This is a genomic window from [Pseudomonas] carboxydohydrogena, assembly GCF_029030725.1.
Classification (GTDB): domain Bacteria; phylum Pseudomonadota; class Alphaproteobacteria; order Rhizobiales; family Xanthobacteraceae; genus Afipia; species Afipia carboxydohydrogena.
This window is the reverse complement of record NZ_CP113162.1, coordinates 1,194,027-1,414,828: the sequence shown is the minus strand read 5'-3', so window position 1 is coordinate 1,414,828 and position 220,802 is coordinate 1,194,027. Positions and strand designations below refer to the sequence as shown.

Here is a 220,802-nt window from a genome sequence, read left to right as displayed (position 1 = left end):
GCGTTGCAGCAGGCGCGACACCCCGAACGTCAGGGCACGACGATCTGGGTGGAGACGGACGGCACGGTCTACTGGGCCGTCGGCGAATGGGCGACGCCCAAGCATGTGCGGCTCGGCGGCAACCGCAACGACAACAAGTTCATCGACAACCGCGACACCTTCCGCCTGACGCCCAACGACAATTCGATCGGCATCGAATTCGCCGGCAACTATCCCAATGTCCGCAAGCCGGTGACGGAAGCGCAGATCGAGGCATGGCGGATTCTCGTCCGCGTCTTGCAGGCGCGCTACGGCATTCCGACCGAGCGCATCTTCGCGCACAACTGGGTGGACTATAAGGATCGCCGCTATTGCGAGGGCTGCATGCTCGCCACGATGGCGCGCGCGCAAGGCGCCGAGATCGCCTTGCAGGGGCAGCCTCACTAACCGCATTTTCCCGGACTGACAGATCTGACCTCCGGAACGGCCGCGGCGTTTACTGACCCCGCTTTTGAAAGCAGCCCTCGAAAGCAGGTCGGCTTCCACATAAAAATGACCAACCCCTTGGGGTTGGTCAGGTGGGGTAGAAATACTCGGTCAGATAGAATGGAGACGCGGGCAAGCCCGCGACTCCGACACGCCTCTCAGTTAAAGAGCTTCATTGCATTGATCAGCGTCTGGCTGACGCCTGCAAGCAGAGGAATGCCCACGAAGCCCCATGCCAGTAACAGCAGGAGCGGGCTGGTTTTGGTTTCAGCTTGTTCCATATCCAAGGTCCCTTTGAATTCATCATGTTGAGTGCGCGACTGACAGGAAGCGAGCGATCCGGTTTGAACCGCTCGCTTCCCTTGATGGACGTTTAGCCCCTGGCCGGCACGCCGTCGGGTGCGGCCTCGCCGGCAGTCGCCGTGTTCTTCATGTGGTACTTCTTGTCCACGGCCTTGACGCAGGCGTTGGCGATGAAGCCGATCACCAGCAACCCGGCCATGATGTACATGGTGTTGTTGTAGGCCTGCGCCTTCGGAACACCGTGCGTGATGTTGTACTCACGAAGATAGTTGACGATCACCGGACCAGCGACACCTGCCGCCGACCAGGCGGTGAGCAGGATGCCGTGGATGGCGCCGACATACCGCGTACCGAACAGGTCACGCAGATAGGCCGGGACAGTCGAGAAGCCGCCGCCGTACATCGACACGATGACGAGGAAGCAGCAGACGAACAGGACGACGTTGCCGCTGCCACCCGCGTAAGGCACGGTGATGTACAGCACGAAGCCGAGGCACATGAACACGAAGTAAGTGTTCCGGCGGCCGATGTAGTCCGACAGCGACGCCCATGAGAAACGGCCGCCCATGTTGAACAGACTCATCAGACCGACAAGGCCGGCCGCAGCAATCGGAGTGATATGGCCCGGGAACATTTCCTGGCTCATCGCCGATGCCTGACCGAGCACACCGATGCCTGCCGTGGTGTTGAGGAACAACACAACCCAGACGAACCAGAACTGCGGCGTCTTGATCGCGTCGTACACGAACACATGGTTCGTCGTGACCAGCTTCTTGCTGGCGACCGCCGAGGGCACGTAGCCTTCCGGCTTCCAGCCTTCAGCCGGCACGCGGACGATCAGCGCACCCATCATCATGAAAAACAGGTAGACGCAGCCGAGCACGACGAAGGTGTTGAACACACCGACATCGGTCGCGGTGTGAAACTTGCCCATCAGCCAGACCGACAAAGGCGAAGCGATCATCGCGCCGCCGCCGAAGCCCATGATCGCCATGCCCGTCGCCATGCCGGGACGGTCCGGAAACCACTTCATCAGCGTCGAGACCGGCGAGATATAGCCGATGCCGAGCGCACAGCCGCCGATCACGCCGTAGCCGAGATAGATCAGCCAGAGCGTGTGCAGATGGACGCCGAGCGCGGAAATCAGAAAGCCGCTCGCCCAGCAAAGTGCCGCCGTGAACATGGCCTTGCGCGGGCCGCCTTCCTCGACCCAGCGTCCGAACACCGCCGAGGAAATGCCGAGGAACAGCATGGCGATGGAGAAGATCCAGCCGAGTTCGGTGAGTTTCCAGTCACCCGGCCCCGACTGGGTGACGCCGAGAAGCTTGGTCATCGGCAGGTTGAACACGCTGAAAGCGTAAGCCTGACCGATGCACAGATGCACGCAAAGCGCCGCCGGCGGAATCATCCAGCGGCTATAACCCGGCTTTGCGACTGTCCTTGATCGATCCAGAAATGGAATCCACGCCTTCGAATAAGTCTCCGGCGTATGCATAACTTCAGCCATATATTTTCCCCTCCCATGGGACGTTGCCCGATCGCATTCAATTGTTCGATTGCAAATCACAGAATATTTCCGTTCTGAATACAGCCTTTGACAAACGAATAATCTCGACGGCAATCATCGGCATTTCCGATATAAAATTCGGACAGACTAAAACGCCCTGTAAAACGTGGGCTTTATCGAGGTGCCGGCGCATCCTCGGACAGCGTTCCCGAACCTCTCATCAATAAGGCGAATCCCCTCGCCCCGATTGCGCCGGTGCGGCGAAAGAACGCTGATATGTCAATCGATCAGGAAATCGCTTTGACAAAGCGTTCCGGTTGTCCGTGAATGGCCGGATCGCGAAACAAACGAGCGGACAATGGATACCGAACTGGCACGGACCTTTCTCACCGTCGTGACGTCAGGAAGCTTCGTTAATGCGGCGGAACAGCTCCACGTGAGCCAATCCACGGTCAGCACGCGCATTCATGCACTCGAGGAACATCTCGGGTGCGCTCTCTTCGTCCGCAATAAAGCAGGCACCACCCTGACTGCGGCCGGCCGGCAATTCCAGCGCCACGCGGCAACGCTCGTCCGCACCGTCGAGCTTGCACGGCATGATGTAGGACTGCCGCCGGGATTCAGCGGAACGCTCGCGATCGGCGGGCGCATCGGGCTGTGGGAAGAATTTTTGCTGGAATGGCTGCCCGAGATGCAGCGTTGCAGACCGACGATTTCGATTCGGGCGGAGAGCGGAGTCGAGCCCGACATCATGCAGGGACTGATCGAGGGCCGTCTCGACATCGGGGTGATGTACACGCCGCAAAGCCGTCCGGGACTGAAGATCCAGCAATTATTCGAAGAGCGGCTGGTGATGGTCGGAAGCACGCCCGGCCGCCCACCCGTTCCGCAGTCCGATTACGTGTATGTCGATTGGGGTCCGGAATTCTACACACGTCACAACACATGCTTTCCGGATTTCACCGGCGCGCCCCTTGTCGCGAATATCGGCTGGCTCGGGTTGCAGAACATTTTGAAAGGCGGCGGCGCGGGCTACTTCCCTGCCCGGATGGTCTGGCCTTATGTGAAGGAAGGCAAACTCCACATCGTCGAGAATGCGCCGGAATTTTTCATGCCGGCTTATGTCGCCTTCGCAGTCGAACACGATGAGCACGTCATCAACGACGCTCTCAGCATCATGCATCGTATCGCCGGGCAGAATCACGGCGCCAGCAATCCGACTCATGTTCTGAAACGGACGCGTCAAAAACCGACGCTCGTCTCCTGAAGTATCTTCGTCGCGCGACGCGCAGGGACCGCGTTGCGCGGTTCTCGCGAGCAGGACCAGATACGCCGAGAGAGAGGCGAATTCCGCAAAACCTAATCGTCGAGGATGAACGTCAGATTCATGTTCACGCGGAAGCCGATGATCTTGCCATCCTTGACCTGAACCTTTTGTTCCTTGATCCAGGCGCCCTCGATATTGCTGACCGTCTTTCCCGCGCGCTTGATGCCCTCGGTAATTGCGTCCTCAAAACTTTTCTTCGACAACGACGTGATTTCGATGACCTTGGCGACCGACATCCGCAGCTCCTGTTGCACCGTCGAAAACGGGCTAACCGGCTCGGGATTGAAAAGGTTCCTTTTCCGATCGGGCTGAGGCCCCGGCGGCGACGATGCCGCAGGGATGGCGAACAGCCGTTTCCGTCCTGCGCAGGCGGACTGCCTGTCTTGGAAAAAATGACAGAGCCGCCCGGGCGTTACGCCGTGCGGCTCTCTCATGCGGCTGTCGGCTCACGTTCCGATTCCACCGCAATCTGGGAGCAATGCTGCGTGGCGATGGTTAACAAAGCACTAACCCGATCCGCCGCATTCGAGGAATCCGTTCCCCTGTCAGGGGTTTCCCGCCATGCGTTCACACGCAGCCTTTAAGGATAATGGCAGGCTTCACCGAACGATAACGCGAAGGTTGCTAGTGTCCCGCGCATCCTTGCTCCAACATCGATAACAACATCCATGCGCGCGGCTGCGATCGAACAACCTTCTTCAAGTCATAACGCGGTGGATGATCTGCATTTGCAGGTCGATTGCCTGTCCGACGCCGACTGGCACGCGGCCCTCGCGAAATTTTCCGACATCCATTACGAGCAGAGCGCCTTGTTCGGGGCCGGACAGCGTGGCGAGACATCGAGCCATCTGCTCGCGACCGAAAACGGAGAGCCGGTGTTCGGCGCGCGCGTCGGGATTTACTCGGTGCCGGTGCTCAATCGCGGTCTCGCGCTGGTGCGCTTCGGGCCGTTCTGGCGCCGTGCCGGCGAACCGATCGACCGCGAACGCTACAAGGCGGCCATCCAGGCGCTGATCGACGAATACTGCACGCGCCGGAAACTCTATCTGATCGTGCGTCCGCGCGCGCATCCCGACGTCTACCCCATCGAGGCGGAGGTCCTCACCGAGATCGGACTCTACCCCGGAGAGACCACCGAGCTTGCCCGTTATGTCGTCGATTCCTCGCTCGGCGAAGACGAGCAGCGCAAGAGTCTCGGCCAGCAGTGGCGCCGCAATCTGAAAGCCGCGCTCGCCAACAATCTCGAAATCCGGATCGGCCGAAGCGAAGACGATGTCGCCAGATTCCAGTCGGTCTATGCGGAGATGGTCGATCGCAAGCATCTCGTCTATCCCGGCATCAATCTTGTCGATCTGATGCCCCAACTGACAAACCTGCCCGACGCGATGCGGATGCGCGTGGCGCTCGCCTATCACGAAGGCAAACCTGTCGCGGGCCTCGCCTTCGCGGTGAACGGCGATGTCGGCTATTACGTGTTCGGCGCGAGCAACGACACCGCCACCGAACTGAAGGCGGGATACGCCTTGCAGTGGAGCGTGCTGAACTGGCTGCGCGAGAACTCGAACGTCAAATGGTACGAACTGGGCGGCCCCGGCGATCCCGGCATCAAGCAGTTCAAGAAAGGCTTCGCGGGCAAGCGCGGCATGCTGCTGCCGATCCAGGAATTCCATTATTGTCCGGACATGGTGGCGCGCGGCGTGGTGACGATGCTGTTCGTTGCGCGCAACATGCGCAACACCGTGCAGCGCTGGCGGCGCGGCAACTGACCGGCGCATCGACTGCTCTCGATTAAGATACTCCGAGGCGGCGCGACCAGTCTTCAGTCCTGCCCGAAGATAACCGCGCTTCCGCAAGCCGCCGCCAGTTGTCCGGCAGGCCGGGCAACCGCGCAAGCTCGGCCAACGCCATACGATTCATCCGGTCGTGGTAAAGCAGATGCGAGGTGCGGTTGAGCGTCCACGCCGGATGCGGCCGCGCCACCAGCACGCCGCGATCACCCGCCGCGATCAGCCCCGGCTCGATCACGCGAAAGTACCAGCCGGTGCGCCCGCTCTCCTGCACGCGCCGCGCCATGTCAGTGACGTCGAAACGCAGGTTGAGTTTCCAGCATGGCTGGCGGCCCTGACTGACCTCGACCAGAGCCGAGCCGATGCGCCACCGATCACCAAGACAGATGTCGGCTTCGCTCGCGCCGCCGATGACGAGATTTTCCCCGAACGCGCCGGGACGAAAGCGCTGCGCCTGCGCGGGCAGTTCATCCGCCCAACCGGGCAGATGCGTCACCGCGTAGGCGTGGATCGCCTTGTCCGGTCCGCCGTGATACTTCCTGTCCGCCTGCTCGTCGCCATCGAGACCGAGAGGACCAGCCGCGAGCGCACCACCGACCTTGTGCTTGTCGATGGCGCTGAGCGCCCCTGCCGCACCCAGCGGTTTGGAGCGGCCGATGCGCAGTTCGAGAATATCAAAACCGGCCATGCGTGTTTCTTGCCATTTCGCGGCGCGAATAGGAACACGCCCGTTCGCTACACATGCAGGTGCAGGCGAGAGCCGAAAAATACCAGTCGAATCAATAGGAATTTTGGGCTGGTGCGCTCGGAGGGACTCGAACCCCCACGATTTTACTCACTGCCACCTCAAGGCAGCGCGTCTACCAATTCCGCCACGAGCGCTTTGCGACTGATCCCGGAACAGGGTCCGGCCGGGCCGAAGCGGCCCCGTCACGGCCGCCCATGTAACAAATGGATCATGCCGGGACAAGGGCTTGCGCCAGTCCGGCCCACAATCTCGAATTCCTGCAAGGAAGCCTTCAAAACCGGGGTTTTCAGCCCCGAAAGCGGCTGAGAGGGGCGTCCCGCTTTAGCGCTGGTCCGCCGTTTTCGGCAGCATTCGCTTCACCTCGACGGCGATGCGGTTGCGATTCACAACCACCGCCCCGGAGGCGACCGGCAGGTTGTTGGCCAGCACCTTGACCTCGTCCTGCTCGGTGGCATCAAGTTCGATGATGGCCCCGCGGCTCAGCCGCATGACCTGGTGAATCGGCATCTTGGTGGTGCCCAGAACCACCATGAGATCGACGGAAACGTTATCGATTGTCGCCACTGTACCCGACCCGGAAAGACTGCTTTTTCCAGATCACCACGCTATGGTGAACCAATGGTTAACGTCCGCGATACCCTTGCCTCATCGCCATTTTCCGCCGCGCCGGGAGCCGGCGTCGAGTGGCGGGTGACGGATTCGCCGGTCGAATATGAGGACGCGCTGGCCACCATGGAGGCGCGCGCGGCGGCCATCGCCAACGGTACCGCGCCCGAACTGGTCTGGCTGCTGGAGCATCCCCCTCTTTATACGTCCGGCACCAGCGCCCGGCCCGGCGATCTCGTCGATGCCCGCTTTCCGGTGTTCGCCACCGGGCGCGGCGGGCAATTCACCTATCACGGCCCCGGTCAGCGCGTCGTCTACCTGATGCTGGATCTGAAGCGGCGGCGGCCGGACGTGCGCGCCTACGTCGCCAGCCTCGAACAGCTTATCATCGCCACGCTGGCCACCTTCAACGTGCGCGGCGAACGGCGGGAGGACCGCGTCGGCGTCTGGGTGAAGCGGCCCGAGAAAGGTGACGGTTACGAGGACAAGATCGCGGCGATCGGCGTGCGGCTGAAGCGCTGGGTGTCGCTGCACGGCATCGCGATCAACGTCGAGCCGGAGCTGTCGCATTTCACCGGCATCGTGCCGTGCGGGATCGCAGATCCGCGTTACGGCGTCACCAGCCTCGCCGATCTCGGCCTGCCGGTGACGATGCACGATGTCGATATCGCACTCCGGCACGCGTTCGAGGACGTCTTCGGCGCCCTCGAACCGGCGCAGCCTGAAGTTGCGGATTGATCGTCGCGGTCTTTAACCGGGATAAGACGACCGCGCGCACAACTTGTTGCCGTCGGGATCGCGCAGATAAGCGAGATAGACCTTCTTGCCGCCCGACTCGCGCACGCCCGGAGGATCTTCCACGGTGGTGCCGCCATTCGCGACGCCAGCCGCATGCCATGCATCGACCAGCCCGGGATTCTTGATGTTGAGCCCGATCGTGCCGCCATTGGCCGACGAGGCCGGCTGGCCGTTGATCGGCTTGGTAACCAGGAAGCGCGCGGTGCCGTCGGTATAAGCAACGCGGCCCTTCGGATCGACCGTGCCAGCCGCCCAGCCGACCGCGGTGAAGATGGCGTCATAGAATTTCCTGGACGCTTCGATGTTATTCGAACCGACCATGACATGGGTGAACATGACAAAACCCTCGATAATGAATGGATGAAATGATCTACCGGAAATGCACATATTGATGCAAGGGTCGTGAGACGAGACTTTTCCGGAAGCCATGTTCGCCGCCTAACTGGGCCGGGATACAAATTGACGCAGCCGTTCGGGAAAGCTCTCGCCTTCCCGAACCGGACTGCGCCAAGGCAGCTTCACACCGCCAGCTGATATGGCGGAATCCAGAGCTTCTTCGCGATGTAGCGCCGCTCCTGCGTCAGCCCGCCGAAGCCGTAGGCATCCGCGCGCACTTCATGGACGTGGACATAGCTCTCGGTGTGCAGCGGGCCCAGCAGTTCGCCGAACCGCTTGAACGTCGCGGCGATGAACTCGGCCTTCTCGTCCTTGGTGTTGGTGCCGTCGGTGATGTGGATGTCGAGCCAGACGCTGGCGAGCTTCTGCTCGGCCAGCGAGCGGCCGCCCGCGAACCAGTCGGACGCCTCGACCGTCTGCACGATGATGGCCGTGACCTTCGGGTCCTTGTGCAGGATGCCGGACGACAATTCGCTGACGGCGGCGGCGATCTCCGCTTTCGCGGGAGGAACATCCCTGGTCGATGAATACTGAACGGTGATGAGGGGCATGATCTTGTCTCCTTGAATGGCTGCCTCGTTGACAACAGGAAGCTAGACCCGCCCGCATGATTTTGGTATCTTATCTATACTGATATCAATGATAATGTATATTGATGATGACATGAGCACGCTCGACATCGAAACCGTTCAGGCATTTCTGCTGGTGGCGGAATTGCAGAACTTCACCCGCGCCGCCGAGGTGCTCGGCACCACGCAGGCCGCGGTCTCCATGAAATTGCAGCGGCTGGAGGCGACGCTGAACAAGCGTCTCGTCGAGCGCTCGCCGCGTGCTGTCCGGCTGACCGCCGAAGGCATGGCCTTCCAGAAGGACGCGAAAGCCCTGATCGATGCGCACGACCGCGCACTGAATGGCTCGCGGGCCGCGCGCAAGCAGCTCGCGCTGGGATTCAGCGATCATGCCGCCGGTCCCGAACTTGTACCGATCATGGAGCGGCTGCGGTCGCTCTCCTCCTCGCTCACCATCACCGTGCAGATCGGGTTTTCACACGACCTGCTCGATGCGTTCGATGCGGGCACACTCGATGCCGTGATCGTGCGTCCGGAAGGCAGCCATCGCGGCGGCGAAAAATTGACCGAGGATGAATTCGGCTGGTTCGCGGCACCATCGTTCAACTGGGCCGCGGGCGAGCGGCTGCCCATCGCCACGCTCGCGCCCTCCTGCGGCGTCCGCGCCATTGCGGTGCGCGCGCTCGACAAGGCGAAACTGCCGTGGACGGAGACCTTCATCGGCGGCGGCGTCACGGCGGTCGTCGCGGCCGCCGAAGCCGGACTCGGCGCGGCACCGCTCGCCCGCCGCATCGCGCCGCCCGGACTGATCGATATCGGCGCGGCCTACAAACTGCCGAAGCTCGGCAGGTCGAAAGTGATGCTCTATTCAAGAGTGAGCGACGCCGCGCAGCTTGCGGCGCTGCGCACCATCTCCGCCGCTTTCCGCAAGATCGTTCTCGCGGCGTAAGCCAATCAGTCGGATCGCCTGCGGGCTCCGACATCATCGAGCCGCTCCTCCGGAGTTTCCTCATCTCCGGGCTTCGCGAGAGGCGTGACGATGATCGCAGTCACTTCACGGCTCGCACCTTTCATTCCCCACAAGGAGAGCTGTACGGGAAAGGTCCAACGATGGGCGCGCGGAACTTTCTGCACGATCGTCGTCATCCACTGATCGCAGGCGGCATCGCTCGTAAAACAGAGCGCGCTCCAGCCTTTTGCGAAGGTGCTGGCGCGCGGCATGCCCCAGATATGCTGATAGGCGAATGGACGGCTGTAGACGGGATGATCCGGACTGTAGAACGCCGTGGCGAAAGCCAACCCGTCATCGCCGCTGACACGTTCAAGCGGCGTTTCGGAAGCCTCATGCCATGCAGCCGTCAGCACGTTGGAAGCCTCGCGATAAAAATCCCGGCCACCCGGATTGGGGTTGGCGTTCCGATAGAGCGCATACAACGGCGATGCGAGCAACGCGCACAGAAACAGGCCGCCCACCATGCTCGCAAGGTTGACCGTCTCGACGCGGGGAATCTCGAAACGCAGCGCACAGACCGCAATCACCAGCACGAAGAACAGGCCCTGGAAATGCCACGTCGCCGGCAGATCGCTGTCCAGCATTACGACGAGCAGCATCGGCAGGATGAAGCTCGTGGCGAAAATCAGCAGCAACAGCAGCAAGCCGGGTGAAAGATCTCTCAGGTTGCGCCCCCACTCCCGCCATTGCGAACGCAGCATCACCGCAAGGCTGATGGCCGGCAGGAGCAGATAGGCTGCATTGGTGAGAGCAAAAACCGCGGCGCCCTTGATCGCGTGCACGCCCTTCCGGTCGATATGCATCTCCATGGCGTAGCGAAAGGGCCCGAAATCATTCTGCCACAACCAGTAGATATGCGGCGCGATCCCGGCCAGTCCGCACAGCAGGGAAATCCACGGTGCTTTCGAGCGCAGATACCGTGCGCGGTCGGGATGAAGAATGCCGGCGACCACAAACCCCGCGAGGAGGAAGATCGAATAATATTTGCCGAGCATCGCGAGGGCGCACAAAAAGCCCGCCGCCGCCGCCCAGCCCGCCGTGCGCTCCTCGAACGAACGCAGGAAGCAATAGGTCGCCAGCGGCCACACCGCGAGCAGCACGCTGTTGGCGTTGAACTTCTCGGCATGGAATTGATAGACCGGCGTCAGCAGCAGCAGGAACAGGATCACGGCCCGCTTGTCGCCGCGCACAAAGCGGCGCGCGATCAGATCCACCGCGAACAGCGCCAGGCCGGCGTTGGCCAGCGCCAGCAGACGAAACGACCAGTCCGTCAGCGGAAACACATCCATCCAGCCGTGAGCCACCCACCCCATCAGCGGCGGATGCTTCCAGAAGCCCCAGGCGAGATACCGCCCCACGGACCACGTCTCCAGCACGTCCATGTGCAGATTGCCGTGGATGCAGGCGATGCAGAAAATCAGCGTCGAGAGCGCGACGAAACCAAGAAGCGACGCAGGAATGGACCAGCCGGTCTCGATGCCATCGAGCCAGCGGGCAATGCCTGCACGGACGCCACGGAAGCGGGGAACCAGATGCGGAGGAGTGTCCACGACAGCCAACAAATAAGGGAATACCGTCCCAGTGCTAGATGTTTCGCGGCGGCCTGACAAGCGGCCTTCGATTTTAGCCCTCACACTCCCTTAAACCGTCGGCAGGCTGGCAAACCCCCCTTCCGCTCCGCGAATCCGCAGTTCATCCTCCCGCGCGTCCCACTCCTCGATCCGGGTGACGTGGGCGAAGGACGGTCCATGCCGGCACGCCTCGGCCATCGCGGCGACGGCCTGCGGCGATCCGGCGATCACCATTTCGACCTCCCCGCCCCGGCGGTTGCGCACCCATCCCTCCACCCCGAGACCCTCGGCGGTGTCCTGCGCCCAGGCCCGGAAGCCGACCCCCTGCACCCGTCCATGAACGAGAAGATGTCTGATCGTCCCTGCCATCCGCGATCCCGTTTCTGTGAGGCTGAGCGTCTGTAACAAGACTGTCATGGACAGAAATTACACCGGACGCGCTTGTTTTCACCCCCTCAGGAGAATTTCATGCGCGCCCGCGTTTCGCTGCCGCTCAGCCTTGCCATTGCCGCTCTCATCTCCGCTGTTTCCTCCGCAAGCCATGCCGCCAACGCGACGCCGCACAACCTGATCCTGTTTGTGCCGGATGGCCTGCGCGCGCTGAAAGTCACGCCCGAGACCGCGCCCGCGATGGCGGCACTGCGCGACGCCGGCGTGAACTTCAAGAACCCCCACTCGCTGTTTCCGACCTTCACCATGCCGAACTCCTCAGGGATGGCGACCGGGCATTATCTCGGCGACACCGGCGTCTATAGCAACACGATCTACTCCGGTTATCCGGTCGGCGCCGCGCATGGCAGCATGACGCCGTTTCTGGAAAACGATCCGGTGCTCGGCGACGTCGACGATCATTTCGGCGGCAATTATCTCAACGAGGAAACGATCCTCGCGGCCGCCCGCCGCGCCGGGTTCTCCACCGCCGCGATCGGCAAACTCGGCCCCACGCTGATGTTCGATCACACCGAGCGCAGCGGCGCCAAGACCATCGTCATCGACGACCAGACCGGCGCGGCGAAGGACGGCAAGGATCTCGGCATTCCGCTCTCCGACGATGTGAAGAAGGCATTGGAGTCCGCGAACCTGCCGGTGAAGGCTCCTTCGCGCGGCGAGAACGGCAAGGCCGGAAATTCCGAGAAGGCCGGTACCACGGTCGCCAATATCGACCAGCAGCAATATTTCACCGACGTTGTGACCAAGGCCGTGCTGCCGATGTTCAAGGCGCGCAACAAGCCGTTCGTGCTTGTGCTGTGGTCGCGCGACCCCGACGGCACGCAGCACAATCAGGGCGACAGCCTCGGGCAATTGACGCCGGGCATCAACGGTCCCACCTCACTTGCCGCGATCAGGAACGCCGACAACAACCTCGCGCAGGTCCGGCAGGCCCTCAAGGATCTCGGCCTCGAAGCCACCACCAACATCGTCGTCTCGGCGGACCACGGCTTCTCGACCATCTCGAAGGACAGCAAGACCAGCGACGCCGCCAAGGGCGAATATAAAGACGTGCCCAAGGGCCAGTTGCCACCGGGCTTCGTCGCGCTCGATCTCGCCCGAGCGCTCGATCTTCCGCTGCTCGATCCCGACAGCAGCAACGCTCCCGTCGCGGCGAACACCTATCCCCGCCTCGGCAACGGCCTGCTCGGCAAGGATGCGGCCCATCCCGCCGCTATCGTCGCGGCCAATGGCGGCTCGGACCTCGTCTACATTCCCGGCACCGGCAAGAAAGGCAAAAAGCCGAACAAGGCGCTGGCGCGCAAGATCGTCTCGGCACTCCTGAAGCAGGATTACGTCAGCGGCCTGTTCGTGCATGACGAGCTTGGCCGCATTCCCGGTACGCTGCCGTTGTCCGCCATCAACCTGAAGGGCGCGGGCGTCACGCCGCATCCGGCGATCGTCATCAACTTCCGGTCCTACGCCACCGATTGCGGCGATCCGCTGCTGTGCGGCATCACCGTCTGCGACACGCGCCTTCAGCAGGGTCAGGGCATGCACGGCAATTTCAGCCGCGCCGACACCATGAATTTCATGGCGGCGATCGGTCCCGATTTCAAAACCGGTTATGTCGATGCCCTGCCCGCCAGCAATGCCGATGTCGGCATGACGATCGCGCAGATCCTCGGCCTGCGCTCGACCGCCAATGGCGGATTGATCGGCCGCGTGCTCTCGGAGGCGATTCCGAACGGCATCACGCCGAAGGCCGCCGTCACCAGCCGGTTGATTTCGAAGCCCGGCGACAACGGGCTGCGGACCGTGGTGCAGTATCAGCGCGTGCTTGGTCAGCGTTATTTCGACGTCGCGGGTTTCCCCGGCCGCACGCTCGGGCTTGACCCGGTCGATACCGCCGGGAAATCGGACAAGAAGCACGCGAACGCGACGCGCTGACCTTCCGTCGCGCTCTGGCACTCCAAAAAGAAAACGCCGGATCGGCTGAACCGATCCGGCGTTTTTGTCATTCGAAATGGCGCGGTGCTATGTCGCGAGGTCGATCACAGCCGGGAGCGAAGCCACCAGCGGCAACGTCGCGGCGCCGATCAGGCAGGCAGCGACCAGGGTTTTCAGGACGCGATTGCTGCGGCGCTTGCCGCGCATCTGCGCCGCGATCCATTCCAGCACTTCGATATTGACACCGACCGCGGTGGTCGGCGCCCAGCTTTCGATCGCGGTCTCCGGTTGCAGCGCGACCGAGCGCGGCGGCACCGGCAGGCCGGAGGCGGCGGCGGCGTGATGGACCACCGCCTTGGCCAGAAGGTCGTCGAACAGGCCATCGTCGGAGCGATCCGCACCGGCTTCGCCGATCTGGAAAAGCGTTTCGACCTCGGCCCGGCTGACCGGAACGTCGCGCACACCGGCGGCGGTCAGGATGCGCGCGCACCATGCGGCGTCATCGGCGTCGAGCGAACGGGAGAAATGAATGCGGCCCAGCGTGGTCGGTCCTTCCCCGGTGATCACCCCGTCCCGCACCATGCCCAGCGCGCTGACGGCTGAGGCTCGGGCGGCATCGCTTTGCAGCGTTTCAACCTGACGGATGAGTTCGGAGAGATCGGCGGGGCTGTCCTGGATAGACATGACACTAAAACTCGCTGGGTACTTCCGTAGCATTTGCTGACGGGGCTTAACGTTGCGTTAATGAACGGCCGGGCGGCCACTCATCGCACGCCGGGCTTGCGTTTTAGTCACACTCACCGGCTGCAAGGTTCATATCGCAAGCCGGATAGGCGCGCGTTGGGCAACGCCGGGGCTAATTCAGGGCATTTGAATAAAAACACGCAGTCGTGTTGTTTCAAATTGTTACGCACGACTAGAATGGCCTTGCTCCGATAAAGCGCAGAGAAGAAGGATATTGTCCTTTTCGCCGCACCATTTCGTTTATCTGGCCAGAGGCCTATATCGGAGAGGCCTTTTTTCAAGAAACCACGACATGAGGACGTCACGATGACTTTATCGATTGGTGCCAAGGCCCCCGATTTCGAAGCTGACAGCACCGAAGGACACATCAGCTTCCACAAATGGCTCGGCGATAGCTGGGGCCTGTTCTTCTCCCATCCGAAGGATTTCACGCCGGTCTGCACGACGGAGCTCGGCGCTGTCGCCCGCCTCAAGCCGGAATTCGACAAGCGCGGCATCAAGCTGATCGGCATCAGCGTCGATCCGACCGACAAGCATCACCTCTGGGCCAAGGACATCGAGGAGACGCAGGGCGTCGCCCCGAACTACCCGCTGATCGCGGACGTCGATTTCAAGGTCGCCAAGCTCTACGGCATGCTGCCGGAAAGCACCTCAGGCGACGTCAGCAAGCGCACCCCGGCAGACAACCAGACCGTTCGCAACATCTTCGTGATCGGACCGGACAAGACCATCAAGACGGTCCTGATCTACCCGATGAGCACCGGCCGCAACTGGCAGGAAGTGCTGCGCATCATCGACTCGCTTCAGCTCACCGCCAAGCACGGCGTCTCGACCCCCTCCGACTGGAAGCAGGGCGAGGACGTGTTCTTCTCCGCCGCCGTTCCGGAGGAAGAGGCCAAGAAGAAGTTTCCGAAAGGCTGGAAGTCGCCGAAGCCCTACTTCCGCATCGTCGAACAGCCGAAGTAAGTCGCTTTCAATAGACGGGGAAAAAGGAGCGCCAGGGCGCTCCTTTTTTGTCTGGCGCGTTAAAAGACGAGATGCCGTTCCTGTCCACGCCCCAGACCGGACATTCGATGAATGTATCCTCGCCCGTCATCGTCTGGTTTCGCGACGATCTGCGCCTGTCCGATCATGCCGCGCTGATCGCGGCACGGGATGCGGGGGCGACGCTGATCTGTCTTTATATCCTCGACGATACGGAGACCGGAAAGCACGGTCACCGCTCGCCCGGCGCAGCCGCGAAATGGTGGCTGGCGAATTCGCTGCGCGCGCTGGATGCGGACCTGAAAGAGCTCGGCCAGCACCTTGTACTGCGCAAGGGCGATGCGCGTGAGATTCTGCCGCAGCTTGCGCGCGAGACACGTGCAAAGGCGGTGTTCTGGATCGACAGCGAGATCCCGGCGGATACTGCATGCGCCCGCGACGTCGCCAAGACTCTGAATGAGATCGGTGTCGAGACGCATGTCAGCGCGAGCGATCTGCTCGCGTCTCCGCAAAGCATCCGCAACAAGGAAGGCAACGGCCTTCGCGTGTTCACGCCGTTCTGGAAGCGCGTGCGGGCGCAAGGCCAGCCGCCCCGCCCGCTCGCCGCGATCAAGAAACTGCCGACGCCTGTGACATCGCTCAAGAACGAGAGTTTGAAAGACTGGCAACTCGAACCCGCGCGCCCCGACTGGGCGGGCGGCTTCAGGGAAACATGGACGCCGGGAGAGACTGGCGCGCACGAGCGGCTGCACGATTTTCTCGACGGCGCGATCAAGGGCTATGCCGAGGGCCGCGATTTTCCGGAAAAGGATCACGCCTCGCATCTGTCGCCGCATCTGCGGTTCGGCGAAATCTCGCCGCGACAGGTTTTCCATGCCGCGCGCTTCGCCGCCGAACGACATCCCGCGCTGTCCCGCGACGTAGAGAAATTCCTGTCCGAACTCGGCTGGCGGGAATTCTGCCGCCACCTGCTGTTCGATCATCCCGATCTGCACCGGCGCAATCTGCAATCCGCGTTCGACGATTTTCCGTGGCGGCGCGATACGAAAGCGTTGCGCGCATGGCAGCAAGGCCGCACCGGCTATCCCATCGTCGATGCGGGCATGCGCGAGCTTTGGCATACCGGCGCTATGCAGAACCGCATCCGCATGGTGACGGCGTCGTTTCTGGTGAAGCATCTCCTGCTCGACTGGCGCGACGGCGAAAAATGGTTCTGGGATACGCTGGTCGATGCCGACCCCGGCAGTAATCCCGGCAACTGGCAATGGGTCGCGGGCTGCGGCGCGGATGCGGCACCCTACTTCCGCATCTTCAATCCGATTTTACAGGGCGAGAAATTCGATCCGGACGGCGCCTATGTCGCGCACTGGGTGCCGGAGCTTGCGAAGCTGCCGCCTCCGCTGATCCACAAGCCCTGGGAGGCAACGCCGATGGAGCTTGCAGCCGCTGGCGTCACGCTCGGCAAGACGTATCCCGCGCCGATCGTCGATCACAAGGCCGCGCGCGAACGCGCGCTGGCGGCCTATCGTAAAACGCGAGACTAGCTTCCCGGCGAGACTTCCGGTTTCGGTTCAGGCTTGTTCACCAGAAACACGCCGGCCGCGCAGATCGCCATGCCGATGATGCCGAGAACATCCAGCCGCTCGTTGAACAGCACGAACGCCATCAGCGCCGTGGTCGCGGGCACGAGATAAAACAGGCTCGCGACCTGCGTCGCCGCCGCGCGCCGGATCAGCCAGTACAGCACGCTGATCGAGCCGATCGACAGCGCGACCACGAGCCAGCTCACGCCGAGGATGAATTCCGCGCTCCAGTTCACAACGCGCGTCTCGAACAGCCACGCGCCGATGGCATAGAGAATGCCGCTGGTAACGAACTGGATGGTGTTGCCGGTGCGCCAGTCGATATTGCCGCAGAAGCGTTTCTGATACAGCGTGCCGATGGTGATGCTGACCAGCGCCACGCAGGTCGCGAACCAGCCCCACCCGATCTCGCCCGCCATCGGGCGGGATTTCAGCACCAGCAGCACGCCGACGAGGCCGAGCAGCAGCCCGCCCCATTGCAGCGGCGTCACGCGCTCGCCGAGCCAGCGGTTGGCGAGCGTCGAGGTGAGGATCGGCTGCAATCCCGGAATCAGCGCCGACAGGCCGGCGGGCACATGATGGTAGATCGCAAAGGAGACGCCCGCGAGATAGAACCCGTGGATCAGCAGGCCCGCCACCGCGCTGTGCGCGGCTTCCCTCGGGCTCGGCCATTTCGGCCGCCAGATCGCGATGATGATCGCGAGCAGCACCACGACATAGGCCATGCGGATGGTGAGGAAGGTCAAGGGCTCCGCGCCCGAGACGGCATACTTCGTGCCGATGAAGCCCGAGCTCCACAGCACGACAAATACCGCCGGCGCCGCGCGCGCGGCCAGATCGTCCCATCTCTCTTTCATTTGCCGTTCTGATTGCCCGAACCTATGCTGGGGCGCAATCAATCAATATGCGGGGCGCACGGTCCCCGCGTAACAAAAGCGTCACCTGTTGTTTTCAAGGATCACTCACCATGGACGTTCGCGCCGCTCTCGCCACCGCTCCCGGCAAACCGCTGGATATCGTCACCGTGCAGCTCGAAGGCCCGCGCGAGGGCGAGGTCATGGTCGAGATCAAGGCGACCGGCATCTGCCACACCGACGAATTCACGCTGTCGGGCGCGGACCCCGAGGGGCTGTTTCCCGCCATCCTCGGCCATGAAGGCGCGGGCATCGTCGTCGATGTCGGCAAGGGTGTGACCAGCGTGAAGAAGGGCGACCACGTCATTCCGCTCTACACGCCGGAATGCCGCCAGTGCCCCTCGTGTCTGTCGCGCAAGACCAACCTCTGTACCGCGATCCGCGCGACACAGGGTCAGGGCCTGATGCCGGACGGCACCTCGCGCTTCTCGTTTCAAGGCAAGCCGGTGCATCACTACATGGGCACCTCGACATTCGCGAACTACACCGTGCTGCCGGAAATCGCGGTCGCCAAAATCCGCGAGGACGCGCCCTTCGACAAGGTCTGTTATATCGGCTGCGGCGTCACCACCGGCATCGGCGCGGTCATCAACACCGCCAAGGTGGAGCAAGGCGCGAAGGCCATCGTGTTCGGCCTCGGCGGCATCGGGCTCAACGTGCTGCAAGGGCTGCGGCTCGCGGGCGCCGACATGATCATCGGCGTCGATCTCAACAACGACCGCAAGGCGTGGGGCGAACGCTTCGGCATGACGCATTTCGTCAACCCGAAAGAGATCGGCAAGGACCTCGTGCCCTATCTCGTTGACATGACGAAATCCGGCGCGGACCAGATCGGCGGCGCGGATTATACGTTCGACTGCACCGGCAATGTCACGGTGATGCGGCAGGCGCTGGAATCCTGCCATCGCGGCTGGGGCCAGTCGATCGTGATCGGCGTCGCCCCCGCAGGCGCGGAAATCTCGACGCGCCCGTTCCAGCTCGTGACCGGCCGCGTCTGGAAGGGCACCGCCTTCGGCGGCGCGCGCGGACGCACCGACGTGCCGAAGATCGTCGACTGGTACATGCAGGGCAAGATCCAGATCGATCCGATGATCACCCACGTGATGCCGCTCACCGACATCAACAAGGCGTTCGACCTGATGAAACGGGGCGAATCGATTCGCGGCGTGGTGACGTTCTAGGACCCATCGTCCCGGTTATGCGTTATCACACGAATGAAATTCCGCGGTAGCTACAGGACAATGAGCATGAAACCTGCCCTCGCCTGCGCGATAGTCCCGGTTTTTTGTTTTGCTCTCGGCGGCACGCTTGCTCATGCGCAATCCGCCGAAGCCAGCCCCGCCGGATTCGACTGCGCCAAGGCGAATACGCGGATCGAGAAGATCGTCTGCGGCAACCCAACGCTTGCCATGCTCGACCGCGAAACCACCCGCGTTCTGACACTGACACGTGAGGACGCCAGCGTCTCGCAGCCGAACATCCTCAAGGATCAGGACAACTGGCTCAAGCAGCGCAACGAATGCCTGTCTTCGACAGACAGAGAGCGATGCCTCGCGGACTCCTATGTCGGCCGGATCAGCGCGTTGCGCGCCGATTCACCTACCGCACGGGCGGCAAAAGCCGGTATCAGTCTCGGGCCGTTCAACGCCGAATGCGACAACGGCAACGCATCGCTGACCGTGGTCTTCGTGAACAGCAAGCCCAGCTATGCCTATGTCGCGGGCCGGAAGGACGCCATCGTCCTGAAGCAGGCGCTGTCGGGGTCCGGCGCGCGTTATGAAGCGCAATATCCGAAAGGCCAGGCCCGGCTGTGGAACAAGGGCAATGCCGCGCAGATTGCATTGCCGGGCGGCAGGGACATGAGTTGCACGATGACGCCCGCCGGCAAATAGGACGGTTCAGAAATCCTCAGGGCATGGATCGGCGATCTTCCACAGATCCGGCCCGTTCCTGATCTTCTTCATGGTGGTGGTGAGTCCGCCGTTGCGGCGAATCCAGTCCTTCACCGGCTGCGGGTAGTACGACATCAATTCCGATGTCCCCTCCACGCTCGTGACCTTGATGCCGAAGGTGAAGGACTTGTCGTAATAGGCCTCGTGTAGCCCGATGCTGGCGCGCGGCGTCACGCAGATCTTGCTGTTCGGCACGATGCCGAACACCAGCGTGCAGGCGGAATTGCAGATGCCGTCGATGACGACGCGCTCGCCCTTGGCGCGGATACGCTCGTACTTGGCCTTGTATTCCTCGACGTAACCGCCGTGATCGCGCGTGATGCGCAACGTCGCGTGCGCAGGCACCACGCCCGCGGCAACGACCGCCAAAACCAGACCCGACAGACCACGCATCAAGGAAACGATTCCACCCCGCCGTGCGAACGCCACGGCAAATGACGACAGGACTCTGGCGGGAGTGTGTTTGCATTCCGTTAATCATGCCTGCTTGCCGCAAGGAATACAGGGCCATGAAAACGCTGGGGAAATTTCCAGCCTACGTCCAAGTGCCACCGGGGCTTGCTTAACGAAAGGTATCTGTGTTGCGGATTAACCCGGCTTTTGGATCAAATTTTCAGAAAGTTCCACATGGTAGAGATTCCCGGTGACCTTGAATGACAAGGGAGGAAGCGATGGCCGTTTTCAAACGAGAGGCGCGCAAGACGCGTCACAAAACCCAGATGGGAGTCTGGCTGACACTCGATGGCGGCTTCGCCAAGCGGCCATGCACCATTGTCGATCTGTCCGCGACCGGCGCACGTCTCGCCGTGGAAAACGGCGGCAAGCTCGGCAGCAGGATCGCGCTCGCGATGACCAAGGACGTACGCAAGCTCACCCCCTGCCGTCTCGTCTGGCAGCGCGGCAACGAGATCGGCGTGGAGTTCGTTCAGGCGGCGCTCTGAACACGGCTGTCCGCGACCGCTAGTCCTCGGTCGCCTTGAAGCGGCTCATGTTCTTCAACACGAACGGCGCGATCAAGGCGATCAGGGCGACGCCGAGCAGCGTCGCCGAGATCGGGCTTTGCACCAGCGTCACCGGATCGCCGAGGCTGATCGACAGCGCGCGCCGCAACTGGCTTTCCGCGAGCGGGCCGAGGATCAATCCCACCACCACGGGCGCGATCGGGAAATCGTAGCGCCGCATCAGAAAGCCCATCACGCCGAAGCCAGTGAGCATGGTCAGTTCGACCACCGAAGGCTTCGCCGCAATCGTGCCCATGGTCGCGAACACGAGAATGCCCGCGTAGAGCCATGGCTGCGGGATCGCCAGCAACCGGACCCAGAGGCCGACCAGCGGCAGGTTCAGCACCAGGAGCATCGTGTTGGCGATGAACAGGCTCGCGATCAGGCCCCACACCAGATCGGGCCGTTCCGCGAACAACAGCGGCCCCGGATTCAATCCATATTGCTGGAAGCCCGCCAGCATCATCGCCGCCGTCGCCGATGTCGGCAGGCCGAGCGTCAACAGCGGCACCAGCGTGCCGGCGGCGGAAGCGTTGTTCGCGGCCTCCGGTCCCGCCACGCCTTCGATCGCGCCCTTGCCGAACTCCTCGGGATGCGCGGTCAGACGGCGCTCGGCCGAATAGGACAGGAAGGTCGGAATCTCCGCCCCGCCCGCAGGTAGCGCGCCGATGGGGAAACCGAAGCCGAAGCCGCGCAGCCACGGCTTCCACGAACGCTTCCAGTCTTCCCTGGTCATCCAGAGCGAGCCGCGCACGGCCTCGACCTTCTCCTCGGCCTGATGCCGCCGCGAAACGACGTAGAGCGCCTCGCCGACCGCGAACAGGCCGACCGCGAGCGTCGTCACCTCGACGCCGTCGAGCAATTCCGGCACGCCGAACGCCAGACGCGGCTGCCCGGTGAGTTTGTCGATGCCGACAAGGCCGAGCGTGAGACCAATGAACAGGCTCGTCAGTCCACGCACCGGCGAGTCGCCGAACGTCGCCGAGACGGTGACGAACGCCACCACCATCAGGGCAAAGTAATCCTCCGGCCCGAACTTGACCGCGATGTCCACGAGGTAAGGCGCGACGAACGCGAGACCGATGGTCGCCAGCGTGCCCGCCACGAACGACCCGATCGCCGCTGTCGCCAGCGCCGGGCCGCCGCGCCCGGCCTTGGCCATCTTGTTGCCCTCGAGCGCCGTCGCCATGGATGCGCTTTCGCCCGGCGTGTTGATGAGGATCGCCGTGGTCGAACCGCCATACATGCCGCCATAATAAATGCCCGCGAACATGATCAGTGAACCGCCCGGATCGAGCTTGTAGGTCACCGGCAGCAGCAGCGCGACGGTGAGCGCGGGGCCGATGCCCGGCAACACGCCGACCGCCGTGCCGAGGAATACGCCGATCAGCGCGAACAGGAGGTTCATCGGCTGAAGGGCGACGACCATTCCGTGAGCCAGCGCGGCGAATGTATCCATCCCAAAAACCTCTGGCTGACGATCTAGAAAAGCAGGCGTTCGAGCGGACCCGCCGGAAGGCTGAGCGTGAGAAGACGGCTGAAGGCGATATAAATGACGGTGCCGATGACGAAACCGATGGCGAGATCGGTGAGGATGGCGCGGCGTCCAAACGCCGTGGAGGTCGCCGCGAACAGCACGGTCATCGCCGGAATGAATCCGCCGCCCCAGCCGATGATCGCGATCATCGCCGCGAGGCCCGTAAGCACAAGCAGGACAGGACGGAAGTCCATGTCCTCACGCTCGGGACAATCACCACGCAATGCGTTGACCAGATTGCCGATCGCCAGCACGCCGAGACCTGCCGCGATCACGAGAGGGATCGCCTCGGGCCCCATGCCGTAGGTGACATTCGCCTGAATGCCCATCGCATCGACAACGAGCACCATTGCAAGCAATGCCAACGCCGCGGCGATGGCGACGCCTGCCCGATCCACCCCGCGCCGCGCGGGTGTCGTCTCCTGCGCGCCGCTGTCCGTCATCATGATTTCACGAGGCCGATGGACTTCAGAACCCCGTTCACGCGCACCGTCTCCTTTTTCAGGAAATCGGCGAACGCATCGCCGGGCAGATAGGCGTCCTCCCAGCCTTTCTGGGCCAGCACTTCCTTCCACGCCTGCGACTTCACGAGACGGTCGATGGCGTCCGCCAGAACCTTCTTCTGCTCGGGCGTGATTCCGGGCGGAGCGACGACCGAACGCCAGTTCGCCAGAACGAGATCAATCCCCTGCTCCTTGAAGGTCGGGATGTCGATGCCGGGCCGCCGTTCGCTCGAGGTGATGCCGATGGCGCGGAGCTTGCCGGATTTGATCTGACCTTCGTACTCGCTATAGCCGGAGATGCCCGCCGTCACCTTGCCGCCGAGGATCGCGGCGAGCGACTCGCCGCCACCGGAGAACGGCACGTAATTCACCTTGGCCGCATCGGCGCCCACAGCACCCGCGAGCAACGCCGCCATGATGTGATCGATGCCGCCCGCCGATCCGCCCGCGAACGTCACCTTCGCGATGTTCGCCTTCAGCGCATCCCCGAGATCCTTGACGGTCTTGATCGGCGAATTGGCCGGAACGACGATCACCTGATACTCGTCGGTGAGCCGCGCGATCGGCGTCACCTGATCGAGCGTGACCGGCGACTTGTTCATCGCCAGCGCGCCCACCATGACGAAGCCGTTCACCATCAACTGGCTGCCGTCGCCCTTCGCCGAATTGACGAATTGCGCGATGCCGACGGAACCGCCTGCGCCGCCGACATTGGTAACCTGCACGCTGCGGGCGATGCCCGCCGCGACCAGTGCCTGCTGCATCGAACGCGCGGTCTGGTCCCAGCCTCCGCCCGGATTGGCGGGCGCCATGATCTTCAGTTCCAGCGGCTGCTGCGCATGGGTCGGGAGCGCAAGAATTCCCAGACCCACGGTGGCGACAGCACCAAGAAAATATCTCCGGGTCGGGTTTCGACCAGACTTCATGGGTGTTCCTCCTGTCGCGACCGCGCCGTCTCCGGTTCAGGATCACGTGCTCACGACATATCGCCGCTATATCTAGCCGGAAAAATCGCCGCTGTCCAGAAAGGCTTGGCCGCCGGCACGATTATCTGCGCCACGACTGGCAGGACATATCGTGGGCACGGGCGGACTTGTTGATGAGTGCCGGATGGCGCGCTCCGAGAGATTCGAACTCCCGACCCTCGGAATCGAAATCCGATGCTCTATCCAGCTGAGCTAGGAGCGCGTCTGTACACGGTAGTAAATTAGACCCCCGGCGGGCGCAAGCGCGGGCGGTACCGCCACCCGCCCCGGAGCGATGAAACTTCCCGTGGATGTTCAGCCAAGCGTGAACATCATTCCGCTTGTGGGGCACTCTGAACCAGCGCAGACTTTGCGCCCGCCTTCAGGTTCAGGATCATCCCCCATGTCCCACGTGGATCACCCCACCTCCTCCAAGGCCGTTGCCGTCCTTCGCGTCACCAGCGGCAATTTCCTCGAGATGTTCGATTTCTTCCTGTTCGGATTTTACGCCACCTACATCGCGGCGGCCTTCTTTCCCTCCCACAACGAATTCACCTCGCTGCTCGCGACCTTCATGACTTTCGGCGCGGGCTTCCTGATGCGGCCGCTCGGCGCCATCGTGCTCGGCGCCTATATCGACAAGGTCGGTCGCCGAATCGGCCTGATCGTCACGCTGTCGATCATGGCGGCCGGCACCGTGCTGCTCGCCTTCACGCCGAGCTACGCCAGCATCGGCATCCTTGCGCCCTTCCTTGTTTTGATCGGCCGGCTGCTGCAAGGCTTTTCCGCCGGCGTCGAACTCGGCGGCGTGTCGGTCTATCTCGCCGAGATCGCACCGCCCAACCAGAAGGGCTTCTATGTCGCCTGGCAATCCGGCAGCCAGCAGGTCGCCATCATCGTCGCGGCCCTGATCGGCTACACGCTCAACCGCACGCTTGCGGTGCAGGCGATCCACGACTGGGGCTGGCGCATCCCATTCCTGATCGGTTCCCTGATCGTGCCCTTCATCTTCGTGCTCCGACGCAAGCTGGAGGAGACCGGAGAATTCCTCGCCCGCACGCATCACCCGACCATACAGGAAATCCTCGCCTCGCTGACGTCGAGCTGGCGCATCGTCATTCTCGGCATGATGCTTGCGGTGATGACGACGGTGTCGTTCTATCTCATCACCGTCTACACCCCGACCTTCGGCAAGAGCGTCCTCAAGCTCTCGATCACGGACTCGCTGATCGTGACGTTCGCGATCGCGCTCTCGAACCTGTTCTGGCTGCCGGTCATGGGCGCGCTGTCGGATCGTATCGGACGAAAGCCGATTTTAGCCGGAATCACCATCCTGACCATCCTGACCGCCTACCCCGCGATGTCATGGCTGGTCGCAAATCCATCCTTCGCCCGCATGCTGGAGGTGGAACTCTGGCTGTCGTTCCTGTACGGCAGTTACAACGGCGCGATGGTGGTCGCGCTGACGGAGGTCGTGCCCGCCAGCGTGCGCACCGTCAGCTTCTCGCTGTGCTACAGCCTTGCGACCGCATTGTTCGGCGGTTTCACGCCCGCTGTATCCACCGCATTGATCGAACTGACCGGCGACAAGGCCGCGCCCGCGATGTGGATGACAGCCGCCGCCGTTTGCGGCCTTGCCGCCACGCTGCTGATCTACGGACGAAAGGCCAAAGTGCTCAGTCCGGTCGCGCCTTGATTGCACCTCAGGCGTGAACCAAACCATAAACCTCGGGCAAAGGCGCAACGGTTCCTTAACGCCACCGTCAATTCGGGGTTCGGAAACATGCTCCGCTGGCATAACCTGCCGGCGGAGGCCGCCCATGATCCATCTCGTCAAGGTCGCTGATGTGCTCGCCGCCAATATCGGCGTGCGCGCGCCCGCCACGATCGACACCAGCGACAAGGATGCCACGAGCTATTGGGCCTACCGGCTCAACGTCTCGCCGCAGGATCTCGCCGACGCGATCGCGAAGGTCGGCCCTTCGGTCGCCGCCATCCGCCAGCACCTCAACACCTGAGGGCTGCCTCGCCGCCTACAGCGCCGCGCGCTTGTCGAACCTCGCCAACCGCGACAGCAGATAATCGACTTCGGAGCGCGCCGCGGGCGTCAGGCTCGATCCCGGCTTGCGTTGCGCATCGGACGCCAAGAGGCCGCGCTTCTTCAGAACATATTTGCGCACCGCAAGACCCACGCCCTGCTGCTGCTCGTAGCGCACCAGCGGCAGGTGCGCGTCGAACAGATCGTGCGCCGCATCGCGCTTGCCGTCCTTCGACAGCCGCACGACATCGACCAGCATGTCGGGGAACGCATAACCCGTCATCGCGCCGTCCGCGCCCCGCTCCATCTCGAAATCGAGGAACAATCCGCCATTGCCGGTGAGGATCGACAGCGGCCGCAGCGATCCGTCCTTCTGGAAGTTGCGCAGCGCGGTGATCTTCTCGAGACCCGGCCAGTCCTCATGCTTGAGCATGACGCAGGACGGGTTCTCGGAGACGATGCGCTTGATGACGGCAGGCGTCATCACAACAGACAGCGTCAGCGGATAATCCTGCAAAACCCATGGCACGTCGCCGCCGATCGCCTCAACCGCCTGACGGAAATAAGTGACGATCTGGTCGTCGGTGCGCAGCGACGGCACCGGCGCGATCATCACCGCCGCCGCACCGGCATCCATCGCGCCGCGCGCGAGCGAACGCATCGCGGCAAATCCCGGCGCGGAGACGCCGACGATCACCTGCCTGTTGCCCGCGCGCTTGATGAAGCGCGACGCCACCGCGAGGGATTCCTCGCCATCGAGCTTCGGCGCTTCGCCCAGAATGCCGAGGACGGTGACACCGGCGCAGCCGACCTCGCCATAGAAATCGCTGAGGCGATCGATCGAGCCTTCATCGATCCGGCCGTCATCGTGGAACGGCGTGGGCGCAATGGTGAACGTGCCGCTGGCGGCAGAAGTAAGTTTCATGGCGATCTCGGCAGAATTCGAAAAGGAAGGATGGTTCCCAAGCGTTAGCACATTTGAACGGCCGGGGAACCCGCCGGTTGCGCATATCCGAATAGTGGAAAGGTCACGATATCAGGAACTGTCATCCTTCGGCGTGGTTGCCTTCTCAAGTCATCAACGAGGGAGATGAATCATGATTGTTGACCGGGATCCGAACGATCTGGCGCGGAATCAGGAGGAATGGCGCCGCCGTCAGACACTGGACAACGAATTGCAGGCCGATCCGGAACTCGCGGAAGGCTCTGCGGGCGGCAGCCGAATTGCATTGTTCGCCATTGCCGTTCTCGCGATCCTCGGCGTCGTGCTTTACGGATTGAACAGCACCTCGCCGACCGACTCCGCCAGCAATCCGCCGGCCCAGACGACAGCCAGCGGCACGACGTCACCAGGCAAGATGTCTCCGAACAGCAATCCGGGCCAGACCACGGGCTCGGCGCCTGCCCCGGCGCCTCAGACCATGCCGCCGCCAGCGGCCAGCCCGTCGCCGGGTAATGCCGCGCCCGGCAGCAATGGACCTGCCGGTGAATCGGGCAGCGAGTAACCACCAGACCCCCGCCCCATCCGGGGCGGGGTCTATTTTTCGTCGAACAGGCGGTTGAGGTCGGCGTACTTCGCGGCATGGGCGAACTCGCCGAACTCGCCCTTCTCCAGAATTTCATGCGCGGCGCGTTGCACCGCGCCCCATGCGGCGCGCGCCATCGCACCGCCGACGCTGATCCGCCGCACGCCGAGTTCCGCCAGTTCCATCACGCTCAGGCCCGGCGCGCCCATCAGGATGTTCACGGGCCTGGGCGCAACCGCCTTCACCACTTCGGCGACTTGCTCCCGTTTGGTGACACCGGGCGCATACAGACATTCCGCGCCAGCCTCGGAATAAGCCACTAGACGACGGATCACCTTGGCAAGATCGGTCTCGCCCGTGAGGAAGCCCTCACAGCGACCGATCAGCATCACATCATGCCCGCTGGCGTCGATGGCGCTGCGCGCGGCCACGACACGCTCGACGGCTTCATGAAAATCATAAAGCGGCTGGCGGGCATCGCCGGTCGCATCTTCGATGGAGAGACCGGCCACGCCGGTCTCGATGCAGCGGCGGACATTGGTGGCTACCCCTTGCGGCGTTTCGGCAAATCCGCTCTCGAAATCCGCGTTCACCGGCAGGTCGGTCGCCGCGCACAGCACCGACAGATGCGACAAGACGTCCTCGCAGGTCACCTTGTTGTCCGGCCGTCCCTGCGACCACGCATAACCGGAGCTGGTGGAGGCGAGCGCCTTGAAACCCATCGCGGCGAACAGCCGGGCGCTGCCGACATCCCAGGGATTGGGCAGAACGAAACAGCCGCTGTCATGCAGACGGCGGAAAATGGTGCGTTTGCGGTCCAGCGACATCGGCATTCCGGTGCTCTCTCCCTGTCTGTCCGAGCTATATCATGGCGAATGCGCAGTTGACATCCGCCAGCAAGATTCGGCGTAATCGCTGCGCTTTTGGAAGGCTTTCAGGACTGGGGCGATTCATGTTGCGATCATTGATGCTGGCGGGTGTGGCGCTGATCTCGGCGGCCTCCATGGCGATGGCCTATGACATCAAGCCGAAAACGCCGGACACCGCGTTTTCCGGAAAACTGCGTCCCGATATCATCGGCATTTCCAGCAGCGACGACGCCGCGAAGGTCGGCGGCGCGTTCGAGGCCTATCTGAAGGATTTCCCGAACGCCAAACCGCAGGCCACCCAGCAGAGGTTCGGCAGCACCGGCGTGACCTATGCCACGTTGATGAGATTCGATACCCCCGCCAGCAAGGACCATGGCGCGGAATCGATGGAGGCGCACTTCACCTCGCCCGCGAGCGGCAATTTCGCCTATTACATCGCCCGCGATCTCGGCTTCGCCAGGGACAAGCAGCCCACGCAGCAGGAGATGATCCAGCGCGTGACCGAGAAATACGGCAAGCCCACCGCGATCGGAGACGGCCGGCTGTATTATTTCTACAAGGGTGGAAAAATCGTCTCGGTGAAGCAGAAGTATACGCCCGAGGGGGCCGTGACCGCGCTCAACGACCCGATCAATCCGAAGGCCGCCGTTGCGCTCAATGATTCAAACGGTCGTGGCAGTTGCGTCGCGGTGCTGAAGCATGCTCAGGCCGAGCCGGAGAAATCGCTCGATCAGCTTGCCAGAGATACAAAGAGCGCCAACTGCGACGCGCTTCTCGACGTTGCATTGTCCCCCGGCGGGGCGAAGGACCGCGTCGGCAAGGCCGTCTTCACCCTGATCGACTTCAAGCGTATCGCAAGCGCCGCGAAGATCGACAGCGAGGCGCTCGCGGCGGAAAAAAACACATCGCAAAAAACCTCGTCCGGGACGTCGCCGAAACTCTGAACGGCCCTGAAATGATCGGGGCGGGAAATTCCCGCCCCTTCACCTCAATAATAATAGTGACGGCGGCGCCAATGCCGATGACGCCAGTGCCGGTGACGCCAATGCCTCCTGCGCCAGCCCCAGTGACGGCGGCGATGCCAGTGATGGCGGTGCCAGCGGCGATGACGCCATTGCACATTCTCCACCTTGGCATCCTCGACATCCTGCGACGTCGCGACCGCCGGTTTGGCCTCGGCTTCGGGAAGCGGCGGCGTGTTTGGTAAGGGAGATGGCGCTGGCGTCATGGCCTGCGCCGCACTCGCGGTCACGACGGCACCCGCGGCGATACCCAAAGCAATCTTCAGGAAGTCACGTCTTTCCATGGTCAATCCCTCTCGTTGCCTCCAGCAGCGAGCTTCGCCGCCACGGGATGAACGTCACCTGAATTGAACGGTTCCCCCGATGCGTGGCCGGTTACATGGAATTGGCGCTTGATCCTCGTCGTCCCAGAATGGATTCCCGCTTTCACGGGAATGACGGAGAAGAAACCCGTTTCAATTCTGATGGATCGATTTCTAACGAATTTTTCCCGACAGTCGCATGACAAAGATCAGGACTTCCGCCACCGCCCTGTAGAGTTCGGCCGGAATCTCGTCGCCGATCTCGACATTGGAGAGCGCGCCCGCGAGAACCTCGTTCTCCTGAATGGCGACCCCATGCTCGCTCGCGACCTCGACGATCTTCTTCGCGATCTCGCCCTTGCCCTTGGCGACGACGCGCGGCGCGCCCTTGCGATCGTAATGCAGCGCAACCGCAAGCGTGTTCTGGATCGGGGTGGTGCTCGTCGTCATAGCGCGCGATCCAGAAAATGCCCGCTCGGCGCGGAGGGCGCGGGCGGCACGCCGTTGCCGATCACAATATCGCCCGGCGTCAGTTCCGCTTCGCGCAGAGCCTGCGAGAGTTGCGGCGCTTCGGCGCGCAGCCGCGCGGCGGTCGTGCCGCGCTCTGCCCACATCCGCACCGACGTGCGCTCTCCGGCGAGCGACACCTGCGCATGCACCGGGCCCGCCGGTTCGAGATCGATGGAAAAACGCGCGCGCCAGACCCGGCCCGGCGCTTCCGTGGACGCATTCTCACCGCCACCATCGCGCGAGATTTCAAATTGCGCTACCGCCGTGCCCTGCGGGGTTGCGAAAGGCACCTCGAAATTCCAGCGCGCCGTCGGATCGAATTTGGCGTGCGCCGCCTGATCCGGCAACGACGCGATCTGCAACAAAGTCTGGCGCGCGAGAGCGGCATCGGTGTCGTCGAGCAGACGATGCGCCACCGCATCGGGCGGCGTGCGATGATCGATTGTCGGCGGCACGGCGGGTTGCGCCGATGTCGCGGCGCCCCGGAACGGCGGAGGCACGCCATCGGCATCCGCAGAGGCGGCATGGCCCGCCGCTGCGGATTGTGCGAGCGACACGCCCTCCTCCGCGAGCTGGGACATCACCGCATCCTGCACGCCTTTCGGAAACGCGCGCAGGATCATCTGCAAGGGATCGTTCGTCATGGCCACGCCATCCTTGCCGGGAAGCGCGGATGAAGCGGCCCGCATGGCGACGAAGGGATCGCCGAGATCCTCGACCTCAACCTCACCCTTCACCGAAACCACCGCACCGGGCAGCATGATCTCCTCAGCTTCCGCCGCCGGAGCCGCCGCGGGCGCGATCGAAGGCGCGGCGATCTCGGCCTGCGCGCGCGCCTGCCCCTGCTGCGCGAATTGCCCCGGCGCGGCGGCTTCATCGGACGGCGGCTGCGCAGCGCCGCCAAGCCATGAGCCGAGAATCTGCCTGAACACGATCAGCGCGGCCTTGAGATCCGGCGCAGCGGCTGCATTCGTTGAGACAGCGGCTGGCGCTGCCGTCGCCTGTGTCTGCGATTGTTCGTGGAACAGACCGGATTGCCGGAACGCGGTCGCGATATCGTCGCCGCTCAGATTTTCAGTCAACGCCGGGCGGCCCGCCAGCAGCGAACTCGCGGCCTGCTGCAACACCTGCGGCACCTGATCGGATGTCGCCGCCACCGTGAGATTGGCGAACAGCGGCGACAGGCTGCCCTGCTGCCCCGCGGCGGACTGCAACGCCTTGGCGACTGCCACCACCTCGAGCGGCGTCAGCGGCCGGGTGACGGAGACCGACTGAGCATCGCTAGCAGGCAAAGAAGCATTCGGCGCGATCGACGGGCTGACCAGCGTGGCCGGTTGCGTAGAAGAAGGCGTATTGGCGCCCTGCGGCACGATCTGCAACCGCACGCCGTCCGGCGTCTGCGACACGGCGAGTTGCAGCGTCTGCCCGGCCTGCAACGGCACTTCGGAGGCCACCTCGATCGCGAGCGAAGCCACGGCGATGCGGACGAAATCGTTCGCCAGAACCTGCAACACCTTGGCGTCGATCACGCTGCCGGGTTGCAGCGTCACCGAAGGCGAGGCTGCATCGGCGGCAATCACCGGCGTGATCGGATTGAGGCTGATAGCCATGGGCGCTCCGCGAATTCGGCGCCTACGCTAGCCTCGCGTCGTTAAGGTCTCGTTAACTAGCGCGGAACCGCCGCCAGTACTTTCACGGCGGCATCGAAATCGCGCCGCCGCTGGGCCCAGCGCTGCATGACTTCGTCGTCCGCGCCCCATTGCTGGCTGTTCCAGTCCTCATCGACATGCGCCGCCGCCCAGACCTGATCCGGCGTCAGCGCCTTGCGATACAACGCCAGCGCAAGCAGCGCCGAGCCGGTGATCGTCGTCACCACATGCATTGCAGCGACCGCCCAGGGAGTTTCGGGCAGAGCCTGACGCACCGCTTGAACGGCTTTATCCGGTTGCTTCACATGCATCACACCCTCGGCGAGGATGAAATGCGCGCCCAATTCATCCGCCAGCCAGCGCAGCACCGGGTCCCAATGTTCGGCTTGCCGGGCAATGAGTTCCTCGGGAAAGCTCGCGCGATAGAACAAGAGATCGGTGTCGAAATATTTCGCGATGTCGTCGCGCACCGCCGCGACATCGTTGGCAACGCCGTCGATGGTGCTGTTGGCGAGCCGCGTCACCGGCATCGACATGGGGTCGATCACGTCAACCTGCGCGCCCCACTCCGCCGCTATCGCCTCGGCCACCTCGCGCACGGGAGCGGCAAGCATCCGTTTGCCGGGCGTGCGCACCTGCTTGCCATCGAGCGTGACGGCGAAACCCTCCGGCGTTTCGGCAACGCCCGCGCTCTCGTAGAAGCGCTTGCGCAATGGCGTGGTCGAGGATTTGCGCGAGGCCTCTCGCGGATCGAGCGGCGAATGGCCGTGGGCCTCGTCGAACAGTTCACGCATCTGAAAACGTCTTTCTATCGCTGGTGGGCGCAATTGCGGGAATAGGCCGAACGCTCGCCGGGACCGAGCCCCATCGCCGCACCTTCATCGAGGCAGCGCGAGATGCGTCGGTCGAACGACTCCCGCCTTTGCGGCTTAAGCACCTGCGCTGGCGGCTTGCCTTCGTGCACATAGCCGGGCGTCGTGTTCTGCAAAGCGAACGGCGGCGGCGAATTCATGGTCGGCACCTGCGGCACCGTGATGGCCGGTGGCGGCGGCGGAGCCGGTGGCGGCGGAAGCACCGCCCTGCCGCCGGGCGTGGTGTAAACCTGCGCGAATGCCGTTGCGCCGAGCGGCGCGACGCACAGCAGGCAGATGGCAACCAGCTTGCGCATGGAACACCCTATTCTTCCGGCGCATCCACGATTGGATCGAACCTGTCGGCTTCTAACCCGAGCAGATTCCACGATTGCAGCATATGCGGCGGCAACGGCGCGGTGACGTCGATCACCCCGCCGCGCGGATGCGGGATGACGATGCGGCGCGCCAGAAGATGCAGCCGCTTCTGCAACCCGCCGGGAAGCTGCCAGTTCTCCTTGTTGAAATATTTCGGATCGCCGACGATGGCGTGATCGATATGCGCCATGTGCGCGCGCAACTGATGCGTGCGGCCTGTGACCGGTTTGAGCGACACCCAGGCGAGCTTCTGGGCGGAGGCCTCGACCACCGCGTAATAAGTCACGGCATGGGCCGCGCCCTCGTCGCCATGCTCCGCGATGCGCATGATCGAATCTTCCTCGTTCTCTTCCTTGGCGAGATAGGTCGAGATTCGGCCCTGCTTCGGCTTCGGTACGCCCGCGACCAGCGCCCAGTAAATCTTGCGCGCCGAGCGATGACGGAACGAGCCGGTCAGCACCGATGCGGCAAAGCGCGTCTTGGCAATCAGGAGGCAGCCGGAAGTTTCGCGATCAAGCCGATGCACGAGGCGCGGCCGCTGGCCCTTGGCATCGCGCATCACCTCCAGCATGCCATCGACATGACGCGACAGCCCGGAGCCGCCCTGCACGGCCAAGCCTGCGGGCTTGTTCAGCACCATGACGTCGGCATCCTCGAACAGGATCATCTTGCGCAATTCTTCGAGCGTCTTGGTGGCGGCTTCGGAAAGGTTGCCACCGGTCTTCGGCGCGTCGAGCTTGAGCGGCGGAATGCGTACGCTCTGGCCTTCCTCAAGACGGTCCTTGCTGTCGGCGCGCTTGCCGTTGACGCGCAACTCGCCTTTCCGGACGATGCGCTGGATATGGGAGAACGACAGCCCCGGAAACCGCGCTTCGAGAAAGCGATCGACCCGCATGTTGTTCTCGTCGGCGGTGACAACGACAGTCTGCACCTTGGTCGGCAAGGGCGCAGCAGGTTTCTCCTCACGAACTTCGGGAAATGCCTCGTTTGCAGGCTTCGCCGGACGACGCGGCTTTTGATCGCCGAACCGAGCGTCCGTCTTCTCGAATGCGCGCTGTGCCGGGCCGCGCTTGTCCGAAGCTTTCTTGGCGAAAGGCGGCTTGCCGCGCTTCTCGCCCCGCTTCTCGCCCTTCCTGGCCTCGCGCACCGATTTCTTTTCGAGGGGTTTGCGGAAACGCCGGCTCATGACGATTTGTCTTTTCTCAGTTTCGCCCAGTAATCGAGGCGTTTGCGAATCTCGCGCTCAAAGCCGCGCTCGGGCGGATTGTAGAAGGTCTGGCGGCCAAGCGCCTCCGGGAAATAGTCCTGCCCGGAAAAACCTTCCTGTGTGTCGTGGTCGTATTCGTAGCCCTCGCCGTAGTTTTCGGCCTTCATCAGCTTGGTCGGCGCATTGAGGATATGCTTGGGCGGCAACAGCGAACCCGCCTGTTTCGCCGTACGCATCGCCGCGCCGAAAGCCTTGTAGGAGGCATTCGATTTCGGCGCGGTCGCGACATAGACCACGGCCTGCGCGATGGCGAGTTCGCCCTCGGGGCTCCCGAGAAAATCATAGGCGTCCTTCGCGGCGTTCGCGACGACGAGCGCCTGCGGGTCCGCCATGCCGATGTCCTCCACCGCCATCCGCACCACGCGCCGCGCCAGATACAAGGGGTCCTCGCCCGCATCGAGCATGCGCGCGAGATAATAGAGAGAGGCATCGGGATCCGAGCCGCGCACGGATTTATGCAGCGCCGAGATCAGGTTGTAGTGACCATCGGCGGACTTGTCGTAGATCGGCGCGCGGCGTTGCAGAATCTCCTGCAACTGCACCGCATCGAAAACCTCGTCCGCGCGAGCGGCGCGCCAGACTTCTTCCGCGAGCGTCAGCGCCGCGCGGCCGTCGCCGTCCGCCATCCGCACCAGCACGGCGCGCGCCTCGGCGTCGAGCGGCAACGCCCTGCCCTCGATCTCTTCCGCCCGCGCATAGAGCTTTTCGATCGCCGTATCGTCGAGCGAATGAAACACCAGCACGCGCGCGCGAGATAGCAGCGCCGCGTTGAGCTCGAACGAGGGATTTTCCGTGGTCGCGCCGACCAGCACCACGGTGCCGTCTTCCATCACCGGCAGGAATGAGTCCTGCTGCGCGCGGTTGAAGCGATGCACCTCGTCAACAAAGAGCAGCGTGCCCTTGCCGGTCTCGCGGCGCGCGCGGGCGGCGTCGAACACTTTCTTGAGGTCGGCGACGCCGGAAAACACCGCCGAAATCTGCTCGAAATGCAGTTCGGTCGCGTCCGCCAACAGCCGCGCCACCGTGGTCTTGCCGGTACCGGGCGGACCCCAGAACACCAGCGAGCCGAGCGTCCGCGTCTCCAGCATGCGCGTCAGCGCACCGTCAGGACCGAGAATGTGGTCCTGCCCCACGACATCGGCGAGCGCATGCGGCCGCAATTTCTCCGGCAGCGGACGCGGCGCGTCCTGCTCGAGGCCAGCGGCGGCAAAGAGATTCGCGGATGGTGCGGCGCGCTTTGCGTTCATGAAGAACCTGCCTGCTCTCTCGGCTTCGCCGTTAGCCGCCCAGCGTGACGTTGATGCGCTGGCCGCCGCGAATGATGGTAATGCGCCAGAGCCGCGCCGGTTCGCCGGTCGCCTGCTCCAGATCGCTGGTTTTGGCGATGGTCTTGCCGTTCACGGCGGTGATGATGTCGCCTTTCTGAAAGCCGACATTGGACGCCAGACCATTTTCTCCCACCGAGACGACGACGACGCCCTCGACGTTGGAATCCAGCCGCAGTTCATCGGCAACCGCCGGCGAGATGTTGGCGACCCGCGCGCCCTGGAACGGCGAACGCGACTTCAGCTCGATCTCGTCGCGGCCGGTGTCGGGCGCGACTTCCAGCGGCACCTTGAGCTTGATCACCACGTTCTGCCGCCGCACATCCACTTGCGCCGTGCCGCCGAGCGGCCGCGTGGCGAAGCGATAGTCGAACCCGTTGGGATCATCGACAGCCTGTCCGTCGATCGACACGATCAGATCGGAGACCTTCATGCCCGCCTTCGCCGCAGGGCTGTTCGGGGCAATGTTCGTCACCAGCGCGCCGCTCGGGCGCGGCAGGCCGAGCGTTTCGGCGATCTCGGGCGTCACCGCCTGCAACCGCGCGCCGAGCCACGGACGCCGCACCGCCTTGCCGCCGCTCTTGGCGGAGGCCACCACCACCCGCACCATGTTCGCCGGAATGGCGAAGCCGATGCCCTGCGAGCCGCCCGAGCGCGAGAAGATCGCGGTGTTGAGACCGACGAGCTTGCCATTCATATCCACCAGCGCGCCGCCGGAATTGCCGGGATTGATCGCGGCGTCGGTCTGGATGAAGAACTGATAATCGGTGATGCCGACCTGCGTGCGCGCCAGCGCCGAGACGATGCCGTGCGTCACCGTCTGGCCGACGCCGAAGGGGTTGCCGATCGCGAGCACCACGTCGCCGACCTGCAATTCATCGGAATTGGCGAGGTCGAGGGTGGGGAATTTCTCATGCGTGTCCTTGAGGCGCAGCACCGCAAGATCGGTGCGGCTGTCTTTCAGAACGATCTCGGCCTCGAACTCGCGCTTGTCGGCGAGCGACACCTTGACCTGATCCGCGCCCTCGATGACGTGATTGTTCGTCACCACGAGGCCGGAGGAATCCACCAGCACGCCCGAGCCGAGCGAGCGCTGCATCTGCTCCTGCTGGCCGCCGGGCACGCCGAAGAAGCGGCGGAAAATCGGATCGTCCAGCAGCGGATTGCGGTTCTGCACGATCTTGGCGGCATAGACGTTCACCACCGCGGGCTGCACATGCTGCACGATCGGCGCATAGGACAGCCGCAACTGATTCATCGAGGACGGCACCACCCGGTCCTGCGCGACAACGGGCGCGGCCATGAGGGTCGCGAATGAAAGGGCAGCCAGACCGAGGAGACGAGAAACGATCATGCATGAATTCCGCTGTGAATGGACATCGATATAAAGAGGCTTCGCACGGCAGGCGAGCCGGAGAATTCCGTCAGGCCGCACGTTTGCGGGGGATTTTGGGTTTTTGCGAGGCTGCGCCGGCCGCCTCCAGCCGCGCCTTGTGCTCGATGCCCCAGGCCCGCAGGGCATCGATGACCGGGCGAAGCCGCTGGCCGGTCGGCGACAAGGCATATTCCACGCGGGGCGGCACCTCGGGGTACACGGTGCGCGTAATCAACCCGTCCTCCTCCAGCGCGCGCAACTGCTTGGTCAGCATCCGCTGGGTGATGCGCGGCATCTTGCGGCGCAACTCGCCGAACCGCAGCAGCCCCTCCTGCAAATGAAACAGGATCACGCCCTTCCACTTGCCGTCGATCAGCCCGAGCGTGATTTCCACCGAGCATTTCGCCTCCGGCTCGCTATCCTTACGCTTCATGTCCTCGCCTCACCCTCGCGGCTTGCCGGAGCAAGCATCCGCGCATCAATGGTATCATTCCTGATACTATCTCACATTTTCGACAGTACTTGCAAATTCTGTCCTTTGGTCCCCTTATGCGGAGACACCTCAGACCATAGCGGAGAGACCGCATGAAGGCCGTCGGATACCAGCAATCCCTACCGATCGAGGACGAGCGCTCCCTGCTCGACTGCGACGTGCCGAAGCCCGAGCCGGGCCCGCGCGACATCCGCGTCGCGGTCAAGGCGGTGTCGGTCAATCCGATCGACACGAAGGTACGCAAGCGCACCGCGCCGCCTTCCGGCGAGTACAAGATTCTGGGTTACGACGCGGCGGGCATCGTCGATGCCGCCGGCTCCGAGGTGACGCTGTTCCAGCCGGGCGACGAGGTGTTTTACGCGGGCTCGGTCATCCGGCAGGGGGCCAACTCCGAATTTCATATCGTCGATGAGCGCATCGTCGGCCGCAAGCCGCGCATCCTGTCGTTCGCGGAAGCCGCCGCCCTGCCCCTGACATCGCTGACCGCATGGGAATTGCTGTTCGAGCGGATGGGCATCGCCCAGAGCAAAAATGACAATCGCACGCTGCTCATCATCGGCGGCGCGGGCGGCGTCGGTTCGATCGCGATCCAGCTCGCGCGCAGGTTCACCGGCCTCACCGTGATCGCCACCGCCTCGCGCCCTGAAACCATCCAGTGGTGCCTCGACCTCGGCGCGCATCACGTCATCGACCATTCCAGACCGATGAAGGAGCAGGTCGCGAAGCTGAACCTGCCGCCGGTGGCCTGGATCGCGAGCCTCACCAATACCGACATGCACTTCCCTGCCCTGTCCGACATTGTCGAACCGCAAGGCGCAATCGGGGTGATCGACGATACGGGGCCGCTGGATGTCGCCACGCTCAAGGCCAAAGCGGCCTCGCTGCGGCTGGAATCGATGTTCGCACGCACGAAATTCCAGACGCCAGACATGGCCGAGCAGCGCGTATTGCTCAACCGCATCGCCGACATGATCGACGCGGGCGAGATCAAGACCACGCTCGACAAGGTGTTCGGCAAAATCAACGCCACGAACCTGCGGGCCGCCCACGCCACCATCGAAAGCGGCAAGTCCATCGGCAAGATCGTGCTGGAGGGGTGGTAGCACCGGCAAGGCGGGGCCTTTGCGGATGGATGCTGGCCGGAACAAATCCGGCCACGACAGGTCAGTGCGTTACGGTGGAGACCTGATCCAACCGATCCGTCAGGCGATCGTCGGCACCAGCCCGCCTTCGGCGCGAAGCGCGGCGCCGTTGGTGATGGAGGCTTCGCGCGACGCCACATAGACCACCATGTTGGCGACCTCGTCCACGGTTGCGAACCGCTGGATCAGCGACGACGGGCGGTGCTCCCTGATGAAGCTCGCCGCAGCCGTCTCGACCGACTGGCCGTTCTGCTTGGCGAGATCCGCCACGAAAGTCTCGACGCCCTCCGACATCGTCGGCCCCGGCATCACCGCATTCACCGTCACGGCGGTGCCCTTGGTCATCTCGGCCAGTCCGCGCGAGATCGACAATTGCGCGGTCTTGGTCATGCCGTAGTGGATCATCTCCTTAGGAATCATGATCGCGGATTCGGACGCGATGAAGACGATGCGGCCCCAGTTCTTCTCCAGCATGCCCGGCATATAGGCCCGCGACAGCCGCACGCCCGACATGACGTTGACGTTGAAGAACCGATGCCAGTCCTCGTCGGGAATATCGAAGAACGGCTTCGGCTCGAAGATGCCGGCGTTGTTGATGAGAATATCGACCCGCGGCACGGCCTTCACGAGCGCCGCGCAGCCCTCCGCGGTGGAGACATCGGCCGCCACCCCGCGCACTTTCGCCGAGGGCGCAACCTTGCCGATGGAGGCGATGGCCTGATCGACCTTGGCCTGGCTGCGGCCGTTGACGATGACATCGGCCCCTGCTCCCGCGAGCCCCTTGGCGATGGCGTGACCGATGCCGCCGGTCGAGCCGGTGACGAGAGCGGTGGTACCTGACAGATCGATTTTCATGCCCGTCTCCTGGTGGTTTCCCATGGATATGGTCGCGGCTTATGCAGATCGCCACCGCGTTCGCGGAAAAGTGTCGATAGCGACGCGCACAAAAAAAGCGGCGCCGAAGCGCCGCTGATCGTTTTCCTGTTGTCATTCCGGGGCGCGCGCAGCGCGAACCCGGAATCCAGAAATTGTATTGTCGAGATTCCGGATCGCCGCTTCGCGCCGTCCGGAATGACGGACAGCTCTTACGCCGCCTCGGACTCGGCCTTTTCCTGCACCGGGCCGGAATCCTGACCCTTGGCATCGACGTCGCGATCGACGAACTCGATCACCGCCATCGGCGCGTTGTCGCCGTAGCGGAAGCCAGCCTTGATGATGCGGGTGTAACCGCCCTGGCGGTCCTTGTAACGGGCAGCCAGCACGTCGAACAGCTTCTTGACCTGATCGTGGTCGCGCAGCTCGCTGATGGCCTGACGGCGCAGCGAAAGGCCGCCCTTCTTGCCGAGCGTGACCAGCTTCTCGACGATCGGGCGAAGCTCCTTCGCCTTCGGCAGCGTGGTAACGATCTGCTCGTGCTTGATGAGAGCCGCCGCCATATTAGCGAACATCGCCTTGCGGTGTTCCGCCGTGCGGTTGAGCTTACGATGAACTTTTCCGTGACGCATAATCTAGTCCTCAATTGATCCGACGGCGTGTCGGCGTTTCTCAGGTGGGCTTCCTGCGTTCGCCCGCGAAATCATGGCCGGATGGTCCGGCCATGACGGTGGTCTCAGTAGTGATCTTCGAAGCGCTTGGCCAGCTCGTCGATGTTCTCCGGCGGCCAGCCGGGCACTTCCATGCCGAGGTGCAGACCCATCTGGGCCAGCACTTCCTTGATCTCGTTCAGCGACTTGCGGCCGAAGTTCGGGGTGCGGAGCATTTCCGCTTCCGACTTCTGCACAAGGTCGCCGATATAGACGATGTTGTCGTTCTTCAGGCAGTTGGCCGAGCGAACCGACAGTTCGAGTTCGTCCACCTTCTTGAGGAAGGCCGGATTGAAGGCGAGATCCGGAATGATCTCCTGCACCACTTCCTTGCGCGGCTCTTCGAAGTTCACGAACACGTTGAGCTGGTCCTGCAAGATACGCGCGGAGTAAGCGAGCGCGTCCTCCGGCGAAATTGCGCCGTTGGTCTCGATGGTCAGCGTCAGCTTGTCGTAATCGAGGATCTGGCCCTCGCGGGTGTTCTCGACCTTGTAGGACACCTTGCGGACCGGCGAGAACAGGCTGTCGACCGGGATCAGGCCGATCGGCGCATCTTCGGGGCGGTTGCGGTCGGCGGCGACGTAGCCCTTGCCGGTGTTGATAGTGAACTCCATGCGGATTTCAGCGCCATCGTCCAGCGTGCAGAGCTGAAGCTCAGGGTTGAGGACGACGACATCGCCCACGGTCTGGATGTCGCCGGCGGTGACAACGCCCGGACCCTGCTTCTTGATGACCATGCGCTTGGGGCCTTCGCCCTGCATCTTCACCGAGATGTCCTTGATGTTGAGGACGATGTCGGTGACGTCCTCGCGCACACCGGCGATCGAGGAGAACTCGTGCAGCACGCCGTCGATGTGAACCGACTGCACCGCCGCGCCTTGCAGCGAGGACAGGAGCACGCGGCGCAGCGCGTTGCCGAGCGTCTGGCCGAAGCCGCGCTCAAGCGGCTCGGCCACCACGGTGGCGAAGCGGGTCGCGTCGGCGCCCGGCGTGACCTGGAGCTTGTTCGGACGGATGAGTTCTTGCCAATTTTTCTGGATCGTCACGTTTTCACCCCTGACATTCCGGCGCTCTGGCCCCGGCGTTGGAGAGCGCGGCTTATTCCGCGCGACAGCAATTCAAGACGGCCGCAGGCAAATTGCTCGCGACCGGTAAGATCAAATCAGACGCGGCGGCGCTTGCGCGGCCGGCAACCGTTGTGCGGGATCGTCGTCACGTCGCGGATCGAGGTGACGGTGAAGCCCGCCGCCTGCAAGGCGCGCAGCGCCGACTCACGGCCCGAACCCGGACCGGCAACCTCGACTTCGAGCGTGCGCATGCCGTGTTCCTGCGCCTTCTTGGAAACGTCCTCCGCGGCAACCTGCGCGGCATACGGGGTCGACTTGCGCGAACCCTTGAAACCCATCGTTCCGGCCGACGACCAGGCGATGGTGTTGCCCTGCGCGTCGGTGATAGTGATCGTGGTATTGTTGAACGAGGAGTTCACATGCGCGATGCCGGAGGCGATGTTCTTGCGCTCGCGACGGCGGACGCGGCCAGCTTCTTTAGCCATTTCAATTCCTTTTCATGATCTCAACGCCGCCGTAATGCCAGCGGCTACACCGAACGGCGCGAGACGAGACAGCCTCACGCCGCAGATTCGTTTGCTTACTTCTTCTTGCCGGCGATCGCCTTCGCCGGACCCTTGCGGGTGCGGGCGTTGGTGTGCGTGCGCTGACCGCGCACCGGCAGGCCGCGGCGATGACGCAGGCCGCGATAGCAGCCGAGGTCCATCAGGCGCTTGATGTTCATGCCGACTTCGCGGCGAAGGTCGCCCTCGACGAGGTAGTCGCGGTCGATCATTTCGCGAATTTGCAGAACTTCCTGGTCGGTGAGCTGCGACACACGGCGGTCGAGCGGAATCTTGACCTTCTCCATGATGTCGGCGGCGTTCTTCTGGCCGATGCCATGGATGTACTGAAGCGCGATGATGACGCGCTTGTTGGTCGGGATATTGACGCCTGCGATACGGGCCACGGTCTTCACTCCTGTCGCCACCCTCGGGCGGCTGCTTTCTTATTTAGTCGGGGCGCCTGCTGGCTGTCTGGATTCGGACCACCGAATTCCCAAAAGCAAACACGACGCCCTGCCCTTTTCAACTTTGGGGCCCGGCATCGTCTGAAACCTATCCGACTGGATGCTGGGTATTAAAGGATTCACCGCCGTTTCGTCAACCGTTTGGCGGCCTTGGAAGCCTTTTTGGCGACCTTTTTCGTCGCCTTCCGGCCCTTCTTGGCTGTCGCCTTCAGGGTTCGGTTCCCCCGGTTCCCGGCGACCTTGGCCGCCTTCTTACGACCACCCCGGGAGGATTTGGATACCTTTTTGGCGGCCTTTTTGACGGTTTTCTTGGCAACCTTCTTAGCTGCCTTCCTGGTGGTCTTCTTAACCGTCCGCTTCGGCTTGCTGGCGGCGGCCTTCTTCCGAGCCCTGGCCGGTTTCGTGGCTTTGGAAGCCTTTTTGGACGGGCTTGCCGCTCGCCTGGAGGCCACCTTCCGCCTGGCCGCCCGGGCGGTCTCGTCAGCCTTGGTGACCGCCGCGAGCACGCGCTCGATCTCGGCGGTGACCTCCTCGATCGGCATCATGCCGTCGATGGTGATGAGCTTGCGCTTGTCGGAATAGTGATGGACCAGCGGCTCGGTCTGCTCGCGATAGTTCGCAAGCCGCTTCGACAGCACTTCCGGCGTGTCGTCGGCGCGGACACTCTCGCCGCGCTCGAGCATCTCGGCGACGCGCTTCTCGACGCGCGCCAGCAGCGCGCTCTCGTTGACGCGCAACTCGATAACCGCATCGAGCTTGAGTTTCTTTTCCGTCAGGAGGGCATCGAGGGCTTCCGCCTGCGGCACGGTGCGCGGGAAGCCGTCGAGAATGAATCCGTTCCTGGCGTCGTCCTGCTCGATGCGATCGGCGATGATGCCGACCACCACCTCGTCCGGGACCAGTCCGCCGCTGGCCATGATGTCTTTCGCGATCAGACCCGTCGGGGTCTGCGCGGCGACGGCTGCGCGCAGCATGTCTCCGGTGGAGAGTTGAACGATACCGTGTCTTTGAACCAGTCGTTGTGCCTGTGTTCCCTTGCCCGCCCCCGGCGGCCCGAGAAGGATGAGTCTCATTTACGGCGGCCCCTCAGCTTCGATTTGCGGATCAAGCCTTCATACTGGTGCGCCAGCATGTAGCCTTGTACCTGCGCGACCGTGTCCATCGTCACGCTGACGACGATCAGGAGCGAGGTGCCTCCAAGATAGAACGGCACCGACGCATACGAGATCAGAATTTCCGGCACGAGACAGACGGCGGCAAGATAAATCGCGCCGACCACCGTGATGCGGGACAGAACGTAATCGATATATTCCGCCGTGCGTTCACCCGGACGGATGCCGGGAATGAAGCCGCCGTGCTTCTTCAGATTGTCGGCCGTCTCGGTCGGGTTGAACACGATGGCCGTGTAGAAGAACGTGAAGAAGACGATCAGCGCCAGATACAGAATCAGAAACAGCGGACGGCCGTGGCCAAGCTGCGTCGTGAGCCACTGAAACCACTCCGGCCCCTTGCCCGCGTTGAAGCTCGCGATCGTGGTCGGCAGCAACAAGAGCGACGACGCGAAGATCGGCGGAATCACGCCCGAGGTGTTGAGCTTGAGCGGCAGATGCGAGGACTGGCCCTCGAACATCCGGTTGCCGACCTGACGCTTCGGATACTGGATCAGGAGGCGGCGCTGCGCGCGCTCGACGAACACGATCACGGCGATGACGACCACGGCCATGATCAGGATCGCGAGAATCACCACCGTCGACAGCGCGCCCTGACGGCCGAGTTCGAGGGTGTTGGCGATCGCCGTCGGCAATTCCGCGACGATGCCCGCCATGATGATCAGCGAGATGCCGTTGCCGATGCCGCGCGAGGTCACCTGCTCGCCGAGCCACATCAGGAACATGGTGCCGCCGGTCAGCGTCACCGCCGTCGAGATCAGGAAGAAATAGCCGGGATTGGACACGACATTGCCCGCGCCCTGCAAACCGATCGCGATGCCGTAGGCCTGGAACGCCGCGAGCACCACCGTGAGGTAGCGCGTGTACTGGTTGATGATCTTGCGGCCGGCCTCGCCTTCCTTCTTCAGCGCCTCGAGCTGCGGCGAAACCGTCTGCAAGAGCTGAATGATAATGGAGGCCGAGATATAGGGCATGATGTTCAGCGCGAACACCGCCATGCGGTCGATGCCGCCGCCGGAGAACATGTTGAACACGCCGAGAATGCCGCCCGCCTGCGACTTGAACACCTGGCTCCAGACGCTCGGATCGATGCCCGGCAGCGGGATATAAGTGCCCAGCCGATAAACAACGAGCGCACCCAGCGTAAACCAGATGCGCTTCTTGAGTTCGTCGGCCTTGGCAAACGAGGAGAAATTGAGATTGGCTGCGAGCTGTTCCGCTGCGGAGACCATTGAGTATCGGTCCTTTCACTTCATGACCGGCTTCCGCCCGCCATCGCCGTCTTGATGTCAGTCAAGAGGTAGCAACGCAAATGCCCGGCGCAATGCCGGGCATGATTCTTCAGGAAGCCTTCGCCTTCTTACCCTTCTTGGCGGCGGCCTTCTGGGCAGCCTCATCCTTCGCCGGAGCGAGGATCTTCACCGAACCGCCGGCCTTCTCGACTGCCTCGATCGCTGACTTGGTGGCGCCGTGGACTTCAACGGTGATCTTGGACTTCAGCTCGCCACGGCCGAGCAGCCGAACGCCGCCCTTGGAGCGGCGCAGCACGCCGGACTTCACCAGCGATTCGGCGTTGATGGTGCCCTTGGCGTCGAGCTTCTTGGCGTCGATGGCTTCCTGCAAACGGTCCAGGTTCACTTCCGACAATTCGATGCGGAAGATGTTGTTGAACCCGCGCTTCGGCAGGCGGCGATGCAGCGGCATCTGGCCGCCTTCAAAGCCCTTGATGCGCACGCCCGAACGCGCGGTCTGGCCCTTGCCGCCGCGGCCGGATTGCTTGCCCTTGCCGGAGCCAATGCCACGGCCGACGCGCATGCGCTTCTTGCGCGAGCCTTCGTTGTCGGCGATCTCATTGAGCTTCATTGTCTTGTTCCTTACTTCTCGTCGACGACGCGAACGAGGTGCTGAACCTTCGCGATCATGCCACGCACGGCAGGCGTGTCCTGCAATTCCGAGACACGGCCGATCTTGTTGAGGCGCAGACCGATCAGGGTCTCGCGCTGTGCCTTTTGACGGCGGATCGCGCTGCCGGTCTGTTCGACCTTGATGGTTTTTGCGGACGCCTTAGCTTCCTTGGCCATTGTTCTAAACTCCAATCAGCGTCCGGTTAGTCCGCCGCCGCCTCGGCATCGCCGCCGACGCGGCGCGCCTGAAGCGCGGAGACCTTGATGTTGCGGCGATTGGCCACCGAGCGCGGCGAATCCTGATGCTTGAGCGCGTCGAAGGTGGCGCGAACCATGTTGTAGGGGTTCGACGAGCCAACCGACTTGGCGACGACGTCCTGAATGCCGAGCGTCTCGAACACGGCGCGCATCGGGCCGCCGGCGATGATGCCGGTACCAGCCGGAGCAGCGCGCAGATAGACGCGACCGGCGCCGTGACGGCCGGCGATGTCGTGATGCAGCGTGCGGCCCTCGCGCAGAGCGACGCGCGTCAGGTTGCGCTTGGCTGAGTCGGTCGCCTTGCGGATCGCTTCCGGCACTTCGCGAGCCTTGCCGTGGCCGAAGCCGACGCGGCCCTTCTGGTCGCCGATGACGACGAGCGCCGCGAAGCCGAAACGCTTGCCGCCCTTCACCACCTTGGCGACGCGATTGATGTGGACGAGCTTGTCCACGAACTCGCTGTCGCGCTCTTCCCGATCCCGACCGCCCCGTTCGCGGTTACCGCGTTCGCGTTCAGCTGCCATTGTTCTGTCCAATCCTTGAGAGGCTCGAGCCTCTGTTCCTTAAATCCAAAATTAGAAGCTCAACCCGCTTTCGCGCGCCGCATCCGCCAGAGCCTTGACGCGACCGTGATAGAGATAGCCACCACGATCAAAAATGACTTCCTTGACGCCGTTCTTCACGGCGCGCTCCGCGAGGAGCTTGCCGACAGCCTTCGCCGCATCGATGTCGGCGCCGGTCTTGCCGCCGTCGCGCATCGCCTTCTCCAGCGACGACGCCGAAGCGAGCGTCTCGCCCTTCTGATCGTCGATGACCTGGGCATAGATGTGCTTCGACGAGCGGAACACCGACAGGCGCGGACGGCCGCCAGCGGAGCGGCGCAGGGAGTTGCGCACGCGCTGCTTGCGCCGGGCATTCGTGACCTTGAGTTTCGACATGACCGGCTCCGTTACTTCTTCTTGCCTTCCTTGCGGAAGATGAATTCATTGGCGTACTTCACGCCCTTGCCCTTGTACGGCTCGGGCGGACGGTAGCCGCGGATCTCGGCCGCAACCTGGCCGACGCGCTGGCTGTCGTTGCCGACGATGGTGATTTCCGTCGGCTTCGGCACCGTGATGGTGATGCCTTCCGGGATCGGATAAATCACGTCATGGCTGTAGCCGAGCGAGAGTTGCAGGTTCTTGCCCTGCAAGGCCGCGCGGTAGCCGACGCCGGTGATTTCCAGCTTCTTCTCGAAACCCTTGGTGACGCCCTCGACGAGATTCGCGATCTGGGCGCGCGCGGTGCCGTACAGCGACTGCGCACGCTTGGTCTCGAAGCGCGGCGCGACGCGGATCACGTTGTCCTTCAATTCCACCGACACGTCGTCGTGCACGGTGAACTGAAGCGTACCCTTCGGGCCCTTCACCTTGACGGTCTGGCCGTCGATATTCGCGGTAACGCCCGAGGCGATCGCGACCGGCCGTTTGCCTACGCGTGACATGTTTCGTCCTTCCTCAGAATACCGTGAAGAGAATTTCGCCGCCCACATTCGCGTCGCGCGCGGCGTGGTCAGCCATGATTCCCTTCGGCGTCGACAGCACCGAAATGCCAAGCCCGTTCTTGACGCGCGGCAGGTTCTTCACCGACGCGTAAACCCGGCGGCCCGGCTTCGACACGCGCTCGATCTCCTTGATGACCGGCTCGCCGTCGAAATACTTCAGCTCGATCTCAAGCTCGTTGTGGCCGCTCTTGTGCTCGACGCTGGCGTAGCCGCGGATGTAACCCTCGGACTTCAGCACTTCGAGAACGTTGGCGCGCATCTTCGAGCCCGGGGTCGAAACCTTGGACTTGGAGCGCATCTGCGCGTTGCGGATGCGGGTGATGAGATCGCTGATCGGATCGTGCGTTGACATGCGCCCCTCCTTACCAGCTCGACTTCACGAGACCCGGGATCAGACCCCGGGACCCGAAGTCGCGGATCGCGATGCGGCTCATCTTGGTCTTGCGATAGACCGCGTGGGGCCGGCCGCTGATCTCGCAGCGGTTCTTGATGCGGGTCGCAGACGAATTGCGCGGCATCTCGGCAAGCTTGATGGTCGCGGCGAAACGCTCTTCCATCGGCTTCGTCTTGTCGGAGATGATCGCCTTCAGCCGCGCGCGCTTGGCGGCGGCATTCTTCGTCATCTTCTGACGCCGGTTATTCTTCTCGATCGAACTCTTCTTAGCCATTCGATAGTCTCCATACCTTTCCGCGTCTGAAACGCCTGGCTCAGCGTCTCACTGCCGGAACGGGAAATTGAATGCGGTCAACAGCGCCCTCGCCTGCTCGTCGTTGGCGGCGGTGGTGCAAACCGTGATGTCCATGCCCCAGCTCTCGCCCGACTTGTCGTAGTCGATTTCCGGAAACACGATGTGCTCTTTCAGGCCGAGCGAATAATTGCCGCGGCCGTCGAAGCTCTTGGGGTTGAGGCCGCGGAAGTCGCGCACGCGCGGCAGGGCCACGTTGATGAGGCGGTCGATGAACTCGTACATCTTCGCCTTGCGCAGCGTGACCTTGGCGCCAATGGCCTGGCCTTCGCGCAGCTTGAAGGTCGCGATCGCCTTGCGCGAATGGGTCACGATCGGCTTCTGACCTGCGATCAGCGCGAGATCGTTCGCGGCCAGCTCGACCTTCTTGCGGTCGTTGACGGCCTCGCCGATGCCCATGTTGAGCACGACCTTGTCCAGGCGCGGAACCTGCATCGCATTGGTCAGGCCGAACTGCTCGGTCAGCTTGCCGCGGATGTCGCGGTCATACACCGTGCGCAGGCGCGGAATATATGTCTCAGCCATCGATCTCAGCTCCCGAGCTCTTGGCGATGCGCACCTTGGTGCCATCCTTCTGAATCTTGAAACCGACGCGGGTCGGCTTGCCGTCCTTGCCGACGAGCGCGATGTTCGACAGGTGGATCGGGCTCTCCTTGGAGATGATGCCGCCCTCCTGCGCTTGCGTCTGCTTCTGGTGACGCTTCACCAGGTTGACGCCACGAACCAGCGCGCGGCCTTCCGACGGACGCACCTCGAACACTTCGCCGGTACGACCCTTGTCGCGGCCGGTCAGAACGACGACCTTGTCGCCTTTGCGGATCTTGGCGGCCATTACAGCACCTCCGGCGCAAGCGAGATGATCTTCATGTGGTTCTTGGCGCGCAGCTCGCGCGGCACCGGCCCGAAGATACGGGTGCCGACCGGCTCGGACTGGTTGTTCACCAGCACGGCGGCGTTGCGGTCGAAACGGATCACCGAACCGTCGGCGCGGCGAATGTCCTTCGCAACACGCACGACCACGGCCTTCATCACGTCGCCCTTCTTCACCTTTCCGCGCGGAATGGCTTCCTTGATGGACACGACGATGATGTCGCCAACGGTGGCGTAACGGCGCTTGGAACCTCCAAGCACCTTGATGCACATGACACGGCGCGCGCCGGAATTATCGGCCACGTCGAGGTTGGTCTGCATCTGAATCATTGATGCACCTCGTCCTCTTTCTATGCGCTAGAGCGCTTAACAGCACGATCCCGAAATCGGTTTTCGTGCCTATTTCAAACGGTTTGCCCAAGAGCGATCCGGCGGATGCCGGACGTTTCTCAAGCGGTTTTCTTGTCTTCGCCCCGGACGACAGTCCAGCGCTTCAGCTTCGAGAGCGGCTTGCTCTCCTCGATCCAGACCGTGTCGCCCGCCTTGAACTGATTGTTCTCGTCGTGCGCATGGTAGTTCTTGGACCGGCGAATGGTCTTCTTGTAGATCGGATGGGTGAAGCGGCGGTCGACACGCACGACAACGGTCTTGTCCTGCTTGTCGCTGACGACGACGCCCTGGAGAGTACGCTTCGGCATCTGGCTCGCCCCTTACTTCTTCTTGCTGTCCGCGGCGCGTTTCTGCGCAGCGATGGTCTTGATGCGTGCGATTTCGCGGCGAGCTTCGCGCAGGCGCGAGGTGTTCTCGAGCTGGCCGGTGGCCCGCTGGAAGCGCAGGTTGAACCGCTCCTTCTTCAGATTGAGGATCGCATCCTCCATCTGGTCGGCGCTCATCGCACGGACGTCTTCAGCTTTGTGTGCCATCTCGTTACTCCGCGATACGTGCGACGAAGCGCGTCTTGATCGGAAGCTTGGCGGCCGCGAGCGACAGCGCCTCACGCGCGATCTGGTCGTTGACGCCGTCGATCTCGAACAGGATGCGGCCCGGCTTCACCCGCGCCACCCACAATTCCGGCGAACCCTTGCCCGAGCCCATACGGACTTCGGCGGGCTTCTTCGACACCGGAAGATCGGGGAACACGCGGATCCACACGCGGCCGACACGCTTCATGTGGCGGGTCAGCGCGCGGCGCGCGGCTTCGATCTGGCGCGCAGTGATGCGCTCCGGCGCCATCGCCTTCAGGCCGAACTGGCCGAAGGACAACGTCGCGCCCGACGAGGCGACGCCGTGGATACGGCCCTTGTGCGCCTTGCGGAACTTGGTCTTCTTGGGTTGCATCATGGCTTTACGCCCTCAAACCTTCTTACCTTTGAGCATGACCTGATCCGAAAACCGGTATCCACTTTTCGGGGTCATGCGATTTCAATCACGCCGCGTCGCGACGCGGACGGCTGTCACCGCCGCTGGTGTCGTTCAGGCGCTTGTCCTGCGCCATCGGATCGTGCTCGAGGATCTCGCCCTTGAAGAGCCAGACCTTCACGCCGCAGGTGCCGAACGTGGTGAACGCGGTGGCCACGCCGTAATCGACGTCCGCGCGCAGCGTGTGCAGCGGCACGCGGCCTTCGCGGTACCATTCCATGCGCGCGATTTCCGCGCCGCCGAGACGGCCCGAGCAGTTGATACGAATGCCCTGCGCGCCGAGACGCATCGCCGACTGAACCGCCCGCTTCATCGCGCGGCGGAACGCCACGCGGCGCTCGAGCTGCTGGGCGATCGATTCGGCGACCAGCGTCGCGTCGAGTTCCGGCTTGCGGATTTCGACGATGTTGATGACGACGTCGGACTGGGTGATCTCCGCGACCTTCTTCTTCAGCTTGTCGATGTCGGCGCCCTTCTTGCCGATCACCACGCCGGGGCGCGCCGAGTAAACCGAAACGCGGCACTTCTTGTGCGGGCGCTCGATCACGATGCGCGCCACGGCCGCCTGCTTCAGTTCCTTCATCAGCACTTCGCGAATCCGCACGTCCTCGTGGAGGAGCTTGGCGTATTCGCCCTTGCCGGCGAACCAACGGGAATCCCAGGTCCGGTTGATGCCGAGACGCAGCCCGATTGGATTGATCTTTTGACCCATCGTTTTCTCCTGCGCTCTTTAAGCGCTCGCCTCGGCCTCGACCTGACGGACAACGATCGTCAGCTGCGAGAACGGTTTATAGACACGGCCCGAACGGCCACGGCCGCGCGGTGCGAAACGCTTCATCACGATGCCGTTGCCGACATGCGCCTCGGAGACGACCAGCGCGTCAACATCGAGGTCATGGTTGTTTTCGGCGTTGGCGATCGCGGATTCGAGGCACTTCTTGACGTCGACCGCGATCCGCTTGCGCGAGAATTGCAGGTCGGCCAGCGCGGAAGCAGCCTTCTTGCCGCGGATCAGTTGCGCGACAAGATTGAGCTTCTGCGGGCTCACGCGAAGCATGCGGGCAACCGCCTTGGCTTCATTCTCCGAAAGGGCGCGTTCGCGCTTTGGTTTGCTCATGACTTAGTCCTCAAGCCTTCTTGGCTTTCTTATCGCCCGAATGGCCATGGAAAGTGCGGGTCGGCGAGAACTCGCCGAACTTGTGGCCGACCATTTCCTCGTTCACGGCGACCGGAACGTGCTTCTGGCCGTTGTAGACGCCGAAGGTCAGACCCACGAACTGCGGCAGGATCGTCGAGCGGCGGCTCCAGATCTTGATGACGTCGTGACGGCCAGACGCGCGGGCTGCATCTGCCTTCTTGAGCAGAGAGCCTTCAACGAACGGGCCTTTCCAGACTGAACGTACCATGTCCGGCGATCCTTACTTCTTCTTCCGCTTGTGGCGGCTGATGAGAATGAACTTGTTGGTCGACTTGTTGGTGCGGGTCTTCTTGCCCTTGGTCGGCTTGCCCCACGGGGTGACCGGGTGGCGGCCGCCCGAGGTGCGGCCTTCACCGCCGCCGTGCGGATGGTCGATCGGGTTCATGACGACGCCGCGGTTGTGCGGGCGACGGCCCATCCAACGCTTGCGGCCGGCCTTGCCGATCGAGGTGTTCATGTGGTCCGGGTTCGACACCGCACCGATGGTGGCGGTGCAGCGGCCGTGGACCATGCGCTGCTCGCCCGAGTTCAGGCGAAGAATAACGTAGTCGTGGTCGCGGCCGACGATCTGGGCGTAGGTGCCCGCCGAACGCGCCATCTGACCGCCCTTGCCGATCTTCATCTCGACATTGTGGACGATGGTGCCGACCGGCATGTTGCCCATCGGCATGACATTGCCCGGCTTCACGTCGACGTAGTTGCCGGCGATCACGGTATCGCCCACGGCCAGACGCTGCGGCGCCAGGATGTAGGACTGTTCGCCGTCGGCGTACTTGATCAGCGCGATGAACGCGGTGCGGTTCGGATCGTATTCGAGCCGTTCCACGGTCGCGGCGACATCGACCTTGGTGCGCTTGAAGTCCACCAGGCGATAGGTCTTCTTGTGACCGCCGCCACGGAAGCGCACGGTGATGCGGCCGGTGTTGCCACGGCCACCGTTGGAATGCTTGCCCTCGGTGAGCGCCTTGACCGGCTTGCCCTTATAGAGCGCCGAGCGATCGACCATCACCAATTGGCGCTGGCCGGGCGTCGTGGGGTTGAATGTTTTCAATGCCATCGTCGTAAACCTTACAGTCCGGTGGTCACGTCGATGCGGTGGCCCTCTTCGAGGGTCACGACAGCGCGCTTGGTATCCGACTGAGAGCCGAACTGGCCGCGGAAGACCTTGGTCTTGCCCTTGCGGACCAGCGTATTGACGCCCTTCACCTTGACGTCGAACAGCTTCTCAATCGCTTCCTTGATCTGCGGCTTGGTCGCCTTCGCGGCAACCTTGAACACAACCTTGTTGTGCTCGGACGCCGACGTCGCCTTTTCCGTAATCACGGGGGAGACGATGATGTCGTAGTGGCGCGAGTCCTGAGTGCTCATTTGAAGCGCGCCTCCAACGCGTCCACCGCGGCCTTCGTCAGCACCAGCTTCTGACGGCGCAGGATGTCATAGACGTTGATGCCCTGGATCGGCAGCACGTCGATGTGCGGAATGTTGCGGGCGGCCTGTGCAAAGCCGTTGTTCACTTCGGTGCCATCGACGATCAGCGCGCTGGTCAGGCCGAGGCCCGAGAAGTGACCGATCAGCGCCTTGGTCTTGGCGTCCTTCAGTTCGGCATTGTCGATCACGACCAGACCGCCGTCCTTCGCCTTCGCCGACAGCGCATGGCGCAGACCGAGTTGACGAACCTTCTTCGGCAGATCGTGAGCATGGCTGCGCACGACGGGACCGAACGCGCGGCCACCGCCACGGAACTGCGGCACGCGGGCCGAGCCGTGACGAGCACCGCCGGTGCCCTTCTGCTTGTACATCTTCTTGCCGGTGCGCCAGACTTCCGCACGGCCCTTGGCCTTGTGCGTGCCGGCCTGACGCTTGGCGAGCTGCCAGTTGACGACGCGCTGGATGATGTCCTTGCGCGGCTCGAGACCGAAGATCTCGTCCGACAGGTTCACCGAACCCGCAGCCTTGCCTTCAAGAGTTGTGACGTTCAGTTCCATCACGCGCCCTCCCCGGCAGTCGCTTCTGCGGCAGGCGCAGCCTTGTCGCCGCCTTCGGCGAGCTTGAACTTGCCCGGCTTCGCAGCTTCCTTCGGAAGCGGCTTCTTGACGGCATCGCGCACGGTGATCCAGCCGCCCTTAGAACCGGGAACGGCACCTTCGACGAGCAGCAAGCCGCGCTCGACATCGGTCTGGACCACGCGCAGGTTCAGCGTGGTGATGCGATCGACACCCATGTGACCGGGCATCTTCTTGTTCTTGAAGGTCTTGCCCGGGTCCTGACGGCCACCGGTCGAACCGATCGAGCGGTGCGAAACCGAGACGCCGTGGGTGGCGCGCAGACCGCCGAAATTCCAGCGCTTCATGCCGCCCGCGAAGCCCTTACCGACCGAAGTGCCGGTGACATCGACGAACTGGCCGGCGACGAAGTGATCGGCGGTGATTTCGGCACCGACCGGGATCACAGCATCATCGCTGACGCGGAATTCCACGACCTTGCGCTTGGGTTCGACCTTGGCGACCGCGAACTGTCCGCGTTCGGCCTTCGGCATGTAAACGGACTTGCGAGCGCCCGAACCGAGCTGGAGCGCGGTGTAGCCGTTCTTGTCCTTGGTGCGGTGGCCGACAACCTGACAGTTGCCCAGCTTCAGCACGGTCACAGGAATATGTTCGCCGGCCTCCGTAAAGACCCGCGTCATCCCGACCTTTTGTGCGATCACTCCGGAGCGCATCGGCGTGCTTCCCATTCTTTCTGTCCGGCGAGCGGACTAACGTAAAAGTTTTTAGAGCTTGATCTCGACATCGACGCCAGCGGCGAGGTCGAGCTTCATCAAAGCATCGACCGTCTGCGGCGTCGGATCGACGATATCGAGAAGGCGCTTGTGAGTGCGCATCTCGAACTGCTCGCGGCTCTTCTTATCGACGTGAGGCGAACGGTTCACGGTGAACTTCTCGATGCGGGTCGGCAGCGGAATCGGTCCGCGAACCTGAGCACCGGTGCGTTTTGCCGTGTTCACGATCTCGCGGGTCGACGTATCGAGAATCCGATGGTCGAACGCCTTGAGACGAATGCGAATATTCTGGCCGTTCATTGCCGTTTCTTTCTTGCCCGTCACGACCGGTCAGTCCGGTCATCCACGTCGGTATTCAAAGGGGCCGTCATGCCCGGCCTTCCGGCCGGGCATGACGGCGGATCGTGTCTTACTCGATGATGCTCGCGACGACGCCTGCACCAACGGTGCGGCCGCCTTCGCGGATCGCGAAGCGAAGCTTCTCTTCCATCGCGATCGGCACGATCAGGTGCACTTCCATCGCGATGTTGTCGCCCGGCATCACCATCTCGGTGCCTTCCGGCAGATGAACCACGCCCGTCACGTCGGTCGTGCGGAAGTAGAACTGCGGACGGTAGTTGGTGAAGAACGGAGTGTGACGGCCGCCCTCTTCCTTGGTGAGGATGTAGGCTTCCGCCTTGAACTTGGTGTGCGGCTTGACCGAACCCGGCTTGCACAGAACCTGACCGCGCTCGACTTCCTCGCGCTTGGTGCCGCGCAGCAGCGCGCCGATGTTGTCGCCAGCCTGGCCCTGATCGAGCAGCTTGCGGAACATTTCAACGCCGGTGACGGTGGTCTTCTGGGTGGCCTTCAGACCGACGATTTCGATTTCCTCGCCGACCTTGACGACGCCGCGCTCGACACGGCCGGTGACGACGGTGCCGCGGCCCGAGATCGAGAACACGTCTTCAACCGGCATCAGGAACGGCTGGTCGATCGGACGCTCCGGCTGCGGAATGTACTCGTCGACGTTCTTCATCAGCTCGAGGATGGCTTCCTTGCCGAGCTTGACGTCGCTGTCTTCCAGCGCGGCCAGAGCCGAACCCTTGACGATCGGAATCTTGTCGCCCGGGAAGTTGTACTTCGAGAGCAGTTCGCGAACTTCGAGTTCGACGAGTTCGAGCAACTCCGGATCGTCGACCATGTCGCACTTGTTGAGGAACACGACGAGCGCCGGAACGCCGACCTGGCGGGCGAGCAGGATGTGCTCGCGGGTCTGCGGCATCGGGCCGTCAGCGGCCGACACGACGAGGATCGCGCCGTCCATCTGGGCAGCGCCGGTGATCATGTTCTTCACGTAGTCGGCGTGGCCGGGGCAATCGACGTGCGCGTAGTGGCGGTTCGGCGTCTCGTACTCGACGTGAGCGGTCGAGATGGTGATGCCGCGGGCCTTTTCTTCCGGCGCCTTGTCGATCTGATCGTAAGCCGTGAACGTAGCGCCACCAGCTTCGGCCAGAACCTTCGTAATCGCCGCAGTCAGCGACGTCTTGCCATGGTCGACGTGACCGATGGTGCCGATGTTGCAGTGGGGTTTCTTACGTTCAAATTTCTCTTTAGCCATGACACTCTCCGTTCAGACTTTGGCTTTCACCAAAGACAATCAGGCAAACTTCTTCTGGACTTCAGCCGACACGTTGGCCGGCGCTTCAGCGTAGTGATCGAATTGCATCGTGAAGGTCGCGCGCCCCTGGCTCATCGAGCGCAGGTTGTTCACGTAACCGAACATGTTCATGAGCGGCACCATCGCGTTGATGACGTTGGCGTTGCCGCGCATGTCCTGACCCTGGATCTGGCCACGGCGGGAATTGAGATCGCCGATCACAGAACCCGTGTAGTCTTCCGGCGTCACCACCTCGACCTTCATGATCGGCTCGAGCAGGACCGACTTGCCCTTCTGAAGAGCTTCGCGGAACGCCGCGCGCGAGGCGATTTCAAACGCCAGCGCCGAGGAGTCGACGTCGTGGTACTTGCCGTCGACGAGCTGAACCTTGACGTCCACCACCGGGAAGCCGGCGACCACGCCCGAGTTCATCACGCTGTTGAGACCCTTTTCGACGCCGGGGATGTATTCCTTCGGCACCGCGCCGCCGACGATCTTCGATTCGAACTCATAGCCGGCGCCCGGCTCGTTCGGCTCGACGACGAGCGACACTTCAGCGAACTGGCCCGTACCGCCGGTCTGCTTCTTGTGGGTGTATTTGACTTCGGCCTTCTTGGTGATCTTCTCGCGGAACGCCACCTGCGGAGCGCCGATGTTGGCATCGACCTTGTAGGTGCGGCGGAGAATATCGACCTTGATGTCGAGATGGAGTTCGCCCATGCCCTTGAGAATGGTCTGGCCGGATTCCTGATCGGTCGACACGCGGAAGGACGGATCTTCCGCAGCGAGCTTCGCCAGCGCGACGCCCAGCTTTTCCTGGTCGGCCTTCGACTTCGGCTCGATCGCGATTTCGATCACCGGCTCGGGGAATTCCATCTTTTCAAGGATGACCGGATGATCCGGATCGCACAGCGTATCGCCGGTGCGCGCTTCCTTGAGGCCGGCCAGCGCGACGATGTCGCCCGCATAGGCTTCCTTGATGTCTTCGCGGTTGTTCGCATGCATCAGCAACATGCGGCCGATGCGCTCTTTCTTCTCGCGGGTCGAGTTAACGACGCCGGTGCCGCTGGTCAGAATGCCCGAGTAGATGCGGCAGAAGGTGATGGTGCCGACGAACGGGTCGTCCATGATCTTGAACGCGAGGAGCGACATCGGCTCCTTGTCGTCCGCATGGCGCAGAACCTCGTTGCCGCTCTCATCGACGCCCTTGATCGCGGGCACGTCGAGCGGCGACGGCAGATAGGCGACCACGGCGTCGAGCAGCGGCTGCACGCCCTTGTTCTTGAAGGCGGTGCCGCAAAGAACCGGATAGAACGCGCCGTTGATGACCGCCTTGCGGATCAGCTTCTTCAGCGTCGCCTCGTCCGGCTCGGTGCCGTCGAGATAGGCAGCCATGGCGTCGTCATCGAGTTCGACGGCGGCCTCGACCAGCTTCTCGCGGTATTCCTTCGCCTTGTCGGCCAGGTCAGCCGGGATCGCCTCGACGTCGTACATCGAGCCGAGCGAGTCCTGATTGTAGACCAGCGCCTGCATGCGAACGAGGTCGATCATGCCCTTGAAGTTGTTCTCGGAGCCGATCGGCAACTGGATCGCGACCGGACGCGCGCCGAGGCGGTCAACGATGTCGGACAGGCACTTGTAGAAGTCGGCGCCGGTCTTATCCATCTTGTTGCAGAAAACGATGCGCGGAACCTTGTACTTGTCGCCCTGACGCCAGACGGTTTCGGTCTGCGGCTCGACGCCCTGGTTCGAGTCGAGAACGCAAACGGCGCCGTCGAGCACGCGCAGCGAACGCTCAACTTCAATGGTGAAGTCGACGTGGCCGGGAGTGTCGATGATGTTCAGGCGCTTGCCTTCCCAGAACGCGGTGGTCGCGGCCGAGGTGATCGTGATGCCACGCTCCTGCTCCTGCGCCATCCAGTCCATCGTCGCGGCACCTTCGTGCACTTCGCCGATCTTGTGGCTCTTGCCGGTGTAATAGAGGATGCGCTCGGTCGTCGTGGTCTTGCCAGCGTCGATATGCGCCATGATACCGAAGTTACGGTAGTCCTCGATGGCATGTTGGCGGGGCATGGGCCTGTCCTTAAATGTCCGTTCGGGTCGCCGTTACCAGCGATAATGCGAGAAGGCGCGGTTGGCTTCCGCCATCTTGTGCACGTCTTCACGCTTCTTTACGGCGTTGCCGCGGTTGTTGGCTGCATCGAGCAGTTCCGCCGAGAGACGCTCGGTCATGGTCTTCTCGTTGCGGCCGCGCGCGGCCGAAATGATCCAGCGCAGGCCGAGAGCCTGACGGCGGGTGGAGCGGACTTCGACCGGCACCTGATACGTCGCACCGCCGACGCGGCGCGAGCGCACTTCGATGGTCGGCATCACGTTGTCGAGCGCCTGCTCGAACACGGTCAGCGGAGCCTGCTTGGTCTTGCTCTCGATCAGGTCGAAAGCGCCATAGACGATGCTTTCGGCGGCGGACTTCTTGCCGTCGTACATGATCGAATTCATGAACTTCGAGACGATGATGTTCCCGAACTTCGGATCCGGATTGACTTCGCGCTTTTCGGCGGAGTGGCGACGAGACATGGTTTCCGCTCCTGCTTACTTCGGACGCTTCGCGCCGTACTTCGAACGGCGCTGCTTACGGTTCTTGACGCCCTGCGTATCGAGGACGCCGCGGAGGATGTGGTAGCGAACGCCGGGCAAGTCCTTGACGCGGCCGCCGCGGATCATGACCACCGAGTGCTCCTGAAGGTTGTGGCCTTCACCCGGAATGTAGCCGATGACCTCGAAGCCGTTGGTCAGGCGCACCTTGGCGACCTTACGAAGCGCCGAGTTCGGCTTCTTCGGAGTCGTCGTATAGACGCGCGTGCACACGCCACGCTTCTGCGGCGACTGTTGCAGAGCCGGAACCTTCTTGCGCGACTTCTGCGCTTCGCGCGGATTTGCGATCAGCTGGTTGATCGTCGGCATATTCGCCTTCACCCTTGTTCACGCGAGACCTTGCGGTCTTGCAAATTCATTCGGGGCAACCGCCCCACTCTCTTCACGCCGATGCAAACCATCCGCGCAAAACGAAATCGCGCCAGCCGGTCATCGCTGACCGGAAAGCGCTGAAACGCCACAGAGGACCCCAGTTCGCCTCAGGCTTTCACCCGAAGTCCACCAAGGTCATGCATCCAAAGCCAATCTCAGAAGCCAATCGCCCGAGAGACTGATTTTCGTCTTGGCATTGCCTGGTTAGTACCGACAGCGTCTGAGCGTCATGGGTCGAGGTTGGTGCCGTTTCATGCCGGAGCCGAAGCCCGGGGGATGAAAGGTGGTCCGTTCCGACACAGGGAAGCTCACCGCCTGTCGTGAAGTGGCCGGTTTGTATAAGCCATGCATGGCCAAGTCAAGACGAAAGGTAATGTAAAAAGCCCGCGCCATTCCGGCGTTTCTGTCATCCGCATCCGATGCGCGCGAAAGACGAATTCTCCCGGAGCGAGAATCGCGCCAATCGCGATTCCCTGGGTCAGAGAACCACCGCCGCGCGCACTTTACGCCTTTGGCGATTCATATAACTAATTGATTTTAAAAGATTAGGTATAATTATACAGTAGAAGGTGCCAACCCTATCGGACCAGCCTGCATCTCCGACAGCCGATCCCGGTGGCTCAGCCTCGCGACATCCGGCGCCGCAGGATGCGGAACGCCGTGATCGGGATTTCGACCATGAAGGGAACGGGATCGTCCCATGCCATGGTCGCCCATGCGATCGGCTGGCGGAAACTCGCCAGATAGGCCCGCAGTCCCCCGCGCCATTGCCCCGACCGGACCAGCGACAGAACCGCCGGAGCGTCGCGAAGAACATGCATCCAGCGATGGTCACTGGAATTTGCCGACGCCGGGGGCGGTTCTCCATGGGCCATGCGGTAAAGCATGGTGACGAAATCGGTGCCCGCCGCCTCCCCGAGCCCGAGCCAGGCCCAGACCCGCGTGTTGACGTCGAGCGGCTTGAACTGGCCGTCGCGGGGATCGAACTTGAAGTCGATCTCCACCAGCCCCTCGTAGCGGGCCGCGCGCAGCAGCTTCTCGGCGACATCGCGAATCCGCGGCTCGTCCACGATCTCGATGAAACAACTGATGCCGAAGTCCGACGGATATTGCCGTCTCCGGCGGACCGTCATCTCCGCGACGGGCTCGCCGTCCGACCAGACTCCCGCGTAGGAATACTGCTCGTGCCCCTCACCCGGAATGTAATCCTGCACCACCACGCCCGGCGCGCCGGAATGTGCGGCCGCATCGCGATATAGTGCGTCCAGTTCCTCGCGGGTGTTCGCGCGCCAGACCTTGTCCTGCGTGAAGCTGTTGCGCACCTCGCGTTGCGCGGGCTTGAGCAGGACCGGAAAGGCGGGCTCGAGCGCTGCGAGATCCGCCTCACTCTCCACCCGGTAGCTGCGGGGAAACGGAATTCCGACCCGCGCGGCAAGCCCGGCCAGTAGCTTCTTGTCGCCAAGCTGCTTCAGGTCGTCCCATTTCAGCGACACCACGCGAAACGCCTTTTGCAGCGCATCCCGGTTCTCGGCGATCAGCTTCACGTCGCCGTCCGCGCAGGGAATGAGCAGCCAGTCTTTCAGGCCGCGTGTCGCTGCCAGATCGAGCAGCCATTGCGCGGCACCGGGCGCCTGCGCGCCGGGCCACGCGAAACTCTCCCGCACATAGCGGGAGAAGCGCGGCAACGGGTGATCGTCGCTCACATAAACAACGGGGATGCCCTTGCGGCCGAGCGTGCGCGCCGCCGCCAATGCGCCGTGAACGCCACCGAGAAGAACAACACCGGCCGGAGGAAGGGACGCGCTCATCGCTCCCTCGAAAACGGACCGAGCGCGCGGATTCGCTGTTCCCAATAAGGGCTCGCCGTCGCCAGCACGTTGTAGCCGTAATTGACGGCCCGCTTGATCCGGTCGAGCGGTGAGACATCCGTCAGTTGTTCGAAGCGGCCCGTGGCCGGATCGTAGCAGAACAGCTTGAACGGCGTGTGATCGAGGATGTGCCGCGAAATGGTGTGGTTGCGGTCGTTGCCATGCTCTTCGCAGATCATGACGCAATCGCCGGACAGAAGTTTCTCGCCGCCCGCGATGGCCGCGATCTCGACGCCCTCGACATCGAGCTTGGCGACGTAACGCCCCTTCGGATCGAGCTTCATCCGCTCCATCAGGGAATCGAGCGTCACAACCGGGACTTCCTCGCCTGCGTCCGAACCGCCTGCGATCGACAGTGCCTCATGCTTGCGGCCCGACAGATGCGCGACGCCTTCAGTCGCGCCGATCGCCGCCTTCACCGGCGTGAACCTCCCGCCATTGCGGGACGCGTTGCGTGACAGCCATGTGAAATTCGCCGACGACGGCTCAATCGCGATCGAGCGATGCGCGCCATAGGGACGGCTCGACGCCAGCACCGACCAGTAGCCGAAATTCGCGCCGCCATCGATCAGGGTGTAGTCGGCGTCGGCGATGCCCTTGAAGAACATCTCGATGTCGAATTCGTAGCGATAGCTGGAGAACAGCAGCAGGCTCCAGTAGCCATCGCAGAACGGGAAGGAAAATATCGCATCCTCGTTGAGGCGCACCTCGATCGGCTGCTCGGCCGACAGCACGCGCAGCCCCTGGCACCCCGCCGCAAAGCCGCGAAAATACCAGGCGGAGCTGATCGCAGCCCCCGCCTGCATCGCGCCGATGGTAAGGCGTTCGCGCACACCCGCTCCGCCAATGCGGCCGGTCTGACGGTCAAACGTCAAAGCCGGTTTCGGGCTGCGCTCGAGAGCGATGGAATCCATGGCAGGAAAAATTTCCAAATCACGATACTTTTATTTCCGGTCCCAATCTGGACCCGGCATGGCCTGCCTGTTCGGGGCACCGACGCTATGAAGCGAATACGGCCCAGGCAGCCGATAATCGCTTCATGCATCGCCCCACTCTCCAAGACAATCCTTGATACATGATTTCAAGTTTCGTCAAATAGAAAGGGCTGCGTTAGTGAGTGGTTAATCTTTCGGCACCCGACCGCGATAACCCCGATCCACGCCGATGCTTCCGTCACGGCCCATCATGAAAGGGGGCAAAAAGGGGGGCAAAAAAGCCCGCGCGCGACAATTCGGCGGCAACGCAAGGCCGGGCCTCATTCATCATCGTCGTCGTCGTCTTCGTCATCTTCGTCGTCATCTTCGTCACCCGCATCATGGTGCGGCTGGTGCATCTGATCATCCCAAAGCTGACGATAGAGGCCGTCCTTTTCAATCAAATCATGGTGTGACCCGCGTTCCAGCACCCGGCCGCCGCTCACCACAATGATCTCATCCATTTCAACCACCGAGGTCAGGCGATGGGTCGACCAGATCATGGTGCGACCTTCTGCCGCCTTGAGCAGCGTGCGGTTGATCGCGGCTTCCGTGGTCTGATCGAGCGCCGAGGTCGCCTCGTCCAGCAACAGCACCGAGGGGTTTCTCACCATCGCGCGTGCGATCGCGATGCGCTGGCGCTGGCCGCCGGACAGGGTGTCGCCGCGCTCGCCGACCAGCGTGTCATAACCGTCCGGCAGCGAGACGATGTGACGATGGATTTCCGCCGTCTTCGCCGCGGCCTCCACCTCGGCGTCGGTCGCATCCTGCTTGCCGAGCCGGATGTTCTCGCGGATCGACATATTGAACAGCATGTTCTCCTGAAAGACGACGGCCATGTGCGAGCGCAGCGAATCCCGCGTCACCCTGCGAATATCGACGCCATCGATCGTGACACGCCCCTCGGTCGGCTCGTAAAGCCGCAGGATCAGGTTGAGCAGCGTGCTCTTGCCCGAGCCGCTGGGGCCGACGATGGCGATATTCTTGCCGGCCTCGAGCTTCAACGTCAGGGCGTCGAGCACCTTGGTGTCGGTGCCCTCATAGCTGAAACTGACGCGCTCGAAGGCGATATCGTTCATCACCGGCGGCATGACCGGTGCGCCCGGCCGGTCCGCGCCCCGCACCGGCTCGTCGAGCAGTTCCTGCATATGCTGCACGGAGGCGGCCGAGGAGATCGCCAGCGGAATGAAATGCATCAGATGCGCGATGTTGTAGGAAATTTCCCAGAACGCGCTCTCGAAGGTGACGAAAGTGCCGACCGTGATCTGGCCCTTGGTGGCGAGATACGCGCCGATGCCGAGCACGACGAGATGCAGCAGCAGCACGGAGACGGTGACGGTGCGCTCCACCATCGAGGACAGGAAGGTCGCCTCCGCGATCGAGCGCCGCGCATTGAGGTTGCGGAACGTGAACCAGCCGAACGCCTTGCGTTGCAGGCCGAACGCCTTCACCACGAGCTGGGTGCCGATGTTCTCCTGCACCACGCCGAGGATCGCGGATTCATTGACCTTCTGCTCGTAATTGGCCTGCACCGCCTTCGGCGTCAGGATTCGCGGACCAACCAGCGTCACCGGGAAAATCAGCAGCGCCACCACCGCAAGTTGCCAGTTCAGCCAGATCATCAGGCCGATGCCGGCGATCAGTTCGAACAGCGGCAGCAGCGCGCTGTTGGCGAGCGATTTGATCGAGCTTTCGTAACCCGCCATGTCCACCGAGAAGCGCGACAGGATTTCGCCGCGCTTGGTGCGGCCGAAGAACGACGCCGGAAGGCTTTGCAGATGATTGAACAGCCGGGTGCGGACGTCGGAGATCACCGCCGCGGACAGGCGCGCGTCCCAGAGTTCGTACCAGACTGCCACGATCGAGGTGAGAATGCCTGCGGCCGCCAGTACAATGAGGATCACGTAGAGCGCGTGGAAGTCCTCCTCCCCCAGCGCATCGTCGATCAGGTATTTCAGGCTGAGCGGCATGATGACGTTGAACAACGTCTCCACGAACAGCCCGATGCCGACGAATACAAGCCAGCGCCTGTAGTTGCGCATCAACGGCCATGTGAAGCGCCAGATCGTCGCGAACGCGCCCGCGGCTTCGCTCGCGGTAAAGGCGACGAGATCCTCGTCATCGTCGTCGTCAATATCGACCGCGACCGGCTCCGGAACAGGCTCTGGACGCGCGACCTCCTCGGCGGCGCGCTTGTCGGCAACGGACTCCGGGGCGGTGCTATCCGGCGGTGGCGACATCGAAAGGATTTACCCAGTGCGCGATTTGTTATGCGCGGTTTCGGTACGGACGATCAGGCGAAGGCCGGCCGCCCTGGCGGCCGACCTTCGCGGACCATACGCGATCAGTCGTCGTCCGCAATCTTGTCGAAGAAAGAATAACGCAGGCTGTCGGAGTCCGCGTACCAGTCGCCCGGCCCCTTGCCCGCCTTGAGGGTGGCCTCCCAGACCTGATCGGTCCGGTCGTCCCGATGCGCGGACAGATCAAAACCGTTGCCGAAGAACAATTCCGACCATTCCCACCAGGTGCCGAGCTTCTTGACGCCGCGCAGCAGGTCATAGCGATCGATCAGCGCGGGCGCCATGTCGCTCGTCACCGAACCGAACACGAATCCGGTCTTCACCACGCGGTTGATTTCGCGAATGCCCTTCACGACCTGTTTGTCGGAGAGATGACACAGGCTGGTCTCGAACACGAAGTCGAACGAGTCGGCCTTGAACGGCAGTTTGGTCACGGTGCCGAGCTTGTTGTATTTCCGCAGCGCCTTCGGCGTCCTGGCGTGGATGGAACGGTTGTTCTCGATGCCCCAGGCGTCAACGCCACGCTCGCGCAGCGCACCGACCAGTTCGCCGCTCGCAGAGCCCGCGATGAGCAGCCGGTAGCCTTTCTTGGGCCGCCACACGATCCGGATCATCTCCATCAGGTAATCGGGATCGGTGAATTTCTGCCAGACTTCCGAATAAGGCCCGGCATTGCGATAGTTCTCGAAATAGGCGCGGTCGATCTTGTCGGACGGCACGTTGCCGGTTTCGCCGCGCTCATAGCGCAGCTTCATCATCTCGGTGGTGATGATGTCGGTCGCGGCGTCGGAAGAATCGAGCAGGCCGTTGAGGGTCGAGTCGAACAGATAGTCGCCGACCACGACAAAGCCCGGATGCTCGTAAGGCTCGGGCCGATGGTTGGTCATCACGTCGCGCACCGGCAAGCCGCCGGGAATGCAGTTCACCGACGACAGCCAGCGGTGAATCTTGCCCTCGATGAAATGCGGGCGAACCTTGCCGAAAGAAGCCGGCAACGACTTGAGCGCGGCATCGATCAGTTCCTCGTCCGAGAGGTTGGCGTAAGCCAGCGCATCCGAGCCCGCGATCAGCCAGTTCAGCACGCCGTTGCGGCCGACATCGTGGCGCGCGCCCTCCACGTAGATGCAGCAGCCGCCGAAGGCCTCCGACATCCACCACGCACCCGGCACCTTGTCGCCCCAGAACGGTTCATCGAACAGAATCGACACCCGCAGGTAATGCGCCGGACGGTCGAAATAGGCGATATGCCGCACCATCGAATGGCGCAGCAACTCCCCTTCCCAGCGCATCGTCGCCAGCCAGGAATGCGGCAGGCACATCAGCACGAGGTCGAATTCCTTCGTCACCGCCGCCTTGCCGTTCATCATCTCGACGGCGTACTTGCCGGAATCGGCCTTGCCGACCTTGAGCACGCGATGGTTGAGGTTGATTTCGGCGTCGATCTCGCTGCGCAGGCTGTGGATCAACTGCTCGTTGCCGTTCTGGATCGAGTACAGGCCGATATAGCCCTCGATATCCATCACGTAGTTCTTCAGGGCGTTGAGGCCGTTGGTGTTGTGGCTCTCGGTCGCGATATCGGAGCGCGCCATCACCTTGATGAAGCGCTTGGCGATGGGGTCGGCCACCTCCTCGTCGAGCACATCTTCCGCGCTCTTGAGCGCCCAGGGATGTTCGTTGTCGTGCGCGCCGACGCCTTCGTAATATTCGATCGGCGAAACCAGACCGGTACAGCGCTTGCGGAAATTGGCGATCGCGTTCGCGGTCTCGGGACCGTATTTGCGGCGCATGCCCGGAATGTCGTCGAGCAATTCGCCATCGAGCTGAATCTGCTCGGCATCCATCGGCACGGTCTGCAATCCGAAATGCTGGATCAGCTCGCGCAGCGGATCGGGACCCGTCATCGAATAGTCATAGATTTCGGCGACGCCCGCCTCGTAGATCGCGGCCGATGAATCGAATTTTCCGGTCTGGATTTTGCCGCCAAGACGGTTCGAGGCCTCGAAGATCGAAACCCGGCACAACGGGCCGAGCTTCTTCTTCAGGTACCAGGCCGACATCAGGCCGCCCGGGCCACCCCCGATAATCGCAAGATTGATCATTTCCGCGCTATTCGTCCCGCCACCGGCCGGTCGTATGCCAGCCTAACATCAAAATAGACAAAGCCTTTTTCCCCTGAAAGGTAGATGAACAAAACCCGGCTCGGCAACCAAAACCGCCCCGTTCCGCCGAAAGAATAGGTTCTTTTTCAATACGATCCTTGCGCGCGGGCAACGAACGGACTGGGCCGCGCCCGCATGGACCGGAAACTGAGACAAGCCGCCGCGAACTGCCCGCGCATCGCAGCAAAAAGGCCGCCCGAAGGCGGCCTTTTCAAGAGGTGAGCGGGGCGAGCCGTTACTCCGCCGGCGGCAATGCCAGCGGCTCGCTTTCCGGCGCGGCCGGAGGCGTCGCGATCGCCGCCTGCTTCTCGCGCTCGTCCAGGATCAGCTTGTCGCGCTTGGTCGCGACTTCGCGGATCTTGGCCATCGAGGCGCCGGTGCCCGCCGGGATCAGGCGACCGACGATGACGTTCTCCTTGAGGCCCTCGAGCGGGTCCACCTTGCCGTTGACGGCGGCTTCGGTGAGCACGCGGGTGGTCTCCTGGAACGACGCCGCCGAGAAGAACGAGCGGGTCTGCAACGAGGCCTTGGTGATGCCGAGCAGCACCGGGGTTCCGGTCGCGGGCTTCTTGCCCTCTTCCTTCGCCTTGGCGTTGTTCTGGTCGAACTCGATCTTGTCGACCTGTTCGCCCGAGATCATGTCGGTGTCGCCCTGGTCGGTGATCTCCACCTTCTGCAACATCTGACGGACAATCACCTCGATGTGCTTGTCGTTGATGAGCACGCCCTGGAGCCGGTAAACTTCCTGGATTTCGTTGACCAGATAGGCAGCGAGTTCCTCGATGCCCTTGATCGCCAGAATGTCGTGCGGCGCCGGATTGCCCTCGACGATGAAATCGCCCTTTTCGACGATGTCGCCGTCCTGCAAGTGGATGTGCTTGCCCTTCGGGATCAGGTACTCGCGCGGCTCCTCGGTCTTGTCGGTCGGCTCGATCGAGAGGCGGCGCTTGTTCTTGTAATCCCGTCCGAAGCGGATCGTGCCGGCGGTCTCCGCGATGATCGCGGCGTCCTTCGGCTTGCGGGCTTCGAACAGTTCGGCCACGCGCGGCAGACCGCCCGTGATGTCGCGGGTCTTGGCGCTCTCGGTCGAGATACGCGCAAGGATGTCGCCCGGCTTCACCGTCGCGCCGACGTCCACCGAGAGGATGGCGTCAACCGACAGCATGTAGCGGGCATCGCCGCCACGCGCGAGCTTCAGCACCTTGCCGTCCTTGCCCTTGACCACGATGGCCGGACGCAAATCCGCACCACGGCTGGTCGAGCGCCAGTCGATGACGATGCGCTTGGCGATACCGGTCGACTCGTCGAGCGTCTCGGAGATCGACTGGCCTTCGACCAGATCCTCGAACCCGATGGTGCCCTCGACTTCGGTGAGAATGGGACGGGTATACGGGTCCCACTCCGCGATGCGCTGGCCGCGCTTGACCATATCGCCCTCGTCGACCCACATGCGCGAGCCGTACTGGATACGATGGGTCGCGCGCTCGGTGCCATCGGCATCGACGATCGCAACAACCATGTTGCGGACCATCGCGACCTTGGCGCCTTCCGAGTTGGTAGCGATCGCCTTGTTCCTGATGACGATCTTGCCGTCGAAGTTCGACTCGACGAACGACTGCTGGTTGATCTGCGCAGCGCCGCCGATGTGGAACGTACGCATCGTGAGCTGCGTGCCCGGCTCACCGATCGACTGCGCGGCGATGACGCCGACAGCTTCACCGTGGTTGACCGGCGTGCCGCGCGCGAGGTCGCGGCCGTAGCACATCGCGCAGATGCCGTTGACCAGTTCGCAGGTCAGTGCGGAGCGGATTTTCACCTCCTGCACACCACCGCGCTGGATGGCATCGACGTGGCTCTCCTCCATCAGAGTGCCGCGCTTGACGATGACCTTGTTGGTCGACGGCTCGCGGATATCCTCGCCCGCGGTGCGGCCAAGGATGCGTGAGCCGAGCGAAGCCACCACGGTGCCGGCGTCCACGATCGCCCGCATCTTGATGCCGAGATTGGTGCCGCAGTCGGTTGCATTGATGATGCAATCCTGCGCCACGTCGACCAGACGGCGGGTGAGGTAACCGGAGTTCGCGGTCTTCAACGCGGTGTCCGCGAGACCCTTGCGGGCGCCGTGGGTCGAGTTGAAGTATTCGAGAACCGACAGACCTTCCTTGAAGTTGGAAATGATCGGCGTCTCGATGATCTCGCCCGACGGCTTGGCCATCAGGCCGCGCATGCCGGCCAACTGGCGCATCTGCGCCGGCGAACCACGCGCACCGGAGTGAGCCATCATGTAGATCGAGTTGATCTGAGCCTCGCCGCCCTTCGGATTCTTCTTCACCGACGAGATTTCCTTCATCATCTCGTCAGCGATCTTCTCCGTGGCCTTGGACCAGGCGTCGACCACCTTGTTGTACTTTTCGCCCTGAGTGATCAGGCCGTCATTGTACTGCTGCTCGAATTCCTTCGCCATCGAGCGGGTGTCGTCCACGACCTTCCACTTGCCGTGCGGCACGACCATGTCGTCCTTGCCGAACGAGATGCCCGCCTTGAAGGCGTTGTGGAAGCCGAGCGCCATGATGCGATCGCAGAAGATCACAGTCTCCTTCTGGCCGCAGTGACGATACACCGTGTCGATCACGCCCGAGATTTCGCGCTTCGTCATCAGCTTGTTGACGGCGTCGAACGGAACCTTCGGATGCTTCGGCAGCACCTGACCGAGCATGACGCGGCCGGCGGTGGTCTCGTAGATCTTCGAGATCGGCTTGTTGTCCTCGCCGACCCCATTCCACCGATACTTGATCTTCGTATGCAGGTGGATGACCTTCGAGAACAGCGCGTGCTCGATCTCCGCCATGTCGCGGTAGACCTTGCCTTCGCCGGCGAGGCCTTCGCGCAGGATAGAGAGATAATAAAGACCAAGCACGATGTCCTGCGACGGCACGATGATCGGCTGACCATTCGCCGGGTGCAGGATGTTGTTGGTCGACATCATCAGCACGCGCGCTTCCAGCTGTGCTTCAAGCGACAGCGGAACGTGCACGGCCATCTGGTCGCCGTCGAAGTCGGCGTTGAACGCGGCGCAGACCAGCGGGTGAAGCTGGATCGCCTTGCCCTCGATCAGCGTCGGCTCGAATGCCTGAATGCCGAGGCGATGCAGCGTCGGCGCGCGGTTCAGCAGCACCGGATGCTCGCGAATGACTTCGTCGAGGATATCCCAGACCTCGGGACGCTCCTTCTCGACGAGCTTCTTCGCCTGCTTCACGGTGGTGGACAGACCCTTGGCGTCGAGCCGCGAGTAGATGAACGGCTTGAACAGTTCGAGCGCCATCTTCTTCGGCAGGCCGCACTGATGCAGCTTGAGTTCGGGACCGACCACGATGACCGAACGGCCGGAGTAGTCGACGCGCTTGCCGAGCAGGTTCTGACGGAAGCGGCCCTGCTTGCCCTTGAGCATGTCGGCGAGCGACTTCAGCGGACGCTTATTGGCGCCGGTGATGACGCGGCCACGGCGGCCGTTGTCGAACAGCGCGTCCACAGCTTCCTGCAACATGCGCTTTTCGTTGCGGATGATGATATCCGGCGCGCGCAGCTCCATCAGCCGCTTCAGACGGTTGTTGCGGTTGATGACGCGGCGGTACAGGTCGTTGAGATCGGAGGTCGCGAAGCGGCCGCCGTCGAGCGGTACCAGCGGACGCAGGTCCGGCGGAATCACCGGCACGACCGTGAGGATCATCCACTCCGGCTTGTTGCCCGAGTTGCGGAAGGCCTCGACGATCTTCAGGCGCTTGGCGAACTTCTTGTGCTTGATGTCGGAGTCGGTTTCCGCCATGTCGGCGCGCAACTGCGCCTCGAGCTTCTCGAGGTCGAGACCCCGCAGCAGCTCGCGGATCGCTTCCGCACCGATCATCGCGGTGAAGGAATCCTGGCCGTATTCGTCCTGCGCCTTCAGATACTCTTCTTCGGACAGGAGCTGACGGTCCTTGAGCGCGGTGAGGCCCGGCTCAAGCACGACGTAATATTCGAAGTACAGAATCCGCTCGAGGTCCTTCAGCGTCATGTCGAGCAGAAGGCCGATGCGGCTCGGCAGCGACTTCAGGAACCAGATGTGCGCAACCGGCGCAGCCAGTTCGATGTGGCCCATGCGCTCGCGCCGGACGCGCGACAGCGTGACTTCGACCGAGCACTTTTCGCAGATGATACCCTTGTACTTCATCCGCTTGTACTTGCCGCACAAGCACTCGTAATCCTTGATCGGCCCGAAGATGCGCGCGCAGAACAGGCCGTCACGCTCAGGCTTGAACGTGCGGTAGTTGATGGTTTCCGGCTTTTTGATCTCGCCGTACGACCACGACAGAATCTTCTCCGGCGACGCGATCGAAATCCGGATCTGGTCGAAGACCTGGGCCGGCGTCGTCGGGTTGAAAAGATTCATAATCTCTTGGTTCATCGTCTTCTCCTTGCGTGCCGATCGTCACCGGCAGCGAATTCGAGAATGTCTCGTCAGCTCGTGCGCCTCGCATCCTGAGGGAGCGAGGCGCGAATGCCCGGCCGGGAGGCCGGGCAGATAATTTCCGTTACTCGGCCGCCTCGGACGTCGGCGCCGGGCCCATCTTGGAATTGTGCAGGTCGACGTTGAGGCCGAGCGAGCGCATTTCCTTGACCAGCACGTTGAACGATTCGGGGATACCCGCCTCGAAGGTGTCGTCGCCACGCACGATGGCCTCGTACACCTTGGTGCGGCCCGCGACGTCGTCCGACTTCACGGTCAGCATTTCCTGCAGCGTGTAGGCCGCGCCGTAAGCTTCGAGCGCCCAGACCTCCATTTCGCCGAAGCGCTGGCCGCCGAACTGCGCCTTGCCGCCCAGCGGCTGCTGGGTGACGAGCGAGTACGGACCGATCGAACGCGCGTGGATCTTGTCGTCCACGAGATGGTGCAGCTTGAGCATGTAGATGTAGCCCACCGTCACCTTGCGATCGAACTGGTCGCCGGTACGTCCGTCATAGACGGTCGACTGGCCCGACTTGTCCACGCCGGCAAGCTCCAGCATGTCCTCGATGTCCTTCTCCTTGGCACCGTCGAAGACCGGCGTCGCAATCGGCACGCCCGGCTTCAGGTTACGGCCCAGTTCAAGGAGCTCGTTGTCGTTCAGCGACTTCACGACTTCGTCGTCGCCGTACACTTCCTTCAGCGTGCTCTTGAGCGCCTTGGTGTCGGACTTGCCTTCACCCTTGGCGAGATAGGCATCAACCGCCTGCCCGATCCGCTTGCCGAGACCGGCACACGCCCAACCGAGATGCGTCTCCAGAATCTGGCCGACGTTCATGCGCGAAGGCACGCCCAGCGGGTTGAGCACGATGTCGGCATGGGTGCCGTCCTCAAGGAACGGCATGTCCTCGATCGGCACGATCTTGGAAACGACGCCCTTGTTGCCGTGACGGCCGGCCATCTTGTCGCCCGGCTGGATCTTGCGCTTCACCGCGACGAAGACCTTGACCATCTTCATCACGCCCGGAGGCAGTTCGTCGCCGCGTTGCAGCTTCTCGACTTTGTCGAGGAAGCGCTGTTCGAGGCCCTTCTTCGATTCGTCGTACTGCTTCCGCATGGCCTCGATTTCGGCCATCAGCTTGTCGTTCGGCGAAGCAAACGCCCACCACTGCGAACGCGGATACTCCTCGAGCACCGCGCGGGTGATCTTGGTGTCCTTCTTGAAGCCCTTCGGGCCAGCGATGCCCTGACGGTTTTCCAGAAGGTCCGCGAGGCGGCCATAGACGTTGCGGTCGAGGATCGCCTGTTCGTCGTCGCGGTCCTTGGCGAGGCGTTCGATTTCCTCGCGCTCGATCGCCAGCGCACGCTCGTCCTTATCGACGCCGTGACGGTTGAACACGCGGACTTCCACGATGGTGCCCTGCACGCCCGGAGGCACGCGGAGCGAGGTGTCGCGAACGTCGGATGCCTTTTCACCGAAGATGGCGCGCAGCAGCTTTTCTTCCGGCGTCATCGGGCTTTCGCCCTTCGGGGTGATCTTGCCGACCAGGATGTCGCCGGCGCGGACTTCCGCGCCGATGTAGACGATGCCGGCTTCGTCGAGGTTCTTCAGCGCTTCTTCCGAGACGTTCGGAATATCGCGGGTGATTTCCTCGGGGCCGAGCTTGGTGTCGCGGGCCATGACTTCGAATTCCTCGATGTGGATCGAGGTGAAGACGTCGTCCTTGACGATCCGCTCGGAGAGCAGGATCGAGTCTTCGAAGTTGTAGCCATTCCACGGCATGAACGCGACGAGCACGTTGCGGCCGAGCGCGAGTTCGCCGAGGTCGGTCGACGGACCGTCCGCGATGATGTCGCCCTTCTTCACCACGTCGCCTACCTTCACCAGCGGGCGCTGGTTGATGCAGGTCGACTGGTTGGAACGCTGGAACTTCATCAGGCGATAGATATCGACGCCCGACTTGGTCGGATCGAGATCTTCGGTCGCGCGGATAACGATACGGGTCGCGTCGATCTGGTCGATCACGCCGGTCCGGCGAGCCGCGATCGCAGCGCCCGAGTCGCGTGCAACCACGCCCTCCATGCCGGTGCCGACGAACGGCGCTTCGGCACGCACCAGCGGCACGGCCTGACGCTGCATGTTCGAACCCATCAGCGCGCGGTTGGCGTCGTCGTTCTCGAGGAACGGGATCAGCGCCGCGGCGACGGAGACGAGTTGCTTCGGCGACACGTCCATGTAATCGACGCGATCCGGCGTGAGCTGGATCACTTCGCCCGCATGACGGCAGATCACGAGGTCTTCGGTGAAGCGGCCACGGTTGTCGAGCGGCACGTTGGCCTGCGCGACGCGGTAGCGGCCCTCTTCCATCGCCGAGAGGTACACGACCTCGTCGGTGACGCGGCCGTCCTTCACCTTGCGGTAAGGCGTCTCGACGAAACCGTACTTGTTCACGCGCGCGAAGGTCGCGAGCGAGTTGATGAGACCGATGTTCGGACCTTCCGGCGTCTCGATCGGGCAGATACGGCCGTAATGCGTCGGATGCACGTCGCGCACTTCAAAGCCGGCGCGCTCGCGAGTCAGGCCGCCCGGTCCAAGCGCCGAGAGACGGCGCTTGTGGGTGATCTCGGACAGCGGATTGGTCTGGTCCATGAACTGCGAGAGCTGCGACGAGCCGAAGAACTCGCGCACCGCGGCGGCGGCGGGCTTCGCGTTGATCAGGTCCTGTGGCATCACGGTGTCGATATCGACGCTCGACATGCGCTCCTTGATGGCACGCTCCATGCGCAGCAGGCCGACGCGATACTGATTTTCCATCAGTTCGCCGACCGAACGCACGCGGCGGTTGCCGAGATGGTCGATGTCGTCGATCTCGCCCTTGCCGTCGCGCAGGTCCACCAGCGTCTTGATGACGGAGAGGATGTCTTCCTTGCGCAGCGTGCGATGGGTGTCCGGCGCGTCGAGTTCGAGGCGCATGTTCATCTTCACGCGGCCCACGGCCGAGAGGTCGTAGCGCTCGGAATCGAAGAACAGCGACTGGAACATGTTCTGCGCGGAGTCGAGGGTCGGCGGCTCACCCGGACGCATCACGCGATAGATGTCGAACAGCGCGTCCTCGCGCGTGACGTTCTTGTCGGCGGACAGCGTGTTACGGATATAGGGGCCGACATTGACGTGGTCGATATCGAGGATCGGCAGATCCTTGTAGCCCTGCTCGATCAGCGCCTTGAGGCCCTTCTCGGTGATCTCCTCGCCCGCTTCGGCGTAAATCTCGCCGGTCTTCGGGTTGACGAGATCTTCGGCGAGGAACGTGCCGACGAGATCGGCATCGCTCATGCGCAACGCCTTGAGGCCCTTCTCCTGCAACAGGCGAGCCTGGCGCACGGTGAGCTTCTTGCCGGCCTCGAGCACAACCTTGCCCGAATCCGCATCGACGAGATCGGTCGCGGCCGAATAGCCGCGGAAACGGTCGGCCGAGAACGGCACGCGCCAGCCGTCCTTGGCGCGCTTGTACTGAATCTTCTTGTAGAAGGTGGACAGGATTTCTTCGCCGTCGAGGCCAAGGGCCAGCATCAGCGAGGTCACCGGAATCTTGCGGCGGCGATCGATGCGCGCGAACACGATGTCCTTGGCGTCGAACTCGATGTCGAGCCACGAACCGCGATACGGAATCACGCGCGCGGCGAACAACAGCTTGCCCGAGGAATGGGTCTTGCCCTTGTCGTGGTCGAAGAACACGCCCGGCGAACGGTGCATCTGCGAGACGATGACGCGCTCGGTGCCGTTGACGATGAAGGTGCCGTTCATCGTCATGAGCGGAATGTCGCCCATGTAGACGTCCTGCTCCTTGATGTCCTTCACCGACTTCGCGCCGGTTTCCTCGTCGATATCGAACACGATGAGACGCAGCGTCACCTTCAGCGGCGCGGCGAAGGTCATGCCGCGCTGGCGGCACTCGTCGACGTCATACTTCGGAGCCTCGAATTCGTAGCGCACGAATTCGAGCTGCGAGGTGCCGGAGAAATCGTTGATCGGGAACACCGACCGGAACACAGCTTGCAGACCTTCGTCCAGCCGTCCGCCCTGAGGCTCGTCGACCATCAGGAACTGGTCGTAGGATGCCTTCTGAACCTCGATCAGGTTCGGCATCTCCGCGACTTCCTTGATGTGTCCGAAGAACTTGCGAACACGCTTGCGACCGGTGAAAGTTTGCTGCGACTGCGCCATCGTGGCCTCTCATTTCGCCGCCTTGACCGGCGGCATTCCCCGGACCGCGGCTGCGCACCGCGTTCCGGCTTGAATTTCAAAACCGTCCCGGTCGCGCGCGTTGCCGCGCCGCATCCCAGGACGCAAAATGACGTGCGAAACGCTCGGCGCGTTTGCCCGTCAACCAAACCCTAAATTCTCGAACAGCCCGAAATAGCTTTCGCTCTCCGACGCCTTAGTCCCGTAACCCATGGTGGCCGGGACACCTTTCGTGCTCCCACCTATGTGGTGGGTTTTTGCAGCTTTTCGAGGGATACCTCCCCGAACCGCCACACATTGTCGTGTCCGGACCGGCCCGCGAACGGACCGGCCCGGACAAGATTGTCGTATTACTTGAGCTCGACCTTGGCGCCGACCTTCTCGAGGGTCGCCTTGATCTTCTCGGCTTCGTCCTTGGCAACGCCTTCCTTGAGCGGCTTCGGCGCGCCTTCGACGAGGTCCTTGGCTTCCTTGAGGCCCAGGCCGGTGATGGCGCGGACTTCCTTGATGACCTCGATCTTCTTGTCGCCGGCCGCAGCCAGAACGACCTGGAACTCGGTCTTTTCTTCAGCAGCGGCGGCACCGGCACCGCCAGCGCCCGGAGCGGCAGCAACCGCCACGGCGGCGGCGGCGGAAACGCCCCACTTCTCTTCGAGGAGCTTCGCGAGCTCGGCAGCCTCGAGCACGGTCAGGCTCGAGAGGTCGTCCACGATCTTCTGCAAATCAGCCATTGTAGTTTTCCTTCAGCGTATCAGTTCGAACCAGTTGAAATGGAGAATGGCATCACGCCGCTTCACCCTTTGAGGCATAAGCCTGAACAACGCGCGCGACCTTCGCCGCGGGAGCGTTGGCGAGCTGAGCGAGCTTGGTTGCCGGCGCCACCAGGAGGCCGACAAGTTTGCCGCGCAGTTCGTCGAGCGACGGCAGCGAGGCAAGCGCCTTCACCGCGTCGGGATTCAGGACAGTCGTTCCCATCGCGCCGCCAAGAATGACGAACTTTTCGTTCGCCTTGGCGAATTCGACGGCAATCTTCGGCGCTGCGACCGGATCGTTCGAAGTGGCGATCACGGTTGGCCCCTTGAGAAGGGAGCCAATGGAGGCAACGTCCGTGCCCTCAAGAGCAATTTTGGCGAGACGGTTCTTCGAGACCTTCACCGAGGCGCCAGCCTGCTTCATCTGCGAACGCAGAGTCTGCATCTGGGCAACGGTCAGGCCGGAATAATGAGCGACGACCGCAACGCCCGTGGACTTGAAAGTCCCCTTCAGCGCGTCGACCGCCTCTTTTTTTGCCGCTCGTTCCACAGCAAGCTCTTTCCGGTTGGCGGCCTTTGCTCGGAAGCAGGACCGCCGGGTTGCACCGATCGTCCTGCCCAGCTCGGGTCTCGAGACTCAAATCAATCTCTCGACACGTCAGGGCCTGACGACATTGACAGCCTGCCCTCTCGTCAGGCCGCCTGCGCGAACCTTCCGAGGTGTCGAGGTCGAACCAAATCAGCTGCCCGCCGTTGATGCGGGAATGCAAATCCGGTCTTCACCCGTCTGTGCAGGAAATTAAGCGAAGCCCTTCAAAAGAATGGGCAAGGCACCCGCAGTCTTGGACAGGATTCGAAGCCACGATCCATCGGGATGCGGCCCCTGCCGCCTTCCAAAATCATACCGACAGTCGTCCTTTTCCGGGTCGAACAAGCCATGCGGATTGATCGACGAGGAATGAACTCCTATTGATGGGTTTTTCGGAAAGCAAACACGGACGCGCCAGCGACAGCCAGCACGCCCGGAAAGGAATGTTTAACGAGTCCCGGCCGCTTTGCCAAGCGGATTCTGGGTTCCGAAAGCAGGTTTCGGGCCAGCAACGGGCGCTTCAGAGGCTTTCTCGGAAGACAATCATACCGCCCGAAATTCTGCTCTCCAAAAGCAAAAGGCGGAGCGGATTTGATCCGCCCCGCCCCGCAATCTTTATCGGCAAATCCCGATCAGGAATTCAGGCTGCCCGGCTCGACCTTGACGCCGGGGCCCATGGTCGAGGACACCGCGACGCGCTGGATGTAGGTGCCCTTGGCACCCGCCGGCTTGGCCTTGGCGACCGCATCCGCGAGCGCCTTGACGTTCTGGACGAGCTTCTCTTCCGAGAACGACGCCTTGCCGACGCCGGCCTGAACGATGCCGGCCTTTTCGACGCGGAACTCGACCGAGCCGCCCTTGGCGCCCTTCACGGCCGCAGCGACGTCCATGGTCACGGTGCCGATCTTCGGGTTCGGCATCATGCCGCGCGGGCCGAGCACCTTACCGAGACGGCCGACCAGCGGCATCATGTCCGGGGTGGCGATGCAGCGATCGAACTCGATCTTGCCGCCCTGCACGATCTCGACGAGGTCTTCAGCGCCGACAACGTCGGCGCCCGCAGCCTTGGCTTCATCCGCCTTGGCGCCACGCGCGAACACGCCGACGCGCAGCGTGCGGCCGGTGCCGTTCGGCAACGTGACGACGCCACGCACCATCTGGTCGGCATGACGCGGATCGACGCCGAGGTTGATGGCGATTTCGATGGTCTCGTCAAACTTCGCGTGCGCGCGTTCCTTGACCATCTTGATGGCGTCCGCGATCGGGTAGAGCTTTTCGCGGTCGATGCCCTCACGGGCCTTCACGAGCTTCTTTCCAAGTGCCATGACCCGTTACCCCGCCACTTCCAGACCCATCGAACGGGCAGAGCCCTCGACCATCTTCATGGCCGACTCGACGGTATCGCAGTTGAGATCCTTCATCTTCTTCTCGGCGATCTCGCGCACCTGCGCCTTGGTCACCTTGCCGGCCTTGTCGCGGCCCGGCGCCTTCGAGCCGGACTGGATCTTCGCTGCCTGCTTGAGGAAGAAGGACATCGGCGGCGTCTTCATCTCGAAGGTGAAGGAACGGTCCGCGTAAATGGTGATGACCACCGGGATCGGGGTGTTCTTTTCCATCTTCTGGGTCTGCGCGTTGAACGCCTTGCAGAACTCCATGATGTTCAGACCGCGCTGACCAAGCGCGGGGCCGATCGGTGGCGACGGGTTCGCCGCACCGGCCGGCACCTGCAATTTCAGGTATCCGGTCACTTTCTTTGCCATGCTCAACTCCTTCAAATGGCCCGGACCATTCCGGGCCTTCTTGAGGAACCGTGGTCCGGTTTCGCAGGTGACTGGCGATCACCTGCCCCCTTCCACGGGTCTTGCGGAGCGGCGAACCGCTCCGATCACGATCAGACCTTCTCGACCTGACCGAATTCCAGTTCGACCGGCGTCGCGCGGCCGAAGATCGACACCGCGACCTTCACGCGCGAACGCGCATCGTCCACTTCCTCCACCACGCCGGAGAACGACGCGAACGGACCATCCGCCACGCGGACGTTTTCGCCGACCTCGAACGACACGGAGGTCTTCGGCCGCTCCACGCCTTCCTGCACCTGATGCAGGATGCGCATCGCTTCGGCTTCCGAAATCGGCATCGGCTTGTTTTCCGCGCCGAGGAAACCCGTCACCTTCGGGGTGTTCTTGATGAGGTGGAACGCCTCGTCGGTCAGGTTCATCTTCACCAGCACGTAGCCGGGGAAGAACTTGCGCTCGGTATCGACCTTGCGGCCGCGGCGCACTTCCGTGACCTTCTCGGTCGGAACCAGCACCTGCTCGAACAACTCCTCGAGGCCGCGTTGCTTGGCCTGCTCGCGAATCGACTCGGAGACCTTCTTCTCGAAATTCGAGTAGGCGTGAACGATGTACCAGCGCATGCTCATGTGTCAGTTCCAGCCGTCGCTAGCGAATGCCGAGGACGAACGTAATCAACATCCGGATCACCTGATCCGTGACGAAAAAGAAAATCGACGAAACCACCACCAGCACGAACACCATCACGGTCGTGATCATGGTCTCGCGGCGGGTCGGCCAGACCACCTTGGAGGTCTCGGAACGAACCTCTTGCAGGAATTTGAACGGGCTGAACGCCATCGTCTCTGTATCCACTCGCGTCTAATAAAGTGTCGGGCCAGTTGCGTTCCGGACAGACGTTCGCGCCGCCCAACCCTCGTTTGAAGGATGAGCCGCCAAACAGGCTTGCGCGGGCTCGATTGTCCGGGGAGATAAAGCCGCGCCGGATATCCGTTGAACGGGCCGGCAGCAGGTAGCGCTATCTACTGCGGACCGGCCATCAGGTCAAGGTGCCAGCGGCCCTGCCCGCCCCCGACCTGGACCCGTAAATCCCGTCACGGCCTCATGTTTCAGATAAAGCCGAAACGGTCTCCTTCCAGCCAGATGCAGGTCAGGCGGCCGGAGGAAAAGGCCCTTGTGTCGATATTGATCCGGTTCGGCCTGATTTCCGGTTCCGTCGCGGGCGTGTGGCCGTGGATGATGAGTTTCTCGAACAGCCCTTCATGATTCAGGAATTCATGCCGGATCCAGGTCCGGTCCGCCACCGATTGCGCCTCCAGCGCGACCCCCGGCCGCACCCCCGCATGGACGAAATACAGATCGCCCGCCGCGTGGGAGATGGCGAGATTGCAATAGAAATCGCGGTGGCTGCCGGGCAGCACGCGTTCGAACGTATTGGCCAGCTGCAATGCCTCCGCCGGGTCCGGCTCGGGCGACGACGCGATGCCGTAGGACGCCAGCGTGTCGAGGCCACCGACCGAACGCCAGGCCGGCATCAGCTTCGGGTTCTGCGGAAAATCCAGGAGAAGCACCTCGTGATTGCCGCACAGAAAAACACACCGCTCCCGGTTTCCGAGTTCGATCAGCGTCTCGACCACTCCGCGCGAATCCGGGCCACGGTCGATGTAGTCGCCGATGAAGATGCGCAGCGCCTCGACGCCGGGACGCGCGGCAAGATCGGCCTCGATCGCCGCGAGCCTGTCCCGCAGAAGATCGTTGCAACCGTGGATGTCGCCGATCGCGTAGATGCGCACACCCTCAGGCGCGCGAAATCCGGAGGGAATGAACTCTGCTGAAACCGTCATGGCAATTTTCCCGGTCTGCTGGCCGGCCAGCAATCCGTATAGAGGATTCATGCGACGCAGATATCAAGTCTGCATAAGGCATAAAAAATCCCGCTGCGGTGAGCGGGATGATCGTCTCTTATCGTCTTAAATCTTAAAGACTGGCAGGGGCGGCAGGACTCGAACCTGCGACCCTCGGTTTTGGAGACCGATGCTCTACCAACTGAGCTACACCCCTACAGGCGGTTGTCTATAGCCGACCGCTTGGCGTTCGTCACGCCCTTCTCGCCGGATATTTCCGACGCCTTTTCCGGCGGATAACGCGGCTTGACTCGCCCTGCCCCTGCTTCCTTAATGAATCCAGCCCATGAGACCCTTCGCGAAATCGGGAACCACGGCTTGAGACGCTTTTCCTCCATGCGCCGCATGTCGCTGGTCTACCGCCTCCTGTCGCTGGTGCTGGTCGCCTGCCTGCCCGGTCTCGCCGCCCTGATCTACTCCTCGCTCGATCTGCGCGATTCCCGCTATCAGGACGCCAACGCGGAGGCGTTGCGCAACGCGCATTTCGCCGTATCCGAGATGGAGCAGATCTTCGAAGGCATCAAGGGCGTGCTGCACGCGGTCGGCCAGGCGTCGGAAATTCGCGGCGGCGGATTCGCCGCCTGCCAGCAATATCTGGCGCGCGTGCGGACCAAACTGCCGCCGCTGACTTCCATTGTCGTCATCGAGCCGGACGGAGAACCGCGCTGCTTCAGCGAGGGCGGCGTTCCGGCCGTCAATCTCGGCGACCGCTATTATTTCCGCGAGGCCCTGAGCACGCGGCAGTTTTCTGTCGGCGATTACACCATGAGCCGCTTGTCCGGCCGCCGCATCATTCCGGTCGTGTTGCCGGTCGTGACCGGCGATCACATCGATTTCGTCGTCGGCGCCGGCGTCAATCTCGAATGGCTCGGCCGGCAATTGCGCGAGCGGGGGCTCGCGCCAGGCAGCGCGGTGACCGTGGCGGACCGCAACGGCATCATCATCGCACGCGAACCCGATCCGGAAAAATTCATCGGCACGAGCTTCCCGACGCCATACATGTACCTGCTCTCGGCGCTGCCCGGCACGGCGGACATCCGCAGCCGCGACGGCATCGACCGGATCGTCGGCTACATCCCCGCTCCCTACACATCGTTCGGGCTTTATGTGTCGAGCGGCATCGCGCGCGCGGAGGCGCTGGGGCCGATCGACCGCGCGCTGCGCAGCAGCGTGCTGCTGTTCGTGCTCGGCAGCGCGGCCGCGTTCCTGCTGGCGTGGCTCGTCGGCGACAGCATCATCCGCCGGCCCCTGATGCAGATGGTCGCCACGGCGGAAAGCTGGCGGCGGGGGCAGGATGGCGTCCGCAACCGGCTCGACGGGCGCAACGACGAGATCGGCGTGCTCGGCCAGACCTTCGACAGCCTGATGGACGAAAACGCGCGGCGCGAGGACGAGCGTGAGGAATCCGAGGCGCGGCGCGAAATTCTCGTCCACGAGCTTGCGCACCGGGTCAAGAACACGCTCGCCACCGTGCAATCCATCGCATCCATGAGCTTTCGCACCAATCAGGGGACGGAGGCGCTGCGTAATTTTCATGAACGGCTGCAAGCGCTGGTGCGCAGCCACGATCTTCTGACGCGACATAACTGGCAGCACGCCGACCTGCGCGAGGTTGCCGAAGCTGCGCTTGCGCCCGCGCGCGAAGATCTCGCGCACCGTTTCACGCTCTCGGGACCACCGGTCGATCTGCGCTCCGCCATCGTCGTGCCGACCGCCATGATCTTTCATGAGCTGTGCACCAACTCGATGAAATACGGCGCGCTTTCCAACGACACCGGCCATGTCGAGGTGCGATGGACCAAGGAAGCCGTCGAGCACGGCAATCTGATCTGCATGAGCTGGAGCGAGCGCGGCGGACCGCCGGTGAAGGCCCCGGAGCACGAAGGCTTCGGCACCCGCCTCATCACCAGTCTCACCGGACAGATGGGCGGCGGCTACGAGGTGCACTATGCCGTGTCCGGCATCGTCTGCGACATCCGTCTTGTGACACGCCCGGACGCCGCGCCGGAACAGGATGCCTAGATCCTTTTCGCGACGCGGGCGACATCAATCCGCCGACGTAAAACCTTCACGATCCGGCGGCTTCGCATCCGCCGCCGGGTCGCTCAGGCGATCGTGGTCACGCCCGTCCGCGGATCGCGCGCCAGACAAAGATCAGGATACAGGCACCGATGAATCCGGCGATGAGATAACCGACCCACCCGCCCAGCGCGATACCGAACAGTCCCAGAAGAAAATTCGCCAACGCCGCGCCGACGATGCCGAGTACGATATTCATCAGGATGCCGGTCCCGCTCTTCATGAACATCTCGGCGAACCAGCCAGCCAGCCCGCCTACGATGATAGCCGCAATCCAACCCATTTCAGCGCCTTGCATTGCCTTGCTCCTTCAGTGTGTGAACGAGAATCCGAGCTTTCGCCGACCAATAATCCTTGGCAATTGCGCACATCCTCCGGTCCACAGCGAATAATGCATGCAACTGCGTCACGGCCCCGTGACGATAGAATATCACATCAAAGTGCTACACTCGTTATGTTGGCAACATTCGGGATTAGGTCATGGAACAGATTTTAATCAATCTTGTGGCGGGTGCTCTCGGCGGCAATGCCGCGGGTAAGGCTTCTCCGACATTCGATCTCGGCACTCTCGGCAATACCATCGCGGGCCTGGTCGGCGGCGGCGTGCTCGGCCAGATCATCACGATGGCATGGCCGGCAGTGGCGGCATCACTCCAGAGCGGCAATTTCGATGTCGGCTCGATTCTGACGCAGGTTGTCGGCGGCGGCGCGGGTGGCGCGATCCTCACCGCGATCGTCGGCGCGATCAAGAACCGTTCAGCCGCATGATATTGCGAGGGCGCCGCATGCGGCGCCCTCGTCTCCCGACCGGCAAGCCTTTCCGGCCGTGACAAAATTACGGGCCGCAATTTTTAGGCGCTGACAACGCCAATGCGCGGTTGCGCGCGCGATCCGAATCGAAGGCAATGCTCGCCTGTTCATTCGCGAGCCAGCCGCATGAAATCGCTGATCACGGGCCTGGTCTTGTTGTTCCTTGGCTTCCGGCGCGGCCTTCGCGATCCGGAATTCCGAGCCATCGTATTTCTACTGCTGGTCGCCACCCTGATCGGGACATTGGTGTTCCGATCCGTGGAGGGATGGTCCTGGCTTGATGCGGCCTATTTCAGCGTGGTGTCGCTCACGACCGTGGGCGACGCCAATCTGGCGCCGAGCGCCGCGGTGACGAAGATATTCGCCATGGCGTTTTCACTGGTGGGCATAGGCCTGATGCTGGCGTTCATCTCTCGCCTGACATCGTTCCGGGATGAGGCATCGGACGACACCGATTGATCCGCCGGCATCCCAAATGGCTTTAACTTCAATCGGTTGAGTTTTCGCGGCGGCTGTTGAGGCCCGTCTGTAGCCGTGCTAGTTCATCGGCAGCGCGGGTGTAGCTCAATGGTAGAGCAGCAGCCTTCCAAGCTGAATACGAGGGTTCGATTCCCTTCACCCGCTCCAGTTTCACATTCCACGAATGATGCGGCCCACGCTCATGGGCCTTTCTGCATCCGGCCGCGGCCAATAAAAAACGCTCGCGGAAATTCACTTTCCGCGAGCGTTTTCAGTATGGTGGGGGAAGAAGGACTCGAACCTTCGAAGCCATACGGCGGCTGATTTACAGTCAGCTCCCTTTGCCACTCGGGACACTCCCCCGGAATTCGGTGTCATCAGGCCTGTCCGCCGCGAGGCAGTCGGGCAATCCAGAGTGACATTGAAAAGCGAGCCCGTTCACGGGCACCCGGTCGGCGGCGTTTATGAGGGAAGCGACGGGGGAAAGTCAACCAAGGCGACAGCTTATTTCCCCGATCCTGAATCCTTAAAAAGTCCAGTGCTGGCTTGAGGATCGCCCGAATCGGCGGCTTCCCGATTGCCTTGCAGGAACCTGCGTGAGACAAGCGCGCCATGGCCAGCCATGACTCATTCTCCCGCTTCAAGGGCTCGAACCGCACGCCCCAGCGCGGCCGCGGCGGCCCGCCGCATCGGCGGAACCGGGAGGACCGCGACGGGCCGGCGATTCTCTACGGCTGGCACACCGTCACTCTGGCGCTGGCCAACCCGAAGCGGAAAATCCGCAAGCTGTTCGTCACGGAAAACGCGCTGCGGCGGCTTGAGGAAGACAACATCCCCCTCAACAGGCTCACCCCCGAGGTGGTGCGCCCCAGCGTGATCGACCAGCGGCTCGGCCCCGACGCCGTGCATCAGGGCCTGCTGGCGGAAGCCGATCCCCTGCCCGCGCTCGACATTTCAAAACTGCCGCAGGACGGCATCGTGCTGGTGCTCGACCAGATCACCGATCCGCACAATGTCGGCGCGATCCTGCGCTCGGCGGCGGCGTTCGCGGTGAAAGCCGTGGTGACGACGGCGCGTCACAGTCCCGAAGCCACCGGCGTGCTGGCGAAATCCGCCTCCGGCGCGCTTGAGATGGTGCCGCTCGTGATCGTGCAGAACCTCGCGCGCGCGCTGAACGAGATGAAGGAGCACGGCTTCCTCACCGTCGGGCTCGACAGCGAGGGCGGCACCAATCTCGCGGAGACGGAATTGCGCGCGCCCCTCGCGCTCGTGCTCGGCGCCGAAGGCAAGGGCTTGCGGCAACTGACGCGGGAAACCTGCGGCACAGTGGCACGGCTCGACATGCCGGGCGAGATCAAGAGCCTGAACGTCTCGAACGCCACCGCGCTCGCGCTCTACATCGGCGCATCGCGGCTCGGCTTGATGAAATAGCATCCAGAAATTTTTGACGCGTTTTCTTCACGCGAACCGGTTTCCATCCTCGGGTCAAGCCCGAGGTCATGCTTCGCTTGAAAACGCTTTAGAAAAAAATTTCGCTCCCCTCAGCGTCACGCGGAAAGGAGCGAAACCAGATCAGCCACGATCGATGGATTACATCTTGTTCGGATGCGCGTGAGCGTTGCCGCGCACGACCTTCTCGCCGGCCGGATGGCCCGTGTAGTAGTAATGGGTGCGCGGCTTCACACCGCGATTGGGCTGGCGGACATTCGTGCGCTGATAGCGCGCGCGATGATGGTGACGCCAGCGGTAGCTGTACACACGCGGACCCTGGATATAGGCGCCGTCATAGTAATGATGCGACGCATGCGCGTACGGGCCGCCATTGTAGCCGTAGTAATACGGCCGATTGTAAGCCGCCCAGCCCGACACCGAGCGCTCCTGATAGGTCGGCACCGGCGCGATGTCGCCCGGTCCCGTATAGGTCGGACCCTGATTGACGTAGTAATATTGCGGGCCTGCATCGAGGTTCGGCAATTGCTCGCGGACGGTCACGCCGCAACCGCTCGCGACATAACCGCACCCATAGGCCGTCGCGCCCGACGTGAACAGACCGCCGCCGCAACCGTTGTAGCAGGCCATCGCCGGAACGGCGCTGACCATCGCCCCGATCATCGCGGCGAGACCCAGAACCTTGAAACGCACACGCACTCTCCTGTCAGTCAATGTTGTGTTTTTAATTTCTGAATTGCCGATACGGCTCCGGGGCGACGATCACCGCCGGTGGATTTTCCGGCACCGGCTGCAAGGCTGGAGGCGCGGATTGCGCCGACCATGACTGGTGATAGCTTTCCGCGGGCTGCGGCAATTTGCGGTTCGCCGGAGGTTGAATTTCAAGCCGGCCATAACCGGGACGGCGGCCGAGCGATGGATAATAGTGGCCGACCGGCGGCGCCTCGTAGCGATCCCATCCGCCATAGACCGTCGGCTGCACATGGACGCCGCGCGACAATCCCCAGTCGCCTTCGACCATCGCGTAGGTCGCATCGCGTCCGTTGATCATCACCGGAACGCCGGGTTTGCCCGGAACGGCGATCACGCCACCGCTATCCGCAAGCGCAAGCACCGTGCTGCCGACCAGAACCGCGAGCGAGACGACAATACGCATCAGAGCAACCTTCCGGATTCGCCTCGATCCTAGTTCAGCCGCCGCCGCCATAAGTTAAGAGGCGGACGCGATCGCGCGGTAAGGCTAACGCGCAAGACCCGGTTCGCGTTCAATTGCAGCAATCGGGGCCTAAAATAGGAATAAAAAGAGCGGTTAACGAAAGAAAAAATGCAGCGGGCGCGGGACTGCGCCAGCCGCTGCCCCGCCCGATGCTCCTGCGGCCAGCGGCGCAACGCGCGCCTCGCAATCGTGGCGGCGTTTAATCCGCACTTTCACGATTCCGGTAACAGGCTGTTCAGCATCGCTCTGAACGCTCGATTCAAGGATGGCGGGCTAAAGCTACAGACGAAAATCCGGGGAATGGGACAAAGGACCACGAGGGGAATGGAAGCAGGCACCGTCTTTACGACCGTATCTCTGATGATCATCGCCAATGCCTGCGTCCTGAGCGTGGTCTCCCGCGACCTGCCGCCTGCGTTGCAGCCAGCCGCAAGGTCATGGCAGATCGGCACCGTCCTGATCGCGGGTGGATGCGCCGTGTTCGCATTCGGCCATCCGTTGCCCCGGCCTGTGATGCTTGTCAGCGCCAACGCCCTGATGGCGCTCGGTCTCACCGCCTATTACGCGGCCGTTCAACAATTCTATGGGGAGCGCCCCAAAGCGTGGCAGCTTCTCCCGGCAATCGTCACCACCACCGGCGTTCTCTGGTTCTCTGTCGTCCATCCCAGTTTTCAGATCCGCGTGGTGATCGTTTCCATCGCATGGGCCTGGCTGATGGGCGCCAGCATATGGACTCTGCTGTTCAAGTCCGCCGACGACACTTCGCTCAGCCGGAGAATCCTGATCGGCCTCTTCGCAATGGGAGTGGCGTACGGCTTCGGACGATTCGTGATTTATCTTCTCATGGACATCGACCGCGACTTCGCGGTGGAGAGCGGCACCAACTGGCTGAACCTGCTGTCGCCGATCGTGATGACGTTGCTGCCGGTCGTCGGCACGACCGCTTTTCTGCTGATGTGCTCGGATTATCTGAGACGCAGGCTGGAGGTCGCCGCATCGACGGACTATCTCACCGCCCTGCCGAACCGCAGAATGCTGGCGCGCAGCGGCGCAAAACGCTTCCGGGAAGCCAGACTCAACCGTTCCGGTTTTGCCGTCGCCGTGATCGACATCGATCATTTCAAGGCCGTGAACGACACCTACGGCCACGACGTGGGAGATCAGGTTCTGGTCAAGGTCGCGGACATCCTGCGGGGGCACAGCCGGAAGAACGATATCGTCGCGCGCAGCGGCGGCGAGGAATTCACCGTCCTGCTCGATGCCGCACATCCTCTCACGGCTGTCGATGCCATCGAACGCATGCGTGTCGCGGTCGCTCGATCACGTTTCACCGCGGGCTCCATCGGAATTCCCGTCACCGTCTCGGCGGGCGTGGCGACCTGTCTGGACACCGACATTGCATACGAGGATACGTTCCGCCGCGCCGATCAGGCGCTGTATCGCGCCAAGGAATCCGGACGCAATCGCACCGAGACCGCGACCGTGCCTCTCATTGAAGAACAGGGCGCTTCCCTGGCCCCGGCCTTGCTTCCTGACACCAGCCAGAAAGTCTGATTTGATCCGGGGATGGCCCGTCGATACGGAAGGCGACACCCATGAACAAGATCCGCCCTCTCGCGCTGCTGATCGCCCTGACCTCGAGCGTTCCTGCCTTCGCCGCCGGCTACGCGCCGCTCGATTGCGCCAAGGCCGCGACGGCAAGCGAAAAGACGATCTGTTCCAGCTACCGCCTCGGTCAGGCCGAGGCGCGCATGGCAACACTGTATCAATGGGCGACGTCATTCGTGGCCATGGGCCAGCGCGGCGTCATTCAGGATGCCCAGAGCGCTTTCATCAAAAAGCGCGAAGCCTGCGGCGCCGATGCCAAATGTATTCAGGACAATACCGACGCGCGGATCAAAGAGCTGGAAGCGGTGATGGACAACGTGAAACGGCACGGTCCGTTTTAACTAAAACGTCGCACACCGAGCCCGCCCGGCAGCTTCGGGCCAAGAAATGCCTGCTGGACGGCTTGTCCCGTCCGCATGACGCTGGTAGCTGTTGCCCCATCGCCGGCGTAGCACAGCGGTAGTGCAGCGGTTTTGTAAACCGAAGGTCGGGAGTTCGATCCTCTCCGCCGGCACCACAATCTCCCTGTCATTTTTTAAAGAGCCCAGCCGGACGTTTTGCACAAACGGTCCACAGACCCGCTGTGAATAGCGGGCAAAAGTCACGGATGTGCCGAACCGCCTCATGGCTGTCCGACTTGGGAGTTATCAACAGCTCAACGTGGTGAGATGGGGGTGACCCGATGGCGTCTTCAGAATTTTCGGCCGACCGCTACGATCTGCTGATCGACGAAACCATTGCGAGTTGCGACGGCAATCTGCGCAGCGCCGTGCGTGCGCTCCTGATCGCCAATGAGCACCTCGAAACCGAAAACTCCCAGTTGAAGTATTACGTCGATATCTCAACCCGCATCGAAGCCGCGAATCAAGGCTACCTCAACTGAGGCACCCCGCTCCCGCGTCTGCCTTACATATATGACCACAGGCAGAGCGTGTTCGCGACGACCGCAAAGGTCAGGACGAGTGTAAGGGCACGATCCATCATGGCTGTTCGCTCGGCAGTCTCGGGGCGAGAATCGCCCTTATCGATGCCGGATTTGAAGGAGATTCGGGGATAGAGTCCCGCGCTTTGTTTTTGCGCGGATATCTTGCGAAAAAACCGGTTCCGAGTCCGTCTGCCGATTCTCGGAACGGACCACCCTCTCAATTCATCCAGACAATGCCGCCATTGAGCGTCGCCGCGTAGGCGACCCATGCGAGATACGGCGCCAGCAGCCACGCCGCGATACGATCCACCCGCACGCTCATCACCATCGTCAAAGCGATCGCGGCCAGCAGCAATACGATGTCGATCAGCGCCGCGCGCGTCGCATGCGCCCCGAAGAACAGCGGCGACCATGCCGCGTTGAGGGCAAGCTGAACGAGAAACAGCGCGATCGCCCGGTTGCGCGCCGATGATGGCGCGGCCTTCTCCCACAGCCGCCACAGCGCCACCGCCATCAAGGTATAGAGAGCGGTCCAGACGATCGGGAAAAGCGACGGCGGCGGCGTCCATGACGGCTTCGCAAGATCACTATACCAGCCCGCGATCTGCGGCCGCGTCACGATGCCCTGCACGGCGGCAATGCCGAGACACAGCACCAGACAGGCCGCCAGCCGAGTGGTCGTCCGGAACTGCATCGCGAGCTCACCGTGTCAGTTTCTCCAACTCGGGAAACGGCGCATAGTTCGCCCCCGCGCAGATCTCGCCCGGCTTCTCGATCAGGCGATCGAGACGGCCGTCGATGTACAGCGCCGCGCGGTCGCGCATCGGCGTATAGTGGCCGCCGAAATCCTTCGCGCTGTAGCGCAGACAAGTGACGTAACGCTGCCGTCCGCCAACCTCGCGCTGGACGGGTTCCGCGATCGCCGCGCTGCGCACGTTGGTCGGGTCGTTCAGGTAGGTGTGCAGGAATGCGAGCAATTCGGGGCGATAATTCTTCGGAAACGGCTGATCGCTGACGCCGCGGTCCGCGGTATAAGTCACACCATCATAATCCGCGCTGCCGAACGCACAGCCGCCGAGCATGAGAGCGACAGCAAATAGCGGCATGGCAACGCGCATGACGCGGCCTGCCGCTGTCTCCCATTTGCAACGCAGATCGGGGAAGTCCATCGCGTGGGGATTCTCGGACAATGTGGCGTTGACACGACACCGGCGCCCCGCTTGATTGCGGGCACGGTACAGGTGCCGGCGCAAGCTGGCGTAATAGGGAATTCGGTGCCGTCGCGCTGCGGTGATGTTTCGCACACCTCGTCCTGCGCGGCAATTCCGAAGCTGCCCCCGCAACTGTCAGCGGTGAGCCGCTGTCCATCATGCCACTGAGCACACGGCACATGCCGGCTTGGGAAGGCGGACAGCAGCATTGATCCGTGAGCCAGGAGACCTGCCTGTCCCGGTCATCCATCCATTGCGCGGGGTGCGCGAGGAGCGGCTTCCGCAGCGGTGACACGACAACAACCGTTGCGGAGAAACGCCTGCGGCCTTCTCCAGTCCCGATGCAAGGCCCTCGCTTTCGCATCATGAGTCTGGAAGCCCGATCGTTCTCCGCCCGCAAGATTTCGGTGGGGACCGAACGTGACATCGCATCAAATATTTTCGCGCAAGCGCATCTCGCCTGCCCTGCTCGCGGCATTGCTGGCGAGCGCGGCTTTCATTTCACCGGCCGAAGCGCAACAGACACAGCAGGCGGAACCGCCACTCCCCGCGATTCAGGTGAGCCCTGCCCCGAAGAAGCCGAACCAGCGGCTGCCGAAGCGCAACAAACGCGTCGATGCGAAGCCGCGCGTGCATCAAGCGCCTGCCATCGTTGCAGTGCCGGTGCCAAATCCTGCCGAGCCTTTGGTCACGTCGCCGACCACGATCCCGACGCCAGTCAGTCAGGTGGGAAGCTCGGTCACTGTGATCACCGGACAGGAAATTCAGGAAACCCAGCGGCGAACGGTGCCAGACCTGCTCCAGACCGTTCCCGGCCTGAATGTGGTCCAGACCGGTGGCCCCGGCGGGCAGACATCAGTCTTCATGCGCGGCGCCAACGCCAATGGCACCAAGGTTTTTATTGACGGGATAGATGTCAGCGACCCTTCGAATCCGAACCGAGCGTTTGATTTCGGCTCGTTGACCGCGTTCGACATCGACCGGCTCGAAGTTCTGCGCGGCCCGCAAAGCGGTCTGTATGGAGCCGACGCCATGGGCGGCGTGATTTCGATCACCACCAAGGCCGGCAAAGGTCCGCCGCAATGGTCCACCCTGCTCGAAGGCGGATCGTTCGGCACGTTCAACCAGTCTACGTCGGTCAGCGGCTCGACCAAAGATACCAGCTATGCCTTCAGCGGATCGCATGTCCGCGTGGAGTCGACGCCGGTCACGCCGCTTTCCACCTTGCCCCCGGGACAGAAGCGCAACAACGACTTCTATGACAACCTGACCTTCCACGGCAAAGTCATCCATGACTTCTCCGAGATGTTCTCTCTCACAGCCGTCGCCCGTTATACCGATGCGCAGACCCGGTTCACCGAGAGCGATCTCTACCCTGCTCCCAACCCGATTCAGTCGCGCGGCAAGAGCCAACAATTCAGCGGACTGCTCGACGGCGTGTTCCGGCTGCTCGATGGCCGCTTCAACAACCATTTCGGCGTCACCTATACCGATACCGACCGGAGTTCTTCCGATCCGTTTGCAGCCATTGCTTTCGGAGCGAACCCGCTCAGTACGTTCCACGGCGACCGCACGAAAGTGTACTGGAAGTCCGATTTCGCTCTGGCTCCGGGACAAACGCTCGTTGCCGGTGTCGAGAATGAAACCGAAAAGGGTTATTTGAATTACGCCACCTACGGCTATCCCGCCGTGAACGGCACGATTCAAAACCTCGGCAGCTACGCGGAGTTGCAGTCCAATTTCCTCGACCGCTTCTTTCTGGTGTCGAACGTGCGCCACGATCAGAACGATCATTTCGGCGGCCACGATACTTTCCGCATCGCGCCCGCGATCGTATTTCCCGAGACCGGAACCAAGCTGAAGGCCAGTTACGGCACAGGCTTTCATGCCCCCTCCATCGACCAGATCTATGGTCCCTTCACGCTTCCGAACGTGAATCTGAAACCTGAGGAGAGCAAGGGATACGATTTCGGATTTGAGCAGGCGCTTTTCAACAAGCGAGTCCAGTTCGGAGCGACCTGGTATCACAACAGCTTCAATAATCTCATCATTGGCGTGCCCGTGACTCCGGGAAATCCCTACGTCACGGTGAATGAGAACGTCGCGTTAGCAACGACTCACGGGCTTGAAGCCTTCGCGTCGGTCGCAGTGACCGAGCGCCTGACCCTGCGCGGCGACTATACTCACACGATCGCAACGGATGACATCAAGCACACCGCGCTGGAGCGGCGTCCGGAACATAAGTGGAGCGCCCAGGCACGCTGGGCCGCGACGGACGCCCTGACCCTCACGGCCACCGCGCTTTGGATCAGTTCGTGGATCGATGTCGGCCAGCGCGCGCCCGGCTATCAGCTCCTCAACCTCGCGGCGAACTACAAAGTCGATCAGAACTGGTCGGTGTTCGGCCGCATCGATAACGTGCTCGATCGTCATTATCAAAACCCGCTCGGCTTCGATAAGACCGGCATTGGCGTCTATGGCGGCGTACGTTTCGTGACGAACTAAAAAACAAAGCCGGTCCGTGGACGGGGAAATCCACGAACCGGCTTCAATTCAGCGAACGCAGCCGGGGCAAGCCGCGCCGCTGTCGTCAATCAGCGATGATGACGATGCTTCACGACCACGCGCTTGGTGTGGTGATGCGGACGCACATGATGGCGATGATGCTTCTTCACCATGTGCGCGTTGGCATTGGCCACCGAAGGCTTGAGAACCTGCGAATGGGTGATCGTTTTTTGCGTCTTGATGACGGTCGCGGCCATCGCCGGCGCAACCATCACCGAAGCGGCAACAATGGCGGCTGAAATGATCTTCAACATGGCAAACTCCTGTTTCGGGATCAGAGCGCTGTGGACCGAATGGCCGAAGCGGTGATCGTGGCCCGATGATGGGCCGCGCGCACTGAACCCGAACTGAAGCCGCCAAACGGTTTCTGTTCATCTGCATGACATCTTGTTAATGTCGATTTCGTCCCGCCCGCGCCTGCCGGCGTGCGGTCTTGCGGCGTTAACGCTATTAAAGGGTCGCACGCGAAGCCTCCTGCCCCCAGTACCGCAGAGGCCAAAGACCGGATACAGTTGAGGAATTCACATTCCGATCCGGCTGCCCCACGGGTTCACCAGCCTTCATGACCGTCGAGAGCAAATATCAGCGCATTGCCTTTGTCGCGAGCCCCGTGCTGGAAGCCCAGCGCGCGCTGGCGCAATTGTCGTCGGACTATGGCAACCGCGAAGTGGACGACGCCGATGTCGTGGTGGCGCTCGGCGGCGACGGGCTGATGCTGCGCACCCTGCATGAGCGGATGCGCTCCGGCACGCCGATCTACGGCATGCATCGCGGCACGGTCGGCTTCCTGATGAACGAATACAGCCGCCATGGCCTGATCGAGCGCCTCAACGCCGCGCGCATGACCGTCATCAACCCCCTCCTGATGCGCGCAACCGACGCCGCAGGCGAGGTGCATGTGCATCACGCCATCAACGAAGTCGCCTTGTTCCGCCAGATCTATCAGGCGGCGCGGCTGCGCATCCTGATCGACGAACAGGTGCGGATGCCCGAACTGATTTCGGACGGTATCCTCGTCGCCACGCCTGCCGGATCGACCGCCTATAATTATTCGGCACAGGGGCCGATCATTCCGATCACGGCAAATCTTTTGGCGCTGACGCCGATCAATGCCTTCCGGCCACGGCGCTGGCGCGGCGCCCTGCTCCCGAGCTCCGCCCATATCACCATCGAGGTGCTGGAAGACGAACGGCGGCCGCTCGCCGCCGTCGCCGACCATAACGAAGTGCGCTACGTCACCCGCGTCGAGGTGCTGACCGACAAGAGCATCTCCATCCGCATGCTGTTCGACCCCGGCCACAGCCTCGAAGAACGCATTTTGAGCGAGCAGTTCGGCGTTTGACCGCCGCAAGATGCCTCGGACTGCGCATTTATGCTTAACCGGGCGTTAACGGCCGCCAGCCTAGACTTTTCCCGTATCGGCGTCCGTTTACGTGGCTGGGCATGTTCCACATCGACTTCAACAAGCTGCGGTTTCTCGTCTGTGACGACAACGCGCACATGCGGCGCATTTTGCGCACGCTGCTGCATTCGTTCGGCGCACGCGAAGTCTATGAAGCCGAGGACGGCGCCACCGCGCTGGAAATGTACAGCCATTACGTCCCCGACATCGTCATCACCGACTGGTCGATGCCAATTTTCGACGGGCTCGAACTCGCGCAGATGATCCGCCAGCCGGACGGCGTCGGCAATCCATATGCGCCGATCATCATGCTCACCGGCCATTCGGAAAAGCGCCGCGTCATGACCGCGCGCGACGCGGGCGTCACCGAATTCCTCGCAAAGCCGATCTCGGCCAAGGGTCTCTATCAGCGCATCCTCAACGTGGTGGTGTCGCCCCGTCCTTTCATCCGCACCAAGAGCTATTTCGGCCCCGACCGGCGGCGCAACACCATCAACACCTATATCGGCATCGATCGCCGCAACGGCGGCAAGGCGGAAATCCTGCAACAGCCCTCGTTGCTCGATAAAGCCCGCAGCCCGGGATAACGGCCATGGCCAGAGACAAAACCGACGGCCTCAAGGTCGAAACATTCGAGGCCCATCAGGTCATCACCCAGCCAAATCCGTTGCGCAAATACGTGCGCCACACGGACGAGCGCGACACCGACGATCCGGTCGCGCGCGCCGAGGAGGCCCTCGCCGGTCTGTCCGGTGAATTCAAGAGCTGGATGGACGAGGAATGCGCCCGGCTCGCCCGCGCTTTCGAAGTCGTGAAAAAGGACGGCTTCACCAGTCAGAACCGGGAAGAACTGTTTCGCGCGGCCCACGACATCAAGGGCGATGCCACCACGTTCGGCTACCCCAAGGCGGCCGTCGCCGCCGAAAGCCTATGCCGGATTCTTGAACACGCACCGGAACTGATGACGGTGCCCTCCGACCTGATCGCTCATCATGTTCATGCGATTCAGGCGATCGTGCGCGAGTTGCCGAAGGGCCGCTCGAGGACGAAAGACACGGCGGACGAACTGAGCACCCGTTTGCGGAAACTGGCCGACGAATTCCTGATCGAGGCCAACCGCGACCGTCCCGAACACCTCGAAGCCGTGCTGGCGCCGAGCATCGTTCCGGCGGACTAAACACCTCTACTTTCCTCACCCCCCAACAAAAAGCGCTGCTCAATGGCAGCGCTCTTGCATGTTCATATAAAGCACGATGTTGCTTTAGGCCGCGATGCGCTCGCGGACGATCTGGGCAATCTCGGCATCCAGCCCCTCGATCACCGCATACTCGTCATTGGACGCGATATAGTTTTCGTCCAGCGGTGCATAGTCGTCGAATTCGCTTTCGTAGCCGAACTCGCTTTCGTCATCCAAACGCGGCGCAAGCGGCGGCGATTCAACGAAGACGATATCCTCGTCATCCTCGTTCACGATCTCGCCGTCATAGCTACCATCGTCCTCGGCAGGCGCCGCATCCTCGATCATCTGCACGAACCGTTGCGCATCGATCTCGGTGGCCGCATCGTCGCAGAACAACCGCGCATCCTCACGCGCCGCCTCGACCGCGAAGCGCCGCAGCAGCACCAGCAGCGGATCGTGCGCGGACACCACTTCGCTCTCGCATTGCGTCAGCACGCGCTCGACCATGCGACGCTGCAAGCGCGTCACGCCATCCTGCGTATCGACAAAGCCGGTTTCCAGAATCGCCGCGACCGCCGCGCGGAAAGCCGGAACGGTCGAGGCCGGAAACCCCGCTTTCGTCAGCAGCGCGTCCAGCCCTGCCCCCCGGCCATAGGCCAGCGCGGCGACACGGCGCTGCGGCAGGCCGCTCAATTCGACAAGCGCCGCCTCGAACAGACCGGCATTGCCCGACAACAACGCGCGCAGCACGAGCCCGGCATTGAGCTGGCCGCTCTCGCGCAGATGATGGACGAGATTTGCCAGCTCCTCCCCCTGCGACAGGCTTGCGATATCGAGCAGCGAGCGCTCCGTCGCTTCCGCGGCAAGACGGTCGGCACGGCCGGGCGTGATCCAGTCGCGGGCGGCGGCAAAGCGGGCCAGCGTCGCGGACACCTTCGCCGCCAGTGCAAGACGCACCGACGCAGGCAAATTCTCACGCTGCAAAAGCTGTTCGCGGATCACGGCAAGGTCGCCATGGCGCTCGACAATCCGCTCCAGCGAGAACGGCGCCAATGTCACGCCGGGATTTTCGATCAGTTCGAGCACCGCCGCCGCGTCGCCAACTTCCGCGAGCGCGGCCGCGACCGCGACCGGCAACTCCACGCGCCGCGCCACCGCGCATTGCACCTGCTGGCAACCGGTGGCGACGAGATCGACCAGATCGGCATCGAGCAGCAGCGGCGAGAATTCGAGAACCGGCAGCGCGATCTCGGGCTGGTCGGCCGCGAGCGCCGCGACGATGGCGGGCGGCGCGCCCGGCTCTGCCGCGAACACGTCCGACATGACCTGCCGCACCAGCGGCGAGGCATCGTCGAGTAGCATCAAGAGCGCGCCTTCGGCGGCGATGCGATCGTCCTGCGATAAATCGGAGATGAGCCAGGCGCGGGCCAATGCCCGTGTCGCCTCGGCGCGCTCCCCGGCGGGAGCGGTACGAACCCAACTGATAAACTGCCGAACGATCATGGGTGTTCCGGCTTACGCAACTTTGCTGACTGCGCCGCGACTGCGGCACCACTGTCAGAAAGCGTAAACCATGACACTTAAGAAACAGTTCACCATAACCGGCTGCGGCCGTTGAGTTTTCGTTAACCTCGGCAGTTAGCTGGCGAACACGCCCTTCGGATCGCTGAACAGGTTGAACTGCGACTGGTCCGGATTGGCGGCGGCGGGCGCTTCCGCATTGGCCTGCGAGCCCGCACCCCACAACTGGCGCACCGTCAGAGATAAAGGCTCGGCACGATCGCCTGCCTGAAACAACGAATGGAATGTGGGCCCCATCTGCCGCGCCGTCATGGACGCGCCGCTGCCCTGCGGGAAACTCGACAGATACGCCATGTTGTCCATCGCAGGCGACGAGCCGCCCGCCGAGGCCACCGCGAAGCGCGCCATCGGAGAATTCGCCGCGCGGGCAAAGCGCGCATTGATGTCCGAATAGACTTCCGACACGCTGCGCGCGCCGCCGTCACGGTTGTAGAAGATCGAGCGGTTGGCGGCGGCCGCATTGGGAAACATCGCGGGCGCGGACGCCCCCGGATTGCTTTGCGCGCTGGAGATCAGCTTGGTCGCGCCGCCGACGCCCATGAAGTGCGCCATGTAAAGTTCGCCATCGGTCGGGCGACGCCCGAGTTCGCCTGAGAGCTTGAAGCTGTTGGCCTGCGTCAGCGCGCCCGCCATCGCCGCGTTGGCGGCGGGATCGTCGCGCAGCTTGAGGATCTGGTCGCGAGTCGCCGGATCGCTGACGGAATAGGTGCCGGACGGCGATTGCGAGATCGCATTCGCATAATTGCCGTAGCCGAACGCGGCCCCCGCCTGCTTCACGGTGGCGAGCCAGGTCTGTTCGATGAATTGATAAAGCCCGCGCGCCGAGGAGGTGGACGCCTGCGCCTTCGGGTCGAGGTTGGATTCGATCTTCGCGGTGGAAATCAGGTAATCGAAGCTCGCGCCGGTCGCATCCGCGGCCTGCTTGATGGCGCCCGCTATTTTCGCGCGCGCAGAATCGATGACCGACGATGCAGTCGTGCTGTCGATTGCCATGTGTCCCGCTCCCCGGTGACACGTTGTGATAACGCGATGACACGCACGGCTCCCGACGCGCGCAAGGCCTTCCGACCCGTCTGCACCCTGGGCGATTATGGTTAACGGGAGGTTAACGGGCGCTGGCGTCGCTCCCGCGAAGGCGGGACCACCCGCGCGGAGACGACAAGGCAGCGGTTTTACTTATAAACCTTGCCGGGATCGAACGCCCTGTCGGCATCGGCGAATATGAGCTTCGCGTCGCCGTTCTCGCCCTTCACCACGCGATAGAAGCAGGAGTGCCGGCCGGTGTGGCAGGCCGCGCCCGCCTGCGTGACGCGAATCCATACCGCGTCCTGATCGCAATCCGTGCGCATCTCGACGACACGCTGGACATGCCCCGAGGTCTCGCCTTTGCGCCACAGCTTCTTACGTGAACGGCTGTAGTACCAAGCGTCGCCGGTCTCGATCGTCCGGCGCAGCGCCTCGTCGTTCATGTGGGCGACCATCAGCACGTCACCGCTTTGCGCATCGGTCGCAACGCAGGTCACGAGGCCGGCCGCGTCGAAGCGCGGCGCGAACGACAAGCCTTCCTCAAGTTCTGCGTTGTGGCCTGATTGCGTCGTCACTTGCGGTCAACATTCCAAGGTTCGGCTGAAACTTCAAGCGCCTGAAAATGGCGCGCTAATGCCCCGCACCATATGCAGAAAACGGTTCTGTTCATCCGGATTGTCATAGAACATTCCAGTGAAACGCGAAGTCACCGTCTTCGCCCCGTGCTTGGCGATGCCGCGCACCGACATGCAGGTGTGCTCGGCCTCGAGCAGCACCGCGACGCCGCGCGGCTGCAACACCTTGTCGAGCGCCGCGGCGATCTGCGCGGTGAGATGCTCCTGCGTCTGCAAGCGATGCGCGAACGCATCGACGAGGCGCGCGATCTTCGACAGCCCCACCACGCGGTCGACCGGCGTATAGGCGATATGCGCCTTGCCGTAGAACGGCATGACATGATGCTCGCAATGCGAATGGAATTCGATGTCGCGGATCAGGACGAAATCGTCATAGCCCGCCGTCTCGCCGAAGGTACGGTTCAGCACCTCGGCCGGGCACTGGTGGTAGCCCTGAAACAGTTCGTCATAGGCTTCGACCATCCGGCGCGGCGTATCCAGCAGTCCCTCGCGCGAGGGATTCTCGCCGATATAGGCCAGCAGCGTCTTGACCGCCTGTTCGGCCTCATCGCGCGACGGGCGCGACTGATCCGGCTTGACCGCCGCCTCCTCGATCTCCGAGGCAGGGACTTCGGTCTTGTCGAGCTTGCTGCGCAGCGGCTTGATGACAGCATCCATCATGGCTCTCCGTTCGACCGGCCCTTCATTGCCAAAGACGGGGCCGGAGTGTCACCGGGTCGCCAGAGGCCCTGCGGGGCCATCGGACGCCTTGCGTGGGTTTTTAAGGCTGCCGAACACCAAAACGCGGGTTTCGGGGGCAGCCGGTCCATTCGACAGGTTTATTCCTGCGAACGAGCCATTATATAGGATCGCAGGACCGCGAGCCAAGGGTCACCTTGACCCCTTTAGAGCCCTTCCGGTCCCTTGGGCATCTTATGATTAGCGACATCTACAACAAGAAAATCATCGAACTGGCCGGCAATATCCCGCGCCTGGGCCGCCTTCCCCATCCCGACGCCTCGGCGACGGCGCATTCCAAGCTGTGCGGCTCCACCGTGAAGATCGACCTCACCATGAAGGACGGCGTCGTCACCGATTTCGGCCATGACGTGAAAGCCTGCGCGCTGGGTCAGGCCTCCTCCTCGATCATGGCGCGCCACATCATCGGCTCGAACGCCGACGAGTTGCGCCAGTTGCGCGACACCGTGACGAAGATGCTCAAAGACAACGGCTCGCCGCCCGACGGCAAATGGGCCGACATCGCGGTGCTGGAGCCGGTGCGGGACTACAAGGCCCGCCATGCCTCGACGCTGCTGACGTTCGACGCCGTGGTCGATGCCATCGACCAGATCGAGAATAAAGAGAAGGCGTCAGGCGCGCTCGACGCCGACACGGCTCCCGCCGAATAGTCCGACTGCCGCCCGCATTATTGCCCGGCCGCGGCTCCGCCGGTCGGCGGCAGGGCTTCCGCCGTCTTGGTCGGCGCCATCGCTGCCGGAACGGTCGCCACGCGATCCTGAATAGGCTTGGTCACGACAGGCTTGCCCACAGTCACCGTGTGCGGCAGCTCGAGCTTCGGCGCGTCGGCTACCACCGGTTCGTCGGTCACAAGGTTGCCCAGCCGCAATTCGGCCCGCGACAATTCATGCAGCGGCTCCCACGGCGGCACGCTCAAGGCCAGCGTCAGCAGATCGCCGGTGCCGCCCATGTCGAAGGTGTATTTCGCAAGGCGGCCGACATCGCGCTCGACGATCATCAGATCCTGCGCGGTGTAGGTCGCGGCCTTCGCGTCGTTGGCGCGGTCGCCCATCCAGATCTGGTGGACGCGCACATGCGCCTCCGGTGGCACGGTGCGAGTATTCCCCGCCAGCAACAGGAACACGCACATCGATTCGCAATAGGCATCCGGCTGGATCGCGCGAACCTTGCCGTTCAATCCATCCGTCTCGATCACCCGACCGACGGTGGTGAAGATGCCCGCCTTGCGCCACACCCGGCCGAGCGCCAGCGCATCAAGCACCGAGCCGCCGCTGGAATTCAGCACCACGGTCGCGGACGACAAATCATGGCCGGTGGCGGTCTTCTCGAACAATGCGGGCGTGTCGCTGGTGATGACGCCGACCGCCTCGATCCAGTCGCGACAATCCGGCGCGCACCGGCCTTTCGGCGCGGGGTGCCACACGAACGTCATCGGCTGACGGCGCGGCTCCACGGTCTCCGCCACATGGGCCGCGTCCGCGGCGTGAGCGGGTGAAGCTGGTTGAGCGGCACCGGAGGCATGTGCGGTCTCTTCGCGCGCGGCGAGGCCGACCAGCGCAATCAGGAGAGCTGCGGCGCAAACCCGCACCCAGCCGCCGGATGAGAGCGACCCCACGAGAGCAGACCTTCAATCCCTTCCACGTCCCTCGGACATGGCATTAGGCGCGACACGAATCCTGTCACACGATCATTATGAAAAGCGTAACGGCGCCGCGCCGTAGCGTCCATGAAACATTCGGCGCGATGCATTCAAACCGGCGCGATGCTGTGAAAGTGTGGCGAAAAAACCAGTATAGTTCCTGGAACCGGAACCAACGCATACCCAGATCAGGCTCATGGCTTTCAAATTGTCCTGCGGCTGCCGTGCCTGCGACATGGCGAAGAACGCGCCGCGCAACGCCGGACGCGGCATGATCTGGCTGTATCGCTCCACCCTATCGCCGCTGATCGGATTCAACTGCCGCCATGTTCCGACCTGCTCGGCCTATGGCGACGAAGCCATTGGCCGGTTCGGATTGTGGGCGGGCGGCTGGATGACGCTGGCGCGGTTGCTGCGCTGCCAGCCATGGGGCACGGCGGGCCTCGACTTCGTGCCGAAGCAGAAACCGCTGAATGCGCGCTGGTATCTGCCCTGGCGTTACGCACGCTGGCGCGGCGTCAATGACATGCCCGAATGACTTCGCTGGCGGACACCGCAACCGCTTATGTTTTCGCGACACTTTTTTGTGTGAGGCATTTGGCGATCCGGTCATGGAACCGGCCGCAACCCGCGCTATTGTTTGGAGTTAGACAAATTCGAACCCGGCGGGGTTTTGAAAGTGTGAGTCACGAGCATCGAGGGATGCATGACAAATCATGACCCATCCAAACCGGGTAAAGCAGGCCCGGATCGCAGGACCGTCCTGCAAACCATCGGTGCCGCGGGCATCGCAACTGCTGCCAACTGGCCAACCCAAAGCAAGGCTGACATGACACCGACGCAGACATCCGTCTCGCCGGGCTATGCCGTTGATGCGAAACTGACCATCAACGGCAAGCCCTATTCGGCCACCATCGATCCGCGCACCACGCTGCTCGACTTCCTGCGCGAGCATGTCCACCTCACCGGCACCAAGAAAGGCTGCGACCACGGCCAGTGCGGCGCGTGCACCGTGCATGTCGATGGCCGCCGCGTGAATTCGTGCCTGACCTTCGCCGCCACGCTGGGCGGGCGCGAAGTCACCACCATCGAGGGCCTCGGCGAGCCCGGCAACCTGCACCCGATGCAGGCCGCCTTCGTCGACCACGATGGCTATCAGTGCGGCTACTGCACCTCCGGCCAGATCATGTCCGCCGTGGCGCTGATGAAAGAGCCGTGTGGCCCGTCCGACAATGACGTGCGCGAACTGATGAGCGGCAACATCTGCCGCTGCGGCGCGTATCAGAACATCGTCGCGGCGATCCAGCAGGTCCGGCAGGGTACGTAAGGAGATCGCAGATGCATCAATTCCAACTTCGCCGCGCCGACGATGTGGATGCCGCGATCAAGGCCGCCTCCTCCGCGCGGACCGCCCAGCAAGGCGCGGACATCCGCTTTCTGGCGGGCGGCACCACGCTCATCGACCTGATGAAGCTGAATGTCGAAACGCCGCAGCAGGTGATCGACATTAACCACCTGCCGCTGGACAAGATCGAAGCTTCCGATGACGGCGGCTTAAAAATAGGCGCGACCGTCCGCAACGCCGACCTCGCGCATGACGAGCGCGTGGTGCGTAACTATCCCGTTCTGTCGCAGGCTCTCTTGTCCGGTGCGTCCGCGCAGCTGCGCAACATGGCGACGACGGCGGGCAACCTCCTGCAACGGACGCGATGCGTCTATTTTCGCGACGAGCACATGGCTTGCAACAAACGCGATCCCGGATCGGGCTGCGCAGCGATCAACGGCTTCAACCGCACGCTCGCGATCCTCGGCACCAGCGACCAGTGCATCGCCAGTAATCCCTCCGACATGAATGTCGCGCTGATGGCGCTCGACGCCGTTATCCACATTCGCGGCGCGAAGGGCGAACGCGATGTGCCAATCGCTGATTTCTTCCTGCTGCCCGGCAACACGCCGAGCAAGGAAACCGTGATGCAGCCCGGCGACCTCATCACTCATGTCACCCTGCCCGCGCCACTGAGCGGATCGCGCTCGCTCTACCTGAAGCTGCGCGACCGCGTGTCCTATGAATTCGCCCTCACCTCCGCCGCCGTGGTCATGACGGTCGCGAACGGCAGGATCGAGACCGCGCAATTCGCGATGGGCGGCGTCGGCACCCGGCCATGGCGTAACGCGGACGCGGAGAAAACACTCATCGGCAAAGCGCCGGACAAGGAGGCGTTTCGTGCCGCCGCCGATGCGTTCCTGAAAGACGCGAAACCGCAAAGCCAGAACGGCTTCAAGGTCGAACTGGCAAAGCGATGCCTCGTTCACACTCTCGACGCCGCAGCAAAGCTGGCCTGAACCAATAGCGAGATTGCACCATGAATTACGTGGACCCCGGCAAGGTGATCGGCTCCCCGCTCAATCGCGTGGACGGGCCGAAGAAAGTCACCGGCACAGCCATCTACACCTCCGACCATCATTTCGACGGCATGCTCTATGCCGTTCCGGTCCGTGCCACCGTCGCGGCCGGCACGATCAAGACTCTCGACCCGTCGGCTGCCGAAAAGATGCCGGGCGTGCGGCTCGTGCTGCATTCGGGCAACATCGGCAAGCTCAACCCGCCAAACAAGAAAGGCATGATCGACGAGAAGCGGCCGCCGTTCGCCGACAATGAAGTGCGCTATTATGGCCAGTACGTCGCCGCCGTCATCGCCGACACATTCGAGCAGGCCACCGCTGCGGCGGATGCGGTGAAGGTCACATACGACGCCAGACCCTTCAACGTGAAGGATGAACTGGAGTCTGCGAAATGGTCCACGGAGAGCCAGCGCGGCGACGTGGAGAAGGCGTTCGCGGAAGCGCCGGTCAAGGTCGATGAGACCTACGTCACGCCGACCGAGACTCACTCCGTCATCGAACTGCATGCTTCGGTCGTGACCTATGAGAATGGCGTGTTCACGCTTTACGAGCCGAGTCAGGCGGTCGTGAATCACCGGCAGGTCGCAGCCGCCGTGCTGGGCGAGCCAGCCGACAATATTCGCGTCGTCGCACGGTTCATCGGCTCGGGCTTCGGCAGCAAGCTGTGGCCTTGGGCGCACAGCTTCATTGCCGCCGCCGCAGCGAAAAAGCTCAAAAAGCCGATCAAGCTCGTCCTCACCCGGAAGATGAATTTCGAATCCGCAGGCCACAGGCCGCTGACGCAGCAGCGCATCAGGCTCGGCGCGACGGCGGAGGGCAAGCTCGTCTGCCTCAGCCACGACTCCATCAACCACACCTCGCTATCGGACGACTATGCGGAGAATTGCGGCGAGGCGACGCCGTTCCTCTATTCCACGCCCAACCTGCTGGTGCGGTCCTCGCTCGCCAGACGCAATGTCGGCACGCCGACTTCGATGCGCGGCCCCGGCGCGGTGCCGGGCCTGTTCGCGCTGGAATCCGCTATCGACGAACTCGCAGTCAAGCTGAAGATCGATCCGGTTCAGTTCCGCATCATGAACGAGCCGAAGGTGGATGAGAGCAGCGGCCTGCCGTTCTCGTCACGCCACATGGTCGAATGCCTGCAAACCGGAGCGGACAAATTCGGCTGGAGCAAGCGCACGCCCGGCATCGGCTCGATGAGCAAGGATGGAAAAATCCTCGGCTGGGGCGTCGCGGGCGCCTCGTGGATCGCGCTGCGCATGCCGACGCAAGCCGCCGTCGAACTGAAATCGGACGGCACCGTGCGCGTGACCTGCGCGACGCAGGACATCGGCACCGGCACTTACACGGCGGCGGCGCAGATCGTCTCCGCCGAGGCGGGCGTGCCCACCGACAGGATCGAGGTCGTGCTCGGCGACACCGACCTGCCGCCCGGCCCGTTCTCCGGCGGCTCGGCGGCGACCGCTTCCGTTATTCCCGCGATGCTTCAGGCCGTGCGCGAGGCGCAGCAAGCCGTTATCGACCTCGCGGTGAAAACGCCGAACTCGCCATTCGCCAGCCACAAGCCGCGCGATCTGACCTTCAAGGACGGCAAGGTGGTTGCTGCCAACACCACGGTCGGCTCAACCGATGGTGGCGGATTGCCGTTCGCAAGCGTGCTGGAAATGGCCGGCAAGGCATCGGTCAAGGGGCACGGCAAGAGCGAAGGTGGCTTCAACGATCCGCTGAAGAAGAAGTACTCCCTGCATTCCTTCGGGGCGCAATTCGCCGAGGTGAGCTGGCAGCCGGAGCTCGCGCGACTGAAGGTCGAGCGCGTCGTCACCGTCATCGACGGCGGGCGTGTCATCAACCGCAAGATGGCCGCCAACCAGATCGAGGGCGCGGTCATCATGGGCGTCGGCATGGCCTTGTTCGAGCACACCCATTACGACCCGCAAAATGGAGCGGCGATCAACAGCAATTTCGCCGATTACGTCATGGCGACGCATGCCGATGCGCCGCGCATGGATGTGTCGTTCGTCGAGCATCCCGATACGATCTTCAACGAGCTTGGCGCGCGCGGCCTCGGTGAAATCGGGCTGGCGGGCATCGCGGCGGCGATCACCAACGCCGTCCATCACGCCACCGGGGTACGGGTCCGCAAATTGCCGGTCATGATCGAGGATTTGCTGACGGCGTAAGGCGCTCAAACGCCTTTGCCCGCGGCGATTCCGCTGCTATATCCCTCTCCTATCGCTTACCTGCGCTCGTTCGCAGGAGTGAGCAACAGGAGAGACTTATGACCGATAAAGAAGCGCCCGCGTCCGGATTCCAGTTCGGCCTCGCCAACCTCAAGCCCGCCGAACATCCCGACAAAATCGCCGTCACCTTCCCTGATGGCGCGACGCGCGAATTTCCCAAGAACACCACCGGCTTCGAGATCGCCAAGGGCATCTCGCCCTCGCTCGCCAAACGCACGGTGGCGATGGCGCTCGACGGCATTGTGTCCGACCTCGGCGACCCGATCGAGCACGATGCGAAAATCGAATTCATCAACCGCGAAGACCCGCGCGCTCTGGAGCTGATCCGGCACGATGCCGCGCATGTGCTGGCCGAAGCCGTGCAGGCGCTATGGCCGGGCACGCAGGTCACCATCGGCCCGGTGATCGACAACGGCTTCTATTACGATTTCTTCCGCAACGAGCCGTTCACGCCGGAGGACTTCGCCGCCATCGAGAAGAAGATGCGCGAGATCATCGCCAAGGACGCGCCCTTCACCAAGGAAGTGTGGACGCGCGACGACACCAAGAAGGTGTTCCGCGACAAGGGCGAGAATTTCAAGGTCGAACTGGTCGATGCCATTCCCGGAGATCAGTCGATCAAGATCTACAAGCAGGGCGAATGGTTCGACCTCTGCCGTGGCCCGCACATGACCTCGACCGGCAAGGTCGGCAACGCCTTCAAGCTGATGAAGGTCGCGGGCGCCTACTGGCGCGGCGATTCCAACAATCCGATGCTGACGCGCATCTACGGCACCGCCTTCGCCAAGCAGCAGGATCTCGACGATTACCTCAAGCAGCTTGAGGAAGCCGAGAAGCGTGACCATCGCCGTCTCGGCCGCGAGATGGACCTGTTCCACTTTCAGGAGGAAGGTCCCGGCGTCGTGTTCTGGCATGCGAAGGGCTGGACGCTGTTTCAGGCGATCATCGCCTACATGCGCCGCCGCCTGGCCGCCGATTACGACGAGGTCAACGCACCGCAGATGCTCGACAAGTCGCTGTGGGAGACCTCAGGCCACTGGGAATGGTATCGCGAGAACATGTTCGCGGCGCAGTCGGCTGGCGACGAAGCCGAGGACAAACGCTGGTTCGCGATCAAGCCGATGAACTGCCCCGGCCATGTGCTGATCTTCAAGCATGGCCTCAAGAGCTATCGCGAACTGCCGATCCGCCTCGCGGAATTCGGCGTCGTGCATCGCTACGAGCCGTCGGGCGCGATGCACGGACTGATGCGCGTGCGCGGTTTCACGCAGGACGACGCGCATATCTTCTGCACCGAACAACAACTCGCGGACGAATGCCTCAAGATCAACGATCTGATCCTCTCAACTTATGAGGATTTCGGCTTCGAGGGCGAATTGACGGTGAAGCTCTCGACGCGCCCCGAGAAGCGCGTCGGCACGGATGCAGCGTGGGATCACGCCGAACGCGTGATGACCGAGGTGCTGGAGCAGATCAAGGCGAAGTCCGGCAACCGCATCAAGACCTCGATCAATCCGGGCGAAGGCGCATTCTACGGCCCGAAGTTCGAATATGTGTTGCGCGACGCCATCGGCCGCGAATGGCAGTGCGGCACCACGCAGGTGGACTTCAACCTGCCGGAACGGTTCGGCGCGTTCTACATCGACGAGCATTCCAACAAGGTCGCTCCGGTGATGGTGCATCGCGCGATCTGCGGTTCGCTGGAACGCTTCACCGGCATCCTGATCGAGCACTTCGCCGGTCACTTCCCGCTCTGGCTCGCGCCGGTGCAGGCGGTCATCACCACCATCACCTCGGATGGCGACGATTACGCCCGCGAGGTGTTCGAAGCCTGCCGTGCCGCTGGCTTGCGCGTCGACATCGATCTGCGCAACGAGAAGATCAACTACAAGGTGCGCGAGCATTCGCTGGCCAAGGTCCCGGCCCTTCTCGTCGTCGGCAAGAAGGAAGCCGAGACGCGCGCCGTCTCGATCCGCCGCCTCGGCCGCGAGGGCCAGACCGTGCTGCCGCTCGACGAGGCTCTTAAGGCGCTGACCGCCGAGGCGACACCGCCGGACGTGAAGCGAGTGAAAGGCCTTGCTTAAAGGCTATCTAAACTTAAAGCCGGTGCCCGCCCTTGTGCCGGGCATCGGCGTCTTCCTATCTGTTGGTCACAAGACAGACCTGAAAGACAGAATATGCCCGACGCACTTGAACTTCTGAAAACCCGCCGCTCGCTCAAGCCGATGGAAATGACCAGCCCCGGTCCTTCCGCCGACGAACTCGACACCATCCTCACCATCGGCTCCCGCGTACCCGATCACGGCAAGCTGTCGCCCTGGCGTTTCATCGTGTTCGAGGGCGACGGCCGCGCGCGTGCTGGCGAGATTTTCGCAAAGATCTTCGCGCAGAAGAATCCGCAGGCGACACCCGACCAGATCGAGAAGGAGCGCACGCGGTTCTCACAGGCCCCGCTCGTGATCGCGGTGGTGAGCAAGACCGTCGAGCACTTCAAGGTGCCCGCGTGGGAACAGGAATTGTCGGCGGGCGCCAGTGCGATGAACATCGTTCACGCCGCGACCGCGCTCGGCTACGTCTGCGACTGGGTGACGGGCTGGATGGCGTTCGACCGCGACGCGATGGATGCGCTCGGCCTTGCGCCGAACGAGAAGATCGCGGGCTTCATCCACATCGGCAAAGCGACCAAGACGATAGAGGACCGCCCTCGCCCGCCGCTGAACGAGATCGTGACGCGATTTTAGGTCGTCTCACGCCGCCGCAGCAGCGCCTTTCTCCTTCACCCGCGTCTGCCCGAACCTGTCGAGCAACCCCGCCACCTCGCAGCCCGGCCTGGCGGCGCTGAACAGGAAGCCCTGCACTTCGGTGCAACCCATCGCGCGCAGGCGGTCGAGCTGATCCTCGGTCTCGACGCCTTCCGCTGTCGTGGAGATGTTCAGGCTCTGGCCCAACCCCGAGATCGCCTTCACGATTGCCACACAGTCCTGCCGCTCGGCGAGATCGCGCACGAACGAACGGTCGATCTTGATCTTGTCGAACGGGAAGCTGCGCAGGTAGCTCAGCGACGAATAGCCGGTGCCGAAATCGTCCATCGAGATACGCACGCCGAGGCTGCGTAGCTGATGCAGCGTCGCGAGGTTCGCCTCGGTCTCCGCGAGAAACAGCGATTCAGTGATTTCCAGCTCCAGCCGCGTCGGCGCAAGACCCGAATGCGCCAGCGCCGCGATCACGGTCTGCACCAGATTGCGGCTCCTGAACTGGATCGGCGACAGGTTCACCGCCACCTTGATATCCGTCGGCCATTTCGCCGCCTCGGTGCAGGCCTCGCGCAGCACCCATTCGCCAAGCGTCACGATCAACCCGATGTCCTCAGCCACCGGGATAAACTCCGCTGGCGAAACCATGCCGCGCTCCGGATGACGCCAGCGAATGAGCGACTCGAATGCGACGATGCGGTTGGCCGCGACATCGACCAGCGGCTGGTAGTGCAATTCGAACTCGCCGTTGGCCAGCGCATGACGCAGATCGAATTCGAGTGCGCGGCGGGTCTGCGCCTGCCGGTCCATTTCCTGCTCGAAGAAGCAATGCGCGCCGCCGCCTTCCGACTTGGCACGGTAAAGCGCCATGTCCGCGTTGCGCAGCAGATCGTCGCCGGTCACGCCGTCACCCGGCGACATCGCGATGCCGACGCTGGCCCCGATCACGAGCTCCAGCCCGTCCACCGCATAGGGCGCGCTCACGCTGGCGATCAACGTGGCGGAAAGATCATTGAGTTCGCGCGGCATCGGGTTGCGTTTCACGATCATCGCGAATTCGTCGCCGCCGAGGCGCGCCACCAGAGAATCTGCGGGCAGAACGGCGTGCAGCCTCTCCGCCACCATCTTCAGCAGGCGGTCGCCGACCGGGTGGCCGAACGAGTCGTTCACATTCTTGAACATGTCGAGATCGATGCACATCACACCGATGCGTTCCTCGCCGCCCTCGCCGCGCTCCAGCGCATGGTCGAGGTGGTCGCGGAATTTCACGCGGTTCGGCAAGCCGGTGAGGTTGTCGTGATGCGCCATATAGGCGATGCGTGCCTCCGCCTTGCGCCGCTCTGTGATATCCACCGCCGTCACCAGAAAGCTGTCCCTGCCATCGAACGCCACGCGGCGGCCGAATGTCAAAACCTCGATCTCCGAACCATCGGCCTTCACATGCCGCCAGTTGCGGGCCGACTGATAGACATCGCCGACTTCGTCCAGCACGCCCGCATGGGCCTGGCGCTCATCCTCAGGCCAGATATCGAGGAGATTCATCCTCAGGAAGGTCGAGCGGTCATATCCATAGTGGCGGATGGCCGCATCGTTGACGTTGAGAAAATTCTTGGTTTGCGCGTCGAATACCCACATCGGCATCGGGTTGGCATCGAACAGCAGGCGGAACGATCTTTCGCGGCGCTTCAGGTCGGTGACGTCCGTCAGGATCACCGACAGCATGTCGCCGACCGGCGCGACATTCAGTTTCAGGGTGAAGCCATCGCCCTCGACTTCGATCTGCACATTGGCCGCGGCACCCGTCGCTTCCGCGAGTTGCGCCAGCACGTTGGTGAATGACAACAGATGCGTTCCCGCGCTCAGCCGCAACCAGCGCAATTCGTCGGAGGGCAGCCGCAACAGCCGCGCCGCGCCCTGATTGAGATGCACGATCTGAAAATCGACCGGATGCCCTTCGGCATCGCGAATGGCCGCGAGCGACAGCACGCCGTCATCGGTGGCGCAGAACACCGCATCCAGCAGGTCGAAATCGAGACCACGCGCATGAACATAGATGCTGGTGAGCACATCGCCCCAGCGCGATGCCATCGGCAACGCGAGAACGTCGTAAGCCTGCACCTTGCCGTGGCGCACGCAATGGGCGGAAGCGAGATAGGGCTTCTGGTTGTGCTGCGCCGATGCGCAAGCCTCCGCGAGCGCCAGCGCACAGTCCGGCGGCAGCATGGCCAGCGGCGTGTGGTGAACTTCGCTTTCGAGCCATTCATCGACCTCGCGCCCGGCACGCAAGATTTCGATATCGCCGCCCTGCCCCCGAAGCAGCGCCATGTTATCGGCGATGCGGCCCAGACCTCCCAGCGTTACGTCCTCAAAGGGAGGCAGCCGGCGTCCCGGTTTCAGCGCAGCGCGCCATTTTCGTTCCAGTACCGACAAATCGCTGAACAGATCTGACCCGGAAATATTTTCGTTCGAAACACCGATTGCACTCACAACGCATCCTCGCGCATTGACGCAACTTCTTCACGCGCGCGCATCCAATGCCGCCTTACTTAAGGCGGCGTAAATCCCTCGCATCCGCACGCGAGGGCAACAGGAAAATTTGTTTGATGGTTAGTCCGAATTAGAGACTATGACATTTTGTCATAATCAACGCGTCAGCACTTCGACTTCGCCATCGACGCCGTTCTTCACTTCGAAGTCACGCTCGAACACCTTGCCGTCATTCTTGGCGATGGCCTTGTATTCGCCCTCGGCCAGCATCACGCGCGGAAACGCGCCGATCGATTCCTTGATGACGTCGCCTGCGGGCGTCAGCACCGACCATGCGGTGTTGGCAAGAGCCTCGCCGCCTTTCTCGCCGACAAGCTTGAGCGTGATGACGGCCGCACGGTGGGTAACCACGACATCGGTGAGCTTCGCGGCCTGCACGCGAATGTCGGAACGGACGATCGAATTGGCGTCGCCATAGGTCGAGACCAGATAATAGATTCCAGCCGGCAGCATCAGCACATCGCCCGCCGCGACGTTCTGCGCGATCGGAGAGCGGTCACCGGTGCCGATCTCGAACTGGCTGCCCTTGTAGATCGAGAACACGATCTGACCCTGCGGGATTTTCGACGTACCGACACGGCCCTCGATCCGCAAACCGCCCGCCGCAAGATCGAACGCCTCGCGCGTGGTGTCTTCCTGCCTGATCGTCACCGACCGCACGTCGCTGACGAGGCCGAGGCTGACATGGATCACATAGCCGCCCGGCGGCAGCGGAATCACCGGCGCCGCGGCGCGCTCCTCGCGGATGAGATGCATCGCTCCGTTCGGGCCGGGCTTGTCGGAATAGATTCGCCAGACCAGTCCGCCATTGATCGCGGGCATGTCCTTGCCGAAACGCGCGGACAAAGTGAGCGTGCCTTGCGGCGTGGCCTGAACCGCCGGAGCCTGCGGCAACAGCGGCGGCTGGGTGAGCTGGGCGGGCAAATCGGCGGGAGACAAACCGGACGGCGGCGCGAGACTGATGGCAGACCCTGACGACTCCACCTGCGGAATACTGCCGGGAGGAACCGGCGCCGGTTGATCGCCGGGAAACTGCGCATGAGCGGATTCCACGAACATCAGGCCGGACAGCACGACCGTCATGCAGGCGCACGCAATGCGCGCCATGCGCCTTGAGACAAGACTGCCATGCCGGAATGTCATCATACGGTAGCTTTTTCCCTGAAAAGGCGGCGAATTCAAGCCTCCAGACCCGCCCAGGGGGCGGCGGAAAGGGCTCCGGCGCAGAAGATATCTGGATAAAACGTCCCGCTTCAGTCACATTCCGGCAATAACCACCGCATGTTCTCCATCCGGCCCGCCCAAGGCGGGAAAACCGCGCCGGAGAGCCACTATCCATTACCGGGAGGCTCCGGGTTGCTCGAAGTCTTAAAAGGGATCGGCCAGGCCATCGGGGCCGACGACAAGGACACGCCCCCTGCTCCACGCCGGCCCAAAATCGGCCTCGCTCTCGGCGGCGGCGCGGCGCGCGGCTTTGCCCATATCGGAATCCTGCGCACCCTGATCGCCAACGGCATCATTCCCGACATCATCGTCGGCACCTCGATCGGCGCGGTGGTGGGAGGCTCCTACGCGGCCGGTCATCTCGATACGTTCGAGGCATGGGCACGGCATCTCGTGCCGCGCAGCGTGTTCGGCTATCTCGACATCCGCCTGAACGGCTCCGGCCTGATCGGCGGCGACAAGCTCGCGGCGCAACTCGACGCCACCTTCGGACGGATCACTATCGAGGAATTGCCGCTGAAATATGTGGCCGTCGCAACCGAAGTGAAAACCGGCCACGAGATCTGGCTCAACCACGGCAGGCTGGTCGATGCGATGCGCGCGTCCTACGCGCTGCCCGGTATTTTCGCTTCGATCCTGATCGGCGATCGCTGGCTGGTGGACGGCGCACTGGTCAATCCGGTGCCGGTATCGGCGGCGCGCGCGATGGGCGCCGAGATCGTGATCGCCTGCAACGTCTCCACCGACATCACCGGTCATGGCACGATCGTATCGCACGGAACGCCGGAAGACGCCGTGGTGCCCGAGCCTCCTCCGGAAAGAAAACGGTTTGGATTCTTCTCCGCCGAGAAGACCATGAAACGCGAATTCTTCGGCGCTCCCGGCCGCCCCGGCATTTCCACCGTGATGGTGGACGCCTTCAACATCATGCAGGACCGCATCACCCGCGCACGCCTCGCGGGCGATCCGCCGGACGTGCTGATCTCCCCCCGCGTCGGTCGGATCGGATGGTTCGATTTCCACCGCGCGGAGGAATGCATCGCGCATGGCGAGCGCGCCACAGAACGCGCCATCGAATCGATTCAGGAAGCGATCAACATGCTGACGCCGACGGCAAGCCAGCCGCCCGGCACCGCGCAGCAGGCCCCGCCGTAAAGACGAAACCTCAAGCCGTCTTGATATAATCGCGCAGAGCCTCCTGCTCCCGCTCGTATTCCCTGACGCGCCATTTCACGATGTCGCCGATCGAAATCAGGCCGACGACATGCTCGTTCTCGACCACCGGCAGATGGCGGAATTTGCCGTTCGTCATCTTTTCCATGATCGAGGCGGCGGTGTCGGCGCGGCGGCAGGTGACGACTTTGCGCGTCATGGCTTCGCTGACGGGCAAATCCAGCACTTTCGCGCCATATTGGCCGAGCACGCGCACCACGTCGCGCTCGGACAGAATGCCTTCGATATGATGGCCATCCATCACCAGCACCGCGCCGATATGGCGTTCGCTCAAGAGCCGGATCGCATCGGACATCTTAACATCCGCCTGGATGCTGATGACTTCGAATCCCTTGGTACCGAGAATTGCCTGAACCGTCATTGCCAGCGCCTCCCATAAAGTGATGCGATCGCATTCTGATCGTGCGATCTCGTCCAGCCGGGAACAACTCACGCGGCGGCAATTTGGTTGCACCACCGGCGCAGGGCAGCCCGGTATTGACCCATGAATGATGGATCAATGCAGGTAGGGCTGCAAGGAAAAGAAAAATCGAATCAGACGTCGCGAGAGGACAGGTTTTCCTCGGGTGAAATATCGGCCGGCGACAATTCCGGCGCATCCTCGTTGTCGCCGCGCGGCACGGGATCGAACAGCGAGAACAACAAAAGGCCGGCCAGGAAACCGCCGACATGCGCCTGCCATGCGATACTTTGTCCCTGAGTGCCGATCTCGATGGCGCCAAGCCCGGTGAACAGGTTCATGACGAACCAGATTCCGAGAAAAGTGAGCACCCGCCCGTTGCGCAGCGCCCGCAACAAGGGCAGCGCCGGGATGCGCGCGGCCGCATCGGCATCGGGGGTGCGACGAAATGACAGGAAGCTGCCGCGCTGGAATGCAAAACGCAGCGAGGCGGCCATGGTGCCGGACACGGCCGCGGATGCGCCGATCATCGGCGCCAGTTCATGGGCATGCGTCAGCAGATGCGCCAATGCCCCGGCCACCGCGGTGATGGCGAGGAAGACGAAAAACCGCACCCCGCCGAAGCGCCGCGCCAGCGCGCTGCCGAACGGCAGCATCCACAGCATGTTGAAGCCGATATGGGTGAGGTCCGCGTGCAGCAGCGAATAAGTGAGGAAACTCCAGATGCTTGCGCCGATCCCGCCCGGAATCTGCTCGGCCATCAATGTGGTTTCGTAGCGCGCGGGCACGAAGCCGAACACCCAGATGATTTCCTGATCCAAGGCCGCTGGCAGCAGCATCCGCACGATATGAATCCCGAACAGGATCGCGAGCAGGAGCGTCATCGGACGCGGCAGCGTCAGAATGGGTTCGTGGGCGCGTTCGGGAGGTGCCAGCAATGGTGTCATCCAGAAGCCGCCGGATCGGGAACGAACCGGGCCAGCCAATCCCTGAAATACGGCTTTTGCGCCGCAGCGCAAGCGGCCTGTGTCCGTCCGGGGTGAAAAAGCCGTCATCCCGCACCGAAAATGAAAAAGGGAGGACCGGACAGGTCCTCCCTTGATCAATGACAGCCTTTCGCGAAGGAAATCCCCACCCCTCCCCGCGCGATGGCCGATCTATTGCCACCCGTTATTCAACTTCATTCGACCTCTGGACCCGGCTGCGGCTCTTGGGAGAAACCGTCGCCGTATGGAGTAGATACATACTAGCGGGTTCCCGTCCGGCCTCAACTTCATAGTTAAATTTACCTTAACAACACAAACCAGGTCTTAACCCCTCCCATTCCGCCCTTCGGCATGGACGCTGCAACGATCCTTGCGCACAACAGCCAAGGGCCGCGCAGCGTGCTGGCTCGGGACACAACTGTCCCGTGTCTGGACCTGCCGGGTGGGTGATTAGAGTGAAGCATCCGTCGAACCGGGAATTCTTCGCATACTGGGACAAGGCCCGGGGCACATCGGCGGCTCCGGACCGCAGCGGCCTTGCGCCGGAGCCGGTGCGGCATCTGCTCGGCGACATCTTCGTGCTCGCCTACGATCCCGCCGCCGGATACCCGTTCCGCGTCGCCGGCACGCGGATTTGCGCCCGCCTTGGCCGCGACGTGAAGGGCGAAAGTTTTTCGGCGCTGTTCACAGGCGAGGCGCATCGCGAGATCGAGGATCTGCTCGGCATCGTCGCCGAGGAAACCATGCCGACGGTCGCGGGCGTCACGGCGGCGACCAGCGAGGGCGGCCTCGTGCATTTCGAACTGTTGCTCCTGCCCTTCAGCCCCCGCGCCCATACACCGCTCAGCCTCACCGGTCAGATGGCAACGCTGGCGGAGGCCCCCGGCACGCTGTCGCGGTTCGGCCTCACCTCATGGCGCCATCTCGAACCCGAGGTCACGCCGCGCGGACCGCGCATGCTGCGCAAGCTGGAAATCGCGCGCGGCTTCATGGTCTATGAGGGCCTGCGCTAGCCGCACCATCCCCTCCGCCTCGGCCTCGGATCGCTAACTCCGCATTAACCCTGACGCCGATATGGTTCGCTCTTACCGTGTCCGGACGTGGCGATGGCGTTTGTGCAGAGAAAATTTCAGCCACAGGCTGAGGAACGGCGGCGGTTTCAGCGGGTGAAAATTCACCTGCTCGGCCGCTACATGCTCGCGGACCGGCGCGAATATCCCTGTCAGGCCATCAATATGTCTCCCGGCGGCCTCGCGCTGCTGGCGCCGGGCATCGGCAATATCGGCGAGCGGGTCGTCGCCTATCTCGATCATATCGGCCGCGTCGAGGGCAAGATCACCCGCCTGCTCGACAACGGCTTCGCCATGACCGTGAGTGCCACGCCGCGCAAGCGCGAGAAGCTCGCGGCCCAGCTCACTTGGCTTGCCAACCGCGAAATCCTCAACCTGCCGGAAGATCGCCGCCACGACCGCATCGTGCCGCGCAACGCGATGGGTTGGCTCAAGCTCGAAAGCGGCGGCGAGATGCAATGCCGCATCATCGACCTGTCGCTCTCCGGCGCGGCGCTGTCCGGCCAAACGCGCCCTGAGGTCGGCAGCCACGTCATGCTCGGCCGCGTCGCCGCGCGCGTCGTCCGGCATATCGAGGAAGGCTTCGCCATCGAGTTCAACCACCCGCAGGTGCTTGAAACCGTCGAGGACAACGTCACCGCGCGGGACTAGACCTTTCCCGCACCGCAGGATGCCATCCGGACAATTCATGCCCGACAGCGATGCCGCCTTATTGCCGGCGGAATAAACATTCATTATAAATGTATATTATTTCCACGCTTCGCTCAATCGAGCGCGGCCTGACATGCCCCCGGAGAATGCGATGGGCTTTCCTTCCTTCTTCGCCGATGTCCCGGCGATCATGCTGCGCGATCCTCTGGCCGTCTTTCTCGGCGCTTCGGATGATGGCGTCATCACCTACACCTATGCCGATGCCGTGAAACTCGCGGGCCATTCCTGCCCCACCGTCGCAGGCGCCTATCTGATGATACGCGCAGGCCTGCACGCGCTCTATGGCGACGAGATGCCCGCGCGCGGCGGCATCGAGGTTTATCTGCGCGACCCGCGCGATGAAGGCACCACCGGCGTCATTGCCGCCGTCGCGACGCTCCTGACCGGGGCGGCCCCGGAAACCGGCTTCGGCGGCATCGGCGCGAAAAGCCGTTTCGCGCGCCGCAACCTTCAGCATTTCGAGGCCCCGATCGGCGGCCTGATGGCCCTGCGGCGCACGGATAACGGGCGCGGCGTCATCCTCGACCTCAACATCGGCGCGGTGCCGGCAGCCCCCGAGATGCAGACGGTGTTTCCGCGAGTCGTCGCCGAACAGGCCAGCGCGGATGAGCAGGCGCGCTTCGCGGCACTCTGGCAGGATCGCGTCGAGCGGATGCTGATCCGGCACGCCGACGATCCGGCACTGGTTCAGGTCGACGCATGGACGGCCGAAGCCGCCTGAGATGCTTCGCCGCTCGCTATTGTCCGCGTGCGGCGGCCATCACCTGCGGCGCGAGCCAGGCCGCGAATGCCGCGTGCCCCTGCGCATTGAAATGCTGGCCATCGGGATCGCGGGTATTTTTCGGCGCGATCTGCCCGAGATGGCCGAGCATGATCACCTTGATGTGGCGGGCCGCCAGCCGTTGCCTGATCTGCGCGATGTTGCCTTGCCGTGAAGCGCCTTGCCCGCGCCGCGCATCGTTGCCGCCCGGCTGGAGAATGACGATCGACGTTCCGTTCGGCACGGCGGAACTCAGCCGCGCCAGCATCCCGCCCGTGGTGTCGCCGGGAATCCCGGCATTGGCGACATGCGCGGACACGCCCCTGGCCGCAAGCAGCCTTTGCAATTGCGCCGGATAAGCCTGCGACGAGGGCACGCCTCCGTTGGTGCGTCCCCGCCCCGAACCGTAGGTGTTGCTCGCGCCCAGCGCCACGATATTCACCTCGGCGGCCTGCGCGGCGCATGCAAACAGCATCGCCGCCGCCATTCCCAAAGCCCAACCCTTCATGGACGGCCTCCCTCTTCCCCGCCGCGAATGCTACGTCGCGCCGGAAAAACCGTAAAGGCGCCTAACCGGCGGCGGCTTTCGCCTCCTCGAGCGCAAGCGCCGAATGCGCATAGGCGCCTCCGGCGCGCATTTCGGCGGCAACCCAGATCGCTTCCATCAGTTCCTGCCGCGTCGCGCCGTGGCGTATGGCGGCCTTGGTATGACCCTTGATGCAATAAGGACATTGCGTGACATGCGCCACGGCCACGGCAATGAGCTGCTTCATCTTCACCGGCAACGCGCCTTCGGCAAACACCTGCTGGCTGAAAGCCTGAAAAGCCGCCTCGGTTTCTGGCGTGAGCTCGCGGCGCATCTTCCCGTATTCAGCGGTCGAGGTTGGATACATTCCATCGGACATCGATATTTCTCCTGTGCGGCAATCCTATGCGGGCCTCATCGTAGACCCCAACCTGCGCGACCCAAAGACTTACGCCGCAGCGGCGCATCGCCCTTCCCGATGCATGACGTCAGTTGAATCGATGGACCTAAACCGCCGCATCAGGACACGTGCCGCAAGCCGCTTCTCGTTAGCGTCACCGCCGGGTAAAGCCACGCGGTTAGCGCTTTCTCACCATCGCCACCGGCCGGGACGCTCATCGCCTCCGGAAATCCCGCCCCATCCACTTTCAGACCACTCTTCAAGCTCTCGCGGAGCCTTGGTTCGCAGAGGCAACGCGTGAGAATTCAAACGCTTGGCGGTCAATCGATACAATTTGAATCAAATCCGGATATTTCAAATTTGAGCTTTATTTGAATCGATATTGATTCAAACAAGCCTTTGATTTGACGATCATTTCAGTCAATTGCCGCGACGCGGTTTAGCCGCGGCGCAAAGCCTCGCTGCCACAGTGGCCCCAACAAAAAAACGGGGACCACAATGGTGTCAATTCGTGGATGGGGTGCATGTCTGGCGGTCGTCGCCGGGCTGGCAGGTTTCACAGATGCTTCGCAGGCCGCAAGCCGGATCGCTCCGGCCGCGCCGCAGAGCCACGTTCTTTATGCAAGCCTCGGCGACACCGCCCGCGCGCCGATCGGCTGGATCGAGTTCTGCGCCGAGAATGCCGCCGACTGCAAGGGCGGCCCCACGCAGGCCCGCGACATCGTCATGACGCAGACCGCATGGAAAGATCTCACCCGCGTCAATCACTGGGTCAACGAAAACGTCAAGCCGATGACCGACATGGAGCATTGGGGCGTCGTCGAGAAGTGGTCGTATCCGACCGACGGATACGGCGACTGCGAGGATTACGTCCTGATGAAGCGCAAGATGCTGATCGACGCCGGCTGGCCGCGCGAGGCGCTGCTCGTCACGGTGGTGCGCGACCGCAAGGGCGAAGGCCATGCCGTGCTGACGGTGAAGTCCGACAAGGGCGAGTTCATCCTCGACAACCAGAACGAGGATGTCGTGGCCTGGACCGACACCGGCTACCGCTTTGTCAAACGCCAGTCGCAGACCGATCCGAATGTGTGGGTCTCGCTCGGCGACAACCGCCCGGCTGTCGTCACCGCAACGTCAAACTGAGGTTTCCTCTCGCGTCCCGGTCACATCCCCACCCCTCCCCGTCCGAGACCGGTTCGCGCGCGGCCAGCTTCTTCCCCGGAAGCTGGCCGCACCTTTTTGGGCCCGAGGCATGAGACGCGGCGTTCGGTTCAGCCGATCTTCTTAAGACCCGCCTTGAAGCGCCTGCTGTTCTTGACGTAATGCGGCGCGGCGCGGGTGAGGATTTTCACCTGCTCCTCCGTCAGCGTCCGCACGACGCGCGCGGGCGAACCCACGATCAATGAGCGCTCGGGAAATTCCTTGCCTTCCGGCACCAGCGCGCCCGCGCCGACGACGCTTTCCCTGCCGATCTTCGCGCCGTTCATCACGATCGCGCCCATGCCGACCAGCGCGCCCTCGCCGATGGTGCAGCCGTGCAAGATGGCGTTGTGACCGACCGAGACGTTCTTTCCCATCGTGATCGGAAAGCCCGGATCGGTGTGGAAAGTGCAATTGTCCTGAACGCTGGAACCTTCGCCGATGTCGATCAGCTCGTTATCGCCGCGGATCACGCTGCCGAACCAGACGCTCGCGCCTTTTTGCAACCGGACATTGCCGATCACCTCGGCGGATTCCGCGATGAAATAGTCGCCGTCGGCGGGAAGTTGCGGCCTGACGCCGTCGAGTTCGTAAGTAGCCATTCTAGTACCCGCTTTCCGAAGTTCGCTATACGTCGCAACACCCGCCTTCAACGAACTTCGGAAAGCAAAGGGTACTAGCAAAACTATGATTCTAGTACCGCTTTCGATTTGAAGTCCCTGTAACGAGATTGCCGAAGCGATGTAGGGACTTCAAATCAGCGGTCCTAGTCTCCTGAGGGAGACGACCATGCCACGAACGAAAAACGGATGCGAGGCTCGCTTACGCGACGATGCCGGCCGCTTGCAGGAACATCACCACGCAGGTGCCGGACATCAGGCTCCAGATACCGGCGATCACGGTCGCCATCATCACGAATGCGATGTGGCGATTTTCGATCCGCCGCCCTCGGATGGTGTTGCGCATGATGATGAAGGGCGCCGCGAATACCAGAAACGGCACGGTCATCACCGCGCGCGGCGCGGCGCTCCGTTCCAGAATGCCGAAACCTGCGGGTCGGTCCACGAAAGCCTGATAGCCGCTCGCCAGCGCGCCCGCGAAGGCAAACCCGATCATCAGTGAGAAGAAGGAATTCAGGGTATCCGGCGACATCGTGAGGCCCCACGCAAGAGGTGGCCTCCGCTTTCGCAGAACCCTGACGCCGCCGCCACTTTATCCTTAAAAAAGGGTTAATTCGCCCCGCCGGGATATCCGCAAAAACACCGCGTGAGAGCCTTCGCAGGCCTCGCCATCGCCACATAAGCCGCTCTATGACATGACCATATTCGCCGCGACGTCCGCGATTCGAAACGCTCTGGAACCCGCTCCACCATGGCTGCCCCTCTGCCGCCCCGCGCCCGCAAACGCCACAATCCCTATCTTCCTATCCTCGTCTCCATCGTGATCGGCTCCGCCGCTCTCGCCTCGGTCGTCTACCTGCTGCAACCGACCTGGCAGCGGCAACAATCCGCCAGCGAACCCGGTACGCTGCCGATCACGATCGACCACACGCTGTTCAACGTGCCGACCGCGGCAATCCGGGTGAAATTGCAGAAGCGCACCGGCCCGCAGGAGCGCGTCGATCTCTCCTTCCTGTATCCCTCGCTCAAGCCGCCGACCGCGCAGAAGCACATCACCGCCGCCGAGGCCGAAGCGGAAGCCGCATCGAAGGCCGAACCGATCGACCGTATTTTCGTTTCCATCATCGCCCATCACGGCGCGGTATCGCCGCAGGAGCGCGCCAAGACGATCTATCCGCGCTATCTGGAATCGGAGGCATCGACCGTCGAGGATACGCTGATGGTGCAGGCCTTCCGCGCCGGCACGCCTTACGCGGGCGAAGACCTGTTCATGGCCGATGGCGAGAGCTTCACCGCGCGCTGCTCGCGCGATGCGCAGACGCCGGGCATGTGCCTGAGCGAACGCCGGATCGGCGACGCCGATCTCAACTTCCGCTTTCCGCGCGCGTGGCTCGCACACTGGCGCGATGTCGCGGATGCGATGGACAAACTCTCCGATCAGCTTCAGGGGCCGGGGAAGTAGGCTGAATCCCCCGCGTCATTGCGAGGAGCGCAAGCGACGAAGCAATCCAGTCATTCTTGATCGGTAAAATCAGACTGGATTGCTTCGCTTCGCTCGCAATGACGGATGCTGGCACGAAAATGGCCGGGACAAGCCCGGCCATCGCACCGTTTCATGATGAGAAGAACTTAATCCTCTTCGACGAGGTCGTCCTCGAGGATCGCCATCTGGAACTGATACGAGCGATCGTCGTCCTCGTCATCGACGAACAACACGCCGATGAATTCCTCGCCGATGTAGACCTCGGCGGAGTCGTCCTTTTTCGGACGCGGCACGACGCGGATCTTCGGATTGCCGAACGTGCGCTTGAGATAAGCGTCGAGTTTTCTGACTTCGGTAACGTCCACGGCAGTCTCCAATAATGATGATCTTTGCCCACGCGCGGCCGAACCTAGCGCGAGGTATCTCACACGCCAATAGCGCAGCGCGCGTCATCAGCCAATAGCAGAGAAGGCTTTACAGGCCGGTTGCGTTGAGCATCTGGTCCATCGTGCGCGAAGGCTCGGAGCAGCCCGCCTCGCCCACGACGCGCGCGGGCACGCCCGCGACCGTGACATTGTTCGGCACCGGCTTGACGACGACCGAGCCCGCCGCGATGCGCGCGCAATGCCCGATCTCGATATTGCCGAGGATCTTCGCGCCCGCGCCGATCATCACGCCACGGCGGATTTTCGGATGACGATCCTCGTTCTCCTTGCCGGTGCCGCCGAGCGTGACATCGTGCAGGATCGAGACGTCGTCCTCGATCACCGCAGTCTCGCCGACCACGAAGCCCGTCGCATGATCGAGGAAAATGCCGCGCCCGATCCGCGCCGCCGGATTGATGTCGGTCTGGAACACCGACGACGACTGGCTCTGGATGTAATAGGCGAAATCCTTGCGGCCCTGCTTGTAGAGCCAGTGCGCAAGGCGATGCGCCTGAATGGCGTGAAAGCCCTTGAAGTAGAGAAGCGGATCGATGAAGCGCGAGGTCGCGGGGTCGCGGTCGTAGACGGCGACGAGATCGGCGCGGAAGGCGTTACCGATATCGGGATCGTCGCGAAGCGCCTCGTTGAAGGCTTGCCGGATCAGGCCCGCCGACAGGGCAGCATGATCGAGACGCTCGGAGATGCGATGCACCACCGCAGCCTCCAGCCGGTCGTGATGCAGCACCGACGAATAGAGGAAGGTGGCAAGCTCCGGCTCGCGGCGCGTGACCTCCTCGGCCTCGTCGCGAATGCGCGTCCAGACCGGATCGACCGTCGAGAGGGCGGCTTTCGGATCGGCGTTAATTTTGGCCATAGGCATCTTCCAGCTTCCGGGCTCGGGAGATTACCACATAATGGGCATCGTGGAGGCCGCAATCCCACCCTTGTGGCAATACGGATAATATTCTCCTCAGCCCTGCCGGGCCAGGAAGGCCAGCACACCCTCCTTGTAAACCCGGTCGCCCACCGCCCGCATGTGATCGCGGTCCGGAATATCAAGCACTTCGGCGTGGGTCATAATCTCGTGCAGCTTCTGTGCCGAGCCGCCGACATCGTCCTTGGTGCCCACCGCGATCAGCGTCGGCAATGTGATCGAAGCCGCCTGCTCCGGTGTCAGCCATTGCCGCGAGCCGCGCAGGCACGCCACCAGCGCGCGGCGATCGGAACGGGTCTGGTCGGCGAAAGCGCGGAACATGCGGCCCATCGGATCGGTCACATCATCAAGCGACGGTGCTTCCAGCGCCAATGCCACGTCCTCGCCGGGACCGCCGCCCTCGATCAGGCCATAGCCGAGGCCGCCGATGACCAGCGAACGCAGCCGCTCGGGATGATGCAGCGCCACCCTGCACGAAATGCGCGAGCCGAGCGAATAGCCCATGATGTCGGCGCGCTCGATGTCGAGATGATCCATCAGCGCGCGCACGTCGCCGGCCATGATATCGAGCGAGTAGTCCGCGCGATCGTAGAGCTTGGTTGAGGCGCCGTGCCCGCGATTGTCGAGCGCGACCACGCGCCGCCCCGCTTTCGTCAGCGCCGAGACCCAGCCGGGGTAGACCCAGTTGGTGCCCGCGGTCGAACCGAAGCCGTGAACGAGAAAGATGGGCTCGCCCTCGCCTTCATCGATAAAGGCAATCTCGACGGAGCCGTTGTGGAAGCTCAGCATGACAAATTCCAGTGTAAGGGAACCAAACGGCCGCCGTTCTAACCGCGTCGCGGCGGCATGGCCAGTGCCTGACGCCCGGCGATTTATGCAGATGTGGCTTGCGCCAGCGCGATTGCATCGCGGGCTTTTTTGCGTTTGCGGCGGGCGAGCCACGCAAACGTCAGCCGTTCGGTGGTGGATTTGATCGAGGCGAGGAAACCAACAAGCGCGATCAGCGCGGCAAACACCCACCAGGCGAGGTTGAACGCGCCGCTGGCAAGCAGCAGCGCACCGCGCCCGATCAGCTTGATGATCGCGCGGGTCTCCTTGCCCTTGGATTCCACAAGCCTTGCCGCGCGCGCGACATCCTGCGGGCCATCGGCGATGCGCAGCACGTCAAGCGTGCCTCTGGCGCCGATCTTCTCGCTGACGCGGCCGGTATCCTTGGCAAGGCGCACGAGCGCGCCCGCCTTCTCAGCCTTGAACGCCGCCTTCAGCGCGCCGACGCTTTGCGCGGGCCGCATGAGCGAGGCGTGCTGAACGGCCTCGGTCAGCGCAGGCGTATCGACCGCACTGCGCACCGCACGCCCTGTCCATTCGGTCAGGCCCGCACCGAGGCGGCCGACCTTGCGCGCATCCTTCACGAGCGTCAGTCCGGCGCGCAGAGGTGCCACGCCCGCGACCGAAACGTAAGTCGCCGCCGTCACCGCGATGCCGACACTTGCCAGCCCCAGCACGAGCCGGTCGGCATCTTCGCCCATCGCCAGCCGCTTGCCCTCGCGCAGGACGTCGCGCACATCGCCAAGCACGAACAGATCGCCCGCCAGCGTGCCCGACAGGCTGGCTCCATCGTTGCCCTCGCCGGTCACAAGTCCGTGCACGAATCGTCCTGCGACCGCCTGGGTCGAATTGTGCGCCGCAAGTAGGCTGCGGACACGCTCTTGCACCTCCGGAGCAACACCTATGCCTTTACCCCGGGCCAGCGACATAAAACTGTCGGCGAGCTCCGGGTCATCGGCATCGAGCGCCTGCCGGATATGTTGCTCGACCGCGACCTGCCGCGCGGCGCCGTTTTCCTCGGGCAACGCTGATTCAATACGGATATCCGACAATTGCGCGGGATCGTCCTGCGCCATGAGGATGGCCGCAGCCGTGTGCGCCCGTGGCATAAGCAACGCGAATGCAGCCGCGCAGAGAGCGGCGCATCCAATTGCCGCAGTTGTTTTCCGGTATTGCATGCACAAATCCAGTGTCGTGCCCGACCCTAAGGCGATTTTGCGGCAAAAATTTCACCTGATGGAAAGTCGTGCACCAAAAGAAGGCCCTCCGAAAGAAGGGCTTTCCGCAGCGGCAAATAGCGTATGGAGTCGGCTCCGGCATCTAAGCATCAGTTCGTCATTTTCTGTTGCGAATCCGCCGTTATCGACGTTGAACCTCTGGCGTACTGCGTACTCCGCGGGTAATAAGTCGCCGCGCCCGCTGATGAATTGAAACCACGAACAAAACCGCTTTCAACTTCCGCACGGTAAATTCCAAGGTAAATCCCATGGCCGACCATATCGTTCCACACTTCCACAATGGCCAAGGTGTGAGCGTCATCGAGATCGGCTCGCGGGAATTCATGTGCATTGGCGCCAACCCGCCATTCGATCATCCGCATGTCTTCCTCGATCTCGGCAATGATGACGAGATCATCTGCCCGTACTGCTCGACGCTGTACCGCTTCGCGGGCGATCTCGCGCCCGGCGCGGCGCGGCCGCCCCAGTGCGTGGTGGAAGACAAGGTCGTCTGATCTGCCGTGGCGCCGGCGCGCACGCTTGCCATCGCGGGTGCCGGAATCGGAGGCCTGACGGCGGCGCTGGCGCTCAACCGCATCGGCTACCGCATCATCCTGTTCGAGCGCGAGGCACACCTCACGGAAACCGGCGCCGGTCTTCAACTGTCGCCGAACGCCAGCCGCATCCTGATCGATCTCGGCCTCGAACAACGATTGTCGGCGGCAGCGGTCACGCCGGACGCCATCAGCATCGTCAATGCGCGAAGCGGCCGGGAAACCGTCCGCATTCCACTCGGCGAAAAAATTCGCGCGCGTCATGGCGCGCCCTACTGGCTCCTGCATCGTCCCGACCTGCAAGCCGCGCTGCTGGCAAAGGTTCTGGATACGCCGGGCATCGAATTGCGGCTCGGCTGGCAGTTCGATGACGTCTCGAGCGACAAAACCGGCGTCACCGTCACGCAACGCCGCAGCATGTCGCGGCGGCAGGATCAAGCGCAGGCCCTGATCGGTGCCGATGGTGCGTGGTCCGCCGTGCGGCGGCAGGTTTTCCCCGAGGTCCGGGCGCAATTCAGCGGCCGGATCGCATGGCGGGGCATGATCGACGCCACGCGCGTGCCGGATGGATTCGATCATCGCCGCGTGCAACTGCGGATGGGCTCCGACGCGCATCTCGTCGCCTACCCGATGGCGGGCGCGGGTCACGTCAATCTCGTCGCCATCGTCCACGACCAATGGCGCAGGCCCGGCTGGAACGAGATCGGCGACCCCGCGGAGATCGCCCGGCATTTCGCGGCATGGCACGGCGGCGCGCGCGCGATGATCGAAGCCGTCACGCACTGGCGCAAATGGGCGCTGTTTGAAGTGCCCGGCGGCGCGTTCGCGAAAGATCATATCGTCATGCTCGGGGACGCGTCGCATGCGATGCTGCCGTTCGCGGCACAAGGAGCTGCGATGGCGATCGAGGACGCGGCCGTGCTCGCAAGCTGCATCAAAGAGCAGCCTGACGATCTGCCCGCCGCATTCCGCAATTATGAAAGCCTGCGGCGCGGACGCATCGCGCGGGTGCAACGCACGTCACGCCGTAACGGGCAGATCTACCACCTCAAGGGCGCGTCACGAATCGCGCGCGACCGCACCATGCAATTGCTCGGCGGCGCGCGTCTGCTGGCGCGGCAGGATTGGCTCTACGGCTGGCGCGTTTAGGCGCTTAATGCCTTTTGCGATGCTTTTGCTTCGCCTCGGGCGCAACCGGCTGCGCCGGCTTTTCGACCGGCAGCGGACCGCAATTCAGCTTCTGCCGGTTCTCGTCGATCTGTTCGAGTTCGCCGCGCGCCGTCACATACTCGCTCTGATACGCAAGGCCCGACATCAGCGCGCCGGCAAAGCCTGTCTCCGCCTTCGCCATCAGACCCTTCAGTTCCGCGACACGCGCGCCGACCTGCTTATGCGCGGTGTTCAACTGATCGCAGTTGTAGAGCGCGTAGTGAGAGGGATCGACGAAGAAGCTCGCCGCCTGGGCGAGGCCGCATGAGCCGAACAGAAAAGCGGCGGCAAGATAGAGTTGGGTGCGGCGAGGCATGCGTTCAGTCATTCCCGGACATCTTGAGTTGGCGCAACCTAAAGCCTGGCTACGTCAAATGGAAGCAATGATCGTCATGCGCGAACTCGACCCGGCAATGACAGTTTACGAAACAAGTCTCCAGACGATGCGGCCTCACCCCGCCAGCCGGGCGGAGAGTTTGCTTTTCACATCCGGCCATTCGGAATCGAGAATCGAGAACATCACGGTGTTGCGAATGCGCCCGTCCGGCATGATCCGCTCGTTGCGCAGGATGCCCTCCTCCTTCGCGCCGAGCCGCGCGATCGCCGCGCGGGACTTCGCGTTCAACTCATCGGTCTGGAACTGCACCCGGACGCAGCTCAGCGTCTCGAACGCATGGGTCAGCATCAGCAGCTTCATTTCGGTGTTGACCGCCGTGCGCTGGTATGAGGCCGAGATCCAGGTGTGACCGATCTCCACCGTCCGGTTGGCGCGGTCGAGCCTCCAGAACCGGGTCGAGCCGATCGGCTCACCGGTGGCGATGGTCTCGATCACGTAAGGAATGACGGTACCGGCCTTCGCGCCATCGAGTGCCGTCTTCATGTAGGCGGCGACCGTCGCTTCCGAGGGCACGGCGGTCACCTTGAGAGTCCACAACTCGCCGTCGGCCGCCGCGCGCACCAGAGCGGGCGCATCGTCGTCGCGCATCACGCGCAAGCGAACATGGGAGCCGATCAGATCAGGCGGGGATTGAGAGGTCATATGATGTTGGATCTGGAGAGTGGATATCCGTATGGACGGCGCGGCCGGGATCATCAGCTTGCGGGCTTCGATGGCTGACGACCGCCAACGCCCATCTTTTTAAGTGCCTTGCATCACAGGTTGCACCTGTCGTTTGGGAAACATCGTATTCATCGTAGCTTCAGTGTGCCTGAAGTATATTTGACTTAGGATTCATTTGTTCCGCCGCATGGCATGCGATGGAACAAATAAAGTGTATCTGCTTTTACGCCAGCCCTTATTATGGGAACAGAGGACTGACATGGAAGTCGCTTCAGGAATTTACACGCGCTTGATTTTTCCAAATGCCAAAACTGAATCGCCTTTGTCGGACCTGCAAAAAGCCATGCTGGATGCAACGCCCGACTGCATCAAGATCGTGTCGCCCGATGGTCACGTTTTAACGATGAATAGAGCCGGATGCGAGGCGCTGGGCGTTCCGCAGGATTCCGGTTTCGGCATGCCCTGGCTTCCATTGCTTCCCCCGGAGGTTCATCCACTGGGCCGGGAAGCTCTGCAAAAGGCCGCCGACGGGGAAAACGCCCGCTTCCCCGGCAAGAGCATTTCGCCAACGGGAATCCGATATTGGGATAATTTGCTTACTCCCCTCATTGACGGTTCCGGACAGGTTTTGTCGATCCTTTGCGTGTCGCGCGACATCACTTCGAAAACCCAGCTTGAGAACCAGCTTGAAGAAGCAATCGAGCGCGAAAAACTCCTTTCCGCCGAGATGCATCATCGCATCAAGAACCTGTTTTCGGTCGTATCGGGCCTGATCGGCATTTCGGAGCGCGAGGCGGCGGCGCCCGACAGCTCCGTTTCAATCACTAAAATCCTCCGGGATAAACTCGGCGCGCTGGCCCGCGCCTCCGATGCGGTCTTTGCGCAGGGAATTAAGGGAAACCCCGACGCGGCGACCATCGATCTCGCAGCGGTCGTTCAGGCGGTGATGCAGCCTTATGGCGACCGATGCACGGCGGTCGGCGGTTCGGTATCGGTCCCCCGCAACTCCATAACCACGTTCGCGCTCCTGCTGCATGAACTGGCGACAAACTCGGTCAAGTACGGCTCCTTGAGCACGGACCACGGCAGCGTCACGATCCAGTGGAGCATGGAGGGAAAAACACTCAATCTGACCTGGATCGAAATCGGCGGCCCGCTCATTTCGTCTTCACCCGAGCCACGCGGATTCGGCAGCGAAATGGTGGATCGTATCGTGCGCTCCTCGGGTGGAGCGATCAATCGCACGTGGCGCGCGGAAGGATTGGTCGCCGATCTGCATCTGCCCATGGGCTAGCAACGGACGCCGCGCGCTCCGGCAGCGGGGCTTGAAAAAACTGGTGCGGTCGGCGGGAATCGAACCCGCACGACGTTGCCATCGAGGGATTTTAAGTCCCTTGCGTCTACCAGTTCCGCCACGACCGCACGCTTTCTTTTCAAATACTTAGATATGAAAATCAACGGCCTCCCGGCAAAACATCCCTCGTGTTTTGCAATTTGTATCCGCCGGACGCCCCGGTGCGGTGTTCAATGCCGGATTCCGGGCTGCAAACCGGCCCTCCCATGAACTGCATGGACGGGATCAATCCGGCCTGAGCTATCCCCGGCAGGGCGGCCGCCGCAAGATCGCGGGCAATATCACCGTGACCGGGCGACAAACACCGCGCTCGCCATCGAGGGAGAAGCCCTGATCGGGACAAAAGAGGCCGATTGACGCCTCGCCAGACCAATGGCGGACTGGTATCCCTTGTCGAAATATACCGCGCAGCGGCCAAGGCATTTTCTTGAACGATTTTTATTTTATCATTGTCGCTCTCTACTCCGCGTCACTATTGGCGCTCACATGCTTTCATGGAGCATCGGGACACGAGAAGAAAATCGGCATCTGCTTTCTGGCGTCAACGTCGATCGCGATCCTCGCAGCCCGATTCCCAATCGTAGTCTCCCCCAATCTTCTCAATCCGGACGAGGCGCTGTTCGCCGCCGGCGCGATGAGGACGACTTACGGGTGGACCACATGGGGGATCGTGGACCCCACGACTTCCGGCCCCCTGAATTCGATGGTCCTGACATGGCCTTATATTTTCGGGGGCGATGCCACGCTTTTTTCCGGCCGCGTGACCGCGATCATGCTTTCCGTGGGGACGATATATTTTCTATATCGCCTGGCGAGACTCCTGTTGCCGCCAGCGCCTTCGATCGCCGCGGTCGCGCCAGCCGCTCTTTTTTACATTATTGTTCAGCACCCGGATTTTACGCAATTCTCGAGCGAGCATCTTCCTGTCTTCCTGATCTGCGGCACGCTCTATTTCGTCCCGCAATTCATGCAGGATCGGCGCCTGACAAGTCTGTGGTTCGCCGCGATCATGACCGGCGCCATCCCTTTCGCGAAACTTCAGGGCGCCGTCTGGACAGGCCTGCTTTGTCTCGCCATCGCCGCCGCCTGCCTGCTCGAACGCAGCGACACGAGAACCAACTGCAAAAGACTGGCCATCGTCATCGCCGGCGGCGTATCCACTGCCGCGATTTTACTTGTGCCCGTCTGTCTCGCGGGCAATTTTGATGACTTCATCAAAAGCGCGTTGATCGAGCAATATCATCGCTCGCTGATCGTCGATGCGAATTTTTCTGCCATTAAGCTCCTGCGCATCATAGGTCCCCTTCATCGCGCTTATCTGATCGTCGGCATCACGCTTGCCGCCTGCGCGATTTTCGTCATCGCAAGATACAAGGACGCGCGAACGCCGCTACGGCTGACGCTATTTCTGGTGGTCCTCGCCGGCCTGAGCGTGCCCGTGGCAATCATCACCGTGGTTACGCCCGCGAGGACCTTCCCTCACTATTTGCAATTCATGATTCCGTCGATCGTTGTGCTCATGATCGTAGCGGTTGCTATTCTTTTGCCCCTTGCACGGCGGCCGCGACCGCTATGGAGCCTGTCACCGCTCCTTGTTCTGGTGTCGATCATCTCGATGTCGACCACGATCAGGAACCAATATTTCTATCAGCGCCAGGCAATTATTCACGGCTCCCAGAATGTTTCCCCGGACCTGCTGCATTCGCCCGAAATTTTGTCCTGGCTTTCCGCAACTCCGGACGATTCCATCGTGTGCTGGGGCTGGAATCCAAAGTGCTATCTGGACACGAACATCCGCCCCGCCACGCGCGACATGACGAATGAAGTCCAGATCTACGACCTCCCATTGCGACCCTATTTCAGACAACGATTTATCCAGGACTTCGACAAATCGCCGGCAACTTTCCTGATCGATTTCGTGGGTCCACGCTATTTCGGGTTTAACGATCCGTCGTCGGAAGGCGTTCAATCTTTTCCGGAACTCGCGGCGAAATTGCAGTCGGAATTTCAAAACATCAGTACGGCCCCGGACAAGACATGCCCGGCTTTTTTCGTGAGAAAGTCACGGCTGAAGGAGTTTGATAAATCCCGCGTGATTTTCGACAGAATGGATGGCCCATCCCGTCCGGGCTTTCCGCCCGCCGCCGTGGATGACAACGCCGTCTTCGAAGGTTGCCGGAATTCCTGGCTGCTTCCCAAAAATCAGGGCGGCGAACTGGACGTCGCTTTCGCAAAGCCATCCCCACTCAGGCGGGTGGGTATCCTCAACACAAAAAACAGCCCGCCACACAATGCCGCGGCCGACCGTGTGTTGGTGTCGATTCGAAACGGGAGCGACATCCTCGCAACCCGGACTCTCACCGTGAACCAATACCCGAAATGGACCTACGTGACATTTCCCGATCTCCATAAGGAGGCTGACGGGATGACGATCCGCATCATTTCATGGCATGACGAGGGTGGCGGGTTGAACGAGGTCAAGGCGTTTACGGATTGAAACGTTAAACCTGCCGCTCACGCCGCGCCGTCGCGGATCGGCGGCTGAAACGACAGCCCGGTGTCCCAGGGAAAGAAAATCCAGGTGTCCTGCGACACTTCGGTGATGAAGGTATCGACCAGCGGTTTTCCCATCGGCTTGGCGTAAACGGCGGCGATATGCGCCTTCGGCGCAATCTGGCGAACGACGCGCGCGGTCTTCCCGGTATCGACCAGATCATCGACGATCAGCAGGCCCTTGCCGCCCTCGCCGCCGAGCTTCACCACCGCGTCCGACAGCCCCTTCAAGATTTGCATCTCGCCCTGCGTGGTGTGGTCGTAGCTCGCCACGCACAGCGTATCGATCACCCGCATGCCGATCTCGCGCGCCACGATCGCCGCCGGCACAAGGCCGCCGCGCGTCACCGCCACCAGCGCCTGAAACGGGCCAGCACCATTCAGGCGCCACGCCAGCGCGCGGGCGTCGCGGTGAAACTGATCCCATGACACGGGAAACGGTTTGCGGGCGGCTTCGTCATTCATCGCGCGACTCCAAAGTAAAATTTTCCGTCATTGCGAGCGCAGCGAAGCAATCCAGTCATTATTTGAAAGAGCTGGATTGCTTCGTCGCAAGCGCTCCTCGCAATGACGAGGGAATATACGGCCTCGCCCTCGTCACTGTCCCGGATTCCGCGCGCCATTCAGCGCCGCCAGCATCGCCTTCACATCCGCCATCGCCGCATCGAGCTTGGCCTGATCGCGCGCGCGCACCACGACATTGGTGTTCGGCTTTCCGTCATCGCTGATGTAGGGATAGCTGCCGATGCTGGTGTCGGGATGAGCGGCCGCGATCTCGCGCAACGGCGAGCCGATATCGCCCTCCTTGGCGTCGGCTCGGACCGAATCCGACAGCATGCGACGGCCGACCCGCAGTTTCGGCGCGACGATATCCATCATCGCCTGCATGATCGAGGGCACGCCCGCCATGACGACGACATTGCCGATCTTGAATCCCGGCGCGAGGATCGTCGCGCTTTCGATCAGTTCCGCCCCGTCTGGAATCCGCGCCATCCGCAGCCGCGCTTCGTTCAGCGTATCACCGAAGCGCTCCTTGAACCGCGCCACCACGCCGGGATGATGATCGATGCCGACATCGAACGCTTTCGCCACGCTGTCGGCGGTAATGTCGTCATGCGTCGGACCGATGCCGCCGGTCGTGAACACATAATCGTACCGCTGGCGCAGCGCGTTCAGCGCCGCGACGATGTCGTCCTCGTCGTCGGCGACCACGCGGACCTCTTTCAGGTCGATACCAAGATTGGTGAGATATTCGGCGATAAAGCCGATGTTCTTGTCCTTGGTCCGCCCGGAGAGAATTTCATCTCCGATCACCAGAATGCCAGCCGTGACGATCTCGGTCATCTCGCATCTTCCTCAACGACGCCGCTAAACGCGACTGCCTTTTCGGCGTCACTCTGCCGCAAAGTTCAGCAGACCGGCGCCTGCCTCACGGGCAATGCGGCATCCGAGCGCCCATAATCCATGCATAACCGGCTGGCCCGATGCTTGCTACCATGACTTTACGTCATCCAGTCCTCTTTGCCACCGCGAAAGAGATACCGGTTACATGGCAGTTGCGTTCGACGAAATGAATGGCCCGGCAGGCATACGGCCCGCCTACGACAAGCTCGCGCAATGGCTGGAGGAAACGCCGCCCGAAGCGCTGCAATACCGCCGCGAGGAAGCCGAACTGCTGTTTCGCCGGATCGGCATCACCTTCGCGGTCTACGGCGATAATGAATCCACCGAGCGGCTGATCCCGTTTGACGTCATCCCCCGCGTGCTGTCCGCGAAGGAGTGGGCACATCTGGAAAAAGGGCTGAAGCAGCGCGTCAAGGCGCTGAACATGTTCCTCAGCGACATCTACCACGCGCGCGACATTCTGCGCGCGGGCATCATCCCCCCCGACCTGATTTTCCAGAATCCGGTATTCCGTCCGGAGATGAACGGCCAGGACGTGCCGCACGACATTTATGTGCATGTTGCAGGCATCGACGTCATCCGCACCGACGACGATGATTTCATCGTGCTGGAAGACAACGCCCGCACCCCCTCCGGCGTCTCCTACATGCTGGAGAACCGCGAGATCATGATGCGGCTGTTTCCGGATCTGTTTTCGCGCCATCGCATCGCGCCGGTGGAGCGCTATCCGGATGAATTGCTCGCTGCCCTCGGCTCGGTCGCGCCGGATGCCGCCTCGACGGAACCAACCATCGCCCTGCTCACGCCGGGCGTTTACAATTCGGCTTATTACGAGCACTCGTTTCTCGCCGACAAGCTCGGCGTCGAACTGGTCGAAGGCCGCGACCTTATCGTCAAGAACGATGAGGTCTTCATGCGCACCACCGAGGGGCCGAAACGGGTCGACGTGATCTACCGGCGGCTCGATGACGACTTTCTCGATCCCCTTACCTTCCGTCCCGATTCCACGCTCGGCGTGCCGGGCCTGATGTCGGCCTACATGGCCGGCAACATCACGCTGGCGAACGCGGTCGGCACCGGCATTGCCGACGACAAGGCGATCTACAGCTACATGCCGCAGATCGTGAAATTCTATCTCGGCGAAGAACCGATTCTAAAAAACGTACCGACATGGCGCTGCCGCGAGCGTGACGATCTCGGCCACGTTCTCGACAATCTGCATGACCTCGTGGTGAAGGAGGTCCATGGCTCCGGCGGCTACGGCATGCTGATCGGTCCCGCTGCGACAAAATCCGCCATCGAGGATTTCCGCGCGAAACTCATGCGTGACCCGGACAATTTCATCGCGCAGCCGACGCTGGCACTCTCCACCTGCCCGACTTGCACCGACAGCGGCCTCGCGCCGCGCCATGTCGATCTGCGCCCGTTCGTCCTCACCGGCAAAGACCACGTCACCGTCGTGCCTGGCGGTCTCACACGCGTCGCACTGAAGGAGGGTTCGCTGGTCGTGAATTCGAGCCAGGGTGGCGGCACCAAGGACACATGGGTGCTGGATGAGTGAGATAGGAAACCATGCTCTCGCGCACCGCTGAAAATCTATACTGGCTCGCGCGCTATGCCGAGCGTGCGGACTATCTCGCCCGCACCATCGAGGCGACGCTGCGCGCCACCGCCCTGCCGGATGCCTATGTCGGCAACACCAACGAGTGGGAATCGGCGCTGCTTACCGCCGGCATCCGCGACGACTTCTATGCGAGCTACGATGAAGCCACCGAGAAGAACGTCGTCGAATTCATTTCGTTCTCGCGCCACAATCCGTCCTCGATCCGCAACTGCATCGAGAATGCCCGCCTGAACGCCCGCGCGGTCCGCACCGCGCTCACCATTGAGATGTGGGACACCATCAACTCCGCCTGGATCGATCTGCAAAATTCATGGCAAGGCGACATCCAGTCGCGCGAACGGCTCACCGCCTTCCTCCGCTTCGTGCAGGAGCTGTCGCTGCGGTTCGACGGCTCGGCCTATCGCACCATGCTGCGCAACGACGCCTATTTCTTTTCCCGCCTTGGCCTGCACATCGAGCGCGCCGACAACACCGCCCGCATCCTCGATGTCAAATACCATCTGCTGCTGCCGGAAGAGGAACATGTCGGCGGGCCGCTGGATTATTATCAGTGGACATCGATCCTGCGATCGGTCTCGGCATTGACCGCCTATCACTGGGTCTATCGCGAGGCGCTCAAGCCATGGCTGATCGCCGATCTGCTGATCCTGAACCACATGCTGCCGCGCTCGCTGGCAAGTTGCTACGGCAACCTCGTGCGCAATCTCGACCGTCTCGGGGTTGCTTACGGCCGGCAGGGCCCGGCACAGCGCCATGCGCGCGGTATCCTCAACCGTCTTGAGCACAGCCACATGGACGATATTTTCCAGCGAGGCCTGCACGAATTCATTCAGGAGTTCATCGCCGACAACAATCAGCTCGGCGAAATCGTCTCGAAACAATATCTGCTAGCCGCCTGAAAGAGCACATGCGCCTGCGCATCTCGCACTCGACGACCTACACGTTCGATCCGCCGGTCAGCGGTCTCATCCAGGTGATGCGATTGACCCCGAGCAATCACGACGGCCAATATGTCGCGAGCTGGCGCATCGACACCTCGGCGGAGGCGCGCCTCAACATGCATCGCGACGCCTTCGGCAACATCACCCATGTGCTGACCCATGGCTCGCTGCCGCAGCTTACCATCGACGTCAGCGGCACTGTGGATACCCAGGACACCGGCGGAATTCTGAAGGGCGCGGAAGAACGCTTTCCACCCGGCCTGTTCCTGCGCTCCACCTCGCTTACCGAAAGCAACGCAGAGCTCACCGCCTTTGCACGCGAACTGCGCGCGGGAAACAATGATCCGCTGGACTTCTGCCACGCGCTGCTGCTTAGGCTCCATCGCGAGATGACATTCGACACCGACCCGACTCACCCCGGCACCACCGCCGCCGATGCCTTCAAACTCAAGCGCGGCGTCTGTCAGGATTACGCGCATATTTTCGTCACCTGCGCCCGTAGCAGCGGCGTGCCCGCGCGCTACATCTCCGGTCATTTCCGGCGCGCGGACGGTGTTGTCGAGCAGGAGGCCGGGCACGCATGGGCGGAAGCCCATATCGAAGGACTGGGCTGGGTGGGGTTCGATCCCGCCAACGGCATTTCGACAACCGACTGCCATATCCGTGTCGCGCTCGGGCTCGATTACCTCGGCGCCGCACCGATCCGGGGCACGCGCTATGGTGGCGCGAAGGAGACGCTCAGCGTCGCGATCCGCGTCGATCAGGCGAGCCGCCAAAGCCAGAGCTAGATCGTTCCATTTTTACGAACGCTAGCTGTAATGGCCTTTGGAAGAAGCGGCGGACGACACGGCAGACCGTTGCCCCCTTCCGCGCTGTTGCGTAAAAATGAGCCGCACCTGCGGAGATCTGAATGACCTATTGCTGCGGAATTCTGGTGAAGGAAGGCCTTGTGATGATGGCCGACACCCGCACCAATGCCGGGCTCGACAACATCTCAACCTTCCGCAAGCTGCATGTGTTCGAAAACCCCGGCGAGCGCGTCATGGCCGTCGCCTCGGCGGGCAATCTCGCCATCAGCCAGTCGGTGCTTTCGACCCTGGCGGAAGGCGTCGAAAATCCACTCACCGGCGAGACCGAAACCCTGATGAACGCGCCGAGCCTGTTTCAGGCGGCGCAGCGCCTCGGCCGCGCCATCCGCAGCGTCAGCCGCACCGAGGGCGTGGCCCTGATGGCGGAGGACATCAATTTCGATGTCTCGTTCCTGCTCGGCGGCCAGATCGCGGGCGAACGGATGCGCCTGTTCATGGTGTATCCCGCCGGTAATTTCATCGAGTGCACCACCGACACCCCCTACCTTCAGATCGGCGAGCACAAATACGGCAAGCCGGTGCTGGACCGCGCCATCACCTACGATGTCGAACTGTACGACGCGCTGAAGATCGCCCTGATCTCGATGGACTCGACCATGCGATCCAATCTGGGCGTCAGTCCGCCGATCGACATTCTCGTGCTACGGCCGGATACCTGCGCAGCCGAACTCAATATGCGAATTGAATACGACGATCCCTATTTCGGCAATTTGCGGGCAAAATGGAGCGAGGCCCTGCGCGCGGCACACCAGAGCATTCCACGCCCACCCTATGGGCCGAAGAAAAACTAGCGGCGCCGCTCCCGCGAAAGCGAGAGCCTGCATTTCAAGAGACAAAAGAAATGGGTCCCCGCCTTCGCGGGAACGACTTCAGAAAATATCGGGAAGGAAAAATCATGTCGCATACCAAAATCGCCCTCGTCACCGGTGCAAGTTCGGGAATTGGCAAGGCCAGCGCGCTCGCACTCGTCAAGGCCGGATTCACCGTGGTGATGACAGCCCGCCGCAAGGACAAGCTCGACGAAGCGGCAGCCGAGGGCACGAAGTTCGGCAAATGCCTTGCCGTCACTTGCGACATGACCGACCCGCAATCCATCGCCGCTCTGTTCGCGACGGTGAAGGAGAAATTCGGGAGGCTCGACCTGCTGTTCAACAATGCCGGCGTCGGCGTGCCTGCCGTTCCGTTGGAAGACCTTCCCTTCGAGAACTGGAAAACGGCGCTCGACACCAATCTCACCGCGCCATTCCTGTGCACGCAGCATGCCTTCCGCATCATGAAGGAACAGACCCCGCGCGGCGGCCGCATCATCAACAACGGTTCGATCTCGGCGCACTCACCGCGGCCGTTCACTGTCGCCTATACCTCGACCAAGCATGCCATCACCGGCCTCACCAAATCGATCGCGCTCGATGGCCGCGCCTACGACATCGCGGGCGGGCAGATCGATATCGGCAACGCGGTGACGGATTTCACCACACGCATGGCGGGTGGCATTCTTCAGCCGAACGGGCAGACCATGGTCGAGCCGCGCATGGACGTGCAGAACGTCGCCGACGCCATCGTGTTCATGGCGACGCGGACGCTGGAAGCCAACGTGCTGTTCCTGAACGTGATGGCGACCAAGATGCCGTTTGTCGGGCGCGGATGATCTCGCAACTCACACAAGGCGCATATCGTTTCTACATCGCCATCAACACGCCCGGAAATCGTGTGGGGGTCTTGCCTTTCGATAAAAAGCAGAACCCTTTCGCGGAGATCCACTCAAGACGGCCATTGACGATGAGACGGTATCTCGCCTCGAAGTCGCCTCCGTTCGTGGCGGCCGCAAGGAGTGCGCTGGAGTATTTCGGCATGTCGTCGGGGTGTATGCTCGCTTCGAAATAACGGAGATCGAGTCCCTTTTTCGATTTCTCGGGATCGACGCTAAAGAGTCTTGCGGTTGCCGCGTCCGCATACACCAGATTGCTTGAGATATCCCAGTCCCATACGCCAAAGGATTTCATTTGCGTGTGCGGTTCGATCGGCGCATCGAGACACTCATAAGCCTCGGTGGCAGCCAGCTTCATAAGATATTCGAGCATGCGGCAATCACGATCTTCAGCAAACTTCGCGATGTCGAGGCAGAGATCGCCGACCGGCTTCCTTTTGAAAATATCTGAGCAAACTCCGGTATGCCCGTAGTGCAGGCTTCCGTTTGCAGAAATGGCTCTGCCCATAGGTCACCCTTCAAAAGAGATGACGCGTCGCTCTGAACTGTCAGTCGCTGCACTTCACCGCGGTCGCGACGCATATCGCCGTAGATCGACTCCGTGCGCTTCGAGCTAAAGCGATTCTCTTGCCGCAAAATATCGGCAAGTTGTCGTATGCGGAGGTCGTTCACATAAAACCGCGTTCCGGATCAATTTGTGACGCCATCGCGATTTCTTTGGTCAATGCAGCCTGAACTCTCCGTCGATCGCCTTCATCTCCGCGGGCTTGATGAGGTTCGAGTGGGCGACCGTCACCGCGAACAGCGGACCTTCGAGCCTGGCATGCCAGAAAGCGAGGAACTCGTTCAGCGCGGGAAAGTTCGGGAACAGGTCGTAGTCCTGCCAGACATAGGATTGCAGCAGCCAGTGGTGATCCGGGCGGCGGTAGAGAATTTCCGCCGTGGTCAGACCGTAGCCCTTCAACTGCTTGAGAAAATCGGAGCTGACCGCTCCGCCCGATGCCGCCTTCCGCAACGTCATGCCAACCTCCGCAAGGAAGTGCATCCGTGAAGGAGCGGGCCGCCGATGGGCGCGCAGGGCGATCTCGAAAGGACCGGTTTCGAAAACCGCCCCAGCGTCTGTCCTCGGACCCGTGCACCTCATGGAGCACAGGTGAAATCTGACGCATCAACTTGCCCGATCTCAAGCCTAAAGATTGAATAAACTGTTAATTATCAAGGCACTAGCAGCAGCGTCCGGCTGGTGCTGATAATGCGGTCATCCAAAGAGATGCGCGAGATAGAATGCCGCCCCCGCCGCGAGGCCGCCGACCAGCAAGGTCTGGAAACCGGATTTCACCACGCTGATACCGGTCAGCTTGCCCTTGATGCTGCCGAAGGTGATTAGCGCAACGCCCGTGCAGAAGACCGAGTACATCAGCGCAGTGCGAAGATCGCCAGAGATCATGTACGGCACCAGCGGGACCAGACCGCCGATAAGATATGAGACCGCGATCGTCGCAGCGCTGATCGGCGCGCGCTTCGGATCGGGCTTCTCAAGGCCGAGTTCAAAACGCATCATGAAATCAACCCAGCGTTTCTTGTCCGCGGCCAGCGCCGCAACCACCGAGTCCAGCGCCGCGTCTTTGAGGCCGTATGCACTGAAGATATCGCGCACCTCGGCAACTTCCGCCTCGCGCATGTTGTCGACTTCCCATGACTCACGGCGTTCTTCCGAGGCGAAGTGCTCCTGATCGGTCCGGGCGGCGAGATAGCCACCGAGCCCCATCGCGATGGCGCCGGCCACAATTTCCGCGAGGCCCGCGGTGACGATGATCTGCGTCGAGGTCACCGCGGCCGACAAACCGGCGGCCAGCGCGAACGGCACTGTCAGGCCGTCGGCCATGCCGATGACGACATCGCGGACGGTTTCGGAGCCAAGAAAATGGCGTTCGACATGAGGGGTGGCGGGCATGGGGGCGTCTCCGGTGTAAAAGGCACGCACGCTATATTTAGAATCATTCTAAATTGAAAGAGCCACTTTGCACGCCGCTGTTAACGATCTCTGGCAGCCGTCATTTGTGAGTGCCAAAAAATTTGCTAGCACCCCCTTGCCCGGCTCACAGGGCCCGCCTATCTCCCGCAAGTGTCAGCCATGGCACTCCATAAGGCTGACTGCTAATTCAAATATCTAAAGCAATTCCAATATCCTAGGAGGACTGCATGAAATTCCGTCCGCTTCACGACCGCGTCGTGGTCAAGCGCATCGACGCCGAGGAAAAGACCAAGGGCGGCATCATCATTCCCGACAACGCGAAGGAAAAGCCGTCGCAGGGCGAGATCGTCGCCGTCGGCCCGGGTGGCCGCGACGAGGCCGGCAAGCTGATCCCGATCGACCTCAAGGTCGGCGATGTCGTGCTGTTCGGCAAATGGTCGGGCACCGAAGTGAAGATCGACGGTCAGGACGTCCTGATCATGAAGGAAAGCGACATCATGGGCGTCATCACCGATGGCGCTGCGAAGAAGAAAGCCGCCTGAGCGCGTCTCCCCTCTCATTAAAGGAAGCAATCCATGTCAGCCAAAGAAGTGAAATTCGGCGTTGACGCGCGCGACAAGATGCTGCGCGGCGTCGACATCCTCGCCAACGCCGTCAAGGTGACGCTCGGTCCGAAGGGCCGCAACGTCGTGCTCGACAAGTCGTTCGGCGCGCCCCGCATCACCAAGGACGGCGTCACCGTCGCCAAGGACATCGAGCTTGAAGACAAGTTCGAGAACATGGGCGCGCAGATGGTGCGCGAAGTGGCTTCGAAGTCGGCGGACCTCGCCGGTGACGGCACCACCACCGCGACCGTGCTCGCCCAGGCGATCGTGAAGGAAGGCGCCAAGTCCGTCGCCGCAGGCATGAACCCGATGGATCTGAAGCGCGGCATCGACCTCGCTGTCGAAGCCGTCGTCGCGGACCTGCAGAAGAACTCCAAGAAGGTCACCTCGAACGACGAGATCGCCCAGGTCGGCACCATCTCGGCCAACGGCGACACCGAAATCGGCTCCTTCCTCGCCAAGGCGATGGCCAAGGTCGGCAACGAAGGCGTCATCACGGTTGAGGAAGCCAAGTCGCTCGACACTGAACTCGATGTCGTCGAGGGCATGCAGTTCGACCGCGGCTACATCTCGCCCTACTTCGTCACCAACGCCGACAAGATGCGCGTCGAATTCGACGACGCCTACATCTTGATCAACGAGAAGAAGCTCTCCTCGCTGAACGAGATGCTGCCGCTGCTCGAAGCCGTGGTGCAGACCGGCAAGCCGCTCGTCATCGTCGCGGAAGACGTCGAAGGCGAAGCCCTCGCCACCCTCGTCGTCAACCGTCTGCGCGGCGGCCTCAAGGTTGCGGCCGTGAAGGCACCGGGCTTCGGCGACCGCCGCAAGGCCATGTTGCAGGACATCGCGATCCTGACCGGCGGCCAGGCGATCTCGGAAGACCTCGGCATCAAGATGGAAAACGTGACCTTGCAGATGCTCGGCCGCGCCAAGAAGGTGATGATCGACAAGGAGAACACCACCATCGTCAACGGCGCCGGCAAGAAGGCCGACATCGAGGCCCGCGTCGCGCAGATCCGCGCGCAGATCGAGGAGACCACCTCGGACTACGACCGCGAGAAGTTGCAGGAGCGTCTGGCCAAGCTCGCGGGCGGCGTCGCGGTGATCCGCGTCGGCGGCGCGACCGAGGTCGAAGTGAAGGAGCGCAAGGATCGCGTTGATGACGCGATGCACGCAACCCGCGCGGCCGTTGAAGAAGGCATCGTGCCGGGTGGCGGCGTCGCCCTGCTGCGCGCCTCCGAGCAGCTCAAGCGCATCAAGACCCAGAACGACGACCAGAAGACCGGCGTCGAGATCGTGCGCAAGGCTCTGTCGGCTCCGGCACGCCAGATCGCGATCAACGCGGGCGAGGACGGCAGCGTCATCGTCGGCAAGGTGCTGGAGAAGGATCAGTATTCGTACGGTTTCGACTCGCAGTCGGGCGAATACGGCAACCTCGTCTCCAAGGGCATCATCGATCCGACCAAGGTCGTGCGCGCCGCGATCCAGAACGCAGCCTCGGTGGCTTCGCTCCTCATCACCACGGAAGCGATGATCGCCGAACTGCCGAAGAAGAACGCACCGGCTCCGGGCGGCATGCCCGGCGGCGGCATGGGTGGCATGGATTTCTAAGTCCACGCATACAAAACAGTGTACAAAGGGCGCGGTGCAAACTGCGCCTTTTTTTGCTAAAGAAATTTTTTAGATGGAGAAAAAGATGTCAGGATCAACACCGGGCGCCGAAATTAGCATGAGCAGCCTCAAAGCCGAAATCGATGAGCTTAAAAAGCAAATCACCGCACTTCAAAATCAAGTAGCGCATCAGAACAACGAAATCGCGAGCTTGCGTTTAAAAATCAAATAACGCGCTAAGGCGTATTCTTGGCCATTGAAAATACAAAACCCCGGCAGCGATGTCGGAGTTTTTGTCTGGCAGAACCTATTTTTCGAAGGGAAGAATTAAACTTATAGCCAAGGCACCTCCGCGCTCGAATTCACATTTTTTAAGGTGGATTGAAGCAGGCGATCTTCTGTTTGCTTTTTCTCTGCGGCTTGCTGCATTTTATTCAATTTCTGACGTAATGAATTCATTTGATTTGCAGCTTTCTGACCAACTTTTGAATTTGGACCAGCGATATGTCTTACCGTTCCGAGTTGCGACAAAAGCTTGAGCGTTAGAGACTCGCGTTCCTCATCGGTCACTGAATCGTGGTAGTCGACCCAAAGCTCTTTTATCTTCTGATTTAGAGATCTTGGTGCAACGAGCAAAGCTCCGACAACACCGATTCCTGTTATGAAAACAGGCCTATTTCCAGTTCTGTATTTTATGCGATGGGTTTTAAACCCGTGCACACGCACAATTTCGCGAATCTCATGTAGCGCTTCGCGAGGAACAAATTTTCCTGAAATAGTTAGATCATCAACCCAAACCGAATATCGCAAGTTGCGCCAATCACAAACTTTAGCGATTTGATCGAACATTGGCCGATGAATCATCGTGCACAATACCGGAGTCAAAGGCGAACCAAATGAAACTTTCCCATCAATAGTGCAAAGACGAGTAAGCAAGCCAGCGACATCATCGTACATCCCCAGATAATCGCGAAACCATCGCCTGACCATCAGGTCGCTTGTTGATGGATAAAATTGCTTCAAATCGAGGGTTAAGTACTGATCCTGATCGAGGTGATGGGCGGCGTTATCACGTTGCCCCTTTTTCTTGCGGGGACTAAAAAGATAGTCGGGTTGTTTTACTTTATTTAGATGGAATTTGAGTCGTTCGTGCGCTGCACGCAATCTCCCGACCGGATAAGCAAGATCCCGGACCTTTCCGTTCTTGCTTGTCGTCTGTCGGCGAACGATAAATTCTTCTTTGTAGGTTGCTAAGCGCCGTAGGTCGTCTTTTGTTTCTTTAAGCAGCAATGCGACATCACGCTGGGTCGGGCGCTGAGCAAGAGGAGAGCGATCAATCTCGTATCGCTCAATATTTTTCTGCTTGCTACGACGCATCTACTATTTCTCGCGGCGATAATGCATCAAGCAGTTTAAGCACCTGATTGGCAATAATAAGTTTGCCTCTGGTTTTCAGAGGTTGACATTCCAATTCTTCAGCAAAAAATAAAAGCTGGGACATGCGGATATGAAACTTGTTGCTATACCTATCTAGGATTTCCAGTGACGCAGGTTTCACCCCCCCTTCAATCTCAGAAATCATGGATTGTGAGAGACCAAGTTCTTTTGCGATCTGTTTTTGCGAAAGACCTAAGTATAGTCGGAGCAATCGGAGTGCTTCGTTGATCATTGGATGTTTGATATCTTTCATTACGATACTCCATCCGGCTTTTTCGAGGTCGCCGCTCATTTCCGTTCCGAAAGCCAGAACCAGAAGCGCACAGCATAGAAAACTGCTTGCCCAAGTAAGGTGATCAGCTTGAAAAGCCAAACCCACTTGAACGAACGACGCCGCCGCTGGTGATAACGTTTACTGCTCATTTTGGTCTCCCGTGTTTCCGCCAGCAGGATTGCTAGCGCCCGTAGAAACAAGGAGCCGATCAGCGGCGTTTGACCTCGAACATGCCGCACCCGGGCCCGACGGGTGCGGCGCGCGGAGGCGACGGTCCCTGCCGGTGGTCGGGATTGAGGCGGGAACACGAGGCTCCCTCAGGGCACCAGGCCCCACATGGACGACGGGTTCAGTATGAGCAAATCATCACTCCGTCTTTATGCGCGATTAGCAGCGTCGCGTCAAATAGAAAATCGCCATTGGCGATATTTTATTTATGCTTGACGCATATGCAAATATGATTATATTCCTATCCGTCCCGCCTCACTTGAGGGGCGCTCGCGATCGTCACGAACGCGGGGCGGGATGCGGTGGCGCGGCAGCGTCAGGCCGGAGCAAGGGTCGCAGGGCGCAAGCCCGGATCGCGCGCATGCACCCGCAAGGGCGTGCGCAACATCCGGAGGCGCGTGAGCGGCGCGCGCGAAGGCAGACGAACCACGCTGTTCGCGCCGGCCCAAGTCGTGTGGTCCCGACGCCCGACGCTGGCGTCAGTCCGGTGGAGAACCGCTTCCAACCGGAGGCGGAAACCCTCAGCAGGGATGCGGTGACATAGCATCGTTCACCGGGGAGAGCACGAAGCAAGCCGGAGCCCACCGCGTGCGGAACGCCGGATGATGCGGCGTGACCGTGGTGACTACGCTCGTGTGCTTTTTACATTTGCGCACGAGGCTGCGGGTGCGTTCGCGCATCCGGCGTTCCGCGCGCCCTCTTTCAGGAGGGCTGCGACCGAACGATGACGGCGTCCCCGCGCCGCAAAAAACAGGGGCGATAATGCGCGTCCGGCGACAGGCGCGGGTTTTAGTTTACGCGAATGGGGCAAGCCCCACGCGCGCGCCGGTAAAAACAGGGGCGATGATGCGCGCCCGGCGACAGGCGCTGGTTTTAGTTTTCGCGAATGGGGCAAGCCCCACGCGCGCGCCGCAAAAAAACAGGGGCGATGATGCGCGCCCGGCGGCGGCATGGGCGGCATGGATTTCTAATCCACGCCTCTTGCTCAGTATCGAAATAGAAAACCCGGCGGAACCGCCGGGGTTTTTGTCTGCCCTACCGCGTCGTGCCGAGATAACGGAACAGCGTGTCGCGCCACCAGTCGGATTCGACAACCTCAAGCATCGCCACGTTCAGTCGTTTGCGCAGCGGGCTGTCAGCGTGCAGGGCGATGGCGTAGCGCTGCGGCTCCAGCATCAGGTCGGTCACCTCGACGGACGACAGGTGCTGCTGCCGGATTACCCAGGCCAGCAGCGGACGGTCATATACGAATGCATCGATCTTGCCCGCGCGCAGCGCCTTCAGTCCGTCCTGCGGCGAGGGCCACAGCGAATGCACGATGCGCAGCCGCGACAGCCCAATTTCCGACGAGGTGCCGGCGGGCACGCCGACCTTGATCGACGACAGGTCGGACACGGAGTTCACCATGCCGTGCAGCCGCTTCGTCGTCAGCGTCGAGGTGATGCCCGCGGTGAACACCGCAATCGCGATAACGGACGTCACCATCCAGATCATCGCGATGATGCGCCCCGGCAATGTCATAGGCACGATGCCGCCCGCCGCGCGCTGTGTCATCGTGTGCGTGGACCACCACACGCCGGAAGACAGGCCGCGCACCGCGCCGCCGCTAAAGCCGTCATTGGCCTTGCGCTCGAACAGCCAGATCAGGATGCCCGCACCCACCGCGAGGGCGAGCAGGGTCAGCGCCGCCTGCACGAAGCTCCACGATGTCAGCGAGCGGATCACCGGCATCCAGTTCGATATCCGGTCCGCCTGCACGGCGACGCCGGTGCCCGCGTAGAAATAGGATGTGGTGAAATCCATCGTCTGTTCGCGCTCGGCCGTGATGCTGATCGCCGAAATGGCCGCATCGAACTTCCCAGCCTTCACGCCGTCGAGAAGCGCGGGCACCGTCTCGGCATCGACAAAGCGGTAATTCCATTTCAGCCGGCTGGCGAGATGCTGCCACAGCTCGATGCTGATGCCGCTCCAGTGCCCGTTCTCATCCTTCATCGCGAAGGGCGGCGCGACCTTGGTGCCGATGACGAGTTCACCACCCGCGGCAGAGGGCGGCGTCTGGCTCAGGCAAGGTGTCGCGGACAAGATGCCCAGCCCGGCTGGCAGCAGCGCGAGCCACAACAGCGCGACAAACCACCGCCTGAGAATTCCGTCTCGCCATGCAATGTTCAATTTCAATCGATCGCGCCCCAGGAACGATTCGCGCGATGTTAGGGGAACCGCACCAGCCTGCCAATGCGGCCTGCTTGCGAAAATGGCGCACGGCGCGCGACCTCCCCGACGTCACCGCCGCAACATCGCAACAATTTTAATGACCGGCGCTCATGTCAGCGCCTACACAGGAGCAAACTCGCCGCCATCCCGATCAACTTTCGCAGCGCGAAGGATTCAGGGCAGCCATGAATTTCCGCAGGGAACGACATGACTTTTTATTCGTTCGAGTTGGGTGCCCGTCCGGGCGCGAGCACGAGGGGGCGCATGCTCGTTCATATCCAGATTTTGAGATTTCTCGCCGCCTCCGCCGTGGTGGCGTTTCATGTCTGGGGCATCGCGCCGGACCACATCGATGTACCGGCGGACACGCCCTCATTCGGCCTCTGGCATTTCGGGCACGGCGTCGATCTGTTCTTCGTGATCTCCGGCTTCATCATCTACTACGCGACGCATGCCGCCGCAGCGCGCGGCAAGAAACTGACGCCCTCCGCCTTCCTGCGCCGCCGCGTCGAGCGCATCGTGCCGCTCTATGCGTTCGCCATCCTCGCGATGACGACACTTGCGGTTCTTCTCCCCGCCACGTTCGGCACACCGGGCTGGTATAGCCAAAGCCATGTGCTGAAGTCGCTCGCCTTTGTGTCCTTCACTGACGGCCAGATGCCGGTCGTGTTCGTCGGCTGGTCGCTCGAATACGAGATGTTTTTCTATCTCTCGCTCACACTGTTGATGATGCTGACGCAGGATGCATGGCGCGCGGTCGTGGTGACATTCTGCGGCCTGGCGATGATCGGGCAGATTCCCGGCGTCGCTGCTGCGCTCGGCCATTACACCTTCTTCACAGATCCGTTGATTCTCGAATTCATCTTCGGCGTGCTCGCCGGCATCCTGTTCGTGAACGGGATCAGCGGAGAGCGTCACACAGGCGCGATGCTGCTCGCCGCCACCTGCGCCATCGCCGTGCTGCTGGTGACGGACCCGACGAGCCGCGCGCTGGTCTACGGTTTGCCCTCGGCCGCGCTGGTCGCGGGGGCCGCATGGCTGAGCCGGCTGCGCACGCAAGCGTCCCCGCTGGAGCGCGCATGCGAACGGCTCGGCGATGCGTCATACTCGATCTATCTTATTCAGGCGCCGCTGGTGGTGTTCGCCGCGCAAGGCGTCGCCGCGCTGTTTCCGCGGATTCATCCGCACGGATTGGTGGCGCTCGCAAGCGTGCTGGTGATCGCGGCAGGGCTGGCACTCAATATCGCGATCGAGCGGCCCCTGCTCGCTTTGTGCCGCCGCATCGGCCCGCCGCGCGCTGCGCAACATGCGACAGAACCTGTAATTCAATTCGCAAACTCAGCCCGGCGATAGTGTGTGTGGCCAAATGTGAATTTTTGTCCATCATGTCCCGGCATCGCATTCCTGCATGCTCGGTTCATCCTCCAGTCATCGCACATACGGAACAATAGCCAGCGATCGCGGTTAATGTCGCCCTGCGATCATTCATCGGAATTCAACTTGCACAACTAGGGAGATTCAATCGTGAACAAAACCGCCCTCGGATTTGCTGCCGCCCTTGTCCTCGGTTTCGCTGCCTTCGCGGCTCCGGCATCCGCAGCGCCCGTCGCTGTGCCAGCCGCTGGTCTCTCCGACATCGCACATCCCGGCGTCACGAAGGCTTATGTGACGCGTCGTGTCATTCGTCGCGGCCCGCACTGCACCGTCCGCAAGATCGTGCGCCGTGGTCCGTATGGCCGCCGCGTCGTCACCACCAAGCGCGTCTGTTACTGATCGCGGCATCACAAAGAAAAAACGCCACGCATTCCGCGTGGCGTTTTTTATTCTGGCGATAAGCGACGAAATCAATCGTCATCGTCATCGTCGTCGTCACGAGCGCGCTGGCGCGGCGGCTCATAATACCGCTTAACCGCGTGCGCGTTGCGCGTGCGGACGCCCGGCGGATAGAACACCGCGTAACAGGCCGGGCTGAGCCGTGGTCCCGCCTGCTGCAAGCAATTCGCGATGCGATCCGCATTGGGAATATAGCGCCCGCATAATCTGAAGACATCGGGCGTGCAGGCCTGGCGTTCGTCCGCAGTGCCCTGCGCCAAAGCCCACGAGGGCGCGCATATCAGCACCGAGGCAACTGTCCATCCGGCGACACGGCGAGATCCCAGTCCAAAACCCATGGCGTTCTCCCAAATCTTGCGACGTTGAGTGCCCTGCCCGATATCGGCCCAGCTAATCATGCCGCTGGCCGTCATGAAAAGCCCCACTCCATGCAAAGTTCCGCACCGTGCAGAACTGCGGCGCATCGGCTTGGAGATGTCCCTGGCACAACATAAAAGCAGGATTGAAATGGTAACGGCCACGAATGAGCCAGGCTGCGCATACATCCGGCGCTCGCCCGGGGCGGATCTGCGATCCGCCTGTTTTCGTGGCCGTCTCGGCGATGGTGCGGGAGGAGCATCGACATCGCCGTTGGAGTGGAGATAGGGACTCAAACCGGATATTCAAGAGGCCCGACGGCTGCAAGGAACCGCATGGCGAAACAAGGCACAATCTATATTGGAATCGGCGGGTGGACCTTCGCACCCTGGCGCGGCGTGTTCTATCCGGAGAAGCTCGCCCAATCCAAGGAGCTCGGTTACGCCGCCTCCAAACTGACCTCGATCGAAATCAACGGCACCTATTACGGCTCGCAGAAGCCCGCAAGCTTCCGCAAATGGGCCTCGGAAACGCCGAACGGTTTCGTCTTCTCACTCAAGGGCCCACGCTTCGCCACCAACCGCCGCGTGCTTGCGGAAGCCGGCGATTCCATCAAGCGGTTCTACGATTCCGGTGTGCTTGAACTCGGCGACAAGCTCGGCCCGGTGCTGTGGCAATTCATGCCGACAAAACAATTCGACGAGGCCGATTTCGGCGCGTTCCTCGAACTGCTGCCGCGCGACATCGATGGCCGCAAGTTGCGTCATGTGGTCGAGGTTCGCCACGAGAGTTTCCAGAACGAGGCATTCGTCACGTTGCTGAAAAAATTTGCGGTCCCTGTCGTTTACGCCGATCACGCCACCTATCCGGCGATTGCGGACATCACCGGCGATTTCGTCTATGCCCGCCTGCAAACCGGACAGGACAGCGTGAAGACCGCATATCCGCCCAAGCAACTGACGCAATGGGCGGAGCGGCTTCAGACGTGGGCGGATGGCGGCGAACCCGGCGATTTGCCGCGCATCGGCAAGAAGGTTGCGAAGAAAGAGCCGCGCGACGTCTTCAGCTACATCATCCACGGCGGAAAGGTGCACGCGCCTGCCGGAGCGATGGAGTTGATCAGCCGCGTGAGCGGCAAATAAGAAAATCAAAGCCATGGCGAAGAAGAAAATTTTCACCATCGGCTATGAGCAGGCCAGCTCTCGCGCGGTTCTCAATGAACTTGAGCAGGCCGGTGTCAAACTTTTAGTCGATGTCCGCGCCGTGACGTCCTCACGCCGGGCCGGGTTCTCCAAAAACCAGTTGGCCGCGAGCCTCGATGAGCGCGGCATCGGCTACATCCACTTGCGCGGATTGGGCACACCGAAGCAGGGCCGCGAGGCGAGGCGCAAAGGCGATGCCGCGACGATGAAGGCAATATACGACGCACACCTGAAAACGCTGCAAGCGGAAAGGGAAATGGACGAACTTGCTCATCTCGTCAAAACATCAGGTCCGGTGTGCCTGCTCTGTTTTGAGCGCGACCATGCCAACTGCCACCGCCACTTCATCGCCGAGATCATCGAAAAGCGCGATCACGTCACCACGGAAAATCTGGTTGCGCCGCACCTTTAGATTCCGGCATCCGTTCGGTGAACGTTCTCATCTTGCCTCTGGACGGTGGCAGCGCCTACCGGTTTACTGGTCTGCGTATTTTTACGTAGTCATATTCAAAATAGCCCCAGAGTCAGGGCATGCGTTGCGTCCGTGGTCTCACCGTTGCGTGGATTGGCGTAACTTCGGTTCTCGCAGGACCGGTGAAGGCTGGCTCTTTACCCGACGACTGGCTCGCTGCTCCACCTCCCAACAGCCATGATGCGACCATCCTTTATTTCACGGGCGCCGACCTGTGGCACAAGGGAAGCTCTGCTTATGGCGGCGCCGTATGGTCACCCGGCGGGCTGGACAAAGATGGCTTCACGCTGAAGACGCTGCTCGCGGGCGGAGACTATCTCTATCAATCTGCGGGCACGGACATACGGGGCGCCGACGTGGTGGCTTCCTTCCTGCCGGGCTATCGCTTCAAGCGCGGCAATCTCGAAATCAAGATGTACGCCGGTCTCGATATCCAGCATCACTGGACGCTGCCCTCCGACCCATCGAACAGGCTGCGCGGCACACATGCCGGTGCCCGCTTCAATATCGATACGTGGTGGGAGCCCCTCCCCGCCCGGATGATGGTCGCCACCACACTGACCGGCTCGACCATCGGCGGCAATTACGGCATCCGCGCCGCCACCGGATGGCGCATGTTCGAACGCTTCTGGTTCGGCCCTGAGATCGAGACCTCGGGTGACCGTACCTACCGGCAATATCGCGCGGGCGCACATGTCACCTCGCTGCAATTCGGCGGCTTCGAATGGGTCTTCGGCGCGGGTTATATTCACGACAGCGACAGGCGTTCGGGAATGTACGGCCGCTTCAGCCTTCTGACGCGGCGATAAATCTCAGCCGCGCGCGTCGCAGGCCCAGGCCCGGATCACGCATTCCTTACCGCCATAGCCGTAACACTTCTTGCTGGCCGCATTCAGCGCGCTCGAAATCCGCGGCTCCACGGCATAGCCGAACGCTCCGCAGGGATTTTTCATGTCGATGGCGAGGGCCGCGCAGGCGCGCCGCATCGTGATGACGGTGCATTCACCCTTGCATTGCTTGCGGGCAGCGGCGATCGCCGCGTTCTGGTGCTTGTAATCGAAAGCCTGTCCATAGGCACCGCACTTGCCGACAGCGAGCGCGCCTGCCGCATGGGATGGCGCGATAAATGCGCCACAGATCAGGATTGCAGCAAAAAACAATCCGGCAAGATGCCGGATCAAGGTGCAGGTCATATCGCTTCCCCCAAGCGGGAGCGACGTTACCGGGAACCGGTTTCAACTTGGTGAATACAGCCTCACCGCTTCGTCAGCAATCTTTCCAGCACATCGGGGGTGTCGACATCGAGGAAGGCGCTGACACCGGTCGCCGGGACCTCAACGACCATTTCGGCATATTTCTGAATGACATGGCGCGCACCGATGTCGCCTTCGAGCGCCAGCAATTCCTTGAACAATTTACGCGACCACAACACGGGGTTGCCACGGCGGCCATCCGCCACCGGAATGGCGATCAGACCGTCGCGCTCGGGCGCATAAGCCTCGATCAGCCGATCAATCAACCCGCTGCCGACAAGCGGCATGTCGCCAAGGCAGACAATGGCCGCGCCGCTGGAAGCAGGCACCGCGCCAATGCCGGTCTTGAGCGAGGTTGCGAGTCCATCGGCATAATCCGGATTATGCACGAACGTCACGTCGAGGCCCTGCAATGCCTGTTCGACACGCTCGTGCTGATGGCCGGTCACGACCACAACCGATTCCGCACGCGAGGCCAGCGCCTGTTCGGCCGCGATACGCACCAGAGGCTTGCCGCCAATTTCGGCGAGCAGTTTGTTCGGTCCGCCCATCCGGGTCGAGCGGCCTGCGGCGAGAATGACGGCGGTCACATCGGTTTCGATCACGGCCTTCTCCGGTTCGCGAGACTGAGGCCGCGAAATGATTTCCATCAGCAGCCCGCCCACACCCATCGCCGTGATTTCCTCGCGCGTGACCTTGAGGTTGGCGAGAAGCCGCATCAGCACCCAGTCAAAGCCGTTCTCCTTCGGCGAGCGGGCGCAGCCCGGCGCGCCAAGCACCGGCACGTCGCCGATCCGCGCCACCAGAAGCAGATTGCCGGGATCGACCGGCATGCCGAAATGCTCGACCTTACCGCCGGCATTCTCGACCGCCGATGGAATGATGTCGCGGCGATCCGCTATGGCGGACGCGCCGAAAATCAGGACAAGTTCCGAGCCGAGGCTCAGCAGTTCCTCGACCGCCGCCTTCAGCGCGGGCTCGCTGTGCTGGACACGCCGCTCGGCGATGATTGCAGCCCCGGCACGGGCAAGCCGCTCTCTTGTCACCTGCACGGTCTTGTCGATCACCTTGGGCGCGAGGCCGGGCAGCATCGTCGATACCACGCCAACCCGCTTGACCGCGAACGGCATGATCCTGATCTGGCGCTGCTCCGCGGCTTCCACCGCCTTGTCATAGACGCTGTTCGCGATCCCGAAAGGAATGAGTTTCACGGTCGCGATCATCTCGCCTTCGGCCACGGCCTTGAACGCCGGCAGCGTGGCGAAAGTGATCGATTCATCGACACGGTTGAGTTGATCGACGGCATCACGGTCGATCACAAGGATACCGGGATGTGCCGCAAACAGATTGCAGCGGCCGGTAAACGCCTTCTCGACATGAATGCCCTCACCAGCGATCACCCGTGCGATGCCCGCGGCGGCGACATCTTCCGACACATCGCCGTCTTCGAGGCGCGCCACCACGATCTGCTTGATCCCGGCCTGCTCCAGCGCTTCGGCTTCGACAGGCGTAATCAGCGTGCCTTTCTTCAGAACATAGGAACTCTGCCGAATCGCATGAACGGCGACACCACCGATGGCTTCCTTGGGCGAAACAGGTCCGAATTTCATGCTGGAACACTCACACGTGCGGTATTGATACTGGAGGCTGGCAAACGCAAGGCGGAGGTGATCTGCGCCATCACCGCCACGGCAATCTCGGCCGGCGAGACCGCCCCGATATCCATGCCGATCGGCGAGCGGATGCGGGACAGTGAATTATCGGTCTCCCCCGCCGCCTTCAGGCGGTCGAGCCGCCTGATGTGGGTTTTGCGGGAGCCCAGCGCGCCGATATAGAAACAATCCCGCTCGAGCGCATGCAACAGCGCGAAATCGTCGATCTTGGGATCGTGCGTCACAGCCGCCATCGCGGTGTACCTGTCGATGTTCATCGGCGGCAGCACCGTCTCCGGCCAATCCGCGATCAGGCGCACATCGGGGAAACGCTCGGACGAAGCAAACGCGGTGCGGGGATCGATCACGCAGACATCGTAGCCGAGAGATTGCGCCAGCGGCGCGAGAGTCTGGCTGATGTGAACGGCGCCGATGATGACGAGGCGCGCCGCCGGCGCGTAGATGTTCAGGAACAGATTGTCGCCATCGACATGGATCAGCTCGCTGCGGCCCATGCGCAGATGCTTGTCGAGTTCGGCGTGCAGGGGATCGTTCGCGACATCGGCCGCCTTGACGAGCCGCTGCTCTCCGGTCGCGATATTCGTGACCACGACGACAGGACGGCGCGCCAGCCGCTCGGCATTCAATTGCACCAGTGTGTCCTGCTTCACGACCGGCCTTTCGCTTCGATCTTCTCGACGAACACACGAATGGTCCCGCCGCACGACAAGCCGACCTTCCATGCCGTCTCGTCGGCCACGCCGAATTCAAGCAGCTTCGCCGTACCGCTCTCGATCACGTCGAGCGCCTCGGTAATCACCGCGCCCTCGACGCAGCCGCCCGACACCGAGCCCAGAAATGCGCCATCGTCCTTGATGACGAGACTCGAGCCCGCCGGACGAGGCGCCGATCCCCAGGTCTGCACCACGGTTGCCAGTGCGGCGCCATGGCCGGCGCCAACCCATCCTTCCGCTGCCTGTAACAGATCCTCATCTCGATCCAACATGATCCGCCTTGCATAAACTCTGGAATATTCCTGTATAAAATGCCGTAAGGACCGACCCGGATTTCGACCGTTAACGCGACCCGATTATACATGCCTTCAGCAGGATTTGGCACCTTCCTCTACGCTCATTTGGCCTGCGCGGTTTGTCCTGTAAAATAAGGCTGGAATACCATTATGCCAATGATCGACGCCGATGGCTGCCTGCTGAATGTTTCCGTCGAAGGCCGGGACGGCGGCCCCACGCTGATGCTCTCCAACCCGCTCGGGACGACGCTACAGGTCTGGGAACCGCAGATGGCGGCTCTGACCCGGTTCTTTCGCGTCATCCGCTATGACCGGCGCGGCCACGGCAAATCGGGTACCCCTCCCGGCCCCTACAGCGTCGCGGATTTTGGCCGGGACGCTCTGGCGATCCTCGACGACCTGAACATCGCACGCACGCATTGGTGTGGCCTCTCGATCGGCGGCGCGGTCGGACAGTGGCTCGCGGCGAACGCACCGGAGCGGATCGATCGCCTCGTGCTCGCCGACACCACCTGCCACGTTGCCGATCCCGCGCCGTGGCTGGCCCGCATCAAGACCGTGACCGAAAAAGGGCTCGATGTGATCGCCGACGAGACCATGGCAAGATGGTTCACCGAGGAATTTCGCGAGCGTGAACCGCAGACGGTCAGCCGGATCCGCGCGATGCTGACCTCCAATCCGGTTGCCGGTTACACGGCAAGCTGCGGGGCCCTGATGGGACTCGATTTGCGGGAAGCCCTGCCGCGCATCAAGGCGCAGACGCTGGTCATCGCCGGGCGTTACGACACATCATCGCCGTTGCAAATGGCCGCCACGATCCGCGCGGGCATTCCGGGCGCGAGTCTCACGATCCTCGAGGCCGCGCACTTGTCCAATGTTGAAGCACCTTACGGCTTCAACGAAGCCCTGACCGGATTTCTCACACAGCGTTAGAGGACGAGATCACGCTCGACGGCGGACGGCCGGCATACGGCACATCGGCGCTTGCGCGCTCATGCACGCCACCCTCGACCAGCAGGACGATGCCTGCGGCAAGCAGCATCAAAAGCTCGGTGGCATGGAGCCGAATTGCGGCAGCTTCGCCGACATAAGACGCCGCGAGCATGCTGCCGAAGCTGATGAGACTGCCGAGCGTCAGCGCGAAGGCCAGCGCCTCCTCCGCGCCGTGCTTGCGCGACAGCGCTTCGCGAATGACGAAAAACAGGAAGGCGAGAAAAAACGCAGCCACCAGAAATTTCGACAGCGCGAACAGCCACGCGAAGCGGACGAGCCCAAGCGCCGACCACGACAGATGGTCGCTCACGAACATCGCGGGCGCGATATTGGCGGGTTCATACATCCCGCGAACCGGCGACATCACGACCTTGAAGGCGGAGATCGTCCATGTCGGAATGAAATAGCACGCCAGCATCACACCGTTGAAAATGCCGAGCCGCCATTCCTTCATCGTCCCGCTCCTTCCGCGCTGAAAAGGCGCATCCTCGCGGAGTGCCACGCGAGCCCGGGAGCGACAATCTAAACCGTCTGTTTACGTTAACAGGCTAGGCCAATGGCCCATTCCAAGCAGAAAACCCCGCCAAAAGCGGGGTTTTCCTCAAGTTTTTCAATGAACTTGTCCACAGGCTGCTAGTGGCCGCCCTTTTGGCTGCCCGGCTTGCCCTGCTGCTGTTGCTGCTGGCCGGGCTTCTGTCCGCCGCCCTGCTGTTGCTGACCGGGCTTCTGGTTCTGCTGTGACTGCTGGTTCTGGTTCGACATTGGTTCATGTCTCCTGTTGAACGCCCCTTCCAACATCGCCCCACGAACCACGTTCCGCAGAAATTCCGGTTTCCTTTCAGTATCCCGTGATCCGGCCGGTTCCTTCCACCGATCAGGCCGCAACCGTCCGCCGCAGTTGCCGCACCCGGTTCCCGCTGATAAAAATTGTCCCATTCCAACGTCTTGGCTGCCGGAGCCGGAGACGCCCAACCAACGCCACGCGGCAGCCGATGGATTATTTCGCACAGCAGCTCATCAACGGACTGGTGCTCGGCTCCATCTACGGGCTGATCGCGATCGGCTACACGATGGTCTACGGCATCGTCGGCATGATCAATTTCGCCCATGGCGACATCTTCATGATCGGCGGCTTCATCGCCCTGATTTCATTCCTCGTGCTGGTGTCGCTCGGCATCACCGCCGTGCCTGTCGTGCTGCTGCTGGTCGTTCTCGTCGCGATGGCGACCACCGCACTGTATGGCTGGACGGTCGAGCGCATCGCTTACCGGCCGTTGCGTCATTCCTTCCGCCTCGCCCCGATGCTGTCGGCGATCGGCATGTCGTTCGTGCTGTCGAACTTCTCGCAGGTCGCACAAGGCGCCCGCGTGAAGCCCGTGCCGCCGATCATTACCGGCGGCTATACGCTGTTCGAGCAGGACGGCTTTGTCGTCCGCCTGTCCAACATCCAGATCATCGTGGTCGTGACCACCGTGGTGCTGCTCGCGATCTTCTCGTGGATGGTCACGCGCACCCGGCTTGGGCGCGACATGCGCGCCTGCGAACAGGACCAGACCATGGCCGCGCTGCTCGGCGTCGATGTCGATCGCACGATCTCGATGACGTTCGTGATCGGCGCGGCGCTCGCCGCCGTCGCGGGCATGATGTACCTGCTCTATTACGGCGTTGTCGATTTCTACATGGGCTTCGTCGCGGGCATCAAAGCCTTCACCGCCGCCGTGCTTGGCGGCATCGGCTCGCTGCCCGGCGCCATGCTCGGCGGCCTCGCCATCGGCCTCATCGAGACGCTCTGGTCCGCCTACTTCTCCTCCGAATACAAGGACGTCGCCGCCTTCTCGATCCTGATCGTCGTTCTCATCTTCCTGCCGACCGGCCTGCTCGGTCGTCCCGAAGTCGAAAAAGTCTGAGCACGGGCGTGACGGATCAGACATCCTCCACCCCAAAACCGAAACGCGCTCCGCAGATGGGCGCCGCCTTCATCCTGAAGAAGTCGCTGCTCAGCGCGCTCATAGCGCTGGTGCTGTTCTCGCTCATGATCGGCATCCGCACCGAGGCGGGACCGACCGGGCAATTGATCTACTGGACACGCTTTGGCGATCTCGCGATCATGGTCGTCCTGGTTTTCGCGGGCAGTATTCTCACCGAACTGTTCCGGCAATGGTGGGCCAAGCGGGATCATGCACCCATCCTGCCCGAGAGCGCGAGGCGCGGACTGTCTACGCTCGGCCGCCTCGCGGTGCCGGCGCTGCTGATATTCGCCTTCCTCGTGCCGGTGATCTTCTACAATCAGCGCTACATGCTCGATCTCGGCATTCTCGTGCTGACCTATGTGATGCTCGGCTGGGGGTTGAACATCGTGGTCGGCCTCGCCGGGCTGCTCGATCTCGGCTACGTCGCCTTCTACGCGGTCGGCGCCTATTCCTATGCGCTGCTGTCCACCACCTTCGGACTGTCGTTCTGGACCTGCCTGCCGCTCGCCGGAATCCTCGCCGCGTTCTGGGGCATGCTGCTCGGCTTCCCGGTGCTGCGGCTGCGCGGCGACTATCTCGCCATCGTCACGCTCGCGTTCGGCGAAATCATCCGCCTCGTGCTGCTGAACTGGCAGCACGTCACAGGCGGGCCGAACGGCATCTCCGGCATCCCTCGCCCGAGCCTGTTCGGTATTCCGCTCACGCCGGGACCGAACGGCCTCGCCGCTCATCTTGGCATTCCCTTCTCTCCGACACACCGGCTGGTGCTGCTGTTCTACATCATCCTCGCGCTGGCGCTTTTGACCAATTGGGTCACGCTGCGCCTGCGCCGCCTGCCGATCGGCCGCGCATGGGAAGCCCTGCGCGAGGACGAGATCGCCTGCCGCGCGCTCGGCATCAACACCACCACGACGAAGCTCACCGCGTTCGCCATCGGCGCGATGTTCGGCGGATTCGCGGGCGCGTTCTTCGCCACGCGCCAGGGCTTCATCAGCCCTGAATCGTTCTCGTTCCAGGAATCGGCGCTGGTGCTGGCCATCGTCGTGCTGGGCGGCATGGGCTCGCAGCTCGGCGTGGTGCTCTCCTCGCTCGCACTGATCGGCGGATTTGAACTGTTCCGTGGCTTCGAGCAATTCCGCATGCTGGCGTTCGGCGGCGCGATGGTGCTCTTGATGATCTGGCGGCCGCGTGGCCTGATCTCCCACCGCGAGCCTTCCCTGTTTCTCGCGACGCGCACGAAAGTCTCATCCGACCTCGTCAAGGAGGGCCGATGAGCGCACCGGACCCCATCCTCGACGTCCAGCATCTGTCGATGCGCTTCGGCGGCATCATGGCCGTCAACGATCTGTCGTTTGAAGCGAAACGCGGAGACATCACCGCACTGATCGGCCCCAATGGCGCGGGCAAGACCACGGTGTTCAACTGCATCACCGGATTTTACAAACCGACCACGGGCATGCTGCGTTTGACCCATGAAAATGGCCGCGCATTCCTGTTGGAACGGCTGCTCGATTATCGCGTCTCGAAAATCGCAAAGGTCGCGCGCACATTCCAGAACATCCGCCTGTTCTCGGGCATGACGGCGCTCGAGAATCTGATGGTCGCGCAGCACAACCGCCTGATGCGGGCATCCGGCATGAGCTTTCTCGGCCTCATCGGCGCGCCCACTTTTCATACAGCTGAACGGCATGCCGTTGAGCGAGCGCGCCACTGGCTCGACCGCATCGGCCTCACTGGCCGCGCCGACGATGCCGCCGGAAATCTTCCCTATGGCGACCAGCGCAGGCTGGAAATCGCGCGCGCGATGTGCGCGGAGCCGGCGCTCCTTTGCCTCGACGAGCCCGCCGCAGGACTGAATGCGCGCGAGGGCGAGGCTCTCAGTGAATTGCTCCTCTCGATCCGCAAGGATCATGGCACATCTATCCTGCTGATCGAACACGACATGTCTGTGGTGATGGAGATCGCCGACCGCATCGTCGTGCTGGACTACGGCGTCAAAATCGCCGAGGGCACGCCGCGCGAGATTCGCGACGATCCCAAGGTCATCGCGGCCTATCTCGGCGCGGATGAGAAAACCGCCATCGAAGTGATGGAGCAGGACGCATGAGCGATTCCCTGCTCGAAATCCGTGGCCTGCGCGCCGCTTACGGCAATATCGAAGCCTTGAAGGGTATCGATATCGACGTGAAGCGTGGCGAGATCGTCGCGCTGATCGGCGCCAACGGTGCGGGCAAGTCCACCTTGATGATGACGATCTTCGGCCGCCCGCGCGCACGTTCCGGCGAAATCCTGTTCGACGGCGATGACATCACCCATACGCCGACGCACCATCTCGCGCGGCTGCGCATCGCGCAATCGCCGGAAGGGCGGCGGATCTTCCTGCGCATGAGCGTTGCCGAAAACCTGCGGATGGGCGCGGATGCCGCCGAAGCCAGCGAAAGCGAACGCGCCGCTGATCTTGAGCGTGTCCTCACTTTATTTCCGCGCCTCAAGGAGCGGCTGACGCAACGCGGCGGCACGCTGTCGGGCGGCGAGCAACAGATGCTCGCGATCGGCCGCGCGCTGATGAGTCGTCCGCGCCTTCTGATGCTTGACGAGCCTTCGCTCGGCCTCGCGCCCCTCATCACGCGCCAGATATTCGACGCCATCCGCACGCTGAACCAGACGGACGGACTCACGGTGCTGATCGTCGAGCAGAACGCCAACCATGCGCTGAAGCTCGCCCATCGCGGCTATGTCATGGTCAACGGCCTCATCACCATGTCAGGCGATGCGCGCGAATTGCTGGAACGTCCGGAAATTCGCGCGGCCTATCTCGAAGGCGGGCGGCACTGATGCACGATCTTTACGCCAACGAGGCCTGGTGGCAGTCGGTCATCCTCACCCTCATTCTCGGTGGTGGCGGCGCGTGGCTCGCCGGAAGCGCTATCGCCCGGACATGGCGCGGCATCCATGTCGCGGTGCTGGCCGCGATTCCGATGGCAATGGCCGTGCGCTTCGTGCACTTCGCACTGTTCGAGGAAACACTGTTTGCGGTCCTGCCCTGGATTGCTGAAACGGCGGTCATGCTCGCCGTGATCTGCCTCGCGTTCCAGTACACCCGTGCCCGGCAGATGGTGCGGCAATATTACTGGCTTTACGAAGCCAGCGGCCCGCTGGGCTGGAAGCTGCGACAAGATGCACCGCAGCATGGTCCGTCGCATTAAAGTCGTATTAAAACTGCCTGCAACCGCCCCTCCGGCCAACTTTCATGGATGACTCGGCGGTCAATTCGTTCGACTATACACTTCCATTTCATTTCTGATCTTCACCGAGGGATGACACGCATGACCCCTATCCGCTTGCTTGCCGTAACCTGTGCGGCCGCCTTGCTCGGCTTCTCCGCGCAGGCCATGGCACAAACCCTTCCGGTCGCCGTCGCCGGCCCCATGACGGGCGGCGAATCCGCCTTCGGGCGGCAACTGCGCAACGGCGCCGAACAGGCCGTCGCCGACATCAACGCATCTGGCGGCGTGCTGGGCAAGAAGCTCGCGCTGCAAATCGGCGACGATGCCTGCGATCCGAAGCAGGCCCGCTCGATCGCCGAGAAGATCGCAAACAATGGCTCGGTTTTCGTGGCCGGACATTATTGCTCGTCTTCCTCGATTCCGGCTTCGGAAGTTTATGCCGACGGTAACGTCCTTCAGATCAGCCCGGGTTCGACCAACCCGCTTCTGACCGAGCGTAAACTGTGGAACGTGTTTCGCGTTTGCGGACGGGACGACCAGCAGGGCAGCGCGGCGGCGGCGTATCTGCTGAAGCACTATCAAGGCAAGAACATCGCCATCCTCAATGACAAGACCACCTACGGCAAGGGCCTCGCGGATGAGACCAAGAAGGCGCTCAATGCAGGCGGCCTTCAGGAGAAGATGTTCGAATCCTACAACAAGGGCGACAAGGACTTTAACTCCATCGTGTCGCGCCTCAAGCGCGAGAACATCGACCTCGTCTATATCGGCGGCTACCATCAGGAAGCAGGATTGATCCTGCGCCAGATGCGCGATCAGGGCCTCAAGACCGTGATGATGGCGGGCGACGCCATGAACGACAAGGAATTCGCCTCCATCACCGGCCCGCTCGCGGCCGGCACGCTGTTCACCTTCGGCCCCGATCCGCGCAACCGTCCGGACGCGAAGGCCATCGTCGACAAGTTCAAGGCGAAGAATGTCGATCCGGAAGGCTACACGCTCTACACCTACGCGGCTTTCCAGGTCTGGTCGCAGGCCGCCGCCAAGGCCAACACCACCGACCCGCAGAAGGTCGCTACCGCCATCAAGGCCGGTGAATGGAATACGGTCATTGGTCCGTTGTCGTTCGACGCCAAGGGCGACATCAAGCAGACCGGTTACGTCGTCTATAAGTGGGACGACAAGGGCGGCTACGCCGAACTGCCAAACTGAACGCGCGGGCTCTCTCCTCCGGGAGAGAGCCTCACCCGATGCTTTGCAGCGCCGGGAAAGCCTCCAGCAGCCAGACCCCGATATTCGACACCGCGCCGGTGAGAAACGCGATGCCGACGAGCACCATCAGCCCGCCCATGACGCGCTCCACGGTCGGGAGATAGCGCCTCAGCCGCGCGAGTGCCGAGGACGAACGCTCGATCAGGAACGCCGCCAGCAGGAACGGAATTCCAAGCCCCGCCGAATACACCGCGAGCAGCAGCGCGCCCTTCTGAACCGTATTCTCGGACGCCGCGATCGACAGGATCGCGGCCAGCACCGGCCCGATGCAGGGCGTCCAGCCGAACGCGAAGGCAAGCCCCATCACATAGGCGCCCCATAACCCGATCGGCTTCGAGATCTGCACCCGCCCCTCGCGCATCAGAAAGCCGATGCGCGTCAGGCCGAGGAAGTGCAGCCCCATTATGATGATGACGATCCCGGCCGCGATCGACAGTTCAGCCGACCAGCGCCGCAGGGCCGAACCGATCACGCTCGCGCTGGCCCCAAGGCCGACGAAGACCGTGGAAAAACCCAGCACGAACAGAAGCGCGCACAGCAGCACCGCGCGGCGCGACGCCGCGGGCTTTTCCTCGCTCGCGACGTGCTCGACCGTGGCGCCCGTCAGGTACACGAGATAGGCCGGCACCAGAGGCAGCACGCAAGGCGACAGGAAGCTGACGAAACCCGCGAACAAGGCTGTCGGGATGGAGATGTTCTGAATCATGCGGCTAGTGTCCCGAATCCGAAGTTCGTCTCATCGTGCAGCACCTTCCGTCGCGAACTTCGGATTCGAAAAGACACTAGCAAACTTATGATTCTAGTGTGGTTTAGGTTCGAGAGGTTCGCTTGAGGAGCTCGCGGAGAAAACGAGCGAACCTCTCGAACCACCACACTAAATGCCTCTATCGCTCATCGAAGCGCAAGGCCTCACTTTTACGTGTGAGCGCCTCCGCGCGTGTAACGCGGGCGGATTGACCGCGTGCGATGGACGCGCTCATCTGGTGCCGGGAGGCGCCATGAAGAATCTTCTCACCGATATCGAAGGCATCAGGGTCGGCCACGCGCATGACGAGATTCTGGCGTCCGGCGCAACCGCGATCCTGTTCGACACGCCTGCGGTCGCCGCACTCGACATTCGCGGCGGTGGACCCGGCACGCGAGACAGCGCGCTGCTCGATCTTGCCAACACGGTGGAGAGGATCGACGGGCTGGCGCTCTCCGGCGGTTCGGCCTTCGGACTGGAGACCGGCGGCGGCGTGCAGGCCTGCCTTGCCGAACAGGGGCGCGGATTCGCCATCGGAGACGCGCGCGTGCCGATCGTGCCGGGCGCGGTGGTGTTCGATCTTTTGAACGGTGGCGACAAGGCATGGGGCCGCTTTTCGCCTTATCGCGATCTCGGCTTCGAGGCGGCAATGAGCGCCACGGGCGGTAGCTTCGCGCTGGGCAATGCGGGCGCGGGATATGGCGCGACCACCGCTAATTTCAAAGGCGGCCTTGGCTCCGCGTCGGCGACCACGCTTGGCGGCATCAATATCGCGGCGCTGGCCGTGGTCAACGCGGTCGGCACCGTCACCGTCGGCGACGGCCCCTGGTTCTGGTCCGCGCCTTTTGAGCAGAACGGCGAATTCGGCGGCCGTGGCCTGCCGCAGACCTTCACACCCGACATGCTCGCGCCTCGCCTGAAGGGCGCCGATCGCGCCAGCGCCGGCGAGAACACCACGCTCGTCGTCGTCGCAACCGACGCGGCGCTGACCAAGCCGCAAGCCCGGCGGCTTGCGATCCTCGCGCAGACCGGCTTTGCGCGCGCGATCTATCCAGCCCATGCGCCGCTCGACGGCGACATCGTGTTCGCCATATCGCTTGGGAATAAGCCGGTCGATCCCCTGTATGGCCTGACGCAACTCGGGATGGAGGCCGCCAACGTGGTTGCACGCGCCATCGCGCGCGGCGTTTACGAGGGACGCGCCCTGCCCTTTGCGGACGCGCTGCCCGCATGGCGAGATCGCCACGGCGCCTGATATCTGAATCATCGATACAACACTTCGCGATATTTTCTCTATATCATATATTTTATTTACATCTTAAATCGGAAGCCGTAAGAGACAACCCTTTTTGCGGAGTCGAACATGGCTTTTACCTTGCGAAGCATTTGCGCCGGGCGGCGGCTCTATATTGCCGCCTCAATGGCAGGCATCGGCATCGGAGCCATCTCCGCTATCGCATTGACGAGGCTGCCGCCGCTCACAACCCACCGCATCACCGCGCCACTCAACAGTGCGGCAACCGCTCTCCCCGACCCGATCGGGAGTCTGCCTGATCTCCCCAAACTCCTGACGTCCAGACCACCTCAAAAATGGAGCATCCTTGGCGGCGCCCTGCTCGACAGCGGCTTGCCTGCACTCGCTGTGCCGGCTCTCGAACAGGCGGTCGCCGACGACCGGACCAACACGTCTCTGCGCGCGGCTCTTGGCGAGGCTCTGGCACTTTCCGATCATGGGAAAATCAGCGAGCGGGCGCGAATTGAGTTTGAGGACGTCCTGCAAGCAAACCCGAACGATCTCGTGGCCCGCTTCTATATGGCTCACTGGATGTTGCAGAACGGCAAGCCAAAACCCGCGCTCGTCAAGTTCGTCGGATTGATGCGCACTGTCGGAAACGATCCGCTGTGGTACGCGCGGCTGTGGCAAATCATGCCTGAAGCCGCCCAACAGGTCGGAGTCAGCCGATTAGCGCTTGAAGCCTTGTGCGTTGCCGGAATGTGAAACGAAAAAACATCGTGGCCCGAAATATTTTATCGGGAAGATCGTTAAAACATATATTTTAAATATTGCTTTGGAACAATAACAGTGACAGGGTGCGTTTCATCAAATTCGATTTGGGGATCGATCATGAAACATCCTTCCACATCTTCGGGGGCCTGACAGGAAGCGTCCGGCAGCCTTCCTCTCCCTGCCGGGCGCTTTCTGACGGTCTCGTCACAAAACACCTATTATAAATGTATCTTAAAGGCTCGCCATGACTGCCTACGGACGACGCTTGCCTATCGCTACCCTCCTCTCTGCCGTTATCGCCTCGGGGCTGACGATGCTTGTCTCCCCTGCCATCGCGGAAACCCGCCATTTCTCGATGACGATCGAGGACACCATCCTCACGCTGGTGGATAAGCAGACCTTCCACACATTCTCGTTCAACGGCCAGACTCCGGGACCGTTGATTCACGTCAAGGAAGGCGACGATCTCGTCATCGACGTCGAGAACCAGACCACGCTGCCGCACACGATCCATTGGCACGGCATGTTCCAGCGCGGAAGCTGGAAGAACGACGGCGTTCCGGATACGACACAACCCGCGATCGCGCCCGGCGAAACCTTCACCTATCGCTTCAAGGCCGAACCTTCCGGCACGATGTGGTACCACTGCCACGTCAACGTGAACGAGCATGTCGCGATGCGCGGCATGTGGGGACCTCTGATCGTCGATCCGAAAGACCCGCCCGCGGTCGAGAAGGAAGTCACCAAAGACTACATCATGATGTTCTCGAGCTGGGTCTCCCAGTGGGCGAACAAGCCCGGCCAGGGCGGCATTCCCGGCGACGAACCTGACTTCTTCACCGTCAACGGCAAGGCATTTCCCGACACCCAGCCGCTGCGCATCAAGCAAGGCGACGTCATCCGGATTCGCCTGATCGGCGCGGGAGACGAACTGCACTCGATCCACATCCATGGGCATGACTTCGAAGTCTATGCCAAGGACGGACGGCCGCTCGCCAACCCCTATCTCGCCGACACCATCCTGTTCGGCCCCGGCGAGCGCTACGACCTGATTCTTCGCGCCGACAATCCCGGCATCTGGATGGTTCACGATCACATCGATCGCCACACCGTGAACGGCAAGTCGCCGATGGGCGGCATGATGACCACCATCGAATACGAGGAAATCCCGGTGAAGGAGCAGTCCTTCTACACCTGGAAGAACAAGCAATTCGTGCCCGACTTCTACTACGAGGAATCGCTGAAGAAGCCGCTCGGCATGTACGAAAGCTCCGCGTTCAAGGGAGTGCCGGCACCCTAGTGCCGAATGAGGAAAACCAAGATGAAATACAAACTGCCTTTGGCAAGCGCGGTGCTGACCGTGGCTCTGCTCAGCGGGGCTCATGCCGCCGACAAGCTCGACGCCAGTTGCGCCTCATGCCACGCTCTCACCAAGCCGACAGATACGTCCCTCGAACGGCTGATGTCCCGCAAGGGGCCCGACCTCTGGTACGCCGGCAGCAAATTCAATGCCGACTGGCTGGTGGCCTGGTTGCAGGATCCCAAGCCGATCCGCCCGGCGGGCTATCCCTATTTCAAGACGATCATGGAAGGGCCTGAGCACGATGTGCCGGACCCATCCAAAATCACTCCGCACCCCAAGCTCACGAAGGCCGCCGCGGAAAGTGCCGCTGCCGCGCTGATGACGTTGAAAGCGCCGGACCTCGTGCCCGCGGGCACCTTCAAGGGCGACACCGGCGGCGCGCGCATGGGCGCGCTTGCCTTCACCAAATTGCGTGGCTGCGTCACCTGTCATCAAGGCGAAAACGGGCAAGGCGGTTTTTCGGGACCTGAACTCACCGATGCCGGCGCGCGGCTGCAACCTGACTTCATCGCTGCCTACACCATCGATCCGCAGAAATTCGATCCGCACATCTGGATGCCGACTCTCAGCCTGAAGGATCAGGACATCCAGCGGATCACCGCATACCTGTCGATACAAGGCCGGGGAGACAAGAAATGAGCAGCTTCGCGAAACATCCGGCTCCCACGTCACGGCCATGGAAAAGCCTCGTGCTTGTTCCCGCGCTTGCCGCCGCCGCCCTGCTTCTCACCCCGGAGACCGGCCGCGCCGATCCGCCGATCGATCAGGTCTACAACGTCTATTGCGCACAGTGCCACGGCCTCAAGCGCAACGGCACCGGCGTCAACCTCCCCGGCCTCTCGGTTCGTCCGCGCGACCACACCGACAGCAAGGGCATGGGCGATACGCCTGACGAGGAGCTGTTCAAGGCGATCAAGGAAGGCGGCCTCGCGGTCAACAAGTCCGTGTTGATGCCGAGCTGGGGCGCGGTCCTGTCGGACAAGCAGATCACCGAAATGGTGAAGTACCTCAGAACGGTCTGCCATTGCGGCAAGTGATCTTGCACGCAACGACAAAAACGGAATCAGTTTTATAAAGGAGCATACGATGAACAGAACTTTGCGGGCCGCGCTGATGGCAGGCGGCGTGGTGGCGATAGCGGCTTGCGCGAGTGCTATCACCAGCGATGCCGAGGCCAAGATCGTCAAGGTCAACCTCACGGCCAAGGAGACCATGGTGCCGATCGACAATGAGGGCCACAAGGCGATCGGCTGGACCTATGACGGCCAGATTCCCGGCCCCGTGGTCCGCGCTACCGAAGGCGATACCATCGAGTTCACGCTGACCAACGATCCGGGTAACAAGAACTCGCACTCCATCGACTTCCATGCCGCGCGTGCGGATGTTCTCACCGAGTTCGCGCCGATCAAGCCCGGCGAGACCAAGACGTTCACCTTCACGGCCGACAACCCCGGAGCGTTCTTCTACCATTGCGGCGCCGATCCGATGATTCAGCATATCGCGCGCGGCATGATCGGCGCGATCATCATCGATCCGAAAGATCCGAACGCGATGCCAAAGGCCGATCGCGAATATATCCTGGTCGAGCACCAGACCTTCGACAATCCGGAAGACGTCAAGGGCATGATGGCCAACAACTGGCAGCACGACGCGTTCAACGCCGTCCCCTTCCAGTACGACCCGGTGCATGACGTCAACGCCACGCAAACGCTCGAAGCAAAGCCGGGCGAGCGCGTGCGCGTCTACCTCATCAACGCGGGCCCGAACGAATTCTCCGGCTTTCATCCGATCGCGGGCATCTGGGATCGCGTCTACCCGTCAGGCAATCCGAAGAACGTGCTGGTCGGAATGCAGAACTTCACCGTGGCTCCCGGCGATGCCGCGACCTTCGACATCATCTCCCCGAAGGAAGGCGCCTATGCCCTCGTGAACCACTCGATGCGCGCCGCCCTTTCCGGCTCCATTGCGGTGATCATGTTCAGTAACAAGGCCGATCCTTCGATGGGCCATGGCGACAAGATCCTTCCGAGAATGTAACTGCGTCCCCGGAAGGATCATGGCCCGGCGAGATCTCCGACCCTCCCGCCGGGCCTCTTATTTTGAGCTTTCCGTTTTGAACTTCGCAGCATCCGGCGCGTTATCTCTCCGAGAGGAGAGCGCCATGCCTTCGACCGCCATCCGCCGCATCATGTACGACCCGATCGATCGGGATTTGTGGGTTACGTTCGTGTCCGGCCGTGAGTACGTTTATTTCGACGTTCCGCCGGAGAAATTCTCCGCATTCAGCCATGCCGAATCACGCGGCGGATTTTTCAACCGTGAAATCCGCGATCGCTACGCCTACCGCGAAGTCACCGCCTTGCATCGTCAGGCGAGTTAACAAAACGGGTTCCCGATACAAGCGCGGCAGGTGGTAACGATCTGACGTCAAATCTGAACGGCCTACACTTCTTCCCGTAGAATTTAAGGTTAGCTTTCTGTTTCGATTGGCGAGGCTCCCTCATCTCTCCACGGTGCGTTGCGTGTGCAGACCGCGCACATCAACAGTGGAGCAAACGTCATGAAGAATATCCTGATCCTCGCCGCCACCGCAGTCGCTCTCGCGACAACGCCGAGCTTCGCCAAGGGTGGAGGCATCGGCATCGGCGCAAACGTGCTGACCGGCAAAGGCGGCGTCCTGGGCCTGCTGAACGGGCGCAGCGCGCTCGTCGTCAATACCTCCGTCACCACCGGCAAGGGTGGCGTGCTCGGGGCCGTGCTTGGCCGCGGCGGCATCCTCGGCGGTGGCCATGGCGGGGGCTGCGGCTGCGGTTACTGAGCGCGAGCCTGCGATAACGCGGATGGGAATTTCCCATCCGCACTCATATTTTCCGGTTTTGAGTTTTCTCTTTTTCCACCTCCTTTACGAGCGGCGAGAATTTCTTCGTGATCGACGATGACAGGATCAGCGCATCGGCCTTATCCCCGGAAATCAGAATGCCTCGCGCATAGGTCAGGTCGAGCCCCAGCGCATAATCATTGCCCAGATCGTAGGAGCCGCCGAACGCAACCGTTGCGGTCTGCGCATTAAATGGGGAATCGAGATAGCGTGTCGTCGCATACCCGGCTGCCACGCTCAGCGTGAGTTGTGACATGGCCGCCCATGACAGCTTGCCGGTATAGGCTGCATCGATGGTGATCGGCGAAATCGGGAACGTGGTCTCGTTGGCGCGCTTCCATGCGGTCAGATCCAGCGTCAACGCATCGCGGCGCCAATGCAGATGACCTTCATAAAGCAAGGTCTTCACATTGCTGAAATCGGGATCGTGCCAGGTGCCGCGCAACTGCGACAGCGATCCGGTGACGCTGAAATCCTTGTCGGCATATTTGGCGAAGACGAAAGGCTGAATGCGCTCGTTGTCGCGGCGATAGCCGAACACGTCGAACTCACGCGCATAGCGCCGCACCGACAAATTGACCGAGGTCCCGATCTCGAACTTGCCGCTGACATAGGCCACGCCGGGAATGAGCGTGCCGCGCAGATACTGCTCCGCTTCGGGCAAGAAATCCTGAAAGATGGCGTTGGTCTGGTTCAGGCTCGAACGCGCGCCCTCGCCCGTCGCGAACAGCTTGAATGAACCGACTTTCGCTTCGCCCTTGACGGACTGGACAAGGTCGGACGAACGCAGGTTATAGGTACTGACATCGGAAATCGTCGTCACCGAACTGATGTTCAGATCGTCGTTCCCGAGCATTCCGCGGATGATGACCTTGCCGCTCAGGCCGGGCGTCGCCTGCGGATTGGCGTATTGGGTCTGGCTCGCTTCCGCCGCAATCCCAAGACTCGTATCGCCATCCTTGCGTGCTGCCGCCATCGAGGCATCGGTTCCGACGAAGGCCGAGCCGCCGATACCGTTGCCGGTGGAGAATTGCGGATTGGAATCGAAGCCGCCACGCAGACGCAGCGAGGCGACGAATTCATCGCCTGCCCATGCGGGATGAAGCGCCGCGATCCCCAGACTCCCGCACAACAACGCTTTCCGCAACATCACGCCCCACCACGCGAACACCATGGGCATTACGCGGCGGCATCGTTAGCGAGACATGAAAATCGCCCGATGTCACGTATTGCTACGTAAGCATCGGGCGCACTGGTACCGCGTGTGTGTGCGTACGGGGTGGTGAGCTAGACGCGTATTCTACGCGCTAGACTTTGACAGACGAACTCGCCGCATTGGAGACCGCCTGAGACTGCGACTGGATCAGTTTCTCGATCAGATTGTAGGACGAAGCCGCGCTGGATGAGCCGGCACTCGAAGCCACACTGGTCGAAGTGACCTTCGAGCCGTCGGAATAGGTCAGCGTCGTGGTGACAGAACCATCGGAATTGGTCGTGGTGCTCGTCGTGGCCCCGTCGACCGATTGCGACAAGGCATCGGCAAGGCCTCCTCCTCCGCCGCCGCCGCCATGTCCGCCATGGGCGTGATGACTGCCACCGGACTTCCTGGTTTGCAGCGCGCTGGCCAATTCATTCATGCTGACGGAGCCGTCGCCATCGGTGTCGAGCTTGGCGAACACATTATCGGCCGCCGCGACATTGGTGCCGCCCGCACCGAGCTGCTGCTCGAATTCCGATTTGGAGATCGAACCGTCGCCATTGACGTCGATCTGCGAAAACAGATCCTTCATCGCGTCCGAGGACGACGTCGAGGCATTTGTCGCCGAGGGCGATTGCGCCGCCAGCAGCGCGTTCCACGTATCAGGCGACAAGGCTCCGCTCTGCCCCCAATTCGAGGCGGCCGAGGATGTCGCCGATGCCGACGTGCTGGATGAAATGCTGAAAGGATTTGAATTCTGGGTGACCCCGGTCGTCGTCTTTGCGGACGATGATTTCGACGACGTCAGCGACGACAACAGATCGAGCGCCGTGGATGCGGCACCTGCCAAAGCCAGATACATGGCCATACTCCCTCCGCCGCGCATGCGCGGCCCTACAGGAGTTCCAGCAATTGTCGTGCCGGACCAAAATGCCCGGAAAATCGATATTTTTGGACAAGACGGCGCGGCTTGATCCGGCAAAAGCTGCCGTCGAGGGGCAGAAAATGCCGTGCAGACCGGCCTTTAGGGGTCATTCCCGTTTTGCACCGGAGCTTGAGGCATGATAGCGAAACGCCATCCGCCACGGATGAATTAAAGCCCAGCCATGTCCCAGCCGTCCGCTCACCGCCCGCTGATTATCGCGCCATCGGTTCTCGCCTCCGACTATGCCCGGCTGGGTGAGGAAGTCCGCGCCGTCGATACCGCCGGGGCCGACTGGCTGCACTTGGACGTGATGGACGGCCATTTCGTGCCGAACATTTCCTACGGGCCGGACGTCATCAAGGCGATGCGCCCGCACAGCAACAAGATCTTCGACGCGCATCTGATGATCGCGCCCTGCGACCCTTATCTTGAGGCATTCGCCAAGGCGGGCTGCGACCACATCACCGTCCACGCCGAGGCAGGTCCCCATCTGCACCGCTCGCTGCAAGCGATTCGCGCGCTCGGCAAAAAGGCCGGTGTCGCGCTCAATCCGGCGACGCCCGCAAACGTCATCGAATATGTGCTCGACCTCATCGACATCGTGCTGGTGATGTCGGTCAATCCGGGATTCGGCGGCCAGTCATTCATTCCCGCCGTGCTGGAGAAGATCACTACCATCCGCGCGATGTGCGCAGGCCGCCCGATCGATATCGAGGTTGATGGCGGCGTGACTGCGGACAATGCAGCGCAGATCGCCGCCGCTGGCGCGAATGCGTTCGTCGCAGGCTCCTCGGTGTTCCGTGGCGGCACGTTCGAACATTACAAGGCCAACATTTCGGCGATCCGCTTCGCCGCCGCCACCGCGCGCGGCGAAGCGATCTGATCGAAGCCGGGACAATCCGGCGCGATACAGGCACGACAGAAGACGATAGGACGTTTCGATGATTCCACGCTATTCCCGCCCCGAAATGACCTCCATCTGGGAGCCCCAGACCCGTTTCCAGATCTGGTTCGAGATCGAGGCCCATGCCGCAGACGCGCTGGCTGAGATCGGCACGATCCCGAAGGAGGCGGCGAAGAAGGTCTGGGAAAAAGCCAGGGGCGTGACCTTCAATGTGGATCGCATCGACGAGATCGAGCGCGAGACCAAGCACGACGTCATCGCCTTCCTCACCCATCTGGCGGAAATCGTCGGCCCCGAAGCGCGCTTCGTGCATCAGGGCATGACCTCGTCGGACGTCCTCGACACCTGCCTGAATGTCCAGCTTGCGCGCGCCGCCGATCTTTTGATCGCCGATATCGACCGCGTGCTTGCGGCGCTGAAAACGCGCGCGTTCGAACACAAGCTCACGCCGGTGATCGGCCGCTCGCACGGCATCCATGCCGAACCGGTCACCTTCGGCCTCAAGCTCGCTTACGCCTACGCCGAGTTCGACCGCAACCGCGCCCGCCTCGTCGCCGCGCGCAAGGAAATCGCGACCTGCGCCATCTCCGGCGCGGTCGGCACCTTCGCGCAGATCGATCCACGCGTGGAGGCCCACGTCGCCAAGGCGATGGGGCTGACTGTCGAGCCAATCTCGACGCAGGTGATTCCGCGCGACCGCCACGCAATGTTCTTCGCGACTCTCGGCGTCATCGCCGCATCGATGGAACGTCTCGCCATCGAAATCCGTCACATGCAGCGCACCGAAGTGCTGGAGGCCGAGGAATTCTTCTCGCAAGGGCAGAAGGGCTCCTCCGCGATGCCGCACAAGCGCAACCCGGTGCTGACCGAAAACCTCACCGGCCTGTCGCGCATGGTCCGTGCCTACGTCACGCCCGCGCTGGAGAATGTCGTGCTCTGGCACGAGCGTGACATCTCGCACTCCTCCGCTGAACGGATGATGGGCCCCGACGCCACCGTGACGCTGGACTTCGGGCTCAACCGCCTCGCGGGGGTGATCGAGAAGCTGCTCGTTTACCCTGAGAACATGCAGAAGAACCTCGACCGCCTCGGCGGCCTCGTCCACTCGCAGCGGCTGCTGCTGGCGCTCACCCAAAAGGGCGCCTCACGCGAAGACGCCTACAAGCTCGTACAGCGCAACGCGATGCCGGTCTGGCGCGGCGAAGGCGACTTCCAGTCACTTCTGAAAAAGGATGAGGACGTTAAAAAGTACTTGTCCGACAAGGAGATCGAGGAGCAATTTGATCTCGCCTATCACTTTAAGCACGTCGATACGATCTTCAGCCGGGTGTTCGGAAAAGCCTGAACGGGATAGCCACGCGCAGACACGACGCCGGATCGCTTACTGCGCCCTGCCGTCAATCATCCGCTCCAGCACGCCATCCTTCCTGATGAAGCGATGGTAGAACGCAGCGAGCACATGCAGCGCAATCAGCGCCAGCAACACATAGGCCGCATAGATGTGCCAGTGCTCGTAAAAGCCCGAGGCAGCCCGGTTCTCGACCGTAAACTGCGGCACCCGGAACAGGCCGAAGAAATCAGCATAGTCCGGCTTGTGCGCGCCTGAATGCGCCCAGCCCAGCGTCACCACCACGAGGGTCAGCACATAAAGCGCTCCCTGGTTGAGGCGCGCGAACATTCCTTCCCAGGCTTGCGTGCCGGCGGGCAGCGCCGGGGTCGGATTGAGGACTTTCCAGATCAGCCGCAGCGCCGTGAACAGCAGCACGAGATAGCCGATGTCGGCATGGATCGAACGATAGAAAAAACGGTCCGCCCGCGCCGGAAAATTGTTCATCCACCAGCCATAGGCAATCATGCCGATGATGACGATGCCGAGCCCCCAATGAAACGCCCGCGCCACCGCGCCCCAGGATCGTGTCGTGTTCAGCATATCGTCCGCCACCGGTTAAACCGACGAGAAGCCATAGAAGAACGGCAGCAACAAGCGGGCTGCCAAGTAACGGCTTGGAATCACTCTAAATAAGAGTATAGCGTTATCCCGCGCAGGGTGAAGCCATCAGCCTGTGCAACTCATTCCTAACCAACGGCCAGCTATATTCTTTTCGTGTCGAGATCGCCCGCCATCCTCGTATTCGATTCCGGCCTTGGCGGCCTGACGGTGCTGCGCGAAATCACCACGGCCCGCCCCGACGCCGCCTACACCTATGTCGCCGACGACGCCTTCTTCCCCTACGGCCGACATGAGGAAAGCGCGATTATCACGCGCGTCGTGCCGCTGATCGGCGACCTGATCGAGCATCACACCCCCGATCTCGTCGTCATCGCCTGCAACACCGCCTCGACGCTGGTGATGGATCATCTGCGCAAGGCCTATTCCGTTCCCTTCGTCGGCACAGTGCCCGCGATCAAACCCGCCTGCGCCTCCTCGAAGACGAAGCGTGTCTCCGTGCTCGGCACGCGCGGCACGGTGAAGCGCGAGTACACCAGAAAGCTGATCGCCGATTTCGCGCACGATTGCGAGGTGACGCTCGTCGGCGCGGGAAACCTCGCCACATTGGCCGAGGCCGCCTTGCGCGGCGAGAGCGTGAGCGACGACGCCATCCTCGCCGAGATTTCGCCCTGCTTCATCGAGGGCTCTCCGCGCACCGACACCGTGGTACTGGCCTGCACTCATTATCCGCTGCTGCTGGAGCAGATTCGCCGGATCGCACCCTGGCCAGTGGACTGGATCGACCCCGCCCCCGCCATCGCGCGGCGCGTCGAAAGCCTGCTCAAGAAATTCGAAAGCGAGAATATTCCAGCGCCCGCGAAATTTTTATTCACATCGGGCAAGCCTCCCTCGTCCGTGCTGACGAAGGCGCTACAACCGTTCTTCGGCGCACAGGCGCTGGATCACGCCTAAGTTCTTTTGCTTCCTTTCATCGCGCTGCTAGCCTTCGTGCATCTGCCCCGAGAGAGGGCAGCATGAGGGAGAGTGTCCATGTTGAAGGGTACGATACTTTGTTGTTCGATCGCGCTGGCCGGCATGAGCATGGCCAATGCCCAGACAGCCATGACGCCGGCTCCGGCGGCCTCAGCCATCAAACGCACGCCGTTGCAGGATGTCGATTTTCCGGCTGGTTACCACGTCGTCGAGGCGATCGCGGAAATTGCCGCGGGAACCGCGAGCGCAGGCCGCCACACCCATCCCGGCTTTGACGTCAGCTATGTGCTGGAGGGGGAAGGCACGCTCATCGTCGACGGCAAGCCGGATCAGGCGCTGAAACCCGGCGTCGTCATCCAGGTGCCTCCCAATGTCCCCCATGACGTCAAGGTAGCTCCCGGCAAGCCCTTAAAATTGCTCGGAATTTACATTGTCGAGAAGGGCAAGCCGGTCGCCTCCCCGGCTCCCCTGAAGTAAAATCGAGGGCTGGATTTTCGACGCCGCCAAGGCCTCAAACATTTGACTTGGCGGCGCTTTTTCCTTAAGAACACCCCTGCTCGCGGGCCGTTTCGGCCCGCGTTGTGTTTCGCGACCCGTGGTTTTCCCTGTCATGCTTATGGGGACGGCCTGTCGGTATCCGGGATATCCCGGTTACACAGGAGGGCGCGTTTCCTCAAAACTCAAACTTTAAAGAGGACGCGATGACTAAGCGCAGTGAGGCGAAGTATAAAATCGATCGCCGTATGGGCCAGAACATCTGGGGCCGCCCGAAGAGCCCCGTCAACAAGCGCGAATACGGCCCCGGCCAGCATGGCCAGCGCCGCAAGGGCAAGCTCTCCGACTTCGGTACGCAGCTCCGCGCCAAGCAGAAGCTCAAGGGCTATTACGCCAACATTTCCGAGCGTCAGTTCTACGCCGTGTATGTCGAGGCGACCCGTCTCAAGGGCGACTCGGGCGAGAACCTGATCGGCCTCCTGGAGCGCCGCCTCGATGCGGTGGTCTATCGCGCCAAGTTCGTGCCGACGATGTTCGCCGCACGCCAGTTCATCAACCACGGCCACATCAAGGTGAACGGCCAGCGCGTCAACATTTCGAGCTACAAGGTCAAGGTCGGCGACGTGATCGAGGTGAAGGACGCCTCCAAGCAGCTCGCCACCGTGCTGGAAGCCAACCAGCTCGCCGAGCGCGACGTGCCGGACTTCATCGAAGTCGATCACGGCAAGCAGACCGCGAAATTCACGCGCGTTCCGAACCTGTCGGAAGTCCCCTTCCCGGTTCAGATGGAGCCGCACCTCATCATCGAATTCTATTCGCGCTAATTCACGCGCGAGACTGCAAAATCAAAAGGCCGCCTCATCGGGCGGCCTTTTTCTTGGCGTCCATTTACTTTACTTCCATGCGCCGTTCGTTTCCGGCGCGAAGGGCGACTAACCCGCCGCCTGGCGCACCGAGACGCCCTTGTCGGAAAACATCTTCTGCAATTCGCCGTTCTGGAACATCTCGCGGACGATATCGCAGCCGCCGACGAATTCACCCTTCACGTAAAGCTGGGGGATGGTCGGCCAGTTGGAATATTCCTTGATGCCGTTGCGCAGATCGGTCGAGTCGAGAACGTTCAGGCCCTTGTAGGGGACGCCGACGTGATCGAGGATCTGGACGACCTGTCCTGAAAACCCGCATTGCGGAAACTGCGGCGTGCCCTTCATGAACAGCACGACATCGTTCGACTTCACTTCACTTTCGATAAATTGCTCGATGCTCATCGTCATATCCCTTGGCGCGGGTCCAGCCTCCGATGTCAGGATCACGGGCAGGCTGCCGCCTCGCCTATATATGTAGCCAGAATCGCACGTCCATCCAACGAAATCGCACCCAAAAAGCGGGTTTTATACGGTCAGAACAGCGCATTTTCGCCAAATCACGCCGAAGTGTGCCGCGCCGGATAACAATCGCCTAGCGTGGGCGTAGATAAATTCATTCCGGAACATAACTGGCAAGGCACTGTTTCTTCCCCAAAACCGGAGATTTTCGTGACAAACCGAGCTTTCGTCGCCTCCGGCGAGTCCGTTGCGCCGGCGTTTCCCGAAACTTCCCTCTCCCGCACGCTTTCTAGTGCCTACCGCACGGTTCGCGGTGAAACCGAGCGGCGTGCAGCGCCGCTGTCCGCCGAGGACCAACTCGTCCAGTCGATGCCGGACGCGAGCCCGTCGAAATGGCACCGCGCCCATACCACATGGTTCTTCGAGCAATTCGTGCTCGGCCAGCATATGCCGGGCTACAAGGTCTTTCATCCCGACTACGCCTTTTTATTCAATTCGTATTACGTGAGCGCAGGGCCGCGCCACGCCCGCGCGCAACGCGGCCATCTGACGAGGCCGGGTGCGGAGGCCGTCACCGCCTATCGGCAATATGTCGATGCGCAGATGCTCGCCTTCCTCGAAAGCGCCAGCGCGGAGAAGTTGCGCGAGATCGCCCCGCTGATGGAGGTCGGTTTCAACCACGAGCAGCAGCATCAGGAGTTGATGCACACCGACATTCTCCACGCCTTCGCGCAAAATCCGATTCCTCCGGTCTATGATGAGAACTGGTCGCTTCCCGCCTCCCATCGCGGCGATGAGCCATGGTTCATGCTCAACGAAGGCATCCACACCATCGGCCATCAGGGCGACAGCTTCCATTTCGACAATGAAAAACCGCCGCACCGGGTTCTGGTCGGCCCGGTGAAGATCGCGCACCATCTCATCACCAACAGGGAATGGCTCGCCTTCATCAATGACGGCGGCTACCGCACCGCGACGCTGTGGCTGATGGATGGCTTCGCGGCTGTCGAACGCGAGGAATGGCAAGCACCCGGTCACTGGCGCAAAATCGATGGTGAGTGGCACATCATGACGCTCGCCGGGCTGAAGCCTATCGATCCCGACGCGCCGGTGTGCCACGTCAGCTACTACGAGGCCGACGCTTTCGCGCGCTGGAGCGGCAAGCACCTGCCGACCGAAATGGAATGGGAAGTCGCGGCGCGCGCCGGGCAACTCAACGACGCCCACGGCATCGTCTGGCAGTGGACCCGCTCGTCCTACGCGCCCTATCCCGGCTATCGCGCCATCGAAGGCGCGCTCGGCGAATACAACGGCAAATTCATGGTCAACCAGTACGTGCTGCGCGGTTCCTCGGTCGCAACCCCGGAAGGTCATGCGCGCGTGAGCTACCGCAACTTCTTCTATCCGCATCATCGCTGGCAATTCACCGGATTGCGGCTCGCGGATTATGTCACCTGAGCGCAACGCGCTTCACATTCAGATCTGCAAACGGAGTCACGCATGAATATTCATGTATCCGCGCGAGCTGAGCGTCGCGAACCCAGTTCTGTCGATCCGGCGTTCGCGCGGGATGCGGTTTCCGGGCTAAGCCAATACCCCAAGACAATTTCGCCGAAATATTTCTACGACAAGATCGGATCGCATCTGTTCGAGCGGATCACGCTGCTGCCGGAATATTATCCGACACGAACGGAGCTGCGCATTCTGCGCGAGCACGGGGCGGACATCGCGGATTCGATTCCTGAAAATGCGGCACTCGTGGAATTCGGAGCGGGTGCCACGACCAAGGTCCGACTGCTGCTGGAAACTTGCGAGTTCGGCGCTTACGTGCCGGTGGACATTTCGGGCGACTTCCTCGCGGAGCAAGCCAGGATACTCCGCGCGGATCATCCGCAACTCAAGGTCCATCCCGTCGCTGCCGATTTCACCACGGCCTTCCCGCTTCCCCACGAAATCCGGAACATGCCGAAGGTCGGATTTTTTCCCGGCTCGACCATCGGCAATTTCGACCCGGCGGATGCCGAAGCCTTCCTGCGCAACGCGCGCGGGATCCTCGGCCATGGTGCCGCGATGATCATCGGCGTCGATCTTGAAAAAGACGAGGACACCCTGCACGCCGCCTATAACGACGCGACCGGCGTAACCGCGAAATTCAACCTCAACGTACTGGAACGAATGAACCGCGAATTAGGTGCAAATTTCGATCCGGCGACTTTCGATCATCGCGCGCTCTACAATCACCACCTGCACCGCATCGAGATGCATCTGATCAGTCGGAAAGCGCACGCCGTCCGCATGCTGGGGCGCACTTTTTCGTTTGGGACCGACGAAAGCATCCACACCGAGTCGAGTTACAAATACAGCATCGCGCGCTTTCAGGAACTGGCGCGCCGTGCAGGATGGATGCCCGACAAGGTGTGGACCGACGCGCGGGACATGTTCTCGGTCCACGCGTTGCGCGCGGGTTAGGCTTCGGCGCGGTCCGCCCCACCGAGCGAGGCCGCTTCCCATGCCCCCACAACGATCAGGACGATGGCGACCAGTCCCGCCAATGCAAGTGGCGTGAGATACGGCGCGACGGCGAACAGAAGCACCAGCAGCGTTAGTCCGACCAGATGCGACAGTTGATAGATGCCGCGAATGACGTGCTTGAACAAAAGTGTGCCGAGGAGGAACAGCAGCGGCCCGCCGATGATGCTGAGCGATGCCTTCGCATCCATGTGCCCCTGCGGATGCGCCAGCAGTATTTCATCCCCGACCGCCGACACCACAATACCGAGCACGATCGGCAGATGCAGATAGGTGTAGGCGATGCGCGCGAACCGGCCGCTTTCCTCGGAATGGGTGATCTGCTTCGCGCCCGCCTCGACGCCGAGATGGAAATAGACCCACCACATCGCAATGCTGCCGATCAGACTGACCAGAAAAGCGGCGATCGTCACCGCCGACCATGAAATCTCGGAGAACGTCGCGCCCGTCACCACGATGGACTCACCGAGCGCTATGATGATGAATGACGCGCAGCGCTCCGCCATGTGGCCGCCTTCGACATCCCAATCCTGAAAAGACGAGGCTCCAAGTCCGGGCGTGCGAAACCTCATCGCCGGGCCTGCATATTCGATCGCCAGCGCCACGCTCCACAGCACCGGGCGCAGCGCGCCCTCGACAAGACCACCCGCGATCCAGAATACACCGCTACAGGCGAGCCAACTCGCGATGCGCCACAGGTTCATCCGCATCGCGGTTTCCGACGCAGGCACGGCCAGCGCCGAATACACCGTGCGGCCAACCTGCATGGCGACGAAGGCGAGCGCAAAGGCAAGTCCCCGGCTCTCGAACGCTTTCGGTATCGAGGTCGAGAGCAACAACCCCGCGATCATCATCGCGAACAGCATCAGCCGGGTCGGCGTGCGTTCGGGGTCGAGCCAGTTGGTGATCCAGGAGGTGTAGATCCACACCCACCACACCGCAAAAAACAGAATCAGAACCTGCAAGATGCCGAGCGGGGTGAAATGCGCGAGCAGCGTGTGCGAGATCTGGGTGATCGCGAACACGAAAACGAGGTCGAAGAACAGTTCGACATAGGTGACGCGATGATGCCCGTGCGGGTTTTTCTGCCGCAGAAAAGAGCGCGCCGCGTTCATGCCCGCGCCTCCGTTCTCAGCACGCTACTCCGGCACGCCGGTTTGCAGCGCCAGCGCATGCAGCACGCCGCCCATCTGGCCTTTCAGCGACTGATAGACGATCTGATGCTGCTGAACGCGAGACTTGCCGCGAAATGATTCCGAAATCACGGTTGCAGCGTAGTGATCGCCGTCGCCGGCGAGGTCGCGGATCGTGACTGTGGCATCGGGAATCGCCGCCTTGATCATGGTTTCGATGTCCCGCGCGTCCATAGGCATTCCAGAGTCTCCTCTCCAGCCCGCAGGCTGATGTCATACCAGATATGCCCGATTCTAGCGCCAACAAGCTATCCCGTCACGCGAGCAATTGCCGCAAACCGCCTCTGGTCCACCGCTCCGACCCCGCCAAATGGCCGCTTGAGAATTGCCGGGAACTTGCCGCGCTGCTATCGGAGGCCATGTCCGGACGAAACATCGCCCTCGATCGCACCCGCACCGCCCTGACGGTGCTGGTCGTCATTCATCACGCGGTCATCCCCTATACTTATTACGGGCACGCCGACGCGCAAACCTGGCTCGGCTTCGATGGCATTGTGCTTGCCAACGACAGCTTCTTCATGGCGGCGTTCTTCTTTCTGTCCGGCCTGTTCGTCTGGCCTAGCCTGCGCCGCAAATCGACAAGCCAGTTTCTGGGTGACCGCGCGCTGCGGCTGGCGCTGCCTTTCGCCGTGGCGGCGCTGGTGCTGATGCCGCTTGCCTATTACGCGCTCGAATTGCGCCGCCCCGATCACCTCGGCTTCGGTGCGTTCTGGTGGAAGACCGTCACCGTCGGGCCCTGGCCGAGCGGGCCGGTCTGGTTCGTCTGGGTGCTGCTGATGTTCGACGTGCTGGCTGCGACGATCTACCGGATCGCGCCAGATAGCCCCGCTCCCATCAACCGCCTGTCGCTTTCAGGATATGCGCGGCCGCTGGTATTTTTCATCGCCTTTGCCCTTGTGACGACGCTGGCCTACGTGCCGATGCGGCTGCATTTCGGCGTCAGCAAATGGTTCGAGTTCGGGCCGCTATCGGTGCAGGCGAGCCGCGTCCTGCTCTATGCGGCCTGTTTCATGTTCGGCGCAGGCATCGGCTACGCCCACCCCGAACGCGGCCTGCTCGGCGAAGGCAACGCTCTGACGCGGCAATGGGGCCGCTGGGCGCTGGCGGCGCTCGCCATCTACGGCGTGATCGTGGCGCTGGTGTATTACCGGCGCGGCATCCTTCCCGACCCCAACATACTGCCGCAATGGTGGGAGGTCGCCTATGCGGTCGCGTTTCCGCTGTTCAGCGCCGCGATGACCTTCGCGGTGCTGGCGTGGTTCATGCGCCGGGAGAATTCCCGTGCGCCGATGCTCGACGCCATGCAGTCGTCGGCCTACGGCATTTTCCTGATCCACTACGTCCCGGTGCTATGGATACAGCACTGGCTGCTCGGCCAGGACCTCTCCGCCTTCGGTAAGGCGGGACTATCGCTCGTCTTCGGACTTGGCGTGAGCTGGCTCGCGACGCTGGCGCTGCGCCGCCTGCCCGGCGCGAAGCGGGTGCTGTAGGCAGGCTTTATTCGTGGCCCGCCATGTAATTCGGTAGCCAGCTCTCAAAGCCTTCCTTGAGCTTTGAGATCGCAACAGGCGCTTCGCCCTCAATGGCGATTGCATCGCCGCCGGTCTTGCCGATCTCGGCGCACGGCACGCCGACCGCCTTGAGCTTGCTCATCACGGTGAGCAGATGCTCGACCGGCACGGTGACGATGTAGCGCGCCTGATCTTCGCCGAACCAGAACGCATGCGGCAGCGTCTGCTCGGGTGCTGCATCCAGCATCGCGCCGATGCCGCTGGCCATCGCCATTTCCGCGAGCGCGACCAGCAGGCCGCCGTCGGAGACGTCATGCACGGCGGTGGCGGTGCCGCTCTTGATCATGCCGCGCACCACGTCGCCATTGCGCTTCTCGGCGGCGAGATCGACCGGCGGCGGCGCGCCCTCTTCCCGCCCGCAGATGTCGCGCAGATAGACCGACTGGCCGAGCCAGCCTTGGGTGTCGCCGATCAGAAGGATCGCCTCGTCGGCGGCCTTGAACGCGAGCGTCGCCGACTTCTGGAAGTCATCGAGCAGCCCGACGCCGCCGATGGAGGGCGTCGGCAGGATGCCGCGCCCGTTGGTCTCGTTGTAGAGCGACACGTTGCCGGACACGATCGGGAAATCCAGCGTGACGCAGGCGTCAGCGATGCCCTTCAGACAGCCGACAAGCTGCCCCATGATCTCGGGCCGCTCCGGATTGCCGAAATTGAGATTGTCGGTGATGGCGAGCGGCTTGCCGCCGACTGCCGTGATGTTGCGCCAGGCTTCCGCCACCGCCTGCTTGCCGCCCTCGATGGGATCGGCCTCGCAATAACGCGGGGTCACATCGACAGTCAGCGCGAGCGCCTTCGGGCCGTCGAGCACGCGCACCACCGCCGCGTCGCCACCCGGACGCTGCACGGTGTTGCCGCCGATGACGTGATCGTATTGCTCCCACACCCACCGCTTCGAACACAGTTCCGGCGTCGCGATCAGCTTCACCAGCGCGTCCGTCACCGGCATCGGCGCCTTCACGTCGCGCGCGTGGATCGTCGGCAGCGGCTCGCTGGCGACATGCGGGCGGTCGTACAGCGGCGCTTCGGATTCCAGTTCCTTGATCGGCAGGTCCGCCATCACGTCGCCGCCATGCTTGACGACGAAACGCTGGCTCGGCGTGGTGTAGCCGACGATGGCGAAGTCGAGGCCCCACTTCTTGAAGATCGCTTCCGCCTGTTTTTCCTTCTCGGGCTTGAGCACCATGAGCATGCGCTCTTGCGACTCCGAGAGCATCATCTCGTATGCGCTCATGCCGATTTCGCGGGTCGGCACCGTATCGAGATCGAGATCGACGCCGAGATCGCCCTTCGCGCCCATCTCGACGGCCGAGCATGTGAGGCCCGCGGCACCCATGTCCTGGATCGCCACGACGCAGCCTGCTTCCATGATTTCGAGGCAGGCTTCCAGCAGCAGCTTCTCCGCGAACGGATCGCCGACCTGCACGGTGGGGCGCTTCTCGTCGCTCGCGTCGTCGAATTCGGCGGAGGCCATGGTCGCGCCGTGGATGCCGTCTCGGCCGGTCTTCGAGCCGAGATAGACGATCGGCATGTTCACGCCGGAGGCCGCCGCATAGAAAATCTTGTCGGCTTCCGCGAGACCGACCGCCATCGCGTTGACGAGGTTGTTGCCGTCGTAACGGGTGTGGAAGCGCATCTGGCCGCCGACCGTCGGCACGCCGAACGAATTGCCGTAACCGCCGACGCCCGCGACCACGCCGGAGACGAGGTGCCGTGTCTTGTGATGTTCCGGCGCGCCGAAGCTCAACGCATTCAGGCAGGCGATCGGGCGCGCGCCCATGGTGAACACATCGCGCAGGATGCCGCCGACGCCCGTGGTCGCGCCCTGATACGGCTCGATGTAGCTCGGGTGATTGTGGCTCTCCATCTTGAAGACCACGGCAAGCCCGTCGCCGATATCGATCACGCCCGCGTTTTCGCCCGGCCCCTGGATCACCCACGGCGCTTTCGTCGGCAATCCGCGCAAATGGATGCGCGAGGATTTGTACGAGCAATGCTCGTTCCACATCGCCGAGAAGATGCCGAGTTCGGTGAAGGTCGGCGTGCGGCCCAGCAGTTTCAGGATGCGCTCGTACTCATCCGGCTTGAGGCCGTGCGACGCGATCAGTTCGGGCGTGATGGCAGGCTCGTTACGCAAGGGCTTGGTCACGCCGCTTTCTCCAGATGCGCAGCAAGGCCGGCGAACAGGCCGCGGCCATCGGTGCAGCCCATCACCTCTTCGACGTGGTTCTCGGGATGCGGCATCATGCCGAGCACATTGCCCTTCTCGCTGACGATGCCCGCGATGGACGCCGCCGCGCCGTTGAAATTATGCAGGTCGCCGACATCGCCATCCGCCGAGCAGTAGCGATAGAGCACGCGGCCATCGCCCTCGAGACGCTTCAGCGTCTCGGCGTCGGCGGCATAGTTGCCCTCGCCATGCGCCACCGGCACGCGGATCACCTGCCCGGCATTGTAGCCGCGCGTGAACGGCGTATCAGAGCGCTCGACACGCAGATGCACGTCGCGGCAGACGAATTGCAGCCGCGCATTGCGCATCAGGATGCCGGGCAGCAGGCCGCTCTCGCACAGAATTTGAAAACCGTTGCAGACGCCGAGCACAAGGCCACCCTTGGCCGCGAAGGCGCGCACCGCATCCATCACCGGCGAGCGGGCCGCAATCGCGCCGCAGCGCAGATAGTCGCCATAAGAGAAGCCGCCGGGAATGACGACGAGATCGGTGCCCTTCGGCAACTCGGTGTTGCCATGCCAGACCATTTTCGGCTCGTGGCCGGAAACGAGCTTCAGCGTGCGCGCCATGTCGCGCTCGCGATTGATGCCGGGAAAAACGAGGACGGCTGATTTCATGTCAGTGCGTGTCAAATTCGGTTAGTGACGTACCATATTCAAGGGCGGCATATAGTTCCAGAAGATACTGATCTACCGGATCATGAACGATCAAAAACTTGATCTTGCAAGATCGCAATCGAGCAAGCTGCTTCTCAAATTCATTGCGGAAGGTTGACTCCGCAAAAAGAGCTGAACGCGAGCCCGTCGATTTATAACTTGCTTTTAGATTGCCAGTTGTTCTCCGCGCCTCTTTAAATGCAAAAGAGGCGCTGTAATGGCTTGAACTGATGTGACCTGCAACACGCTGCCTTAGATTGCGTGTTCTGCCCACATGAATTGCACGATCTTCTTCCAAAAACACATAAATGGCAGGGGATTTTGGATAACCTGCACCCGCCAGAAGCCGAGCTTCCTGATTGTTGAGCGAATGAAAAAGTTCTTTCATCCGAACAATCCGTCGCTCAAACTCTGAGTTCATGAACTAGCCCAGAACCTCGACGCGATAATTCTCGATCACCGTGTTGGCGAGCAACTTGTCGGCAGCAGCCTTGACTGTAGCCTCGGCCTTCGCCTTGTCGCCGCTCTCGATCTCGATGTCGAACACCTTGCCCTGCCGCACGCTGGCGATGCCATCGACGCCAAGCGATTTCAGCGCGCCCTCGATGGCCTTGCCCTGCGGATCGAGAATACCGTTCTTCAGCGTAACCGTGACGCGCGCTTTCATTTTGTCCTCGTCATTCCGGACAAGCCGCGCAGCGGTTCGATCCGGAATCTCGTCGATAACATCTGGATTCCGGGTCCGCGCGCAAAACGCGCGCGTCCCGGAATGACGTGTTTGAAATCAGCCCTTCACCAACACCGGGCCGGAGCCTGCGGGGCGCTCGTTGTCGATCAGAATGCCAAGACGCTTGGCAACCTCGGTATAGGCTTCGAGCAAACCACCGAGATCGCGGCGAAAGCGATCCTTGTCCATCTTCTCGTTCGACTTGATGTCCCACAGCCGGCAAGAATCCGGAGAAATCTCGTCGGCGACGACGATACGCATCATCTCGTTTTCGTAGAGGCGGCCGCATTCCATCTTGAAATCGACGAGGCGGATGCCGACGCCGAGGAAGACGCCCGAGAGGAAATCGTTGACGCGAATGGCGAGCGCCATGATGTCGTCGATCTCCTGCGGCGTCGCCCAGCCGAACGCGGTGATGTGTTCTTCGGACACCATCGGGTCGCCGAGCTGATCGTTCTTGTAATAGAACTCGATGATCGAGCGCGGCAGTTGCGTGCCTTCCTCGATACCAAGGCGCTGCGACAGCGAGCCCGCGGCGACATTGCGGACCACAACCTCGAGCGGCACGATCTCGACCTCACGGATCAACTGCTCGCGCATGTTGAGCCGCTTGATGAAATGCGTCGGCACGCCGATCTCGTTCAGATGCTGGAAAACGTATTCCGAGATCCGGTTGTTGAGGACGCCCTTGCCCTCGATGATCTGGTGTTTCTTGGCATTGAACGCGGTGGCGTCATCCTTGAAATGCTGAATCAGGGTGCCGGGCTCCGGTCCTTCATAAAGAACCTTGCCCTTGCCTTCGTAGATGCGACGCCGACGGCTCATTGGGATGTACCGAGTGTTGTTGAAATCCATGGATCGGGATGCTCCGAAACTTGACGCGACACACGGCGGAGCTGCCGCGAAGTCCTTGATCCGCGAAAACAAACCGCGAACCTGGACTCATGGGCAACCTAACCGATCGGCCCCCCTGTTACAACGCAACCCCGGCTATTTTCGGGGGTTTTACCGGCTTCTTATCGGCGCCCTGCGACCTTTCGGGACGTTGCGGGAACGACATCGGCCGCCAATATGTTCTCACCAACTCCCAATTCCGGGATTCAACTGGCAGGTCAGATATATGTCGAGTTTCGATAAACGCGAGGAAGGCTTTGAAAAGAAGTTTGCCGTCGACGAGGAACAGAAATTCAAGGCGATCGCGCGGCGAAACAAGCTGCTCGGCCTGTGGGCAGCCGAAAAGCTCGGCCTGACCGGCGACGCGGCCGCCTCCTATGCCAAGGAGGTCGTGGCCGCCGATTTCGAGGTATCCGGCGACAGCGACGTGCTGGGCAAGGTCACCCGGGACCTTGCGGACAAGGGCGTTTCCGAGCAGCAGATTCGCGTGAAAATGGACGAACTCGTTGCTACCGCCGTGGCTCAGGTGAAGGCGGGACAATAGTCTCTACCTGTCATCTTTTGAGGCTCTCCACTGCGCGGCTTCACACCTCAAGATGACGGCATGGCTGGCCAAACATGCTTGCAGGTGATTGAGATGGTCGTCATCCTGAGGTGCGAGGGTGTAACCCGAGCCTCGAAGGATGACGCGCCGTGGGCATTTACGTCTACATTCTGCGCTGTAACGATGGCTCTTATTACGTAGGAAGTGCGACGGGCTCCGATCTCGCCTCTCGTATTGAGCAACATAACGCCGGAACATTTGGCGGTTACACGGCTCGACGCCGGCCGGTTACACTTGTCTGGTCCGACCATTTCGATCGCATCACAGATGGAATTACCGTCGAACGGCAGTTGAAAGGCTGGAGCCGGGCGAAGAAAGAAGCCCTGATCCAGTCGGACTGGACAATTGTTCAGCAGCTTTCACGCCGCCGTGCAGGACGACCGCGAGATCCATAGTCATCCTTCGAGGCTCGGGCTTTGCCCTCGCACCTCAGGATGACGGTCGGAATATTCATTCCTCCTTATAGCCGAGCGGAGCGTTGTTTCCGGTCGCGCCGTAATATTTGTACGGCAGGAACTTGCCCGTCATGCCGATGCTGACGCGGTCGCCCTTCGGGTCCGCCACGCGCTGCATCGTCATGTCGAAATCGATCGCCGACATGATGCCGTCGCCGAATTCCTCCTCGATCAACGCCTTCCAGGCCGGGCCATTGATCATGACCAGTTCGTAGAAACGATAGATCAGGGGATCGGTCGGCGGCATTGTCATGCCTTCGCCCCGCATCGGCACTTCGTTGAGCAGCGCCTGCTCCACCCTGGACAGGCCGAACAGTTTCGCTGCGGCTGCCGCCTGCGGCTTGGTCAGCTTCATCTGGCCGAGAATGGCGCCGACGATCAGCACGTCCGAATGCCCACCGATCTCGCCGCAGATATGTTTCCAGCTCCAGCCATTCTCGCGCTTGATGTCGAGCAGCTTTTCGGTGAGGTCGGATCGCTTCATGAGGCCTCCTGAGGTTGCGGATACCTCAAGAGGAGCAACAGCCGTGCCAGCCGCTTTTCGCGCCGGAAAATGCGATTTCACGCACCGACCGGATCGGCATGCTCAATGCCTGCGCCTGTCGCCGCAAAATTGGGCAATGAGAGGTCTTGCAGACTCAGGCGCTTTCCAACCGCTTCAGCTCCGTCTCAAGATCGCGCTCGATATCGGCAGCCTGCAATGCGACCACACGGTAACCTCGCTCGGCCAACCACGCCGCGCGGGCGGCGCGCTCGCGAGCAACGGCATCGTTTTCCGCAGGATGAACAATCTCAACCGCCATCCGCCGGGGAAACGAGACGAAATCCGGAATGTGACGCCCCACCGGCGTCTGTCGTTTGAACTGCGAGGCGAAGCGGCGATCCTTGGTGAGCGCCTGCCACAGGATGCGCTCGGCATCGGTCGGATTGCGGCGGAGCAGCCGCGCCAGTCCTCGAACGGAACTCGACCGGCCATCTGTTGTGGGGGAACCCTGCTCCGCCAGCAGTGCGCGTAGCTGGGTGGCCTGAGTTCCATCGAGCACCCCACCCTTGGCTGGCCCCTTGCGGCCCTCGGCAATGGCCATGACCACCCCATGCAGGGTGTGCATGTCCTGCTTGCTTGGGTCCATCCTGCTGAAGATATTGCGTAAATTGACCAGCATGACATCGCGCTTCTCGGCCGGGCGCAGGAATTCGACCTTGTCGAGTTCCGTGACCAGATTGTCGAAAAACGCCTGCATCTGATGCTGTGAAGCCGGTTCGGACCGTTCAGGCATCGAAAATGGTATCTGACCACCGGATGCGAGCTTGAACCACTCGTACCCCATCAACAGCACCGCTTGCGCGAGGTTCAGCGAGGCAAACCCCGGATTGACCGGGAAGGTCACGATCCGGTTGGCGAGCGCGACCTCCTCATTGGTCAGGCCCGAACGCTCCCGCCCGAACAGAATGCCGGCCGTGACGCCATGCGCCGTCTCTCCGACGATCTCGCGGGCAGCGGCGTCGGGTGCCACGACAGGCTTGGCCTGATCGTGCGCGCGGGCCGTGGTCGCGAACAGCAGCGCACAATCCGCCACCGCCGCCTCAACCGTCTCGAACAACTCCACCCGTTCCAGAATATGATCGGCGCCTGCCGCCGCCCGCTGGGCCGCCATATTCGGCCAGCCGTCGCGCGGCTTCACCAAACGTAAACGTGTCAGTCCGAAATTGCCCATGGCGCGCGCGGCCATGCCGATGTTCTCGCCAAGCTGCGGCTCCACCAGCACCACCACGGGGCCCGGCATATCGATGCGCGGCTTGGTCTTGTCGGTCCCCGACATCGTCTTCACTTTCCGATTCAATGGCTGAAGCGTCTGCATCAACCATCGAGGGTGGTGATTCAAGCCCTGAAAGTGCTGAATCAAGCCGTGAAGGCGCTGAATCAAACCAGTAAGATTTTGATTCAGAAAGCGAACAATCGGAATCAACGTCCGAAGAAGATGATTCAAGCGCTTAAGAAGTTGAATCAACGTCTGAAGGAAGCGATTCAACGCGCTCGGAAAGCGGAAAATCGTTCCAAAAAGTCCCCGCGCGGGATTTCAAATTCGATTGTAATCGGAATGGGTTACGGAACCCTTTTGAATCGCCGATTCCACCCCGGCAAAGGCAGGCCGCGGCACGATCTATCGCCACCGGATACCGCCTCGAAAATCCCGCCCGGCATGCTGCTTTGAGCTGCCTTCCGCCGCCGTTGCGCGGGTGCTAAGAGGCGCGCACATCCTCGGTACCCTCCTCCAAAAACCTCAAAAAAAGGCACGCATCCTCATGGCCAAAATCAAGGTAGCGAACCCGGTCGTCGAGCTCGACGGCGACGAGATGACCCGGATCATCTGGCAATACATCAAGGACAAGCTCATCAACCCCTTCCTCGATGTGAAGCTCGAATATTACGACCTCGGGATGGAGTACCGCGACAAGACCAACGATCAGGTCACCATCGACGCCGCAAATGCCATCAAGAAGCACGGCGTCGGCGTCAAATGCGCCACCATCACCCCGGACGAAGCCCGCGTGAAGGAATTCGGCCTCAAGGAGATGTGGAAGTCGCCGAACGGCACCATCCGCAACATCCTCGGCGGCGTGATCTTCCGCGAACCGATTATCTGCAAGAACGTGCCGCGCCTCGTCCCCGGCTGGACCAAGCCGATCATCATCGGCCGCCACGCCTTCGGCGACCAGTACCGCGCCACCGACATCAAATTCCCCGGCAAGGGCGTGCTGACGATGAAGTTCGTCGGCGAGGACGGCTCGGTGATCGAGCGCGAGGTCTTCAAGGCCCCCGGCGCCGGCGTCGCGATGGGCATGTACAACCTCGACGACTCGATCCGCGACTTCGCCCGTGCCTCGATGAACTACGGCCTGTCGCGCGGCTATCCGGTGTATCTGTCGACCAAGAACACCATCCTCAAGGTGTACGACGGCCGCTTCAAGGACATCTTCCAGGAGATCTACGACGCCGAGTTCAAGTCGAAGTTCGAAGCCAAGGGCCTGACCTACGAGCACCGCCTGATCGACGACATGGTCGCCTCGGCGCTGAAATGGTCCGGCGGCTACGTCTGGGCCTGCAAGAACTACGACGGCGACGTTCAGTCCGACACCGTGGCGCAAGGTTACGGCTCGCTCGGCCTGATGACCTCGGTGCTGCTGACGCCGGACGGCAGCGTGGTGGAAGCCGAAGCCGCCCACGGCACCGTCACCCGCCACTACCGCGAGCACCAGAAGGGCAAGGAAACCTCGACCAACTCGATCGCGTCGATCTTCGCGTGGACGCAAGGGTTGGCCCACCGCGCCAAGCTCGACAACAACGAGGCGCTGGCCAGGTTCGCCAAGACGCTGGAGAAGGTCTGCGTCGATACCGTCGAGAGCGGCTTCATGACCAAGGATCTGGCGCTGCTGGTCGGCCCCGACCAGAAGTGGCTCTCCACCACGGGTTTCCTCGACAAGGTCGCGGAAAACCTGACCAAGGCGATGGCCACGGCCTGAGCAGCCAACAGGCTCACAAACAAAGGCGCGGATCACTCCGCGCCTTTTTTCGTACTGAAAAAATTTCGTGATGAAACTTCAGGGCAGGTGGCTGCTTACCGTATTGCCTCCATCTCGCATTGATTCCCCGTTCTCGAATCATGGAAAACGTAAAGGGTCCGCTCCTTTCTGGCGCGGTCACAAACGCGCCCTACCCCGGGCCGGGCAAAATCATTGCGGCAAGACGACATGTTACGGACTGATGCCGATGATGACCTGAGCGATCCGCTACTGGCTGAAGCCGCGGAATTACGCGCCTCGCCCGCCTACCCCGTCGCCGTTCGCGAATACACGGTCGCCATCGCCCGGTTTCGCGAGGCGCCGCGCCTGATCAACAAGCTGATAGCATCGGAAACGCGCTTTCGTCTGACCGCTTATGTGTTTTGTTTTGCTGCCTATTATGAAAAGCATGGCCCGCACGGCGGCGTCACCTACACCCAGTTGCTCGAACTGTGCACGCAACGGGAAGAACTCAGCCCGCGCCTCCTCAAGACAACGCTGACCCTGCTGAAGCTGGCGGGTTTCATCAAAACAACGCGGCACCCATCCGACCGCCGCTCGAAATCCTATCATCCAACTCCGCGCATGATGGATTTCGTCAAAAGCTGGATACCTCATGCGGTGAACGCCCTCGACGCCGTGCAGCCGGACATGCGCCGGGCGCAGATGCTGGCGGAAGATCCGGATTTCATCCCCCGTTTCGCTGCCGCCGCCGGACACGAGCATGCGACAGGCATCCCGCTGATCGACCGCATGCCTGAATTCACCTGCTTCTTCGGAAAGCGTGAGGGCGCCATCCCTGTCGTGCTGGCGGTCATGTTGTCCGATATCGACAGCACGCCGCTGCCGAGCCGGGCGCAGATCGCCAGGCGTTTCGGGCTGTCGAAGACGCAAGTCTCGAACATGATCGCCGAAGGCAGCCGTCTCGGCTTTCTCGCAACCGACGAGGCAGGGACCCCGCACGCGACCGCCCATCTGCGCGACAGCTACGGACGCTTCATTTCGATCGAACTGGCATTTTACGCGCGGCATATGCGGCCGGGCTAAACAGGGCCGCCGTGCTTCACTTTTTCGAACAGAAGCTGCTCAGGACGCCAGCGATGGCGCCTCCGCCACGCCGATCTGCGCGATCATCGCCTTGGCGATCTCGTGCTCGCCCATGATGACCGAATTCGCGCCGTGGTGCTTGAGATGCGCGATCTCCTCCTCCGAATGCGCCCGCGCGATGATCGGCAGCGTCGCACTGATCGCTCGCGCCTTGGCGACGATCTGGCCTCCCTCGAACGCATCCGGGATGGCGACAAGCAGGCCGTGCGCGACATCGAGATTGGCCGCCTGTAGCATGCCCGGCGCGGCGGCGTTGCCGCTGATGACCTCGACGCCCTCCTGCCGCAATCGCTCGATCGCGCCGGGATTGTCCTCGATCACCAGGAAGGGCGTATTCGCCGCACGCAACGCCTTGCCGACGACGCTCCCGACACGGCCGTAACCCACCAGAACGACATGGTTCGAGAGCCTGGTAACCGGCAGTTCGACGCGCGGTGCTGCGGGTTTCTCGTCGGGCGGCAATGGCGGCGTATCCTTTTTCTCCGCCAGAATGCGATCGAGCACCGCGAACCACAACGGGTTGAGCATGATGCTGATGATCGAACCGGCAAGCACGAGATCGCGCCCGCGCTCGGTCATCAGCGACAGGCTGACGCCGAGACCGACAAGAATGAACGAGAATTCACCGATCTGGGCGAGACTTGCCGAGATCGTCAGCGCCGTCGATCTGGAATAGCCGAACACACGCACGATTCCGTAAGCCGCGAGCGATTTGCCGAACAGGATGATGAACAGCGTCGCCAGAAGCGGCAGCGGCTCCTTTACGATGATCGAGGGATCGAACAGCATGCCGACGGAGACGAAGAACAGCACCGCGAACGCATCGCGCAGCGGCAGCGTCTCGCTGGCGGCGCGCTGACTGAGTTCGGATTCGCTCAGGATCATGCCGGCGAAGAAAGCCCCCAGCGCGAACGACACATCGAACAGGATCGCCGCACCGAAGGCGACGCCTAGCGAAATCGCGAACACCGCGAGACGAAACAATTCGCGCGAACCCGTATGCGCGACGTAATGCAGAAGGGCAGGAATGAGGCGGCGGCCAACCACCAGCATCAGCACCACGAAGGCCCCGACTTTGCCGAGCGTCAGCGCAAGCGGCCAGATCAGCGAGACGATGTCCATATCGCCCCCCGCATGGCCCTTCATGAATCCAGCCAGCGGCGGCAACATCACCAGCGTCAGAACACAGGCGATATCCTCGACGATCAGCCAGCCCACCGCGATGCGGCCACGCTCGGTATCGATCAGCCGCCGCTCCTGCATCGCGCGCAGCAACACGACGGTCGAAGCCGTCGATAGCGCGATGCCGAACATGATGCCCTTGTCGCTGCTCCAGCCGAGAAGCCAGCCGAGACCCCAGCCCATGACGGTGGCGGCGGTAATTTGCGCCACCGCACCGGGCAACGCGATGGCCCGCACCGACCACAAATCCTTCAGGGAGAAATGCAACCCGACGCCGAACATCAGGAGAATGATGCCGATTTCGGCGAGCTCGTTGGCAATGTTCTGGTCCGCGACATAACCGGGCGTGAACGGCCCCATCACCACGCCCGCAAGCAGATAGCCCACAAGCGGCGATATCCGGGCGCGCTGGACCAGCGCACCGAACACAAAAGCCAGCACGAGGCCGACGACGATCGTGGAGATCAGGGGAGTGTTATGATTCATGCGGCATTTTGCGGCATTCCCGAATGAGAAACCAGAGCGTTGTCCGGCTACTCATCGCCGCAGCCTCGGCCGGAGAAGCATGCAACAACAAGTCAACTGAGCTTACCAGACATACCGTTGATATGCCTCAACGCGTTATGATCCCACCGCGCGATGATCTCTCATCATTTTACCAGCCGATTGGAGGTAATCATGATCAAGGATATCACCCTCAAGCTCGAAACCAACCAGAGCCGCGACCGCTCACTCAATTATGCACTCTCGATAGCCAAGGCTTTTAGCGCGCATGTCACCGCGATGGCCTCCTGCGATCCGATCAGCTTTTCGCAATATCCAATCCCGTCGATGCCGGAATCGATGCTCTCGAACATCCGCGCGGAGAAGGAGCGCGAGTCACGCGCAGCCATCGCGCGATTCGAGGAAATCGCGAAAAGCCATGGCATTTCCTACGAACACGAAATCATCACCCACCGCCTGCCCGAATCGGCACAGGTATTCGCGGTGAAAGCGCGCCGTTCCGATCTCAGCGTCGTTCAGCAGACGGAACACGCCGACGACGACAACGAGATTGTCATCGAGACCGCATTGTTCGATTCCGGCCGGCCCGTCCTGATCGTGCCTTACATTCAGAAAGAGGGCTTGAAACTCGACCATGTGGTATGTTGCTGGGACGGCAGTTCGACCGCCGCGCGCGCGGTCAACGACGCCCTGCCGCTTCTCACCCGGGCCAAAAATATCGACATCCTGATCATCGCCAACGAAAAGACGGAAGATTCCCGTCATCAGGCGAGCGGCGAAGGCATCGTGAAGCATCTCACCCGTCATGGGCTCAACACCCGGCTGAAGATGCAGCACGCCCCCGATATCAGCGTCGCCAATACGATCCTGTCCTACGTCGGCGAATACGGAAGCGATCTGATTGTCATGGGAGGTTACGGACATTCCCGACTGCGGGAATTCATCCTCGGCGGCGCGACGCGCAGCATTCTCACTTCGATGACGGTGCCCGTGTTCATGTCACACTGAGGAAAATGGCCCGCCAAAGCGAGGGCGCGCCAAGCGCCCATCGCACTCCTGATCGCCTTCAACGCGCATCAACCTTCAGACGCCTTGCTCGATCACCGGCTTCGGCTTTGAAAGCGCCAGCGTGACCCCGGCCAGCGTCAGGACAATCGCGCATATTTCGCGCCAGCCGATGCCGTCACCCAGAAACAGCGCCCCCGCGAGAATGCCGATCACAGGCACGGACAGCATCCCCACCGCCGCCGTCGTCGCGGGAAGACGGCGAATGGTCGCGAACCACGTCAGATAACAGGTCCCCATCGGCACAAGCGTCATGTAGGCCAGCATGAGACCACTGTCGATTTTAAGCGCTCCCATGTCCGGATGTTCGAAGGCGAGGCCCAGCGCAACCATCGGGAGCGACCCTAATCCCACCTGCCATGCCACAAATGAAATCGGCGCGATCGGCACGAACCGGGCATTCAGAAGACTGCCGAGCGCAAACAGAATGGCGGCGCCGAGCGCCAGAACGATGCCGACGATCTTATCGGATGCAAGCCCAAGCGGATGGTCCGAAAAGAGAATGAAGAGTCCAACGAATCCCAAAATCAGCCCTGCCACGTCGCGCGGTTTCGGGCGCGCGCCGAGAACAGGCCACGCAAGAAGCGTGGCCCAGATCGGCATTGTATAAACGAGCAGCGCAGCCTCGCTGATCGACAGCGTCGTCATCGAGATGGTGGTAAAACCCATCCAGGCAAAGACATTGGTGAATGAAGCAAGGAGCAGCGGTCCCCACGCCTTTCGCGGCACCGCGGAGCGCTCATGGCTCGCCGCCGCAATCGCAAACAGGATGATTGTCGCGACGATGCCGGAAAGGCCGCGCGCAAATAAAGGCGGCCAATCGCGCAAAATGATTTTCATGGCCGGCCAGTTCAGCCCCCAGCCGACCGCCGTGCATGCGAGAAAAAGAAGTCCGCCCAATCGGGCCTGCTGGGTGGATGCCTCTTTGTGCATTGATGGTTCCGAATACGCCTGAAGTGTCAGGCGCCGATCGCGGCCTCGATAGCCTTCAGTGCCGCATCCGCTTTCGATCCATCCGGGCCTCCCGCCTGCGCCATGTCCGGCTTGCCGCCGCCGCCCTTGCCGCCCAGCACTTCGCTGGCCTTGCGCACGAGATCGACGGCGCTGAAGCGCGAGGTCAGATCTGGCGTCACACCGACGACGACGCTGGCCTTGCCATCCTCACTGGTCGCCACCAGCGCGACGACACCGGAGCCGATCTGCTTCTTGCCCTGATCGGCGAGGCTCTTGAGATCCTTGACCTCGACACCCTGCACCGCGCGGGCAAGCAGTTTGACATCACCGACGCTGCGCACGTCCGAAGCCGCCGCCGACCCGCTAGCGGCTCCGCCGCCGCCCATCGCGAGCTTCTTGCGGGCATCGGACAGATCGCGTTCGAGCTTCTTGCGCTCCTCGACGAGGGCGGCGACACGCGCAGGCATGTCTTCGAGCGTGGTCTTCAATTCCGCCGCCGCCGTCTTCGCGGTCTGGATGCTGTGGTTGGCGGCCTGCCGCGCGGCGCGCCCGGTCAGCGCCTCGATGCGGCGCACGCCGGAGGCCACCGCGCTCTCGCCGGTGATCGACACAAGGCCGATATCGCCGGTGCGCTTCACATGGGTGCCACCGCACAATTCGACCGACCAGCCGAGCGCATTGCCCGAGCCCTGTCCCATCGACACGACGCGCACCTCGTCGCCATACTTCTCACCGAACAGCGCACGCGCGCCGGACGAGCGGGCATCCTCGATGCCCATCAGCCGCGTCGTCACTTCACCGTTTTCCAGCACGATGTCGTTGGCGATGTCCTCGATGCGGGTCAATTCGTCCGGCGTGATCGGCTTGGTGTGCGCGAAGTCGAAGCGCAGCCGTTCGGGCGAGACCAGCGAGCCACGCTGGGCGATATGGTCGCCGAGCACCTGACGTAACGCCTCGTGCAGAAGATGCGTCGCCGAATGGTTGGCGCGGATTGCACCGCGACGCGCGTGATCGACTTCGAGTTGCAGCGCTGCGCCTTTTTTCAAGGTGCCCTGCTCAAGCTGACCGACATGAACGAACAGATCGCCCGCCTTCTTCTGCGTGTCAGTAACGCGGAAACGCACGCCGCCATCGCCTGTCAGAACGCCGGTATCGCCGACCTGACCGCCAGATTCGCCATAGAACGGCGTCTGGTTCAGCACCACGGAAGCGCTATCGCCCGCCTTCAGGCTGTCGACGCTCGTGCCATCCTTCACCAGCGCCGTCGCGACGCCCTCGGCGATCTCGGTGTCGTAGCCGAGGAATTCAGTCGCGCCGAGCTCCTCGCGCAGCGGAAACCAGATCTTCTCCGCCGCGGTGTCGCCCGAGCCTGCCCAAGACGCGCGCGCCTTGGCCTTCTGGCGCTCCATCGCGTCGGTGAAGGATGCGAGATCGACGCCGATGCCGCGATTGCGCAGCGCGTCCTGCGTGAGGTCCAGCGGGAATCCGTACGTATCGTACAGCGTGAACGCCGTCTCGCCATCGAACATATCGCCCTTGTGCAGCGACGCGCTCTTTTCATCGAGAATGGCAAGGCCGCGATCCAGCGTCTTGCGGAAGCGCGTCTCCTCGAGTTTCAGCGTTTCCTCGATCAGCGCTTCGGCACGCACGAGTTCGGGATAGGCCTGCCCCATCTCGCGCACCAGCGCCCAGACGAGGCGATGCATCAGCGGGTCCTTGGCGCCGAGCAACTGCGCATGACGCATCGCGCGGCGCATGATCCGGCGCAGCACGTAACCGCGCCCCTCGTTCGAGGGCAGCACACCATCCGCGATCAGGAACGACGAGGCGCGCAGGTGATCGGCGATCACGCGCAGCGACGCCTTCTGCACACCATGCGGATCGGCGCCGGTCAGATCGGAGATGGCGCGGATCAGCGCCACGAACAGGTCGATGTCGTAATTGTCGTGCTTGCCTTGCAGCACGGCAGCGATGCGCTCCAGCCCCATGCCGGTATCGATCGACGGATGCGGCAGCGGGTTGCGGTTGCCCGGCGCGATCTGATCGAACTGCATGAAGACGAGATTCCAGATCTCGATGAAGCGGTCGCCATCTTCATCCGGCGATCCGGGGGGGCCGCCCGGCACCTTGTCGCCGTGATCGAAGAAGATTTCCGAGCACGGCCCGCAGGGGCCGGTGTCGCCCATCTGCCAGAAATTGTCCGAGGTGCCGATGCGGACGATCCGCGATTCCGGCAACCCAGCGATCTTCTTCCACAGGCCGAACGCCTCGTCGTCCTCGGCATAGACCGTCACCAGCAGGCGATCCTTGGGAAGCGCGAAATCCTTGGTGATCAGCGTCCACGCCAGTTCGATCGCGCGGTCCTTGAAGTAGTTGCCGAACGAGAAGTTGCCCAGCATCTCGAAAAAGGTGTGGTGGCGGGCGGTGTAGCCGACATTGTCGAGGTCGTTGTGCTTGCCGCCGGCGCGGACGCACTTCTGCGAGGTGGTGGCGCGCTGGTAGGGGCGCTTCTCAAGACCCGTGAACACGTTCTTGAACTGCACCATGCCCGCATTGGTGAACATCAAGGTCGGGTCATTACGCGGAACCAGCGGCGAGGACGGGACGATCTCGTGCCCGTTTTTCGCGAAGAAATTGAGAAACCCAGCCCTGATCTCGTTAACGCCGCTCATAATCGTCCAATCGACCTTGCGAATCCGTGCCGGACCATGCCGGGCAAAATGCAGATTTTCCACGCCGCTTTTAGACGGGAGACGCCGCCCTTGTCCACAAAACGGGCCAAGCCCAACCAATTGTCATTTAACGGATGTATGAGGGCATGCCACCTCGTTGACAGCCCCAGAATCCCGTGTTTTGCTCCGCAACATAACGACCCGCACACCGGGAGAGACTGGCCGCTTTGAAATGAAAGCGGCCGGCGCCGAAGGAGCAACCGCCCCGGAAACTCTCAGGCAAAAGGACCGTGTGAGGGACGATACATCTGGAAAGAGATACGGCCGGAAACGGCGCGGTATCCGCCGACGGGATAATACTCTCAGGCACAGCGACAGGTGGGGCTTCGGCAGGGTTTCGGGACATTCCGGCAACCCCACAGGAGCAACCCATGCTGGCGCAACCCAACACCTCTTCCGAGCTGAAAAACGTACCCCTGCACGCGCTGCATGTGTCTCGCGGCGGCAAAATGGTGCCCTTCGCCGGTTACGAAATGCCGGTGCAGTACGCTGCCGGTGTGTTGAAAGAACACCTCCACACCCGTACTTCCGCCGGCCTGTTCGACGTCTCGCACATGGGCCAGATCAGGCTCCGGCCGAAATCGGGCCGGGTCGAGGATGCGGCGGCGGCGCTGGAGCGTCTCGTTCCGCAAGACATTCTTGGCATCGCACCGGGCCGCCAGCGCTATGCGCTGTTCACCAATGACGAGGGCGGAATTCTCGATGACCTGATGGTGGCGAATTTCGGCGACGAGCTGTTTCTGGTGGTGAACGCCGCCTGCAAGGAAGCCGACGAGGCGCATCTGCGCGCCCACCTCGCCCGCGATTGCGAGGTGATCCCCCTACCCGACCGCGCGCTGATCGCGCTGCAAGGCCCGAAGGCCGTCGAGGTGCTGGCGAAGCTCGATGCCGGTATCGCCGCGATGCGCTTCATGGACAGCGGCCCGCGTACCCTGATGGGCATCCCCTGCTTCGTCTCGCGCTCGGGCTACACCGGCGAGGACGGTTTCGAAATTTCAGTCCCCGCTACGGACGTCGAACGGCTGGTGACGGCATTGCTCGCGGACGCAGCGGTGCTTCCTGTGGGTCTTGGCGCGCGCGACAGCCTGCGGCTCGAAGCTGGCCTCTGTCTTTACGGTCACGACATCGACACCACCACGACGCCGATTGAAGCGGCACTTGAATGGTCGATCCAGAAAGCCCGTCGCAAGGGCGGCGCGCGCGAGGGCGGATTTCCCGGCGCTAACACGATCCTGCGGCAATTCGAGGAAGGCGTGCCGCGCCGCCGTGTCGGCCTGAAGGCGGAAGGCCGTGCCCCGGTGCGCGAAGGCGCGCCTTTGTTCGCCGACGCCGCCTCCGCCAACAAGATTGGAAAAATCACCTCCGGCGGTTTCGGCCCGAGCGTCAACGGCCCCGTCGCGATGGGCTACGTGCCGACCCCGCTCGCCACGCCCGGCACCGGCCTGTTCACCGACCTGCGCGGGAATCGCCTGCCCATGCAAACCGCCAAATTGCCTTTCGTCGCTCCCACCTATCAACGATGAGAAAATCCAGAGGAAATCCATGACCACGCTTTTTACCTCCGATCACGAATGGCTCCAGATCGACGGCGATACCGCAACCATCGGCATCACCGACTTCGCGCAGAACCAGCTCGGCGACGTGGTGTTCGTTGAACTGCCCAAGGCGGGCCGCAGCCTGAAGAAGGCCGAAACCGCCGCGACCGTCGAGAGCGTGAAGGCCGCATCGGATGTCTACGCGCCGGTGTCCGGCGAAGTCATCGAGTCCAACGACGCGCTCGCCGCCGATCCCTCGCTCGTCAATTCCGACCCGCAGGGCAAGGCGTGGTTCTTCAAGCTCAAACTCTCCGACAAAAGCGAACTGGACGGGCTGATGGATGAAGCGGCCTACAAGGCGCAGACGGAGTGACCCTTTTCGTCATGCCGGGACACGCTCTGCATGACGAAACCAGACAGATTTCCTTCGAGGATATCCCATGACGATGCATCGCCCATCCAACGAGCCCGCCGCCACCTTCGCCCGGCGCCACATCGGTCCTTCGCCGCGTGACATCGAGGCAATGCTGGAGACGATTGGCGCATCGAGTCTCGACGCACTGATGGGCGAAACGCTGCCAGCCAATATCCGGCTCAACCGTCCGCTCGATCTTCCGCCTGCCCTGAGCGAAGCCGACGCGCTTGCGCATATGCGCGACCTCGCCGCGCGGAACGAGGTTTTCACTTCGCTGATCGGACAGGGCTATTCCGGCACGCAGCTCCCCACGGTGATCCTGCGCAATATTCTCGAAAATCCGGCCTGGTACACGGCCTACACGCCCTACCAGCCGGAAATCAGCCAGGGACGGCTCGAGGCGCTGTTCAACTTCCAGACCATGATCTGTGACCTCACCGGGCTCGATGTCGCCAACGCCTCGTTGCTCGACGAAGCGACCGCCGCCGCCGAGGCGATGGCGCTGGCCGAACGCTCGAGCACCACAAAGAGCCGCGCGTTCTTCATCGACCGCAATGTACATCCGCAGACGCTCGCGGTGCTGCGCACGCGCGCTGAACCGCTGGGCTGGTCGCTGATCGTCGGCGATCCCGCACATGACCTCGATAGCGCGGACGTGTTCGGCGCGCTGTTGCAGTATCCCGGCACGGACGGCGCGATCCATGATTTCCGTCCCGCCATCGCGGCACTTCACGCCAAGGGCGGCATCGCCATCGTCGCCGCCGACATTCTGGCGCTGACGCTGCTCGCCTCGCCCGGCGAACTCGGCGCCGATATCGCAATCGGCTCAACGCAACGCTTCGGTGTGCCGATGGGCTATGGCGGACCGCATGCCGCCTACATGGCGGCGAAGGATGCACTCAAACGCGCGCTGCCCGGCCGCCTTGTCGGGCTGTCGGTGGATTCGCGCGGACAGCCCGCCTATCGCCTCGCGCTGCAAACGCGCGAACAGCACATCCGCCGAGAGAAGGCGACCTCCAACATCTGCACCGCGCAAGTGCTGCTCGCCATCATCTCCTCGATGTATGCGGTCTATCACGGCCCCGAAGGTCTGACTCATATCGCACGGACCGTGCACCGCCGCGCGGCGACGCTCGCGGCCGGGCTGCGCCGGCTTGGGTTTGCGCCGACGAACGGCGGCTTCTTCGATACCGTGACGGTGAAAGCGGAAGGCGCCCAACGAGCCGACATTCTGTCCCGCGCGCAAACCGAACGCATCAATCCCCGGATCGGCAAGGACACGATCGGCATCGCGCTGGACGAGACCACCACGCCCGCGATCGTCGAGGCGGTGTGGCGCGCGTTCGGCGGCGCGCTCGACTACGCACAGGTAGAGCGCGAGACGCATGACGCGCTTCCCTCCGCGCTCTTGCGCACCGGCACGTTTCTCACCCATCCGGTGTTCCATGCCTATCGCTCGGAGACTGAACTGCTGCGCTATATGCGCAAACTCTCCGACCGCGATCTCGCGCTCGACCGCGCGATGATCCCGCTCGGCTCCTGCACCATGAAGCTGAACGCCACCACCGAGATGATCCCGCTGACGTGGCCCGAGTTCGGCAACATCCACCCGTTCGCGCCGCGCGAGCAGGCGGCGGGTTATCACGCGCTGTTCGCACGGCTTGAGCAATGGCTCGCGGAAATCACCGGCTACGACGCTGTATCGCTGCAACCGAATTCCGGCGCGCAGGGCGAATATGCGGGACTGCTCGCGATCCGCGCCTATCACACCGCGCGCGGCGAAGCGAAACGCGACGTCTGCCTGATCCCCGCCTCCGCGCACGGTACCAACCCCGCATCTGCCAGCATGGCTGGCATGAAGGTGGTGGTGGTGGCCTGCGACGCGCACGGCAATGTCGATGTCGCCGATCTGCGCAAGAAGGCCGAGGCGCATGCCGACACGCTCGCCGCGATCATGATTACCTACCCCTCCACCCACGGCGTGTTCGAGGAGGCGATCCGCGAGATCTGCGACATCGTCCACGCCCATGGCGGCCAGGTCTACCTCGACGGCGCGAACCTCAACGCGCAGGTTGGCCTCGCCCGCCCCGGCGATTACGGCGCCGACGTCAGCCACCTCAACCTGCACAAGACCTTCTGCATTCCGCATGGCGGCGGTGGTCCCGGCATGGGACCGATCGGCGTGAAGAAGCATCTTACGCCGTTCCTGCCATCCGTGGACCTTCAGGCGGGCGCGGTCAGCGCCGCGCCCTACGGCTCGGCCTCGATCCTCACCATTTCCTATCTCTACATCCTGATGATGGGTTCGGACAGCCTGCGGCGCGCCACGGAAATGGCGATCCTCAACGCCAACTACATCGCCAGGCGGCTGGATACGCATTTCCCGGTGCTGTATCGCAACCACAACAATCGCGTCGCGCACGAGTGCATCATCGATCCGCGCCCGCTGAAGACGGCTTGCGGCGTCACCGTGGACGACATCGCCAAACGGTTGATCGATTACGGCTTCCATGCCCCGACCATGAGCTTCCCGGTGCCGGGCACGCTGATGATCGAACCGACCGAATCCGAATCGAGGGCGGAGCTGGATCGCTTCTGCGACGCGATGATCGCGATCCGCCGCGAGATCGCCGAGGTGGAAGACGGCAAGTTTCCGATCGATGCCTCGCCGCTGCGTTACGCGCCGCACACCGTGCACGATATCGCCGACGACAACTGGCAACGGCCCTACTCGCGCGCGCAGGGCTGCTTCCCCGAGGGCAGCCCACGGCAGGACAAGTACTGGTCGCCGGTCGGCCGCGTCGACAATGTCTACGGCGACCGCAACCTCGTGTGCTCCTGCCCGCCGGTCAGCACTTACGCGCAGGCGGCGGAGTAGTTGCCGCCGAACACCCACCAACGCCGCCCCGCCGACGGGTCCGGCTACGCCGGCCCGATGACAGGCTCCGGCGGGGGCTCGGCCTCTTTCTGAATATGAGGGTAGAGCTTTCCGGATTCCCGCTTGCGCGGGAACGACGTTAAGGGCGTTCTTTCCGTCCACAACAAAACGGGCCCTGAGGATGTCGGCAACTCAACATCCGCAGCGCCCGCCTTGCCTTCCGAAGGGCGATGGTTCCGGGCAAGGATTCCCGTCTCGCCCGCATCGCCTCGAACCCAAGAAGCTCTCAGGTCCCGGAATAAATTATTCATGCGAGGCACGCGTCACACGCGTCCGAAAGCATGAGAACGATCAGTCCTCCGCGTCCTCGCCCTCATCACTCTCCGGCTTGCCCGCGAGAATCTGCTCGGCGATCAGACCCGAATTCTGCCGGATGGCGGCCTCGATCTTCGCGGTCATGTCCGGGTTTTCGCGCAGGAACGCCTTGGAGTTCTCGCGGCCCTGCCCGAGGCGCTGGCTGTCATAGGAGAACCAGGCGCCGGACTTCTCGACGATGCCGGCCTTGACGCCGAGATCGAGGATTTCGCCCATCTTGGAGACGCCTTCGCCATACATGATGTCGAACTCGACCTGCTTGAAGGGTGGCGCGAGCTTGTTCTTCACCACCTTGACGCGGGTGGAATTGCCGATCACCTCGTCGCGCTCCTTGATCGCGCCGATACGGCGGATGTCGAGACGGACGGAGGCGTAGAATTTCAGGGCGTTGCCGCCGGTGGTGGTTTCCGGCGAGCCGTACATCACACCGATCTTCATGCGGATCTGGTTGATGAAGATCACCATGGTGTTCGACTTGTTGATGGACGCCGTCAGCTTGCGCAGCGCCTGGCTCATCAGCCGCGCCTGCAAACCGGGCAGCGCGTCGCCCATCTCGCCCTCGAGTTCGGCGCGCGGCACCAATGCTGCGACCGAGTCGATAATCAGCACGTCCACCGCGCCGGAGCGCACCAGCGTATCGGCGATCTCGAGCGCCTGCTCGCCATGGTCGGGTTGGGAAATCAGCAATTCATCGACATTGACGCCGAGCTTGCGGGCATAGACCGGGTCGAGCGCGTGTTCGGCGTCGATGAAGGCGCAGGTGCCGCCCTTTTTCTGGGCCTCGGCCACCGTATGCAGCGCCAGCGTGGTCTTGCCGGAGGATTCCGGGCCGTAAATCTCGACGATGCGTCCCTTCGGCAGGCCGCCGACGCCGAGCGCGATGTCGAGCCCGAGCGAGCCCGAGGAGATCACCTCGATGTCCATGGAACGGTCGGCCTTGCCGAGCCGCATCACCGAGCCTTTGCCGAACTGGCGCTCGATCTGCGACAGCGCGGCCGTCAGGGCCTTGGTCTTGTCCATCGACGTTCCTTCAACGATACGCAGGGCGGCTGGGGCCATAGGGGTCACTCCTTATGTACGGGATTCGCCGGCCGGACAAACGGGCTTCCCTGAAGCGGCGGACCGGAATCGCTGAAAACGTCCGATGGGGAAATGTACCCTATTTGTTCCTTGTTCGCAATATGTTCTTTTGGAAACCGGAGATATATATCCCCCTTAAACATGTAACAAGGAATCGTGATATGAAGCTTACCTGCCCTACTATCTATGGCTTTGGCTTAGGGCCGCCGGAGAAATTTGCATGTTGGTGCTCGCAAGGGACTTCTTGCTCAATTTGGCTGCGGGCGTGGCAACCGACCTTTCTAGTCCGAGCGGGATGATGGGCTACCTACTAACCATAGGCATCATCGCCTATGCCGTCATAGCATGGCACAAGAAGCGTGTTTTGGCGGGAAAACGGGGCATGGATTCTTTGTACGTGATGGCGCTGGCGCTGCTCGTCATCATCGGAGCCACAGGTGTTCTATTCTATGGGATGGGCCTGAGATCAGCGCCCCAAGCCGCCACTGTCGCGGGTCAAAATCCAATACCTGCAGCTGTTGATCCGTGGACCACGTTACGGCGAAACTATTCAGGAAAGAGAAAGACCGCGTTTGATGACAATCTCACAGACTTGTCTCATACGCTAAACGCTGGCTGGAACGAGTTAGATGAGAAGGCGCAAATAGTTCAGCTAGTGAACAGGCCCTCCTATGCTGATCCGCGATGGGAAATTTACGCCCGCATCGACAACAGCTTCTCAGATATGCGCAAAATATTGGCTCGAATTAAAGAAGCCATTTGGAATAAATTGAGATCGCAGTATCCCGATCAACAAAATGATTTGGATGATATTCTTGTCGGGCCTGAGAGATTAGATGCTCTTGATTCAGCTTTGATACAATCCGAGCAGAGCCTCCGTGCCTTCAAGAATCTCATCATGAGTGATGATTTAGGAACGAGAGTAAGCGCCTCGCAATTGTTTTTCCAATCGCAGGAACCTCTTTCCGAGCAAATTGGCTTGTTTCGTTCATGGATTTCTCAGTGCAATTACAGGATAGATGAAAAGAGAAAGGCCCTTGAGCATGTCGAAAACAAATGAGAGATTCGATAAACTTCTACAAATGATGGCTACTCAACCCGTACCTTCGGAAAAGCCTGCAAAAGAAGCTCAAACATCAAAGCAGGCTGACGGCGCAAGTTATGGCGATACTCGAACTCGCGCAGGTAAAGCTGCAAGTGCTTCTTCGAAACCCAAACGTAAGTCCCCGAAATACCCCTCTTAACTTGCGACCAGAACGACTCGATTGAGTTGGTGTGAACATCACCGCGAACGTATTCCTTGGCTGAATGATCGACCATTTCGTGATCGTAGCCGTAACGCTCTTTCAACAGTTTGAAGTTTGACGCTTCGTCCGTGTGGATGCGCGAGCCTTCTTTCACAAAACGCACAATGTGTGGGATGATGTGAGCCTTAGTGCGAGCCTGCACAACGCGGGTAACAACGTCACCACCGCGCTCAACCATGCCCATGACGATAGCTTTGTCGTCCTTGCCCATCTTGTCGCGCCCGCCGATGAAAGTCTCGTCGGCCTCAACTGTCTTGCCCAGGCCACCCATCGGATAGTCGCCGTCCACATAGCCCATGTAGAGGCGGATCAGGTGGCACATGCGCCATGCCGTCTTGTAGGTCACGCCTAGCTGACGCTCGACCTCCTTCGCCGCCACGCCGTTGCGCGTCGTGCAGAAGAGAAACATCACATAGAACCAGTCGCGCAGACTTGTGCGCGTCTTCTCAAACGGGGTGCCTGCGGTCGGATAGACCTGATAGCCGCAATGCTCGCACTCGAAAGCGCGGCGGTTCTTCACGCGATAATAGGTCGCCTCTTTCTGGCACTTGAAGCAGGTGAACCGCTCGCCAAAACGAGAGCGCATCAGGTGATTGAGACAAGAATCCTCGTCGGGAAACCGCTTCTGGAATGCCCGAACGTTAGAAATCTTCTGAGCCATGAAAGGCCGCCTCCCTAAGAATATTTATGTTCTATCAGGGAACGTTTTACATGTCTAGAGGGGATATATCCGGTTTTCAGCATTAGGGAACGAAGATGGGACAAAACCGGCGATCCTTCAAAATGAGAATCTGCCGCCACCTCACCCCATCCCCCGCACCAGATGCATCGCGGCGACCAGCGCGCCAACCGACAGCAGCGCCGAGCCCGCCATGTAGGCGGCGGTGGCGGCGAGTTCGCCCCGTTCGATCAGATAGAAAGTGTCTAGCGAGAAGGTCGAGAACGTGGTGTAACCGCCGCAAATCCCGACGGTGAGAAAAATGCGCGCCGCCTGCGGCAGATTCCATCGCACGGCGAACAGTCCGGCGAAAACACCCATCACGAACGACCCGGTGATGTTGATGATGAGCGTCCCCCACGGGAAATCCGTGCCGAACGCCCTGCCCGCACCGATGCCCACCAGATAGCGCATCACCGATCCAATCGCGCCGCCGAGCGCCACCGCCAGAATAAAAATCCAGTTCACTTGTCTCGTCCTCTCATCATCCATTCGGCCACGCCGGTCAGCGTGCCGAACACCAGCAATGGAACGACCACCTGCGTATCCGCGCCGAGCAGATATGCGGCGATCGTCACGGCCCAGAGCGAGCCTGCGATCCAAAGGGCGATGACAAGCGAATGAGGAAGCTTCGAGAGAGAAAATCTCCGGCGAGGCGGCCCAGCCATTTGTCATGCACCCTTCTCGGGCGCATCGCTGGGAGGAATCATTCCTACCGACGCGAAAGCGCCCGGCAGGAGTCATCAGCCTTGCGGCGGTTATCGGGGAACTCCATCCCCATCAGAATTCAGAAAGGTTAGCGGCTGCAATCCGCCGAAGCAAGCGCGGCGAATGCGTTACGGCATGGCGGCGCGGATCATCTCGTACTTGCCGTTCAACGCCGAGCCAATGCCATTGACCGCCACGATGATAACGATCGAAAGCCCTCCAGCGATGATGGCATACTCGATCGATGTCGCGCCGGACTGATCCAGAAGGAAGCGTTTGAAGGTTTTCATGGGAGGCACCCTACCGGCGAACCCTCAAGGCCCCGTAAATGAAACCGGGCGATTTTACCGGTTTCCGCGAATAAAAGCGCCCACCCGGGGCAAGCCTCCCCGAACCCGAAATCATTCTGGTGTTGTGATGCGATATAATGAGCTGCCACCCGGAAAGGGCTGGCCATCCTCCTGCTAAAATGCCGGGACCGCGCGAGCCACACGTCCCACCTGCGCCCCCGTCTCGTAGATATCGCCGAACAGATAGATGGCGCATCCGAGCGCGATCATGGCCGCAACGATAGCCAGAAGCTGTAGATCGACCGCATCAAAACCGCCCTTGAAGTGAAGATGCATCAGCCGCCTCCACCGGATACGATTTCTGTCTTGCAGCGCTCCCCAGCCTATCACCGTCCCGTTTAACGAACGATGGTGATGATGTGCCTCAGCACGCTGTCCACGCCATGAATGCCATGGCGGTGGTGACGCCGCCCGCGCGACGTGCGCTGCGCGGGCCGATCTTCCGCATCCTCGCTGCTGGTCTGCTGCTGGCTGCCGGAGCGGTCCGGGCCGATGGCCTCGAACTGTGCCTTCTGTTCGTCGCTCAGCGTGCCGTAGAAATCATCCAGCGCGGCATGCACCGATTTCACCGCGCCGAGCAGCGCATCAAGGCGATCGCTCGCCGCCGCAAGCCGCGCGGGCGGGGTCAGCGCGGTGGAGGGGCGGCAGGTCGCCTTCAGCGAATCCGCGGCCTTGAAGGTCGCGTCCTGCAACGCGGTCAATTTCACTTTTTGCGCGTCACTGGGTTGCAGGCGCTTGCTGATCTCGTCGGTCGGCCAGGCGACCGCATCGGAGAGCGAGGTGATGCCACAGCTTCCATCGGACGAAGCCGTGTCCTTGCCGCCCTGCTTCTCGCGCGGCGACATCGCAACAAGCTTCGCCTTCTGGTCGTCATTGAGCAGGCCGTAGAACTTCTCCATCGCCGGCTGGATGATGCCGATCGCCGACTTCATCGCCTCGATCCGTTGCTCCATGGCCGCGAGCCGCGCAGGCGCGGTGAGCGGAAGCGCCGTCGGACAGGCCGCGCGGATGGTCTGAGCCGCCTTCACGGATGCATCACCCAGTTCATCGAGCGCCGCGCGCTGCTCATCGTTCGGCGAGATTGCCTGCTGGATCTTGTCGATCGGCAGGCCGGCGATGTCGCCACTGTCGGCGCCACACATCTGGGCCAACTGGTCGTCGTCGGACGGCTGCGTCTGCACGGCCTGATTGCCGGAGCCACCGGCAGGCGCTGTCGTCCGGCGCGCGGGCATATAGCCGCTCAGCGAATCGTAACCGTAAGGCGAGAACAGCCCGGCATAGATGTCGCCATAGCCGTAATCCCAGAAGGCCGGGCCATAATCATAGCCCCACAGGCCGTAGTCATAGAGGTCGTAATAAGCGAACGGCCAGAACAGCGGTCCGACCCAGCCATAGCCGCCATGACCATGGCGCCACCAGCCGTGGCGGTGGCCATGCCACCCGGCCGTCGCCGCGGCTGCGACCAGCGCCGTACGCGCAGCCGGATTGCGCAATGCATTGCGATTCCGAAGCGCGCCGTTGACCGAACGCGAGCGTAATCCCTGACGCACGGCATTTGCCCGGGGCGAATTCATTCGCGCCGCGCGGTTCGCGGTCGCGGCAATCCCGGCGCGCTGCGACGCCGCGCGCGCGGCATTCCGGGAGCCGCGGCTGGCGGCGCGGCCGACATTGTGAGTTCTGCCTGGCCTTGCAAATGAACGAGAGACCCCGGCGCGGCGGCTTCCGTGGAATTGGCGCACGCCGCCGAAATGACGCGGCCCCCCGAACCGGGCTCCGCTGAAATGACGGCCTCCTCCGTGGAAAGCCCGGCCGCCGCCGAAATGCGCCCCACCAAAACGCGCACCGCCACCATGGAAGGCACGACCTCCGCCGCCAAAATGCGCGCCACCACCGCGACCGCCGCCCATATGAACGCCGCCGCCATGTCCTCCTCCGCCGCCGCCACGGGGGCGCGCGTCGGCCGTTACAGCCATGGCGGTCAGGACAGCAAATGCCACAAGGGCGATTTTAAAAAAGTGTCGCATGGCTTCACGCCTCGCGTAAAAATAATCGTGTGCAAACATATCAATGTTGAATCAAGCTGAAGGTTCCGTCGAATCTGTGCGCCATTGCCGCAGCCGCTCGCCTCGCGCTGGAATCCCAGACGTTATCCCGAAATCGTGAGAACGGATTCGCGATGTTTTGCGTGACTGATGTTTTTAGGACTCGCGTTTTGAAAACACGACGCCCATACTTCAAGCATCACCGTTTGGCCCTCTGGCAACTTCCGGTGACTGAGAGACCGTTGAGCTCCCGCCCTGCTGTTATTGCTTTATGGGGAGACGCTCGCATGACCGACCATATCTCCATCACTCCACTGAACTGGAAGACTCTTGTCGCGCAGGCGCGCGCGGAGGCAGACGCCACTCCAGCAGGCCGCGATCGCAAGAAAATGCTGGAGCGTGCAGAGCTGCTCGAAATGTCGGCGCACATCGAAGGCTGGCTGAATGCCTCCGACCTACGTCCACCGATCGGACGCTGACGCCGCGTCGAACAGAATGAAAATTGAAAAAGCCGAGCGCTAGTGCGCAGCCTTCGCGGCGCTCTTGCCCGAGGTGTTGGCTTTATGGCCGGCCTTCGACGCAGGCGTTTCGGCTGAACGTACATTCGCCCACGGATCGTTGCTCGCCTTTTGATCCGGGATCTTGGACTGGGCGTCGCGAGCCGCTTTCTCGAGCTTGTCCTGACGCGCCTTTTCTTCCGGCGACATCTGACTGCCGCCAAGCTGGAAGCCCGGCATAGGCATTCCTTGCGCCAGCGCGGAGGAACCGGGCATGACGACAAAAGCGGCGGCGGCCAGACAGGCCGCGAAATAGCCCGGTCTTTTCATGGACAAAACTCTCCCGTTGCGGACCGCTTATAGCAAAACCGGCCGCAACGGTCCAAGCCGATCTGAACCGGGCCAAGTCCTTGCGGCGCAATCGTTTCCGGCTCCGCCGCCGGTGTGTGGTTAAAAAGCGGCTAAACCGGGAGCGCGAATTCGCGGCATTGGTCAAAGCCAATGTTGAAGTCTCCCCGCTAGTTTTCGCCAACCGCCAGCGCATCGTATTGCCGCGCGAGGCGGACGGGGACTTCGGACGTGACCGACACCATTCATGCCGCCTCTGTCGCAGGCCAAGCCCGCTCGCCGGATTCGGCGAACGCAGCCGCGCAGCCGCGTCACGATACCCGCGCAATTCCCCTGACCGGCATTTCCCTTCCCGCGTGGCAGTCTCTTGCCGAACGCGCGGCCGAACCGAACGCCTGTTACCTGCCCGAATGGGAATTGGCGGTGAACGCCTTCTCGCCGGGCCGCACTCACGCCAGCGCACTGAGTTGCCATGCGGACAATGGCGACATGATCGGCCTGATGCCGGCGGTCTCCACTCTGCGCGCTTATCAGTTGCCGCTGCCCGCGTTCGTGACCGCCGATGCCTTTCCGCCGCTCGGCACCATCCTGATCGACCGCGACAGGCCCGATGAAGCCGTCAGCGGCTTGATGCAGCAGGCCCGCAACAGCGGCGCGCGCGCACTCATCCTGCGCGATACACCGATCGAGGGCGCGGTGATGCAGGCGTTCACGCGCGTGCTCGCATGGAACGGTCAGCGCCCCATCGTTCTGAAAGCGCACAACCGTGCGCTGCTCGACGCCACCCGCGATGCCGACGCATTGCTGCACGAGGCGCTCGGCTCCAAGAAGCTGAAAGAGTTGCGACGCCAGCGCAACCGGCTCGCCGACACCGGCGAGGTCGTCTATCGCGTCGCCACGACTTCCGGCGACATCATTCCCGCGCTGGAGATTTTCCTCAAGCTCGAAGCCAGCGGCTGGAAAGGCAAGCGCGGCACCGCGCTTCTCCAGAACGAAGGCCATCTTGCTTTCATTCGCCGCGCGGTGCGCGACATGGCGGCAGCCGGTCATTGTCAGGTGATCTCTTTGCATGCGGGCGACACGCCGGTGGCGGCGGCAATCGTGCTGCGCCATCTCGACCGTGCGATCTATTTCAAGCTCGGCGTCGATGAGCGCTTCGCCAGATATTCGCCGGGGGTGCAGATGACGCTGGACCTGACCCGGCAGATGTGCGCCGACCCGGCGATTGCCTCGGTCGATTCCACCGCCGACGCCAACCACTCCATGATCGACCCGATCTGGCGCGAACGCCTCGCCGTCGGCGACATCCTGATCCCGCTTCACCGCAACGACCCGTTCGTGCCGCTGATCCGCGGCGCGCTGGCGCTGCGCCGCGCCGCGATGGTGCCGGCGCGCAAGGCCGTGCATTTCATTCGACGCATAAAGGAAAAACGCTCATGAACGCCGCCTCTCATGTCGCGCCCGTGATTACCGCCCCGAACGATTCGCTGACCCACGACTTTCCGCTGCGGCCGTTCGCGATCCGCCACATGCTGGCCGGGCATCCGCTGCTGACGCTGCCGCGCATCGCGAAACTTGCCTCGGACATGCCGCGCGACCTGATCGAGTACAATTCGGGCGCAGCCAGCATCACTCAGGACCCCGACAAGGTGCAGACCGTGGATCTCGATCCGGTCGAAATCGTCAATCGCATCGAGACGGCAGGCGCATGGATGGTGCTCAAGCGCATCGAGAAGTCGCCGGAATACCGCGCGCTCCTCGAAGACACCCTGCTGTCGGTCGCCCGCGCGCGCGGGTTCGACAGCCTTGAGGACGCGGGCTTCTCGCAGATCGAGGGTTACCTGTTCGTGTCTTCGCCGAATTCCACCACGCCGTTCCATCTCGACGGCGAGGACAATTTCTTCGTGCAGATCCACGGCGACAAGACCTTCGCCATCTTCGACAACCGCGACGGCGCCATCGCCGACAACGCTCAGGTCGAATACTGCACCACCAAGCACCGCAACCTGCGTTACGACGACGGCTTCAAGCCGCGCGGCGTGGAATATCATCTTGTCGGGGGCGACGGCTGCTACGTGCCCTATCAGTGGCCGCACTGGGTCAGGACGGCGGGCACGTATTCGATCTCGATGGCTGTCACCTGGAAGACGCCCGAGGTCCGCCGCCTGAACGACCTGCACACGTTCAACTCGATGCTGCGCGGGCTGGGCCTGCCGCAGGCCGCCCCCGGCCAGAACGCGGCGTGGGATGGCGTCAAGCTCGCATTCTTCCGCACCGTTCGCGGGCTCGTCGAACCGCTGCGCAAATCGGAGACGATGCGCCGCGTGCTGCGCCGGATCGCGCTCGGCAAGAACGCCAATTATTACCTGAAGACCTGAACGGCTCAGACCGAGCCGCTTGTCTCCGCGGCAAGCTGACGGATCGCCGCCGCCAGTTGCTCGGGTGGCTGCGCGCCGGAAATGGCGTATTGCCGCGCGAACACATAGGTCGGCACGCTGCCGATGCCCTTGCTTGAGGCCTCACGCGCCTGCGATGAGATGAGATCGACATCCGCATCGGTGCCAAGGCGCGCGCGTATCTCATGCGCATCGAGCCCTACACCGGCCGCCGCCTGCACCAGCACAGCCGGTTTCGTCAGATCGCCGCCGTCGCGGAAATAAAGCTCCATCAATTTCTGTTTCATGGCCGCCGCCGCGCCGGACGTTGCCGCCCAATGGATCAGCCGATGGCAGTCGATGGTGTTCGGCTGGCGCTGCACGCGTTCGGGATTGTACTGCAACCCCTCCTCCGCCGCCGCTTCCTGGACACGGCCGGCAATGCCCTTGTAAGCCTCGACCGATCCGAATTTGGTGACGAGATATTCCTCGCGCGACATACCTTCGCGCGGCACCCATGGGTTGAGGAAGAACGGCCGCCAGTTCACCTCGACGGCGACATCCGGGGCGAGCGCCAATGCGCGCTCCAGCCGACGCTTGCCGATGTAGCACCATGGGCAAACGACATCGGAGACGACATCGATCTGAAGCGGATGGGATGAAGCCATGACAATCTCTCGCGCGGGAGTGATTCCGAGATAAGCGCGAGAGGCGAATAAGCAAGCGTCAGGCGGTGACGCCGCCGCTGCGCAACGAGGTGCCGCGAGACGCGCGCGCCGTGCTTTCGGGCTGCGGGCCGGGACGCGCGCCGCTCGTCACCGCGCGGGCATACTCGGATGTCCGGCGGCTTGAGGAGCGAGCCGATTTTGCACCAACAGAGGTCTTGGCCTTGGAGACCTTGGCTTTGGACGCCTTGCTTGTGGCGGGCTTGGCTTTGGCGGGTTTCGCCTTGGCCGCCTTCTTCCGCGCCTTCAGCTTCTCCTTCGCCTTTTCGGCGCGAGCCTCCGCGCGCTGCTTCGCCCGCTTCTTCTCGCAGGCCGCGCACTTGCACCCGATCGGCTTGAGGTATTCCTTGAAATACTCGGTGCCGTAATCGTAGTTGATCTCCTCGCCCGGCGCGATGTTCTTGATGGCACGGATATGAACCGTGCGCTTGCGGGAGTTCACATCGGATTCCGCATTCGGCCGGCAGGCGTGATTGATATAGCGGGCGATGTTCTTGCGGACCGAGCCGTCGATGGTCCAGCGGTTGTTGATCTGGAACAGGTACTTGTTCTCGACCGCGTCGTCCTTCTTCTTCCGGCAGTCCAGCATGGGACCGTAATAGCGGATGATCTTGGTGCCCTTCTTGATCGGCTTGGTGGCGAACAGACCGAGTCCGGTCTTGGAGCGTCCGACGCGATAAGGCTTGTTCGGGGAGATAACGGGCATGACCAACCAGAGGATAGAGGACGCCGCTTAGTAGAGCGATTCCGCCAGCATGTCATGCCTTTCGGCGAATTCCACATGACAATGGCGCGACGATCCCCATCTAATCAGGACTATCCACGGTTCCCTGGAAATGCCTATTCGGCGGGCTGCGGCGCCAGCGCGTCCCGCCGCAGCGTCACAAAACTCAGCGTCAGGGCGCAGCAGGCGCAGACGGCGATGATCGTCACCATCGGCAGCGGATGGCCATCGAAAAACAGGCTGGCCAGCGCGATCACCACGCCGCCCGCCACCATCTGCAACGTCCCGGCCAGCGACGACGCGATGCCCGCGATGGGACCATGCTCCTCCAGCGTCAGCACCATGGTCGTGGGGATGACGAGACCGAGGAACGCGAAGCTCATGAACAGCAGCGCCACCAGCACCGCGAGGCTGTCCACCCCCGCCAGCGTCACACCGAGCAGCAGCAGCGCGAAAAACGTATAGATCGCGGCCGCCGTCATCACCACCCGCGACAGGCCGAACTTCCGGCCGAGCGTCGCGGCGAACTGCGACGCGCCGATGAAGCCGAAGGCGTTGATGGAGAAGCCGAAGCTGTATTGCGTCGGCGTCAGGCCGTAATGGCCGATATAGATGAACGAGGAACTGGCGAGAAACGCGAAGAAGCTCGCCATGCCGAAGCCGCCGATGAAAGTGAGGCCGAGAAAACGCGGATCGGCCAGCAGATGGCTGAACCCGCGCAGCACGCTGCGCACGTTCGCCTCCAGCCGCTGATGGTGCAGCCGCGTCTCCGGCAGGAAGACAAAGATCAGCGCGAACGCCAGCACCGCCGCGATCATCACCGCGACGAACACCGCGCGCCAGCCGAACGGCACGATCAGCGCGCTGCCGGTAACCGGCGCGAGGATCGGCGAGACGCTGAACACCAGCATCACCAGCGACATCAGGCGCGTCGCCTCGTTGCCGGTGTGCAGATCGCGAATGATGGCGCGCGGAATGACCATGCCTGCCGCGGCGCCGATGCCCTGCACCACGCGCGCGGCGATCAGCCATTCGACGGTCGGCGCCAGCGCGCAGCCGATTGAGCCCACGATGAACAGCGCCAGCCCGGCATAAAGCGGCGGCTTGCGGCCGATCACATCCGACAGCGGTCCGTAGATCAACTGGCACACGCCGAACGCCATGAAGAACGCCATCAGCGTCATCTGCGTCGCGGCGGTGGAAGCCTTCAGGTCGGTCGCGATCGAGGGCAGCGCCGGCAGATACATGTCGATCGCGAACGGACCGACAGCCGACAACAGGCCCAGCACGATGGCGTTTCTGGCGTAGCTTCGCGAGGACACGGATAAATCTTTCTTCGCGACTCCCTTAAAACGGAGATCGCGACATGCTTGATACAAGAGGATGGGTGCTGGCCGGCCCCGATTCTGCGGAGCGACGCACAGCATCTACCTCAAATCGGCGCCGTTCCCAAGTATCCCGGGAGCGATGACGATTTATTGACCGTCAAAGGCTTTTTGCAGGCCGGCGATGTCGAGTTTGACCATACCCATCATCGTTGACATCACGCGGTCGGTGGAGGCCTGATCGCCGCTCCACAGCTTCGGAAAAATACGCGGCGCGACTTGCCAGGTGACGCCGTATTTGTCCGTCAGCCAGCCGCAGGCCATGGTCTGGCCGCCCGCGCCGAGCTTGTCCCAATAGTCGTCGATCTCCGCCTGCGTATCGCACAGCGCCACCAGTGAGGTCGCCGGGCTGAACTGGAATTGCGGATTGCCGTTGAGCGCAAGCACGCGCTGGCCGTCGAGTATGGCGGTGACGGAAATCACCGCGTCTTTCGAGAACGGCCCGACCTCGCCCGCGCGATGCACGTTCTCCATGCTCGAATTGCGGATGATGGAAACGTAATACCGCAACGCCTCCTCGGCTTCCGACTTGAACCACAGGCAGGGAAACAGATTTGACATCATCGAACTCCGTGTTGCACCCGTTATGCGCCGCCAGAAACCATCTGCGCGGCATAATCGGCCAGACGGTCGAAGGTCGAATTCCAGCCTTCGCCATGCCCGTCACGATCGCCGATGGCATGGAACGGCGACTGCCGCAGCGTCATCAAAGTCCCACCGTTGTCATCCTCGAACGTCACGGTCACTAGCGTTTCGATATTCGGGTGTTCGAGAAAGCGGTTCGTCTCCCATGTGAAGGTGAACACCAGCCTCGACGGCGGCACGACCTCCCGGAAGACGCCGTGCTGCCAGATCTCGATGCCGTCCTCCACCGACTTCAGACAATTGCGCCACTTGCCGCCGACGCGGACATCCATGTGCATCTCGACCGCCGGGTGATGGGTCGGCCCCCACCAGTGCATCGCGTGCTTCGGATCGGTCCAGAGACTGAACACGAGATCGCGCGGCGCATCGAACGTGCGGGTGACGACCAGCTCGCGCTCGGCGACGGGAAGCGGATTGGCCATGACTGACATCGGCTTCACCTTCGCCGATCACATCGGCTTGTTGCAGTTGACCATCCAGTTGGTGCCGAACTTGTCCACGAACGCACCGAACCGCTCCGCCCAGAACGTCTCGCCAAGCGGCATCCCGATGGATTGAGCGCCCTCCGACAGCCCTTTGAAAATCCGCTCGGCCTCCTCCACCGTGTCGACATTCAGACTGACGTCGAAACCCTGCGGCTTGTTGTAGCGGCCGGGTCCGGCATCGGAGGCCAGGATGACCTGATCGCCGACCGACATGCGGGCATGCATGATGTGGTTGGCGAATTCCGCCGGGGGCTTTTCATCGCCGGGCATATCCTTGTAGGGCAGCATCAACTCGATCTTTCCGCCGAGCACCTTTGCATAAAACTTGACTGCTTCCTCGCACTGGCCGTTGAAAAACAGATAGGGATTGATCTTCATGAGCGTATCCTCCGGTCGTGATTGATTGCACTGTGCAGGCGCGTTGCGTCACTTTTGTGTCGCGAGATATTCGTCGAGCTGATCGAACGTGCCGCCGAAGCCCTGTTGCATCGAGCCGAACATGCTCTCGAACATCGCCTGCTCCTCGGCGGAGACGTTGACCGGCCGGCCGCGCAGTTCGATCCGCGTCTTGCCGCCCTCATCGTGGAAGGTCACGACGTTGCGGATTTGCTTCGGCCAGTTGTCGCTGAACGGCGCGCGGGTGATCTCGCCGGATTCATTCGAAAACGAATTGACGAACACGATACGTTCCGGTTTCACGACTTCCTCGTAATGGAAAATGCCCCACCACTTGCAGCCTTCCTGCATCTCCATCGAATAATGGAATGTGCCGCCGGGCGATGCGTCGAGCGCCTCGACCTCGATGACGCAGCCTTTCGGGCCCCACCACTCCTCCAGCGCCTCGCGCTCCGTCCACGCCTTCCACACGGCGTCGCGCGGCGCATTGAAGGTGCGCGTGACGGTGAATTCCTGAGCGGTCGCTGAATCACTTGCCGCCATTTTTACGTCCCTTCCCTTTGACTGATTTTGGCTTCTCCGGTGCGGCGTCAGCCGATTGCAGGCGTTCCAGATAGGCATCGAGCCGGTCGAAGCTCGCCTCCCAGAACCTGCGATAGAAATCGATCCAGCCCGCCGCTTCTTTCAGCGGCGCGGCGTCGAGCTTGCACGGCCGCCATTGCGCGTTGCGCCCGCGCGTGATCAGCCCCGCGCCCTCCAGCACCTTGAGATGCCTGGAGACGGCGGGAAGGCTCATGTCGAACGGCTCCGCGAGTTCGTTGACCGAGGTTTCGCCGAGCGCGAGCCGCGCCAGAATGGCCCGCCTTGTCGGGTCCGCGAGGGCTGAAAACGTGCTGGAAAGCCGGTCCATGGGGCCATTCTCGTATTTAACTTATAGGTTAAATACGATGCGGGAGCGTTGTTGTCAAGCCGGCCGGAAGCAGCCGCACCATGACCGTCGTCATCACCGCCTTTGAAAAATCGCCGGATGGGGAAAGGGGCTTGCCAGCGACCGCGCGTCCGCTGGGCGCTTGAGGAAGTGGAACAGCCTTACGAGGTCCGCGCCGTTTCAGCCCGCGCGATAAAGGAGCCCGCGCAGACACGCGAACAGGCTCCGATGACAACGGCTTCCCGTGTCATTCGCCGATGCCGCAGATCAGCGGTTTCGACGCTCCTCTTCCCGTTGCTTCTCGATCCGCTCGGCGAGCCCTTCGTTCGGCAGGCCCAGGCCGAGAGTGCCACGCTGCTCGAAGAAGGACTCGATGTCATCCGCGCGCTTCTTCGCTTCCGTCTCACTCTCGCTGGTTTGAACCTTGTCGCGTTCCGTCATGGTCCAGCTCCCTGTTCCTCTCCCGGAACAACAAGCAGGCCGCCAATGCGTTCCGCTCCACTTACCCCAGATTCAATTCCTTGAAGAAGTCGTTGCCCTTGTCATCGATGATGATGAAGGCCGGGAAATCGACGACCTCGATGCGCCAGATCGCTTCCATGCCGAGTTCGGGATATTCCACGACCTCGACCTTCTTGATGCAGTGTTCGGCGAGATTCGCCGCCGAACCGCCGACCGAGCCGAGATAGAAGCCGCCGTACTTCTTGCACGCGTCGCGCACCACCGGCGCGCGGTTGCCCTTGGCGAGCATCACCATCGAGCCGCCCGCCGCCTGAAACTGATCGACGAACGAATCCATGCGGCCCGCCGTGGTCGGACCGAACGAGCCGGACGCATAGCCTTCCGGCGTCTTGGCGGGACCGGCGTAATAGATCGGGTGGTTCTTGAAGTAATCCGGCAGCGGCTCGCCCTTCTCCAGCCGCTCGCGCAGCTTGGCATGCGCGAGATCGCGCGCGACGATGATGGTGCCGGTGAGCGCAAGGCGCGTCTTCACCGGATATTGCGACAGCGTCGCAAGGATGTCCTTCATCGGCTTGTTGAGGTCGATCTTCACCGGATCGCCGCCGAGCGAGCCTTCCACTTCCGGCAGATATTGCGCGGGGTTGTGTTCGAGTTCTTCGAGATAGACGCCGTCCTTCGTGATCTTGCCGAGCACCTGACGGTCGGCGGCGCAGGACACGCCAAGCCCGATGGGCAGCGACGCGCCGTGGCGCGGCAGGCGGATCACGCGCACGTCGTGGCAGAAATACTTGCCGCCGAACTGCGCACCGACGCCCATCGACTGCGTCATCTTCCAGATTTCCTGCTCCATCTCGAGATCGCGGAAGGCATGCGCGTCCTCGCTGCCTTGCGTCGGCAGCGCATCGAGATAGCGCGCCGAGGCGAGCTTCACCGTTTTCATGGTGAGTTCGGCGGAGGTGCCGCCGATGACGATGGCGAGGTGATATGGCGGACACGCCGCCGTGCCGAGCGTCAGAATCTTTTCTTTCAGGAAGGCCAGCAGGCGGTCGCGCGTCAGCAATGACGGCGTGCCCTGAAACAGGAAACTCTTGTTGGCCGAGCCGCCGCCCTTGGCCATGAACATGAACTTGTAGGCATCATCACCCTCGGCGTAGATCTCGCACTGGGCGGGCATGTTGTTGCGGGTGTTCTTCTCCTCGAACATCGAAATCGGCGCGAGTTGCGAGTAGCGCAGGTTGCGCCTGAGATACGCATCGCGCGCGCCTTCCGAGAGCGCGGCCTCGTCGTCGCCCTCGGTGAGGACGCGGTTGCCCTTCTTGCCCATGATGATCGCGGTGCCGGTGTCCTGACACATCGGCAGCACGCCGCCGGCGGCGATGTTCGCATTTTTCAGAAAGTCGAACGCGACGAACCTGTCGTTGTCGCTCGCCTCGGGGTCGGCGAGAATTTTCCGCAACTGCGCGAGGTGGCCGGGGCGCAGATAATGGTTGATGTCGACGAAGGCCGCCTCCGCCAGCGCCTTCAGCGCCTCGCGCGAGACCACCAGCATTTCCTTGCCCAGCACCGTCTCGACCCGCACGCCCTCGGCGGAAATCTTCCGATAGGGCGTCTCATCCTTGCCGAGGGGAAACAGCGGGGTGTGTTTGTAGGGCGGCACGGCGGGAGCGGCGAAGGGAGCGTTCATCGGAGCCTCTCGGACAGCGGATAACAGTTTTGAAGCGTTCTAATCGCTTTCCCCCGGCCCGCAAAGACCCCGAAAGTCGCGGTATTCCGGCCGCCAAGGAACGGCTTGCCCAACGCCTCTCCCCGCGCTTCAATGCCGCCATGACCCTTGTCCCCTCGCGACTGCATATCGTTACCGCCTTCATGATACTGCTCGTGTCGGGCATCGCCTCCCCCGCTTATGCCGATCCCTGCGACGAACTGGCCCGCTCGCTCTCCCAGCAGATCGACGGGCTGAAAGTGGGCGGCGCGCGCGGCGGCATTATCTATTTGCAGCATCCCGCCGCCACGCAGGCCTCGCTCGGCTGCCATAGCCGCAACCGGCAGGGCGATTTTTACGCGGCGACCAACCAGAAGAAGCCCTCGGCGGACTTCACCGGCTTCGTCGCCAGCGCCGTGGCGCAGATTTTCACCATCCCGAAAAAGGACGCCCTGCGCGGCGTCAACCGCTGCCTCGGCCGCATCGGCCTGCTGCGCGGCAAGGACATCAAGACCCGGTACCGCAAGCTCGACATCAATTGCGCGGGCACCAAGACCGGCACCAGCGTCACAGTATCGCGGGAGCGCGACGGCTAGACGGTTTCGCCCGCCAAAACCCGGCAACAACCAGCAGTTAAGGCTGTTGATTCAGCGTTTTTTCATGCCGGAAGCCATAAATTGCAGGGGTTATCACCCTTGAGGCTTCATGACGGCATCCACGATCACGCGGGCGAAGCATTTCGTGATGCGGCATCGGCGCGTCTTCCAGGACGGCGCGATGCTGGCCGGGCTCGTCTGCCTTGCCACGGTCTTCGCCTATCATTTCGATATTTTCGAAAATCCGGCCGGGCTCTCGCCGCAAGATCACATCATCGAACTCGATGAAGCCCTGGCGCTGCTTGCGCTGCTATGCATCGGCCTGATGATCATGTGCCGCCGCACCCTGCTTGCGCAACGGCGCGAGATGAT

The 220,802-nt window shown here is 62.1% G+C and carries 240 protein-coding genes, 7 tRNA genes, 1 pseudogene and 4 riboswitches (2 of these 252 cut by a window edge); of the genes and pseudogenes, 97 read left to right on the top strand and 151 right to left on the bottom strand.

Annotated features, from left to right (window positions below; genetic code table 11):
• Positions 1-426, top strand: partial view of a peptidoglycan recognition protein family protein gene (locus AFIC_RS07000; protein WP_420833383.1) — the 3' portion only. It extends 228 nt beyond the left edge of the window; only the last 426 of its 654 coding nucleotides appear in the window; its start codon lies off the left edge, out of view; it ends in the stop codon at positions 424-426.
• 197 nt (positions 427-623) lie between these two features.
• On the opposite strand, the gene AFIC_RS06995 is transcribed toward AFIC_RS07000, so the two are convergent.
• Together AFIC_RS06995 and AFIC_RS06990 are read right to left on the bottom strand one after the other, a co-directional pair.
• Positions 624-746, bottom strand: coding sequence for an MFS transporter small subunit (locus AFIC_RS06995; protein ID WP_275248403.1), 123 nt, complete (start codon positions 744-746; stop codon positions 624-626).
• 92 nt (positions 747-838) lie between these two features.
• A complete protein-coding gene (locus tag AFIC_RS06990) occupies positions 839-2,275 on the bottom strand; it encodes an L-lactate MFS transporter (RefSeq protein WP_275248402.1) in 1,437 nt (478 codons plus the stop codon).
• 358 nt (positions 2,276-2,633) lie between these two features.
• On the opposite strand from AFIC_RS06990, the gene AFIC_RS06985 reads away from it, so the two are divergent.
• On the top strand, positions 2,634-3,542 hold the full coding sequence (locus AFIC_RS06985) for a LysR family transcriptional regulator (RefSeq protein WP_275248401.1): 909 nt from the start codon (positions 2,634-2,636) through the stop codon (positions 3,540-3,542).
• 92 nt (positions 3,543-3,634) lie between these two features.
• On the opposite strand, the gene AFIC_RS06980 is transcribed toward AFIC_RS06985, so the two are convergent.
• A complete protein-coding gene (locus AFIC_RS06980; protein ID WP_275248400.1) occupies positions 3,635-3,838 on the bottom strand; it encodes a dodecin family protein in 204 nt (67 codons plus the stop codon).
• A 432-nt stretch (positions 3,839-4,270) separates the two neighbouring features.
• On the opposite strand from AFIC_RS06980, the gene AFIC_RS06975 reads away from it, so the two are divergent.
• The gene (locus AFIC_RS06975) at positions 4,271-5,368 is read left to right on the top strand and encodes a lipid II:glycine glycyltransferase FemX (RefSeq protein WP_275248399.1); all 1,098 of its coding nucleotides are present in this window, start codon (positions 4,271-4,273) and stop codon (positions 5,366-5,368) included.
• A gap of 22 nt (positions 5,369-5,390) precedes the next feature.
• On the opposite strand, the gene AFIC_RS06970 is transcribed toward AFIC_RS06975, so the two are convergent.
• From AFIC_RS06970 to AFIC_RS06960, 3 genes are all read right to left on the bottom strand, one after another.
• Positions 5,391-6,077 carry an MOSC domain-containing protein gene (locus AFIC_RS06970; RefSeq protein ID WP_275248398.1) on the bottom strand — a complete coding sequence of 229 codons (687 nt, stop codon included), beginning with the start codon at positions 6,075-6,077 and terminating at the stop codon, positions 5,391-5,393.
• A gap of 109 nt (positions 6,078-6,186) precedes the next feature.
• Positions 6,187-6,271, bottom strand: a tRNA-Leu gene (locus AFIC_RS06965).
• Positions 6,272-6,458: 187 nt separating this feature from the next.
• On the bottom strand, positions 6,459-6,701 hold the full coding sequence (locus AFIC_RS06960) for a FliM/FliN family flagellar motor switch protein (RefSeq protein WP_275248397.1): 243 nt from the start codon (positions 6,699-6,701) through the stop codon (positions 6,459-6,461).
• Positions 6,702-6,755: 54 nt separating this feature from the next.
• Here AFIC_RS06960 and lipB point away from each other — a divergent pair, with 54 nt between their 5' ends.
• Positions 6,756-7,481 carry a lipoyl(octanoyl) transferase LipB gene (gene lipB, locus AFIC_RS06955; RefSeq protein WP_275248396.1) on the top strand — a complete coding sequence of 242 codons (726 nt, stop codon included), beginning with the start codon at positions 6,756-6,758 and terminating at the stop codon, positions 7,479-7,481.
• A gap of 12 nt (positions 7,482-7,493) precedes the next feature.
• Here the strand turns inward: lipB and AFIC_RS06950 are convergent, their stop codons facing one another.
• On the bottom strand, positions 7,494-7,877 hold the full coding sequence (locus tag AFIC_RS06950) for a VOC family protein (protein ID WP_275248395.1): 384 nt from the start codon (positions 7,875-7,877) through the stop codon (positions 7,494-7,496).
• A 182-nt stretch (positions 7,878-8,059) separates the two neighbouring features.
• The gene (locus tag AFIC_RS06945; RefSeq protein WP_275248393.1) at positions 8,060-8,488 is read right to left on the bottom strand and encodes a tautomerase family protein; all 429 of its coding nucleotides are present in this window, start codon (positions 8,486-8,488) and stop codon (positions 8,060-8,062) included.
• Positions 8,489-8,600: 112 nt separating this feature from the next.
• Between AFIC_RS06945 and AFIC_RS06940 the strand changes: the two genes are divergently transcribed.
• A complete protein-coding gene (locus AFIC_RS06940; protein WP_275248392.1) occupies positions 8,601-9,455 on the top strand; it encodes a LysR family transcriptional regulator in 855 nt (284 codons plus the stop codon).
• Positions 9,456-9,460: 5 nt separating this feature from the next.
• Here the strand turns inward: AFIC_RS06940 and AFIC_RS06935 are convergent, their stop codons facing one another.
• Entirely contained in the window at positions 9,461-11,068 is a 1,608-nt protein-coding gene (locus AFIC_RS06935) for a glycosyltransferase family 39 protein (RefSeq protein ID WP_275248391.1), read from the bottom strand.
• A gap of 90 nt (positions 11,069-11,158) precedes the next feature.
• A complete protein-coding gene (locus AFIC_RS06930) occupies positions 11,159-11,458 on the bottom strand; it encodes an acylphosphatase (RefSeq protein ID WP_275248660.1) in 300 nt (99 codons plus the stop codon).
• A 99-nt stretch (positions 11,459-11,557) separates the two neighbouring features.
• Here AFIC_RS06930 and AFIC_RS06925 point away from each other — a divergent pair, with 99 nt between their 5' ends.
• Entirely contained in the window at positions 11,558-13,468 is a 1,911-nt protein-coding gene (locus AFIC_RS06925) for an alkaline phosphatase family protein (RefSeq protein ID WP_275248390.1), read from the top strand.
• Positions 13,469-13,555: 87 nt separating this feature from the next.
• Here AFIC_RS06925 and AFIC_RS06920 read toward each other — a convergent pair whose 3' ends face one another.
• Positions 13,556-14,152 (bottom strand): hypothetical protein, encoded by a 597-nt coding sequence (locus tag AFIC_RS06920; RefSeq protein ID WP_275248389.1) that lies wholly within the window; start codon positions 14,150-14,152, stop codon positions 13,556-13,558.
• A 366-nt stretch (positions 14,153-14,518) separates the two neighbouring features.
• On the opposite strand from AFIC_RS06920, the gene AFIC_RS06915 reads away from it, so the two are divergent.
• Both AFIC_RS06915 and AFIC_RS06910 read left to right on the top strand, forming a co-directional pair.
• Entirely contained in the window at positions 14,519-15,178 is a 660-nt protein-coding gene (locus AFIC_RS06915; protein WP_275248388.1) for a peroxiredoxin, read from the top strand.
• Between the two features lie 107 nt (positions 15,179-15,285).
• The gene (locus tag AFIC_RS06910; protein ID WP_275248387.1) at positions 15,286-16,740 is read left to right on the top strand and encodes a cryptochrome/photolyase family protein; all 1,455 of its coding nucleotides are present in this window, start codon (positions 15,286-15,288) and stop codon (positions 16,738-16,740) included.
• On the opposite strand, the gene AFIC_RS06905 is transcribed toward AFIC_RS06910, so the two are convergent.
• Positions 16,737-17,636, bottom strand: a complete 900-nt coding sequence (locus tag AFIC_RS06905) for a DMT family transporter (protein WP_275248386.1) — start codon at positions 17,634-17,636, stop codon at positions 16,737-16,739. The two genes, AFIC_RS06910 and AFIC_RS06905, sit on opposite strands and share 4 nt — an antisense overlap.
• A gap of 110 nt (positions 17,637-17,746) precedes the next feature.
• Here AFIC_RS06905 and AFIC_RS06900 point away from each other — a divergent pair, with 110 nt between their 5' ends.
• Positions 17,747-18,874 carry an S-(hydroxymethyl)glutathione dehydrogenase/class III alcohol dehydrogenase gene (locus tag AFIC_RS06900; protein WP_275248385.1) on the top strand — a complete coding sequence of 376 codons (1,128 nt, stop codon included), beginning with the start codon at positions 17,747-17,749 and terminating at the stop codon, positions 18,872-18,874.
• A 66-nt stretch (positions 18,875-18,940) separates the two neighbouring features.
• Entirely contained in the window at positions 18,941-19,585 is a 645-nt protein-coding gene (locus AFIC_RS06895) for an MliC family protein (RefSeq protein ID WP_275248384.1), read from the top strand.
• Positions 19,586-19,591: 6 nt separating this feature from the next.
• Here AFIC_RS06895 and AFIC_RS06890 read toward each other — a convergent pair whose 3' ends face one another.
• Positions 19,592-20,038, bottom strand: a complete 447-nt coding sequence (locus tag AFIC_RS06890; RefSeq protein WP_275248383.1) for a hypothetical protein — start codon at positions 20,036-20,038, stop codon at positions 19,592-19,594.
• 278 nt (positions 20,039-20,316) lie between these two features.
• On the opposite strand from AFIC_RS06890, the gene AFIC_RS06885 reads away from it, so the two are divergent.
• A complete protein-coding gene (locus AFIC_RS06885; RefSeq protein WP_275248382.1) occupies positions 20,317-20,586 on the top strand; it encodes a PilZ domain-containing protein in 270 nt (89 codons plus the stop codon).
• A 19-nt stretch (positions 20,587-20,605) separates the two neighbouring features.
• Here AFIC_RS06885 and AFIC_RS06880 read toward each other — a convergent pair whose 3' ends face one another.
• From AFIC_RS06880 to AFIC_RS06865, 4 genes are all read right to left on the bottom strand, one after another.
• Positions 20,606-22,105 carry a tripartite tricarboxylate transporter permease gene (locus tag AFIC_RS06880; RefSeq protein ID WP_275248381.1) on the bottom strand — a complete coding sequence of 500 codons (1,500 nt, stop codon included), beginning with the start codon at positions 22,103-22,105 and terminating at the stop codon, positions 20,606-20,608.
• Positions 22,106-22,128: 23 nt separating this feature from the next.
• The gene (locus tag AFIC_RS06875; protein WP_275248380.1) at positions 22,129-22,629 is read right to left on the bottom strand and encodes a tripartite tricarboxylate transporter TctB family protein; all 501 of its coding nucleotides are present in this window, start codon (positions 22,627-22,629) and stop codon (positions 22,129-22,131) included.
• Positions 22,626-23,612, bottom strand: a complete 987-nt coding sequence (locus AFIC_RS06870; RefSeq protein WP_275248379.1) for a Bug family tripartite tricarboxylate transporter substrate binding protein — start codon at positions 23,610-23,612, stop codon at positions 22,626-22,628. Before AFIC_RS06870 ends, AFIC_RS06875 begins: the two co-directional genes overlap by 4 nt.
• Positions 23,613-23,797: 185 nt before the next feature.
• Positions 23,798-23,874: transfer RNA gene (locus AFIC_RS06865), tRNA-Arg, on the bottom strand.
• Positions 23,875-24,054: 180 nt separating this feature from the next.
• Between AFIC_RS06865 and tcuC the strand changes: the two genes are divergently transcribed.
• Together tcuC and AFIC_RS06855 are read left to right on the top strand one after the other, a co-directional pair.
• Entirely contained in the window at positions 24,055-25,347 is a 1,293-nt protein-coding gene (tcuC, locus tag AFIC_RS06860; protein WP_275248378.1) for an MFS transporter, read from the top strand.
• 124 nt (positions 25,348-25,471) lie between these two features.
• Entirely contained in the window at positions 25,472-25,669 is a 198-nt protein-coding gene (locus AFIC_RS06855; protein WP_009341000.1) for a DUF3606 domain-containing protein, read from the top strand.
• A 15-nt stretch (positions 25,670-25,684) separates the two neighbouring features.
• On the opposite strand, the gene AFIC_RS06850 is transcribed toward AFIC_RS06855, so the two are convergent.
• Positions 25,685-26,614 carry a dihydrodipicolinate synthase family protein gene (locus tag AFIC_RS06850; RefSeq protein ID WP_275248377.1) on the bottom strand — a complete coding sequence of 310 codons (930 nt, stop codon included), beginning with the start codon at positions 26,612-26,614 and terminating at the stop codon, positions 25,685-25,687.
• 172 nt (positions 26,615-26,786) lie between these two features.
• On the opposite strand from AFIC_RS06850, the gene AFIC_RS06845 reads away from it, so the two are divergent.
• Entirely contained in the window at positions 26,787-27,194 is a 408-nt protein-coding gene (locus AFIC_RS06845; RefSeq protein ID WP_275248376.1) for a M23 peptidase family protein, read from the top strand.
• A 32-nt stretch (positions 27,195-27,226) separates the two neighbouring features.
• Here AFIC_RS06845 and AFIC_RS06840 read toward each other — a convergent pair whose 3' ends face one another.
• Positions 27,227-28,048: an isocitrate lyase/PEP mutase family protein gene (locus tag AFIC_RS06840; RefSeq protein WP_275248375.1), complete on the bottom strand. Its 822-nt coding sequence runs from the start codon at positions 28,046-28,048 to the stop codon at positions 27,227-27,229.
• Positions 28,049-28,167: 119 nt separating this feature from the next.
• On the opposite strand from AFIC_RS06840, the gene AFIC_RS06835 reads away from it, so the two are divergent.
• Positions 28,168-29,028 (top strand): hypothetical protein, encoded by an 861-nt coding sequence (locus AFIC_RS06835; protein ID WP_275248374.1) that lies wholly within the window; start codon positions 28,168-28,170, stop codon positions 29,026-29,028.
• Between the two features lie 44 nt (positions 29,029-29,072).
• Here AFIC_RS06835 and AFIC_RS06830 read toward each other — a convergent pair whose 3' ends face one another.
• From AFIC_RS06830 to AFIC_RS06790, 9 genes are all read right to left on the bottom strand, one after another.
• Positions 29,073-29,390 (bottom strand): twin-arginine translocation signal domain-containing protein, encoded by a 318-nt coding sequence (locus AFIC_RS06830; RefSeq protein ID WP_275248373.1) that lies wholly within the window; start codon positions 29,388-29,390, stop codon positions 29,073-29,075.
• 192 nt (positions 29,391-29,582) lie between these two features.
• Positions 29,583-29,858: an EscU/YscU/HrcU family type III secretion system export apparatus switch protein gene (locus AFIC_RS06825; protein ID WP_275248372.1), complete on the bottom strand. Its 276-nt coding sequence runs from the start codon at positions 29,856-29,858 to the stop codon at positions 29,583-29,585.
• Positions 29,855-31,528, bottom strand: coding sequence for a flagellar hook-length control protein FliK (gene fliK, locus AFIC_RS06820; protein ID WP_275248371.1), 1,674 nt, complete (start codon positions 31,526-31,528; stop codon positions 29,855-29,857). The genes AFIC_RS06825 and fliK overlap by 4 nt, the downstream gene beginning before the upstream one ends.
• A gap of 56 nt (positions 31,529-31,584) precedes the next feature.
• Entirely contained in the window at positions 31,585-32,361 is a 777-nt protein-coding gene (locus tag AFIC_RS06815; protein ID WP_275248370.1) for an ATP12 family chaperone protein, read from the bottom strand.
• Positions 32,362-32,375: 14 nt separating this feature from the next.
• On the bottom strand, positions 32,376-32,735 hold the full coding sequence (locus tag AFIC_RS06810) for a hypothetical protein (protein ID WP_275248369.1): 360 nt from the start codon (positions 32,733-32,735) through the stop codon (positions 32,376-32,378).
• 8 nt (positions 32,736-32,743) lie between these two features.
• On the bottom strand, positions 32,744-33,982 hold the full coding sequence (locus AFIC_RS06805) for an RluA family pseudouridine synthase (protein ID WP_275248368.1): 1,239 nt from the start codon (positions 33,980-33,982) through the stop codon (positions 32,744-32,746).
• Positions 33,979-35,310 (bottom strand): replication-associated recombination protein A, encoded by a 1,332-nt coding sequence (locus AFIC_RS06800; RefSeq protein ID WP_275248367.1) that lies wholly within the window; start codon positions 35,308-35,310, stop codon positions 33,979-33,981. Before AFIC_RS06800 ends, AFIC_RS06805 begins: the two co-directional genes overlap by 4 nt.
• Before the next feature lie 31 nt (positions 35,311-35,341).
• Positions 35,342-36,742 (bottom strand): DegQ family serine endoprotease, encoded by a 1,401-nt coding sequence (locus AFIC_RS06795; protein ID WP_275248366.1) that lies wholly within the window; start codon positions 36,740-36,742, stop codon positions 35,342-35,344.
• Positions 36,743-36,812: 70 nt separating this feature from the next.
• Complete coding sequence (locus AFIC_RS06790) at positions 36,813-37,196, bottom strand: winged helix-turn-helix transcriptional regulator (protein WP_275248365.1); 384 nt, start codon at positions 37,194-37,196, stop codon at positions 36,813-36,815.
• Between the two features lie 152 nt (positions 37,197-37,348).
• On the opposite strand from AFIC_RS06790, the gene AFIC_RS06785 reads away from it, so the two are divergent.
• Positions 37,349-38,359: a zinc-binding alcohol dehydrogenase family protein gene (locus AFIC_RS06785; RefSeq protein WP_275248364.1), complete on the top strand. Its 1,011-nt coding sequence runs from the start codon at positions 37,349-37,351 to the stop codon at positions 38,357-38,359.
• Between the two features lie 99 nt (positions 38,360-38,458).
• Here the strand turns inward: AFIC_RS06785 and AFIC_RS06780 are convergent, their stop codons facing one another.
• The 46 genes from AFIC_RS06780 to AFIC_RS06555 form a co-directional block, all read right to left on the bottom strand.
• Positions 38,459-39,253, bottom strand: coding sequence for an SDR family NAD(P)-dependent oxidoreductase (locus AFIC_RS06780; protein ID WP_275248363.1), 795 nt, complete (start codon positions 39,251-39,253; stop codon positions 38,459-38,461).
• 230 nt (positions 39,254-39,483) lie between these two features.
• Complete coding sequence (gene rplQ / locus AFIC_RS06775) at positions 39,484-39,903, bottom strand: 50S ribosomal protein L17 (RefSeq protein ID WP_275248362.1); 420 nt, start codon at positions 39,901-39,903, stop codon at positions 39,484-39,486.
• A gap of 104 nt (positions 39,904-40,007) precedes the next feature.
• Complete coding sequence (locus AFIC_RS06770; RefSeq protein ID WP_009341032.1) at positions 40,008-41,027, bottom strand: DNA-directed RNA polymerase subunit alpha; 1,020 nt, start codon at positions 41,025-41,027, stop codon at positions 40,008-40,010.
• Positions 41,028-41,143: 116 nt separating this feature from the next.
• A complete protein-coding gene (gene rpsK / locus AFIC_RS06765; RefSeq protein WP_009341034.1) occupies positions 41,144-41,533 on the bottom strand; it encodes a 30S ribosomal protein S11 in 390 nt (129 codons plus the stop codon).
• Between the two features lie 95 nt (positions 41,534-41,628).
• Positions 41,629-41,997, bottom strand: coding sequence for a 30S ribosomal protein S13 (gene rpsM / locus AFIC_RS06760; RefSeq protein WP_002715391.1), 369 nt, complete (start codon positions 41,995-41,997; stop codon positions 41,629-41,631).
• 179 nt (positions 41,998-42,176) lie between these two features.
• On the bottom strand, positions 42,177-43,130 hold the full coding sequence (locus AFIC_RS06755; protein WP_275248361.1) for an adenylate kinase: 954 nt from the start codon (positions 43,128-43,130) through the stop codon (positions 42,177-42,179).
• On the bottom strand, positions 43,127-44,458 hold the full coding sequence (gene secY, locus AFIC_RS06750; protein ID WP_275248360.1) for a preprotein translocase subunit SecY: 1,332 nt from the start codon (positions 44,456-44,458) through the stop codon (positions 43,127-43,129). Before secY ends, AFIC_RS06755 begins: the two co-directional genes overlap by 4 nt.
• Positions 44,459-44,567: 109 nt before the next feature.
• Positions 44,568-45,089 carry a 50S ribosomal protein L15 gene (gene rplO, locus AFIC_RS06745; protein ID WP_009341042.1) on the bottom strand — a complete coding sequence of 174 codons (522 nt, stop codon included), beginning with the start codon at positions 45,087-45,089 and terminating at the stop codon, positions 44,568-44,570.
• A gap of 11 nt (positions 45,090-45,100) precedes the next feature.
• Positions 45,101-45,307 (bottom strand): 50S ribosomal protein L30, encoded by a 207-nt coding sequence (rpmD, locus tag AFIC_RS06740; RefSeq protein WP_275248359.1) that lies wholly within the window; start codon positions 45,305-45,307, stop codon positions 45,101-45,103.
• A 26-nt stretch (positions 45,308-45,333) separates the two neighbouring features.
• Positions 45,334-45,912, bottom strand: coding sequence for a 30S ribosomal protein S5 (gene rpsE / locus AFIC_RS06735; RefSeq protein ID WP_002715386.1), 579 nt, complete (start codon positions 45,910-45,912; stop codon positions 45,334-45,336).
• 51 nt (positions 45,913-45,963) lie between these two features.
• Complete coding sequence (gene rplR, locus AFIC_RS06730; RefSeq protein ID WP_275248358.1) at positions 45,964-46,326, bottom strand: 50S ribosomal protein L18; 363 nt, start codon at positions 46,324-46,326, stop codon at positions 45,964-45,966.
• 11 nt (positions 46,327-46,337) lie between these two features.
• Entirely contained in the window at positions 46,338-46,871 is a 534-nt protein-coding gene (gene rplF / locus AFIC_RS06725) for a 50S ribosomal protein L6 (RefSeq protein WP_275248357.1), read from the bottom strand.
• A 13-nt stretch (positions 46,872-46,884) separates the two neighbouring features.
• Positions 46,885-47,283, bottom strand: a complete 399-nt coding sequence (gene rpsH / locus AFIC_RS06720; protein WP_009341048.1) for a 30S ribosomal protein S8 — start codon at positions 47,281-47,283, stop codon at positions 46,885-46,887.
• 10 nt (positions 47,284-47,293) lie between these two features.
• On the bottom strand, positions 47,294-47,599 hold the full coding sequence (rpsN, locus tag AFIC_RS06715) for a 30S ribosomal protein S14 (protein ID WP_009341049.1): 306 nt from the start codon (positions 47,597-47,599) through the stop codon (positions 47,294-47,296).
• 48 nt (positions 47,600-47,647) lie between these two features.
• Positions 47,648-48,202 (bottom strand): 50S ribosomal protein L5, encoded by a 555-nt coding sequence (gene rplE / locus AFIC_RS06710; protein ID WP_275248356.1) that lies wholly within the window; start codon positions 48,200-48,202, stop codon positions 47,648-47,650.
• Positions 48,195-48,509, bottom strand: coding sequence for a 50S ribosomal protein L24 (gene rplX / locus AFIC_RS06705; protein ID WP_275248355.1), 315 nt, complete (start codon positions 48,507-48,509; stop codon positions 48,195-48,197). Before rplX ends, rplE begins: the two co-directional genes overlap by 8 nt.
• Entirely contained in the window at positions 48,509-48,877 is a 369-nt protein-coding gene (gene rplN / locus AFIC_RS06700) for a 50S ribosomal protein L14 (protein ID WP_002715379.1), read from the bottom strand. Before rplN ends, rplX begins: the two co-directional genes overlap by 1 nt.
• A 119-nt stretch (positions 48,878-48,996) precedes the next feature.
• Positions 48,997-49,245 (bottom strand): 30S ribosomal protein S17, encoded by a 249-nt coding sequence (gene rpsQ, locus AFIC_RS06695; protein WP_275248354.1) that lies wholly within the window; start codon positions 49,243-49,245, stop codon positions 48,997-48,999.
• Positions 49,246-49,257: 12 nt separating this feature from the next.
• Positions 49,258-49,470 carry a 50S ribosomal protein L29 gene (gene rpmC / locus AFIC_RS06690; RefSeq protein ID WP_002715377.1) on the bottom strand — a complete coding sequence of 71 codons (213 nt, stop codon included), beginning with the start codon at positions 49,468-49,470 and terminating at the stop codon, positions 49,258-49,260.
• A gap of 4 nt (positions 49,471-49,474) precedes the next feature.
• Positions 49,475-49,888, bottom strand: coding sequence for a 50S ribosomal protein L16 (rplP, locus tag AFIC_RS06685; RefSeq protein ID WP_009341053.1), 414 nt, complete (start codon positions 49,886-49,888; stop codon positions 49,475-49,477).
• Between the two features lie 85 nt (positions 49,889-49,973).
• Positions 49,974-50,678 carry a 30S ribosomal protein S3 gene (gene rpsC, locus AFIC_RS06680; protein WP_275248353.1) on the bottom strand — a complete coding sequence of 235 codons (705 nt, stop codon included), beginning with the start codon at positions 50,676-50,678 and terminating at the stop codon, positions 49,974-49,976.
• Between the two features lie 18 nt (positions 50,679-50,696).
• Positions 50,697-51,083 carry a 50S ribosomal protein L22 gene (gene rplV, locus AFIC_RS06675; RefSeq protein WP_275248352.1) on the bottom strand — a complete coding sequence of 129 codons (387 nt, stop codon included), beginning with the start codon at positions 51,081-51,083 and terminating at the stop codon, positions 50,697-50,699.
• Positions 51,084-51,093: 10 nt separating this feature from the next.
• On the bottom strand, positions 51,094-51,372 hold the full coding sequence (rpsS, locus tag AFIC_RS06670) for a 30S ribosomal protein S19 (protein ID WP_008136357.1): 279 nt from the start codon (positions 51,370-51,372) through the stop codon (positions 51,094-51,096).
• 12 nt (positions 51,373-51,384) lie between these two features.
• Positions 51,385-52,221, bottom strand: coding sequence for a 50S ribosomal protein L2 (gene rplB / locus AFIC_RS06665; RefSeq protein WP_275248351.1), 837 nt, complete (start codon positions 52,219-52,221; stop codon positions 51,385-51,387).
• A gap of 11 nt (positions 52,222-52,232) precedes the next feature.
• The gene (locus AFIC_RS06660) at positions 52,233-52,532 is read right to left on the bottom strand and encodes a 50S ribosomal protein L23 (RefSeq protein ID WP_275248350.1); all 300 of its coding nucleotides are present in this window, start codon (positions 52,530-52,532) and stop codon (positions 52,233-52,235) included.
• A complete protein-coding gene (rplD, locus tag AFIC_RS06655; RefSeq protein ID WP_275248349.1) occupies positions 52,529-53,149 on the bottom strand; it encodes a 50S ribosomal protein L4 in 621 nt (206 codons plus the stop codon). Before rplD ends, AFIC_RS06660 begins: the two co-directional genes overlap by 4 nt.
• The gene (rplC, locus tag AFIC_RS06650; protein ID WP_275248659.1) at positions 53,149-53,880 is read right to left on the bottom strand and encodes a 50S ribosomal protein L3; all 732 of its coding nucleotides are present in this window, start codon (positions 53,878-53,880) and stop codon (positions 53,149-53,151) included. The genes rplD and rplC overlap by 1 nt, the downstream gene beginning before the upstream one ends.
• A gap of 51 nt (positions 53,881-53,931) precedes the next feature.
• Complete coding sequence (rpsJ, locus tag AFIC_RS06645; RefSeq protein WP_002712302.1) at positions 53,932-54,240, bottom strand: 30S ribosomal protein S10; 309 nt, start codon at positions 54,238-54,240, stop codon at positions 53,932-53,934.
• 109 nt (positions 54,241-54,349) lie between these two features.
• On the bottom strand, positions 54,350-55,540 hold the full coding sequence (gene tuf, locus AFIC_RS06640) for an elongation factor Tu (protein WP_275248347.1): 1,191 nt from the start codon (positions 55,538-55,540) through the stop codon (positions 54,350-54,352).
• A 39-nt stretch (positions 55,541-55,579) separates the two neighbouring features.
• Complete coding sequence (gene fusA / locus AFIC_RS06635; protein WP_275248346.1) at positions 55,580-57,652, bottom strand: elongation factor G; 2,073 nt, start codon at positions 57,650-57,652, stop codon at positions 55,580-55,582.
• A gap of 33 nt (positions 57,653-57,685) precedes the next feature.
• Positions 57,686-58,156: a 30S ribosomal protein S7 gene (gene rpsG / locus AFIC_RS06630; protein WP_275248345.1), complete on the bottom strand. Its 471-nt coding sequence runs from the start codon at positions 58,154-58,156 to the stop codon at positions 57,686-57,688.
• A gap of 15 nt (positions 58,157-58,171) precedes the next feature.
• Positions 58,172-58,543 (bottom strand): 30S ribosomal protein S12, encoded by a 372-nt coding sequence (gene rpsL, locus AFIC_RS06625; protein ID WP_002712306.1) that lies wholly within the window; start codon positions 58,541-58,543, stop codon positions 58,172-58,174.
• Positions 58,544-59,226: 683 nt separating this feature from the next.
• Positions 59,227-60,414, bottom strand: a complete 1,188-nt coding sequence (locus AFIC_RS06620) for a carboxylate--amine ligase (RefSeq protein ID WP_275248344.1) — start codon at positions 60,412-60,414, stop codon at positions 59,227-59,229.
• A complete protein-coding gene (locus AFIC_RS06615) occupies positions 60,411-61,388 on the bottom strand; it encodes an FkbM family methyltransferase (protein WP_275248343.1) in 978 nt (325 codons plus the stop codon). Before AFIC_RS06615 ends, AFIC_RS06620 begins: the two co-directional genes overlap by 4 nt.
• A gap of 341 nt (positions 61,389-61,729) precedes the next feature.
• Positions 61,730-63,688 carry an ABC transporter ATP-binding protein gene (locus AFIC_RS06610; protein WP_275248342.1) on the bottom strand — a complete coding sequence of 653 codons (1,959 nt, stop codon included), beginning with the start codon at positions 63,686-63,688 and terminating at the stop codon, positions 61,730-61,732.
• A gap of 104 nt (positions 63,689-63,792) precedes the next feature.
• Positions 63,793-65,847, bottom strand: a complete 2,055-nt coding sequence (locus AFIC_RS06605) for an FAD-dependent oxidoreductase (protein ID WP_275248341.1) — start codon at positions 65,845-65,847, stop codon at positions 63,793-63,795.
• Positions 65,848-66,142: 295 nt separating this feature from the next.
• Positions 66,143-70,348 carry a DNA-directed RNA polymerase subunit beta' gene (gene rpoC, locus AFIC_RS06600; RefSeq protein WP_275248340.1) on the bottom strand — a complete coding sequence of 1,402 codons (4,206 nt, stop codon included), beginning with the start codon at positions 70,346-70,348 and terminating at the stop codon, positions 66,143-66,145.
• A gap of 127 nt (positions 70,349-70,475) precedes the next feature.
• Positions 70,476-74,612 carry a DNA-directed RNA polymerase subunit beta gene (gene rpoB / locus AFIC_RS06595; protein WP_275248339.1) on the bottom strand — a complete coding sequence of 1,379 codons (4,137 nt, stop codon included), beginning with the start codon at positions 74,610-74,612 and terminating at the stop codon, positions 70,476-70,478.
• Between the two features lie 368 nt (positions 74,613-74,980).
• Positions 74,981-75,361: a 50S ribosomal protein L7/L12 gene (rplL, locus tag AFIC_RS06590; protein ID WP_002715357.1), complete on the bottom strand. Its 381-nt coding sequence runs from the start codon at positions 75,359-75,361 to the stop codon at positions 74,981-74,983.
• A gap of 52 nt (positions 75,362-75,413) precedes the next feature.
• Positions 75,414-75,932: a 50S ribosomal protein L10 gene (gene rplJ / locus AFIC_RS06585; protein ID WP_275248338.1), complete on the bottom strand. Its 519-nt coding sequence runs from the start codon at positions 75,930-75,932 to the stop codon at positions 75,414-75,416.
• Positions 75,933-76,603: 671 nt separating this feature from the next.
• A complete protein-coding gene (gene rplA, locus AFIC_RS06580; RefSeq protein ID WP_275248337.1) occupies positions 76,604-77,296 on the bottom strand; it encodes a 50S ribosomal protein L1 in 693 nt (230 codons plus the stop codon).
• A gap of 6 nt (positions 77,297-77,302) precedes the next feature.
• Positions 77,303-77,731 (bottom strand): 50S ribosomal protein L11, encoded by a 429-nt coding sequence (rplK, locus tag AFIC_RS06575; protein WP_009341073.1) that lies wholly within the window; start codon positions 77,729-77,731, stop codon positions 77,303-77,305.
• 131 nt (positions 77,732-77,862) lie between these two features.
• Positions 77,863-78,393, bottom strand: a complete 531-nt coding sequence (gene nusG / locus AFIC_RS06570; RefSeq protein ID WP_002715351.1) for a transcription termination/antitermination protein NusG — start codon at positions 78,391-78,393, stop codon at positions 77,863-77,865.
• 19 nt (positions 78,394-78,412) lie between these two features.
• A complete protein-coding gene (gene secE / locus AFIC_RS06565) occupies positions 78,413-78,604 on the bottom strand; it encodes a preprotein translocase subunit SecE (protein ID WP_275248336.1) in 192 nt (63 codons plus the stop codon).
• 269 nt (positions 78,605-78,873) lie between these two features.
• The gene (locus AFIC_RS06560; RefSeq protein ID WP_275248335.1) at positions 78,874-79,608 is read right to left on the bottom strand and encodes a metallophosphoesterase family protein; all 735 of its coding nucleotides are present in this window, start codon (positions 79,606-79,608) and stop codon (positions 78,874-78,876) included.
• Between the two features lie 141 nt (positions 79,609-79,749).
• Positions 79,750-79,825, bottom strand: a tRNA-Trp gene (locus tag AFIC_RS06555).
• A 179-nt stretch (positions 79,826-80,004) separates the two neighbouring features.
• On the opposite strand from AFIC_RS06555, the gene AFIC_RS06550 reads away from it, so the two are divergent.
• Positions 80,005-81,690 (top strand): HWE histidine kinase domain-containing protein, encoded by a 1,686-nt coding sequence (locus AFIC_RS06550; RefSeq protein WP_420833382.1) that lies wholly within the window; start codon positions 80,005-80,007, stop codon positions 81,688-81,690.
• Positions 81,691-81,787: 97 nt separating this feature from the next.
• Here AFIC_RS06550 and AFIC_RS06545 read toward each other — a convergent pair whose 3' ends face one another.
• Positions 81,788-82,045 carry a GlsB/YeaQ/YmgE family stress response membrane protein gene (locus AFIC_RS06545; protein WP_275248333.1) on the bottom strand — a complete coding sequence of 86 codons (258 nt, stop codon included), beginning with the start codon at positions 82,043-82,045 and terminating at the stop codon, positions 81,788-81,790.
• 182 nt (positions 82,046-82,227) lie between these two features.
• On the opposite strand from AFIC_RS06545, the gene AFIC_RS06540 reads away from it, so the two are divergent.
• From AFIC_RS06540 to AFIC_RS06530, 3 genes are all read left to right on the top strand, one after another.
• A complete protein-coding gene (locus AFIC_RS06540) occupies positions 82,228-82,515 on the top strand; it encodes a hypothetical protein (protein ID WP_275248332.1) in 288 nt (95 codons plus the stop codon).
• A gap of 168 nt (positions 82,516-82,683) precedes the next feature.
• Positions 82,684-83,016, top strand: coding sequence for a potassium channel family protein (locus AFIC_RS06535; RefSeq protein ID WP_275248331.1), 333 nt, complete (start codon positions 82,684-82,686; stop codon positions 83,014-83,016).
• Between the two features lie 94 nt (positions 83,017-83,110).
• A tRNA-Gly gene (locus tag AFIC_RS06530) sits at positions 83,111-83,184 on the top strand.
• A gap of 109 nt (positions 83,185-83,293) precedes the next feature.
• Here the strand turns inward: AFIC_RS06530 and AFIC_RS06525 are convergent.
• Positions 83,294-83,379: transfer RNA gene (locus AFIC_RS06525), tRNA-Tyr, on the bottom strand.
• Between the two features lie 249 nt (positions 83,380-83,628).
• Between AFIC_RS06525 and rlmB the strand changes: the two genes are divergently transcribed.
• Positions 83,629-84,447, top strand: coding sequence for a 23S rRNA (guanosine(2251)-2'-O)-methyltransferase RlmB (rlmB, locus tag AFIC_RS06520; protein WP_275248330.1), 819 nt, complete (start codon positions 83,629-83,631; stop codon positions 84,445-84,447).
• A gap of 159 nt (positions 84,448-84,606) precedes the next feature.
• Here the strand turns inward: rlmB and AFIC_RS06515 are convergent, their stop codons facing one another.
• Both AFIC_RS06515 and AFIC_RS06510 read right to left on the bottom strand, forming a co-directional pair.
• A complete protein-coding gene (locus tag AFIC_RS06515; protein ID WP_275248329.1) occupies positions 84,607-85,158 on the bottom strand; it encodes a hypothetical protein in 552 nt (183 codons plus the stop codon).
• A gap of 31 nt (positions 85,159-85,189) precedes the next feature.
• Positions 85,190-85,621: a hypothetical protein gene (locus tag AFIC_RS06510; RefSeq protein ID WP_275248328.1), complete on the bottom strand. Its 432-nt coding sequence runs from the start codon at positions 85,619-85,621 to the stop codon at positions 85,190-85,192.
• Between the two features lie 384 nt (positions 85,622-86,005).
• Between AFIC_RS06510 and AFIC_RS06505 the strand changes: the two genes are divergently transcribed.
• From AFIC_RS06505 to AFIC_RS06490, 4 genes are all read left to right on the top strand, one after another.
• A complete protein-coding gene (locus tag AFIC_RS06505) occupies positions 86,006-87,235 on the top strand; it encodes a GGDEF domain-containing protein (RefSeq protein WP_275248327.1) in 1,230 nt (409 codons plus the stop codon).
• A gap of 41 nt (positions 87,236-87,276) precedes the next feature.
• Positions 87,277-87,630, top strand: coding sequence for a lysozyme inhibitor LprI family protein (locus tag AFIC_RS06500; protein ID WP_275248326.1), 354 nt, complete (start codon positions 87,277-87,279; stop codon positions 87,628-87,630).
• Between the two features lie 101 nt (positions 87,631-87,731).
• A tRNA-Thr gene (locus tag AFIC_RS06495) sits at positions 87,732-87,806 on the top strand.
• A 165-nt stretch (positions 87,807-87,971) separates the two neighbouring features.
• A complete protein-coding gene (locus AFIC_RS06490) occupies positions 87,972-88,172 on the top strand; it encodes a hypothetical protein (RefSeq protein WP_275248325.1) in 201 nt (66 codons plus the stop codon).
• A 259-nt stretch (positions 88,173-88,431) separates the two neighbouring features.
• Here the strand turns inward: AFIC_RS06490 and AFIC_RS06485 are convergent, their stop codons facing one another.
• Entirely contained in the window at positions 88,432-88,908 is a 477-nt protein-coding gene (locus AFIC_RS06485) for a TspO/MBR family protein (protein WP_275248324.1), read from the bottom strand.
• 7 nt (positions 88,909-88,915) lie between these two features.
• Positions 88,916-89,320, bottom strand: a complete 405-nt coding sequence (locus AFIC_RS06480; RefSeq protein WP_275248323.1) for a hypothetical protein — start codon at positions 89,318-89,320, stop codon at positions 88,916-88,918.
• Positions 89,321-89,436: 116 nt separating this feature from the next.
• Positions 89,437-89,676: riboswitch (cobalamin riboswitch) on the top strand.
• Between the two features lie 226 nt (positions 89,677-89,902).
• Between AFIC_RS06480 and AFIC_RS06475 the strand changes: the two genes are divergently transcribed.
• Positions 89,903-91,930: a TonB-dependent receptor plug domain-containing protein gene (locus AFIC_RS06475; protein WP_275248322.1), complete on the top strand. Its 2,028-nt coding sequence runs from the start codon at positions 89,903-89,905 to the stop codon at positions 91,928-91,930.
• 89 nt (positions 91,931-92,019) lie between these two features.
• On the opposite strand, the gene AFIC_RS06470 is transcribed toward AFIC_RS06475, so the two are convergent.
• On the bottom strand, positions 92,020-92,244 hold the full coding sequence (locus AFIC_RS06470; protein ID WP_275248321.1) for a His-rich protein BRANT: 225 nt from the start codon (positions 92,242-92,244) through the stop codon (positions 92,020-92,022).
• Between the two features lie 308 nt (positions 92,245-92,552).
• On the opposite strand from AFIC_RS06470, the gene AFIC_RS06465 reads away from it, so the two are divergent.
• The 3 genes from AFIC_RS06465 to AFIC_RS06455 all read left to right on the top strand — a co-directional run bounded on the left by AFIC_RS06465 (position 92,553) and on the right by AFIC_RS06455 (position 94,569).
• Entirely contained in the window at positions 92,553-93,332 is a 780-nt protein-coding gene (locus tag AFIC_RS06465) for an NAD kinase (RefSeq protein ID WP_275248320.1), read from the top strand.
• A 101-nt stretch (positions 93,333-93,433) separates the two neighbouring features.
• On the top strand, positions 93,434-93,979 hold the full coding sequence (locus tag AFIC_RS06460) for a response regulator (protein ID WP_275248319.1): 546 nt from the start codon (positions 93,434-93,436) through the stop codon (positions 93,977-93,979).
• Positions 93,980-93,984: 5 nt separating this feature from the next.
• Positions 93,985-94,569, top strand: coding sequence for an Hpt domain-containing protein (locus tag AFIC_RS06455; protein WP_275248318.1), 585 nt, complete (start codon positions 93,985-93,987; stop codon positions 94,567-94,569).
• 84 nt (positions 94,570-94,653) lie between these two features.
• Here the strand turns inward: AFIC_RS06455 and AFIC_RS06450 are convergent, their stop codons facing one another.
• The 4 genes from AFIC_RS06450 to folE all read right to left on the bottom strand — a co-directional run bounded on the left by AFIC_RS06450 (position 94,654) and on the right by folE (position 98,471).
• Positions 94,654-96,075, bottom strand: coding sequence for a DUF2336 domain-containing protein (locus AFIC_RS06450; protein WP_275248317.1), 1,422 nt, complete (start codon positions 96,073-96,075; stop codon positions 94,654-94,656).
• 135 nt (positions 96,076-96,210) lie between these two features.
• Entirely contained in the window at positions 96,211-97,146 is a 936-nt protein-coding gene (locus tag AFIC_RS06445; protein WP_275248316.1) for a lytic transglycosylase domain-containing protein, read from the bottom strand.
• Positions 97,147-97,325: 179 nt separating this feature from the next.
• On the bottom strand, positions 97,326-97,754 hold the full coding sequence (gene hisI, locus AFIC_RS06440; protein ID WP_275248315.1) for a phosphoribosyl-AMP cyclohydrolase: 429 nt from the start codon (positions 97,752-97,754) through the stop codon (positions 97,326-97,328).
• Between the two features lie 33 nt (positions 97,755-97,787).
• Positions 97,788-98,471: a GTP cyclohydrolase I FolE gene (gene folE / locus AFIC_RS06435; RefSeq protein WP_275248658.1), complete on the bottom strand. Its 684-nt coding sequence runs from the start codon at positions 98,469-98,471 to the stop codon at positions 97,788-97,790.
• Between the two features lie 257 nt (positions 98,472-98,728).
• Here folE and AFIC_RS06430 point away from each other — a divergent pair, with 257 nt between their 5' ends.
• On the top strand, positions 98,729-99,202 hold the full coding sequence (locus AFIC_RS06430) for an iron-sulfur cluster assembly scaffold protein (RefSeq protein WP_275248314.1): 474 nt from the start codon (positions 98,729-98,731) through the stop codon (positions 99,200-99,202).
• A gap of 17 nt (positions 99,203-99,219) precedes the next feature.
• Here AFIC_RS06430 and AFIC_RS06425 read toward each other — a convergent pair whose 3' ends face one another.
• The gene (locus AFIC_RS06425; RefSeq protein ID WP_275248313.1) at positions 99,220-100,167 is read right to left on the bottom strand and encodes a COG3904 family protein; all 948 of its coding nucleotides are present in this window, start codon (positions 100,165-100,167) and stop codon (positions 99,220-99,222) included.
• Between the two features lie 220 nt (positions 100,168-100,387).
• Between AFIC_RS06425 and yidD the strand changes: the two genes are divergently transcribed.
• The 6 genes from yidD (at position 100,388) to AFIC_RS06395 (ending at position 107,575) form a co-directional block, all read left to right on the top strand.
• On the top strand, positions 100,388-100,729 hold the full coding sequence (yidD, locus tag AFIC_RS06420; protein ID WP_275248312.1) for a membrane protein insertion efficiency factor YidD: 342 nt from the start codon (positions 100,388-100,390) through the stop codon (positions 100,727-100,729).
• 168 nt (positions 100,730-100,897) lie between these two features.
• Entirely contained in the window at positions 100,898-101,518 is a 621-nt protein-coding gene (locus tag AFIC_RS06415) for a (2Fe-2S)-binding protein (RefSeq protein WP_275248311.1), read from the top strand.
• A gap of 11 nt (positions 101,519-101,529) precedes the next feature.
• A complete protein-coding gene (locus AFIC_RS06410; protein ID WP_275248310.1) occupies positions 101,530-102,534 on the top strand; it encodes an FAD binding domain-containing protein in 1,005 nt (334 codons plus the stop codon).
• 20 nt (positions 102,535-102,554) lie between these two features.
• A complete protein-coding gene (locus tag AFIC_RS06405; protein WP_275248309.1) occupies positions 102,555-104,774 on the top strand; it encodes a xanthine dehydrogenase family protein molybdopterin-binding subunit in 2,220 nt (739 codons plus the stop codon).
• Positions 104,775-104,872: 98 nt separating this feature from the next.
• Positions 104,873-106,918, top strand: a complete 2,046-nt coding sequence (thrS, locus tag AFIC_RS06400; RefSeq protein ID WP_275248308.1) for a threonine--tRNA ligase — start codon at positions 104,873-104,875, stop codon at positions 106,916-106,918.
• A 93-nt stretch (positions 106,919-107,011) separates the two neighbouring features.
• Positions 107,012-107,575 carry a nitroreductase family protein gene (locus tag AFIC_RS06395; protein WP_275248307.1) on the top strand — a complete coding sequence of 188 codons (564 nt, stop codon included), beginning with the start codon at positions 107,012-107,014 and terminating at the stop codon, positions 107,573-107,575.
• Positions 107,576-107,581: 6 nt separating this feature from the next.
• On the opposite strand, the gene AFIC_RS06390 is transcribed toward AFIC_RS06395, so the two are convergent.
• Both AFIC_RS06390 and AFIC_RS06385 read right to left on the bottom strand, forming a co-directional pair.
• Positions 107,582-110,074, bottom strand: coding sequence for a putative bifunctional diguanylate cyclase/phosphodiesterase (locus AFIC_RS06390; RefSeq protein ID WP_275248306.1), 2,493 nt, complete (start codon positions 110,072-110,074; stop codon positions 107,582-107,584).
• A gap of 156 nt (positions 110,075-110,230) precedes the next feature.
• Positions 110,231-111,280: a hypothetical protein gene (locus AFIC_RS06385; protein ID WP_275248305.1), complete on the bottom strand. Its 1,050-nt coding sequence runs from the start codon at positions 111,278-111,280 to the stop codon at positions 110,231-110,233.
• A 210-nt stretch (positions 111,281-111,490) separates the two neighbouring features.
• On the opposite strand from AFIC_RS06385, the gene AFIC_RS06380 reads away from it, so the two are divergent.
• Complete coding sequence (locus AFIC_RS06380) at positions 111,491-112,513, top strand: patatin-like phospholipase family protein (RefSeq protein ID WP_275248304.1); 1,023 nt, start codon at positions 111,491-111,493, stop codon at positions 112,511-112,513.
• A gap of 10 nt (positions 112,514-112,523) precedes the next feature.
• Here the strand turns inward: AFIC_RS06380 and AFIC_RS06375 are convergent, their stop codons facing one another.
• Together AFIC_RS06375 and AFIC_RS06370 are read right to left on the bottom strand one after the other, a co-directional pair.
• A complete protein-coding gene (locus AFIC_RS06375; protein ID WP_275248303.1) occupies positions 112,524-112,952 on the bottom strand; it encodes a CBS domain-containing protein in 429 nt (142 codons plus the stop codon).
• Between the two features lie 173 nt (positions 112,953-113,125).
• Positions 113,126-113,938, bottom strand: a complete 813-nt coding sequence (locus AFIC_RS06370; RefSeq protein ID WP_275248302.1) for a rhomboid family intramembrane serine protease — start codon at positions 113,936-113,938, stop codon at positions 113,126-113,128.
• Between the two features lie 494 nt (positions 113,939-114,432).
• On the opposite strand from AFIC_RS06370, the gene AFIC_RS06365 reads away from it, so the two are divergent.
• The 3 genes from AFIC_RS06365 to AFIC_RS06355 all read left to right on the top strand — a co-directional run bounded on the left by AFIC_RS06365 (position 114,433) and on the right by AFIC_RS06355 (position 116,479).
• Positions 114,433-114,990, top strand: coding sequence for a PAS domain-containing protein (locus AFIC_RS06365; protein WP_275248301.1), 558 nt, complete (start codon positions 114,433-114,435; stop codon positions 114,988-114,990).
• 93 nt (positions 114,991-115,083) lie between these two features.
• A complete protein-coding gene (locus AFIC_RS06360) occupies positions 115,084-115,698 on the top strand; it encodes a PilZ domain-containing protein (RefSeq protein ID WP_275248300.1) in 615 nt (204 codons plus the stop codon).
• 151 nt (positions 115,699-115,849) lie between these two features.
• The gene (locus AFIC_RS06355; RefSeq protein WP_275248299.1) at positions 115,850-116,479 is read left to right on the top strand and encodes a hypothetical protein; all 630 of its coding nucleotides are present in this window, start codon (positions 115,850-115,852) and stop codon (positions 116,477-116,479) included.
• A gap of 16 nt (positions 116,480-116,495) precedes the next feature.
• Here the strand turns inward: AFIC_RS06355 and AFIC_RS06350 are convergent, their stop codons facing one another.
• Both AFIC_RS06350 and AFIC_RS06345 read right to left on the bottom strand, forming a co-directional pair.
• Entirely contained in the window at positions 116,496-117,026 is a 531-nt protein-coding gene (locus tag AFIC_RS06350) for a GDSL-type esterase/lipase family protein (RefSeq protein WP_275248298.1), read from the bottom strand.
• Between the two features lie 61 nt (positions 117,027-117,087).
• Positions 117,088-117,423, bottom strand: a complete 336-nt coding sequence (locus AFIC_RS06345; RefSeq protein ID WP_275248297.1) for a carboxymuconolactone decarboxylase family protein — start codon at positions 117,421-117,423, stop codon at positions 117,088-117,090.
• Between the two features lie 519 nt (positions 117,424-117,942).
• Here AFIC_RS06345 and AFIC_RS06340 point away from each other — a divergent pair.
• Positions 117,943-118,587: a transglutaminase-like cysteine peptidase gene (locus AFIC_RS06340; protein ID WP_275248296.1), complete on the top strand. Its 645-nt coding sequence runs from the start codon at positions 117,943-117,945 to the stop codon at positions 118,585-118,587.
• 128 nt (positions 118,588-118,715) lie between these two features.
• On the opposite strand, the gene AFIC_RS06335 is transcribed toward AFIC_RS06340, so the two are convergent.
• Positions 118,716-119,246, bottom strand: a complete 531-nt coding sequence (locus AFIC_RS06335) for a gamma carbonic anhydrase family protein (RefSeq protein WP_275248295.1) — start codon at positions 119,244-119,246, stop codon at positions 118,716-118,718.
• A 220-nt stretch (positions 119,247-119,466) separates the two neighbouring features.
• Positions 119,467-119,796: a DUF6949 family protein gene (locus AFIC_RS06330; RefSeq protein ID WP_275248294.1), complete on the bottom strand. Its 330-nt coding sequence runs from the start codon at positions 119,794-119,796 to the stop codon at positions 119,467-119,469.
• A 219-nt stretch (positions 119,797-120,015) separates the two neighbouring features.
• Between AFIC_RS06330 and AFIC_RS06325 the strand changes: the two genes are divergently transcribed.
• Positions 120,016-120,726, top strand: a complete 711-nt coding sequence (locus tag AFIC_RS06325; protein WP_275248293.1) for a hypothetical protein — start codon at positions 120,016-120,018, stop codon at positions 120,724-120,726.
• Between the two features lie 167 nt (positions 120,727-120,893).
• Here the strand turns inward: AFIC_RS06325 and AFIC_RS06320 are convergent, their stop codons facing one another.
• The 4 genes from AFIC_RS06320 to AFIC_RS06305 all read right to left on the bottom strand — a co-directional run bounded on the left by AFIC_RS06320 (position 120,894) and on the right by AFIC_RS06305 (position 124,112).
• Positions 120,894-121,112 carry a DUF3126 family protein gene (locus AFIC_RS06320; RefSeq protein ID WP_002715299.1) on the bottom strand — a complete coding sequence of 73 codons (219 nt, stop codon included), beginning with the start codon at positions 121,110-121,112 and terminating at the stop codon, positions 120,894-120,896.
• A gap of 109 nt (positions 121,113-121,221) precedes the next feature.
• Positions 121,222-122,046, bottom strand: coding sequence for a serine O-acetyltransferase (gene cysE / locus AFIC_RS06315; protein WP_275248292.1), 825 nt, complete (start codon positions 122,044-122,046; stop codon positions 121,222-121,224).
• Between the two features lie 96 nt (positions 122,047-122,142).
• Positions 122,143-122,895, bottom strand: coding sequence for an alpha/beta fold hydrolase (locus AFIC_RS06310; protein WP_275248291.1), 753 nt, complete (start codon positions 122,893-122,895; stop codon positions 122,143-122,145).
• 83 nt (positions 122,896-122,978) lie between these two features.
• Positions 122,979-124,112, bottom strand: coding sequence for a hypothetical protein (locus tag AFIC_RS06305; RefSeq protein WP_275248290.1), 1,134 nt, complete (start codon positions 124,110-124,112; stop codon positions 122,979-122,981).
• Positions 124,113-124,420: 308 nt separating this feature from the next.
• Here AFIC_RS06305 and AFIC_RS06300 point away from each other — a divergent pair, with 308 nt between their 5' ends.
• Together AFIC_RS06300 and AFIC_RS06295 are read left to right on the top strand one after the other, a co-directional pair.
• Positions 124,421-124,666 carry a zinc-finger domain-containing protein gene (locus AFIC_RS06300; RefSeq protein WP_009341125.1) on the top strand — a complete coding sequence of 82 codons (246 nt, stop codon included), beginning with the start codon at positions 124,421-124,423 and terminating at the stop codon, positions 124,664-124,666.
• Between the two features lie 6 nt (positions 124,667-124,672).
• Positions 124,673-125,854: an FAD-dependent monooxygenase gene (locus AFIC_RS06295; RefSeq protein WP_275248289.1), complete on the top strand. Its 1,182-nt coding sequence runs from the start codon at positions 124,673-124,675 to the stop codon at positions 125,852-125,854.
• A gap of 4 nt (positions 125,855-125,858) precedes the next feature.
• On the opposite strand, the gene AFIC_RS06290 is transcribed toward AFIC_RS06295, so the two are convergent.
• Together AFIC_RS06290 and AFIC_RS06285 are read right to left on the bottom strand one after the other, a co-directional pair.
• Positions 125,859-126,242, bottom strand: coding sequence for a twin-arginine translocation pathway signal (locus tag AFIC_RS06290; protein WP_420833371.1), 384 nt, complete (start codon positions 126,240-126,242; stop codon positions 125,859-125,861).
• Positions 126,243-126,365: 123 nt separating this feature from the next.
• Positions 126,366-126,953: a GNAT family N-acetyltransferase gene (locus tag AFIC_RS06285; protein ID WP_275248288.1), complete on the bottom strand. Its 588-nt coding sequence runs from the start codon at positions 126,951-126,953 to the stop codon at positions 126,366-126,368.
• A gap of 280 nt (positions 126,954-127,233) precedes the next feature.
• Between AFIC_RS06285 and AFIC_RS06280 the strand changes: the two genes are divergently transcribed.
• Positions 127,234-128,268: a PAS domain-containing protein gene (locus AFIC_RS06280; protein ID WP_275248287.1), complete on the top strand. Its 1,035-nt coding sequence runs from the start codon at positions 127,234-127,236 to the stop codon at positions 128,266-128,268.
• A gap of 41 nt (positions 128,269-128,309) precedes the next feature.
• Here the strand turns inward: AFIC_RS06280 and AFIC_RS06275 are convergent.
• A tRNA-Leu gene (locus AFIC_RS06275) sits at positions 128,310-128,396 on the bottom strand.
• A 359-nt stretch (positions 128,397-128,755) separates the two neighbouring features.
• On the opposite strand from AFIC_RS06275, the gene AFIC_RS06270 reads away from it, so the two are divergent.
• Complete coding sequence (locus AFIC_RS06270) at positions 128,756-130,825, top strand: ArnT family glycosyltransferase (RefSeq protein ID WP_275248286.1); 2,070 nt, start codon at positions 128,756-128,758, stop codon at positions 130,823-130,825.
• 17 nt (positions 130,826-130,842) lie between these two features.
• Here AFIC_RS06270 and gpt read toward each other — a convergent pair whose 3' ends face one another.
• Complete coding sequence (gene gpt / locus AFIC_RS06265) at positions 130,843-131,346, bottom strand: xanthine phosphoribosyltransferase (RefSeq protein WP_275248285.1); 504 nt, start codon at positions 131,344-131,346, stop codon at positions 130,843-130,845.
• A 132-nt stretch (positions 131,347-131,478) separates the two neighbouring features.
• Entirely contained in the window at positions 131,479-132,225 is a 747-nt protein-coding gene (locus AFIC_RS06260) for a competence/damage-inducible protein A (RefSeq protein ID WP_275248284.1), read from the bottom strand.
• A 205-nt stretch (positions 132,226-132,430) separates the two neighbouring features.
• Here AFIC_RS06260 and AFIC_RS06255 point away from each other — a divergent pair, with 205 nt between their 5' ends.
• From AFIC_RS06255 to AFIC_RS06235, 5 genes are all read left to right on the top strand, one after another.
• Positions 132,431-133,846, top strand: a complete 1,416-nt coding sequence (locus AFIC_RS06255; protein WP_275248283.1) for a circularly permuted type 2 ATP-grasp protein — start codon at positions 132,431-132,433, stop codon at positions 133,844-133,846.
• Between the two features lie 11 nt (positions 133,847-133,857).
• A complete protein-coding gene (locus AFIC_RS06250; protein WP_275248282.1) occupies positions 133,858-134,808 on the top strand; it encodes an alpha-E domain-containing protein in 951 nt (316 codons plus the stop codon).
• A gap of 8 nt (positions 134,809-134,816) precedes the next feature.
• The gene (locus tag AFIC_RS06245; RefSeq protein ID WP_275248281.1) at positions 134,817-135,638 is read left to right on the top strand and encodes a transglutaminase family protein; all 822 of its coding nucleotides are present in this window, start codon (positions 134,817-134,819) and stop codon (positions 135,636-135,638) included.
• Between the two features lie 122 nt (positions 135,639-135,760).
• Positions 135,761-136,510 carry a proteasome-type protease gene (locus AFIC_RS06240; protein WP_275248280.1) on the top strand — a complete coding sequence of 250 codons (750 nt, stop codon included), beginning with the start codon at positions 135,761-135,763 and terminating at the stop codon, positions 136,508-136,510.
• A 104-nt stretch (positions 136,511-136,614) separates the two neighbouring features.
• The gene (locus AFIC_RS06235) at positions 136,615-137,367 is read left to right on the top strand and encodes an SDR family oxidoreductase (protein ID WP_275248279.1); all 753 of its coding nucleotides are present in this window, start codon (positions 136,615-136,617) and stop codon (positions 137,365-137,367) included.
• Between the two features lie 31 nt (positions 137,368-137,398).
• Here AFIC_RS06235 and AFIC_RS06230 read toward each other — a convergent pair whose 3' ends face one another.
• The 3 genes from AFIC_RS06230 to AFIC_RS06220 form a co-directional block, all read right to left on the bottom strand.
• The gene (locus AFIC_RS06230) at positions 137,399-137,935 is read right to left on the bottom strand and encodes a PAS domain-containing protein (protein WP_275248278.1); all 537 of its coding nucleotides are present in this window, start codon (positions 137,933-137,935) and stop codon (positions 137,399-137,401) included.
• A 213-nt stretch (positions 137,936-138,148) separates the two neighbouring features.
• Positions 138,149-138,448 (bottom strand): usg protein, encoded by a 300-nt coding sequence (locus tag AFIC_RS06225; protein WP_275248277.1) that lies wholly within the window; start codon positions 138,446-138,448, stop codon positions 138,149-138,151.
• 237 nt (positions 138,449-138,685) lie between these two features.
• On the bottom strand, positions 138,686-139,381 hold the full coding sequence (locus AFIC_RS06220) for a VIT1/CCC1 transporter family protein (protein WP_275248276.1): 696 nt from the start codon (positions 139,379-139,381) through the stop codon (positions 138,686-138,688).
• A gap of 248 nt (positions 139,382-139,629) precedes the next feature.
• Here AFIC_RS06220 and AFIC_RS06215 point away from each other — a divergent pair, with 248 nt between their 5' ends.
• From AFIC_RS06215 to AFIC_RS06205, 3 genes are all read left to right on the top strand, one after another.
• Positions 139,630-139,944, top strand: coding sequence for a co-chaperone GroES (locus tag AFIC_RS06215; RefSeq protein ID WP_275248275.1), 315 nt, complete (start codon positions 139,630-139,632; stop codon positions 139,942-139,944).
• A gap of 33 nt (positions 139,945-139,977) precedes the next feature.
• On the top strand, positions 139,978-141,618 hold the full coding sequence (gene groL, locus AFIC_RS06210) for a chaperonin GroEL (RefSeq protein WP_275248274.1): 1,641 nt from the start codon (positions 139,978-139,980) through the stop codon (positions 141,616-141,618).
• Between the two features lie 73 nt (positions 141,619-141,691).
• Positions 141,692-141,850 (top strand): hypothetical protein, encoded by a 159-nt coding sequence (locus AFIC_RS06205; RefSeq protein WP_275248273.1) that lies wholly within the window; start codon positions 141,692-141,694, stop codon positions 141,848-141,850.
• A gap of 101 nt (positions 141,851-141,951) precedes the next feature.
• Here the strand turns inward: AFIC_RS06205 and AFIC_RS06200 are convergent, their stop codons facing one another.
• From AFIC_RS06200 to AFIC_RS06185, 4 genes are all read right to left on the bottom strand, one after another.
• Complete coding sequence (locus AFIC_RS06200; RefSeq protein ID WP_275248272.1) at positions 141,952-142,995, bottom strand: reverse transcriptase family protein; 1,044 nt, start codon at positions 142,993-142,995, stop codon at positions 141,952-141,954.
• Positions 142,985-143,347 carry a helix-turn-helix domain-containing protein gene (locus AFIC_RS06195; protein ID WP_275248271.1) on the bottom strand — a complete coding sequence of 121 codons (363 nt, stop codon included), beginning with the start codon at positions 143,345-143,347 and terminating at the stop codon, positions 142,985-142,987. Before AFIC_RS06195 ends, AFIC_RS06200 begins: the two co-directional genes overlap by 11 nt.
• Positions 143,344-143,478 (bottom strand): hypothetical protein, encoded by a 135-nt coding sequence (locus tag AFIC_RS06190; RefSeq protein WP_275248270.1) that lies wholly within the window; start codon positions 143,476-143,478, stop codon positions 143,344-143,346. Before AFIC_RS06190 ends, AFIC_RS06195 begins: the two co-directional genes overlap by 4 nt.
• A 1,114-nt stretch (positions 143,479-144,592) precedes the next feature.
• Complete coding sequence (locus AFIC_RS06185) at positions 144,593-145,732, bottom strand: transporter substrate-binding domain-containing protein (RefSeq protein WP_275248269.1); 1,140 nt, start codon at positions 145,730-145,732, stop codon at positions 144,593-144,595.
• Positions 145,733-146,032: 300 nt separating this feature from the next.
• Between AFIC_RS06185 and AFIC_RS06180 the strand changes: the two genes are divergently transcribed.
• Both AFIC_RS06180 and AFIC_RS06175 read left to right on the top strand, forming a co-directional pair.
• On the top strand, positions 146,033-147,121 hold the full coding sequence (locus AFIC_RS06180; RefSeq protein WP_275248268.1) for an acyltransferase family protein: 1,089 nt from the start codon (positions 146,033-146,035) through the stop codon (positions 147,119-147,121).
• 171 nt (positions 147,122-147,292) lie between these two features.
• Positions 147,293-147,541, top strand: a complete 249-nt coding sequence (locus tag AFIC_RS06175) for a hypothetical protein (RefSeq protein ID WP_275248267.1) — start codon at positions 147,293-147,295, stop codon at positions 147,539-147,541.
• A gap of 71 nt (positions 147,542-147,612) precedes the next feature.
• Here the strand turns inward: AFIC_RS06175 and AFIC_RS06170 are convergent, their stop codons facing one another.
• Positions 147,613-148,014, bottom strand: coding sequence for a hypothetical protein (locus tag AFIC_RS06170; RefSeq protein ID WP_420833370.1), 402 nt, complete (start codon positions 148,012-148,014; stop codon positions 147,613-147,615).
• 279 nt (positions 148,015-148,293) lie between these two features.
• Between AFIC_RS06170 and AFIC_RS06165 the strand changes: the two genes are divergently transcribed.
• From AFIC_RS06165 to bcsS, 3 genes are all read left to right on the top strand, one after another.
• Positions 148,294-149,100 carry a DUF72 domain-containing protein gene (locus tag AFIC_RS06165; protein WP_275248266.1) on the top strand — a complete coding sequence of 269 codons (807 nt, stop codon included), beginning with the start codon at positions 148,294-148,296 and terminating at the stop codon, positions 149,098-149,100.
• 13 nt (positions 149,101-149,113) lie between these two features.
• The gene (locus AFIC_RS06160; protein ID WP_275248265.1) at positions 149,114-149,572 is read left to right on the top strand and encodes a DUF488 domain-containing protein; all 459 of its coding nucleotides are present in this window, start codon (positions 149,114-149,116) and stop codon (positions 149,570-149,572) included.
• A 119-nt stretch (positions 149,573-149,691) separates the two neighbouring features.
• Positions 149,692-150,441, top strand: a complete 750-nt coding sequence (bcsS, locus tag AFIC_RS06155; RefSeq protein ID WP_275248264.1) for a cellulose biosynthesis protein BcsS — start codon at positions 149,692-149,694, stop codon at positions 150,439-150,441.
• Between the two features lie 3 nt (positions 150,442-150,444).
• Here the strand turns inward: bcsS and AFIC_RS06150 are convergent, their stop codons facing one another.
• The 4 genes from AFIC_RS06150 to AFIC_RS06135 all read right to left on the bottom strand — a co-directional run bounded on the left by AFIC_RS06150 (position 150,445) and on the right by AFIC_RS06135 (position 153,543).
• Positions 150,445-150,825: a DUF4189 domain-containing protein gene (locus AFIC_RS06150; protein ID WP_275248263.1), complete on the bottom strand. Its 381-nt coding sequence runs from the start codon at positions 150,823-150,825 to the stop codon at positions 150,445-150,447.
• A gap of 62 nt (positions 150,826-150,887) precedes the next feature.
• Positions 150,888-152,495 carry a molybdopterin-binding/glycosyltransferase family 2 protein gene (locus AFIC_RS06145; protein ID WP_275248262.1) on the bottom strand — a complete coding sequence of 536 codons (1,608 nt, stop codon included), beginning with the start codon at positions 152,493-152,495 and terminating at the stop codon, positions 150,888-150,890.
• On the bottom strand, positions 152,492-153,208 hold the full coding sequence (locus AFIC_RS06140; protein WP_275248261.1) for an XdhC family protein: 717 nt from the start codon (positions 153,206-153,208) through the stop codon (positions 152,492-152,494). The genes AFIC_RS06145 and AFIC_RS06140 overlap by 4 nt, the downstream gene beginning before the upstream one ends.
• Entirely contained in the window at positions 153,205-153,543 is a 339-nt protein-coding gene (locus AFIC_RS06135; protein ID WP_275248260.1) for an XdhC family protein, read from the bottom strand. Before AFIC_RS06135 ends, AFIC_RS06140 begins: the two co-directional genes overlap by 4 nt.
• A 174-nt stretch (positions 153,544-153,717) precedes the next feature.
• Between AFIC_RS06135 and pcaD the strand changes: the two genes are divergently transcribed.
• Positions 153,718-154,500 carry a 3-oxoadipate enol-lactonase gene (gene pcaD / locus AFIC_RS06130; RefSeq protein WP_275248259.1) on the top strand — a complete coding sequence of 261 codons (783 nt, stop codon included), beginning with the start codon at positions 153,718-153,720 and terminating at the stop codon, positions 154,498-154,500.
• Here pcaD and AFIC_RS06125 read toward each other — a convergent pair.
• The gene (locus AFIC_RS06125) at positions 154,487-155,014 is read right to left on the bottom strand and encodes a hypothetical protein (protein ID WP_275248258.1); all 528 of its coding nucleotides are present in this window, start codon (positions 155,012-155,014) and stop codon (positions 154,487-154,489) included. The genes pcaD and AFIC_RS06125 overlap by 14 nt on opposite strands.
• Before the next feature lie 179 nt (positions 155,015-155,193).
• Positions 155,194-155,322: a hypothetical protein gene (locus tag AFIC_RS06120; RefSeq protein WP_275248257.1), complete on the bottom strand. Its 129-nt coding sequence runs from the start codon at positions 155,320-155,322 to the stop codon at positions 155,194-155,196.
• A 230-nt stretch (positions 155,323-155,552) separates the two neighbouring features.
• On the opposite strand from AFIC_RS06120, the gene AFIC_RS06115 reads away from it, so the two are divergent.
• From AFIC_RS06115 to AFIC_RS06090, 6 genes are all read left to right on the top strand, one after another.
• A complete protein-coding gene (locus AFIC_RS06115) occupies positions 155,553-156,467 on the top strand; it encodes an ABC transporter permease subunit (protein WP_048755774.1) in 915 nt (304 codons plus the stop codon).
• Between the two features lie 56 nt (positions 156,468-156,523).
• Complete coding sequence (livM, locus tag AFIC_RS06110) at positions 156,524-157,804, top strand: high-affinity branched-chain amino acid ABC transporter permease LivM (protein ID WP_275248655.1); 1,281 nt, start codon at positions 156,524-156,526, stop codon at positions 157,802-157,804.
• Positions 157,801-158,637 (top strand): ABC transporter ATP-binding protein, encoded by an 837-nt coding sequence (locus AFIC_RS06105; RefSeq protein ID WP_275248256.1) that lies wholly within the window; start codon positions 157,801-157,803, stop codon positions 158,635-158,637. The genes livM and AFIC_RS06105 overlap by 4 nt, the downstream gene beginning before the upstream one ends.
• Entirely contained in the window at positions 158,634-159,365 is a 732-nt protein-coding gene (locus tag AFIC_RS06100; RefSeq protein ID WP_275248255.1) for an ABC transporter ATP-binding protein, read from the top strand. The genes AFIC_RS06105 and AFIC_RS06100 overlap by 4 nt, the downstream gene beginning before the upstream one ends.
• Positions 159,365-159,736: a DUF6867 family protein gene (locus AFIC_RS06095; protein WP_275248254.1), complete on the top strand. Its 372-nt coding sequence runs from the start codon at positions 159,365-159,367 to the stop codon at positions 159,734-159,736. Before AFIC_RS06100 ends, AFIC_RS06095 begins: the two co-directional genes overlap by 1 nt.
• A gap of 120 nt (positions 159,737-159,856) precedes the next feature.
• Complete coding sequence (locus AFIC_RS06090) at positions 159,857-160,969, top strand: branched-chain amino acid ABC transporter substrate-binding protein (RefSeq protein WP_275248253.1); 1,113 nt, start codon at positions 159,857-159,859, stop codon at positions 160,967-160,969.
• 31 nt (positions 160,970-161,000) lie between these two features.
• Here AFIC_RS06090 and AFIC_RS06085 read toward each other — a convergent pair whose 3' ends face one another.
• Complete coding sequence (locus tag AFIC_RS06085) at positions 161,001-161,735, bottom strand: cytochrome c biogenesis CcdA family protein (RefSeq protein WP_275248252.1); 735 nt, start codon at positions 161,733-161,735, stop codon at positions 161,001-161,003.
• A gap of 292 nt (positions 161,736-162,027) precedes the next feature.
• On the opposite strand from AFIC_RS06085, the gene AFIC_RS06080 reads away from it, so the two are divergent.
• The 8 genes from AFIC_RS06080 to AFIC_RS06045 all read left to right on the top strand — a co-directional run bounded on the left by AFIC_RS06080 (position 162,028) and on the right by AFIC_RS06045 (position 167,963).
• Positions 162,028-163,029, top strand: a complete 1,002-nt coding sequence (locus AFIC_RS06080; RefSeq protein WP_275248251.1) for a P1 family peptidase — start codon at positions 162,028-162,030, stop codon at positions 163,027-163,029.
• Positions 163,030-163,137: 108 nt separating this feature from the next.
• A complete protein-coding gene (locus AFIC_RS06075) occupies positions 163,138-163,773 on the top strand; it encodes a tetratricopeptide repeat protein (protein ID WP_275248250.1) in 636 nt (211 codons plus the stop codon).
• A gap of 253 nt (positions 163,774-164,026) precedes the next feature.
• Entirely contained in the window at positions 164,027-165,082 is a 1,056-nt protein-coding gene (locus tag AFIC_RS06070) for a multicopper oxidase domain-containing protein (protein WP_338063152.1), read from the top strand.
• A gap of 21 nt (positions 165,083-165,103) precedes the next feature.
• Entirely contained in the window at positions 165,104-165,784 is a 681-nt protein-coding gene (locus AFIC_RS06065) for a c-type cytochrome (RefSeq protein WP_275248248.1), read from the top strand.
• Positions 165,781-166,182 carry a c-type cytochrome gene (locus tag AFIC_RS06060; protein WP_275248247.1) on the top strand — a complete coding sequence of 134 codons (402 nt, stop codon included), beginning with the start codon at positions 165,781-165,783 and terminating at the stop codon, positions 166,180-166,182. Before AFIC_RS06065 ends, AFIC_RS06060 begins: the two co-directional genes overlap by 4 nt.
• A 49-nt stretch (positions 166,183-166,231) precedes the next feature.
• The gene (locus AFIC_RS06055) at positions 166,232-167,182 is read left to right on the top strand and encodes a multicopper oxidase domain-containing protein (protein ID WP_275248246.1); all 951 of its coding nucleotides are present in this window, start codon (positions 166,232-166,234) and stop codon (positions 167,180-167,182) included.
• Positions 167,183-167,306: 124 nt separating this feature from the next.
• On the top strand, positions 167,307-167,525 hold the full coding sequence (locus AFIC_RS06050) for a KTSC domain-containing protein (protein ID WP_275248245.1): 219 nt from the start codon (positions 167,307-167,309) through the stop codon (positions 167,523-167,525).
• 180 nt (positions 167,526-167,705) lie between these two features.
• Positions 167,706-167,963, top strand: a complete 258-nt coding sequence (locus tag AFIC_RS06045; protein ID WP_275248244.1) for a hypothetical protein — start codon at positions 167,706-167,708, stop codon at positions 167,961-167,963.
• A gap of 43 nt (positions 167,964-168,006) precedes the next feature.
• Here AFIC_RS06045 and AFIC_RS06040 read toward each other — a convergent pair whose 3' ends face one another.
• Positions 168,007-169,173, bottom strand: coding sequence for an outer membrane beta-barrel protein (locus AFIC_RS06040; RefSeq protein WP_275248654.1), 1,167 nt, complete (start codon positions 169,171-169,173; stop codon positions 168,007-168,009).
• A gap of 157 nt (positions 169,174-169,330) precedes the next feature.
• Positions 169,331-170,083, bottom strand: coding sequence for an EF-hand domain-containing protein (locus AFIC_RS06035; RefSeq protein ID WP_275248243.1), 753 nt, complete (start codon positions 170,081-170,083; stop codon positions 169,331-169,333).
• Between the two features lie 244 nt (positions 170,084-170,327).
• On the opposite strand from AFIC_RS06035, the gene rpe reads away from it, so the two are divergent.
• A complete protein-coding gene (gene rpe / locus AFIC_RS06030; protein ID WP_275248242.1) occupies positions 170,328-171,029 on the top strand; it encodes a ribulose-phosphate 3-epimerase in 702 nt (233 codons plus the stop codon).
• 58 nt (positions 171,030-171,087) lie between these two features.
• Positions 171,088-172,395: an adenylosuccinate lyase gene (gene purB, locus AFIC_RS06025; RefSeq protein ID WP_275248241.1), complete on the top strand. Its 1,308-nt coding sequence runs from the start codon at positions 171,088-171,090 to the stop codon at positions 172,393-172,395.
• Between the two features lie 36 nt (positions 172,396-172,431).
• On the opposite strand, the gene AFIC_RS06020 is transcribed toward purB, so the two are convergent.
• Positions 172,432-172,980, bottom strand: coding sequence for a cytochrome b (locus AFIC_RS06020; RefSeq protein WP_275248240.1), 549 nt, complete (start codon positions 172,978-172,980; stop codon positions 172,432-172,434).
• Between the two features lie 174 nt (positions 172,981-173,154).
• Between AFIC_RS06020 and murI the strand changes: the two genes are divergently transcribed.
• From murI to rpsD, 3 genes are all read left to right on the top strand, one after another.
• On the top strand, positions 173,155-173,952 hold the full coding sequence (murI, locus tag AFIC_RS06015; RefSeq protein ID WP_275248239.1) for a glutamate racemase: 798 nt from the start codon (positions 173,155-173,157) through the stop codon (positions 173,950-173,952).
• 78 nt (positions 173,953-174,030) lie between these two features.
• The gene (locus tag AFIC_RS06010; protein ID WP_275248238.1) at positions 174,031-174,450 is read left to right on the top strand and encodes a cupin domain-containing protein; all 420 of its coding nucleotides are present in this window, start codon (positions 174,031-174,033) and stop codon (positions 174,448-174,450) included.
• Positions 174,451-174,674: 224 nt separating this feature from the next.
• On the top strand, positions 174,675-175,292 hold the full coding sequence (gene rpsD, locus AFIC_RS06005) for a 30S ribosomal protein S4 (protein ID WP_275248237.1): 618 nt from the start codon (positions 174,675-174,677) through the stop codon (positions 175,290-175,292).
• A gap of 108 nt (positions 175,293-175,400) precedes the next feature.
• Here the strand turns inward: rpsD and grxD are convergent, their stop codons facing one another.
• On the bottom strand, positions 175,401-175,736 hold the full coding sequence (gene grxD, locus AFIC_RS06000; RefSeq protein ID WP_082157021.1) for a Grx4 family monothiol glutaredoxin: 336 nt from the start codon (positions 175,734-175,736) through the stop codon (positions 175,401-175,403).
• Positions 175,737-176,003: 267 nt separating this feature from the next.
• Here grxD and egtB point away from each other — a divergent pair, with 267 nt between their 5' ends.
• Together egtB and egtD are read left to right on the top strand one after the other, a co-directional pair.
• Positions 176,004-177,251 carry an ergothioneine biosynthesis protein EgtB gene (gene egtB / locus AFIC_RS05995; protein ID WP_275248236.1) on the top strand — a complete coding sequence of 416 codons (1,248 nt, stop codon included), beginning with the start codon at positions 176,004-176,006 and terminating at the stop codon, positions 177,249-177,251.
• Positions 177,252-177,293: 42 nt separating this feature from the next.
• A complete protein-coding gene (gene egtD / locus AFIC_RS05990) occupies positions 177,294-178,262 on the top strand; it encodes an L-histidine N(alpha)-methyltransferase (RefSeq protein WP_275248235.1) in 969 nt (322 codons plus the stop codon).
• Here the strand turns inward: egtD and AFIC_RS05985 are convergent.
• Entirely contained in the window at positions 178,259-179,437 is a 1,179-nt protein-coding gene (locus AFIC_RS05985) for a low temperature requirement protein A (RefSeq protein ID WP_275248234.1), read from the bottom strand. The two genes, egtD and AFIC_RS05985, sit on opposite strands and share 4 nt — an antisense overlap.
• Before the next feature lie 24 nt (positions 179,438-179,461).
• A complete protein-coding gene (locus tag AFIC_RS05980) occupies positions 179,462-179,695 on the bottom strand; it encodes a BolA family protein (RefSeq protein ID WP_002715225.1) in 234 nt (77 codons plus the stop codon).
• Between the two features lie 179 nt (positions 179,696-179,874).
• Between AFIC_RS05980 and AFIC_RS05975 the strand changes: the two genes are divergently transcribed.
• Complete coding sequence (locus AFIC_RS05975; RefSeq protein WP_275248233.1) at positions 179,875-181,005, top strand: acyltransferase family protein; 1,131 nt, start codon at positions 179,875-179,877, stop codon at positions 181,003-181,005.
• 7 nt (positions 181,006-181,012) lie between these two features.
• On the opposite strand, the gene purL is transcribed toward AFIC_RS05975, so the two are convergent.
• The 5 genes from purL to purC all read right to left on the bottom strand — a co-directional run bounded on the left by purL (position 181,013) and on the right by purC (position 185,521).
• Positions 181,013-183,232, bottom strand: a complete 2,220-nt coding sequence (purL, locus tag AFIC_RS05970; RefSeq protein ID WP_275248232.1) for a phosphoribosylformylglycinamidine synthase subunit PurL — start codon at positions 183,230-183,232, stop codon at positions 181,013-181,015.
• A complete protein-coding gene (purQ, locus tag AFIC_RS05965) occupies positions 183,229-183,930 on the bottom strand; it encodes a phosphoribosylformylglycinamidine synthase subunit PurQ (RefSeq protein WP_275248231.1) in 702 nt (233 codons plus the stop codon). Before purQ ends, purL begins: the two co-directional genes overlap by 4 nt.
• 1 nt (position 183,931) lies before the next feature.
• Positions 183,932-184,357 carry a GIY-YIG nuclease family protein gene (locus tag AFIC_RS05960; RefSeq protein WP_275248230.1) on the bottom strand — a complete coding sequence of 142 codons (426 nt, stop codon included), beginning with the start codon at positions 184,355-184,357 and terminating at the stop codon, positions 183,932-183,934.
• Between the two features lie 36 nt (positions 184,358-184,393).
• Positions 184,394-184,636, bottom strand: coding sequence for a phosphoribosylformylglycinamidine synthase subunit PurS (purS, locus tag AFIC_RS05955; RefSeq protein ID WP_275248229.1), 243 nt, complete (start codon positions 184,634-184,636; stop codon positions 184,394-184,396).
• Positions 184,637-184,753: 117 nt separating this feature from the next.
• On the bottom strand, positions 184,754-185,521 hold the full coding sequence (gene purC, locus AFIC_RS05950) for a phosphoribosylaminoimidazolesuccinocarboxamide synthase (protein ID WP_275248228.1): 768 nt from the start codon (positions 185,519-185,521) through the stop codon (positions 184,754-184,756).
• Positions 185,522-185,816: 295 nt separating this feature from the next.
• Here purC and AFIC_RS05945 point away from each other — a divergent pair, with 295 nt between their 5' ends.
• On the top strand, positions 185,817-186,134 hold the full coding sequence (locus AFIC_RS05945) for a DUF1476 domain-containing protein (protein WP_275248227.1): 318 nt from the start codon (positions 185,817-185,819) through the stop codon (positions 186,132-186,134).
• Between the two features lie 149 nt (positions 186,135-186,283).
• Complete coding sequence (locus tag AFIC_RS05940) at positions 186,284-186,589, top strand: GIY-YIG nuclease family protein (RefSeq protein WP_275248225.1); 306 nt, start codon at positions 186,284-186,286, stop codon at positions 186,587-186,589.
• Positions 186,590-186,644: 55 nt separating this feature from the next.
• Here AFIC_RS05940 and cynS read toward each other — a convergent pair whose 3' ends face one another.
• Together cynS and AFIC_RS05930 are read right to left on the bottom strand one after the other, a co-directional pair.
• Complete coding sequence (cynS, locus tag AFIC_RS05935; RefSeq protein WP_275248224.1) at positions 186,645-187,133, bottom strand: cyanase; 489 nt, start codon at positions 187,131-187,133, stop codon at positions 186,645-186,647.
• Positions 187,134-187,287: 154 nt separating this feature from the next.
• Positions 187,288-188,469 (bottom strand): TrmJ/YjtD family RNA methyltransferase, encoded by a 1,182-nt coding sequence (locus AFIC_RS05930; RefSeq protein WP_275248653.1) that lies wholly within the window; start codon positions 188,467-188,469, stop codon positions 187,288-187,290.
• A gap of 484 nt (positions 188,470-188,953) precedes the next feature.
• On the opposite strand from AFIC_RS05930, the gene AFIC_RS05925 reads away from it, so the two are divergent.
• Together AFIC_RS05925 and AFIC_RS05920 are read left to right on the top strand one after the other, a co-directional pair.
• A complete protein-coding gene (locus AFIC_RS05925) occupies positions 188,954-190,171 on the top strand; it encodes an NADP-dependent isocitrate dehydrogenase (RefSeq protein ID WP_275248223.1) in 1,218 nt (405 codons plus the stop codon).
• 228 nt (positions 190,172-190,399) lie between these two features.
• Entirely contained in the window at positions 190,400-191,257 is an 858-nt protein-coding gene (locus AFIC_RS05920; protein ID WP_275248222.1) for a hypothetical protein, read from the top strand.
• Between the two features lie 39 nt (positions 191,258-191,296).
• Here AFIC_RS05920 and ybaL read toward each other — a convergent pair whose 3' ends face one another.
• On the bottom strand, positions 191,297-192,985 hold the full coding sequence (gene ybaL, locus AFIC_RS05915; protein ID WP_275248221.1) for a YbaL family putative K(+) efflux transporter: 1,689 nt from the start codon (positions 192,983-192,985) through the stop codon (positions 191,297-191,299).
• Positions 192,986-193,177: 192 nt separating this feature from the next.
• Here ybaL and AFIC_RS05910 point away from each other — a divergent pair, with 192 nt between their 5' ends.
• Positions 193,178-194,011, top strand: a complete 834-nt coding sequence (locus AFIC_RS05910) for a universal stress protein (protein WP_275248220.1) — start codon at positions 193,178-193,180, stop codon at positions 194,009-194,011.
• Positions 194,012-194,086: 75 nt separating this feature from the next.
• Here the strand turns inward: AFIC_RS05910 and AFIC_RS05905 are convergent, their stop codons facing one another.
• Both AFIC_RS05905 and alaS read right to left on the bottom strand, forming a co-directional pair.
• The gene (locus AFIC_RS05905; RefSeq protein WP_275248219.1) at positions 194,087-195,001 is read right to left on the bottom strand and encodes a DMT family transporter; all 915 of its coding nucleotides are present in this window, start codon (positions 194,999-195,001) and stop codon (positions 194,087-194,089) included.
• Between the two features lie 26 nt (positions 195,002-195,027).
• On the bottom strand, positions 195,028-197,694 hold the full coding sequence (gene alaS / locus AFIC_RS05900; protein ID WP_275248218.1) for an alanine--tRNA ligase: 2,667 nt from the start codon (positions 197,692-197,694) through the stop codon (positions 195,028-195,030).
• 199 nt (positions 197,695-197,893) lie between these two features.
• Positions 197,894-197,994: riboswitch (glycine riboswitch) on the top strand.
• Between the two features lie 2 nt (positions 197,995-197,996).
• Positions 197,997-198,082: riboswitch (glycine riboswitch) on the top strand.
• Between the two features lie 43 nt (positions 198,083-198,125).
• Between alaS and gcvT the strand changes: the two genes are divergently transcribed.
• The 3 genes from gcvT to gcvP all read left to right on the top strand — a co-directional run bounded on the left by gcvT (position 198,126) and on the right by gcvP (position 202,582).
• A complete protein-coding gene (gene gcvT, locus AFIC_RS05895; protein ID WP_275248217.1) occupies positions 198,126-199,277 on the top strand; it encodes a glycine cleavage system aminomethyltransferase GcvT in 1,152 nt (383 codons plus the stop codon).
• Positions 199,278-199,296: 19 nt separating this feature from the next.
• Positions 199,297-199,662 carry a glycine cleavage system protein GcvH gene (gene gcvH, locus AFIC_RS05890; RefSeq protein ID WP_275248216.1) on the top strand — a complete coding sequence of 122 codons (366 nt, stop codon included), beginning with the start codon at positions 199,297-199,299 and terminating at the stop codon, positions 199,660-199,662.
• Positions 199,663-199,729: 67 nt separating this feature from the next.
• The gene (gene gcvP, locus AFIC_RS05885) at positions 199,730-202,582 is read left to right on the top strand and encodes an aminomethyl-transferring glycine dehydrogenase (RefSeq protein WP_275248215.1); all 2,853 of its coding nucleotides are present in this window, start codon (positions 199,730-199,732) and stop codon (positions 202,580-202,582) included.
• Between the two features lie 351 nt (positions 202,583-202,933).
• Here the strand turns inward: gcvP and recA are convergent, their stop codons facing one another.
• Entirely contained in the window at positions 202,934-204,016 is a 1,083-nt protein-coding gene (recA, locus tag AFIC_RS05880; RefSeq protein ID WP_275248214.1) for a recombinase RecA, read from the bottom strand.
• 241 nt (positions 204,017-204,257) lie between these two features.
• Between recA and AFIC_RS05875 the strand changes: the two genes are divergently transcribed.
• Positions 204,258-205,097, top strand: a complete 840-nt coding sequence (locus AFIC_RS05875; protein ID WP_275248213.1) for a hypothetical protein — start codon at positions 204,258-204,260, stop codon at positions 205,095-205,097.
• A 29-nt stretch (positions 205,098-205,126) separates the two neighbouring features.
• On the opposite strand, the gene AFIC_RS05870 is transcribed toward AFIC_RS05875, so the two are convergent.
• The 5 genes from AFIC_RS05870 to AFIC_RS05850 form a co-directional block, all read right to left on the bottom strand.
• The gene (locus tag AFIC_RS05870) at positions 205,127-206,005 is read right to left on the bottom strand and encodes an IS1595 family transposase (RefSeq protein WP_275248212.1); all 879 of its coding nucleotides are present in this window, start codon (positions 206,003-206,005) and stop codon (positions 205,127-205,129) included.
• Between the two features lie 141 nt (positions 206,006-206,146).
• A complete protein-coding gene (crcB, locus tag AFIC_RS05865; protein WP_275248211.1) occupies positions 206,147-206,530 on the bottom strand; it encodes a fluoride efflux transporter CrcB in 384 nt (127 codons plus the stop codon).
• A gap of 259 nt (positions 206,531-206,789) precedes the next feature.
• Positions 206,790-206,850: riboswitch (Fluoride riboswitch) on the bottom strand.
• Positions 206,851-206,898: 48 nt separating this feature from the next.
• Entirely contained in the window at positions 206,899-207,060 is a 162-nt protein-coding gene (locus AFIC_RS05860) for a Flp family type IVb pilin (RefSeq protein ID WP_275248210.1), read from the bottom strand.
• 174 nt (positions 207,061-207,234) lie between these two features.
• The gene (locus AFIC_RS05855) at positions 207,235-207,396 is read right to left on the bottom strand and encodes a hypothetical protein (RefSeq protein WP_275248209.1); all 162 of its coding nucleotides are present in this window, start codon (positions 207,394-207,396) and stop codon (positions 207,235-207,237) included.
• A gap of 62 nt (positions 207,397-207,458) precedes the next feature.
• Positions 207,459-209,144 carry a Spy/CpxP family protein refolding chaperone gene (locus AFIC_RS05850; protein WP_420833369.1) on the bottom strand — a complete coding sequence of 562 codons (1,686 nt, stop codon included), beginning with the start codon at positions 209,142-209,144 and terminating at the stop codon, positions 207,459-207,461.
• Between the two features lie 305 nt (positions 209,145-209,449).
• Here AFIC_RS05850 and AFIC_RS05840 point away from each other — a divergent pair, with 305 nt between their 5' ends.
• Positions 209,450-209,641, top strand: coding sequence for a hypothetical protein (locus AFIC_RS05840; RefSeq protein WP_275248206.1), 192 nt, complete (start codon positions 209,450-209,452; stop codon positions 209,639-209,641).
• A gap of 39 nt (positions 209,642-209,680) precedes the next feature.
• On the opposite strand, the gene AFIC_RS05835 is transcribed toward AFIC_RS05840, so the two are convergent.
• Positions 209,681-209,989 carry a hypothetical protein gene (locus tag AFIC_RS05835; protein ID WP_275248205.1) on the bottom strand — a complete coding sequence of 103 codons (309 nt, stop codon included), beginning with the start codon at positions 209,987-209,989 and terminating at the stop codon, positions 209,681-209,683.
• A 249-nt stretch (positions 209,990-210,238) separates the two neighbouring features.
• Here AFIC_RS05835 and AFIC_RS05830 point away from each other — a divergent pair, with 249 nt between their 5' ends.
• Positions 210,239-211,447, top strand: a complete 1,209-nt coding sequence (locus tag AFIC_RS05830; RefSeq protein ID WP_275248204.1) for a GNAT family N-acetyltransferase — start codon at positions 210,239-210,241, stop codon at positions 211,445-211,447.
• Entirely contained in the window at positions 211,444-212,385 is a 942-nt protein-coding gene (locus AFIC_RS05825) for a JmjC domain-containing protein (RefSeq protein WP_275248203.1), read from the top strand. The genes AFIC_RS05830 and AFIC_RS05825 overlap by 4 nt, the downstream gene beginning before the upstream one ends.
• A gap of 5 nt (positions 212,386-212,390) precedes the next feature.
• On the opposite strand, the gene AFIC_RS05820 is transcribed toward AFIC_RS05825, so the two are convergent.
• The 8 genes from AFIC_RS05820 to AFIC_RS05785 all read right to left on the bottom strand — a co-directional run bounded on the left by AFIC_RS05820 (position 212,391) and on the right by AFIC_RS05785 (position 217,652).
• Positions 212,391-213,050, bottom strand: coding sequence for a DsbA family oxidoreductase (locus AFIC_RS05820; RefSeq protein ID WP_275248202.1), 660 nt, complete (start codon positions 213,048-213,050; stop codon positions 212,391-212,393).
• 58 nt (positions 213,051-213,108) lie between these two features.
• Positions 213,109-213,813 (bottom strand): SET domain-containing protein, encoded by a 705-nt coding sequence (locus tag AFIC_RS05815; protein ID WP_275248200.1) that lies wholly within the window; start codon positions 213,811-213,813, stop codon positions 213,109-213,111.
• A gap of 134 nt (positions 213,814-213,947) precedes the next feature.
• A complete protein-coding gene (locus AFIC_RS05810) occupies positions 213,948-215,153 on the bottom strand; it encodes a multidrug effflux MFS transporter (RefSeq protein WP_275248199.1) in 1,206 nt (401 codons plus the stop codon).
• Positions 215,154-215,306: 153 nt separating this feature from the next.
• Complete coding sequence (locus tag AFIC_RS05805; RefSeq protein ID WP_275248198.1) at positions 215,307-215,780, bottom strand: VOC family protein; 474 nt, start codon at positions 215,778-215,780, stop codon at positions 215,307-215,309.
• 20 nt (positions 215,781-215,800) lie between these two features.
• Positions 215,801-216,292: an SRPBCC family protein gene (locus AFIC_RS05800; RefSeq protein WP_275248197.1), complete on the bottom strand. Its 492-nt coding sequence runs from the start codon at positions 216,290-216,292 to the stop codon at positions 215,801-215,803.
• An 18-nt stretch (positions 216,293-216,310) separates the two neighbouring features.
• Positions 216,311-216,724 (bottom strand): VOC family protein, encoded by a 414-nt coding sequence (locus AFIC_RS05795; RefSeq protein ID WP_275248196.1) that lies wholly within the window; start codon positions 216,722-216,724, stop codon positions 216,311-216,313.
• A gap of 48 nt (positions 216,725-216,772) precedes the next feature.
• Positions 216,773-217,285: an SRPBCC family protein gene (locus tag AFIC_RS05790; RefSeq protein WP_275248195.1), complete on the bottom strand. Its 513-nt coding sequence runs from the start codon at positions 217,283-217,285 to the stop codon at positions 216,773-216,775.
• A complete protein-coding gene (locus AFIC_RS05785; RefSeq protein ID WP_275248194.1) occupies positions 217,272-217,652 on the bottom strand; it encodes an ArsR/SmtB family transcription factor in 381 nt (126 codons plus the stop codon). The genes AFIC_RS05790 and AFIC_RS05785 overlap by 14 nt, the downstream gene beginning before the upstream one ends.
• Positions 217,653-217,732: 80 nt before the next feature.
• Here AFIC_RS05785 and AFIC_RS05780 point away from each other — a divergent pair.
• Positions 217,733-217,877: pseudogene (locus tag AFIC_RS05780) on the top strand (glutathione S-transferase family protein); the annotation flags it as partial.
• 60 nt (positions 217,878-217,937) lie between these two features.
• On the opposite strand, the gene AFIC_RS05775 reads toward AFIC_RS05780, so the two are convergent.
• Together AFIC_RS05775 and AFIC_RS05770 are read right to left on the bottom strand one after the other, a co-directional pair.
• The gene (locus AFIC_RS05775; RefSeq protein ID WP_275248774.1) at positions 217,938-218,111 is read right to left on the bottom strand and encodes a hypothetical protein; all 174 of its coding nucleotides are present in this window, start codon (positions 218,109-218,111) and stop codon (positions 217,938-217,940) included.
• Positions 218,112-218,172: 61 nt separating this feature from the next.
• Positions 218,173-219,816, bottom strand: a complete 1,644-nt coding sequence (locus AFIC_RS05770; protein ID WP_275248193.1) for a fumarate hydratase — start codon at positions 219,814-219,816, stop codon at positions 218,173-218,175.
• A 140-nt stretch (positions 219,817-219,956) separates the two neighbouring features.
• Here AFIC_RS05770 and AFIC_RS05765 point away from each other — a divergent pair, with 140 nt between their 5' ends.
• A complete protein-coding gene (locus AFIC_RS05765; RefSeq protein WP_275248192.1) occupies positions 219,957-220,430 on the top strand; it encodes a hypothetical protein in 474 nt (157 codons plus the stop codon).
• A gap of 109 nt (positions 220,431-220,539) precedes the next feature.
• Positions 220,540-220,802, top strand: the start of a protein-coding gene (locus AFIC_RS05760; RefSeq protein ID WP_275248191.1) for a putative bifunctional diguanylate cyclase/phosphodiesterase. Its footprint extends 1,342 nt past the window's final position; 263 of the gene's 1,605 nt are visible here — the first part of the coding sequence; the start codon lies at positions 220,540-220,542; its stop codon lies beyond the right edge, outside the window.

Bases quoted from the DNA above. Each gene is read 5' to 3' on its own strand.
- AFIC_RS06995 (WP_275248403.1), bottom strand. From the start codon at position 746: ATGGAACAAGCTGAAACCAAAACCAGCCCGCTCCTGCTGTTACTGGCA.
- AFIC_RS06990 (WP_275248402.1), bottom strand. From the start codon at position 2,275: ATGGCTGAAGTTATGCATACGCCGGAGACTTATTCGAAGGCGTGGATT.
- AFIC_RS06985 (WP_275248401.1), top strand. From the start codon at position 2,634: ATGGATACCGAACTGGCACGGACCTTTCTCACCGTCGTGACGTCAGGA.
- AFIC_RS06980 (WP_275248400.1), bottom strand. From the start codon at position 3,838: ATGTCGGTCGCCAAGGTCATCGAAATCACGTCGTTGTCGAAGAAAAGT.
- AFIC_RS06975 (WP_275248399.1), top strand. From the start codon at position 4,271: ATGCGCGCGGCTGCGATCGAACAACCTTCTTCAAGTCATAACGCGGTG.
- AFIC_RS06970 (WP_275248398.1), bottom strand. From the start codon at position 6,077: ATGGCCGGTTTTGATATTCTCGAACTGCGCATCGGCCGCTCCAAACCG.
- lipB (WP_275248396.1), top strand. From the start codon at position 6,756: ATGGTTAACGTCCGCGATACCCTTGCCTCATCGCCATTTTCCGCCGCG.
- AFIC_RS06950 (WP_275248395.1), bottom strand. From the start codon at position 7,877: ATGTTCACCCATGTCATGGTCGGTTCGAATAACATCGAAGCGTCCAGG.
- AFIC_RS06945 (WP_275248393.1), bottom strand. From the start codon at position 8,488: ATGCCCCTCATCACCGTTCAGTATTCATCGACCAGGGATGTTCCTCCC.
- AFIC_RS06940 (WP_275248392.1), top strand. From the start codon at position 8,601: ATGAGCACGCTCGACATCGAAACCGTTCAGGCATTTCTGCTGGTGGCG.
- AFIC_RS06930 (WP_275248660.1), bottom strand. From the start codon at position 11,458: ATGGCAGGGACGATCAGACATCTTCTCGTTCATGGACGGGTGCAGGGG.
- AFIC_RS06925 (WP_275248390.1), top strand. From the start codon at position 11,558: ATGCGCGCCCGCGTTTCGCTGCCGCTCAGCCTTGCCATTGCCGCTCTC.
- AFIC_RS06920 (WP_275248389.1), bottom strand. From the start codon at position 14,152: ATGTCTATCCAGGACAGCCCCGCCGATCTCTCCGAACTCATCCGTCAG.
- AFIC_RS06915 (WP_275248388.1), top strand. From the start codon at position 14,519: ATGACTTTATCGATTGGTGCCAAGGCCCCCGATTTCGAAGCTGACAGC.
- AFIC_RS06910 (WP_275248387.1), top strand. From the start codon at position 15,286: ATGAATGTATCCTCGCCCGTCATCGTCTGGTTTCGCGACGATCTGCGC.
- AFIC_RS06905 (WP_275248386.1), bottom strand. From the start codon at position 17,636: ATGAAAGAGAGATGGGACGATCTGGCCGCGCGCGCGGCGCCGGCGGTA.
- AFIC_RS06900 (WP_275248385.1), top strand. From the start codon at position 17,747: ATGGACGTTCGCGCCGCTCTCGCCACCGCTCCCGGCAAACCGCTGGAT.
- AFIC_RS06895 (WP_275248384.1), top strand. From the start codon at position 18,941: ATGAAACCTGCCCTCGCCTGCGCGATAGTCCCGGTTTTTTGTTTTGCT.
- AFIC_RS06890 (WP_275248383.1), bottom strand. From the start codon at position 20,038: ATGCGTGGTCTGTCGGGTCTGGTTTTGGCGGTCGTTGCCGCGGGCGTG.
- AFIC_RS06885 (WP_275248382.1), top strand. From the start codon at position 20,317: ATGGCCGTTTTCAAACGAGAGGCGCGCAAGACGCGTCACAAAACCCAG.
- AFIC_RS06880 (WP_275248381.1), bottom strand. From the start codon at position 22,105: ATGGATACATTCGCCGCGCTGGCTCACGGAATGGTCGTCGCCCTTCAG.
- AFIC_RS06875 (WP_275248380.1), bottom strand. From the start codon at position 22,629: ATGATGACGGACAGCGGCGCGCAGGAGACGACACCCGCGCGGCGCGGG.
- AFIC_RS06870 (WP_275248379.1), bottom strand. From the start codon at position 23,612: ATGAAGTCTGGTCGAAACCCGACCCGGAGATATTTTCTTGGTGCTGTC.
- tcuC (WP_275248378.1), top strand. From the start codon at position 24,055: ATGTCCCACGTGGATCACCCCACCTCCTCCAAGGCCGTTGCCGTCCTT.
- AFIC_RS06855 (WP_009341000.1), top strand. From the start codon at position 25,472: ATGATCCATCTCGTCAAGGTCGCTGATGTGCTCGCCGCCAATATCGGC.
- AFIC_RS06850 (WP_275248377.1), bottom strand. From the start codon at position 26,614: ATGAAACTTACTTCTGCCGCCAGCGGCACGTTCACCATTGCGCCCACG.
- AFIC_RS06845 (WP_275248376.1), top strand. From the start codon at position 26,787: ATGATTGTTGACCGGGATCCGAACGATCTGGCGCGGAATCAGGAGGAA.
- AFIC_RS06840 (WP_275248375.1), bottom strand. From the start codon at position 28,048: ATGCCGATGTCGCTGGACCGCAAACGCACCATTTTCCGCCGTCTGCAT.
- AFIC_RS06835 (WP_275248374.1), top strand. From the start codon at position 28,168: ATGTTGCGATCATTGATGCTGGCGGGTGTGGCGCTGATCTCGGCGGCC.
- AFIC_RS06830 (WP_275248373.1), bottom strand. From the start codon at position 29,390: ATGGAAAGACGTGACTTCCTGAAGATTGCTTTGGGTATCGCCGCGGGT.
- AFIC_RS06825 (WP_275248372.1), bottom strand. From the start codon at position 29,858: ATGACGACGAGCACCACCCCGATCCAGAACACGCTTGCGGTTGCGCTG.
- fliK (WP_275248371.1), bottom strand. From the start codon at position 31,528: ATGGCTATCAGCCTCAATCCGATCACGCCGGTGATTGCCGCCGATGCA.
- AFIC_RS06815 (WP_275248370.1), bottom strand. From the start codon at position 32,361: ATGCGTGAACTGTTCGACGAGGCCCACGGCCATTCGCCGCTCGATCCG.
- AFIC_RS06810 (WP_275248369.1), bottom strand. From the start codon at position 32,735: ATGCGCAAGCTGGTTGCCATCTGCCTGCTGTGCGTCGCGCCGCTCGGC.
- AFIC_RS06805 (WP_275248368.1), bottom strand. From the start codon at position 33,982: ATGAGCCGGCGTTTCCGCAAACCCCTCGAAAAGAAATCGGTGCGCGAG.
- AFIC_RS06800 (WP_275248367.1), bottom strand. From the start codon at position 35,310: ATGAACGCAAAGCGCGCCGCACCATCCGCGAATCTCTTTGCCGCCGCT.
- AFIC_RS06795 (WP_275248366.1), bottom strand. From the start codon at position 36,742: ATGATCGTTTCTCGTCTCCTCGGTCTGGCTGCCCTTTCATTCGCGACC.
- AFIC_RS06790 (WP_275248365.1), bottom strand. From the start codon at position 37,196: ATGAAGCGTAAGGATAGCGAGCCGGAGGCGAAATGCTCGGTGGAAATC.
- AFIC_RS06785 (WP_275248364.1), top strand. From the start codon at position 37,349: ATGAAGGCCGTCGGATACCAGCAATCCCTACCGATCGAGGACGAGCGC.
- AFIC_RS06780 (WP_275248363.1), bottom strand. From the start codon at position 39,253: ATGAAAATCGATCTGTCAGGTACCACCGCTCTCGTCACCGGCTCGACC.
- rplQ (WP_275248362.1), bottom strand. From the start codon at position 39,903: ATGCGTCACGGAAAAGTTCATCGTAAGCTCAACCGCACGGCGGAACAC.
- rpsK (WP_009341034.1), bottom strand. From the start codon at position 41,533: ATGGCTAAAGAAGCTGGCCGCGTCCGCCGTCGCGAGCGCAAGAACATC.
- AFIC_RS06755 (WP_275248361.1), bottom strand. From the start codon at position 43,130: ATGAGACTCATCCTTCTCGGGCCGCCGGGGGCGGGCAAGGGAACACAG.
- secY (WP_275248360.1), bottom strand. From the start codon at position 44,458: ATGGTCTCCGCAGCGGAACAGCTCGCAGCCAATCTCAATTTCTCCTCG.
- rplO (WP_009341042.1), bottom strand. From the start codon at position 45,089: ATGAAGCTCAATGAGATCGCCGACAACGAAGGCTCGCGCAAGAAGCGC.
- rpmD (WP_275248359.1), bottom strand. From the start codon at position 45,307: ATGGCCAAGGAAGCTAAGGCGTCCGCAAAAACCATCAAGGTCGAACAG.
- rpsE (WP_002715386.1), bottom strand. From the start codon at position 45,912: ATGGCAGCTGAACGCGAACGCGGTAACCGCGAACGGGGCGGTCGGGAT.
- rplR (WP_275248358.1), bottom strand. From the start codon at position 46,326: ATGTCGAAACTCAAGGTCACGAATGCCCGGCGCAAGCAGCGCGTGCGC.
- rplF (WP_275248357.1), bottom strand. From the start codon at position 46,871: ATGTCACGCGTAGGCAAACGGCCGGTCGCGATCGCCTCGGGCGTTACC.
- rpsH (WP_009341048.1), bottom strand. From the start codon at position 47,283: ATGTCAACGCACGATCCGATCAGCGATCTCATCACCCGCATCCGCAAC.
- rpsN (WP_009341049.1), bottom strand. From the start codon at position 47,599: ATGGCTAAGAAGAGTTCGATCGAGAAGAATAACCGGCGTCAGAAGATG.
- rplE (WP_275248356.1), bottom strand. From the start codon at position 48,202: ATGGCTGAGACATATATTCCGCGCCTGCGCACGGTGTATGACCGCGAC.
- rplX (WP_275248355.1), bottom strand. From the start codon at position 48,509: ATGGCCGCCAAGATCCGCAAAGGCGACAAGGTCGTCGTTCTGACCGGC.
- rplN (WP_002715379.1), bottom strand. From the start codon at position 48,877: ATGATTCAGATGCAGACCAACCTCGACGTGGCCGATAATTCCGGCGCG.
- rpsQ (WP_275248354.1), bottom strand. From the start codon at position 49,245: ATGCCGAAGCGTACTCTCCAGGGCGTCGTCGTCAGCGACAAGCAGGAC.
- rpmC (WP_002715377.1), bottom strand. From the start codon at position 49,470: ATGGCACACAAAGCTGAAGACGTCCGTGCGATGAGCGCCGACCAGATG.
- rplP (WP_009341053.1), bottom strand. From the start codon at position 49,888: ATGATGCAACCCAAGAAGACCAAGTTCCGCAAGGCGCACAAGGGCCGT.
- rpsC (WP_275248353.1), bottom strand. From the start codon at position 50,678: ATGGGTCAAAAGATCAATCCAATCGGGCTGCGTCTCGGCATCAACCGG.
- rplV (WP_275248352.1), bottom strand. From the start codon at position 51,083: ATGAGCAAACCAAAGCGCGAACGCGCCCTTTCGGAGAATGAAGCCAAG.
- rpsS (WP_008136357.1), bottom strand. From the start codon at position 51,372: ATGGTACGTTCAGTCTGGAAAGGCCCGTTCGTTGAAGGCTCTCTGCTC.
- rplB (WP_275248351.1), bottom strand. From the start codon at position 52,221: ATGGCATTGAAAACATTCAACCCCACGACGCCCGGCCAGCGCCAATTG.
- AFIC_RS06660 (WP_275248350.1), bottom strand. From the start codon at position 52,532: ATGAGCACTCAGGACTCGCGCCACTACGACATCATCGTCTCCCCCGTG.
- rplD (WP_275248349.1), bottom strand. From the start codon at position 53,149: ATGGAACTGAACGTCACAACTCTTGAAGGCAAGGCTGCGGGTTCGGTG.
- rplC (WP_275248659.1), bottom strand. From the start codon at position 53,880: ATGCGCTCCGGAGTGATCGCACAAAAGGTCGGGATGACGCGGGTCTTT.
- rpsJ (WP_002712302.1), bottom strand. From the start codon at position 54,240: ATGAACGGCCAGAATATTCGCATTCGTCTCAAGGCGTTCGACCATCGG.
- tuf (WP_275248347.1), bottom strand. From the start codon at position 55,540: ATGGCTAAAGAGAAATTTGAACGTAAGAAACCCCACTGCAACATCGGC.
- fusA (WP_275248346.1), bottom strand. From the start codon at position 57,652: ATGCCCCGCCAACATGCCATCGAGGACTACCGTAACTTCGGTATCATG.
- rpsG (WP_275248345.1), bottom strand. From the start codon at position 58,156: ATGTCTCGTCGCCACTCCGCCGAAAAGCGCGAAGTCAATCCGGATCCG.
- rpsL (WP_002712306.1), bottom strand. From the start codon at position 58,543: ATGCCGACGATCAACCAGCTGATCGCAAATCCGCGCGAAGCGCAGAAG.
- AFIC_RS06620 (WP_275248344.1), bottom strand. From the start codon at position 60,414: ATGAGCGCGTCCCTTCCTCCGGCCGGTGTTGTTCTTCTCGGTGGCGTT.
- AFIC_RS06615 (WP_275248343.1), bottom strand. From the start codon at position 61,388: ATGGATTCCATCGCTCTCGAGCGCAGCCCGAAACCGGCTTTGACGTTT.
- AFIC_RS06610 (WP_275248342.1), bottom strand. From the start codon at position 63,688: ATGTCGCCACCGCCGGATAGCACCGCCCCGGAGTCCGTTGCCGACAAG.
- AFIC_RS06605 (WP_275248341.1), bottom strand. From the start codon at position 65,847: ATGATCAATCTTGCGATTATCGGGGGTGGCCCGGGCGGCCTGATGTCG.
- rpoC (WP_275248340.1), bottom strand. From the start codon at position 70,348: ATGAACCAAGAGATTATGAATCTTTTCAACCCGACGACGCCGGCCCAG.
- rpoB (WP_275248339.1), bottom strand. From the start codon at position 74,612: ATGGCGCAGTCGCAGCAAACTTTCACCGGTCGCAAGCGTGTTCGCAAG.
- rplL (WP_002715357.1), bottom strand. From the start codon at position 75,361: ATGGCTGATTTGCAGAAGATCGTGGACGACCTCTCGAGCCTGACCGTG.
- rplA (WP_275248337.1), bottom strand. From the start codon at position 77,296: ATGGCACTTGGAAAGAAGCTCGTGAAGGCCCGTGAGGGCATCGACCGC.
- rplK (WP_009341073.1), bottom strand. From the start codon at position 77,731: ATGGCAAAGAAAGTGACCGGATACCTGAAATTGCAGGTGCCGGCCGGT.
- nusG (WP_002715351.1), bottom strand. From the start codon at position 78,393: ATGAGCATGCGCTGGTACATCGTTCACGCCTACTCGAATTTCGAGAAG.
- secE (WP_275248336.1), bottom strand. From the start codon at position 78,604: ATGGCGTTCAGCCCGTTCAAATTCCTGCAAGAGGTTCGTTCCGAGACC.
- AFIC_RS06560 (WP_275248335.1), bottom strand. From the start codon at position 79,608: ATGACGGTTTCAGCAGAGTTCATTCCCTCCGGATTTCGCGCGCCTGAG.
- AFIC_RS06550 (WP_420833382.1), top strand. From the start codon at position 80,005: ATGCGCCGCATGTCGCTGGTCTACCGCCTCCTGTCGCTGGTGCTGGTC.
- AFIC_RS06545 (WP_275248333.1), bottom strand. From the start codon at position 82,045: ATGCAAGGCGCTGAAATGGGTTGGATTGCGGCTATCATCGTAGGCGGG.
- AFIC_RS06540 (WP_275248332.1), top strand. From the start codon at position 82,228: ATGGAACAGATTTTAATCAATCTTGTGGCGGGTGCTCTCGGCGGCAAT.
- AFIC_RS06535 (WP_275248331.1), top strand. From the start codon at position 82,684: ATGAAATCGCTGATCACGGGCCTGGTCTTGTTGTTCCTTGGCTTCCGG.
- rlmB (WP_275248330.1), top strand. From the start codon at position 83,629: ATGGCCAGCCATGACTCATTCTCCCGCTTCAAGGGCTCGAACCGCACG.
- AFIC_RS06510 (WP_275248328.1), bottom strand. From the start codon at position 85,621: ATGCGTATTGTCGTCTCGCTCGCGGTTCTGGTCGGCAGCACGGTGCTT.
- AFIC_RS06505 (WP_275248327.1), top strand. From the start codon at position 86,006: ATGGAAGCAGGCACCGTCTTTACGACCGTATCTCTGATGATCATCGCC.
- AFIC_RS06500 (WP_275248326.1), top strand. From the start codon at position 87,277: ATGAACAAGATCCGCCCTCTCGCGCTGCTGATCGCCCTGACCTCGAGC.
- AFIC_RS06490 (WP_275248325.1), top strand. From the start codon at position 87,972: ATGGCGTCTTCAGAATTTTCGGCCGACCGCTACGATCTGCTGATCGAC.
- AFIC_RS06485 (WP_275248324.1), bottom strand. From the start codon at position 88,908: ATGCAGTTCCGGACGACCACTCGGCTGGCGGCCTGTCTGGTGCTGTGT.
- AFIC_RS06480 (WP_275248323.1), bottom strand. From the start codon at position 89,320: ATGCCGCTATTTGCTGTCGCTCTCATGCTCGGCGGCTGTGCGTTCGGC.
- AFIC_RS06470 (WP_275248321.1), bottom strand. From the start codon at position 92,244: ATGTTGAAGATCATTTCAGCCGCCATTGTTGCCGCTTCGGTGATGGTT.
- AFIC_RS06465 (WP_275248320.1), top strand. From the start codon at position 92,553: ATGACCGTCGAGAGCAAATATCAGCGCATTGCCTTTGTCGCGAGCCCC.
- AFIC_RS06460 (WP_275248319.1), top strand. From the start codon at position 93,434: ATGTTCCACATCGACTTCAACAAGCTGCGGTTTCTCGTCTGTGACGAC.
- AFIC_RS06455 (WP_275248318.1), top strand. From the start codon at position 93,985: ATGGCCAGAGACAAAACCGACGGCCTCAAGGTCGAAACATTCGAGGCC.
- AFIC_RS06450 (WP_275248317.1), bottom strand. From the start codon at position 96,075: ATGATCGTTCGGCAGTTTATCAGTTGGGTTCGTACCGCTCCCGCCGGG.
- AFIC_RS06445 (WP_275248316.1), bottom strand. From the start codon at position 97,146: ATGGCAATCGACAGCACGACTGCATCGTCGGTCATCGATTCTGCGCGC.
- folE (WP_275248658.1), bottom strand. From the start codon at position 98,471: ATGGATGCTGTCATCAAGCCGCTGCGCAGCAAGCTCGACAAGACCGAA.
- AFIC_RS06430 (WP_275248314.1), top strand. From the start codon at position 98,729: ATGATTAGCGACATCTACAACAAGAAAATCATCGAACTGGCCGGCAAT.
- yidD (WP_275248312.1), top strand. From the start codon at position 100,388: ATGGCTTTCAAATTGTCCTGCGGCTGCCGTGCCTGCGACATGGCGAAG.
- AFIC_RS06415 (WP_275248311.1), top strand. From the start codon at position 100,898: ATGACAAATCATGACCCATCCAAACCGGGTAAAGCAGGCCCGGATCGC.
- AFIC_RS06410 (WP_275248310.1), top strand. From the start codon at position 101,530: ATGCATCAATTCCAACTTCGCCGCGCCGACGATGTGGATGCCGCGATC.
- AFIC_RS06405 (WP_275248309.1), top strand. From the start codon at position 102,555: ATGAATTACGTGGACCCCGGCAAGGTGATCGGCTCCCCGCTCAATCGC.
- thrS (WP_275248308.1), top strand. From the start codon at position 104,873: ATGACCGATAAAGAAGCGCCCGCGTCCGGATTCCAGTTCGGCCTCGCC.
- AFIC_RS06395 (WP_275248307.1), top strand. From the start codon at position 107,012: ATGCCCGACGCACTTGAACTTCTGAAAACCCGCCGCTCGCTCAAGCCG.
- AFIC_RS06385 (WP_275248305.1), bottom strand. From the start codon at position 111,280: ATGATGACATTCCGGCATGGCAGTCTTGTCTCAAGGCGCATGGCGCGC.
- AFIC_RS06375 (WP_275248303.1), bottom strand. From the start codon at position 112,952: ATGACGGTTCAGGCAATTCTCGGTACCAAGGGATTCGAAGTCATCAGC.
- AFIC_RS06370 (WP_275248302.1), bottom strand. From the start codon at position 113,938: ATGACACCATTGCTGGCACCTCCCGAACGCGCCCACGAACCCATTCTG.
- AFIC_RS06360 (WP_275248300.1), top strand. From the start codon at position 115,084: ATGGCGTTTGTGCAGAGAAAATTTCAGCCACAGGCTGAGGAACGGCGG.
- AFIC_RS06355 (WP_275248299.1), top strand. From the start codon at position 115,850: ATGGGCTTTCCTTCCTTCTTCGCCGATGTCCCGGCGATCATGCTGCGC.
- AFIC_RS06350 (WP_275248298.1), bottom strand. From the start codon at position 117,026: ATGAAGGGTTGGGCTTTGGGAATGGCGGCGGCGATGCTGTTTGCATGC.
- AFIC_RS06345 (WP_275248297.1), bottom strand. From the start codon at position 117,423: ATGTCCGATGGAATGTATCCAACCTCGACCGCTGAATACGGGAAGATG.
- AFIC_RS06340 (WP_275248296.1), top strand. From the start codon at position 117,943: ATGGTGTCAATTCGTGGATGGGGTGCATGTCTGGCGGTCGTCGCCGGG.
- AFIC_RS06335 (WP_275248295.1), bottom strand. From the start codon at position 119,246: ATGGCTACTTACGAACTCGACGGCGTCAGGCCGCAACTTCCCGCCGAC.
- AFIC_RS06330 (WP_275248294.1), bottom strand. From the start codon at position 119,796: ATGTCGCCGGATACCCTGAATTCCTTCTTCTCACTGATGATCGGGTTT.
- AFIC_RS06325 (WP_275248293.1), top strand. From the start codon at position 120,016: ATGGCTGCCCCTCTGCCGCCCCGCGCCCGCAAACGCCACAATCCCTAT.
- cysE (WP_275248292.1), bottom strand. From the start codon at position 122,046: ATGGCCAAAATTAACGCCGATCCGAAAGCCGCCCTCTCGACGGTCGAT.
- AFIC_RS06310 (WP_275248291.1), bottom strand. From the start codon at position 122,895: ATGCTGAGCTTCCACAACGGCTCCGTCGAGATTGCCTTTATCGATGAA.
- AFIC_RS06305 (WP_275248290.1), bottom strand. From the start codon at position 124,112: ATGCAATACCGGAAAACAACTGCGGCAATTGGATGCGCCGCTCTCTGC.
- AFIC_RS06300 (WP_009341125.1), top strand. From the start codon at position 124,421: ATGGCCGACCATATCGTTCCACACTTCCACAATGGCCAAGGTGTGAGC.
- AFIC_RS06290 (WP_420833371.1), bottom strand. From the start codon at position 126,242: ATGACTGAACGCATGCCTCGCCGCACCCAACTCTATCTTGCCGCCGCT.
- AFIC_RS06285 (WP_275248288.1), bottom strand. From the start codon at position 126,953: ATGACCTCTCAATCCCCGCCTGATCTGATCGGCTCCCATGTTCGCTTG.
- AFIC_RS06280 (WP_275248287.1), top strand. From the start codon at position 127,234: ATGGAAGTCGCTTCAGGAATTTACACGCGCTTGATTTTTCCAAATGCC.
- gpt (WP_275248285.1), bottom strand. From the start codon at position 131,346: ATGAATGACGAAGCCGCCCGCAAACCGTTTCCCGTGTCATGGGATCAG.
- AFIC_RS06260 (WP_275248284.1), bottom strand. From the start codon at position 132,225: ATGACCGAGATCGTCACGGCTGGCATTCTGGTGATCGGAGATGAAATT.
- AFIC_RS06255 (WP_275248283.1), top strand. From the start codon at position 132,431: ATGGCAGTTGCGTTCGACGAAATGAATGGCCCGGCAGGCATACGGCCC.
- AFIC_RS06250 (WP_275248282.1), top strand. From the start codon at position 133,858: ATGCTCTCGCGCACCGCTGAAAATCTATACTGGCTCGCGCGCTATGCC.
- AFIC_RS06245 (WP_275248281.1), top strand. From the start codon at position 134,817: ATGCGCCTGCGCATCTCGCACTCGACGACCTACACGTTCGATCCGCCG.
- AFIC_RS06240 (WP_275248280.1), top strand. From the start codon at position 135,761: ATGACCTATTGCTGCGGAATTCTGGTGAAGGAAGGCCTTGTGATGATG.
- AFIC_RS06235 (WP_275248279.1), top strand. From the start codon at position 136,615: ATGTCGCATACCAAAATCGCCCTCGTCACCGGTGCAAGTTCGGGAATT.
- AFIC_RS06230 (WP_275248278.1), bottom strand. From the start codon at position 137,935: ATGGGCAGAGCCATTTCTGCAAACGGAAGCCTGCACTACGGGCATACC.
- AFIC_RS06225 (WP_275248277.1), bottom strand. From the start codon at position 138,448: ATGACGTTGCGGAAGGCGGCATCGGGCGGAGCGGTCAGCTCCGATTTT.
- AFIC_RS06220 (WP_275248276.1), bottom strand. From the start codon at position 139,381: ATGCCCGCCACCCCTCATGTCGAACGCCATTTTCTTGGCTCCGAAACC.
- AFIC_RS06215 (WP_275248275.1), top strand. From the start codon at position 139,630: ATGAAATTCCGTCCGCTTCACGACCGCGTCGTGGTCAAGCGCATCGAC.
- groL (WP_275248274.1), top strand. From the start codon at position 139,978: ATGTCAGCCAAAGAAGTGAAATTCGGCGTTGACGCGCGCGACAAGATG.
- AFIC_RS06205 (WP_275248273.1), top strand. From the start codon at position 141,692: ATGGAGAAAAAGATGTCAGGATCAACACCGGGCGCCGAAATTAGCATG.
- AFIC_RS06200 (WP_275248272.1), bottom strand. From the start codon at position 142,995: ATGCGTCGTAGCAAGCAGAAAAATATTGAGCGATACGAGATTGATCGC.
- AFIC_RS06195 (WP_275248271.1), bottom strand. From the start codon at position 143,347: ATGAGCGGCGACCTCGAAAAAGCCGGATGGAGTATCGTAATGAAAGAT.
- AFIC_RS06190 (WP_275248270.1), bottom strand. From the start codon at position 143,478: ATGAGCAGTAAACGTTATCACCAGCGGCGGCGTCGTTCGTTCAAGTGG.
- AFIC_RS06180 (WP_275248268.1), top strand. From the start codon at position 146,033: ATGCTCGTTCATATCCAGATTTTGAGATTTCTCGCCGCCTCCGCCGTG.
- AFIC_RS06170 (WP_420833370.1), bottom strand. From the start codon at position 148,014: ATGACGGCCAGCGGCATGATTAGCTGGGCCGATATCGGGCAGGGCACT.
- AFIC_RS06165 (WP_275248266.1), top strand. From the start codon at position 148,294: ATGGCGAAACAAGGCACAATCTATATTGGAATCGGCGGGTGGACCTTC.
- AFIC_RS06160 (WP_275248265.1), top strand. From the start codon at position 149,114: ATGGCGAAGAAGAAAATTTTCACCATCGGCTATGAGCAGGCCAGCTCT.
- bcsS (WP_275248264.1), top strand. From the start codon at position 149,692: ATGCGTTGCGTCCGTGGTCTCACCGTTGCGTGGATTGGCGTAACTTCG.
- AFIC_RS06150 (WP_275248263.1), bottom strand. From the start codon at position 150,825: ATGACCTGCACCTTGATCCGGCATCTTGCCGGATTGTTTTTTGCTGCA.
- AFIC_RS06145 (WP_275248262.1), bottom strand. From the start codon at position 152,495: ATGAAATTCGGACCTGTTTCGCCCAAGGAAGCCATCGGTGGTGTCGCC.
- AFIC_RS06135 (WP_275248260.1), bottom strand. From the start codon at position 153,543: ATGTTGGATCGAGATGAGGATCTGTTACAGGCAGCGGAAGGATGGGTT.
- pcaD (WP_275248259.1), top strand. From the start codon at position 153,718: ATGCCAATGATCGACGCCGATGGCTGCCTGCTGAATGTTTCCGTCGAA.
- AFIC_RS06125 (WP_275248258.1), bottom strand. From the start codon at position 155,014: ATGAAGGAATGGCGGCTCGGCATTTTCAACGGTGTGATGCTGGCGTGC.
- AFIC_RS06120 (WP_275248257.1), bottom strand. From the start codon at position 155,322: ATGTCGAACCAGAACCAGCAGTCACAGCAGAACCAGAAGCCCGGTCAG.
- AFIC_RS06115 (WP_048755774.1), top strand. From the start codon at position 155,553: ATGGATTATTTCGCACAGCAGCTCATCAACGGACTGGTGCTCGGCTCC.
- livM (WP_275248655.1), top strand. From the start codon at position 156,524: ATGGGCGCCGCCTTCATCCTGAAGAAGTCGCTGCTCAGCGCGCTCATA.
- AFIC_RS06105 (WP_275248256.1), top strand. From the start codon at position 157,801: ATGAGCGCACCGGACCCCATCCTCGACGTCCAGCATCTGTCGATGCGC.
- AFIC_RS06100 (WP_275248255.1), top strand. From the start codon at position 158,634: ATGAGCGATTCCCTGCTCGAAATCCGTGGCCTGCGCGCCGCTTACGGC.
- AFIC_RS06095 (WP_275248254.1), top strand. From the start codon at position 159,365: ATGCACGATCTTTACGCCAACGAGGCCTGGTGGCAGTCGGTCATCCTC.
- AFIC_RS06090 (WP_275248253.1), top strand. From the start codon at position 159,857: ATGACCCCTATCCGCTTGCTTGCCGTAACCTGTGCGGCCGCCTTGCTC.
- AFIC_RS06085 (WP_275248252.1), bottom strand. From the start codon at position 161,735: ATGATTCAGAACATCTCCATCCCGACAGCCTTGTTCGCGGGTTTCGTC.
- AFIC_RS06080 (WP_275248251.1), top strand. From the start codon at position 162,028: ATGAAGAATCTTCTCACCGATATCGAAGGCATCAGGGTCGGCCACGCG.
- AFIC_RS06075 (WP_275248250.1), top strand. From the start codon at position 163,138: ATGGCTTTTACCTTGCGAAGCATTTGCGCCGGGCGGCGGCTCTATATT.
- AFIC_RS06070 (WP_338063152.1), top strand. From the start codon at position 164,027: ATGACTGCCTACGGACGACGCTTGCCTATCGCTACCCTCCTCTCTGCC.
- AFIC_RS06065 (WP_275248248.1), top strand. From the start codon at position 165,104: ATGAAATACAAACTGCCTTTGGCAAGCGCGGTGCTGACCGTGGCTCTG.
- AFIC_RS06060 (WP_275248247.1), top strand. From the start codon at position 165,781: ATGAGCAGCTTCGCGAAACATCCGGCTCCCACGTCACGGCCATGGAAA.
- AFIC_RS06055 (WP_275248246.1), top strand. From the start codon at position 166,232: ATGAACAGAACTTTGCGGGCCGCGCTGATGGCAGGCGGCGTGGTGGCG.
- AFIC_RS06050 (WP_275248245.1), top strand. From the start codon at position 167,307: ATGCCTTCGACCGCCATCCGCCGCATCATGTACGACCCGATCGATCGG.
- AFIC_RS06045 (WP_275248244.1), top strand. From the start codon at position 167,706: ATGAAGAATATCCTGATCCTCGCCGCCACCGCAGTCGCTCTCGCGACA.
- AFIC_RS06040 (WP_275248654.1), bottom strand. From the start codon at position 169,173: ATGTTGCGGAAAGCGTTGTTGTGCGGGAGTCTGGGGATCGCGGCGCTT.
- AFIC_RS06035 (WP_275248243.1), bottom strand. From the start codon at position 170,083: ATGTATCTGGCTTTGGCAGGTGCCGCATCCACGGCGCTCGATCTGTTG.
- rpe (WP_275248242.1), top strand. From the start codon at position 170,328: ATGTCCCAGCCGTCCGCTCACCGCCCGCTGATTATCGCGCCATCGGTT.
- purB (WP_275248241.1), top strand. From the start codon at position 171,088: ATGATTCCACGCTATTCCCGCCCCGAAATGACCTCCATCTGGGAGCCC.
- AFIC_RS06020 (WP_275248240.1), bottom strand. From the start codon at position 172,980: ATGCTGAACACGACACGATCCTGGGGCGCGGTGGCGCGGGCGTTTCAT.
- AFIC_RS06010 (WP_275248238.1), top strand. From the start codon at position 174,031: ATGTTGAAGGGTACGATACTTTGTTGTTCGATCGCGCTGGCCGGCATG.
- rpsD (WP_275248237.1), top strand. From the start codon at position 174,675: ATGACTAAGCGCAGTGAGGCGAAGTATAAAATCGATCGCCGTATGGGC.
- grxD (WP_082157021.1), bottom strand. From the start codon at position 175,736: ATGAGCATCGAGCAATTTATCGAAAGTGAAGTGAAGTCGAACGATGTC.
- egtD (WP_275248235.1), top strand. From the start codon at position 177,294: ATGAATATTCATGTATCCGCGCGAGCTGAGCGTCGCGAACCCAGTTCT.
- AFIC_RS05985 (WP_275248234.1), bottom strand. From the start codon at position 179,437: ATGAACGCGGCGCGCTCTTTTCTGCGGCAGAAAAACCCGCACGGGCAT.
- AFIC_RS05980 (WP_002715225.1), bottom strand. From the start codon at position 179,695: ATGCCTATGGACGCGCGGGACATCGAAACCATGATCAAGGCGGCGATT.
- AFIC_RS05975 (WP_275248233.1), top strand. From the start codon at position 179,875: ATGTCCGGACGAAACATCGCCCTCGATCGCACCCGCACCGCCCTGACG.
- purQ (WP_275248231.1), bottom strand. From the start codon at position 183,930: ATGAAATCAGCCGTCCTCGTTTTTCCCGGCATCAATCGCGAGCGCGAC.
- AFIC_RS05960 (WP_275248230.1), bottom strand. From the start codon at position 184,357: ATGAAAGAACTTTTTCATTCGCTCAACAATCAGGAAGCTCGGCTTCTG.
- purS (WP_275248229.1), bottom strand. From the start codon at position 184,636: ATGAAAGCGCGCGTCACGGTTACGCTGAAGAACGGTATTCTCGATCCG.
- purC (WP_275248228.1), bottom strand. From the start codon at position 185,521: ATGAGCCGTCGGCGTCGCATCTACGAAGGCAAGGGCAAGGTTCTTTAT.
- AFIC_RS05945 (WP_275248227.1), top strand. From the start codon at position 185,817: ATGTCGAGTTTCGATAAACGCGAGGAAGGCTTTGAAAAGAAGTTTGCC.
- cynS (WP_275248224.1), bottom strand. From the start codon at position 187,133: ATGAAGCGATCCGACCTCACCGAAAAGCTGCTCGACATCAAGCGCGAG.
- AFIC_RS05930 (WP_275248653.1), bottom strand. From the start codon at position 188,469: ATGTCGGGGACCGACAAGACCAAGCCGCGCATCGATATGCCGGGCCCC.
- AFIC_RS05925 (WP_275248223.1), top strand. From the start codon at position 188,954: ATGGCCAAAATCAAGGTAGCGAACCCGGTCGTCGAGCTCGACGGCGAC.
- AFIC_RS05920 (WP_275248222.1), top strand. From the start codon at position 190,400: ATGTTACGGACTGATGCCGATGATGACCTGAGCGATCCGCTACTGGCT.
- ybaL (WP_275248221.1), bottom strand. From the start codon at position 192,985: ATGAATCATAACACTCCCCTGATCTCCACGATCGTCGTCGGCCTCGTG.
- AFIC_RS05910 (WP_275248220.1), top strand. From the start codon at position 193,178: ATGATCAAGGATATCACCCTCAAGCTCGAAACCAACCAGAGCCGCGAC.
- AFIC_RS05905 (WP_275248219.1), bottom strand. From the start codon at position 195,001: ATGCACAAAGAGGCATCCACCCAGCAGGCCCGATTGGGCGGACTTCTT.
- alaS (WP_275248218.1), bottom strand. From the start codon at position 197,694: ATGAGCGGCGTTAACGAGATCAGGGCTGGGTTTCTCAATTTCTTCGCG.
- gcvT (WP_275248217.1), top strand. From the start codon at position 198,126: ATGCTGGCGCAACCCAACACCTCTTCCGAGCTGAAAAACGTACCCCTG.
- gcvH (WP_275248216.1), top strand. From the start codon at position 199,297: ATGACCACGCTTTTTACCTCCGATCACGAATGGCTCCAGATCGACGGC.
- gcvP (WP_275248215.1), top strand. From the start codon at position 199,730: ATGACGATGCATCGCCCATCCAACGAGCCCGCCGCCACCTTCGCCCGG.
- recA (WP_275248214.1), bottom strand. From the start codon at position 204,016: ATGGCCCCAGCCGCCCTGCGTATCGTTGAAGGAACGTCGATGGACAAG.
- AFIC_RS05875 (WP_275248213.1), top strand. From the start codon at position 204,258: ATGTTGGTGCTCGCAAGGGACTTCTTGCTCAATTTGGCTGCGGGCGTG.
- AFIC_RS05870 (WP_275248212.1), bottom strand. From the start codon at position 206,005: ATGGCTCAGAAGATTTCTAACGTTCGGGCATTCCAGAAGCGGTTTCCC.
- AFIC_RS05860 (WP_275248210.1), bottom strand. From the start codon at position 207,060: ATGAAAACCTTCAAACGCTTCCTTCTGGATCAGTCCGGCGCGACATCG.
- AFIC_RS05855 (WP_275248209.1), bottom strand. From the start codon at position 207,396: ATGCATCTTCACTTCAAGGGCGGTTTTGATGCGGTCGATCTACAGCTT.
- AFIC_RS05850 (WP_420833369.1), bottom strand. From the start codon at position 209,144: ATGCGACACTTTTTTAAAATCGCCCTTGTGGCATTTGCTGTCCTGACC.
- AFIC_RS05840 (WP_275248206.1), top strand. From the start codon at position 209,450: ATGACCGACCATATCTCCATCACTCCACTGAACTGGAAGACTCTTGTC.
- AFIC_RS05835 (WP_275248205.1), bottom strand. From the start codon at position 209,989: ATGAAAAGACCGGGCTATTTCGCGGCCTGTCTGGCCGCCGCCGCTTTT.
- AFIC_RS05825 (WP_275248203.1), top strand. From the start codon at position 211,444: ATGAACGCCGCCTCTCATGTCGCGCCCGTGATTACCGCCCCGAACGAT.
- AFIC_RS05820 (WP_275248202.1), bottom strand. From the start codon at position 213,050: ATGGCTTCATCCCATCCGCTTCAGATCGATGTCGTCTCCGATGTCGTT.
- AFIC_RS05815 (WP_275248200.1), bottom strand. From the start codon at position 213,813: ATGCCCGTTATCTCCCCGAACAAGCCTTATCGCGTCGGACGCTCCAAG.
- AFIC_RS05805 (WP_275248198.1), bottom strand. From the start codon at position 215,780: ATGATGTCAAATCTGTTTCCCTGCCTGTGGTTCAAGTCGGAAGCCGAG.
- AFIC_RS05800 (WP_275248197.1), bottom strand. From the start codon at position 216,292: ATGTCAGTCATGGCCAATCCGCTTCCCGTCGCCGAGCGCGAGCTGGTC.
- AFIC_RS05795 (WP_275248196.1), bottom strand. From the start codon at position 216,724: ATGAAGATCAATCCCTATCTGTTTTTCAACGGCCAGTGCGAGGAAGCA.
- AFIC_RS05790 (WP_275248195.1), bottom strand. From the start codon at position 217,285: ATGGCGGCAAGTGATTCAGCGACCGCTCAGGAATTCACCGTCACGCGC.
- AFIC_RS05785 (WP_275248194.1), bottom strand. From the start codon at position 217,652: ATGGACCGGCTTTCCAGCACGTTTTCAGCCCTCGCGGACCCGACAAGG.
- AFIC_RS05775 (WP_275248774.1), bottom strand. From the start codon at position 218,111: ATGACGGAACGCGACAAGGTTCAAACCAGCGAGAGTGAGACGGAAGCG.
- AFIC_RS05770 (WP_275248193.1), bottom strand. From the start codon at position 219,816: ATGAACGCTCCCTTCGCCGCTCCCGCCGTGCCGCCCTACAAACACACC.
- AFIC_RS05765 (WP_275248192.1), top strand. From the start codon at position 219,957: ATGACCCTTGTCCCCTCGCGACTGCATATCGTTACCGCCTTCATGATA.